Raw genomic sequence first — 230,686 nt, 5'->3', positions numbered from 1 at the left:
AAATCCCTGCCGCTGCGCAGCGGAGGCTTTTCCCAAACCGGCAGCAAAGTCCCGGACCGGCAGCAGAATGCGCTAGCCCAGGAAGGTGTCCAGGCTGTTGTTGGGACCCGGGGCCTTATCCGTTTCCAGGATGTACTGGATGGGAATGGCTCCGGTGGGAAGCAGTCCGGTGTAGACCTGCTCGCTGCGCCGGCGCTCGGCCTCGATGCCCTCTTCCTGGACGGCGGCGGAAAACGCCTGAACTGCCAGCGGCTCGGTCCCCTGCTGCTCGCTCCAGATAATGTACATGCCGTACAGGTCGGCTACCGGTGTTGTTTCGTCATCCAGATCGCCCACAGTGCATTCAGCGAGAAAGCGTGGGACGTCCGAGGGCATGTGGTGTTCCATACATTCGACCCTATCCCCTGCGGGCCTCGTCGGGCACTCCCATGCGGTGATCACTTACGGGTTTGCTGCAGGTAATCCTCGAACCCCACCGGGGCAATACCGGTGAGCTGTTCGATGTCCGGGCTGGCCGGCGCCAGCTGGCCCTCAGCAATAGCCCGGTAGCTGCTGGTCCACGCCTCCGCCTGCCATCGGGCGGCCCCTGCCTTCATTCGGGAGGCCATGGCCTCGTCGTAGGTTTCCGCCTGGTAGCTCACGGGGCTTCCGGTGACCCGGGCCAGGATGCCGGCAACATCCTCCATGCTCAGCTCATCAGGACCGGTCAGGGTGTAGGTGCGGTTCCGGTGCTGCCCCGGCGACAGCAGGATCTTCACGGCGGTGCGGGCAATGTCCCTCCGCGCCACCGGGGCGAAACGCCCTTCTCCCGCCGGGCCGCGGATGACGCCGTCGGGGTGGACAAAGGTGGGAAGTACGTCCTGGTAGAGGCAGTCGCGCAGGAACGTGTGCTCCAGGCCCTGCCGGGACGCGATGTACTCCTCGGTGGCGGCATGGTCACGGGCCAGCGTGAAGACGGCGTCGGGCGCCGCACCCATGAAGGACGTGTACACGATGTGCTCCACGCCGGCGTCGACGGCCGCGTCCACAAAGGTGCAGTGATCCTCCACCCGGTGCGGGCTTTCAGCGGCCGACACCATAAACAGGGTGTGCACGCCGCGCAGGGCACTTACCGCCTGTGGCCTATCCATGTAGGAGGCCGCGAAGACGGGGGTATCCGGCAGCTCGGGCAGGCGGGCGGTGCGCCGCGCAAGCAGCCGCTGCCGGACACCTGCTTCTGCGAGCAACCGGGCAACCGCTCCGCCCAAGGCACCGGTGGCTCCCGTAACGGCAAGGGCAGGAACGTTATCCGCCATGGCTTACACCCCTTCAGAGTGGTCCGGCCACGCCGGACCCTGCGCGGCTACTGGATCTTCGGTACCTGCCCCGTCGGCATTTCGGAGCCCGGCAGCGGCCGGGCAAACGGCACCTTCGTGCCAAGGACCTGGGCGACGACGTCGTTGGCAATCTGCCGGGCGGTCAGCCCGACCCGCTCCAGCACCTCGCTGCGGCTGCCGTGGTCCAGGAACTCGGCCGGCAGTCCAACCTCGTTCAACGCGGTGTCCACGCCCGCGGCCCGCATTTCCTGCCGGATCCGCGAGCCCACGCCGCCGGCCCGGACGCCGTCTTCGATCACGATGACAATCCGGTGGTCGGCCGCAATGCGGATGATGGACTGCGGCACGGGCAGCACCCAGCGCGGATCCACGACGGTGGAACTGATGCCCTGCGCGCCGAGCCTCTCGGCGACGTCGAGGGCCATGCCCGCCATGGCGCCCACGCTGACAATCAAAACGTCATTGGAGCTGTCTTCGGTGGGGCGCCGGGCCAGGATGTCCACACCGTCGGAGGTCCGCTCCACGGCGTCGATGTCGCTTCCCACGGTGCCCTTGGAGAAGCGCACCACGCTGGGGGCGTTGGAGATGGCCACGGCTTCGCGCAGCTCCTCCTTCAGCCGGGTGGCGTCGCGCGGCGCGGCCAGGTGCAGCCCGGGGACGATCTGCAGCATGGACATGTCCCACATGCCGTGGTGGCTGGCGCCGTCCGGCCCGGTGACGCCGGCCCGGTCCAGGACGATGGTCACCCCGGCCTTGTGCAGGGCGACGTCCATCAGCAGCTGGTCGAAGGCACGGTTCAGGAAGGTGGCGTACAGCGCCACCACCGGGTGCAGTCCGCCGAAGGCCATGCCTGCGGCGGACGTGAGGGCGTGCTGTTCGGCGATGCCGACGTCGAACACCCGGTCCGGATGCCGCTCGGCAAACCGGTGCAGGCCGACCGGGATGAGCATGGCACCGGTGATCCCCACGATGTCCGCACGTTCGTCGGCGATCTCCGCGATCTCGGTGGCGAAAACGGACGTCCAGGATTCCTTGCCGCCCGGTTCCACGGGGGCGCCTGTTTCCGGGTCGATGATCCCGACGGCGTGGAACTGGTCTGCTTCGTGCGCGCGCGCCGGAGCGTAGCCGCGTCCCTTCTCGGTCATGGCGTGCACAATGACGGGGCCGGCGTAGTTTTTCGCTTTGTAGAGGGCGCGTTCGACGGCGTCGAGGTCGTGGCCGTCGATCGGTCCCACATATTTCATGCCGAGGTCCTCGAAGAGGCCCTGGGGGGACCACCAGTCCTTGATTCCCTTCTTCGCGGCGTGCAGGCTGCGGTAGGCGAACCGACCCGCAGGGCCGCCCTGCTGCAGGCGCTTCCGCGACCAGTCCAGGGTGTTTTCGTAGGCGTGATGGGTGCGGACGGCGTCGATGGTCGGACGCAGGGACGCCAGGTAGTCGGCAAGGCCGCCGATGGTCGGGGCGTAGGAGCGGCCGTTGTCGTTGACCACAATCACCACGCGGCGGCGCTGGTCCGCGGCAATGTTGTTGAGGGCCTCCCAGGCCATGCCGCCGGTCAGCGCGCCGTCGCCCACCATGACCACGGTGTAGCGGTCGCCTTCGCCGCTGAGCTGCCGGGCACGGGAGATGCCGTCCGCCCAGGACAGGGAGGAGGAGGCATGGGAGCTTTCCACGATGTCGTGGACCGACTCGGCACGCGACGGATAGCCGGACATGCCGCCCTGCTGGCGCAGCGTGGCGAAGTCCTGGCGCCCGGTGAGGATCTTATGCACGTAGGACTGGTGCCCGGTGTCAAAGACAATGCTGTCCCGCGGCGAATCAAAGACCCGGTGGATGCCCATGGTCAGTTCCACCACGCCCAGGTTCGGCCCGAGATGCCCGCCGGTCTGCGCGACGTTAGTGATCAGGAATGATCGGATCTCCTCAGCAAGCCGCTTCAGCTGTGTCAGCGAAAGCCTGCCGAGGTCCCGAGGATCCCGGATTGTTTCCAGAAGTCCCAACAGGGGTGCCTCCCTTGAGTCGTATCGGCGGCACTGCACACCGTCGCAATGGATTAACTCTAACGCGCGGCGTGCGCTCCGCGGTTCCTACCCAACGCTTCAGGGCCCCGTTTCCCTCCACCGCCCTTTGGACGGATCGGGGAAACGGAGCCCTGAACGTGGTGCGTTTACTGCTACTTAGCGGAGATCTGGCGCAGTACGTACTGCAGGATGCCGCCGTTACGGTAGTAGTCGGCTTCACCCGGAGTGTCGATGCGGAGAACCGCGTCGAACGTGATGGCTTCGCCGTTTTCGGGGGTGGCCGTGACCTTTACGGTCTTGGGCGTGGTCCCGTTGTTCAGTTCGGTGACACCTTCAACCGAGAAGGTTTCCGTACCGGTCAGGCCCAGGGACTCGGCATTGACGCCGGCCGGGTACTGCAGGGGAAGGACGCCCATGCCGATGAGGTTGGAGCGGTGGATACGCTCGTAGCTCTCGGCAACAACGGCCTTGACGCCCAGCAGTGCGGTGCCCTTGGCGGCCCAGTCACGCGAGGAACCGGATCCGTATTCCTTGCCGGCCAGGACAACCAGCGGGGTGCCGGCGGCCTGGTAGTTCATCGCGGCATCGTAAACGGCAGCCTGCGGTGCATCGGCCTGGCTGAAGTCACGGGTGAAACCGCCTTCAACGCCGTCGAGCAGCTGGTTCTTGATGCGGATGTTGGCGAAGGTGCCGCGGATCATGACTTCGTGGTTGCCACGGCGCGAGCCGTAGGAGTTGAAGTCCTTGCGGGCCACACCGTGTTCCAGCAGGTACTTGCCTGCCGGGGTGTCGGACTTGAAGGAACCGGCCGGGGAGATGTGGTCGGTGGTGACCGAATCGCCCAGCTTCAGCAGCACGCGTGCGCCTTCAATGTTGGAGACGGGCTCCGGCTCGGCCTTCATGCCCTCGAAGTACGGGGGCTTCCGGACGTACGTGGACTCCATGTCCCACTCGAAGGTTGCACCTTCGGGGGTGGGCAGGGACTTCCAGCGGTCGTCGCCTTCGAAGATGGTGTCGTAGCTGTCGCTGAACATCTTCTTGTCGATGGAGGCATCGATGATCTGCTGGACCTCGACCGGGTTCGGCCAGATGTCCTTCAGGAAGATGTCGTTGCCTGCTTCGTCCTGGCCCAGCGGGTCATTCTCGAAGTCGAAGTCCATGGTGCCGGCCAGGGCGTAGGCGACTACCAGCGGCGGGGAGGCCAGGTAGTTCATCTTCACGTCCGGGTTGATGCGGCCTTCGAAGTTGCGGTTGCCGGAAAGTACGGCGGTGACTGCAAGGTCGGCTTCGTTAATCGCATCGGAGATCTCCTCTTCGAGGGGACCGGAGTTGCCGATGCAGGTGGCGCAGCCGTAACCCACCACGAAGAAGCCGAGCTTCTCGAGGTACGGGATCAGGCCGGACTTCTCGTAGTAGTCCGTAACAACCTTGGAGCCCGGAGCGACGGAGGTCTTGACCCACGGCTTGGACGCCAGGCCCTTGTCCACCGCGTTGCGGGCCAGCACGGCGGCGGCCATCATCACGGAGGGGTTGGACGTGTTGGTGCAGGAGGTGATCGAGGCGATCGTTACCGCACCGTGGTCCAGCTCGAAGCTGCGGCCGTCGGCCATGGTGACCGGGACGGAGTTGGTGGCGCGGTGGGCGGGAGCATCCGCCTCGGCAACCAGGTCGTGGTCATGGTCTTCAACCGTGGTGGCGTTGGCGTTGAACGAGGGGGCGTCGGAGGCCGGGAAGGTCTCTTCCAGCGTCTCGTCGACGGTGCCGTTCTCGGCCTCTACGGTCTCGTGGACGTAGTTCTTGAGGTCGTTGCGGAACTGCGTCTTGGCGTTGGTCAGTTCCACGCGGTCCTGCGGACGCTTCGGGCCGGCGATGGAGGAAACCACGGTGGACAGGTCCAGTTCCAGGTACTCGGAGTACTTGATTTCCTTGGACGGGTCGTGCCAGAGGCCCTGTTCCTTGGCGTAGGCCTCAACGAGGTCTACGTTCTCCTCGGACCGGCCCGTGAGGCGCAGGTATTCCAGCGTCACGTCGTCGATCGGGAAGATCGCCGCAGTGGAACCGAACTCGGGGCTCATGTTGCCGATGGTGGCGCGGTTGGCGAGGGGAACAGCGCCGACGCCTTCACCGTAGAACTCGACGAACTTGCCGACCACACCGTGCTTGCGCAGCATTTCGGTGATCGTCAGGACGACGTCGGTGGCCGTTGCTCCGGCGGGGATCTCACCGGTCAGCTTGAAGCCGACAACGCGCGGGATCAGCATGGAGACGGGCTGGCCGAGCATTGCTGCTTCAGCCTCAATGCCGCCAACGCCCCAGCCGAGCACGCCCAGGCCGTTGACCATGGTGGTGTGGGAGTCGGTGCCGACGCAGGTGTCCGGGTAGGCACGCAGGACGCCGTCAACTTCGCGGGTCATGACGGTGCGGGCCAGGTACTCGATGTTGACCTGGTGCACGATGCCCATGCCCGGGGGAACAACCTTGAAGTCATCGAATGCCGTCTGGCCCCAGCGGAGGAACTGGTACCGCTCGCCGTTGCGCTGGTATTCGATCTCCATGTTGCGCTCGAGGGCGCCGGAGTTGCCGAAGGCATCGATCTGCACGGAGTGGTCGATGACCATTTCGGCAGGTGCCAGCGGGTTCACGCGCTTGGGGTCCCCGCCGAGAGCGGCAACGGCCTCGCGCATGGTAGCCAGGTCAACGATGCAGGGTACGCCGGTGAAGTCCTGCATGATCACCCGGGCAGGGGTGAACTGGATTTCGGTGCTGGGCTCTGCGTCTGCGTCCCACTGCGCCAGGGCACGTACGTGGTCTGCCGTGATGTTTGCACCGTCTTCGGTGCGGAGCAGGTTCTCCAGCAGGACCTTGAGGCTGAACGGAAGGCTCTGGGCGCCTTCGACGGAATTCAGCCGGAAAATTTCATACTCGGAACCTTTGACGTCTAAGACGCCCTTGGATCCGAAGCTGTCCACATTAGTCATAACAGGACTCCTCTCGCCACCTTGTTATCTTTGTCCAGGTCACAACTGCCCGCCAGTTAGGTTTCCCTAAAAAGTCGGGCAAAGGGGGCGGCTTGGAAACCGGTGGTTCATTTCCTGCCGACACAGGCCCCCTGCCTGGGCAACGACTCCTCCGAAAAACCGAAACTTCCGGAGAACTCCCCCATAAAAGGCGCAGTACTGGACAACTGCTTCCCATCCTAGCCTTTACAGGGGCGCCCGGAGGAGATATGGGCCACGACGCGTCGTGACCGGCGTCGCCGGCGGCGTTTCCGGCGCCGGCGACGGTACCGCTAGCGCTTGCGCAGGACGGCGAAGGACTCCATGTGGTGGGTATGCGGGTACAGGTCGAAGACCCGCAGGCTGTCCATTTCCCAGCCCGCGGCGCGGAAGTAGCCGAGGTCCCGGGAGAACGACGCCGGGTCGCAGGACACGTAGCCGACCACGCGGGGCGCGGCGGCGTCGATCTGCTGCACCACCGCTTTCCCGGCTCCGACACGGGGCGGGTCCAGGAGCACGACGTCGAGGTCCCCGGCTTCGCGGAGCATCTTGTCCACCCGGCCCTGGCTGATCTGCACCTGGGGTGCGGCGAAGAGGTTCTTCCGGGCGTCACGGCTGGCACCCGGGGATCCTTCCACCGAGAGCACCCGGCCGGACTCCCCGGCCGCCGCGGCCAGCGGAGCGGTGAACAGCCCGGCACCTGCGTACAGGTCCGCCACGGATTCCCCGGACTGCACCTGGAGCCCTTCGAGGACCGCTGCGGCCAGCGTCTGCGGTGCCGAACGGTGGATCTGCCAGAAGCCGGCACCGGTGACCCGGTAGTCGTGGCCCAGCACCGTTTCCTGCACCCAGGTCCGTCCCTTCAGCCGGGTGAGCTCGTGGCTCTCCGGGTCCCAGGCGGCCACGGACACGCCGTCCGGCAGGTTGCCGGCAATCCGTGCAGGGATCCGCGGGTGGGTTCCCGCCGCCGGGATCAGGAGGACCAGGGGCTGTCCGCCGACAGCCGGAGCGGCTACCTCCACGCGGTCAATGCCCGTGAAATCCGTCTCCCACAGACGCAGGGCGTTGATCGCCGCGGAGGCCAGCGGCATTTCTTCGACGGGAATGAGTTCATCTGAGCGGTGGGCGTGCATGGCCAGCCGGCCGCTGGGCGCCACCGAGAAACTGACCCGGGTACGCCAGCCCAGTCCGTCGGCGCTTTCCTCGAGTGCGGGTTCGACCTCCGGGACCAGGTCGGTCCCGCCGAGCCGGCGCAGCTGCTCGGCGAAGACCTCCGCCTTCAGCCGGCGCTGGACCGGCAGGTCAATGTGGCCGAACTCCGCGCCGCCCACGGGCAGTTTTCCCCGTGCCGCGGCGCGCAGGGCGTCTGCGTCCTTCCAGAAATGCTCCCGGCGTCCCTCTGCAGCCTCGAGGACCTCGACGACGTCGGCCCGCCAGAACTTGGCGTCCTCGCCGGATTCGGTGAGCCGGACCCGGACCCGCTCCCCCGGCAGGCCGTGCCGGACAAAGACGACGCGCCCTTCATGCCGTGCAACGAAGTGGCCGCCGTGGGCCGGGGCGCCGATGGTGAGTTCAATAGACATGGGGTGGTTGTACTTCCTTCATGGAACCTAAAACTCCATCTCACCACGGGAGCCGAGCGCGGTGCTATTTGGGCCGCCGTCGGGACTAAGCTGGCGTTGATTGTTTTTAATGCGCGGACAGCGGCGCGGCCGCTTTTCCGCGGCGGGCAGTCCGCGGCAGGACCAAACCGAAACCGAGGTAGGGCAGTTGGCCCATTACGTGATCATGGGGTGCGGGCGCGTAGGCGTCAGCCTCGCCCATACCCTGGACAATGCCGGCCATTCGGTCGCCATCATCGACCAGGACGAGCGGGCGTTCCGCCGGCTGCGGCAGACCTTCACCGGACGCAAGGTGACCGGCGTCGGCTTTGACCGCGAGACGCTGAAGGCAGCGGGCATCGAAGAGGCCTATGCGTTTGCCGCCGTTTCCAGCGGCGACAACTCAAACATTCTGGCCACCCGCGTGGCGCGTGAGACCTTCCACGTAGGCCACGTCGTCGCGCGGATCTATGATCCGGGACGTGCGGAGATCTACCAGCGGCTCGGCATCCCCACGGTTGCGGCCGTTCGGTGGAGCGCCGACCAGGTGCTGCGCAGGATCCTGCCCGAGCAGAGCATCAACGGCGACTTCAGGGAGTCCTCCGGCCGGCTGATCCTGGGTGAGCTGTCCCTGCACGAGGGCTGGCTGGGCCGGTCGCTGGTCAGCATCGAGACTGCCGCGGGTGTGCGGATTGCCTATGTCACCCGGTTCGGGGAAGGGACCCTGCCGCGCCAGGACAGCAGCTACCAGGAGGGTGATGTCCTGCACGCGATGATGTCCGTTGACCGGACCGCGGAAATCAGCAAGATCCTGTCCAAGGAACCAGCCAAGGAGTCCCTGTGAAAGTTGTTATTGCCGGTGCCGGCAGCGTGGGCTCGTCCATCGCCAAGGAACTGCTCTCCCATGGCCACGATGTCCTGCTGATTGACGAGAAGCCCGAGTGCGTGGGCCGCAGCGGCCTGCGCGGAGCGCGGTGGCTGATCGGCGATGCCTGCGAGTTGACCACGTTGAAGGATGCGCAGCTGGAGGAAGCCGACGTCGTCGTGTCCGCCACCGGCGATGACAAGGTCAACCTTGTGGTCTCGCTGCTGGCCAAGAGCGAATTCGGCGTTGCGCGCACTGTAGGCCGCGTGAACAATCCGAAGAATGACTGGATGTTCGATGATTCCTGGGGGGTGGACGTGGCCGTAAACACGCCCCGCCTGATGACCGCCCTGGTCGAAGAAGCCGTGGAGATCGGCGACCTGGTCCGGCTGCTGAGCCTGCAGACCGGGGTGTCCTCCATGGTGGAGTTCACCGTTCCCGCCGATTCGCATCTCACGGGCCGGACCCTGGGATCGATCGACTGGCCGCTGGATGCCACCGTGGTTGCGATCCTGCGCGACGACGCACCCATCACGCCGAGCAACGACGACGTCGTGGAGCCGGGTGACGAGCTGTTCTTCATCACCACGATTGCGGCCGAAGACGAACTGCGGGCAGTCCTATCCCCGGCCGCGGCCGCGGCGGCCGCACACGCCCGTCAGGAATCCCTGGACGCCGAGTCGGGCGCTGCCGAATCCCGTGGGGCGGAGTCCCCCGCAGCAGAGGAGTCCCCCGCAGCAGGGCCGGACCCGCTCGCGGATTCAGGGGCCACGACGGCCGAGGGCCGGGAGACCACCCATGCCAGCCAAAGTCCCAGCGCATAAAGCGGCACACCCATAGCCAGGCGCATGGTGCCCAGCGCGGCAACATTGTCCGCCAGGAACAGGGGCAGCTGGACGGCCAGCCGGAGGGCGAAGACCGCCACGATGATCCAGCTGGCCCAGGTGTAGGCCTTCAGGCGGACCGGCGCGGCGCGCCAGTCCAGGTTCTCGCCGCGGATCATCCCGAACAACAGTCCGGCAACCGGCCATTTGACTGCGATCGAGATCAGGAACGCCAGGATGTAGGCGCCGTTCAGGTAGAACCCGGGGACGAAGTACGTGGCGCCGTCACCGCTGCGCAGTGCCACGAAGGCGCAGATGGCGACGCCTGCCACACCGGTGAGCGACTGCATCAACGGGCGCCGCTGGAGAAGATTGGCCACTGAAAACACGGCTGCTGCGGCTACGGCCGCACCCAGCGAGAGGTTCAGCTCCGCCCCCACGGTGTAAAGCAGGGTGAAGAGAAGCCCGGGAACAATCGCCTCGGCCAGTCCCCGGATGCCGCCGACGGACTTGAGTACATCGATCTGCCCGTCATCGCGGCGTTCCACTCCGGCCCGGGCCGCATATTGTCCGGCGAGCTGGTTCAGGTCCGGCTGGCCCTCTTCCGGCTGCTTGGGTGTGCTCATGCGTCGGCCTCCGGGCGTCCAATGATTTCGTATCGCGGATTAAAGATGGTGGGGCGGCCGTCAACATTCGACACCATGCCCTCGAAGGCCAGACAGGTTCCGGCTTCGATCCCCGGCACCCTGCGCTGGCCCACCCAGACCAGGCGCACCTTCGCCCGGGTCGCCAGGGGGCTTTCGCGGTAGGCGGCCATCGAGTCTTCCACCACGGCGGTAAACCGCGGCGGGTCGTTGGCCGGAACCACTGTGATGGCCGAGACATAGCCGCGGCAGTATGCCCGGCCGCGCTCCGGGAGGGACTTGATGCTCGCGCAGTGCGTGGAAGCGGTAACGGCTGGCACCGGTTAGCCGATCGTCGTGATTTCCGGGCCGCGCTCGGGTGCGGCCGGCTTGGCGGCACCCTTGTCGGCACGCGGGAGCGGGGAAGCATCGCGGGGCAGGCGCAGCTGCAGCAGGTCGCGCGGCGGCAGGGGCTGCTCGCCCCGGACCACCACGACGTTGCGGAAGACTTCCTCGAGGGGGCCGGCGGCTTCGGGATTCATGGCCGCCGGGCCGCCGAAGACTCCGCGGAGGAACCAGCGGGGACCGTCAACACCGACAAAGCGGGCCACACGGTAGCCCTTGGAGCCGTCCTGTGCCTGCGCGGGCACCCGGGCCAGCAGCTCGGTGCCGAACGTACCGGAGAGTTCATCCACTGTGCCGCCCTGCGACCCCACGGACTTGCCGATCTGGTCCCGGATGTCGTCCCAAAGGGTCTCCGAGCGGGGAGCGGCGAAGGCCTGCAGCTGAAGGCTGGATCCCTCCAGGTCCAGCGTCACGGCAACCACGCGCTGGGTCTTTTCCTCAACCTCCAGGCGAAGCTGCAGCCCCTGGGAGGCGGCGATCCGGAGCGCTCCGAGATCAACATAGCCCTCCTCGGAGGGACGCTCGCTCAGGTCGTAGGGACCACCGGCGGCCGGAGCCTGTACGGCGTCACTGCCGGCGTCGGCGTTTGCCGGGTCCGCGGCCGCTGCTGCTTCCGGCCCGGCGGTTTCCTCTGCCTTGGTTTTCTTACGGCGCCCAAATGCCATAACCGAAGTTCCTTCTCTCTTGTCTGCAAGTTCTTAGTACGGCCGCTGTCCGCGGTCCGGTTGCGGGTCAGGCTGGAACTGCGGTGAATCCTCCGGTGGATCCGAATCCCCCGGCTCCCCGGACGGAATCCGGGAGCTCATCGACGGGAACAAACTCGGCCGTTTCCACGCGCTGGATCACCAGCTGGGCAATCCGGTCGCCGCGCCGCAGCGTCACCGGCTGCGTCGCATCCGTGTTGATCAGGGTGACGGAGATTTCTCCGCGGTAGCCGGCGTCCACGGTCCCGGGCGCGTTGACGATGCTGATGCCGTGCTTGGTGGCGAGCCCGGACCTGGGGTGGACAAAGGCTGCGTAGCCGAAAGGCAGGGCCAGCGAAACACCGGTGGGAATGAGCTGCCGTTCCCCCGGCGCAAGGGTGAAATCGATCCGGGAGCGAAGGTCGGCTCCGGCGTCGCCGGGGTGTGCGTACGACGGCGGTTCCAGCCCGTCGTCGAGCATTTTCAGCTGTACCTTCAGCGTGGTCCCTGCATCTTGCACCAGTTTCTCCGGTTTCAATAGATTCCAACAACAGCAGCCGGGACGGCTGCGGGGGCGGTGGAAGCATCCGGGAGGCAGGGCCGTTCGGCCCAGGCCCCCGGGCCAACCACCACACTTTAGCGCGTTTTCCTGTACGGTCGCCGGGCATTTGCCCACCGGCACGGCGCGGGATGAAATGCTCCGCCAAAGGTGAAAAGCTGGGGGTATGTCATCCCCTTCTGCAAAGAGCCCTTCTTCAAAGAGCTCGGCCGGCACCGTGCTGTACTCCGAACGCCTCACACCTTCCTTCGGGATCTGGTTCGTCGCCGCCCTCCTCGCCGCGGCCTGCATCCTTGTGTTTGTCCCGATCAGCCTGGCGGCTGGCATCACCGGCGCCGTAGTCGCCGCAGTCATCCTGGCAGTACTCCTGGTGATCTCGACTCCCCAGATCCGGGTTACCCCGGAAACCCTGCAGGTTGGACGGGCGCAGATTGAGCGGCGCTTCATCGGCAAGGTCGAGGCGTTCCGGGGCGAAGACGCCACCATGCAGCGCGGTCCGGCACTGAACGCTACGGCCTACATGTGCATCCGCGGCTGGATCTCCCCCGTGGTCCGTATTGAAATCACAGATCCGGCGGACCGCACGCCGTACTGGCTGACCTCCACGCGCCGTCCGGAAAAGCTGGTCGAGGCACTCACCTCCGGGCGCTGAATCAGCCCTCACAGTCCACGCAGTAGAACATGCCGTTCTTTTCAAGGGCTATCTGTGACCGGTGACGGACCAGGAAGCATGAGGCGCAGGTGAACTCGTCGGCCTGCGCCGGAAGGACCCGGACCAGCAGCTCCTCGCCGGAAAGGTCCGCCCCCGGGAGCTCGAAGCCATCGGCCGCTTCTGCCTCGTCTTCGTCCACGACCGCTGTCTGCACAGGGGTGCGCCGCGTTTTGAGCACCTCTATCGACTCTTCTCCGGCGTCTTCCTCGGTCTTGCGCGGGGCGTCATAATCTGTCGCCATAGTGTCTTATCTCGCCGTCCGTTTGAGTGGTGTCCGCTACTGCCTGAGCCCCGGGTTGGACCGACCCTTCCGGACCCGCGTCGGTGACTCGGAGATATCAACGCCACGGATACCTGTTTTGTGCCCGTAAAGCACAGATTTTTACCCACAAAGGGCCAAAAAGCGAACCGGCTGCTGCTCGGCACATGCGCTCCCGCGCAGGGACGGCAATCCTGCCCCCTTTCCAAATGCGCCACACCCGGCCAAAGCTTAGGTTTTCGGCGCCGGGGATGGCATTGTTTCAAGAAGGAATTGCTATCGGGTGGAGGACTTTTTGATGCAGGATCTACGGCTGGTGGGTGTCCATGAAGGTGGCGAACATCTGCTGTTAAGCGGCAAGGGCGGGGAAACCTTCCGTCTTCGGATTGATGAAGCCCTCCGGGTGGCGGCATCGCGCCCCGTACACCGGTCCGCACCGCAGGCTGCTCCGGCAGCCGGCACCACCATGACTCCGCGGGATATCCAGGCCCGCATTCGATCCGGCGCCAGCGCCGAAGAGGTTGCCGAACTTTCCGGCCACGACCTGGCGCATATCCGCCGCTACGAAGGTCCCGTGCTCGCTGAGCGTGAGTACGTTGCCAGGCAGGCGCAGGGCGTTGAGGTTGCTGCGCCCATGTCCGCCACCCATGACGGTTACCGCAGTGCCTTTGGCGAGAATCCGGTAAACCTCGGCGACATGGTGCTGCACCGGCTGCGTTCCTTCGGAGTTGACCCCGATTCCGTCGAGTGGGATGCCTGGCGCCGCCCGGATGGAACCTGGGAAGTGGTGGCCCGCTTCGAGCTCACCGAGAAGTCCCGGGTCGCCGTCGGCGAGGAACCGCCCGCCCGCTGGATCTTCAGCCCGCTGCGCAAGAGCGTTACGAACACCAACCGCTGGGCCCAGGTCCTGAGCGAACTGGAACCACTGGACACACCCGTGCCCACCCGCCGCCTGGCCGCCGTCGCGGACCGCGTCTTCGACTTCGAAGCAGAAGGCGGTGCGTCCTCCGACGACACCGACGACATCCTCGAAGTCCTGCGGTCGCGGCGCGGCCAGCGGCTGGGCAGCGATGAAGACGGCGACGATGCCCTGGCAACACTGCTGTCCAAGGGCAGCGTCCCCGCGGCGCACCCGCGGGAGGGCAGCCCCGATACGGAGGATGAGGACAGCAACGGCAAGCGGCCGCGTACCGGCCGCCTGACCCTGGCGCCGTCGGTCGACTCCGACAGCGACGATCCGGTAGATCCGGTAGCCCTTCCCGGCAGCGTTACCCAGACCCGGGAGATCAGCGTACTGGCGCGGCCCTTCCGCCGGCGTGCAACCCGTACCGAAGAACCTGCCGCGGGCGCTACCGACGAGGAAACGCCCAACCCGCCTGCGGAAGCAGAGACCACTGTTCCGGACGAGGCACCGGTGGAATCTTCCGCCCGCAAGAACGCCGGACGCGATTTCCCGTGGGACCGGCTGCCCAGCGGAGGCAAGGGCCAGCAGCCGTCCGACGCCGATAAGGCAGAGGGCAAGGACGACGGCGCCCAGGAACGGCGCGCCATCAAGCCCAAGCGGTCCTCGGTCCCGTCCTGGGACGAGATTGTCTTCGGCACCAAGGGCGACTAGTCCCGAAGAACAACCACCATCGGCATCGTTGGGGCGGCCGGGCCAACTATCCGGCCGCCGTCGAGCTAGTGGCCCGGTGCACCCGGCCCTGAACCGGGGCACCGGAACGGACCGCCCTGCGCGAAGGTCCTGCCTAGGGCGTTTCCGCCCTGGTGGACTCCACGCAACACACCGACGCTGATTCCTCTGCGTCTGTGAGGGCGGCTGCCTGCTGTGCGGTAACCCGGCGCATGTAGTGCCGGCGGCACAGTGTTTCGTAACCGATAACGGGGGCGGCTTCCGCCGACGTTCCGGCCGCAGACCCTGCAGCTCCGGGAGCCAGCAGGTCATCTGCGTCGAACAACGGTTGATCGTCATACAAGGGCCGGTCCTCGAACAACGGCTCATCCGCAAACAGCGGCAGCTCCGCTTCGGCGGCAGCGGCCGGCGCCGGGGTGCGGGACTCGACGTCGCCAACCACCACCTGGTCCCCCTCCGTCACCATTACCCCGTCCACGGTGCGGGCGTTGTGGGTGGCGCGCCGCCCGCACCAGCACAGGGCGCGGACCTGGAGGACCTCCATGCGGTCCGCCAACTCGACCAGGCGCTGCGACCCCGGGAACAACCGGGTCCGGAAGTCGGAGGTAATGCCGAACGCAAACACGTCAATGTCCATCTCGTCCACGATGGAGGCCAGCTGCTCAACCTGTGCGGCGCTGTAGAACTGTGCCTCGTCGCAGATCAAGTAGTCCACGTTGTGCCCCGTTGCCCTGCAGCGCAGCACCTCGGCCCAGAAATCCGTGTCGTCACGCACTTCAACCGCCGGCGTCTGCAGTCCGAGGCGGCTGGAGATCATGGACTCTCCCGCCCGGTCATTGCGGCTGAACAGGATTCCGCCGCGGCCGCGGGCGCTGTGGTTGTAATCCATCTGGAGCGCGAGCGTCGATTTGCCGCAGTCCATGGTGCCTGAGAAAAAGACCAGTTCCGCCATGGCTACTTTCCTCCCTGCGCCGGAGAGGACGTGCGCTTGCGTGTTTCAGGCTGCGCCAGGACCAGGAGGGGGACTTCGCACTCTGCCTTGGTGAGCGACCCGTGCTGGCCGGTGACCTCCAGTGCCGAGGCAGCAACCCGGCGGGTGTCGAACAGTGCAATCCGCTCCCGTGCGGCGATCATGAGGTCGCCGATACGGGGCAGGACGGCAGCATCCACATCGGGTCCGAAGTAACCTGCACGCACTGCTTCGTCGCGGGTGAAAATCCATGCCCGGGTGCCGTAGGCAGCCTGCCAGGCGGCTTTAAGCCGGCTGAGCGCATCATCTCCTGCTGCGTCAGGTTCAAGGTACAGATGGACCATGCGCGGCTCGCCTGCCGTGTGCCGGACGCCGTCGATCAGTTCCGGCTGGGTACTGAAATCGAACCGCTGGGAAGCAGGGACATCCACCATGCCGTGGTCTGCGGTCAGCACCACCAGGGTGCCGGCAGGCACCCTTGCCACGAGCCGCTTCAGGGCGCTGTCGAGTTCTTCCAGCTCGTTGCCCCACTCCGGGGAAGCTGCACCGTACCGGTGCCCCGCCTTGTCCAGTTCATTCCAGTAGAGGTACATCAGCATCCGGTCCGCACCTGCCAGGGCGTCGACAGCGGCCGATACCCGGGCGTGCACCCCGGATGCCGGGATGAATGTGCCGCCTCGGAGCGCGGCCCGGGTCAGCGCGGAATCGGCAAAGCGCGGCAGGCTGACCGTAGCCACCGGAATGTGCTCCGCGGCGGTCTCCAGGATGGTGGGATAGGGCTGCCACTGCAGCGGGTCCACCCCCGGATCCCAGGAACCGAGCATGTTTACTACCTTGTCCTGGTTCGGATCCAGGACGTCGTATCCCACGAGTCCGTGCCGGCCGGGAGGCAGCCCGGTGCCCAGGGAAGCCAGCGACGCAACCGTTGTGGTGGGGAAGGATGCGCTGAGGGTGCGCGCGGCAGGCAGGAATCCCTTCAGGAAGGGGGCATGCCCGCCGCGCTTCTTGAGCAGCGACAGGCCCAGCCCGTCCACCATCACCACGCACACCCGCCGGGCCGCCGGAAGGGACAGCAGGTTTTCATAGCCGGGCACGCCCAGCACGGCCGCGGCGCTGGACAGCACGTCCGCTACGGAACGGGTTCCGTAGGCCGGTGCTGCGGGCAGGAGGTCAGGAGCAGCGGGGTTTGATGCCACGGTGCTAGCGCTGCGGGTGGGCGCGGTTGAAGCGTCCGCCGATGCCGGGCATGCGCTGGCGCGGGTCGCCGCCGTCCATCGGGCGGGGAGCCGCAGTGGTATCCGTATTCACCTTGCGCAGGGCGCGGGCGAAGGCCTTGGCGTTCTGGACGGCCTGGGCGCCGTCGGCCTCCGCACTGACGCGCAGCACAATGTCTTCCTGGGCAATGGTTCCGGTGTAGCCGTGGTCTGCGTCGCACTGGGGATCCGCACAGCCGGCGGGACCCATGTCCAGGCGCTGTCCGCCGGACCAGGCAATGGCGAGGGTCATTTCCCGCGCCGGGTCCGACGGCTTGTAGTTCTGCGGCTGGGCGTACATGTAGCCCAGCACCACGGAACGGATCTGCGTTACCGGCACGGATTCGGTGGAGACCTGCGCCATCATCTGCTCGCCGGCCTCGTCCAGCTGCTGGTCATCGACGTGGGTGATGACGAGCATGTCCTCGGTCAGCACCAGGACCGTGATGTGGCGGTGCACCTCGGTACGCTCAAAATGGGTTTCGAGGTGGATCAGGTGGGACAGCGGTTCGCGGCCGTCGAGGGCATCGTGGACCACGTCGGCCAAAAGCGTCGGGTAGAAGCCTGCCCGTTCCATGGATGCGTCAAGGCTGCGGCGTTCAGCGGAAAGTAACGGCGACATGCTTCCAGTTTCCCCCAGACCGCCCCTACATGCCTAAATGGCGCGCGGGTGGTGGAAAAGATCAGTCCCGCATTGCGCGCCGGGCACTGTCGGTGCGGCGCTGCGGGTTCCCCAGCCGGATGTCGGCGCTCAGCACCGTCACGCCGTCGGCGGAGACCAGGACCGGATTAATGTCGATCAGTGCGATCTGCGGATGCTCATCCTTCAGGACGGCCAGCCGGGCGATGAGGTCCTCCAGTGCCGCGATGTCCGCTTCGGGCAGTCCCTGGTAGCCGAAGAGCTTGGCAGCGGAACGGGGTGCCCGCACCAGGTCGGCAATGTCGCGGTCCGTCAGGGGTGGAACGCCGTGCGCCCAGTCATCCAGCAGGCTGGTGGCGTCACCGGCGAGTCCGAAGGAGATCACCGGTCCCAGCAGCGGATCCTCGATGGCCCGGATGCGGCAGCCCTGCCCGCTGTTGGCCATGGACTGGACTTCCATTTCGAATTCGCCGTAGCGGCGCAGGGCCTGGTGCATTTGCTCGATGTTGGTCCGCAGCGCTTCCGGCGTGGAAATGTTCAGCCGCACGCCGCCGAGGTCCAGGCGGTGGCGCAGGTGCCCTTCACGGGTCTTGACCGCCACGGGCCAGCCGAGCTGTTCGGCCGCGGCCACTGCTTCCTCCGGCGTGGAAAAACTGACGGCGGGGAGCACGGAAATGCGGTAGAACTCCAAGAGCCTTGCCGTCTGCTCCTGGTCCAGCCGGGTCAGGGCATCGCCTTCCACCCGGTCCATCAACGAGTCGAGGTAGGCCGAGGCTCCTTCGGTATCAAGACCGGCAGGTTCCACGAAACTGCCGTGGTCCCGGTGCGCCCACTCCGTGTAGCGCACCACCGAGGCCAGGGCGGTGACCGCTGCGCCGGGGCTGCTGAAGCAGGGCAACCCGCCGCCTGGAACGTCGGGGTCCGCCGCGAGCAGGCCCTCGACATGCGCCCGGGGATCCACGATCCCGGTAAAGGCAGCGACCAGGGGCTTGCCGGTCTCCTGCACGCATTCGGCCAGAACGGCGGCTATCGCTTCCGTCCTCAGTCCCGGCGCCGGGAGGATGGCGACGACGCCGGCGTCCACCGAATCGTCCGACAGCACCTCGGTGACCGTGCGGCGCAGCTGCGGCAGTGCCACGCTCATCCCGGTGTCCAGGGCCAGTTCCGTCTCGAGGCGGGTGATGTCCAGGTCCAGTCCGGTGCAGGCATCGGCCAGGACCCGGCCCAGGGCCGCCGAATTGCTGAAAACAGCCACCCGGCGCCCGCGCGGGAGCGGCTGGCTGACAGCGATCTGCGCCACGTCGATCAGCTGCTCGTTGGTGCTCACGCGGATGACGCCGGACTGGCGGAGCATCGCGTCCAGGGCGCCCGGAGGGGCCTGCGTTGTGCGCACGGCGTGGCCGGGCGGAAGCTGGAGGCCGGTCACGTCCGACTTGGCGACAATCACGGGTTTGGTGCGCGCCAGCCTGCGGGCCAGGCGGGAGAACTTACGCGGGTTTCCCACCGATTCCAGGTACATGGCCACCACGCGGGTATCAGCATCGTCCTCCCAGTACTGCATGGCGTCATTGCCGGAGACGTCGGCCCGGTTGCCGGCGGAGATGGTGGAGGACAGCCCCAGCGCGCGCCGCTGGGCAGTGGCGTAGAGCAGGACGCCGATGGCAGCGGACTGGCTGAACAGCCCCAGTCCCCCGCGCCGGGGCAGGGCCGGCGCCATGGACGCGTTCAGGGACACGTCCGGCCGGGTGTTGATCAGGCCCAGCGACGCCGGCCCGACCACGCGCATGCCGTGGGCCCGTGCGCGTCGGACCAGGGCCCGCTGCCGGGCCAGCCCCTCCGGGCCCTTCGGTCCGAAACCGGCGGTCACCACCAGCAGGGCCTTCACCCCGGCGGCAGCGCACTCGTCCGCCACCTCCAGGACCTGTTCGTAGGGCACGGCAATGACGGCCAGCTGGACCGTTTCCGGCACTTCGGCGATCCGGCTGTAGGAAATCATGCCGGCCAGTTCGAAGGCTTCCGGATTGATGGCGTAGACGGATCCCTTGAAGCCGCCCTCGATGATGTGCTCCAGCAGCTGGTAGCCCACCGAGCCCCATTCGCGGCTGGCTCCGATGACGGCGATGGACGACGGCGAGAGCAGGTCGGCCACGCTGCGGGCCTCGGCGCGGTGTTCCCGGGCTTCCATGACCGCCAGCGATTTCTCGGTGGGGTCGATGTTGAAGTCCAGGGCGATCACGCCGTCGTCGAAGTGCCGGCTTACCTCGTACCCGGCGTCGGCGAAGACGTCGATCATCTTGCGGTTCTCGGGAAGGACTTCCGCGGAGAACCGGCGGATGCCGTTTTCGCGGGCGGCGGCGGCCAGGTGCTCCAGCAGGATGGACCCCAGCCCGCGGCCCTGGTGGCCGTCGGCTATGTTGAAGGCAACCTCGGCTTCGGTGGGATCGTCGAGGCGGTCGTAGCGGCCGATGCCGATGATTTCATCACCAATGGTGATGACGAACGCCACCCGGTCCCGGTAATCGACGTTGGTGAAGCGCTCCAGCTCCTTATTGGTGAGCTTGGCTTTATACGTAAAGAACCGCAGGTAGATGGAACTCTGCGACTGCCGCATGTGGAAGGCCTGCAGCGCGTCCGCATCGGAGGGGGAAACGGGGCGCAGATGGCCGGTCCCCCCGTCCCGCAACACGACGTCGGCTTCCCAATATTCGGGGTAATGTCCCTGCTCCACCATAGAATCAGAGTAGTGGGCAAACTTCCCCATAGTCATCCACCCGCTCTGTACAGCGTGGCTCCCCACCGCGTGGACTATGTACGGCGCGCAATCCCTGTCCCCTAACACTGCAAGGATTCGACAAAAGCATGGCCCGGCGCCAACCCGTCTCCAAATCCGTACCCGGCGAAAAGATCGCCGAGAACATCATCGAGATAGATGTCACCACCGAGATGGAGGGCTCCTTCCTCGAATACGCCTACTCGGTGATCTACTCGCGTGCCCTCCCCGATGCACGCGACGGCCTGAAGCCTGTCCAGCGGCGCATCCTGTACATGATGTCCGACATGGGGCTGCGGCCGGACCGCGGGCACGTGAAGTCCGCCCGGGTGGTGGGCGAGGTGATGGGCAAGCTGCACCCGCACGGTGACACGGCCATTTATGACGCCATGGTCCGCATGGCCCAGGACTGGGCACTGCGCCTGCCGCTGATCGACGGCCACGGCAACTTCGGCTCGCTCGACGACGGTCCGGCCGCCGCCCGTTACACGGAGGCCCGGCTGGCGGCCCCGGCCCTGACCCTGACGGATCACCTGGACGAAGACGTAGTGGACTTTGTCCCGAACTACGACAACCAGCTCCAGCAGCCCGAAGTGCTGCCCGCGGCCTTCCCCAACCTGCTGGTCAACGGTGCCACGGGTATTGCCGTGGGCATGGCCACGAACATGGCGCCGCACAACCTCGGCGAGGTTATTGCTGCCACCCAGCACCTGATCGCCAACCCGGACGCCGGGCTGGAGGAGCTGATGCGCTTCATCCCCGGACCGGACCTGCCCACGGGCGGACGGATTGTCGGGCTGGACGGCATCCGCGATGCCTATGCCAGCGGCCGCGGTTCCTTCAAGACCCGCGCCAAGGTGGAGGTGGAGCAGCTCACCGCGCGCCGCACCGGCCTGGTGGTCACCGAACTGCCCTACATGGTCGGTCCGGAAAAGGTCATTGAAAAGATCAAGGACGCCGTGACGTCCAAGAAGCTGCAGGGCATCTCCGACATTGTGGACCTCACCGACCGCAGCCACGGCCTGCGCCTGGTGATCGAGCTGAAGAACGGGTTCAACCCCAACGCGGTGCTGGCCCAGCTGTACAAGTTCACGCCCATGGAGGATTCCTTCGGCATCAACAACGTCACCCTCGTGGACGGGCAGCCCCGGACCCTGGGCCTGGTTGAACTGCTGCAGGTCTACGTTGCACACCGCCTCGGCGTGGTCCGCCGGCGCACCGCCTACCGGCTGAGCCGGAAAAAGGACCGGCTGCACCTGGTCGAGGGCCTGCTGATCGCCATTGTGGACATTGACGAGGTCATCCAGATCATCCGCTCCTCGGACGAAACGGCCCAGGCCCGGGAACGGCTGATGGCCGTGTACGACCTGACCGAAGTCCAGGCCAGCCACATCCTCGAGCTGCGCCTGCGGCAGTTGACTAAGTACTCCCGCATCGAGCTCGAAAAGGAGCAGGACGAGCTGCGCAAAGCCATCGAGGAGCTTGAGGCGATCCTCGGCTCCGAGCAGCGGCTGCGCTCCCTGGTCTCGGACGAACTGGGCGAAGTGGCAGCCAAATACGCGACGCCGCGGCGTACGGTGCTGCTCGAATCGGAGGCCGCTTCACCCCTGAAGGGTGCGGCAGTGACCGCTGCCGCCGGCGTCGCAGGCAAGGGCGCCAAGGCCATCCTTCCGCTGGAGATCCCGGACGATCCCTGCTGGGCCATCCTGTCCGCCTCCGGACAGGTGGCCCGGACCTCGGACCAGGAACCGCTCACCGAAGGAGGGCAGCGGGTGCGCCACGACGTGTTCCGCTCGGTGGTGAAGACCACCGCCCGCGGCGAGATCGGGGCACTGACCTCCTCGGGCCGGATGATCCGGATCTCCGTCCTTGACCTGCCTGCCCTGCCCTCGACCGCCGGCCTGCCGAACCTTGCCGGCGGCGTGCCGGTCAAGGAATTCATGACCCTGGGCAAGGGCGAGAAGCTGGTGGGACTCGTTCCGCTGAACGCCGTGGTGGCCATCGGCACCCGCAACGGCGTGGTGAAGCGGGTCAATCCCGATTACCCGCTGAACCGCGATGACTGGGAAGCCATCACGCTCAAGCCCAAGGACGAGGTCATCGGGGTGTCCGTGGCTGCGGACGAGACGGATGAACTGGTCTTCATCACCCGGTCGGCGCAGCTGCTGCACTTCCCTGCCTCTACGGTCCGTGCCCAGGGCCGTACTGCAGGCGGCGTGGCCGGGATCAAACTGGCCGCCGACGACGCCGTGGTGTTCTTCGGTGCCGTGGCCGCGGAGGATCCCGACGCCGTCGTCGTCACCGTTTCGACCACCACCGAGGCACTGCCGGGTACCCCCGGCGGCTCGGTGAAGGTGACACCGTTTGCCGAATACCCGGCCAAGGGCCGGGCCACGGCCGGCGTCCGGGCGCACCGCTTCCTGAAGGGCGAAGATTCACTGTCGGTGGCCTGGGCCGGACACGGTCCCGCGAAGGCGTCCGCGGCCAACGGCGTGGCGCGGGCCCTGCCCACCGAGCATGGCCGGCGGGACGGTTCCGGGGTGCCCCTGGCCAACGCGGTAGATGCCGTGGGACCAAGCCAGGGCTGACGACGGCAGACAGCAACAACGAAGAACGGGCCGGTCCGCGGGAGCTGCATGCTCCGCTGACCGGCCCGTTTTTTGCTCTCTGCCTGTCGGCCTTCCTATTTACCGAAACTGCGCAGCCGCAGCGAGTTGCCGACCACCAGCACCGAGCTCGCCGCCATCGCCGCCCCCGCGATCATGGGGTTGAGCAGTCCGAAGGCTGCCACCGGGATGCCCACCGCGTTGTAGAAGAACGCCCAGAACAGGTTGGTCTTGATGGTCGCCAGCGTCCGCCGGGAGAGTTCGACGGCGGTGGCCACCTGTCCCAGGCTGCTGCCCATCACGGTCAGGTCGGCTGCTTCCATGGCGACGTCGGTGCCGGAGCCCATGGCGATGCCCAGATCCGCCTGGGCCAGTGCCGCGGCGTCGTTCACGCCGTCCCCGGCCATCGCAACGGTGCGTCCCTGTGCCTGGAGCCGCCGGACGGCGTCGACCTTCCCTTCGGGACGGACATCGGCAAGCACGTCCTCGGCCGGGATTCCCACCTGTTCCGCGACCTGGGCGGCCACCACGGCGTTGTCGCCGGTCAGCAGCACCGGGTGCAGGCCCAGGCTGCGGAACCTTGCAATGGCCTCCGCGGAGCCTTCCTTGACGGTGTCCTGCAGGCTGATGATTCCCGCCGCCCGGTCATCGACCGCCACCAGGACGGCAGTGGCGCCGGCTTCCTGCTCTTCCCGCAGCGCGGCGTAGGCAGCATCCGGCAGGTCAACCCCGTTTTCGTCCAGCCAGGCCGGGCGCCCGGCCACGATGCGGTGTCCGTCCACGGTGCCGCGGACTCCCCCGCCCGGTGCCGAATCGAAGTCGGTGACCGGCACGGTGCCTGGACCGGAACGTGCGGACGCGGCGATGGCCCGGGCAATCGGGTGCTCCCCGGCATCCTCGACCGAGCCGGCCAGGCGCAGCACGTCATCCGCGGTGAGGTCCGCTGATTCATTGTCCAGCAGCCGGATCCGGGCCACGGACAGCCGGCCCGAGGTAATGGTGCCGGTCTTGTCCAGCACGATGGTGTCCACTGTGCGGGTATCCTCCAGCACCTGGGCGCCCTTGATCAGGATGCCCAGCTGCGCGCCGCGGCCGGTTCCGGTCAGCAGGCCCACCGGGGTGGCGAGGCCCAGGGCACATGGGCAGGCGATCACCAGCACCGTGACGGCGGCAGTGAAGGCTGCCTGCAGGTCGCCGGTGAGGAGCATCCACAACACGAAGGTCAGGACCGCGATCCCGAGGACCACCGGAACGAACACGGCACTGATCCGGTCCGCAAGCCGGGCGATCGGTGCCTTGGACGACTGGGCCTCGCTGACGAGGCGGCCCATCTGCGCCAGGGTGGTCTCGCTGCCTACCCGGGTGGCCCGCACCTGCAGGCGGCCGGAGGTGTTGATGGTGGCACCCGTGACCGGGCTGTTGACATCCACCTCCACGGGCAGCGACTCGCCGGTGATCAAGGAGGCATCCACCGCCGAGCGGCCCTCGAGTACCACGCCGTCAGCCGGTATCTTTTCCCCGGGCCGGACAACAAACACGTCGCCGACTTCCAGCCGGTCCGCCGGGATGCGGACTTCCGCTCCGTCCCGCAGCACCGTCGCGTCCTTCGCGCCCAGGTTCAGCAGTGCCTTCAGCGCATCCGTTGCCTTGGTTTTGGCGTTGGCCTCCAGATAGCGGCCCAGCAGCAGGAACGTGACCACCACCGAGGCGACCTCGAAGTACAGGTGCGGGTCCGATCCCATGCCCGGATCCGCGGTAAGTCCCGGATCGACGGCCAGCTGTCCTACCGAGAACAGGTAGGCCGCCGCGACGCCGATGGAGACCAGGGTGTCCATGGTGGAGGCAAGGTGCCGGGCATTGATGGCCGCCGCACGGTGGAAGGGCCACGCGGACCAGGTCACCACGGGCAGCGCGAGCAGCGCCACCACCCATCCCCAGTTCGGGAATGCCAGTGCGGGAACCATGGAGATGAGCAGGACCGGAACGCTGAGGACCGCTGCCAGGATCAGCCGGGGACGCAGCTGTGCGGCAGTTCCGCCGTGGGACATGTGGTCGCCGCCGGACATGTGGTGTTCGCCGGGCATGTGCCCTTCGCCGTGTTCCGCCGGCGTTTCATTACCGGCGTCCGCTCCCGGTGCCGCGGCGGCGTGCCCTCCGTGGGCGGACGGCCGGGCAGGGTGCCGGGTTTTCAGCCGGGCGTTGTAACCGGCGGAATTAACGGCGTCGACAATCTGCTGGTCTGAAACGGCTGCGGGGGCGGTGACCCGCGCACTTTCCAGCGGCAGGTTGACTGAGGCCTCGACGCCGTCGATCTTTCCGAGCCTGCGCTCCACCCGCGCCACGCAGGAAGCGCACGTCATGCCCTGGATCTCAAGTTCGACTGCCCTGGTTGCCGCTTGTTCGCGAGTGTCCATGATGGTTCCCTTCTCCTACTTCCTGTGCGCAGTATCCGCTTCGACGCGCTTGGTACAGCCGCTACGCGTCGGCGTCGACCACCAGGTAACCGGCTTCAGCAACCGCTTCGCCCAGTTCAGCGGTGCTGAGGTTTCGGTTCGCGGTGACAGTCGCGGTTGAGATGCCGCCCGCGTTCAGGTCCACGGAGACCTTGTCGACGCCGTCGAGTGCCTCCAGTTCCTCGGTCACGGAGGCGACGCAGTGGCCGCAGGTCATGCCTGAGATGTTCAGTGTGGTGGTTTCCATGCGAATCTTCTTCCTTGGATGGGTGAATGGATCGGGTGCCGGTCCTACCGCAGCAGGCGGCCGATGGCGTCGGCCGCTTCCTGGACCTTGGCGGTAACAATCTCGGGATTGCCGGTTCGTTCGGATTCCTGCGCGGCATCCACCAGGCAGTGCGACATGTGGTCCTGGACCAGCCCAAGGCTGACCGCATGCAGCGCCTTGTTGATGGCTGCGACCTGGGTGAGGATGTCGATGCAGTATTTGTCTTCCTCGACCATGCGGGCGATTCCCCGCACCTGGCCCTCAATCCGGCGCAGCCGGCGGAGGTAGGCGTCTTTATCCGACGCGTAACCATGCGGCCCGTCGTGGGTCTCCACGGTTTCCGGAACATTCTGCGTCACTGCGTCCATTGCCTCTGCTCCAATCCTTGACTGCATCCAAGCTATACCCTGCCGGGGTATCAATTCAAGTACCCCTAGGGGGTATTTATTCCCGATGGGCGGAGTCCTGCCAGTAAGGTGGAACCCGTGGCACACAGCGAACTCTCGACAGCAAGCCAGGATTACCTGAAGGTCATTTGGACCGCGCAGGAATGGACGGATGAACCCCTGACGGTGTCCGCGCTGTCCGTACACATGGGCTTCTCGCCGTCGTCGGTCTCCGAGGCGGTAAAGAAACTGACCGGCCAGGGCCTGTTGACGCACGCCCGCTACGGGTCGATTGCCCTAACCGACGCGGGCGAGAAGGCCGCCGTGGGCATGGTCCGCAGGCACCGGCTGATCGAGACGTTCCTGGTGGAGTACCTGGGCTACCGCTGGGACGAAGTCCACGACGAAGCCGAACACCTCGAGCACGCCGTATCGGACAAGATGGTGGATGCCCTGGCGGCGCGCCTCGGCAATCCCGTGCGTGACCCGCACGGCGACCCGATCCCGGCCCGCGACGGCAGTTTCCCCGTCCTTGATGCACAGCGGCTGAGCCGGTGCGAACCCGGTTCCCGCGGAACGGTGGCCCGTGTCTCCGACAATGAACCCGAACTGCTGCGCTACCTCGCCGGGCTGGGCCTTCACCTGGACACCATGGTGTCCGTGGTGCAGCGCCAGCCCTATGCCGGCACGCTGACTATTGAAGCCGGGGGCCGGACGCTGGACCTGGGCCTGCCCGCAGCGGAAGCCATCTGGATCCTCACGGTCCCGGACACGGTCCCCTCGGCAACGTCCCCGGACACGGCCCCCTCGGACCGGTAGCGCGCTCTTCCCGCGGCCCCTGCTACAGGACCGTATTGTCGAAGACCACTTCCCGGTGCGTGGGCTTATAGCCCAGGCTTTCATACAGCCCCAGGGCACCGGACGGGTTCTCCGTGTCCACGCCGAGCCCGGCGTTGTCCATGCCGCCTTCCCGGAAGCGGCGCATTGCCTCACGCAGCATCGCCGGAGCAAGTTTCCGTCCCCGCCAGTCCCGCCGCACCCCGAGGAGCATGGTGTAGCCCTCTTTGTAGCCGTGGATGTCCTTGCTCTCCGGGTCGAAGCTCGCCAACTGGTAGGCGGCAACTTCCCCGGACCCGGTATCCACCACCGCGAAGCTCCAGTCCGGCCGGAACTGGGGATGGTCGATGGTGAATCCCCACCGCTCCTTGTTCCGCGGCTCGCTCCCCCAGTGGTCCTTGAACGCTTCGTTATGCGCCCGGCGTACGGCGTCGGAAATCTCCGGGGAGAAGGTGCGGAACTCCATACCCTCCGGCAGTACGGCGTCCGGCAGGCCGCCAGTCAGCGGCCGGCTCATCTCGGTGAAGTAGCGGACCACGTGGGCGCCTTCGGACTGCAGCAGTGCCACCTGGGAGGCGTTGGATTCCTCGGCGTAGGTGCGCAGGACGCCGTGTTTCCGGTGCTCCGTGAGCAGCCGCTGGCGCAGGCGGGTTTCCTGCCAGCGGTAGATCTTCGACCCGATGCCCCGGCGCCGCCACTGCGGGTCGACGCCGCCGAAGCCCGAGCCGGTCTCCGACCCGGGGTTCAAGGCGATCCGGCCGTACGCCCGCGCCGCACCGGTTTTGTCCAGCCCGATCAGCGTGTCCTTTGCGGGATCCCCGGAGGTGGTTTCCAGCGCCTGCTCCAGGTCCCTGCGGTCCTCCACCCATCCGGGTTTGTCCGCCTCCGCCATCCTGCGGATCAGGGCATACCAGGCGTCGACGTCGTCAGCTCCGATGGAGCGCCAGCGCAGGCCGGTTTCGGGCCCGGGGAACAGGGGTGGGGAAGGCGTCTGCATCCATCCACCCTAGGACAACAGCACCGCTCCCAGTGAGACCTCCCGCCCGCACCAGGCAGCATCGGCCGGATTATGGGTCACCACCACAACGGCTTTGCCCTGCAGGCCGGATTTCAGGTCGGCCATCAGCTGCGCCCCCGCCTCCGCGTCCAGGTGGGCCGTGGGCTCGTCCAGGAGCACGACGTCGGCCGCCGCGAGGAGCGCACGGGCCACGGCAAGCCGCTGGCGCTGGCCGCCGGAGAGGAAATGCCCGCCGGCGCCGATGGCTGTATCCAGGCCGTCGGGCAGGGTGTCGAACAGCGGCCCCAGGCCAACAGCGCGAAGGGAGCCGATCATTTCGGCTTCCGTCGGGGCAAGGGCGCGGTCACGGGCCAGCAGCAGGTTCCCGCGGAGGGTCGAGTCGAACAGGTGCGCCTCCTGCGGGCACCACGCCATCCGCCGGGCTGCCTGCGGGACCGACTGCGCAGGAACGCCGTTGATCAGATAGGTACCGCTTCGGGGCGGCAGGAAGCCGAGCAGCACACCGAGCAGGGTGGATTTGCCGCTGCCGGAGGGACCGGTGACGGCTACCCACTCCCCTGCGGAGACCCTGAGGTCCACGCCGGTCAGCACATCTGCGGCAGCGCCGGGATAGCGGTACCTGATGTTATCCAGTTCCAGTACGTGGACCTTGCCAAAGCTCTTCCGGGCAGCGGTTTCCCCTGCGGTGTCATCGGGCGCGACGTCTTCCGTGCCCAGATCCGGCAGCACCTTGTCCCCCAGGGTGCGCCACGCGGAGAACTGCTGGATGGAGCCGTTGACTGCGACAAAAGGCTCAATCAGCGCCAGCTGCACCAGGACCACCACCGCGGCCACGGTGGCCGGCCCGTCCTGCGAAGCGCTGATCATGTAAAGCGCTGCAAGGGAGCAGGCGAGGGCGGTGACGGCATTGGCCAGGCCCTGGGCCCAGGCGCTGCGCCGGACCGCCCGAGCCGCGGCTGCTTCGAACTGCTCCTGGCGGGCCAGGACCGGGGCCGAGCTTGAGTTGGCTTCCAGATCGGGGGCAGCCGTGAGCAGGCGTGCCATGGAGGACATGGACCGGGCCTGGAGGTTCACAGTGGCTGCGCGGGCAGCGGAATCGGCGAACAGGGCAAGCAGCGGAGCGATGACCATCCCCACCACGGTCAGCGCCAGCTGCACTGCCAGGCCTTCCGGGACCAGCAGCCAGGTCACTACACAGGCGCCGACGGCGGTCAGCAGGCCGGTCAGGGGTGCGAAGACCACCCGGGGCGCGATGTCCCGCAGCTCGTCCACGTCACCCACTAGGCGTTCAAGGGCACCCGAACCCCGCGCCACGCGGCGCCAGCCTTCGGGGCGCTGCAGCAGCCCGTTCCAGAGCCGGACCCGCAGCGTGTTGGTGGCACGGAAGACGGCGTCGTGCAGGGAGAGCCGCTCCAGGTACCGCAGCAATGCCCGGCCGATGCCGAAGAACCGCACGCCGACAATCGCCATAAGCAGGTACAGGATCGGCGGCTGCTCCGCGGCACGCACGATCAGCCAGGCGGACAGGGCCGTCAGCGCGACGGCGAACATGGTGGCCCCCGTGCCGAGCACCAGGGCCAGGACAAACTGCTTGCTCCACGGCTTCAGCACCAGGAGGTTCTTCCACAGCGGCTCATGGCCCGAGGTCGGCTCCGCGGCTGTGCCGGCTGCCTGGCTGCCGGATGCCGAGCCGCCCTCTTTCCCGGGACCGGCGTCGGCGGCAACTGCCGGACCGGAACCGGCAGGAACCTCCACCGGGGCCCTGCGGGCAGCAGCTGCCAGGGATGCCGCATGCTTGCCCTTGACGCGTTCCCGGGGCAGGCTTGCACCCGCCGCCGCTTCAACCGGAATCACGGTGTCGGCGATGGCTGCGGTGGCGGCGTCGTGGGCTACCAGCAGCACGGTGGTCCGTCCCCTCAGGGCGGACAGGGCTGCACGGACAGCCGAGGCACTGCGGAAATCGAGGTGTGCGGTAGGTTCATCCGCCAGCAGGATCCGGACGCCGGGATTCGCTTCGATGCGGGCCAGTGCCCGTGCCACGGCCACCCGGCGCTGCTCACCCGGGCTCAGGTCCGCGGTGGCGGAATCGAGCAGGTGCCCGGCGTCAATGCGGTCGAGTGCCCGGCGGGCGGCCGTGCGGCCCGCACTGTCCGGGCCTTCGGCACTGCCGGACCCGGTCACCGGAAAACCCGCGTAGAGGGCGATCTCCTCGGCAACGGTGTCCTCGACCAGGACGGGATGCTGGGGTATCCACGCCTGCGTTTCGCGGCTGATGCCCTGCACGCTGCCGTCCAGCCGGGTGTCGCCGCCGTTCCGCCGGAGCCCGGCCAGGACTTCCAGCACGGAGGTTTTTCCTGCCCCGCTGGAACCGGTCAGGGCGGCAATGGCACCTGCGGGGACCGTGAAACTGAGGTTCTCCACGGCAGGATGCGGCCGGCCTTCGTAGGCGATGGTCAAATCCCGGACCACGAGCGCCGACCCGGCGGTTTCCTCAGCGGCGGCTGAAGCGTCCGCCAGCGGCACGGCCGCCGGAGCGTCCAGCACCGCGTTGGTCCGGTTCAGTGCTTCGAGGCCGTCCTCGCTGGCGTGGTGGGCGGTACCCAGGTCACGCAGCGGCTGGTAGCACTCCGGTGCAAGGATCAGGGCCAGCAGCCCCAATTCCAGCGGCATGCCGCCGTGCACCAGCCGGACACCGATGAATACCGCCACCAGGGCCACCGAGATAGTGGCAATGAGTTCCAATGCCAGCGAGGACATAAACGCCACCCGCAGGGTTGCCAGCGTTGTGGTGCGGTAACGGTCGGCGACGTCGCGCAGTGCCCGGGTCTGCGCACGGGCGCGGCCGAGGCCCACCAGCACGGGCAGGCCCTTGGCCAGCTCCAGCATGTTGTCCGAGAGCCGGTTCAGCGCGTCCACCGCGGCGGCGGTCTTGTCCTCGGTGTGCAGGCCGATCAGGATCATGAAGACCGGGATGAGGGGTACGGTCAGCACGATCGTGACGGCGCTGATCCAGTCCGCGGCGAGGATGCGGGCACCCACCAGCAGGGGGACGACGGCGCAGGTCACCAGTGCGGGCAGGTACTTGGAGTAGTAGTTGTCCAGTCCGTCCAACCCGCGGGTAAGCAGGACGCTCAGCGCACCGCTGCCCATCCCCGGGACGGTGCCGCCGTCGGCCAGTACCCGTACGGACAGCTGCCGGCGCAGTTCGTCCTTCACCCCTGCGGCCGCACGCTGGGCCACGGTGTCCTGGCCCCATACAGCCACGGACCGCAGCACGGCGCCGGCGGTGCCGAGCAGGAACACGCGGTTCCACTCCGGACCGCCGGCGGCCAGGCCGGCGATGCCGATGGCTACGGCGTCGGCCAGCAGTACCAGCCCCGCAGCCTTGATGGCTGCCAGCAGCCCGAGGAGGTACAGCGCACGGCGGCTGGTGGCGCTGACCGGAAGGACCGGCTTCACTGCGGTTTGAAGCTGTGGGGGGCGGGGATGGCCTCGGTGGTGACCCGCTTACGGAACACCCAGTAGGTCCAGCCCTGGTACAGCACCACTACCGGCAGGCCGAACAGGGCCACCCAGCTCATGACCTTCAGGGCGTAGGGGGACGCGGAAGCGTTTTCCGCCGTCAGGTTCCAGGCTGCATCCAGCGTGGAGGGCAGCACCACGGGGTACATGGAGGCGAAGATGGTCGCCGCTCCGGCCACCAGGAAGATCCCAAGGCTGATGAAGCTCAAACCGTCACGGCCCCGGCGGGCGTAGATCCAGGCCAGGAGGGCTCCCACCACCGCGATCACCAACAGGGGAAGCGTGGCGGCCTTGCCGTTCATGAACTGCACGATGATGGCCCATGCCGCCAAGGGCAGGATGCCCACGGGCAGCCAGCGGGTCACGATGCGCTTGGCGCGGTCACGGATCTGTCCGTCGGTCTTGAGCATCAGGAAAACGCAGGCGTGAATCAGGCAGAAGGCCACCACGGCCACTCCGCCCAGCACCGCGTACGGAGTCAGCCAGGCAAACGCCCCGCCCACGCGGTCGCCGTTCTCATTCAGCGGCAGGCCTGTGGTGGTCAGTCCGAGCGCGGCACCGACGCCGAAGGCAGCCGCGAAGGAGCCCAGGGCCATGCCCCAGTCCCAGCGGTTGCGCCAGCTGTCGCTGTCATGCTTGCCGCGGTACTCGATGGACACGGCCCGGAAGATGAGCCCCAGCAGCACAATGACCAAGGGGATGTACAGGGCGGAGAACAACGAGGCGTACCACAGCGGGAAAGCCGCGAAAGTCATTGCACCGACCGTGATCAGCCAGACTTCGTTGCCGTCCCACACCGGGCCGATGGTGTTCAGCAGTACCCGGCGGTCCTTCTCGTCGCGGGCCATCAGCTTCATAAGCATGCCCACCCCGAGGTCGAAGCCCTCCAGGAAAAGGTACCCGACCCATAGGAAGGCAATCACGATAAACCAGAACAGCGGTAGCGACATTACTTTCAGAGCTCCAGAAGTGCCGGTGTCCGGCAGATTGCAGGGTGGAGGACCCGGAGGGCGGCCGTGTGCACGGCCTCCCCCCGGGGCGCCTTAGTAGGCAAAGTCGAGGACATCATGCTTCTTCTTTCCGGGGCTGCCGTCGGGATCGCCGCCGGCGGAGTCCAGGCCGCCCGTGCCGCCGTCGTCGCCGTGCAGCAGGTCAGGCATCGCTGCCGGAACGCCGCCGCGGACGAACTTGAACAGCAGCCGCACCTCCACGATCAGCAGGGCCAGGTACACGACGGTGAAGGTGATGACGGAGAACAGCAGTTCCGCCATGCTCACACCCGGCGAGACGGCTGCGGCGGTGAACATGAAGACGCCGTCGGTACCGGTGGGGTTCGGAGCCACCACAAACGGCTGGCGGCCCATTTCGGTGAAGATCCAGCCTGCGGAGTTGGCGCCGAACGGTGCCAGGATGCCGAAGACGGCCAGGCGCATCAGCCATTTGGACTCGGGGACGGTGCCCTTGCGGACCGCCCACAGGGCGTAGGCGGCGGCGACGGCGGCAACACTGCCGAAGCCGATCATGATGCGGAAGCCCCAGTAGGTGACGGCGAAGTTCGGCGTGTAGTCGATTTCCATGCCGGAGTTGGTGCCGTACATTTCGTTGTCCGGCAGGTTCGTGCCGTAGGCGTCGCGGTACTCCTCCAGCAGGGTGTTTACCCCCCGGATTTCGGTGTCGAAGTCGCCGTTGGCGAGGAAGGACAGCATGCCCGGGATTTCGACCAGGGTGTCCACGTCTTCACAGTTCTCCGCGCCGGGGTCACCGATGGACAGGACGGAGAAGCCGGTGCCGTCATGGCACGCCGCTTCCGCGGCCGCCATCTTCATGGGCTGCTGCTCAAACATGAGCTTGCCCTGCAGGTCACCGCTGACGGCGACGCCGGCGAAGGAGATCATGGCAACGACGGCGCCGATGCGCAGGGAGCGCAGCCACACGGCGTGGTCGGTCTTGTCGCGGCCGATTGCGGCGTTTTCGCCAACCACCACGTAGCCCCGGTCATCCACGGTGTCGATGCCGTCGCGGCGCCGCTTCCAGAGGTGGTACCAGGCGATGCCGAGTAGGAACCCGCCGGCAACGGCGAAGGCACCGAAGATTGTGTGCGGGAACGCGACGAGGAGGGTGTTGTTGGTCAGGACGGCCCAGATGTCGTTCATGACCGGGCGGCCGTCCACCATTTCCACGCCCACGGGGTGCTGCATCCAGGAGTTAGCGGCGAGGATGAAGTAGGCCGAGAGCATGGAGGCGAGCGTGGTGATCCACAGGCACGCCAGATGGATCTTCGGGGGCAACCTCTTCCAGCCGAAGATCCACAATCCCAGGAACACTGATTCGGTGAAGAACGCCAACAGTGATTCCAGTGCCAGCGGGGCGCCGAAGACGTCGCCGACGAAGCGGCTGTACTCGCTCCAGGCCATCCCGAACTGGAACTCCTGAACCAGGCCGGTGGCCAGGCCCAGGATGAAGTTAATGAGGAACAGCTTTCCCCAGAACTTCGTCATTCGCAGGTATTGTTCTTTGCCGGTGCGCACCCAGGCTGTCTGCATGGCTGCCACCACAATCCCCAGCCCAATGGTCAGCGGGACCATGAGGAAGTGGTAGACGGTCGTGATGCCGAACTGCCACCGGGCGATATCCAGTGCTTCCACGCTTGTAGTCCTTCAGTTGAGCAGTTTCTTCTACGCGTTGTAGAATTCCTAACTTCTACACAGCGTAGAACAAGTCGGCCAAGATTTCTACGTGATGTAGAACAAACGGGCGGAACGGGGTACATTAGTAAGTCTGGACCCGATACAGGGGTCCGCCGGGGTCTCGATCGAAAAAGGATGCACATGGCAACGCTCGGTGAGTTGGAACGCGCAATGATGGATCTGCTGTGGGAATCAAACGAAGCAGCCACCGCCAATGAACTCCGCGAGAAACTGGCGCAGCGTGAGGCTTCCGCTGACGGCAAGGGCCTCGCTGTCACCACCGTGCTGACCGTGCTGTCACGGCTGGAAAAGAAATCGCTGGTCCAGCGTGAACGCGACATCCGCCCCCACCGCTACCGTGCCGTGACCAGCCGGGCCGAACACACGGCCGAACTCATGCATGAAGCCCTCGGTACCGCCAATGACCGCGAAGCCGTGCTGGCCCGGTTCGTCGGTTCCGTCTCCGACACCGAGGCCGAAATGCTGCGCAGGCTGCTCGGCGCCTAGGCACCGGCACCTGCGGTGTTCTGGGCCTCCTATGCATTGGCGGCGCTGGCGATCGTGCTGGCGTGGCCCGTTCCGATTCTTCTCTCGCGGGCAGCCTGGCCGGCCCGCTCCCCCTTCACCGCAATGGTTCTGTGGCAGGCGATAGCCCTTGCGGGCGGCCTGTCCATGATCGGAGCCATGCTTACCTGGGGCCTGGAGCCGCTCGGGGACAATCTCCTGGCCGGACTCCACGGCTTGTGGCGCATCCTTCTGCAGGGCGCTCCGGCCAGCACCCTCGGACTGGTCCACGTTTTCGCACTCAGCGCCGCAATGTTGCTGAGTGCCCACCTGGTATTCACCCTGCTGCTGACGTACTACCGGATCCTCCGCGGCCGGCATCGGCACCGGGACATGCTCAACCTGCTCAGTTCCCCTTCCGCTGACACGCCTGCCACCCTGGTCATCCAGCATCCAACCCCGGTGGCCTACTGCCTGCCCGGCGGTGCACGGTCCGTCACGGTCCTCTCTGACGGACTGTTGAACATGCTCTCCGAGGATGAGCTTTCCGCGGTGCTCACCCATGAACGCGCCCATCTGGCCCAGCACCACCACCTGCTGCTGTGGGCCTTCGCGGCCTGGCGTGCGGCCCTGCCTTGGCTGCCGACATCAATGCTGGCCCAGCACTCGGTCAATGAGCTGATCGAGATGCTCGCCGATGACGAGGCGCTGCGGAAGGTGGACCGGATGACACTCGTCCGCGCCGTGGCAATTGTCGGGTCCGGGTCCCCCGCCGCACCCGGGGCACCGACGCCTCCGGCCGATCCGCAGGGCCGCCTGCGCGGGACGTCCCCGCTCGCTCTGGGTGCACCCGAGGGGTCAGAGCCGCTGGGTATTGCCGGCAGGCTCAGCCGGTTGCTCACACCGCAGCCACCCCTGCCCCGCTGGCAGCAGTGGAGCGTGCTGTGCCTCTCGGCCCTGCTGCTGGCAGTACCGACCACCCTGCTGATCGCCCCGGGGCTGCTGGATTAGGCCCGGGCCGCGCCTTCCGTGAGGTGCGGCCCCGGGCCGCGCCTTCCGTGAGGTGCGGCCCCGGGCCGACCGGGGGCTGGTCCCCGGGTCTCGGGTCCGGGCTAGGCGTCGATCCGGTCCCGGTCCAGCATGGCCGCCCCGGCGATGATGAAGTCCTTGCGCGGCGCCACGTCGCTGCCCATCAGCAGCTCGAATGCCTGCTCGGCCGCAGCTGCTTCGGAAATCCGGACCCTCCGCAGGGTGCGGTGCCGGGGGTCCATGGTGGTTTCGGCCAGCTGGCCTGCATCCATCTCACCCAGGCCCTTGTAGCGCTGGATCGGTTCCTTGTAGCGCTTGCCTTCCTTTTCCAGACGGGCAAGGACCTGGTGCAGTTCCTTTTCGCTGTAGGTGTAGACCATCTCATTGCTCTTGGAGCCGGCATTGATGACCTCCACGCGGTGCAGCGGCGGAACGGCTGCATAGACGCGTCCTGCATCCACCAGCGGGCGCATGTAGCGGAAGAACAGCGTGAGCAGCAGGGTCCGGATGTGCGCGCCGTCGACGTCTGCATCGGTCATGAAAATAACCTTGCCGTACCGGGCGGCGTCGAGCTGGAAGCTGCGGCCGGAGCCGGCCCCCACCACCTGGATCAGCGCGGCACACTCGGCATTGGACAGCATGTCCGCCACGGACGCCTTCTGCACGTTCAGGATTTTGCCGCGGATGGGCAGAAGCGCCTGGTAGTCCGAGGACCGGGCAAGTTTGGCCGTGCCCAGGGCGCTGTCGCCTTCCACGATGAACAGTTCAGAGCGTTCCTGGTCATCGATCCGGCAGTCAGCCAGCTTGGCCGGCATGGTGGAGGTTTCCAGCGCGTTCTTCCGGCGCTGGGTCTCCTTGTGCACGCGGGCGGAGATCCGGGACTTCATCTCCGCCACCACCTTTTCCAGCAGCTGCGAAGACTGCGCCTTGTCGGCACGCGCCGTGGAGTTCAACCGGGCGGTGATTTCCTTCTCCACCACCTTGCTCACGATGGCCCTGACGGCGGAGGTGCCGAGGATTTCCTTGGTCTGGCCCTCGAACTGCGGTTCGGCGAGGCGGACCGTCAGCACCGCGGTGAGCCCGGCGAAAACGTCGTCCTTTTCGATCTTGTCGTTGCCGGCCTTGAGTTTGCGGGCGTTGGCTTCGATGACCTTGCGGAAGGTCTTCAGCAGGCCCTGCTCGAAGCCGGTCTGGTGCGTTCCGCCCTTGGGCGTGGCAATGATGTTTACGAACGAGCGGATATTTGTTTCGTAGCCGATCCCCCAGCGCAGGGCGATATCCACCTCCGCCTCGCGTTCAATCTCGGTGATCCGGCTATGTCCGCTTTCATCGAGTACGGGCACGGATTCCTTGAACTTGCCGGAGCCGTGCAGGCGCCAGATATCGGTGACGGCGGCGTCGGCGGCCAGATAGTCGACGAACTCGGCGATCCCGCCGTCGTGGTGGAAGACTTCCTCCACGGGGCCGTTCTCGCCCGGGGTTCCGGGCAGGCGCCGTTCATCGCGCAGCGTGATGCGCAGCCCGGGGACCAGGAAGGAAGTCTGGCGGGCGCGGGCCTGCAGTTCGGTGTAGGAGAACTTGGCGTCCGGCGTGAAGATCTGCCGGTCCGCCCAGTACCGGATGCGCGTGCCCGTGACGCCGCGCTTGGCCTTGCCCACTACCTCAAGGCGCGAGCTGTCCAGGAACGGAGAGAACTTGGCCTCGGGGCCGGGCTTTTTGCCGGTGTCGTCGAAGTGCCCGGGCTCGCCGCGGCGGAAGGCCATCTGGTAGGTCTTGCCCGCCCGGTCAACCTGCACGTCGAGTCGGGAGGAGAGGGCGTTAACCACGCTGGCACCGACGCCGTGCAGGCCGCCGGAGGCAGCGTAGGACCCGCCGCCGAACTTGCCGCCGGCGTGGAGCTTGGTGAAGACGACTTCGACGCCGGAGAGCCCGGTTTTCGGTTCAATATCCACCGGGATGCCGCGGCCGTCGTCGTGGATCTCCACGGAACCGTCCGGGTGCAGGATGATCTTGATGCTCTGCCCAAAGCCGGCCAGGGCTTCATCGACGGAGTTGTCGATGATTTCCCAGAGACAGTGCATCAGTCCGCGGGAGTCGGTGGACCCGATGTACATGCCGGGACGCTTGCGGACGGCTTCCAATCCTTCCAGGACGGACAGGTGCCGGGCAGTGTAATCAGAACTAGGGGGCGCCACGTGCGTTGAAACTCCTTGGTGTCGGCTGTTTCGCCGGTAGGGATAGCCGGGAACAATCAGGAACTCCTACAAGGTTAATCCCCGGCGGTGACACTTCCGCCCAACGACTCAGTTGCGTGAGTTTGCCCACGGCGACCACGCCGGAACGGTACGCGTAGAGCGAAAGGCGGGCCAACCTGCAAGGGACGGGGTGCCAAAGGTGGTTATATGAAGTATCAACACCCTTGAGGAGGCAACTCATGACAGCAGCAGTAGCAACCCGTGAGCTGAACAGCCTGGACCGCTGCGACCGTTGCGGCGCACAGGCATACGTACGTGCCGTACTGGAATCCTCCGGTGGGGAACTGCTTTTCTGCGGGCACCACGCCCGTGCGGTGGAGGCGAACCTCCGTCCGCTCACCTCGGAATGGCAGGATGAGACCTCGCGCCTGAACGAGAAGGCACCGGTCTCTGCAGAGTAAACACGCAGTCGGCTGAATGGCCAGCGAAGCCACGGAGTAATGTCCGCGTCGACGCGGCGTACCAAGCTTGAAGAAGTCCCCTTCCGTGTCGGAAGGGGACTTCTTTTTGTCCAACTGCACCTGGGTCCGCCGGGCCCGCACACAACAGCACCCCGTCCGCAGACGCGGGCCGGGGTGCTGTTGGTGAAGCGGGTTGCCGGCGAACCGGCAGGTGCCTAATCCAGGTAGTCCCGCAGGACCTGCGAACGCGACGGGTGGCGCAGCTTGGACATGGTCTTGGATTCGATCTGGCGGATCCGTTCACGGGTCACGCCGTAAACCTTGCCGATCTCGTCCAGGGTCTTCGGCTGGCCGTCGGTGAGGCCGAAACGCATGGCGACAACGCCGGCTTCGCGTTCGGACAGCGTGTCCAGCACCGAATGCAGCTGCTCCTGCAGCAGCGTGAAGCTGACCGCATCGGCGGGGACAACGGCTTCGGAATCCTCAATGAGGTCGCCGAACTCGGAGTCGCCGTCTTCACCCAGCGGGGTGTGCAGCGAGATCGGCTCACGGCCGTACTTCTGCACCTCCACGACCTTTTCAGGGGTCATGTCCAGTTCCAGCGCCAGCTCTTCGGGAGCGGGCTCGCGACCCAGGTCCTGAAGCATCTGGCGCTGCACACGGGCCAGCTTGTTGATGACTTCCACCATGTGCACCGGGATGCGGATGGTGCGGGCCTGGTCTGCCATGGCGCGGGTGATGGCCTGGCGGATCCACCACGTGGCGTACGTGGAGAACTTGAAGCCCTTGGTGTAGTCGAACTTCTCTACGGCGCGGATGAGGCCAAGGTTGCCTTCCTGGATCAGGTCCAGGAAGAGCATGCCGCGGCCGGTGTAACGCTTGGCCAGCGACACCACGAGGCGCAGGTTGGCTTCGAGCAGGTGGTTCTTGGCGCGCTTTCCGTCATGGGACACCCACTGAAGCTCACGCTTGAGCTTGGGGTCCATGTCGGGATCCGCTGCCATCTTCTCTTCGGCGTACAGGCCGGCTTCGATCCGCAGTGCGAGGTCGACTTCCTGCTCAGCGTTCAGCAGGGCGACCTTACCGATCTGCTTCAGGTAGTCCTTGACGGGGTCGGCCGTGGCGCCGGCGGAGACGACCTGCTGGGCAGGCGCGTCGTCATCGTCGGCATCCGAGTACACGAAACCGGATCCGGTGGGTGCTGCTGCAGTGTCTGCACCTTCAACGGCGTCTGCGTCCGGCTCAACGTCGGCAGAGTCAACCTCTTCATCAACCTCGGCTTTGGCAGCCTTGGCGGTCTTCGCAGCGGTCTTTCGTCCTGCTGCAGTGGTGCCGGCCTTCGCCGGAGCCTTCCGGGCAGCCGGCTTGCGGGCCGTCTTGGCAGCGGTCTTTTCGCCGGAAGCAGCCTCCTTGTCGGCCACCGCTGACGGGGCCTCAGTTGCGGCAGTGCGCTTATTTGCAGTGTCAGTCTCTTCGACTGCAGTTGTCTTTCTCGGCGACACAGAAAACCTTTCATACGGCGGGTTGTGGCACCGCCATTGGGGGCAACACCACTATGACCCTGTCAAGTCCGTGATTCTATCCAAGTGTTCGGTTTGGCTTGCTCTGAATAGAACACGCCGTGCCGGTGTATTGTTCCGCTGGCCACAAGGACTGGCAGTTCAAAGGACACTTGATACACGAACCCGACCGGGTCTCGGTTCCCATTGTCGCACGTTTTCCGTCCCGCCACAGCACCGGCGCACCTCGTCGGCACACTCCGCGGGCCGTGTTCCGCCGCGTGGCTTTTCCCCGCCGGTTCTCTTTCAGCACCGGTTCATCCGGGTCTCGGGCTAGCCGTCCGGCGTGCCCGGCCATGACCCGTCCCGGGAGCCGGTCCAGTCCGGCAGGATTCCCGTACCCAGCAGTTCACGCAGCAGCAAGGCAAGACGGTATCCGGGGCATTCGTCGAGCGCATGCTGCAGATGGACGTGGGCACGAGAGCCGCGCCCCCTGGCCCACTCCATCCAGGCAAGCAGCGAAAGCAGCGCCGCTTTGGCGTCTTCGTCCGCCGCGGGCACGAGGTCCGAGAAAACGGCGTACGCCCGGTCCAGCAGGCTCCAATCCGGGGCGCCCCCTCTGCCCACCAGGATGCTGCGGAAATCCGCGGCGGCCGTGGACTGCCTTCGAGGGCGCGGCAGCAGGGGTATGACGCCGGATGCTGCCACGCCGTGGTCTACGGAACCGGGAAGGACAACAGGATGCACCTGCCGGCGGACCAGGCCGTTGGCCTCTGCTCCGTAAACAGCGGCGGCTTGGCCCGCAGCAGTCAGGACCAGCAGGGCATCGCGGATACCGCGGTCGCAGAGGCTGGCCAGGAGAAACCCGGCACATTCAGGATCGAGGTGCAGCCGGTTCCGGGAACCGGGGAACGGCTCGACCGTGTCTTCGGCATACGGCGCAGCACCGGTGTCGAGGCCGCCGCCTGCAAAACACTTGCCCCACAACTCCAAGGTGCGGTGGAACTGGTCCCGTTCGCACCAATGTGCACCCACCTGTTCCCCAAAGCGTGCCTGGCTGTCCGCTACCTCACCCCTGTTGGGCCACTGCATCGGGAAAGACTCCCCCACCGCCCTTTCCAGCGATGAGGCAAAGGCACTTCCCCGGTACACCAGTTCCGTGTTCAGCATGCTGTCCGCAATCTGCGACCTGGGCGCGCCCGGCCATGGGCAGCAGTCAGGCCGGGTGCAGAAATAGTCCCGCCAGGTGTCCGGACCGACCAGCCAGCCATCCTGCAGCGGGATGCCGGCCGCGGCCAGGTCCTTCCCGAGGCGGCGGACCAGCGGCCGGTACGGCGGATGCGCCGGGTCCTTCCAGGGCCGGTCCGTATACAGCGCCAGCAGTACCCCGTCAGCCTCGGTGTCGGACGCCAGGAACCGGCAGGCCGTGGCCGCATAGGCGGCATTCGCTCCGGCTTTGGCTCCCGGCCCCTGCCGCGGTCCTTTGCCCGGCACCGGAGGCAGGTCCAGCCGCAGCGTCGCGCCGAGCCGGCCACCGCATAATGCCATCAGCACCAGGGACTCGCGCGGCTCGAAGCCCAACGTGTGTGGAATCAGGCTGAGGATGTCTGCCGGAGCGTTGATGCGGTAGGGGTTGCGCGGGGTGCCGTCGGCCGGTTCTGTGCTCATGGCCCAAGGTTCCCCGGGAATCCGCGGTCGCTGCAGAGCCGGCCCGGGGCCTGTGCATCCGGTGCCGTGCGAGCCGCCGCTCCGGCAGCGGTGGAGGAAGAGTGGCCAGGTGCGACACAGGCCGGCAGGCATGCAGCCCGGCAGTCACGGAGAGGTCATTGCCAGCGGAAAACCTTCGCGGCCAACGCCGCGCATGAAACGGTCCAGACAAGCATCACAAGGAAGGGGGCAACCGTCACGGTCCCTCCGTACCAGGCGGCGGTCAGTGCCTGGGTCATGGCACCGAGCGGGGTGAAAGACGCGACCTGCCGGACGCCTTCCGGCATCAGGGGCCCGGGCGTCCACAATCCGGCAGTGAACATGCACCCCATAAACACCAGGAATCCGATGCCGTAGGCGTTCTGGGCGGTGCCGGCGACGGCGGCAATGAGTGATCCCACGGCCATCATGGCAGCGACGCCGAAGACCACCACGAGGACAACCAGTCCGGGACTGCTCGGCATCCGGCTGTCAAAGACAACCCTGGCGAGCAGGACGGTGACGGTCACCGCAACGGCGAGCGCTGCGCCGCTGACGATCCATTGGGCAAACAGGATGCGGTGCGCGCCGACGGGCGTCACCCCCAGCCGGCGCAGCACGCCCGTCTCCCGGTAGCCGCTGATCGCGGACGGGTAATTGGTCACCGCCACACTGGCCAGTGCCACCGCTATGGACAGCGGCACGAGCAGGTCAATGGGACGCAGGGCCGCATAGACGGGATCCGTGCCTCCCAGCGGGACCCGTGTGTTTGGAATGACGAAGCCCTGGAGCAGCAGGATGGCCGAGGGCAGCACCAATGCCATGAAAATGCTCACCGGATTGCGCAGATACAGTGTCGCTTCAGTGCGCGTCAGGGCTCCCAGCGCCCGCATGCTCCACCGTTCCCTTCACTCGGCTGCCGTCTGCTCAATGAAGGCCAGGTACGCATCCTCGAGAGCACCGGGCTCGGCGGCATTCCTGCCGGAAACGGCGAGCAGTTCCGCCGGCGTGCCCACGAACCGGGTCCGGCCGGCGTCGATAATCGCCAAGCGGTCACAGAGGCGCTCGACGTCGTCAAGGTAGTGGGTGACGAGGACAACCGTGATGCCGCCGTCCTTCACCCGTTGAATCAGCTGCCGCACATCGCGCCTGCCCTGCGGGTCCAGCCCCGTGGTCAACTCGTCGAACACGACGACGTCGGGATTGCCGATGAGCGCGAGGGCAATCGACAGGCGCTGCTGCTGCCCGCCGGAAAGCTTGCCGAAGGGGCGTTTGCGGTGTTCGTGCAGCCCTACGGTGCGCAGCAGCTCCGGCACATCGGCAGGCGCAGGATAGAAAGCGGCGAACAGCCGCAGCGCCTCCTCGACGCGCAGGGCGGGCGGCAGGGCGGCGGCCTGGAGCTGATAGCCGACACGCTCACGCACGGTTGCCCGGTCCGCTGCGGGATCCACGCCCAGCACCGTGACGCGTCCGCCGTCGGGCCGCAGCGTACCGGCCACACACTCCACCGTGGTGGTCTTGCCGGCGCCGTTGGGACCGAGAATTCCGAAGGCTTCACCCGCGTCAATCGAAAAGGTGACGTCCTCGAGCGCCGCGACATGCCGGAAAGCCTTGGATATCCCGCTCACGCTAACCACCGTGCCGGCAGGCACCTGTGCCCTGGTCATGCGGATCATTGTGGCGGCGGGGCTACTCAGGGGTCAAGGGTGGAGGGCGCCGCACTGCTACTGCGGACCCTGACCTCCGCGTTCCCCGCGGCGGCGCTGCCGTTCGCGGGCCAGTGCTGCACGGAGCGGCGGCAGCGGGGATCCTTCATCGGCCAGCCGCGAGCGGATCTGTCCCCGGGTCCGGAGGATGCCCGCAACACCTACCGCCATCACGGCAAATTGCACGGACAAGGCAATGCGGAAGGAATCCAGGGCGTACAGGTTCCCCCCTGAAAAGCCGCTGTTGTCCAGCACATCCAGCACCACGCCGATCAGGTACATGCTGACCAGCGAGGCAATAAAGCCGCCGATGTTCACAATCCCTGTGGCAGTTCCCAGCCGGGCGCTGGGGTTGTACGTCCGGGCAAAATCGAACCCGATCATGGATCCGGGCCCGCCGACGGCAAGCAGCGCCACGAGGAGGACCAACAGCCACAGCGGCGCCGGGCCGGGATACAGCAGCACGGCGGCCCACCCGGCCGCCATGGCACCTGCGATCAGCAGCACCATAGTGGAACGGCGCAGCGGATGCCTGCCCACCCAGGACCCCATCCACGGCCCGCAGACAATCGCGACCACCACGAAGAAGGTCATGAGGCCCGATGCAACGGCGGAAGACACGCCTTCGGCACTGACGAGGTACGGGAAGCCCCACATCATCACGAACACCGTGCCGGGGAACTGCACGGTGTAGTGGGTCCACATGCCCAGGCGCGTCCCCGGCTGGGCGAACGCCTCCGCCAGTGACGTACCCGTCTGCCGCAGCGGCAGCGGGACGGGGGCCTCACCGCCGTCGGGCCGGTTCCGCACGCAGGCCAGGGTCAGGACCAGGGCCAGCAGGGACAGGGAGGCCGCGGAGACGAACGCCGTGCTCCACCCAAAGCGGTGCAGCACATAGGCGAAAGGAATGGCGCTGGCAATCTGCCCCAGCTGGCCGACGATGCCGGTGTACTGGGTCAGGACGGGGATTTTCCTGCCGGAGAACCAGGCCGGAAGCAGCCGCAGCACGGAGATGAAGGTGAGCGCGTCGCCGGCGCCTACCAGGGAGCGCCCTAGGATGCCGGCGCCGACGGAATCGGCGGTAGCCAGCTGGAACTGTCCGGCAAGCATCAGCGCCGCTCCCCCGGCGATCAGCAGCCGCGGGCCGAAGCGGTCCACCAGCACCCCTACGGGTATCTGCAGCCCCGCATAGACCAGCAGCTGCACCACCGTAAAGACGGACAGGACGGACGCCGTCGCGGAGAAGCGTTCAGTGGCTTCGATGCCGGCCACTCCGAATGAAGTCCGCTGGGTCACCGCCACCATGTAGGCAAAGACGCCTACGCCCCAGACAATCCAGGCCCGTGTTCCGTTCACCGGCACACCTGCCCCGGACAGGAGCGGGGACGCGCCGCGTCAGGCCGTGCCGGTCCGTCCGTTCCCGTCGTCACTGCCGTGGCCCTCAACCGTGCCCTCGGTGGCATTTGGTGCATTCTCCTGATCCGCGTTTTCGCTCGGTTCGCCGTTCTCGGCTTCATGCTGGTTTTCGGGCCACAGTGCCTCGGATTCTTCTTCCGCCTGCGGGCTGGCCAGGTAGGCCTCCACAGCGGCCCCGATTTCCTCGGCGTCTGCCAGCTCGTCGTTGCCCTTGACCAGCAGGGAGCGCCGCACGGTGCTTTCGGTGTACTGGTCGTAACGCTTTTCGAGGGTTGCCACCACGCCCTTAACTTCCGCAGACGCCTCGACCTGTTCGGTGATCTGGCGTTCGACGTCGCGGCCTGCCTCGCGGAGCCGGTCCGTGGGCAGCACCAGTGAGGCGGCTGCACCGAGGTACTCGAGTCCGGCGACGGCTGCGGGCGGGAACTCCGCCTCGGCCAGGTAATGCGGTACGTGCACCACGTGGCCGACGACGTCGACCCCTGCCTCGACGAGCCGGAGCTCCAGGACGTGTCCGACGGCGGCCTGGACCTGGGCGATCGGCGTCCAGGAGCTGATCCCTTCGACCAGGTCGGGGCGGTTGCCGTGCGTGGTGACGCCGATCGGGCGGGTGTGCGGGACGGGCATCGGTATCGAATGGACCCAGCAGACCAGGCTCACGTCGAAGGCCTTCACAAGATGCACCACGGCCGCCGTGAAACGTTCCCACTGCAGGTCCGGTTCGAAGCCGGTCAGGAACAGGAACGGTTCGCCCAGCCCGTCGTACATCCGGTGCAGCTCAAGCCGCGGCGGCTCGTAGTCGCTGAGGTGGTCTTCGACGAAGGAAATCTGCGGCCGGCGGTTGCGGTAGTCGATCAACTGGTCCGAGTCGAACGTAGCCACCAGGTCATGGTCCAGGGCATCAAACAACTCGTCCCGGATCTGGCTGACCACGTGGCCGGCCTCGGCGAAGCCGGTGAAACCGACCAGGAGCTTCAAGCCGGAGAGGTCCCCGGATTCCGCGACCTCCGGATTCAGATTAAACAGGGTCAACGGATCCAGCATGTCTTACCCCTCCCGGGAACTCACGTGCGCTCTCGGCACAGGAAGGTGTAGACCGGTGAATCCGGCTGCTTTAAACCGTTGCTGTGCCCTTACTCAAGGGTAAACGCCCGGACGCGTGCGTTTCATTCCGGGACCGGGACCTGCCTTTACTGCCGGCCTTGTGCAGCAGCTAAGGAGCAGCGTTGCGGCATGCGGACGTTCTTCGGACTACGATCGGTGTGGTAAACGCAGAGCAACACAGAACCGTGAGGAAGCAGCTTCGTGAACAAAGCCAGTGAACCCAGCCTGTCGGCAGTATCCAGGGACGGGCGGAAGGTTGCCGCCAGCGCACTCGTGATCGGCGTCGGCCAGACCCCCGACGGTCCCGTCCTGATTGAAAGCCCGCTTTCCCCCAAGGCGTCTGCCGCCCTGGCTGCTTCCCTGCCGCTGCTCGGCGTCACCGGTGCCGTTGACGAAGTCCACCGCCTGCCCGGCCTGCCCGAGGCCGACGCCGACATGCTGGTCCTTACCGGCCTCGGCAAGGTTTCGGCCGGCGTCGCCCTGACCGAGGAAGCCCTGCGCCGCGCCGCCGGATCAGCCGTCCGCCAGATCGCCGGCACCGCGTCCGTCGCCCTCGCACTGCCGGCCGGCACCGTGGCCGACGCCGCCGCCGTCGCCGAAGGTGCCCTGTTCGGCGCGTACAGCTTCACCGAACACCGCAGTGCCGCCACCGCGGACAAGGTTCCGGCGCCGGTTTCCGAGATCACCGTTATCACTGCAGCCGCTGACGAGAAGGGCCTCAAGCCCGCCCTCGAACGCGCCCGCATCCTCGGCCGCGCGGTCAACGCCACCCGGACCCTGGTCAACCAGCCGCCGAGCCACCTCTACCCGGAGAGCTTCGCCGCCGCCGCCAAGGACCTGGCCAAGTCGCTGCCCGTGAAGGTCACCGTGATGGACGAAAAGAAGCTGGAACGCGAAGGCTTCGGCGGCATCCTCGGGGTAGGCAAGGGATCGGCCCGTCCCCCGCGCCTGGTCAAGCTCGAATACGCGCCGCTGCGCTCGAAGGTCAAGCTGGCCCTCGTCGGCAAGGGCATCACCTTCGACTCCGGCGGACTGTCCCTCAAGCCGGCCGCCGGCATGGAGGCGATGAAGTCGGACATGGGCGGGGCCGCCGTCGTACTCAACGCCCTGCTGGCCATCGCCGAACTGGGGCTTCCCATCAAGGTGACCTCCTGGCTCTGCATTGCCGAGAACATGCCCTCGGGCACTGCGCAGCGTCCCTCCGACGTCATGACCACCTACGGCGGCCGCACCGTCGAGGTCCTGAACACGGACGCCGAGGGCCGGCTGGTCATGGCCGACGGCCTCGTGGCTGCCAGCGAGGAAGCCCCCGACGCGATCATCGACGTCGCTACGCTGACCGGTGCCCAGATGATTGCCCTGGGCCGACGCGTTTGTGCAGTCATGGGCGAAGAAGGCGTTCGGGACGCCGTCAAGGCAGCTGCGGACCGTGCCGGCGAGCTGTTCTGGCCGATGCCGATTCCGGAGGAGCTGCGGGCGAGCCTGGATTCCCAGGTGGCGGATATCGCCAACCACGGGGAGCGTTTCGGCGGCATGATGACCGCCGCCACCTTCCTGCGGGAATTCGTCGGCGAAGTCAACGGAACCAAGATCCCGTGGGCACACCTGGACATCGCGGGACCGGCTTTCAACGACAGCGCCCCCTACGGCTACACCCCGAAGGAAGGCACCGGCGTCGCCGTCCGCACCCTGGTGGCCTACGCCGAAGACGTCGTGGCGCGCGCCTCATAGCATCCAATACTGTTCCGTGAAACGGAACTGACGGTTGTGGCAGGTGTTTCTCATTACACTTCGCCCCCTACTGCCTGTGTTCAAGTGGATGCCGGTGGTAGGGGGCGATAGGGTGAGGACTGATCACAAACGCCCAATAACTCATCGGCGCGCATGGGCGCGTCAACGAATACGCGAGGGAGCGTCCAAGTGGCCGATAAGGCAGCTGCGCAAGAGTTCGACATCCTGATCCTCGGCGGAGGCAGCGGCGGCTACGCCGCGGCACTGCGCTCCGTGGAGCTGGGATTCTCCGTAGGTCTGATTGAAAAGGGGAAGCTGGGCGGGACCTGCCTTCACAACGGCTGCATCCCCACCAAGGCGCTCCTGCACTCCGCTGAAATCGCGGAGAACGCCAAGACGGCCTCGAAGTACGGCATCAACGCCACCTTCGACTCCATCGACATGACCGCAGTGAACTCCTACAAGGACAACATCATTGCGGGCAAGTTCCGCGGCCTGCAGGGCCTGATCAAGTCCAAGGGCATCACGGTCATCGAGGGTGAAGGCAAGCTCACCAGCGAAAAGACCATCGAGGTCAACGGTGAGACCTACACCGGCAAGAACATCATCCTGGCCACCGGTTCCTACTCCCGTTCACTGCCGGGCCTGGAAATCGGCGGCAAGGTCATCACCTCCGACCAGGCACTGAAGATGGACACCGTGCCCAAGAGCGCGGTCATCCTCGGCGGCGGCGTCATCGGCGTCGAATTCGCCTCTGTCTGGAACTCCTTCGGCGTGGACGTCACCATCGTCGAGGGCCTGCCCTCCCTTGTTCCCAACGAGGACGCAGCCATCATCAAGCAGCTTGAACGCGCGTACAAGAAGCGCGGCATCAAGTTCAGCACCGGCATCTTCTTCGACAACGTCCAGCAGAACGACGACGGCGTCGTCGTCACGCTGGCCGACGGCAAGACCTTCGAAGCCGACCTGCTGCTCGTTGCCGTGGGCCGCGGCCCCGTCACCGCCGACCTGGGCTACGAAGAAGCCGGACTGACCATGGACCGCGGCTTCGTCATCACCAACGACCGCCTGCACACCGGCGTCGGCAACATCTACGCCGTGGGCGACATTGTTCCCGGCCTGCAGCTGGCCCACCGCGGCTTCCAGCAGGGCATTTTCGTTGCCGAGGAAATCGCCGGCCTGAAGCCCGTTGTGGTTGACGATGTCAACATCCCCAAGGTCACCTACTGCGAGCCGGAAATCGCCTCCGTCGGCCTGACCGAAGCCAAGGCCAAGGACAAGCTGGGCGCCGAGAACGTCGAGGTCCAGGAATACAACCTGGCCGGCAACGGCAAGACCTCCATCCTCGGTTCCTCCGGCCTCATCAAGATGGTCCGCGAGAAGGACGGCCCCATCGTGGGCGTCCACATGATCGGCGGCCGTATCGGCGAGCAGATCGGTGAAGCCCAGCTGATCGTCAACTGGGAGGCGTACCCTGAGGATATTGCCAGCCTGATCCACGCGCACCCGACGCAGAACGAGGCGCTGGGCGAAGCCGCTATGGCCCTGGCCGGCAAACCCCTTCACGGTTAATACCTAAGATTCACTCCCCCGGGCCGCATCCGGTCTGCGGCTGCGGCCCGGGGGAACTCATCACCAGCACCAGCGGCACGGCTGGTCACAAAAGATCTAACAAGGAGAAACGGGGACAATATGTCTGAAACCGTGAACTTACCAGCCCTCGGGGAAAGCGTCACCGAAGGCACCGTCACCCGCTGGCTGAAGAACGTGGGCGACCGCGTCGAGGTCGACGAGCCCCTGCTCGAGGTATCCACCGACAAGGTCGACACCGAAATCCCCTCCCCCGTTGCCGGCGTCATCGAGGAAATCCTCGTAGCCGAAGACGAAACCGCCGAGGTCGGCGCAGCACTTGTGCGCATCGGCGACGGCTCCGGCTCCGGCGAACAGCTGGACGACGGCGGCAGCGCCGCCAACCAGGAAGCACCGGCCGAAGAGGCGGCTCCTGCCGCTGAAGAAGCCCCCGCGGAGAGCGGCTCCGGCGAAGGCACCGAGGTCACCCTCCCGGCCCTCGGCGAGTCCGTTACCGAAGGCACCGTCACCCGCTGGCTCAAGGCAGTTGGCGACGACGTCGAAATGGACGAGCCGCTGCTCGAGGTTTCCACCGACAAGGTCGACACCGAGATCCCCTCCCCGGTAGCCGGCAAGCTGCTGGAAATCCGGGTCAACGAAGACGACACGGCTGAGGTTGGTTCCGTACTGGCCGTCATCGGATCCGGTGCTGCTGCCCCCGCCAAGGCCGAGCCCAAGGGAGCCGAGCCCGTAGCGGCCGCTTCCAAGGACGAGCGCGAGGCGCCGGCCGTCGAGCCGGAAAAGAAGGAAGAACCCAAGGCGGAGGCCCCCAAGCAGGAAGCCCCGAAGGCTGAAGCTCCCAAGCAGGAAGCCCCGAAGGCTGAAGCTCCCGAGCAGGAAGCTTCCAGCGGTTCCAACGACGGCGGCACCTACGTGACCCCGCTGGTCCGCAAGCTGGCCAACGAACACGGCGTCGACCTTTCCAGCATCAAGGGTTCCGGCGTTGCCGGACGCATCCGCAAGCAGGATGTGCTTGAAGCCGCTGAGGCCAAGAAGGCCGCCTCGCAGCAGCCTGCCGCTTCCGCTTCCGCTCCTGCCACCTCCGCCGCCTCCGAAAAGGCAGCACCGGCGCAGATCAGCGAAGCCAGCGCGAAGCTCCGCGGCACCACGGTCAAGGCACCGCGCATCCGCCAGACCATCGCGCGCCGCATGCGCGAGTCCCTGGAGGAGTCGGCACAGCTGACCCAGGTGCACGAGGTCGACATGACCCGCATTGCAGCCCTGCGCCAGAAGGCCAAGGGCAACTTCCAGCAGCAGAACGGCGCGAAGCTCACCTTCCTGCCGTTCATTGCCAAGGCAGTTGTCGAGGGCCTGAAGCAGCACCCGGTCCTCAACGCCTCGTACAACAACGAGACGCAGGAAATCACGTACCACGACGCCGAGCACCTCGCGATTGCCGTGGACACCGAGAAGGGCCTGCTGGTTCCGGTCATCAACGACGCCGGTGACCTGAACATCACCGGTCTCGCGAAGAAGATTGCCGACGTCGGCAGCCGTACGCGCAACAACAAGATCGGCCCCGACGAGCTCTCCGGCGGCACGTTCACCATCACGAACATCGGCAGCGTCGGAGCCCTCTTCGACACGCCGATCATCAACCAGCCGCAGGTCGGCATCCTGGGCACCGGTGCGATCGTCAAGCGTCCCATGGTCGTCACCGACGCCGAGGGCAATGACAACATTGCCATCCGTTCGATGATGTACCTCTCCCTGACGTACGACCACCGCCTGGTGGACGGCGCCGATGCAGGCCGCTTCCTGCAGACGCTGAAGGCACGCCTGGAAGAAGGCAACTTCGAGGCAGACCTGGGACTCTAGTTCCGGTTCCGCTTTGGCAGGGCGCTCTCCCGTTACCGGGAGGGCGCCCTGCGCCGTTTCTCCGGGGAACCGTCCCGTCGGCACTTCTCTACATGTTGTAGAAAAGTTACCCGCCTCCCGTGCTTTCCCCTGGGTTCCCGACTTCCAGTCGGTAAACTGGCCGTATGGACTTCCTTCACAGCTTCCTTGTTTTCCTGCACATCCTCGGTGCAGCCATCATTGTCGGCATCTGGTTTGCCCGGATCAAGAATCCGACCGTGCTGCCCGGCCAGTTCCACGCAGCACTGCTGCAGCTGGTCACCGGCCTGGCATTGGTGGCGCTGAATGAGATGGGCGACGGCGATGTCAACCACCTGAAGGTGGGCATCAAGCTGCTGATCACCCTGGTGATTGCCGTGCTGGCCTTCATCGGACAGCGCCGCTACAAGAAGGACGAGCCGGTCTCCTCCGGACTCGCAAACGGCGTGGGCATCCTCGCGGTCATCAACATTGCCGTAGCCACTATGTGGTAGTCCGCACAACAGCGGAAATAGGATGGGATGGTGCGCCGGCTTGTTGCCGGCCCCGTCCCATCACTGTTTAAGGAGACCCCCATGGCTACAGTCCGTTCAGCCCATACCGTTTGGAACGGCGACCTCTTCAACGGCAAGGGAGATGTCACCCTCGATTCCTCCGGACTCGGCACCTACGACGTCACGTGGAAGGCCCGCGCCGAAGAGGCCAACGGCAAGACCAGCCCTGAGGAACTTATTGCCGCGGCCCACTCGGCCTGCTTCTCCATGGCCTTCAGCAACGCGCTTGCCGAGGCAGGCAAGACGGCGGAGCGGATCTCCACATCCGCTGACGTGACCTTCGTTCCGGGTACGGGCATCACCGGCAGCCACCTTGTGGTCACCGCCGTGGTACCCGGACTGACGGCAGAGCAGTTTGACGACATTGCCGAGTCGGCGAAGACCGGCTGCCCGGTCTCGCAGGCCCTGGCCGGCATCGAGATCACCATGGACGCCACGCTGGAGTCCTAGGAGCCGGCTACCAGCAGCGCAGAGGGCCCCTGTTCCGGACGGAACAGGGGCCCTCTGCGCTGCTGGACGTGCGGGTCCCCTTTTCCCGGATACGGGCGTAGATGGACTGGAACGGGTGGTCGTGGCTGGTACGTGCGCGTACGGTTTTCTGTAAGCGAGCCAGGCCGGTGCGCCGGGCAAGCGGGCCAGATTCGATCGCAACTGCGTCTGAAGGTGAAGGTATGAACCTCACTCCCAAGGAAATAGACAAGCTCTACGTATACCAAGTGGCGGATTTGGCCCGTAAGCGGCGTGAGCGGGGCACCAAGCTCAATGTCAGCGAGGCCACCGCCCTCATCTGCGAGGCGATCCTGGAGGGTGCCCGCGACGGCCGGACCGTCGCAGAGGTGATGGAACTCGGTAAGACCATCGTCTCTGAAAGCCAGTGCATGGACGGCGTCCGTGAGCGGTTGCCCCTCCTGCAGATCGAGGCGACCTTCGTCGACGGCAGCAAGCTCGTCTCCTGTCACGATCCCATCGGGGTGTGACTTGACCTGGCCCACCGAGCCGGATGCAACGGTGGTGCTGGTCGGAGGACATGAGAGCGGCAACGGGACGGATCTTTCATTCGTCTCGGCTTCCTTTCCGGACGCCCTCATTACCCCCGCCGGCCGACCTCTGCACAATGTCCTCACGCGGCTGCGCGAGGACACTGCCGACAGGGCGGACACGGCGCCCGTAGTCGTGCTGCCGATGACCTTCGGCCGCAACCCGACCCTCGTTGCGGACACGGCGAAGACGCTCCGCTGGCTTGAAGCAGGGGCAGTCCCGCACGGTGCCGCCCCAGCCCCGCTGGCCCTGGCGGACGAATTCGGCACCCCCGACCATCTCACGGCGTGGCTCCGGGCCGCCGCCGTGGAGGTGCGCAGGCTGGCCCCGGATGCGGCAGTGCTGATCGTCGCGGACGCCGCCAACCCCTTCGATGATGCGGAGCTCTACCGCATCGCGCATCTGGTACGCACGCACGGGGCCGGCAACCTGGTGGAGGTTGCCGCTGTCACCGACGCGGAGGCACTCCTGGAGGCCGTACGGCGGCTGGGTCTTCTCGGCAGCACGGAAACGGTGGTTGTTCCCGCAGGATTTCGGCGGGTGCCCACCGTGCACGGTGAAGCGGTGCCCTTTGGCGAGGGAGGCTTCACCGAGGCCCGTTTCTACGGTGCACTGCTGAGCGAGCAGGCGGTGCTTCGCGTTATCGGCGAGCGTGTTCGCGATGCACTGCACAACCTCGGCCACGGCTCCACCGGTGTTGACGCCGGGCTGCAGGCTGATCACGGTCACGGTTACGCCCACTCACACGCCTTTGACGCGGACAACGGCCATTCCCACAACCACGGGGCGGCCGACGGCCACGCGCATCACCACCCCACCCCGATCGGTACGAGCTGACCGGAATCGCATCTAAACACACCACGTGCAGCGATGCTGCGCCGCAAGGGAAGGAAAAACCATGCTGGGCAGCCCCACCTACCACCACAAGCAAGAAGACATCGAGATCAACGCCGGCAGGCCGAGCGTCACCCTGCTGGTGAGCAACACCGGCGACCGGGCGGTGCAGGTCGGCTCTCATTTCCACTTCTTCGAAACCAACAAGGCGCTTTTGTTCGAACGCGAACTGGCCTACGGAATGCACCTCGATGTGCCGGCAGGTACCGGAATCCGCTTCGAAGCAGGTGACACCCGCGAGGTGACCCTCACCGCGTACGCCGGAAACCGGCGGGTCATTGGCTTCAACAACCTCGTCGACGGCGGGCTCGACTCTGCGGCAACGAAGATCCGGGCCATGGCGCGGATGAAGGAGCTCGGATTCCAGGACGGAAAACCGAGCTCCAAACCCAGTGCAAACAACGCGGGCCCTGCAGCACAAACGGGCCGCCCAGAAGAGGGGAAGAAGTGATGGCGAAAATCTCGCGCAAGCAGTATACCGATCTCTTTGGTCCGACCACCGGCGACCGGGTCCACCTGGCCGATTCCAATCTGGTGATCGAGATCGAGAAGGATTACAACGAGGGCCATTACGGTGACGAGGTGGTCTACGGCGGCGGCAAGACCGCGCGTGACGGCATGGCGGCCGATCCCCAGGCAACTTCCGCGGAAGGCGTACTTGACCTGGTGATCACCAACGCAATCATCCTGGACCCGGTGCTTGGTGTCATTAAGGGCGACATCGGTGTGCGTGACGGCAAGATCGCCGGTATCGGCAAGTCCGGCAACCCGCACACCCAGAGCGGAGTCGATCCGCGCCTGGTGGTTGGCCCCGGGACCGAGCTGCTGGCCGGCGAGCACTTCATCGCCACCCCCGGCGGCATCGACTCACACGTGCACTATATTTCGCCGGAACAGGCGCTGGCCGCCCTCTCCAACGGCATCACGACCCTCTTCGGCGGCGGCACGGGACCCACCGACGGCACCAACGGCGTCACCACGACTCCCGGCGTCTGGAATCTCGCCCGGCTGCTGGAATCGGCCGAAGGGATGCCGGTCAACATGGGCTTCCTCGGCAAGGGGAACGGCTCGCTGCCCGATGCCCTGATCGAACAGGTCGAGGCCGGCGCATGCGGACTCAAGGTACACGAGGACTACGGCACGACGCCGGCCGCGCTCAGCAACGCACTCTCCGTGGCCGATGACTACGACGTGCAGATCTCGGTGCATACAGACAGCCTCAACGAGGCCGGTTATGTGGAGGACACCCTTGACGCCATCGACGGCCGCACCATCCACACCTTCCACACCGAGGGTGCCGGCGGCGGCCACGCCCCGGACATCATCAAGGTGGCCGGCCACCCGAACGTGCTCCCGTCCTCGACGAACCCGACGCTGCCCTACACCGTCAATTCGGTGGATGAGCTGCTCGACATGGTGATGGTCTGCCACCACCTCTCCCACGACGTCCCCGAAGACGTCGCCTTCGCGGATTCCCGGGTGCGGGCCGAGACGATCTCCGCGGAGACGGTTTTCCACGATGAAGGGATCATTTCGATGGTCTCGTCCGACTCCCAGGCAATGGGTCGCATCGGCGAATCGTTTATGCGCACCTTCCAGATCGCCCACCACTGCAAGGACCAGCGCGGCGCGCTGCCGGAGGACAGCGGCGACAACGATAATTTCCGGGTGCTGCGCTTCCTCGCCAAGATCACGATCAACCCGGCCATCACCCAGGGAGTGTCCGACTATATCGGCTCGCTGGAGGCCGGCAAGATCGCCGACATCGTGCTTTGGCCGATCCAGTCCTTCGGCGCCAAGCCCCGGCTGATCGTCAAGGGCGGCCTAATCAACTGGGCGCTGATGGGTGATCCGAATGCCTCGCTGCCCACCCCGCAGCCCGTGTTTTACCGGCCCATGTTCGGTGCGCAGGGCAAGGCGCTGCAGAGCACACGGGTGACCTTCATGTCGAAGGCGGCCATCGACAAGGGCGTGCCGGAGCGGCTCGGGCTGGAGAGCCAGGTGCTGCCGGTGCAACGCTGCCGCGGCATCGGCAAGGAGCACATGGTCCGCAACAACGCGACGCCTGTGATCGAGGTGGACCCGGAGACATACGACGTGACGTACAACGGCACGCTGGCCACCATCCCGCCGGCCCAGTCCCTGCCGATGACCCAGCTGTTCTTTCTCGCGTAGGGACACGGCATGTCGGATGTAGGCCAATTGCTGACCAGCCTGCAGTTCGCTGACTCGGCGTTTCCCAGCGGCTTCTACACGATGTCGCACGGGCTCGAGGGCTACAGGCAGGCGCGGCTCGTGTCTGCTGACGGAGTGCAGCAGCTGCTGGCCGAGCTGCTGCTGCACTCCGTCGGCCCCGGGGACGCAACGGCACTTGCTGCAGCGCACCGCGCAGCGGACAACGGCGACATCGACCTCGTGCAGGAAGTCGACCAGCGGCTGTTCGCCTCGAAACTGAACGCCGAAATGCGCACCGCCTCCGTACGCAGCGGCCACCAGCTGATTGATCTGGGGGCCGAATTGATCGACCAGGGACTCCTCGCCGCGTATGGCGAGCGTGTGCGGCTGCGTAGCACGCCCGGCTGCCAGCCAGTCGCGGCGGCGGTGGTGTACGCAGCCAACGGAGTCGCGACCCGGCAGGCCGTTGCATCGGACCTGTTCGCTTTCTCGGCGAGCTTCGTAGGGGCCGCCCTTCGCCTGCGGCTGACAGACCACCGGCAGGCGCAGGCCATCCTGCTTCAGACATCCCCTGTCATGGAGCAGGTGACGGAGGCCGCCCTGGAGCGCAATCTCGCCGATCTTGGCGGCTTTGCGCCCATGGCGGACGTCATGTCAGCACAGCATGAGAGAGCCGAGGCACGCTTGTTCGCCAGTTAGGACACAGTCCGGACACGAACGAAACGGCGCCGATGGGCGCCCGCACGAAAACAGCAGATCCACCGGAAACGAGGACTTCATGAGTGAGAACGTGTTGAGGATTGGCATCGGAGGGCCCGTGGGCAGCGGCAAGACGGCGCTGACGGAAGCGCTGGTGCCGCTGTTGATCGAGGCCGGGCGCACCCCCGGCGTCATCACCAATGACATCTATACCCAGGAGGATGCCCACCACGTGCGCAGGGAGCTGGCCGGCATCCTCGACCCCGAGCGGGTGATGGGCGTCGAGACCGGATCCTGTCCGCATACGGCCGTGCGCGACGATCCGACCATGAACCTCGCCGTCGGCGCGGAGATGCTGGAACGGTTTCCCGACATCGACACGCTCATTTACGAGTCGGGCGGCGACAACTTGACGCTTACCTTCTCCCCCGCGCTTGCCGATGTGTTTGTGTTCGTGCTGGACACCGCTGAGGGCGAGAAGATGCCGCGCAAGCGCGGTCCCGGCATCACCGACAGCGACATCCTGGTGATCAACAAGATCGACATCGCGCAGTACGTCCGCACCGACCTCAACGTGATGGAGTCCGACGCCCACCGGGTCCGCGAGAATCGGCCCGTGGTGCTGACCAATTCACTCACCGGGTTCGGCGTCGATGAACTCCACCAGCAAATCATGTCGCAGTGGAACGGTGCCAGAACCGAGCTCATCGGATGATCCTCAAAGCGACGGAACAGCGAAGTGCGCCGGCACCCGGCGGGAACACCGTGACGGGTGCCGACGGTCTCGCGAGCGAGAGCCCTCTCCCCCGTCCTCCGGTTTCCCGCGACGCCGGACGGAGGGAACCAAACGCGGGCGGCTACCGACTCGAGCCGGCGTTCTATGAGCCCGTCCGGGTGCCAGCCGAAATTCGGCGGCACACAGAGGAAGAGTGGAGGAATCTGCCGGTCGGCAGCCCGGGCAAAGTCGGCATCCTGCAGCTTGGGTTCGCCTGCAACCGGGGCCGCACCGAGCTGGTGCAGCACTACCAGAAGTCACCGTTGCAGATCATGCATCCGCTCTATTTCAACCCGCTGCGCCCCGACATGGCCTACACCTACCTCATGTCCTCGGGCGGCGGCATTCTGCAGGGAGACCGGCTGCGCACCGATCTGAGCTTCGGCCCCGGCACTTCGGCGCACATCACCACTCAGACCCAGACCAGGGTCTACCGCATGGACCATGACTATGCCTCCGCGCTGATGAACATCACGGTCGGAGAAGGCGCCCATGTCGAGTACCTGCCCGAGCCAGTGGTGCCCTTCGCCGCTTCGCGCTATTACCAGCAGACATCGGTGGTGATCGACGAGTCGGCAACCTTGGTGCTCGGCGACACCATGTATGCGGGCAGGCTCGCCCGCGGGGAGCGGCACGCCTACGATGTGTACGCCTCCGACCTCGAGGTGCGGCGGCCGGACGGCGGGCTGGTTGCCCTGGACCGGGTTCGGCTCAGCCCGGGAGCCGACGGAGCGGTCTCCGGCGTCGGCGGGCTGGGCGTGCTTGCCAACCACGACGTGCTCGCCATGCTCTACGTCTTCACGCCCCTGGTTCCGGCGGCCCAGCTCGCAGATACCCTGCACCGGGCGCTCACCGAGAGCGGCGGTGACCTGATCTTCGGGGTGAGCACCTTACCCGGTGATGCCGGCGTTTGGATGCGGCTGGTAGGCAACGACACCGTGGCTGTCGCGGCCGCAAACACGGCCGCCGCATCGGCGGTGCACGAGTTGCTGACCGGGAAGCGGGCACCCGCAATTCGGAAGAGCTAGAGAGGGGTCTAACGGTGAGTGAACAAGCGAACACGCAAGAGAAGGCTGTGGGCCCGGGACGCTCCTACCGGGCGCAGGTGGTGCTCGCCTTCATTCCGGTCGCGCTGCTGCACATCGCGGGCTTCGGACTGTTCTTCTTCCTGGTCGAACCGCTGCATCTCCAGCTGGGCTCCTCGGTCTTCGGGGTTGGCATCGCCGTGGTGGCCTATGTGCTCGGCGTGAGGCACGCCTTCGATGCCGACCACATCGCTGCGATCGACAACACCACCCGCAAACTCGTGGACCTGCGCAAGCCGGCCGCCGGGGTCGGATTGTTCTTCTCCCTGGGGCACTCCACCATTGTGTTCCTGATGGCTGCGCTTCTGGCCCTCGGGGTGAGCTGGGCGGTAGGGCTCAGCGATGACGGCAACGGTGTACGCGCCGGCCTCGGAGTCTTCGGCACGGTGGTGTCCGGGGTCTTCCTGCTGCTCATCGGACTCATCAACGCCGTCGCGTTCATCGGAATCCTCAAGGTCTGGCGGGCCTCGCGCAACGGCGACCTCGACGAGCTGGAGCTGGAGCGGCATCTGCAGGGCCGCGGCCTCATCAGCCGCCTCATCCGGCCGATGCTTCGTACCATCGACCGCCCGGGGAAGATGTATGCCGTTGGCTTTTTGTTCGGGCTCGGCTTCGACACCGCCAGCGAGATTGCCCTGCTGGTGCTGGCGGGAACCGGGGCAGCGACGGGGCTTCCCTGGTATGCCGTCCTCTGCCTGCCCCTGATCTTTGCCGCAGGCATGAGCCTGTTCGACACCCTCGATTCAGCCGTCATGGTGAAAGCCTATGGCTGGGCGAGCGTCAACGCGGTTCGCAAGCTGTACTACAACCTCACCATTACCGGGCTCTCAGTCATGATTGCCGTCATGATCGGTGGCATTGAGCTGGTCGGGTTGCTGAATGAGAAGCTCGGGCTGAGGGATCCACTCACCGGCTGGGTAGCCGCCATCGACCTTGAGAACGTGGGCTACATTGTCGTGGCCACGCTGATACTGGTCTGGTTGACCTCTACCGCCTACTGGCGGTTGGGCCATGTGGAGGAACGATGGGCGCTGGCAGGCGGGGCGGGCGCATCTGGCGCCTCAACCGCGCCCGGCGGGCCGGAGTTGAGGCAGAGGCCTGGAAAGGGCTCGCCGCCTGACGACGCCCCGCGAACGGAGCAAGGATGAGCAGCGCAAGTGCGGCCTCGCCGAACCCATCCATCTCGAGTGCTGGCTGGCTGAAGGGGTGGGGCCAAGGGCTATCGCAGATCTTTTTCCAAAGCAACATTTACACCGCTCTGCTTATTCTGGCTGCCTTCGTTGTGGCCGACTGGCGCATGGCCGTGCTTGTGCTGATTGGCTGCGCGGGAAACACAGTGGGAGGGCGCCTGCTCAAGGCCGACCCGTCCTCGGTGACATCAGGCCTGCAGGGTTTTTGCGGGGCCCTCGCTGGGGCTGCGACGTTCTCAACCATTGGGGGTCAGTGGGCGGCGTATCCCATCGCGCTCATCGGCGGCTTACTGTGTGCCACGGTGACGTGGCTGGTGGTTGCGCTGTTCACCAGGACACCGCTGAGGGTGTTCTCCCTGCCGTCCACGACGGCACCGTTCTGCATCGTGGCGACGGGCATTCTGCTCAGCACGGAGGCACTGCACGTGACCTCGGCGCCGTCGGCCACCATCGACTCGGAGCCGCTGGCCTTCGTCCGCTCGTTATTGACGAATGTGTCCGAAGTGGTGCTGATCAACAACGAATGGTCGGGAGCCCTCATTCTGCTCGGGCTGTTCGTGGCGAGTTGGAAAGTGGGGCTGGCCGGGCTCCTTGGCAGCGTGGTGGGGAGCCTGTGCGCGCTGGCAATGGGCGAGAACCTGACCGAGACCGCGAACGGCCTGGCCGGCTACTCCGGTGTCCTCACCGCGATTGCCCTCGCCGTGGTCTTCCTCCGCAGCAGCACGCTCTCGTGGGTTCTGGCCGTGATCGGCACGGTGGTCACTGCGGTGGTGACAGTGATCATGCATGATCTTTCAGCTCCCACCTACACCTGGCCGTACATTCTCACAACGTGGGTGTTCCTGGTCATCGCCCACTACATTCCCGCCGCCAAGCGCACATAAGCGCCCCTTGTGCTTCGCTTCTTCCTACACCGAGGCACCCACCCAGAGGCCGATCACGGCGGCCGCCACTGAGAGCACGAGCATGACGATACCGCTGATGAAGGATGCACCGTAGCGGCCCTCCTTAATCAACTGCACCGTCTCGTAGCTCGCAGTGCTGAAGGTGGTGTAGCCGCCGAGGAAGCCGGTCCCGATCACGATACTGAGGTCGGTCGACACAAAGTGCTCGATGGTGAGGCCGGTGAGCAGGCCGAGCACCACGGAACCGGAGACGTTGATGATGGTCGTCGCCCAGGCAAACCGCGTCTTGAGGTGGGCTCGGATGAGTCCGTCGATGACAAACCGCACCGTTGCACCTACCCCGCCGGCCAGCGCCAGCAGCAGGAAAATTCCGGGGGTCATGAAGCATCCTCCTGCTTATGCTGCGGGTCCGAGCCGCGGGCGTGGAGACCGCTTGCGGCGGCGATGCCCGCCCAAGTGGCGCAGGCACCGACGATTACCGTGCCGAGGGCGTAGATTATGGCGGTCCAGGGAAAACCGTCGCGAAAGAGTACAGCGGTGTCGGTGGCCAGCGAACTGTAAGTGGTGAAGCCGCCGCAGAAGCCGGTACCGAGCAGCAGTTTGAGGTTCTTCCCGGTCGGGCCCGACCTGTCGAAGCGGGTCACAGCCTCGTAGAGGTAGCCGAGCAGAAAGGCACCGACCACGTTGATGATCGGGATCGCCACCGGCACTTCACCGAGGTTCGGTATGACCAGGGACAGGCCCTCGCGGCTGGCAGCACCGGCTCCGCCTCCGAGGGCGACCAGTCCGATGGGGCCCCAGCGCAGGTATTGTGGGCGCATTCCGGTACTCATTCCTTGCTTCGAGGATGGGTGGCATCGGCGCGGACTGCTTGGCAGGACACGTGCACGGGTTGTCCGGGGCCACGCCTGAGAATAAGGCGTGGTTTCGCGGGGAATCGGGGGAAATTCCCCACGTTTGAGGCTACTCCTGCCTTTTCCTGTCTTCAACGGCAGGCAGGCCTTGGTCCACTGTGCGGCGCCAATCGGGTATGTCTCCGGCCTGCCGCGTTCCATGACCGGGGCACCGTGCGGAACGGCCCGGACCGCTGGTGCAGCGGTCCGGGCCCATAAACCGGGTTTTCCGTAGCCTATGTGGTGGCTAGTGGCGGTTGTCCCGGCTCGTTCCGTCCGCTCCGGTACCGGCACTCACCGGTGCAGGCAAGGACGGGTCCGCCTCTTCCGTGTTCTCCTGGGGCCGCTTCGGCAACGGAGCGGGCTGGAGATTACGGTAGCCGGACATGGCCGGGGGCTCGTCCGTAGGCAGCTCAGACAGCATTTCGCGCAGGATGCCCACACCGTGTTCCAGCTGCGGGTCGTCCCCGGCCACATAGGCGTGCGGCGGGAAGGCCACCTCAATGTCCGGCTCCACTCCGCGGTTTTCCACGTCCCAGCCGACACCGCCCGTGAACCAGTAGGCGTGCCTCGGCTGGTTCACCATGGTTCCGTCCACCAGGTTGAAACGTCCGTCGATTCCGACGACGCCGCCCCAGGTCCGCGTGCCCACGACCGGGCCGATGCCGCGCAGCTTGGACACCTGGGTGACGATGTCGCCGTCGGACCCGGCGAACTCGTCCGTCAGGATCACTACGGGGCCGCGAGGCGCATGCGCCGGGTAGGGGGTGGGAGTGCCGCCGCGGGGAACGCTCCACGCGGTGACCTTCCGCCCGATCAGCTCGGCAACCAGCTGGGACGTGTGTCCGCCCCGGTTTCGCCGGACATCAACCACCAGGCCACGCAGGGACGCTTCCTGATCCAGGTCCCGGTGCAGCTGGGACCACCCGTTGGCCATCATGTCGGGGATATGCAGGTAGCCGAACTCACCGTTGGAGGCTTCCCGCACGAGGCGGCGGTTGGCGCTGACCCAGTTCTGGTAACGCAGGCGTTCCTCGCTTCGCAGCGGAACGACGGCGATCCGCCGCTGTTCCGGCGCACCGTCGCTGCCGGCGGACACAACAGTCAGTTCGACAGTCCTGCCGGCTGCTCCGGCGAGCAGGACGGCCGGTCCCTCGTTCGGGGGAACCGGCTGCCCGTCCACTGCGGCAATGACGTCACCGGGGTGGACGTCGGCACCCGGCGCGCTCAAGGGAGACGTGGCCGCCGGGTCCGAGGACTCGGCGCCGAGGATCCGCACCACTTCCCAGCCGCCGGCGCCGGGGCGCAGATCCGCACCGAGGAAACCCTGACCGCCCGAGCCCTGCTCGGTGACCGGAACGGGAGTGACATAGGCGTGGGAAGTGCCGAGTTCCCCGTGCATTTCCCAAAGCAGGTCCACGAGGTCGTCATGGCTTCCGAGGTTCTGGACCAGCGGACGGTACCGGGCATGGACACCTTCCCAATCGAGCCCGCCCATGTCCGGGGCCCAGAAGAAGTCGCGCTGCAGGCGCCAGGCCTCGTCAAAGGCCTGTCCCCACACCTTCACGGGATCAATCCGGATCCGGATCCGTTCCAGGTCCACGCGGATGTTCTCGGCCGAGTCCTCTTCCACTCGGGAAACTGCTGGAACCATGCGGACGCTGCCTTCGTGCTTCAGCACCACCTTGGTGCCGTCGCCGCTGACTTCGAAATCGTCCAGCGCCGCAACCAGGACGGATACGTCCTTCTTCTCCAGGTCAAAGCGCTCCAGCCTGGCGGCCGGATCACGGTCCGCTGCCGATGCGCGGCCGTCACCGGTCACCCCGTAGATGTCCGAGGACTGCCAGAGAAGTCCACCCTCTGCAGCCCGGAGCTTTTCGTAGCGTCCCTGGGGTACCGGCACGGCAATCAGGCGGTCCCCGATCCGCTCGGCGTCCACCTGCACAGGCGGCACCGTGTCCTGCGACGTGTCTGCCTCGGTTCCGGACGCCGCCGTGGTTTTGGAGGCTGCTGCGGAAGTACCGGATACCGACGGCCCGAACGGCGAAGGCGTCCCGGCGGCCAGTGCCACCAGGAAGGGTTTGGTGGAGGACGGGAAGCTGAGGTCGAACCGGTGGGTGTCGTACACCGGGTCGAAGCTGCGCTCCGAAAGGAACGCCAGATAAAGGCCGTCGGTGGTAAACGAAGGATCATGGTCGCTAAACCGGCCGTCGGTTATATCCACTACGGGCGCTGCTGCATCCCGCACGGACCGCAGGCGGATCCGCGACCGGCCTTCGCCGCTGGACGGTTCAGCCCAGGCGAGCCACTGCGAGTCCGGTGAGAAAGCCAGCTGGTCGACGGCCCCGAAGTCGGAAGACGCAACCGGGAACAGCTCGGCCGTCGCCACGTCCAGCACAAACACCTCACCGTATTCGGTGGAGACGCCTACGTGCCGTCCGTCCGGGCTGGGAACGAGCTGGCTGACGCGGGTGGGGCGGTCGAACCCTACCCGGATGGTCGCGGCAGCGGCCGCAGAATCCCCTGGTGCTCCTGTAGGTGCCGGTTCGGCGCTCTCCGTCCCGCCGTCGTGCCCCGATCCCCTGCTACCGGTTTCCCGAACGGCCGAAACGGCAGCTCCGGAAGCGGACACCGGGCTGGGCAGAACCAAACCGTTGTCCTCACCGGCACCGGCAGCCGGAATCCCTTCGGAGACTCCTGCCTGGGCAGCCGGAGTGGCCGCAACCGTGCCGAGCCCGGCGAAAACGTCCTTGATGTAGATCGCTTCCTCGCCGTTGCGGTCCGCCACGTACACGGCGCGGGAGCTGTCCAACGGCCTGCCCAGACGGGCGCGGACGGTCGAATCTGCCTCGATCACGCGCGACGGCCCGTCCCGGTGGGTCAGCCAGTGCAGGGTTCCGTGGCTCTCCACCACGCTGGCGGTTCCCTTGGTATCAGGAACAACCGCTGACAGGTGCTTTGCGACGTTGAGCGGACGCGGCCGGCGGGCAGTGCCGGCCGAGCCTAGGACGATGTCCAGCGGCTCTGCTTCGGCGTCCAGCGAGGAAAGGAGCCAGATACGTCCCGCGGATTCGAACACGATGCGGCTGCCGTCGGAGGAAGCGTGCCGAACATAGAATCCTTCGAAGTCGGTGTGCCGGCGGAGATCCTCCCCCCGGGGTGTCACCGAGTACAGGTTGCCGTAGCCTTCGTGGTCCGAAAGGAAGACCACCCGGCCATCGATCCACATCGGGTCCGACAGGTTGCCGTCCAGTTCCGGCACGAGGCGGAGGAATTCCCCGTTGCCGTCGGCGTCGATCCAGAGCTTTCCTGCGGTGCCGCCGCGGTAGCGCTTCCACCATGCCTGCTCCCGGGTGAGCAGGCTGCCGATCACCATCGGGCGTTCGTCGCCGACTGCGGGCCCCTCGGCAATGGTTTCCACCGGGCCGTACGGGAGCTTGACCGGCGCCGACCCGTCGAGAGGAACCGCGAAGGCCCAGCGGAGCCGGTTATCTTCCTGTTCCACGGAGCACGTGGCAATGGCCTCTCCGGCGGAGTTGAATCCCTTCAGGCGGGTGCTCTGGCTGCCCCAGAAGGTCAGCTGCCGGAAGTCCCCGCCGTCGACGTCTGCCGTGACGATTTCAGGTGCCCCGCCCTGGACCACCTGCCAGGCAAGCCGGGTTCCGTCCGGGGAGAACTTCGGGCTACGGGCCGGCAGCTGCATCGCGGAAACCCGCCAGGCGCGGCCACCGCTCACGGGAGCCATCCAGACATCGTCTTCGGCGACAAAGGTGACGAGGTTCCCGTGCAGGTCGGGGTAACGGAGGTATGCGGTTGGACTCATGTGACGATCCTATCTTTCGCCGCTGACTTGTCCGTGTAGCGTGCTGCCTCATGGCGGAGCCAGGATCCGGCTGATCCGCCATTCTCCCCCGCTTCGCACCAGCACCAGCAGCACCTCCTGCTGCTGTGCCTGCCCGTAACGCAGCACCGCACCGGCACTGTCTACCTGCGTGTAGCCGGAAACCTGCATCCGAACCCGCAGTTCCGCCGTTGCTGTTCCCTGCGCCGCCCGGGCAGCCCCGCTGCCGTCCACCACGGCTACTTCCGTGACCAGTCCGGACAGGGCATGCCCTTCAGCAGCGAGCCGGGCAATCTGCTCCTGATCGTCCTGCAGCGCTTCCGACCCCGGAGCATTCACGTAGTGAAGCAGCGCCGGGTCCGCACTGGTAAAGGCCCGGCTCCGTAGTTCGGCGAGCGCGGGCAGCGCCTGTGCCGGATCCTCAGCCGCGGTCACTGCCCGGAGCGATTCCACGGTTTCTGCGGGGTCCACCGGTGCGGGTCGTGTTGGAGCTTCGGGTGTTGAGGCTTCGAGCGTTGGTGCCGGCGCAGGAGCTGAGGTGTCCTGGGCAGCCGCCTGGGAACCGCCGGGGGACTTATCCGGGGCACCGGCACCACGGGCACGCAGGAGATCAGGGGCGGCGAGCGCTATCCCGGCAAGAAGCAGGACAGCAGCAACCACCACCGCGGCTGCCACGGGGAACACCCTGCTACTCATGGGGGAACTGCGGGATCCGCGGCCGCGTACAGTGCCCTGAGCGTCCCTGCGGGTCCTCAGTGCCTGGTCCGGCGCGGCATTTCCTTCGATGCTCCGCTCCCGAACAGCCGGTGCCCTATCCGCGTCAGCCCCGCCGCCTGGCAAAGCGTTCCCCCGCCGACCGCTTCCCCACCATTCCCTTCCCGCTGCACCCGGCATCCCGCCCGTTCCACGCGCCTGCCTTCCTCCGTGCGCCTGCCTTAGTCCGCGCCCCCGCCTTCGCCCCAGTGCCCTGCTGCGGCCCCGTTCCAGTTCCGTTCCTCCAACTACTCCGGACGGACCCCGCTTGCCCCGCCGGCGCTTCCGTTTCTCCGTCCCGGATCCGGCGGAGCCGGTCCGGCGCGTCAGCAGCTCGGGATGAACATCCGGATGGACTGCGGCCACCAGGTCTACCGGCAGCGCCGGAGCGCCACGGTACGCTGCCGCCGCAAATTCGTCGGCTGCGGGCCGATCGGCAGGATCCTCCGCCAATCCCGCCTCCAGCAGTGCCGGCAGCTCCCGGCCCACATCCGGTACCAGGATCGACAGCGGGGGACGGTCGCGGCTGGGCGGAGGAGTCCGTCCGGTTAGCAGAAACCAGCCCACGGCGGCCAGCGCATACATATCCATTGCCGCACCCAGCCCGGGCTCTGCATCGTCCGTGCTCTCCGGCGCAGAGAACCCGGGTGTCCCCAGGCGCTGCGCCCCCGGCTCTCCCAGCAGCCGTCCCGAGCCGAAATCCCCCAGTAGCGGCCTGCCCTCGGAAGTGAACAGGATGTTTCCCGGTGAAACATCCCCGTGGGCCGCACCCCGGGAATGGAGGTACCCCAGGGCTTCGGCTATTCCCACGAGGATACTGACCGCTTCTCCGGGCTGCACCGGCCCCCGGGCAGCCACCAGACCGGCAGCACTGCCGCCGGCCGCGTATCCGCAGATGAGGCCCGCGCCGTGATTCGTCTCGACCACCGCGTGCATCCGCAGCAGATGCCGGTGCTCCAGGCGGGCAAGGATATTCACCTCCCGTCGGGCTTCGAAGGCGTTCAGCGCCCCGTCTCCCCCGGTTACCGGGACTTTGAGGGCGAACGGAGCGCCGTCGTCGTCCCGCACCAGCCACACGGCGGCGCTGCCGCCCACTCCCAGCAATCGCTCTACCCGGAAACCGGGCACCTCGGGTGCGGGAGGTACTGGAATGCCGCCACTGGTCGCGGGATGTTCCGCCGGCTGGGTCGTGTCCATAAAAGCAAAGTCTTACCCTCCACCCAGGCCGCGGAGCAGTTATCCACAAGGTAGCTAAACCAGCGGGAAGACCAGGAAAACACCCCCGGCCGAGCAGCCCTGAAGTGTGGTCCACATTACGTCTGCGGGGGTCTAGGCTAGTGGCCATGGCTTTGGAGTTCACCCGCGTAGGCCTGTCTCCGCACTACGTGGAATATTCAGCAGGCTGGGACCTCCAGCAGCAACTGCACCGGCAGGTACGTGAGGGCAAGGCACCGAACACGGTGCTGTTGCTTGAACACACCCCTGTCTATACCGCCGGGCGGCGTACGGAGCCGCACGAGCGGCCTTTCGACGGAACTGAAGTAGTCAACGTGGACCGCGGCGGGAAGCTGACCTGGCACGGTCCGGGACAGCTGGTGGGATATCCGATCCTGAAGCTCGCCGATCCCGCACGCGTCCTGGCCTATGTCGACGGCCTGGAGGCGGCGGTCATCAGCGTGCTGCAGGACTACGGAATCCCGGGCGTCCGCGTCGAAGGGCGTTCGGGTGTGTGGATCCGCGGAGACGGGCAACCTTTCGGGCGTCCGGACCGCAAGATTGCAGCCGTCGGGATCCGCGTCCACGAGGGCGTCACCATGCATGGATTCTCACTGAACTGCAGCAACGATCTGGCCCCCTACAGCCAGATCATCGCCTGCGGTATCAGCGACGCGGGCACCACGTCGATCAGCGTCGAGACGGGACAAGCAGTGTCCCCGGCCGACGTCGTCGCCCGAGTGGAAGACGAACTTGCCGCCCGTGAGGCGGACCTGACCGGCACCACCCCCTCGAAGAACTTCCCCGGCATCGGCGCCCTCCCTGCCGGCAGCCGGCCGAAAGGAGCCCTGCTGTGACCCTCGCCCCTGAAGGCCGGCGCCTGCTGCGCATTGAACAGCGCAACGCCGCCGTCCCCGTGGAACGAAAGCCCGAATGGATCAAGGCCAAGGTAGACATGGGCCCTGAATACGTGGAGCTGAAGAAGCAGGTGAAGAAGGAAGGCCTGCACACGGTCTGCGAGGAAGCGGGCTGCCCCAATATTTTCGAATGCTGGGAGGACCGCGAGGCGACGTTCCTCATCGGCGGGTCCGAATGCACCCGGCGCTGCGACTTCTGCCAGATCGACACCGGTAAGCCCTCGCCGCTGGACCTGATGGAACCCACCAAGGTGGCACGCTCCGTCCAGCAGATGAACCTGCGCTACGCCACGGTCACCGGTGTGGCCCGCGACGACCTCGCGGACGAGGGCGTCTGGCTCTATGCCGAAACGATCCGGAAAATCCACGAGTTGAACCCCGGCACCGGCGTCGAGATCCTGATTCCGGACTTCTCCGGGAAAGTGGAGCACATCATCGACATCTGCGAAGCCCGGCCCGAGGTCTTCGCCCACAATGTGGAAACGGTTCCGCGCCTGTTCAAGCGCATCCGCCCCGCCTTCCGCTACGAACGGTCCCTGGACGTCATCACGCAGGGCCAGAACATGGGCATGGTCACCAAGTCCAACCTGATCCTGGGGATGGGTGAGACGCGCGCGGAAATCTCGGGCGCGCTGAAGGACCTGAAGGACTCCGGCTGCGACCTGATCACCATCACGCAGTACCTGCGTCCCAGCGAACGCCACCTGCCGGTGGATCGCTGGGTCAAGCCGCAGGAATTCGTCGAGATCAGCACCGAGGCAGAGGAACTGGGTTTCCTCGGCGTGATGAGCGGCCCGCTGGTTCGGTCCTCCTACCGTGCCGGAAGGCTTTGGGCCGGGGCCATGCGCCGCAAGGGGCGCGAGCTTCCTCCGCAGCTGGCGCACATCGAGGATTCGGGAAGCACGCTCCAGGAAGCTTCCTCCATCCTCGCCCGCGGGTGACGGCGGCCCGGTTACCCGGGCACTGCGCCAACCCCTGCGTCCCCGACTTCCGCCTAACCGTGCAGCCTTCCTAACCGCACGCCTTACATCACGTAGAATGAACTCATTATGGCCAAAAGCACCGATTCAGACGCATCCCAGAGCGCCCGCAAAGGCGTCTTTTCCCGCAAGCCGAAGGGGGAAAAGAAGCCCAAGAAGGAAGGGCGCATGAAGCAGATTGCCCAGGTCTTCAAGATGACCCGGCGCAATGATCCCAACGTCGTGTGGCTGATGATCGGCGCGTTCCTCGGCATCATCGCCGTGGGCCTGCTGATCGGCTTCCTGATCGACAACTGGATCACGATGCTCATCATCGCCATCCCGCTCGGCCTGCTCGCGGCAGTGTTCATCCTGTCCCGCCGCGCAGAACGGGCGGCATTCACGCAGATTGAAGGCCAGCCGGGAGCCTCCGGCGCTGCCCTGAGCGTGCTGCGCCGCGGCTGGATCCTTGAGGAACAGCCCGTCGCCGTGAACCCCCGGACCCAGGAAGCCGTGTTCCGGGCCATCGGCCGTCCCGGCATCGTCCTGGTCACCGAAGGTTCGCCCGCCCGCGCCAAGGCACTTGCCGACGGCGAACGGCGCCGGATGAACCGGATCGTCCCCAAGGTTCCGATCACGGTCATCCACACCGGCCGCGGCGAGGGCCAGGTTCCGCTGTCCAAGGTGGCAACCACGGCCAAGAAGCTCCCCAAGGCACTGACCAAGCAGGAAGTCGCCACCGTCAACAAGCGGCTCTCGGCGCTTGGCACCCGGCTGCCGATCCCCAAGGGCATCGACCCCTACCGCGCCCGTCCGGACCGCAAGGCAACCCGCGGACGCTAGCCGATTCTCCACCAAAAGGGCCCCCTTACCGGGGGCCCTTTTGTTTTGCCCTTAGCTTGTTTTGCCCTTAGCTCCCTTCCGGCAGCAGGGAAGCCGCGTCCGCCAGCCGGGCCAGCAGGTCGTGTTCTTCCGCGGGGGTGAGTCCCGCTCCACGCGGACGTCCGACGCCGGCGGCTTCCTCCCAGGCGAGGGTGTCCTTAAGCGTCTGCCGCAGCGGTCGAAGCCGGAGTCCGGCGGAACGCGCCCGTGCATGGGACCGGGCGTTCATGCCGTGCCAGTCCGGATCTTCCAGCCAGAGCGGCAGCGACCGGGGACCGGACCACTCGTTCACGCCCTGCTCGCGGAGCCATTGCGGCGTTGCCGGGACGGTGATCCGTGGAAGGGGTGATTCTGCCACCCGGGAGTTCGGTGCATCTGGTTCCCCGACTCCTGCTGCCGCCGCTGCCTCGGCCAGGTGCTCCGAGAACGGCACCGTCTCCCCCACGGCATTGAACACTCCGGCGGTCCGCTGCTCAGCCACCTGCACGAGCCACTGCGCCAGGTCCCGGACGTCAATGAGCTGCGTAGGCTGTCCCGGCACATCCGGCACGAGGACAGGGCCGCCCTGGGCGAAACGCAGCGGCCAGTATCCGCTGCGCCCCGAGGTATCCCCCGGGCCGCCTATCAGCCCGGCACGGACCAGGGCATGGGAGCCGGCGCCAAAGCCTGCAGCGACGGCCTGCTCACAGGCGACCTTGGCGGGACCGTAGCTTTCCATGCTGTCCATAACGTCTGCCGCCAGGGGTGCCAGAAGCGGGGCGTCCTCCTCCTGGCCGAATTCCCGTTGGCCGGCATAGACGTTGCCGGTGGAAACAAACACGTAAAAGCCCCCGGCGGCCCTCAGGTCGCGGACGGAGCGGCGCACCTGTCCGGGCTGGCGGGAGACGTCGATGACAGCGTCCCACTGCTCCCCTGCGGCGGCTGCGAGGCCGTCGTCGGCGTCGCGGTCCACCCGCAGGAAATCCGCTCCAGCCGGCGGCTCGCCCGAGCTTCCACGGGCGGCGCATGTGACGTCGTGGCCTGCGGCCAGCGCGGCGACGGCGGTCTGATGGCCAAGCCAGGCGGTTCCGCCCAGAATCAGTAGTTTCATATGCAGGAATCTGCCAGATTCCGGCAATTCAGGGAAGCTTAGTGTTTAACCTTCACCAGCACCGTGCCCAGTGCCCGGTCGTGCAGGCCGCGCTGGTCGGCGTCGAACACCACCGCCGGAATCACCAGGCACAGCAGCAGCGTGCGGACCACTGCCGCCGGAATTCCCGCCGCGCGGCCGTCCATTTTCTGCACCTGCAGGCTGAACACACGGTGCCCGATGCTGTAACCGAGCAGGCTGACGAGCAGGATCTGCTCGACGGCGAAGATCGCCAGGATGGCGAAGTCATCTCCGCCGAAGAGCCAGTAGGCAATGAGCGAGGCGATGGCCCAGTCGATCACCAAGGCGCCCAGGCGGGGGCCGACGCGCGCAATGGACCCCGGGCCGGTACGCGGGCGGCCGAGGCGTTTGCCCGGCCACGTACTCTCGTCGGAGGGAGGGCCTTCCAGCCAGGAACCTATATCGCTTCTATCGACCACGGTTAAAGACTACCCGGGTGGCAACGGCGGAAATAAACACTCCGTTATCACTGTCCCCCGAGGTTGCGGATAGGGTGGAAGAGAGACCATCGACTGCGTAACGTACCGGAAACACATGTGTCACCGCCGGGAAACCCGACCCCTTTAGGGTCAAGGTGAGCCGCCGGACGTTCAAAGGGCCCGGCGCCAGCCAGGTCTTGCAGCCCGAGGTCTTCCACCCAAACAGTTGTATAGGAGTACATAAACGATGTTCAAGAACGCGGACGAAGTCCTCAGGTTCATCGCTGACGAGCAAGTGAAGTTCGTCGACATCCGATTCACCGACGTACCCGGAGTGCAGCAGCACTTCAATGTGCCGGCCAAAACCGTAGATGCCGATTTCTTCGTCAACGGTCAGCTGTTCGACGGCTCATCCATCCGCGGCTTCCAGGGCATTGCAGAGTCCGACATGCAGCTCATCCCGGATGTCACGACGGCGTTTATTGATCCCTTCCGCATCGAGAAGACCCTGGCGCTGAACTTCTCGATTGTGAACCCCCGCACCGGCGAGCCGTACCACCGCGACCCGCGCGGCGTTGCCGAGCGTGCCGAGGCCTATCTGGCCTCCACCGGCATCGCCGACACGGCTTTCTTCGGTTCCGAGGCCGAGTTCTACATCTTCGACAACGTCCAGTACGAGTCCTCCCCCAAGGGCAGCTTCTACAAGGTGGACTCCGAGGAGGCGCCCTGGAACAGCGGCCGCGAGGAAGAGGGCGGCAACCTGGGCAACAAGACCCCGTACAAGGGCGGCTACTTCCCCGTGGCACCCGTGGACAAGCAGGCCGACCTGCGTGACGCCATCAGCGTGGAGCTGGACAACGTGGGCCTCGAAGTCGAGCGTGCCCACCACGAGGTCGGCGGTGCCGGCCAGGCTGAGATCAACTACAAGTTCACCACGCTGACGCATGCGGCCGACGATCTGCAGAAGTTCAAGTACATCGTCAAGAACGTGGCCGATGCCTGGGGCAAGTCCGCCACCTTCATGCCGAAGCCGATCTTCGGTGACAACGGTTCGGGCATGCACTGCCACCAGTCGCTGTGGAACGGCGGCGTGCCGCTGTTCTACGACGAGAAGGGCTACGCCGGCCTGTCCGACCTGGCCCGCTGGTACATCGGCGGCCTGCTGAAGCATGCCTCGGCCGTGCTTGCCTTCACCAACCCGACGGTCAACTCCTACCGCCGCCTGGTCAAGGGCTTCGAAGCTCCCGTGAACATGGTCTACTCGCAGGGCAACCGTTCCGCCGCTATCCGCATCCCGATCACCGGTTCCAATCCGAAGGCCAAGCGCCTCGAGTTCCGCGCTCCGGATCCCTCCTCCAACCCGTACCTGGCGTTCTCCGCACAGCTGATGGCGGGCCTGGACGGCATCAAGAACCGCATCGAGCCGGCGGACCCGATCGACAAGGACCTCTACGAGCTGCCGCCCGAAGAGGCCAAGCACATCCAGAAGGCACCGGCATCGCTCGAAGAGGCACTGGTTGCCCTGGAGAACGACAACGAGTTCCTCCAGGCCGGCGGCGTGTTCACCCAGGACATGATCGACAGCTGGATCTCGTACAAGCGTGAATTCGAAATCATGCCGCTGGCACTGCGCCCGAACCCGTTCGAGTTCGAGCTGTACTACGGCGTTTAATCCGCCTCCAAGCTGCAGCCTCCAGCCGCAGCCCGGACACCCCAACCGCCTCCGCCCGTCACCGGGCGGGGGCGGTTTTGTCTTCCCTCGGGCTTTTCGGCGTCCGCAGGGTGTCCCACGAAGTGGGGCCGGTGTGACTGCTGTAACCACTTCGGGAAACATCCGTACCGTTCCGTGGGATGCTGTGCCGGCGGCCGAACCCGCTGCAGGACCTGCAGGACCTCCCGGCGGCTACAGCGTCACGCCGTCGGGAAGGTCCGGTGCATCGAATTTCTGCCGGTCACACTCGGCCTTCAGCTGCGGGTAGGTGGCGGCAATCAGGTCAAGGATGCGGTTGCGGACCACCAGATAGGCCTCCCCGACGCCCACCACGCCCTTGAATTCCTTAAGCTCCTCCTCGTAGGAGGTCTGCTGGTGGCGCAGGTAGTTCACGGTCAGCCGGTTCAGCCGCGACGGTGCCGTGGAGAGGCTGGCCGGCGACTGCTTGCCGCGGAGACGTCCGTTGAAATGCTCGATCGCCTTACGCTGCATGGTTTCCCACGGCTCGGGAACAATCCGCAGCTCCAGCGCTTCGGCGACGGCGACCGCTGCCTTCTTCTTCACCAAGGCACGTTCCCGTGCCGCCAGCTGCCGGTTGCGGGAGGCTTCACGGGCTTTGGCATACTCCGGGGTGGCCTCGATGGCTTCGACGCGTTCCAGGGCGTAGAGCTTCATGGGGGCTGCCTTGCGGGAAAACGGGTTCCGTGCCGTCTTGTCCGGTTCGGGCAGGAAGGTCTTGATCTGCCCGTCGGTCCAGCCCCGCTCCTTCTTCAGGTCATTGGCGATGAGCATGCCCTCGCTGTTTGCCGGTTTGGGACGCGGCGGATGGTGTTTGCCTCTGGGCACGGTGCTCCCCGGATGTAGAAGTGGTGTCCTCCCATTCTAGGAGTTCAACGGTTCCGGCCCGGAAACACAAAACGCCGCCATTCCCGGGCGGGAACGACGGCGGAGACTTCTTCTGCGCTGTGCCTTGTGCGTTACGCGGTTGCTTCGGCGATGACCTGGCTCGTGGCCGGTTCCGCGTTCAGCATCGCGATTTCGGCTGCCGATACTCCCCCGGCAACCAGCGCACATCCGGCGGCAATGGCCGTGATCTGTGCGGTGAATCGTGAAGTGGTGGTCCTGCTGCGTGTGACATTGACGTGCTTCAACATATAGCTTGATGCTCCCTTCGAGAGGCATGGGATAGCACTCCGGACACACTGAATCGATGTGCCGAAAAGCGGTGGCTTCTGCGCCGGAGTGGTGGTTTTGCGGTTCGTCGCCCAAGGCGGACCGCGGAATTCAGGAGAGGCTGCGCGTGCTGCACTTACTGGCTGCGCTTATGGGGCCTTCGGATCCTGTCCGCTATCAAGTCTACTGGTATTACCTTCTGTGCTCAAGGTGCGAAGCCCGGGATGGCAGTACGTTTGAACACATGCAAGTTGATCATCTTGACCTGACCATTCCCGTCGGCGAGGCGAACGTATCGGCCGTTTTGTCCCGTCCCGAGGGCTCGGCGGTCACCGTCGTCGTCGCCCATGGAGCCGGAACCGGGATGGAGCACCCCTTCCTCACCGGGTTCACCGGCGCCCTGAACGACGGCGGCGCGGCCACTCTGCGCTTCAACTTTCCGTACCGCGAAGCCGGGAAGAAGTTTCCGGACCGGGCTCCCGTGGCCGTCGAGACGTGGAAGGCCGTTATGGACACTGCTGCGGAGCACGACGGCGGCGGGCCGGTCTGGGCGTGCGGGAAGTCATTCGGCGGCCGGATGGCGTCCATGGCGGTGGCGGAGGGTATGCCTGCGGCCGGCCTGGTGTACCTGGGTTATCCGCTGCATCCGCCGGGTAAGCCGGAGAAGCTGCGTGACGAGCACTTATACGGCCTGACCCTGCCGATGCTGTTCCTGCAGGGCACACGTGACACTTTTGCCCTGCCCGGCGAGCTGGAACCGGTGGCCGAGCGCATTGGCCCGAACGCGCACGTCCAGCGCGTGGAAGGCGGAAACCACTCCTTTGAGGTCCGCGGACAGAAGCGCACGCCGGAGGCGATCGGAGCTTCTCTGGCTGCGCCGGTCCTCGACTTTATCCGGGACGGCGCGAAGCCGTGAGCGCCGTGTCGCCCGACGAAACTGCAGGCCGGGAGGAAATGACACCCAGTATTGGGATGAGGCTGTTGACGCCGTATCTGCGGCTGACTCGGAAGCCTCTGACCGCCACTGCGGAACGCGCGGAGGCGAGACTGGCGAGGGGCAAACAGGCTGCCCCGCCACCCCGAAGGCTGTTGCGGAAGTACCGCGTGGAGCAGAGGAGCGTCGAGGGGTTCTCCTGCTATTCGGTGGTGCCCCGGTCCGCGGGCACCTCCGTGCCCGGAACTGCCGCCCGAGCGGTGTTGTACCTGCACGGGGGTTCTTACATCAGTCCGATCAGCGCCTGGCACTGGCGGTTCATCGGCCGTCTTGCGGCAGCGGGCCACCGGGTGGAAGTTCCGTTGTACGGTCTGGCGCCGGACTACAGCCATCGTGATGCACCAGCACTGCTGGCGTCCGTGTACCGGAGGCTCCTTGAAGACTACGAGCCACAGGATGTGGCTTTTATGGGCGATTCAGCCGGTGGCGGGCTGGCCCTGGCTTTTTCCCAGCGGCTAGCTCAATATTCTCTGCCTCAGCCGCGGCGTTTGATTCTGCTCTCCCCATGGGTGGACGTGGCGATGGAAAATCCGGAGCTTGCCGCGGTTGAAGCGGTGGATCCGTGGCTAAGCCGTGCCGGACTTCGGGTTGCGGCACGTGCTTGGGCGTCCGGTGATCCCCTCGGAGATCCCCGGATCAGTCCCGTCAACGGCATAATCTCGGGGCTGCCGCCGACGGATGTGTTTGTCGGAACCCATGACCTGCCCTATCCCGATGTGCTCCGGCTGGAAAGTCTGATGAGGTCTGCCGGCATCCCTGTTTCGCTGCACGTTGCTGACGGCGCTGTCCATGTCTACCCCCTGCTTCCCGTGCCCGAAGGCCGGGCCGCACGGAAGAAGATTCTGGAGCTGCTGCAGTCTTGAGCCAATAGCTCCGGGCCCATCCCGGAACTACGGGGTGCGCTCGTAGCGCCATGAGGTCTTGTCCATCACGAGCCGGTGCCGTGCCGGCCTGGAAGCATCCAAAGCTGGAGCAGAAGCCCCGCCGGCAGCCGCGCCGGAAGTGCCGCCCACGGCGTCGTACTCCTCATCACCGGCCCAGGCAAGGACCGTCATGGGCTCGTATCCGGTGAGGGGACGGGTCCGGAAGGTTTCCGGTTCAGCACCCGCAAGCCGGGCCAGGGCCGCACCGACGGAGGTATCGGAGGTCAGGGAGTGCAGCGTGACCCAGGTCGGCGCAACCAGCTGCATCAGCCCGTTGCGGTGCCGGTCCAAAGCCTCCGCCGGCAGGAGCCACAGGTGGTTGAGCAGCTCCCCCGGGTTGAGGTGGATATCCCCGGCAGGAGCCTTCGCGGCAAAGAACCAGGTCTGGTAGCGCCGGGGAATGTTCTCCGGCGGAATCCAGCAGGACAGCGGCATGAGGTCCGCGGCAGCAAGGACCAGCCCGGTTTCTTCAGCGGTTTCGCGTACTCCGGCCCGCAGGGCGGCCGCTGCTTCCGGCTCTCCCTCCACACGGTCGTCCGGGTCCACCCGGCCGCCAGGAAAGACCCAGGCACCGCCGAAGGAGCCCGCGGTCGGCCGCTCCAGCAGCAGCACCTCGGGGCCGGCGTCGGAATCCCGCAGCAGTACGACAGTGGCCGCCGTACCGGTTAGTTCGCTCATTGATAAGAGCATAACGAATACCGGCGGCGGCCACTGCGGGGGCGGGGTGGAGCGCTAGAGCACCTTGGCCAGGAAGTCCTGAAGCCGCGGAGCCTGCGGGCTGCCGAAGAGCAGCTCCGGGGTGTTCTCTTCGACAATGTGGCCGTCGGCCATGAAGATCACGCGGTCGGCGACTTCGCGGGCGAAGCCCATTTCGTGGGTGACAACGACCATGGTCATGCCTTCCCGGGCCAGGTCACGGATGACCTGGAGCACTTCGCCCACCATTTCCGGGTCGAGGGCAGAGGTGGCCTCGTCGAAGAGCATGATGTCAGGCTGCATGGCCAGCGCGCGGGCAATAGCCACACGCTGCTTCTGGCCGCCGGACAGCTGAGCCGGGCGTGCGTCGGCCTTGTCTGCCAGGCCAACCCGGTCCAGCAGTGCCAGCGCGGTCTTGCGGACCTCGGCCTTCGGTGCCTTCTTCAGCTGCACCGGAGCGAGCATGATGTTGTCCAGCACGCTCATGTGCGGGAACAGGTTGAAGTGCTGGAAGACCATGCCGATGTGCTGGCGCACCTCGTTCAGGTTCACCTTCGGATCGGTGAGGTCGAAACCGTCAACTTTCACCGTGCCGCCGGTGATGTCTTCGAGCTTGTTCAGGCAGCGCAGGAACGTGGACTTGCCGGAGCCGGAGGGGCCGATCACGCAGACCACTTCGCCTTCGGCCACGCTGACGTCCAGGCCCTTGAGGACCTCGTTGGATCCGTAGGACTTCCGCAGTCCGATGGTTTGGATCTTGCTCACTTGTTAAACCTCTTATCCAGGACGTCCGCCAGCTTGGTCAGCAGCGTAATGACGATGAAGTACAGGGCCGCCACGATGATCAGGACCTCTGCGGTACGGAAGTTCACCGCGTAGATCTGCTGGCCCTGGTACGTCAGCTCCGCAAAGCCGATAACGGCAAGCAGGGAGGTGTCCTTCAAGGTAATGACGAACTGGTTGATGAAGGAAGGCGTCATGATCTTGATGGCCTGGGGAATGATGACCTTCTGCATGGTCTTCCCGTAGCCCAGTCCGAGGCTGCGTGCCGCTTCCATCTGGCCGGGATCCACGGACTGGATGCCGCCGCGGACAATCTCGGTCATGTAGGCGCCCGCGTTGAGGCTCAGGGTCAGCACGCCGGCCGTCAGCACGTCCACCGGCTGGCCGATGATCTGCGGCAGGCCGAAGTAGAAGAAGAAGGCCTGGACCAGCACCGGGGTGCCGCGGAAAATACTCACGTACACGGTGGCGATGCCGCGCAGGATCTTTGACGAGCCGACCTTCAGGAAGCCGAAGAACACGCCCAGGACGAGCGCGAAGAGCAACGACAGTGCGGTTGCCAGCAGGGTCAGCCCCATGCCCTTGGCGAAGGCCGGGCCGTTGTCCGTGATGAGGGACCAGAAGCTTGAGTCCTTGGCGCCGGCTTCCAGGTAGGTGTCCAGGATTTCGTCGTATTCGCCGCTTTCCTTCAGGTCGGCGAGGCCGGCGTTGAAGGCGGTGAGGAGTTCGGGGTTGGCACCCTTGTTCACGGCGAAACCGTACGAGCTGCCGGCTTCCTTCTCGGTGACGGTCTTCAGGCCGTTGCCGGAAGCCACACCGTAGGCAAGCACGGGGTAATCATCAAACACGGCCACGGAGCCGCCGGCCTTGACGTCGTCGTACATCTGGGCGGACTGCGCGAACGCAACCACCTCAAAGCCGTACTCGTCCTTGATGGACTCGGCGAACGTCTGACCTTCTGTCCCGGTCTTGACCGCTACGCGCTTGCCGCGAAGATCCTCGTACCCGGCGACGTCGTCGTTGTTCTCGGCGACGGCCATCTGGATGCCGGACTCGAAGTACGGATCCGAGAAGTCGAAGACCTGCCGGCGCTCGTCGGTGATGGACATGCCGGCGATGACGCCGTCCACCTGGTTGGACTGCAGCGACTGCAGTGCCGCGTCAAAGCCGAGGGACTGGATTTCGACATTGAAGCCCTCCTCCTCGGCGATTGCGTTGAGAAGGTCCATATCGATACCGACCAGTTCGCCGTTTTCACGGAATTCGAACGGTGCGAAGGTGGTATCGGTGCCGATGACGAAGGTCTCACCCTCGACGCCGTCCGCTGCAAAGGCTCCGGCCGCAGGTATCCCCAGCAGCAAAGCCAGGGTTGCGAGGAAGGTGGTCAGCGGTACGGCCAGTTTAGCCGGGCCCTTTAAGGCCCGTTTGCCACTAAGCAAAGTAAACGTCTCCTAGCTCTTTCACTGCGGCCCACGCCGCAAATGCCCTCATAGAGCGTACCTAGAGCAGTGGCAATGCAACGAACTGGAAGGGCCTTCAGGAGCGTGACCTAGGTCCCGTATCCGTAGAAATACCGTTCGAAAACGGCCCGGGCATGCCGGGTGAGCTTGAGGTAGTCCTCCTCCAGGACTCCGCCCTGGCCTGCGCCGTAACCGCACCAGCGGGCCACGGCGTCCAGTTCCCGGCGGGAGGAGGGCAGCACGTCGGGGTTCCGTCCGCCGCGGATAACATTTGCGCTTCGGACCCGGCTGGCGAGCAGCCAGGCCTGGCGGAGGGTGTCGACGTCGACGGCGGGAAGCAGCTCCGCCGCCTCGATCGCGTCCAGTGCGGGAAGGGTCGCCGTCGTCCGCAGCTCCGGCACGCGGTGCGCGTGCTGCAGCTGGAGCAGCTGGACCAGCCACTCAACGTCGCTGAGGCTGCCGCGTCCGAGTTTGAGCTGGCGGGAGGGATCGGCCCCTCGGGGCAGCCGTTCGGCTTCCACCCTGGCCTTGATCCGGCGGATTTCCCGTACGTCCTTGACCGTGACCTCCTCCGGGTAGCGGACCGGATCGATCAGGGCCATGAAGTCCTCGGCAAGAGCATCGCTGCCGGCCATCGGACGCGCCCGCAGCAGGGCCTGCGCTTCCCAGATCACCGACCAGCGCTCGTAGTAGCCGCGGTACGACTCCAGGCTGCGTACCAGCGGCCCCTGCCGGCCCTCGGGGCGCAGTCCGGCGTCGAGGACCAGGGGGCGTTCGGCCTGGACGGCCGGGCTGCAGGGCTGCTGCAGGAAAGTGGAGATCTGCGAGACAACCTTCTCCGCCTGCGCCTGCGCTGCCGCCGGGTCGACGCCGGGCAGCGGGCGGTGCACGTACATCACGTCGGCGTCGGAACCATAGCCGATCTCCCGTCCGCCCTGGCGGCCCATCGCGACTACCAGCAGATCGGTGAGCTTCTCGCTGCTGCCGAACACCTCCGACTCCGCAACATGCAGGGCTCCAAGGACAGCGGCACGGTCGGCATCGGCCAGGGCACGGCCGACGTCCTGCTGGCTGAGCAGGCCAGCGCTGTCGGCGATGGCAATGCGCAGCATCTCCCGCCGGCGGATCAGCCGGATCAGCCGCATGGCCTCCGCAGGGAGGGGATGGCGGGACATCTTTGACTGGATTTCCTGCCACTGCGTGTCAAAGGACGCCGGCACCAGGTCCTTGTCGGAGGCCAGCCAGGAGGTGGATTCCGGCGAGACCTCCAGCAGGTCGGTAATGAACCGGCTCGAGGACAGGATGGAGCACAGCCGCTCCCCCGCGGCCGAAGAGTCGCGCAGCATGCCCAGGTACCAGTGCGTATCGCCCAGGTTTTCGCTGAGCCGCCGGAATCCCAGCAGGCCGGCGTCGGGGTCCACGCCGTCGGCCAGCCACGCCAGCAGCACCGGAAGGAGCTGCCGCTGCAGCGCGGCACGGCGGCTGACTCCCACGGTCAGCGCCTCGATGTGGCGCATGGCGCCGCGGGGATCCGCGTAGCCCAGTGCGGCCAGGCGGGCCTGGGCTGCCTCGGGTGTCAGCCGGACCTCGTCCGCGCTCAGGTTCGCCGCGGTGCTCAGCAGCGGGCGGTAGAAGATACTCTCATGCAGCCGCCGCACCAGGCGCTTGCGGCGCTGCCACTGTTCCTGCAGGCGTTCGGCGCTGGGCCGCTCAGGGGAAAGGGACCCGGCGCTGGACTTGGCGAGGGCCCGCAGTGCGGCTTCGCTCTCGGGCATCAGGTGGGTGCGGCGCATGTGCACCATTTGGATGCGGTGTTCCAGCACGCGGAGGTAGCGGTAGGACTCGTCCAGTTCCCGGGCATCGGTACGCCCGATGAACCCGGCGTCGCTGAGCGCGGCAATCGCAGCGGTTGTGGTGCGCACCCGGAGGGATTCGTCGACCCGCCCGTGCACCAGCTGCAGCAGCTGGACGGTGAATTCGACGTCGCGCAGTCCGCCGCTGCCCAGCTTCAGCTGCCGCGCCTCTTCGTGGGCGGGAATGTTGTCGGTGACCCTGCGGCGCATGGCCTGCACCGATTCGACGAATCCGTCCCGCTCGGAACTGCTCCAGATCAAGGGGGCGACGGCTTCTTCGTAGCGCCGGCCCAGGTCCCTGTCCCCGGCCATGGCGCGGGCCTTCAGCAGCGCCTGGAACTCCCAGCTGTGCGCCCAGCGCTGGTAGTAGTTCAGATGCGAGTCCAAGGTGCGGACCAGCGGGCCGTCCTTGCCCTCGGGACGCAGGTTGGTGTCCACCTCCCAAAGCGGGGGCTCCGGTGCTGAAGCGTTGATGGCGCGGGAAATCCCGGCGGCCAGAGCCGTGCCGATGGCGGAGGCCCGCTCTTCCGGCAGCCCGGAGGATTCGATCACGTAGATGACGTCGACGTCGGAGATGTAGTTCAGTTCGCGCGCGCCGGCCTTGCCCATCCCGATGACGGCCAGGCGCACGGCGGAGATTTCTTCGGCCGGGTAGCTTGCCGTCAGCTCCGCCCGGGAGACCGCCAACGCAGCTTCCAGGGCCGCGCCGGCCAGGTCAGCGAGCTCGCGTCCGGCCGCAGGCAGGAAGTCAGTGGGCGACGCCGCGCCAAGGTCCCGCACGGCAAGGTCCAGCAGGTGCCGGCGGTACCGGGCCCGCAGCGCCACGTAGGCTTCGGTGCCCGTCAGGCCGGCCACGGGTGCTGCGCCGCTGCCCGCATGTACGGCGTCCAGCAGCGAGGCCCGCAGGGTGGGTTCATCCGTGCTGCCCGGTTCGGCGCGCAGCTCGCGGTGCAGCACGCCGACATCCCCGGGATGCCGCATCAGGAACTCCGCCAAGGCGTCCGAGGCCCCCAGGAGCCGGAACAGGGCTTCGCTGCGCTCGGCGCCGCCGTTGACCAGTTCCACCAGCTCCGGGGCACGGCCGATCAGCCGAACCAGCGACTGCAGTGCCAGGTCCGGATCCGCCGAGCAGTTGAAGCCCGCGAACAGCGCGTCCTCATCGATGCCCTCGAGCTCCGAAGCCGCCAGGAACCGCGTGCTTTTTTCCAGGTCGCGGAAACCCGTGGCGATCAGCCGTCGAGTCAGGCTCATCGGTGCCGGCCCCTTCCTAGAGGATGCCCAGGTTCTTCTGCAGCTCGAACCTGGTCACCTGCTGGCGGTATTCGTTCCAGTCCGCACGCTTGTTGCGCAGGAAGTTCTCGAAGACCTGCTCGCCCAGGATGTCGGCCACCAGCTCGGACTCCTCCATAACGCGCACGGCGTCATGCAGGGACGCCGGCAGCGGGTCGTGGCCCATGGCCCTGCGTTCTGCGGCGCTCAGGCTCTCGATGTCGTCTTCGGCGCCCGGGGGCAGGTCATAGCCCTCTTCAATGCCCTTCAGGCCGGCCCCGAGCAGCACCGCGTAGGACAGGTACGGGTTGGCTGCGGCGTCGATACCGCGGTACTCGATGCGGGCGGACTGCCCCTTGTTCGGCTTGTACAGCGGCACCCGAAGCAGTGCGGACCGGTTGTTGTGGCCCCAGGACAGGTAGCTCGGGGCTTCGCCGCCGCCCCAAAGCCGCTTGTAGGAGTTCACGAACTGGTTGGTGACTGCCGTGAATTCCGGGGCGTGCCGCAGGATGCCCGCCATGAACTGGCGTGCGGTGGTGGAGAGCTGGAACTCGGCACCGGCCTGGAAGAAGGCGTTGCTGTCGCCCTCAAAGAGGGAGAAGTGGGTGTGCATGCCGGAACCGGGATGGTGCGAGAACGGTTTGGGCATAAAGCTCGCGTAGCAGTTGGTCATCAACGCGACTTCCTTGACCACTGTGCGGAAGGTCATGATGTTGTCCGCGGTCTGCAGGGCATCGGCATAGCGCAGGTCGATCTCGTTCTGACCCGGCCCGGCCTCGTGATGGCTGAACTCCACGGAGATACCCACTGCTTCAAGCATGGATACGGCCGTGCGGCGGAAGTCCTGCGCGACGCCGCCCGGGACGTGGTCGAAGTAGCCGGCCTGGTCCACGGGAACGGGCTGGCCGTCTTCGCCGAGTTCGTCCGACTTCAGCAGGTAGAACTCGATCTCGGGGTGGGTGTAGCAGGTGAAGCCCATGTCCGCGGCCTTCGCCAGCTGGCGCTTGAGCACGTTCCGCGGGTCGGCAGCCGACGGCTGGCCGTCCGGGGTGAGGATGTCGCAGAACATCCGTGAGGTCTGCTCCTCGTCGCCGCGCCAGGGCAGGATCTGGAAGGTGGAGGGATCCGGCTGGGCCAGCAGGTCCGACTCGAAGATCCGGGCCAGGCCCTCGACCGAGGAACCGTCAAAGCCCAGGCCTTCCTCGAAGGCGCCTTCCACTTCCGCCGGCGCCAGCGCCACGGACTTCAGCTGGCCGACGACGTCGGTAAACCACAACCGCACAAACCGGACATCGCGCTCCTCGATGGTGCGCAGAACGAATTCCTGCTGGCGGTTCATCCTTACCTTCTTTCCTGTACACGGCTCAGAGACATGTGAAACCTTCTTCACTCTACCTACGTGTGCAGGATTTGGTCGGCAGCCCGCGGGGATCCCCGCAACGAACCCGCCGGGCGGGTCCCCGCGGTGCGTTGTTTAGTAGGCTCGAAGCATGACCAGTGCCGAACAGCCCTCCCCGTACGCAGCCAGTCCCGCGGACCCTTCCGTTCCTGAAGCACCGGTGCTGAAGAAAATCCGCATCTCGCACCTGCAGCAGTTGAAAGACAACGGCGGCCGGTTCGCCATGCTGACCGCCTATGACCAGTACGCCGCCGGCATTTTCGACGAAGCCGGCATCGAGGTGCTGCTGGTGGGCGATTCGGCCGCGAACAATGTGATGGGCCATGCCACCACCCTGCCTATCACCATGGACGAGATGATCGTCTTCGCCCGGTCCGTTACCGCCGGAGCCAGCCACTCGCTGGTGGTCTGCGACCTTCCCTTCGGCTCCTACGAGGTTTCCCCCGCCCAGGCCATCGAGTCCTCGGTGCGGCTCATGAAGGAAGGCCTGGTCCATGCGGTGAAGATGGAAGGCGGGCGGCATTACGTTGACCATGTCCGCGCCATGACAGCGGCAGGCATTCCGGTCATGGCGCACGTGGGCTTCACTCCGCAGGCCGAGCACGCGCTCGGCGGCTACAAGGTGCAGGGCCGCGGCGATGCGGGAGCCGCAGTGGTGCAGGACGCCGTCGCCCTCGCGGAGGCCGGCGCGTTCTGCGTGTTGATGGAAATGGTGCCCGCCGACGTCGCCGCGGAGGTCGACGCCGCAGTGCGGGTACCCACCATCGGGATCGGCGCGGGCAACGCCACCACGGGGCAGGTGCTGGTCTGGCAGGACATGGCCGGCCTGCGCGGCGGGAAGCAGCCGCGTTTCGTCAAGGCGTTCGCGGACCTGCGGACCGAACTGTCCCGGGCGGCGAAGGAATACGCCGATGAGGTACGCAGCGGTTCCTTCCCCGGCCCGGAGCACAGCTTCTAGGGGCCTAGCCCCTAGTCTTCGTCGGCGTCCCAGGCCTTGTTCCGTGCCTGCACCTTCTGCAGCGCGAGCTCGGCTTCCTCGCGGGTGGGGTACGGCCCCAGCAGCTTTGTCCAGTCCGACTGCGGGCCCTCCTCCACCTCGTGGGTCACTACGTTGAACCAGTAATCGGTCATGGGGTCCTCCTGTTGACGTGCCTTGGAACTTGCTGATGCCTTGCGTATCCCGTGCGTGTGCGTTGCGCATGGATCGGACGTGCCCTGCCGGCCGTCCCGTCCCACCCTCGGGCGCGCTGGCGATAAGATCGATGGTATGCCCCAGAAACTTGCCACTGCACCCGTTGGACACCTGACACCGGGGAGCGTGAGCCCCCGGCTCCGGGTTCCGGCGTCGATCCCCCGCCCCGAATACGTGGACAGGGAAGCACCCGCACCGTTCACCGGGTCCGAGGTTAAGTCCGCGGAAACCATCGAGAAGATCCGGATCGCCAGCCGGATTGCCGCGCAGGCCATCGTTGAGGTCGGCCGGCACATTGCTCCCGGCGTCACCACCGACGAACTGGACCGGATCGGCCACCAGTTCCTGCTGGACTCCAACGCCTACCCGTCCACGCTGGGCTACCGCGGATTCCCGAAGTCCCTGTGCTCCTCCGTGAACGAAGTCATCTGCCACGGCATTCCGGACACCACGGTGCTGCAGGACGGCGACATCATCAACATCGATATCACCGCCTACATCAACGGCGTCCACGGCGACACCAACTGGACCTTCCTCGTCGGAGACGTCGACGACGAGTCCCGGCTGCTCGTGGAGCGCACCCAGGAATCGCTGCGCCGGGCCATCAAGGCCGTCGCCCCGGGCCGGGAAATCAATGTCATCGGCCGCACCATCGAGTCCTACGCCAAGCGTTTCGGCTACGGTGTTGTCCGTGACTTCACCGGCCACGGCGTCGGGGAAGCCTTCCACACCGGCCTGATCATTCCGCATTACGACGCCGCGCCCGCCTACAGCAGGCTGATTGAACCGGGAATGGTGTTTACGATTGAACCTATGCTCACTCTCGGCACCATCGAGTGGGACATGTGGGATGACAACTGGACAGTCCTCACCAAGGACCGCAAACGCACCGCGCAGTTCGAGCACACCCTGCTCGTCACTGATGACGGCGCCGAAGTTCTGACCCTTCCCTGATCTGCCGACCCGAGCTCAGAACTACTACTGGAGAATCATGGCCAAGAAGCATAAGTCCGACAAGCACGTCGACGCCGTCATTGGAATTGATATCGGGGGCACGGGCATCAAGGGCGGCATCGTCGACCTGTCCAAGGGCAAGCTGATTGGCGATCGTTTCCGCATTCCCACCCCGCAGCCTGCAACGCCCGAGGCAGTGGCCGGAGTGGTGGGCCAGATCGTCGCGGAGCTGTCCTCCCGTCCCGGCGGTCCCGGCCCCGAGGTCCCGGTGGGCGTGACCTTCCCGGCCATCATCCAGCACGGCATTGCCCGCTCTGCGGCCAACGTGGATAAGAGCTGGATCGACACCGACGTCGACACACTGCTCACCAAGGCACTCGGCCGCGATGTGCAGGTCATGAACGACGCCGACGCCGCGGGACTCGCGGAAGCCCGCTACGGTGCAGGCCGTGAAGTAGACGGCACTGTCCTGGTGATCACCCTGGGCACCGGCATCGGTTCGGCCCTGATCTACAAGGGCATGCTGGTTCCCAACGCCGAGCTCGGCCACTTGGAAATCGACGGGCACGACGCCGAAACCAAGGCCTCCGCCTCAGCCCGGGAACGCGACGGGATCGACTGGGAAGAATACGCCCAGCGGCTGCAGCGCTACTTCTCGCACGTGGAATTCCTCTTCTCCCCCGACCTGTTCGTGATCGGCGGCGGCATCTCCAAGCGCAGCGAAGACTTCCTGCCGATGCTCGAGCTGCGGACTCCGATGGTCACGGCCAACCTCAAGAACAACGCGGGTATTGTCGGCGCCGCCCTGCAGGCAGCCATGCACTTCAAGTACATCAAGTAGCTGTTACAGCCGAAAAGCGGCGGAAGGGGTTCCTTCCGCCGCTTTTGCTATGCCTGAAATCAGTTATTGTGCGGTGCCCGTCTACGACGCGAGCTCTTTTTACTGCGCAAGGGCCTTTTTTACTGCGGGGTCCATTTACTGCGCGGGGTCCGTTTACTGCGCGGTGAGCGGGCGCTGGGCGCCGGACGGGACCCGTCCCGAGTTTTCCCGGGCCTCGGTCCGCAGCTTCTCGATGGCGGTCTCGAAATCCTCGAGGGAGTCGAAGGACTGGTAGACACTGGCAAAGCGCAGGTACGCCACCTGGTCCAGCTTCTGCAGCGGAGTGAGGATGGCCAGCCCCACTTCGTGGGCATCGATCTCCGCTACCCCGCTGGCCCGGATGGACTCCTCCACTTCCTGAGCCAGCATGGCGAGGTCGTCTTCGCTAACGGGACGGCCCTGGCAGGCTTTGCGCACGCCGTTGATCACCTTGCTGCGGCTGAAGGGCTCTGCCACCCCGGATCGCTTGATCACGCTCAGGCTGGTGGTTTCCACTGTGGAGAAACGGCGCCCGCACTGCGGGCACTGTCGGCGGCGGCGGATCGCCGACCCGTCGTCGGCAAGGCGGCTGTCCACGACGCGGGAATCAGCGTTGCGGCAAAACGGACAGTACATGTCCCGTCCTTTCGCGAAGGGGCCTTATGGTGCTCTCACTATAGGGCCCGCGCCACCGCATCACCAAGTGCGTAACCACAACATGTAGTGCCGGTATTACTACATGTAGGTAGCGCCACGTGCCGGACTGCGAAGCGCGCGGGTCAGGGGTGCCGGGGCCCGGGCCGGAACCACTCCCGTTGAGGAAAACCCCACAGTTTGTCGCAATCCCAGCAGTTTGTCGCGATTCCTGCCTCGCGCGACGCAGGGATCAGCACAAACCGCAGGGGTCCGGACAAACCGAGGGGAAACCACGGCCCCGGAACACGTAGGCGGCAGGGTTAGGCGGCTTTAATATCCCGGCGAGTTCTGCGAGCAAGGGATTTCGTTGCCGCCGTTCCGTGCGCCGAAGCGTTCCAGGCTCCGAAGCCGCCCCGGCCCGACCCGTGCGCTATTCGAAGCGGATGCTGACGGCGTCGCCGTGCGCCGGCAGGTCTTCCGCCCGCGAGAGGGCCACGATGTCGGCGCTCACTTCCTCCAGCGCTTCGCGGTTGTAGTTGACCACCTGGATGGCACGCATGAAGGTGGTGACGTTCAGCCCGGAGGAAAAAGCCGCCGTGCCGCCGGTGGGCAGCACGTGGTTGGAACCGGCGCAGTAATCGCCCAGGCTGACGGGACTGTAGTCCCCCACGAAAATGGCACCGGCGCTCCGGACCCGTGCCGCCACGGCCTCGGCGTCGGCCGTCTGGATTTCGAGGTGCTCGGCGGCGTAGGCGTCGCAGACGGCAATGCCCTGCTCCAACCCGTCAACCAGGATTACCCCGGACTGGGCTCCGGAGAGGGCCGTGCGCACGCGTTCGCTGTGCTTGGTGTCTGCGACCTGGCGGCCCAGTTCCTCCCGGACCTTCCCGGCAAGCTGCTCCGACGCAGTGACCAGGACGGATCCGGCGTTGGGATCATGCTCGGCCTGGCTGACCAGGTCCGCTGCGACCAGCCGGGCATCGGCCGTCTCATCCGCCAGGACCATGATCTCGGTGGGACCCGCCTCGGAATCAATGCCGACCACGCCCTTGACCAATCGCTTGGCAGTCGCCACGAAAACGTTGCCGGGACCGGTCACCACATCTACGGGCAGGACGGCGGCATTGGCGTCGTCCGCAGGAACGCCGTAGGCAAACGCGGCAATAGCCTGGGCACCGCCCACAGCGTAGACCTCGTCAATGCCGAGCAGCTTGGCGGCGGCAAGGATGGTGGGGTGCGGCAGTCCGCCGAATTCCTTCTGCGGCGGAGAGGCCAGCGCCAGCGAGGCGACGCCCGCTTCCTGGGCAGGCACCACGTTCATCACCACGGAAGACGGATATACCGCCAGCCCGCCCGGAACATAGAGCCCTACGCGGGAGACGGGCATCCATTTGTGCGTCAGGACCGCACCGGGACGGATTTCCACCTCGGCATCGGCAGGGCGCTGGGCCCGGGCAAAGATCCGGGTGCGCTCGATAGCTGTTTCCAGGGCGGCACGCACGGCCGGGTCCAACTGCTCGAGCGCCGAGTCGAGCGCGGCCGCCGGCACCCGGACCTCCTGCTGGTCCACGCCGTCGAACCGCTGGGCCAGTTCCGTCAATGCGGTAAAGCCCCGCGTGCGGACATCGGTAATGATGGCGGAGACGGCGTCCGACGCGGCGTCGAACGTGGTTTCGGCCCGCGGCATGGCAGCCTTCAGTTCAGCGGGGCTGAGATGCTGCCCGCGCAGGTCAATCGTGCGGAAGGAATCAAAGGCTGCTGCGGGGCTGGATGAATTCACACCACCATTCTACCCAGCCCTGTTCACGGCCGACGGCGAATATGTCGCCGGACGGAGCAATGACGCCGGGGCGCCCGGCCGGGCCTAGCCGTCCAGGCAGGCAGGGCCGAGCAGCACCTTCAGGTCACCGAACAGCGACGGAGTGGGGTTCACCCGCATGTCCACGCCCAGCTTCATCACTTCCACCGTGCGGGAGCCGTTGAGCCGGATCTGCACCTCGGAGGTACCCGGGTGCGTCCTCAGCACGTCGCCGAGCTGGGAGACCACTGTTTCCGTGGCCTTGTAGGTGGCCATGGAAATCACCACGGGTCCGGAATGGCCTTCGCTGAGGTCGGGAACGGTGAGTTCCTGCGCGTTCAGCGTGACGGCGCCGTCGTCGCGCCGCTGCAGCCGGCCGCGGACCACCACAATCAGGTCCTCGGCCAGCACGGCGGCAATCGGCCCGTACACCTGCCCGAAGAACATCACTTCCATGGACCCGGCAAGGTCCTCGATCTCGCAGCGGGCGTACGCATTGCCGCTGTTCTTGGCAATGCGCCGCTGCAGCGAGGTGATCATGCCCGCGATGGTGACGATGGCGCCGTCGGGCGGGCCTTCCTCCCCCACGATGTTGGTGATCGTGGAGTCCGCGTGCTGGCTGAGGATGCCTTCCAGGCCCTGCAGCGGATGGTCCGAGACGTAGAGGCCGAGCATGTCGCGTTCGAAGGACAGCTTGTCCTTCTTTTCCCACTCCGGCAGGTCCGGAATATCGATGCTGATCGAGTCCTCGGGCTCCTGGTCGGAGATGGCGGCGAAGAGGTCGAACTGGCCTACGGCCTCGTTGCGTTTGAGCACCACCACGGAGTCGATCGCTTCTTCGTGGATCATTGCCAGCGGACGCCGGGCATGGCCCATCGAGTCGAAGGCACCCGCCTTGATCAGGGACTCGATGGTGCGCTTGTTGCAGACCACCGCCGGCACCTTCATCAGGAAGTCCTTGAAGTTGGTGTACGCGCCCTTTTCCTCACGGGCGGCGACCATGGCCTGCACCACGTTGGCACCGACGTTGCGGATGGCGCCCATACCGAAGCGGATGTCCTTGCCGACAGGGGTGAAGTTCACCGACGATTCGTTCACGTCCGGCGGAAGCACCGTAATGCCCATCTTGCGGCATTCGTTGAGGTACAGGGCGAGCTTGTCCTTGTCATCGCCCACGGAGGTGAGCAGGGCCGCCATGTACTCGGCCGGATACTGGGCCTTCAGATAGGCGGTCCAGTAGGAGACGACGCCGTAGGCCGCGGAGTGCGCCTTGTTGAAGGCGTAGTCGGAGAATGGCAGCAGGATGTCCCAGAGCGCCTTGATGGCCGCTTCGGAGTAGCCGCGGTCCACCATGCCCTGGTGGAAACCGGCGTACTGCTTATCCAGCTCCGATTTCTTCTTCTTGCCCATGGCACGGCGGAGGATATCTGCCTGGCCCAGCGAGAAGCCGGCCACCTTCTGGGCGATGGCCATAACCTGCTCCTGATAGACAATCAGGCCGTAGGTGGTGTTCAGGATTTCCGCGAGCGGTTCCTCGAGCTCCGGGTGGATCGGGGTGATTTCCTGCTGGCCGGTCTTACGCAGGGCGTAGTTCGTGTGCGAGTTCGCACCCATGGGACCCGGCCGGTACAGGGCGATGACAGCGGAGATGTCTTCGAAGTTATCCGGACGCATACTCTTGAGCAGCGACCGCATGGGCCCGCCGTCGAGCTGGAACACGCCCAGCGTGTCACCGCTGGCAAGGAGGTCGTAGGCTTCCTTCAAGTCCAGCGGCAGGTCCTCCAGGACCAGGTCCTCGCCGCGGTTCTTCTTGATGTTCTCCACCGCGTCGGAGACGATCGTCAGGTTCCGCAGGCCGAGGAAGTCCATCTTGATCAGCCCCAGGCCTTCACAGGTGGGGTAATCGAACTGCGTGATGACCTGCCCGTCCTGCTCGCGGCGCATGATCGGGATGATGTCGATCAGCGGGTCTGAGGACATGATCACACCGGCGGCGTGGACGCCCCACTGGCGCTTCAGGCCTTCAAGTCCCAGCGCAGTCTCGAACACACGCTGGGAATCGGGGTCGGTGCGCAGCAGTTCGCGCAGCTCCTCGGCCTCCCCGTAGCGCTTGGCTTCCTTGTTGTGCACGTCGGCCAGGGACAGGCCCTTGCCCATTACGTCCGGCGGCATGGCCTTGGTCAGGCGCTCTCCGACCGAGAAGGGGTAGCCCATCACGCGGGAGGAGTCCTTCAGGGCCTGCTTGGCCTTGATGGTGCCGTAGGTGACGATCATCGCAACGCGCTCGTCGCCGTACTTCTCTGTGACGTAGTGGATCACTTCGGAGCGGCGCCGATCATCGAAGTCGACGTCGAAGTCAGGCATGGAGACGCGGTCCGGGTTCAGGAAGCGCTCGAAGATCAGGCCGTGCTGCAGCGGGTCCAGGTCGGTGATGCCCATCGCGTAGGCGGCCATTGAGCCGGCACCGGAGCCGCGGCCGGGGCCGACACGGATTCCGTTTTCCTTGGCCCAGTTGATGAAGTCGGCCACCACGAGGAAGTAGCCCGGGAAGCCCATCTGGGCGATGATGCCCACTTCGTAGTCGGCGCGCTTGCGCACGGCGTCGCTGATCCCGTTCGGGTAGCGGCGATGCAGTCCGGCTTCGACTTCCTTGACGAACCAGGACTCCTCGTTCTCACCCTCCGGAGTCGGGAAGCGCGGCATGTAGTTCGCCTTGGTATTGAATTCGACGTCGCAGCGCTCGGCGATGAGCAGGGTGTTGTCGCACGCGTCCGGGTGGTCGCGGAAGATGGCCCGCATTTCGTCCGGGGACTTGAGGTAGAACTCGTCGGCGTCGAACTTGAAGCGCTTGGGGTCGGCCAGCGAGGAGCCGGACTGGACGCACAGCAGCGCAGCATGCGCGGAGGCATCTTCGGCGTGGGTGTAGTGCAGGTCATTGGTGGCCACGAGGGGCAGCTGCAGCTCGCGGGCCAGCTTGATCAGGTCCGCCTGCACGTTGCGCTCAATGTCCAGCCCGTGGTCCATCAGCTCGCAGAAGAAGTTTTCCTTGCCAAAGATGTCACGGAAGTCCGATGCCGCCTGGACGGCTTCCCGGTACAGCCCCAGGCGCAGCTTGGTCTGGACTTCGCCGGAGGGGCAGCCGGTGGTGGCAATCAGTCCCTTGCCGTAGGTCTGCAGCAGGTCCCGGTCCATGCGGGGCTTGTAGAGGTAGCCTTCCAGCGAAGCCAGGGAGGACATCCGGAAGAGGTTGTGCATGCCCTCGGTGTTCTCGGCCCACATGGTCATGTGGGTGTAGGCACCGGCACCGGAAACGTCGTTCCTGCCGCCGTCGCCCCACTTCACGCGGGTCTTGTCCCTGCGCGCCGTACCGGGCGTCAGGTAGGCCTCCACACCGATGATCGGCTTGATGCCGGCACTGCGGGCCTTGTTCCAGAAGTCGAAGGCGCCGAACACGAAACCGTGGTCGGTCGTTGCCAGGGCGTTCATGCCCAGCTCGTCGGCGTGGCTGAACAGATCCGTCAGCCGGGCAGCCCCGTCGAGCATCGAATATTCGGTGTGGTTGTGAAGATGGACAAACGATTTCGACGTACTAGTTGCTGAAGCCACCTGTACATTCTAGGCCCCGGCGCGCGGCGCGTCGGACGCCGCCGCGCCGGGCCGCCGGCACGTGTGCCGCCGCTCTCGAGCGGGCCTAGACCTCGCCGCTGCGCAGGGCGTCGACGGCGTACTGCAGGTCCTGCGGGTACTCGCTGGTGAACTCCACGTACTCCCCCGAGGCGGGGTGGGTGAAGCCCAGTTTGCGGGCGTGCAGCCACTGTCGGGTCAGGCCAAGCTCCGCGGCCAGCTTTGCATCCGCACCGTAGGTCAGGTCGCCGGCGCAGGGATGGCGCAGGGCCGAGAAGTGGACACGGATCTGGTGGGTGCGGCCGGTCTCCAGGTGCACCTCCACCAGCGAGGCCTTGCCAAAGGCTTCCAGCACCTCGTAATGCGTCACCGACGGCCGGCCGCCCTCCACGACGGCGAAACGCCAGTCGTAGCCGGGATGCCTGCCGATCGGAGCGTCAATGGTGCCCTTGAGCGGGTCGGGCAGCCCCTGGACCACTGCGTGGTACATCTTGTCCACGGTGCGGTCCTTGAAGGCCTGCTTCAGGAGTGTGTAGGCGTGCTCGGTCTTGGCAACCACCATGACCCCGGAGGTGCCGACGTCGAGCCGGTGGACAATGCCCTGCCGCTCGGGGGCGCCGGAGGTGGAGATCCGGTAGCCGGCAGCGGCCAGCGCCCCGACCACCGTTGGCCCCACCCAGCCGGGCGAGGGATGCGCGGCCACGCCTACCGGCTTGTCGATGACGACGAAGTGTTCGTCATCGGCCAGGATCAGCAGGTCGTCAACCGGTTCGACGACGACGGCCAGCGGGTCCCGCTGTTCCGGGACGTCCGCGGTGATTTCCTGCCCGGCGTGCAGCTTGTCCGATTTCGTCAGCACCTTGCCGTTGGAACTGAAGTAGCCGTCCGTGCACCAGGTGGCGGCGACGGAACGGGAGACGTCAAGCAGGCCTGCCACTACGGCGTCGGCCCGCTTGCCGTCGGCTTCCTCGGGGACTGCGAATACTGTGTGGAGCTCGTTCATCGTGTTGCCTCGTCGTCATTGCGCTGGTCTGTCGTAACTGTCTTGCCGGAGGGCGTGCGTACGCCGTCCAGGCCGATTCCGCGCAGCGTGAGCAGGCAGACCAGGATCACGCCGGAGACCACGCAGGAATCGGCGATGTTGAAAATCGCGAAGTTCGGGAAGGCGATGAAATCCACGACATGGCCCTGGCCGAAGGACGGTTCCCGGAAGAGCCGGTCGGTCAGGTTGCCCAGCGCGCCGCCGAGCACCAAACCCAGGGCCGTGGCCCAGGCCAGGGAGCGGACCCGGAACATCAGGTAGGCCAGGAAACCGGACACGAGGACCATGATGATCGTGAAGACCCAGGTGTAGTCGGTGCCGATCGAAAACGCTGCACCGGGATTGCGGATGAAGTGCCACCGCAGGATCGGGGGCAGGACATCGGTGATCTGGCCCTCGGCCATGGTGCTGACCACCCACAGTTTCGTGAGCTGGTCGGCGATAACGGCGATGACCGCGACGGCAAGCATGATGGCAGCGGGCTTGCCCCTGCGGGCACGGCTGCGTCCGGCTCCCGTGCTGTCCGGGGTCTGCGGTGAGGAAGGAGTCATGGTGCTTTCGTGATCGGAATGCCGGCGGGAATCAGGTGCCGGCTGAACTGCGCGGTGAAACGAATGTTCGTGCATAAAACCTAAGGGCCGTCGGCCGGGGTGACCCGGCCGCCGGCCCTTAGGTTTTATTCAGCTAATACCCTGCTTAACTTCTGCATTGTTCAGCTTCTTCAATAACTCGACTTCTGGAATGCCGGCTGCTGCCTGTACATCAGTTTAACCGATCTTCCAGGAGCGCCGTGCCCGAGGCAATTACGCGTCGGCGGTTTCCGAAGCTACGGAACCGCGTGCATCCAGATCGCGCAGCTGGCCTTCGATGTAAGCCTTCAGGCGTGAACGGTAGTCCCGCTCGAAGCCGCGCAGCTGCTCGACCTTGCGCTCCAGGACAGCCTTCTGCTGTTCCAGGGTGCTGAGGATCTTGCGGCTCTTCTCCTGGGCGTCGGTGACGAGGCCGCTGGCCTCAATCTGCGCTTCGGCGATGATCTTGTCGCGCTGCTCGATACCGGCACCGACATAGTCGTCGTGCATCTTCTGGGCCATGGCCAGGATGCCGGCAGCGGTCTCCGTGTTGTTGGCGGCGGGAGCCGGAACGGGCTCCGGCTTGGCCTCGACGGGTGCCGGACGCTCTTCTACGACCGGAGCTTCAACCTTCGGCTCGGGCTTGGGCTCTTCCGGAACCTTTTCGATCTTCGGTGCGGCGGCTACCGGAGCCGGGACCGAGTTCGCCGAAGCGGTGGACCCACCGGCTGCGGCTGCAGCCAGCTGGCTGCGGAGATCTTCGTTTTCGGAGTTCAGCCGGCGCAGTTCCACCACGATCTCGTCGAGGAAGTCATCGACTTCATCCTGGTCATAGCCTTCCCGGAACTTGGTCGGCTGGAACCGCTTGTTGACAACATCTTCTGGCGTCAGAGCCATCTGGTCACCTCATACTGGATTATAAGATTCGCCTGCGAGTCAAGCAGGCGGTTCTACGTAGAGAATTACGGACATACAAAAATGCAGGGTTGTATTCGGTTTCACACTATATCGTTTGGTTTCCGAAAACTAACCGGACCCCTGCGGCGCGGAACGCTAGCGCGAGACGCCGACGACAATCTGCGTGAGGATCGATACGAGGATAAACAGGACCAGGAAAGCAAGGTCCAGGGCCACTCCCCCAAGCCGCAGCGGCGGGATGATGCGCCTGAACAGCCGGACGGGCGGGTCGGTAACACCATATACGCCGGTAGCGAGCACGAGTGCCGGCCCCTTTGGCCGCCACTGCCGGGCAAACATCTGCACGGCGTCGTACACGATCCGCAGGATGAGGGCGAGCTGGAAGAGCACCAGCACCAGGTACACCAGGGGAAGAATGATATTCACGCGCAGGGTTTCATTTCCGAAGTCGGTCGGCAGCCCCCGCGGCCCGTCGGTGCGGGCCGTGGGCTAGCTCTGGTTGAAGAAAGTGGACTGTGATTCACTGATCTTCTTGTCGTCGCCCAAAACCTCAACGTAGGACGGCGAGAGCAGGAAGACCTTGTTGGTGACACGCTCAATGCTACCGCGCAGGCCGAAAACGAGGCCGGCGGAGAAATCAACGAGGCGCTTGGCGTCCGCTTCTCCCATATCGGTGACGTTCATGATGACGGGGATGCCGTCACGGAAGCTCTCACCGATGATCTTGGCGTCGTTGTAGGAGCGGGGGTGGACGGTGGTGATCTGACGCAGGCCGGATACGTCCTCACGGGACGACGGGGCACGCTTGATGGGTGTCACGGGTGCGCGGTACTCCTCCACTGCATTACGGACGACGGGGGCAGGAACCGCTTCCGGCGCTTCCTCATCGGGCTCATGGACGGGAGCAAAGTCTTCCTCCCGGGCAGGGGCTTCCCGCAGGTGCCGCTGTTCGGACTCGTAGTGCTCGTCACCGTCGGCGAGCCCAAGGTAGATCATTGTCCTGCGCATTGCGCCAGCCATGGTTGCTCCTCTTAATCCTTCAACGCCTAGCTGCCCATTACTGTACTGTTACTGCACGGTACTGCAGGGTGCTGCGCGGCGGCTGTATGGTGTTCGTACTTTGACGCTACCGTACCGGCGGGCGCGGGCCCAGAACATCGGACCCGATTCTCAGGTGTGTCGCCCCGTGTGCGAGGGCGGCCTCGAGGTCGGAACTCATGCCGGCGGAGATGCTTCGCGCCCCTGGGTGCTGCGCCTGCAACTGCCCCGAAAGTTCCCGGAGGCGCGCGAAGGCCTCCCCGGCATCCGCGCCGAGCGGCGCAACGGCCATCAGCCCGGACAGGAGCAGCCCCGGAGTAGCGGCAACGGACTCGGCCAGAAGCGGCAGATCCTCGGGCAGCGCTCCCCCTCGGCCGGGATCCGCAGCCCGTGCGGCATCGTCCCGCAGATCCACCTGGAGGAAGCAGGACAGGTCCCCGCGTGGAACCAGCCCTTCGGAATCACGGCGCCGCTGCTCTGCTGCCATCGCCTTGCCCAGTGCAGTCACCAGGGAACGGCGGTCCACCGAGTGGACGGACGCGGCGTAACGCACCACGGACTTTGCCTTATTGGACTGCAGCTGGCCGATGAAGTGCCAGTCCAGGTCCAGATGCGCCAGGTCAGCGGCCTTTGCGGCGGCTTCCTGGTCCTTGTTCTCGCCCACGTCCCGGACTCCCAGCCCGGCGAGGATCCCGACGTCGGAGGCGGGGAAATACTTGGAAACCACAATCAGGTGCGGTTCTGCGGCACCGGCGGGGCGCTCGGCTGCGGCGATGCGGTTCCGGACGCGCTGCAGCCTGTCCCGTAGCTCATCGGCGCGGGTGGGATTCTCGGATATTGAAGTCATGGTCTTTCCATTATCTCCGGCCCGCCGGCCTTCGATGCGCCGGTGTGGATTCAGGAACGCTGCCAGATCACGCCGGCGAACCGTCCGGTGGCGGGGTCCCGGCGGTGGGAAAACAGCTGGTCGTTCTCCAAGGTGCAGCCCTCGACCCGTTCTACTGATACCCCCAGGGCGAGGAGCTGCGCCTGGGCTCCCGCGGGAAGATCGAGCGCGGGGGTCCCGCTGCGGGTTACTGCGTCAGTAGCCGGCAGCAGGGCAACCGATTCGGCCTGCATGGCAGCCGGAACCTCGTAGCACTTCCCGCACACGCAGGGTCCTATCCAGGCCCGGAGCCCGGTTCCGCCGACGGAACGCATCCGGTCGACGGCGACGGGCAGGATGTTATCCAGCAGGCCGCGGCGGCCGGCATGCACGGCGGCGGTAACCGGCCTCCCGTCCGGGCCGGCACCGGCCAGCAGGACCGGCACGCAGTCGGCAACCATGACCGCCAGCGGGGCTGCGCCGTCGGCGCTGATTAGGCCGTCCGCCGTGGGAGCACCGGAGCCGGGGCCTGCTGCTTCTGCCACCAGTGCGGAATGGACCTGGTTCATAAACCGCAGGGAGCCCGGACGGACGCCCATCGCGGACTCGAGTTCCGCACGCCGCTTCAGGACCGCATCCGGGTCATCCCCCACATGCAAAGCGAGGTTGCCCGCGGACGCGTTGGTGAATCCCGCCCACAGGTTGTCGCCAACCTGGCGGTGCCACCAAAACATCCGGGACAACCCCGCTGTCATGCTCAGCTGTTCTTGCTTTGCTGTTCTGCCTGCCGGTCTTCCTACTTCAGGAAGTCCGGCACGTCCAGGTCATCCGGACGGCCGGTGGACAGATCCGATTCCACGACTGCCGGAAGATCGATGTCGAAGCCGGCGTCGGCCGGGACATCACTGTGCTGGTGCGACCGCTGGGACCAGGCCGACAGGCCTGCGGAAGCCGGAGCGGCAGCCCCGAAGCCGCCTGCAGCCGCTGCCGAGGCAGGCGGCGTGGCCGGCTCGGCCGGCTTGTTGTGCTGCGCCGGCTGCGAGGTGACATCCACCTGGTCGAAGCCTGCCGCAATAACGGTGACCCGCGCTTCGTCGCCCAGGGCGTCGTCAATGACGGCGCCGAAGATGATGTTGGCTTCGGGGTGGGCAACTTCCTGGACCAGGCGCGCTGCCTCGTTGATCTCGAACAGGCCGAGGTCGGAACCGCCCTGAATGGAGAGCAGCACGCCGTGGGCGCCGTCGATCGAAGCTTCGAGCAGAGGAGAAGCTATTGCCAGCTCGGCAGCCTTGACTGCACGGTCCTCGCCGCGGGCCGAACCGATACCCATGAGCGCCGAGCCTGCACCCTGCATAACCGATTTCACGTCCGCGAAGTCGAGGTTGATCAGGCCCGGGGTGGTGATCAGGTCGGTAATGCCCTGAACACCGGAGAGCAGGACCTGGTCCGCGGAGCGGAAGGCATCCAGCATGGAGACGTTGCGGTCACTGATGGACAGCAGCCGGTCATTCGGGATGACGATCAGCGTGTCGACTTCGTCGCGCAGCGTATCGATACCGGATTCGGCCTGGTTGGAGCGGCGCCGGCCTTCGAAGGTGAAGGGACGGGTAACCACGCCGATGGTCAGGGCGCCGAGCGAACGGGCGATCCGGGCGACGACGGGAGCGCCGCCGGTACCGGTTCCGCCACCTTCGCCTGCGGTCACGAAGACCATGTCCGCTCCGCGAAGGACTTCCTCGATCTCCTCGGCGTGGTCCTCGGCGGCCTTGCGGCCGACCTCGGGATCAGCGCCGGCGCCCAGGCCACGCGTGAGTTCGCGGCCGACGTCGAGCTTGACGTCGGCGTCGCTCATCAGCAGTGCCTGTGCATCGGTGTTGATGGCGATGAACTCCACGCCGCGGAGGCCTACATCGATCATCCGGTTTACGGCGTTCACGCCACCGCCGCCGATGCCGACGACCTTGATGACGGCCAAGTAATTCTGCGGTGCTGCCACGTCCTGTGTCCCTTGTTCGAATCTCTGCAACTTTTATGTTTTCGCAGCTGCGTTCATTCTGCAGCTGCATGTGTCTTGCTGAACCGGCCTGCGTACAAACCGGTTCCCGGCCGCCGACGCCCCCGTGGTTTCCAGCGGAATCCCGGAGATCTCCACTGGACGCCCGGCCGAAAACCTTGAACCTACACAACCCTAACCCTCAACTTGAGGGTTATAGTTATGTCAAGTAATCCATTACTTGAGACGCTATGGGGCCAGCGCCGCTTCCGCAAATACCGCCCCCGCGTGTCGGAGGATTCTTTCGTCACGCCCGCGGCACGCTACCTGCTCCGCCCCCTGGGGATGCCCTCAGGGAGGCTCCGGTCCGGCACCTGGTTTTCAGCCGTCCTCCGCGCCGGTCAACGTGTCACCGGACGGTCGGGGGTACTGACGTCGTAAACCTGCACCGGCGGATCGGACGGCTCCATCTTCAGGAGCGCCTCAAGCACCCGCGCCTTTGCCTCGTTGGCATCGGCACTCCCCCAGAATACTGTCTGCCCGCTCTTAAGCTTCAGTTCGACCGAATCCAGCGTCTGGGCGGAGGCGTTCTCCAGCCGGCCAAGAACCTCCGGCGGCAGCGCCGCCAGTACGGCCGTAATACTGGGGAAGACACTCGCGTGAATGGCTTCGCTTCCGCCCGCGATAAGCGGAAGGGCGACCGCTGCCCGGTCAGCCGCTACTGCCAGCCGGCGACCCTCTTCGTCGATGAGGACATGCGTGTCGCCGTCCTGCAGTACGGCCACCGGAATGCGTTCGGTGACCGTAACCACCAGGGTGGACGGCGGCTGTGCTGCGACCTCGACCTTTTCGATTTCCGGGCGGTCTTTCAGCAGCCCTTCCACGTCGGCGTCGGAAATGGTGGGCAGGGTCTGCCCCTTCAACGGTTCCAGCGCTGCTTCAGCCTGTTCACGGGGCAGCAGCATGGTGCCCTCGACCACTACGGTCTTCAGGGCAAGCATCGGTGAGAAGAACAGCAGGGCAAAGAACAGTGCGGTGACGGACAGCGCGGAGCCGACCGTGATCCATGCTGCCCTGCGCCGCCGCTTGCCGGGCGGTTCCGGAAATGCCAGGACCGTTCCGTCGCTGCCTGCACTGTAGGCACCCGGCACCGGGGACTTGCCTGCGGAGCGCCGGCTGCCGGCAAAGCGGCGCGGGGCCTTGTCGGCCGGAGCGCCCGCAGGCTTCCCTGCGGATTTCCGCTTCCCCGCCGGCTTCGCCTTGGACGCGCCGGCAGCAGGCCGGACGACGGTGGAACCGGCGGCAGGCCTGTCTGCGACCGCCTGGTCTTCCGGATCCAGGGCACGTGTGGCCGTAATGGTCTCGTCGTCGCTCCCGGAGCGTTTCCTACCGGCCATTGGCGGCTTTCCCCGCTCCGGCGGCTGAACGGGCCGGAACGGCGGCCAGGCGGGCAACCAGTTCGGATCCGAGCACGGTGACGTCACCGGCGCCGACGGTCAGGATGATGTCTCCCTCGTGGGCGCTGTCTGCAACTTGGGCCACCGCGCGTTCCGGACTGTCGGCATAGCCGCCCGGGACGTGCAGCCGGGAGGTGATCAGCTCACTGGTGACGCCTTCAATCGGATCTTCCCGTGCCGGATAGATGTCCAGGACGGTGGCGGTATCGGCCAGATCCAGGGCGGCCGCGAACTCGGCCGCAAAGTTGCGGGTGCGGCTGAACAGGTGCGGCTGGAACAAGACGTGCACCCGGTGCCCTCCGGCCACTGTGCGGGCAGCCTTCAGTGCGGCGTCGACTTCGGTGGGATGGTGGGCGTAATCGTCGAACACCTGCACGCCGCGTGCGCTGCCGCGGGATTCGAACCGCCGGGCGGCCCCGGAGAACGTAGCCAGCCCCGCTGCGGCCACCCGGGGATCAACGCCCAGTTCCAGGGCGACGGCAAAGGCGGCAGCCGCGTTCAGGATGTTGTGCGCGCCCGGAACCTGCAGGACAAGCTGCACCTCGCCGTCGCGGCCGTCCACGTTGTACTGCAGGGTGCTGGCCGAGCCGGCACCGGCCGGACGGGTGTCCGTGACCCGCACGTCCGCGCCGGCCGCGTAACCGTAGGTGGCGACCCGGACGCCCGGGCAGCGTTCAACGAGGGCTACGGCACCGGCGTCGTCCGCACAGGCCACAAGCAGCCCCTCCGCCGGCAGCAGCGCCGTGAAGGCGTCGAAGGAGGCGAAGACCGCTTCCTCCGTGCCGTAGTGGTCCAGGTGGTCGGCCTCGACGTTGGTGACCACGCTGATCCGCGGATTGTAGTTGAGGAAGGAACCGTCCGATTCATCGGCTTCCGCCACGAAGACCGGTCCCGCCCCGTGGGCGGCATTGACGCCAAGGGCGGCAACGTCGCCGCCGATGGCGAAGGAAGGATCCAGTCCGGCCTCCCGCAGCATCACGGTCACCATGGCCGTGGTGGTGGTTTTGCCGTGGGTACCCGCCACCGCAATGAGGTCCTGCTCGCCCATGGCCGCGGAGAGCGCCACTGAGCGGTGGATGATCCGCAGCCCGCGGGAACGCGCCGCCGCAAGTTCCGGATTCTGCTCGCGGATGGCCGTTGACACGACTACCGTGTCGGCGCCCGCAACGTGTGCGGCGTCGTGCCCCACAAACACCTCGGCCCCCAGCGTTTCAAGGGCACGCAGTCCCTGCGAGTCCTTGGAATCGGAGCCGGAGACTTCAATGCCCTGGGCCAGGAGTACCCGGGCAACGGCCGACATACCGGCACCGCCCAGGCCGATGAAGTGTACTTTCCCAAGGTCTGTCGGGTTCAGCCGGTTCATGCCTTTGACCTATCGCTTGCTTCGAGGATGAATGCAGCCATCCGGGAGTCCGCGTCACGGATGCCCAGCGCCGACGATGCTTTTGCCATGGCTTCCAGCGCCGCCGGATCGGCCAGCAAAGGTATCAGCCTGTCGGAAATCCACTCGGCTGTGAAGAGGGCATCGGCAACCGTAAGCGCCCCGCCGGCAGCCACGAGGGCTTCGGCGTTGAGTGCCTGTTCGCCGTTGCCGTGCGGCAGCGGAACCAGGACGGCAGGCAGCCCCACTGCGCTGATTTCACAGACGGTTCCTGCCCCGGAGCGGGCCAGCAGCAGGTCCGCAGCCGCGTAGGCCTGCTCCATGCCGTCGACGTACTCCACCTGCGTGTAGCCGCGGGCGGCGATCGGTTTTCCGTCGGCGTCCACCAGGGACTTTCCACGGCCGGTGATGTGCAGTGTCTGGATGCCGGCCGCAGCCAATGCCGGAAGGGCCTGTTCCACGGCCCGGTTGATGCTTGCGGCTCCGGAAGAACCTCCGGTCACCACCAGCGTGGGCCGGTCCTGCTCCAGCCCCAGCGCGGACCGTGCGGCATTCCGCGCAGCGTTGCGGTCCAACCCCGAGATTTCCCGGCGCATGGGCATGCCGACCCACGTCGCCCGGGGCAGGCTGGTGGATTCGAAGGCCACGCCTGTCACGGCCGCGAAGCGGGCACCCACACGGTTGGCCAGCCCGGGACGCGCGTTGGCCTCGTGCACGATCACGGGAAGCGAACGGCGGCGTGCCGCCAGGTACACCGGTGTGGAAACGTAGCCGCCCACACCCACAACGACGTCGGCCTGTGCGGAGTCCAGAATCTCGCCCGCCTGCCGCACGGCACGGACTAGCCGGCCCGGCAGTTTCACCAGGTCCGCGGAAGGCCGCCGGGGCATGGGGACCCGGTCAATGGTGGCCAGCTCATAGCCAGCTGCGGGCACCAGGCGTGTTTCCATTCCGGACGCGGTCCCCACCACTGTGATGCGGGCGTCGGGGCGCAGTGCCGTAACGGCATCTGCAATGGCCAGGAGAGGGCTGATGTGCCCGGCGGTGCCGCCTCCGGCCAGGACTACGGAGAGGGAAGGCTGCGTCATGGAGCTGTTGGTTCACTTTCGGGGATTTTACGGGCAAAGGAAAGCAGGACGCCGACGGCGGCGAGCGTGAAGGTCAGCGAGGAGCCGCCATACGAAATGAACGGCAGCGGTACGCCGATGACGGGAAGCAACCCGGTCACCATCGCAATGTTCACGGAGGCCTGGCCGATGATCCAGACCAGGATGGCGCCGCAGACAATGCGGATGAACGGGTCGGTGTGGCGCATGGTGACCCGGACCGTCGCGACCGCGAGGACGGCAAAGAGGCTAACGACGACGAGCGTTCCCAGCAAGCCGAACTCCTCGCCGATAATGGCGAAGATGAAGTCGTTGTGGGCTTCCGGGATCCAGTTCCATTTCTGCCGGCTCTGGCCGATGCCCACTCCCAGCCAGCCGCCGGAGGCCAGCGCGTACATGCCGGCGTTGGCCTGGTCGCAAAGGCCGGTGCTGCAGTCCAGCTGGAGCCAGGCGCTGATCCGGCTGGAACGGTTGCTGCTCACCAGGGACATCAGTACCGCTCCCACGGCTGCTCCGCCCGCAAGGACGCCCAGGAAGCGCAGCGGGGCACCGGCGAAGAACAGGGCCGCAACCATGATCATGCCCATCACGATCACGGTGCCGAGGTCGCTTCCGAGCATGACCAGGAGGATCAGGAGCCCGCCGCCGGGCACGACCGGAATAAGGGCGTGCTTCCATTCGTTGATCAGCCGCCCCTTCCGGGACAGGACCGCCGCGAACCAGATGGCCATGGCCAGCTTCGCGGCTTCGGAGGGCTGACCCGTGATGGGCCCGATCTCGATCCAGTTCTTGTTGCCGTTGACTTCCTTGCCGATCACCAGCACAAGCACCAGCAGGAGGACGGCAACGCCGTAAAGGAGCCAGGAGAGGAAGCGGTAGTGGGGCGGCCCGAGCCGCGAGAGCCCCAGCATGGCCACAACGCCCGCCGCAGCGAACATGGACTGCTTCAGGAACAGATCGAACGTCGTAGCCGCGCCTGCATCGCTGCCGGCAGCGGCGGCAATGGATTCCACCGAGGATGCCGAAAGCACCATCATCAGGCCGATGGCGGTCAAAGCCAGGGTGGCACCGAGGATCGTGTAGTAACTGGAGCCGGTGGCGCTGCGTCCGCTGCCCTCGAGGAAGACGAGGAAACGTTCAAGGCGCGACGCCGGTTTGGCCGGCTTGGGCGCTGCCTTGCCGGCCGGGGGCTTCCCCGGAGCGGTTTTCGGTGTCACCGCGCCCGTGCCGGTATTGGCTGTGGCCGCTGGGTTCCGGCGCAGGACCGGTTTGCGTTTGCTGCCGGTGGGCGTGGTGACCAATCTAGGGCTCCTTCGGAGTCTGTGCCTGTCCCGGTGCCTGCTGTTCGCTCATATATCCTGCGACGGCTTCGATGAAAGCCTCGCCGCGGTGGGCATAGGAGGTGAACTGGTCCATGGAAGCTGCTGCCGGCGCCATCAGCACCGTGTCTCCTGCTTCGGCCACGGTAGCCGCCGCGGCGACTGCCCTGACCATGATCTCTTCAGCACTGGTGACCGGTGCCGCCGTCAGCGGCCGTTCCCCAGTCTGCTCCACAAGGGCGTGGATGACCGGTACATCGGGTGCGTGTTGTGCCAGGGCTGCCTGCAGGTCCGCGGTGTCCGCTCCGATCAGCACCACTGCCTTGAGCCGGCCCCGGTGCTCAGCAACCAGGTCGTTGTAGTGAACGCCCTTGGACAGGCCGCCGGCAATCCAGACAACGCTGGTGAAGGCGGCCAGCGACGCCGCCGCGGCATGCGGATTGGTCGCCTTGGAGTCATTGACCCACAGGATGTCGTTAAGGCGGGCCACCGGCTGGATCCGGTGGTCTCCCGGTGCATAGGCGCGCAGTCCGTCCCGGACCGCGGCGGGTTCGACGCCGAGGGCACGCACCAGCGCAGCCGCGGCCAGGGCATTGGCCACCATGTGCCGGGGAGCGTACTCCCCCAGGTCGGCCATGGCGGCAAGCTCCGCCGCGGAGTCCTTGCGCTGTTCAATGAAGGCCCGGTCCACCAGCAGTCCTTCGACCACTCCGACCATGCTGACCGCCGGCACCGAGGTGGTGAAGCCGACCGCACGGCAGCCTTCCACGACGTCGGCTTCCTCGACCATGTGCTCGGTCTCGTACTGCTCGGCGTTGTAGATGCAGGCGACCTGCGTGTTTTCGTAGATCTTTGCCTTGTCGGCGAGGTAGGCCTCATAGGAGCCGTGCCAGTCCACGTGGTCTTCGGCGATGTTCAGGCAGACGCTGGCCAGCGGGGACATGGAGTGTGTCCAGTGCAGCTGGAAGCTGGAGAGTTCCACGGCAATGGCGTCATAGCCTTCCGGATCCCGGATCGCATCCAGGATCGGAGTTCCGACGTTGCCGGCCGCGATGGCGCGCAGTCCGGCGGCCCGGAGCATGCTTTCGGTCATCGAGACCGTGGTGGTCTTGCCGTTGGTGCCGGTGATGGCCAGCCACTGGGCGGTCTTGCGGCCTTCGCGGATACGCACCCGCCAGGCCAGCTCGACGTCGCCCCAGACGGGAATGTCCGCTGCGGCGGCTGCGGCCAGCACCGGGTGGGTGGGGCGGAAGCCCGGTGAGGTCACCACGAGGTCAGGGGCAGCCCCGTCGACCTCGGGAAGCCCGGCTACCGCGTCGGCGCCGAGCAGGATGTCCGCGGCGCCGACAATCCGAAGGGTGTCCGCCTTGGCGCGGTTCTCCTCGGTGTCCCTGGCATCCACCACGACAACCCGGGCGCCGAGTTCGATCAGGGTGTCCGCTGCGGAGAAGCCGGAGAGGCCGATGCCGGTGACGACTACGCGCAGTCCGCTCCAGTCGGCGTCCCATGTGGTCAGTTCGGCAAGGGGTGCACTCACTGTCCCACCACCCATTCGGCGTAGAAGATTCCGAGCGCTACGGCCACGCAGAGGCCGGCGATGATCCAGAACCGGACCACCACGGTGACCTCGGCCCAGCCCTTGAGCTCGAAGTGGTGCTGCAGCGGAGCCATCTTGAACACGCGCTTGCCGCCGCTGAGCTTGAAGTAGCCCACCTGGATGATGACGGAGAGGGTGATGATCACGAACAGGCCGGCAAGGATCACCAGCAGCAGTTCGGTCCGCGAGAGGATGGCGAAGGCCGCAATGGCGCCGCCGATCGCCAGCGAGCCGGTGTCGCCCATGAAGATCTTCGCGGGCGAGGTGTTCCACCAGAGGAAACCGATGAGGGCACCCGCCATGGCTCCGGCCAGCAGGGCAAGATCCATCGGGTCGCGGACTTCGTAGCAGACGCCTTCTGCGCCCGGTGTACCGCAGCTCTGGTTGTACTGCCAGATCCCGATCAGGAAGTAGGCGCCGAACACCAGCACGGAGGCACCGGCAGCCAGGCCGTCGAGGCCGTCGGCGAGGTTCACGCCGTTGGTGGTGCCGGTGATGATGACCAGGGACCAGATCACGAACAGGATCGCGCCGATCACCGTTCCCGCGAAGGCAAGGTCGAAGTTTGTGTCCCGGATGAAGGAGACCGCGGTCGACGCCGGCGTCCTCCCCTGCTCATTGGGGAACTGCAGGGCGAGCACGGCAAAGGTGATGCCGACGACTGCCTGCAGGATGATCTTTGCCTTGGCGTTCAGGCCGAGGCTGCGCTGCTTGGAAATCTTGGTGTAGTCGTCAATGAAGCCGACCATGCCCATGCCCACGGTGAGCAGCAGGACCAGCAGTCCGGACGCCGTCGGGCTGAAGGAGCCGAAGCCCAGCATGCCGCTGATGAGGTGGGTAAGGAAGTACGCAGCCACCACCGACGCCACGATGACGGCGCCGCCCATGGTGGGGGTGCCGCGCTTGGTGTGGTGGGAGGTGGGGCCGTCGTCGCGGACGAACTGGCCGTACCCTTTCCGCACCAGGAAACGGATGAACAGGGGTGTTCCGGCAAAGGCGAAGACCAGAGCCAGCGAAGACCCTACAAGCAGGGAGATCACAGGTTCTCTCCTCCGGTCCCTTCGGTGCGCGCCGGCGCGGTCGCCGGATCAGTTGCTGCGGACGGTGGTACAGGGGTCAAGGCTATCCGATCGCCGAGGAAGCGCAGGGCCGCCCCGTTGGAGGATTTGAACAGGACAAGGTCTCCGGGCGCGAGGGATTCGGCAAGGATGCGCTCGGCGTCCTCCACCGTCTCCACGAAGGTGGATTCCTCCCCCCAGGAGCCCTCCATGACCGCGCCGGTGTGCATGGCGCGGGCACCGGTGCCCACGACAATGAGTTTGGAAATATTGAGCCGGACGGCGTAGCGGCCGATGGCGTCGTGTTCGGTGACGGCATCCTCGCCCAGCTCCAGCATTTCGCCCAGGACAGCCCAGGTGCGCCGTTCCCGGCCGAGTTCGGCCAGGGTGCGCAGGGCCGCACGCATGGATTCCGGGTTCGCGTTGTACGCGTCGTTGATCACTGTGACGCCGTCGGCGCGGTCGGTGCGCTCCATGCGCCAGCGGCTGGCCGCCGCGCGGCCGGAGAGCCCTGCGGCAATCTGCTCGCCCGGAATGCCCGCTGCGTAGGCTGCGGCAGCGGCCGCCAGCAGGTTCGCCGTGTGGTGGGCGCCGATGAGGCCGGACCGGATTTCGTGCCGGCTGCCGTCGGGCAGCAGCAGCGTAAAGACGGGCCTGCCCTCGGCGTCGGTGCGTGCATGCAGGGCACGGACGGCGTTCTTGGCACCGTGCGCTTCCTCCGGCGAGGAGGTGAAGTAGAGGACCGGTGCGTCGGTGCGATCAGCCATCGCCGCAACGCGGATGTCGTCGGCGTTCAGGATGGCGGTCCCGCCGGCGGGCAGCGCTTCGACGAGCTCTCCCTTGGCGACGGCAATGTTGTCCACGCCGCCGAACTCACCGGCGTGCGCGGAACCCACGAAGAGGACGACGCCGATATCCGGCTTCACCATCTCCGCCAGGTAACGGATGTTGCCGATGCGGGTGGCACCCATTTCCATCACGAGGTAGCGGGTTCCGTAGCCGGCAGTGAACACGGTCAGCGGAAGGCCGACTTCGCCGTTGTAGGAACCTACCGGAGCGACGGTGGGACCGGACTCGCTCAGCACACCGGCCAGCAGGTCCTTGGTGGTGGTCTTACCGGCTGATCCGGTGATGCCGATGACGGTCAGTTCGCCGTGCGCCCGGAGCCGGCGGACAATTTCCGCGGCAAGGGTGCCCATGGCCAGGACGACGTCGGGAACCATCACGCCCGGGTAGAGCGCTCCGGCGTCGTCGGCCACCGGCCGTTCGAGAAGCGCCAGCATGGCGCCGCGGGCAAAAGCGGCGCCCACGAACAGGTGGCCGTCCGAGTTCTCGCCGGGCTTGGCGATGAAGAGCGAGCCCTGTACGGCGTCGCGCGAATCCGTGGTGGCGGAAGTCACGACAAGACCCGGCGTCTGTGCGGCCGGGCCGATCAGCTCGCCGCCTGTAATTGCCGCTATTTCGGCTGCATTAAGTTCAATCATGACGATTTAGGACTCTACCCCGTCGCTCGAAAGGGCACTGAATCCGTATCTTGTCAAAGCCCGGCGCAGTTCCACCCGGTCATCCAGGGCAAGGTTCTCCCCCATGACTTCCTGCCACACTTCGTGGCCGCGCCCGGCCACCAGCACGGTGTCCTGCGGACGCGCCAGTTCAACGGCACGGTCGATGGCAGCTGCACGGGGCGCGACTTCCTCAATGACACACGCCAGGTCTTCCCCGGTCCGTGCGCCCTCGGCACCGCGCAGGACGTCCGCGCGGATGGCGGCGGCGTCTTCGCCGTGCGGGTCATCGTCGGTGACGACGACGACGTCGGCAAGGCGGGCCGCGATGGCCCCCATCAGCGGGCGCTTGGTCTGGTCCCTCTCGCCGGTGGCTCCAAAGACGATGATCACCCGTGACTCGCCGTCGGGACGCCGAACGGAGGCGAGGGTGCGGGTCAGGGCATCGGGGTTGTGGGCAAAATCAACGATGGCCGCCGGTTCTTCACCGATCAGCTGCATCCGGCCGGGGACCTCGACGGTAAACGGATCAGAGGAGTCCAGCGCTGCCTGCACGGTTTCTGCGGGAACGCCGGAGGCCAGCACCATCACTGTGGCCAGCGCGGCGTTGGAGATGTTGAAAGTTCCGGGCAGTGCCGTGGAGGCCCGCAGCTGCTCCCCTTCCGGACCGCGGATAGTAAAGGAGTGTCCAAGCCCGCGGGGCTCAATGTCCGTGACGAACCAATCGGCATCGCGGCCGGTGCCGTCCGTTGCAAGCGTCAGGACGGGTACCCCCGCCCGGGCCGCCATTTTCACTCCCCATTCGTCGTCTACCGTGACGACGGCCCGGCGGGCGCGGTCGGGCTGGAACAGTGCTGCCTTGGCAGCGAAGTATTCCTCCATGGAGCCGTGCAGGTCCAGGTGGTCCTGGGTGAGGTTGGTGAACCCGGCGACGTCGAAGCGGACACCGTCAACGCGGCGGTAGGTGATCGCATGGGAAGAGACCTCCATGGTGGCGGCGTCCAGGCCCCGCTCGCGCATCAAGGCCAGCAGCCCGTGCACCTGCGGTGATTCGGGCGTGGTCAGGACGCTGGGAATGGCTTCCCCGCCGGCGAGGATCTCGATCGTGCCGATCAGCCCGGTGGTACGCCCGAGCGCCTGCAGGAGCGAATTCACGAAGTAGGAAGTGGTGGTTTTGCCGTTGGTGCCCGTGATGCCGAACAGGGTGGGGCGGGGGCCGTCCGAAGGAACGCTGTTGAAGACGGCGGCGGCCAGCGGCCCGACCAGCCGGCGGACATCACCGGCGACGAAGACCGGAATGTGCAGCTCGGCAAGATGCGCCAGCCCTGCCTCGTCGGTCAGGACCGCCGACGCTCCAGCCGCTTCCGCTGCTCCTGCGAAGCTGGCGCCGTGGTGCCGGGCGCCGGCAATGCCCACATACAGGTCACCGGGGAGCACCTCACGGGAATTGATCGTGAGTCCCGAAAGCTCCGTACCCCAGGCTGCTTCCGCCGTTCCTGCGGCCGGTGCAACGTCCCGCACCTGCGCAGGCAGCGCCTGCACGGCGGCACGCACGGTAACCGGATCGACGGCACCGGGACGGAGACCGGATCCGGCGGGGGGATTTTCACTTATTGGCACTTCAATGCTCCAGGAATTAGTACTCAATGGGGTAAGTCTCGGGTTCACCCGTGGAAGGCGGCACGTTGTTGCTCACCAGCGCCTGTTCCATGACCTTCTGGAAGGACTGGCCCGGAATGATGTAGTAGAGGTCGCCCTGGGGCCGCTGGAGGGTCACCACAACCACGTACTTCGGATCATCCATGGGTGCAATACCAGCATAAGAGAGGGTCGAGCCTGAATAGCCGCCGTTCGGCCCGGGGGCTTCAGCCGTTCCCGTCTTGGAACCGACCCGGTACTGCTTCAACTCGCCGGTCTTGCCGGAGCCGTCTTTGGTGACCGTTTCCATCATGTGCTGGACCTGCTCCGCGGTGTCCTCGGAGACAACCCGCGTACCCGGTTCCTTTTCGATGGGCTGCTCCGTACCGTCTTCCTTGATGACGGAGTCGATGATGCTCGGCTGGACGCGGACGCCGTCATTGGCAATCGTCTGGAAGACACTTGCCGTGTGCAGCGCTGTCTGCGTCAGGCCCTGTCCGAACAGCACGGTGTACTGCTGGCGTCCGTCCCAGGCGTCGGGTTCCGGCAGCAGGCCTGCGGTTTCCCCGTTGAGTCCAACGTTCAGCGGTTGGCCGATCCCGAACTTCCGCAGCCAGTCGTACCGCTGCTGCGGCGTCAGCTGCTGTCCGACCATCACCGTTCCGGTGTTCATGGACTTGGCCAGCACACCCGCTACGGTCATCTGGACGGTCCCGTGCGGGACGGCGTCCTTGAAGGTCTGGCCGTCGACGGTGTAGGTGGGTTCGATCTCCAGCCGCGTTTCGGGGGTGGTGATGCCTTCTTCGATGGCGGCGGCCATGGTGATGACCTTGGTGGTGGAACCGGGCTCGAAGAAGTCCGTGACGGACCTCGCCTTGCGCGACTCCGCCGGGGTCGCACCGGGGTTGTTGGGGTCCACAGTGGTGGATTCCGCCAGCGCGATCACCCGGGCGGTATCGGCCTCCATGACCACGATGTTGCCCCACTCGGCGTCGTATTCATTCACCTGCGCCGCAATGGTCTGCTGGGCAAACCACTGAAGGTCCTGGTCAATGCTCAGCTTTATCGATTCCCCGTCGTGGACGGGTTCGTCCTCATTGGTGGCGTAAGGAATGCGGATGCCGTCTCCGCCGATTTCGTAGGTCTTGCTGCCGGCCTCGCCGGCGAGGATCTCGTCCTGGGTCAGCTCGAGGCCTTCCTGCGCGCCTTCGGTGCCGAGGAAGCCCACAATGGACCCGGCCACCGAGCCGGAGGGGTAGGTCCGCAGCGTGGTCCGGTCCGCATAGATTCCCGGGAACTTTACGGCGAGGACCTTTTCCTTGACTTCGGGGGTGACGGTTTTGGCGACGAAGTTGAAGCCCTTCTCCCCCAGCAGTGCTGAGCGCAGGGTTTCCGGATCCTGCCCGAGGATGGCTCCAAGTTCCTCAAACGCCTGGTCGAAGGTAACGTCCTGGAGTTTCCCCTCGGCGTCGCGGCGCTTGAATTCCTCGCCGATGTCCTGCGAAAGGCGCTGGTCCACCACAATGTCGAACCGCTCCACGCTTCGGGCCAGGTAATTGCCCTTGGAGTCGAGGATGCTGCCGCGCAGGGCCGGCACGGTCACCGTCACGAGCCGGTTATCCACGGCGCTCTGTGCCATGCCGTCCGGGTCCAGTGCCTGGACGTGGAAAAGCCGAAGTCCGAGAACGGTCAGCAACACCAGGGCAAGGATCAGTCCGGCGCGCAGCCGTCCGGTAACGATGGCCACCCTGTGGTTGTCCGGGCCGGATTTTTGTGCCACAACGTGTCCTCGTTCATGCCTAAGTTTTGATGACTGCTTCGCTTGGATCAGTTTCCGCTTCGCTGCACGGGGGCAGGGATGGTTCCGCCGTTCAATTCGCCTTCAGGGACGACGTCCGAGGGCTGGGCCGGATCCGCTTCCGGAATCCGGGCGGCCTCTTCCGCTGCTGCGGCGGCCGCTGCTTCGCTTGCCGCTGCTTCCTCCCGCTCCTCAAGTGCCCGGACCGATTCCTGCGGTTCTGCCGGAACCACGGAGGGTGCGGGGGTGATCGGCTGGGTCAGGACACTCGGCGCCCCGATCAGCAGCTCGGCCGGCTCGCCTTCCTTGGCTGCCTCCGGGCTGCCGGTGACTGCAAGTGTCTGGAGGTCAATGGTGCCGAAGCTGGGCGAAGAAACCATGCCGAGGTCTGCCGCGGAAGCAGCCAGGACCTGCGGTGCCTGATGGTTTTCGATCTTCTGGGTCAGCGCTTCGTTGCGCTGGGCCAGCTCGGCCTTCTGGCTCTGCAGCTGCACCAGCTCGTACTGGCCGCTGGAAACCGAGATGTTCAGCAACAGCACCGAGGCCAGTCCGAGAACGAGGGCAGCGAAGCAGAAAACCGCGAACGGGGCACGTTTGCGGCGCGAGGCGGCGGGCACCAGCGACAGCGGGGTGCGCCGCCTGACGGTGGTGGCAGGCGCCGCAGCATCCCAATCAAGCGCGCGCGCCGTGTTGCCGACGACGGCGCTTGACGCCATGGTGCTGAATCGGGCCGATGGCCGACGTTCGCTCATTATTTCCTGGCCCCATCCATGGGTTTGCGGATTCGTTCTACTGCACGGAGTTTTGCGGAGGCTGCACGGGGATTTTCTGCAATTTCCTCGTCCGTAGGCACCTCGGTGCCCTTGGTCAGCCTCTTGAGCTGGGCCTTGTGTTGTTCAAGTTCAACCGGGAACCCCTTGGGCGCGGAGGACCGCGCGCCCGCGGCGAAGACGCCCTTGACGATCTTGTCTTCAAGCGAGTGGTAGGACATCACGACCACGCGTCCACCCATGTTCAGCACCGACAACGATGCCGGAATGGCCCGCTCGAGGACATCGAGCTCCTCGTTCACTTCGATGCGCAGCGCTTGGAACGTTCGCTTGGCAGGATGCCCGCCGGTTCGCGCAGCTGCCGCCGGGACAACCCCGCGGATCGCTTCGACAAGCTCGCCGGTGGTGGTGAAGGGCTTCGAAGCACGTGCAGCAACAATGGCCGAGGCGATTCGGCCCGCGAACTTCTCCTCGCCCCATTTCCGGATGATGCCTACCAGCTCGGCCTCGCCGTAGGTGTTGACGATGTCTGCAGCGGTACGCCCGCGGGTGGTGTCCATCCGCATATCCAGGGGTGCGTCGTAGGAGTAGGCGAAGCCGCGGTCCCGTTCATCGAGCTGCAGCGAGGAAACGCCCAGATCGAACAGCGCACCGTCGATACCCTCGAATCCAAGGTCCGTAACGACGTCTGCTATTTCGTCGTAGACCGCATGGACCAGGTCAATCCGGTCCGCAAAGGGTTCCAGCCTCTCGCCGGCCAGCGCCAGTGCCTGCCGGTCCCGGTCAATACCGATCACGTGGAGCTGGGGGAACCGCTGCAGCATGGCTTCGGTGTGCCCGCCCATGCCCAGGGTGGCATCCACTACAACGGCACGGCCGTGGTCGGCTACGGCGCTTTCGATGGAAGGAGCCAGGAGGTTGATGCAGCGGTCGCGCAGCACCGGAACATGCCGTTCCTCGGTGGGGCGCTCTTCGCTCATCTGAGGCTTCCTTCCATTCGTAGTGTTTTTTGCTGTGCGGCCGGTTCTTAAACCAGACCCCCATCCGCGCCTCACCGCTTCACACCTTCTGGCTCCGGGGAAGGGAAGCCAGACGGTCTTGCGGTGGGGCGGCGGGAGATCTCATTCAAGACCCGGCCCGGGTTGTCCGTGTAGCGGGCGGTACTGCTAGAAAATCCCTGGAATCGCGTCTTCGTCTGTTTCCGAGAACGCGGTTTCCTGTTCTGCCAGATAGTTCTGCCAAGCGGTTGCATCCCAGATCTCTGCCCGCGTACCGGCGCCGATGACGACCAGTTCGCGTCCGAGCCCTGCATACGACCTCAGCGCCGGCGGGATGGTTACCCGGCCCTGCTTGTCTGGAACTTCGTCAGAGGCTCCTGAGAGAAAGACCCGAATGTAGTCACGCGCCTGGCGGGAGGAAAGTGGAGCTTCCCGCATCTGGTCGTGGACCCGTTCGAATTCCTTCTGGCTGAAGACGTAGATGCAGCGCTCCTGACCCCTGGTCAGGACAAGGCCGTCGGCCAGTTCCTCGCGGAACTTGGCCGGCAGGATCAGCCTCCCCTTCTCGTCCAGACGCGGCGAATGTGTTCCTAGGAACATCCCGCACCGCCCTGTCCGATTGGGGGTAAACCCCTTGAGTACCGCCCCTACCCTCTTATGTCCCCCACTTTACTCCACTTCCCTCCACAGTCAACGCCTTGGCGCGTTGTATTCCGGGCGCGTCGCATTCAAAATCCGCGGGTTGGAGCGGATTCTTGCGGGCGGAGTGCAGTGGAGGGGTTTACGCGACCGGCATCGGCTCGGGAAACGCGTTCCGGACAGGAAAAAGGGCACAAAAAAGGACCCGCCGAAACGGGTCCTTTTTGCGCTTCCTACCTGCCTGCCACCCTTTGGTTCTGGAGTCTTACGGGGTCCAGGGCCTGCGGCACCGAGCGGGTGTTCCTACGGCTGGTCGCGTTTGCGTTCGTCCCACTTGCTTTCCAGGTTATTCATGAATCCACGCTGCGTACTGGACTCGCGCTCCTTGCGCCCGTCCGTTGCCGCCGGCGGATTCTTCCGTCCCCGGGTGGTTGCGTAGTACACGCCTGCCCCCATGATGAGGAACCCCAGTACACCGACCAGGATGCCCGCTTCCGTAATTCCCAGAAGCAGCACACCCAAGCCCACCACAGCCAGCAATGCGCCGAGGACTATCCGCCTGGTCGAGATCCCACGGCCCGCGGACGTCGCCATTGAGTTCGCGAATTTTGGATCTTCTGCGTGTAATTGCTGCTCCAGTTGATCCAGCAAGCGCTGCTCGTGTTCCGACAGTGCCATTGCTGCCTCCTTGCCGTCCGGTCCTGCCCCTGTAAACCAACCAACGAACGTGTGGCGACGGATGTTCCCGCGCAGGCTCGCTGCTGCTTTGCACTTAGTCCAAGGATAGGTGGCAACCGGTCCGCACGAAAGCGGCCGGTCCACGTATTCCACCGGGTAGGAAACCAGCCCCGACGCAAAGCCGGTCCGGCTCCGGGCAGAGCGACCCGGGGCGTTCAGTCCTCGAACCGGTCCGGTTCCGCCGGAGGCTTCCGGGGAGACGGAGCGATAAGCCGGGCAGGAACAACGCCCAGTTCGCCGAACCGCCGGTTGATCCGATCCAGCGCGTCCTCTGCCGAACGCCAACTGTCCTCCCGTCCGTCCAGGGTCAGCTGCATGGCAGCACCTTCTGCGGATTCAAGTTGTTCGGCCCGCAGCCCTATCAGCCGGACGCTTTGCGGCCGCGGCCCCAGGGCGGTCAGCAGCCCTTTGGCCGTCTCGTAGATCATCTGGGCGCTGCCCACCGGCTCGGGGAGGGTGCGGGTGCGGGTCAGCGTCGTGAAGTCCGCATAACGCAGCTTCAGGGAAACCGACCTGCACTGGAGTCCGGCGGCCCGCAGGCGGACAGCACTGCGGTGCGCGAGCCGAAGCAGCTCCGTGTGCAGCACGTCGTCGTCGCTGACGTCGGACGCGAAGGTCTCCTCGGCGCCGATGCTCTTTTCGCGCCGTACGGGTGTTACAGCCCGGCCATCCCGCCCCCAGGACAATTCATACACGTGGTCCCCCACGGCCCCGAGCAGCCGGCGGAGCACAGTCGGCGGAGTATTGGCCACATCCGCCACCGTGGCAATGCCGACGCGGGCCAGCACCTCGCGGGTCTTGGCCCCTACTCCCCACAACGCAGAAACGTCCAAAGTGTGGAGGAAGTCCACCGTCTGCTCCTTTGGTACCAGCAGCAGTCCGTTGGGTTTGCATCGGGTGGAAGCGATCTTGGCCACGAACTTGGTGGCGGCAATGCCGACACTGGCGGTCATGCCCAGTTCGGCAGCAACACGCTCACGGATATGCTCACCGATCGCGCGGGGCGGCCCGAGCCTGCGCATGGCTCCTGCGATATCAAGGAAGGCCTCGTCGACGCTGAGCTGTTCCACCAGCGGAGTAATGGATTCGAAGATCTGCATCAGCTGGGCGGAGAAGGTCCGGTAGACCTCCTGGTGCGGCTCCAGGACCACTGCCTGCGGGCACTGCCGGCGGGCAACGGCCATCGGCATGGCAGAACGGACACCGTAACGCCTCGCCTCATAGGATGCGGACAGGACGACGGACCGACCCCCGAGGCCGCCTACGATGACCGGCCTGCCAATCAGGTCGGGCCGTTTGAGCAGCTCCACGGAAACATAAAAAGCGTCCATGTCCACGTGCATTATGGTGCAGTCGCGGTTGCCGCTGCCGGCGTCGGGACCATTGCTCACTCCATCATCGTAGCCAGCCGCGCCCCCATTCCTGCCTTTCCTGCTTCATCGCTTCTTTTCGGCGCCCTAACCACCTTCCCTGGAGCGGTTTTCGGTTCGCCTAGACTGGGTGGCAGGACCCTGACCCCCACCGAAGCGGAACCCGATGAAAAAGACGCTCACGATGCTCTCTGCCGCGGCCCTGATCCTGGCGGCAGCCGGATGCTCCACCGGCACCGCAGCGGACGGAGATTCCCCGTCCGACACGCAGGCTGCATCCCCCACCCCGACACCTACGGCGTCTGCCGTTGCCCTCGCGGACGGGTTCCCGTCCGATCTCATTCCGGTGATGGATGGCGCGGAGCTGCTTTCGAGCAGCGTGGACCGGGCCAACGGCACGCTCACCGCCGTATTAGTGGAGTCCTCGGATGCTCCCGCAGCCGACATCCTCGCCTTCTACGATGCCAAGCTGGTTGCGCAGGGTTTCACTGCGGCCGAAGCGGCCACCGGTTCCCCATCCTCGCGCGACTACGTCCGCACCGGCACCAGTGAGCCCGAAACGGTCAACATCACCGCGATTACCAAGGAGGGCGGCCCGGCGACGGTGACTGTCGGCGCCACGGTCCTCGCAGAAACGGTGAAATAACGGTGTCCGCTACCCCGGCCGAATCCGCACAGCAGGAGCAGGCCGCATACCGAGACCTGTTGGGCACGGAACTCGAGGATTTCCTGGCAGTCCAGCACTCGGTGCTTGCCGAGGTTTCCCTCGAGGCGCTTCCCCTCCTGGACGCAGTACACAACCTTGCCCGTGGAGGGAAGCGGCTGCGGGCCCTCCTTGCTTACTGGGGATGGCGCGGCGCCGGAGGAACTCCCCTGCATCCCGAAGCCGTCCGGGCCGGCGTCGCACTGGAACTGTTCCAGAGTGCCGCATTGATCCACGATGACATCATTGACCGGTCCGATACCCGCCGGGGCGGCCCGAGCGTTCACCGCACCTTCTCGATGGCGCACGCGGACGCCAACTGGCACCTGGACGGATTCCATTTCGGTTCATCGGCCGGAATCCTTGCCGGTGATCTTTGCCTGTCCCTCAGCGAGGAAATGTTTTCCGCCGTGGGTCCGCGCGCGGCGCACGGCACCGAAGCCCGGCGCATCTTCAACCGCATGCGCACTGAGGTCATGGCCGGGCAGTACCTTGACATCCTCGAAGAGGTTGTCGGTCCCGGCCACGACCCCGAGCACGCCGTCGTCCGGGCGTTGAATATCCTGCGCTACAAGGCAGCGAAGTACACCACGGAGCATCCCCTCACCCTCGGCGGCGCCCTGGCCGGTGCCGGCGAAGAGATCCTGGCAGGCTATTCCCGCTTCTCCCTGCCCTTGGGCGAAGCATTCCAGCTGCGGGACGACGTACTGGGTGTGTTCGGAGATCCCCGGACCACGGGAAAACCGGCAGGAGACGACCTCCGTGAGGGTAAACGCACGGTCCTGATTGCCTACGCCCTGTCCAGCGGAAGCGAGAGCGCCCGGAAAGAGATCACGGCGCGGCTCGGGGATCCGGGGCTGGACGACGACGGCGTGGCCCTGCTCCGCGGAATCATCGTCGATACCGGGGCACTGGCCGCGACGGAGGAGCTCATCTCCAGGCATACGGAAACAGCGTTTTCCGCACTGGCCGCACTCCCCCTTGACGGCGTACCCCGGGCCGCCCTTGACGCGTTGGCCCACTCAGCCGTTCGGCGCAGCTCCTAGGGAGCCGGCACGAACAAGAGAAGGATCCCAAACGAATAAGGAGCTGCCAGTCCGGAGACTGGCAGCTCCTTATTAAGGTGCTGCGTGATTCAGGCGCTGCGTGAGGCGTTGCTACCAGCCCAAGGCCTGTGCACGGCGGCGGATCTCCGTCTTGCGCCCTTCGCGGAGCGCGTCCACGGGACGGCCAGGCAGCGTGTCGTCGGCCGTGAAGAGCCAGCGGATCATTTCGTCGTCGTGGAAGCCTGCGTCATTGAGCACCGAAATGGTGCCCTTCAGGCTGTCCAGCACGGCGCCGTCAGCGATAAAGGCAGCCGGGATGCTGCGGATCTTCCGGTCGCCGAGGCGCACAGCCAGCAGGGCGCGCTCCTCCAGCAGGCTATGCACCTTGTTAATAGGGAGATCGAGTTGTTCAGCCACATCGGGCAGGGTCAGCCAGTCGGAAACAAGTTCCTCGAGTTCATTCACCCTTCAAGGGTGCCACGTCCGGGGTCGCCCGGGCCACTTTGCCGTTTGGCGACTGAACTGAAACACAAAAAGCACTACTCGGGTATTGTGCCGGACTCTGGTTAGTGTAAATTCACATTAGTACCTGTAATCACATGCGTAACTAGCACACCACTAGTCACATAAAGAACAGTGGTAACACCCGTTCCATTACTTGTTTTTAATCCAAGGATTTGCGGTAAAGGCCGCGGCCAACACAGATGAGGAAACATCACCATATGAACGCTCAGTCCACCACGGGAACGCCAGAGGCGCGTCCCGTTGCTACAGGAATACCGCGCAAACTGAGTGTTGCCGTGACGACCGCCGCCATTCCTGCAGTGATGATGTCCGCCCTGGCTCTTGCCGAGCCGGCTGCCGCTGCCCCCGCCGCACCCCAGAACACCCTGTTTCCCCAGCTCCCCCTGCAGGCCATCAAGAACCTGAACACCGGGGCTGCCACCGGCGTTACCGCCTCGCAGCTGGCCACCCAGGTTCCCGCGACGCTGCCGGCAGAGTCGGCTGTTCCTGCCACGCACCGGATCGTTTCCGGCGACACGGTCAGTTCAATTGCCGCACAGTACGGACTGTCCGTGACGGAACTGCTGCGCGTGAACAACCTGCAGCCGTCCTCGTTGATCTTCGCAGGCGACGACCTCCGCCTTGGCGGGGCATCCGCACCCGCTGCTCCCGCTGCCGCTTCGGCTGCCGGCGAAGGCACTTATACGGTGGTCTCCGGCGATACTTTGAGCGCCATTGCCGGAAAGCACGGCGTCAGCCTCTCCAGCATCCTCGCCGCGAACGGCCTGACCCTCACCTCCGTCATCTACCCGGGCCAGTCGATCCGCATCGACGGCCAGGCACCCTCCGCAGCGCCGGCCGCTCCCACGGCACCTACCGGCGCCCAGCCGGCCCCCGGCAACGGCAGCTCGTACACGGTTGCCGCCGGGGATACCCTCAGCGCAATCGCTGCCAAGCACGGCGTCAGCCTCTCCGGCATCATGGCCTCCAACGGCCTGTCGCAGACCTCGGTGATCCGCCCGGGCCAGAAGATCACCGTCGACGGCAGCACCGTCAGCGTCACTGCCTCCGCACCCGTGGCAGCCGCACCCACGGATCTGGTTCCCAATACCTTCCTGCACTACACCTACCCCGAGCACACTGTCGCCGACGCCAACCTCAACAAGCAGACCCTCAACTCAATGCCCGTTCCCAGCCGGGCGCAGATGCAGCAGATCGTGGCCGATACGGCAGCACAGATGGGCGTCGACCCGGCCCTGGCACAGGCATTTGCCCTCCAGGAATCCGGCTTCGACCAGCGGGCGGTCTCCCCGGCCAACGCCATCGGCACCATGCAGGTTATTCCTTCCTCCGGGGAATGGGCTTCGCAGCTGGTAGGACGGCAGCTGAACCTGCTGGATCCGTATGACAATGCCACGGCCGGCGTCGCGATCATCAGCGCTTTGATCCGCAGCAGCGACAGCCTGGAAACCGCAATCGCGTCCTACTACCAGGGCCAGTACTCGGTGACCACGCACGGCATGTTCGCGGATACCCGCAACTATGTCAGTTCCGTGCTTGCCCGCCGGGCGTCCTTCCAGTAAGGCAGTCCAGGAGTGCATCGAAAGGGTCCGGATCGGGTGTCGATCCGGACCCTTCCGCGTACCGCCATTAGGATCGAAGGGTGCATGAGCCCGTGAAAGACTCCCTCGTTGAGACGCTGGTCGACGACCGTTACTTCGTCAGGTCCCTGGTGGCGCGCGGCGGAATGTCCAGTGTTTACCTGGCCACCGACCGCCGCCTGGACCGCGATGTGGCCCTCAAGGTGCTGTACCCGCACCTGGCCGCGGACCGCGGCTTCCTTAGGCGTTTCGAAAGCGAAGCCAAATCGGCTGCACGGCTTTCCCACCCCCACGTGGTGGGCGTCCTGGACCAGGGCATCACCGACAGCCTGGCTTACCTCGTGATGGAGTATGTGCCCGGACGGACGTTGCGCGGGCTGCTCGACGAGCGCGGACCCCTCTCGCCGCGCCTGGCGCTGGCCCTGATGGATGCGGTGGTTGAAGGGCTGGCTGCTGCGCACGACGCCGGACTGGTCCACCGCGACGTCAAGCCGGAGAACGTGCTCCTCGCGGACAACGGCAGGATCAAGATTGCTGACTTCGGACTGGCCCGTGCCGTGTCCACCAGCACCAACACCGGAACACTGGTGGGCACCGTCGCCTACCTCGCACCCGAACTGGTTACGGCGGGCGGTGCCGACGAACGCAGTGACGTCTATTCAGCCGGCATCATGCTCTATGAGATGCTCACTGGCCGGCAGCCCTTCACGGGAGATTCACCCATCCAGGTGGCCTTCGCGCATGTCCACTCCTCCGTTCCCGCCCCTTCGGATCTGTGCCCGGGACTGGCCCAGGACCTGGACGAGCTTGTCCGCTGGTGCACCGCAAAGGACCCCGAGGAACGCCCCGTCAACGGCCGCGCCCTGCTGGGCGAACTGCGGCACATCCGCACCTCCCTCAGCGACGCGGAGCTTGACTTCCGGTGCGCTCCGGGGCCGGGCAGCCGACCGTCCGACGCCGGCACGCCCACCGAAGCGTTGTCCGGCGCCACGGAGGTCCTTACTGCCGCCGGTGCCGCCACGAGCGTCATGGACACGTCCGCCGCCTTAGGCCCCGGCGATCCCCGCGGGAACCACACCGAGGTCATCCACCGAAACGACAACGCCACCACGGTATTTCCTGCCGGCAGCCGCGGTGCAGGCGATGACGGTGCGGACCACGGGGACGGATACGACGCCGAGGGCCCGGACGACGACTATGCCACAGACGACGAAGCCGGCCTCAGCCCGAACGCGCGTCGGCGCAGAGCCCAGCGGGATGAACGCGACCGGCAACGGCTAAACGACCGTGAAGCCCACCGCCCGCAGGTATCCCTTCGCAGCGGAAAGCCGCGCCGCCGGGGCATCCTGCTGGCCGTGCTGCTGACTGTACTGCTCGCGGCGGTTGCCTTTGCCGGTTGGTTCTTCGGTGCCGGACCCGGCGCCCTGGTCTCCGTACCGGACGTGAGCAACGCTTCCGTCGAGGAAGCCGGCACACAGCTGGTCGACGCCGGCCTGAACTACACCACCGATGAGGTGTTCGACGAAGTGGTAGCCGCAGGGCTCGCCGTCGGCACGGATCCCGGCGCCGCCCGGGAAATCCGCCGCTTCCAGCCGGTGACGCTGCTCGTCTCCAAGGGACCGCAGCTGTTTTCCGTGCCCAACGTTCTCCAGCGCACGCTGGACGCCGCCCGGACAGACCTTGAAGCGGACGAGCTCACGCTCGGCGCAGTCACAGAGGAGTACAGCGAAAGCATAGAAGCGGGCAGCATCATCAGCCAGCAGCCGTTGCCGGACACCCTGCTGCGGCTGGGGGCTCCGGTGGACGTCACGGTCTCAAAGGGACCGGCGCCCGTTGAGGTCCCCGCAGTCACCGGGCTGGGCGAGGACGCTGCGGTGCAAGCCATTGAAGACGCCGGCCTCACGGCTGCCGTCGCTCCGGAAAAAGTGAACAGCCCTTCCGTCCCGGCGGGCGCAGTCGTTGCCCAGACGCCGGCATCCGGGCTGCTGGAGCGGGGATCCACCGTCACGCTGACCATCTCCCTCGGTCCGCGGATGGTTGAGGTTCCGAACTATGTGGGGCAGCGCGCCGAGACCGCGCGGGCCGACTTGGAAAGCCGCGGGTTCACCGTTGAGGTGGAGAACCTCCTGGGCGGATTGCTAGGCCTGGTCCGGGACCAGGAACCGGGCGCAGGTACCGCACCCGAAGGCTCCACCGTCATCCTGAAGGTGGTGTAGCCCCGGGGCGACCCTACGCCTGTCAGCTCCTGCGGGAAAGGGCACCTGCAACCAGGAAGGCCATCTCCAGGGACTGCATATGGTTCAGCCGGGGGTCGCAGACGGATTCGTAGCCCTCAACGAACGCTTCCTGGTCAATGGGGTCCGCACCGCCCAGGCACTCCGCGACGTCGTCGCCCGTCATCTCCACGTGCAGGCCGCCGGGGAAGGTCCCCAGGGAATCGTGCACTTCGAAGAAGCCGCGCACCTCGTCCATCACATCGTCGAAGTTGCGGGTCTTGTAGCCATTGGGCGAGGTGACGGTGTTGCCGTGCATGGGGTCCGTTACCCAGAGAACCTGGGCGCCCGAGGCGGTCACCTTCTCCACCAGGGCGGGAAGCTTCTCGCGGATGTTGCGGGCACCCATCCGGGTGATGAACGTCAGCCGCCCGGGTTCCCGGTTCGGATCCAGCTTGTCGATCAGGGCCAAGGCGTCTTCGGCGCTCGTTTTCGGGCCGAGCTTCACGCCGATGGGGTTACGCACCCGGGACAGGAAGTCCACATGCGCGGAATCCAGATCACGGGTGCGCTCTCCAATCCACAGGAAGTGACCGGAGGTGTCGTACGGCTGGCCGGTTCGGGAGTCCACCCGGGTCAGGGCCCGTTCGTAGTCCAGGAGCAGCGCCTCATGGCTGGCGAAGAACTCGACTCGCTTCAGGGCTTCGAAGTCCGCGCCGCAGGCCTCCATGAAGCGTACGGCGCGGTCGATTTCCCGGGCCAGGGATTCATAGCGGGAGTGCGCCGGATTGGAGGTAAAGCCCTTGTTCCAGTGGTGCACCAGCCGGAGATCGGCGAAACCGCCCTGCGTGAAGGCGCGGATCAGGTTCAGCGTGGACGCGGAGGTATGGTAGGCGCGCACCATCCGCGCCGGGTTGTGCCGACGCGATTCGGGCGTGAAGTCGTAGCCGTTGACCATGTCGCCGCGGTACGCGGGCAACGTCACGCCGTCACGGGTTTCCTCGTTGGAGGAGCGCGGCTTGGCAAACTGACCGGCCATCCGGCCCATCTTGATCACCGGAACGGACGCACCGTAGGTGAGGACCACTGCCATCTGCAGCAGCGTCCGGACGCGGGCGCTGATCTTGTCCGCGGTGGCCGCTTCGAACGTCTCGGCGCAGTCGCCGCCCTGCAGGAGGAAGGCACGGCCCTGGGCGGCCTCGGCCAGCCGGCTGCGGAGGACATCCACTTCGCCGGCGAAAACCAGCGGCGGCACCATCGACAGTTCGGCGATGGCCGCGTCATACCCCGGATCGTCCCGCCACGTCGGCTGCTGGGAGATCGGCAGGGAACGCCAGTTGTCCAACTCGGGGTGGGTCGCGGAAGTGGCCGCCGCGCCCGAGAGCATGGTCGGAATGGACTCGCGGTGTACGGGGGTGTCAGTCACGGCTTAAATCCTACTAGTTGCCCGGCTGGAGCGAACAACGCCGTCACAAACGCCGCCGGAGCACGCAACACAGGCACGCTCCAGCCAGCCTCCGAGGGGTAGCTAGGCAGTATGGGAGCGCGGGTCTGCGTCGCGGTCATCGGATCGGGCACCGCTGGATTCGGCACCGCTGGATTCGGCACCGCTGGTTTCCGCAGCGTCCGTCCGGGCAGCGCGGGCTCCATTGGCACCGGACTTCCGGCCACGGAACTTCAGGCGCCGCTTGTTTCCGGCTTCGCCCGCGGCGTCGTCGGCTTCGGCTGCAGCCGGTTTCGGGGATTTGCGGATGCCCTTCGCCGCGCTCGAACCGATGACGGTCACGGCGCCGGGCAGTTTGTCGCCTGCTTCGGCAGGCAGTTCCGATCCGCCGGCCGGGGGTACTGCACCGGAATCGGATCCGGTGGAAAGGCGGACAGCCGCGCTGCGTGCCTGTGCGGCCTTGACGCCCTTCTTAGCGGCCATCTTTTCCTTGACGGTGCTGGCATATACATCCACGTATTCCTGGCCGGAAAGACGCATGAGTTCATACATGATCTCGTCGGTCACGGAGCGCTGGATAAAGCGGTCATTTTCCAGCCCGGCGTACCGCGAGAAGTCCAGCGGTTCACCTACGATGATGCCGATCCGACGGATATTGGGAATCCGCCGGCCGATGGGCTGGACCTTGTCGGTTCCGATCATCGCAACGGGGATGACGGGAACGCCGGTAGAGAGCACCAGCTTGGCTACACCGGTCTTGCCGCGGTACAGCCGCCCGTCCGGGCTGCGGGTGCCTTCCGGGTAAATACCCAGCAGGCCGCCGTTTTCCAGGACATCGACGCCTGCCTTGAGGGAGGAAGCGGACGCCGCTCCGCCCGAGCGGTCCATCGGCAGCTGGTTCGCGAGCCGGAAGAAGGTTGCAGTGAGCTTGCCCTTGATGCCTTTGCCGTTGAAGTAATCGCTCTTCGCGAGAAAGCTCACCGGCCGGGGTACGGCCAGTGGAAGGAAGATCGAATCGGAGAACGAAAGGTGATTGCTCACCAGGACGGCAGGCCCGGATTCGGGGATGTTATCCATTCCCTTGACCCAAGGCCTGAAGAGAAGATTTACCACCGGCCCGATGAATATAGTCTTCATCACCCAATAGAACACGCGGCTTGATCTCCTGTCCGGACAAGACAATAACGGGGGACCCGTTTGGTTCCCCAGACTCTACTGTATGCGCGCTTATCCCTGCTGGTGAATTTGGCGCGTACCGGGGTTCCCGGGAGTTTCCCCCGTGCAGGGTCCAAAAAGTCCCCTCTAATGCAACCATAGACACATGACTTCCCTCCCCGGCGCTGATGCCTTCCACTCTGAGGGGCACGGACCCAACGCGGGCGTTGGCGTGCTTCTCAGCCACGGATTCACCGGATCCCCGGTGAGCCTTGCGGCTTGGGCACGCCACCTGGCGGACCGCGGCTACGCCGTGAGCCTTCCGCTGCTGTCCGGCCACGGCACCAGCTGGCAGGAATTGGCACAGACGCCGTGGCAGCGCTGGTACGAGGACTACGAGAGCGCCTATCGGGACCTGCGTGAGCGGACGGACTGTGTTGTATCGGCAGGCCTTTCCATGGGCGGCACGTTGGCGCTGCGGCTTGCGGCCCGGCAGCCGGTGGCCGGCGTCGTCGTCGTTAACCCCGGCCTGACGTTCGCCGACCCCCGGGCGCGCTATTCCGGCCTGCTGAAGTACTTCCTGAGATCCGTTCCTGCCATTGGCAACGACATCCGGCTCAAAGGACAGGATGAGGGTGCGTACCCGCGGACGCCGGTCGGCTCGGTGCACCAGCTTGGCAGGCTCTTCCGGAACACTGCCGCCGCCCTGCCCGACGTTACGGCGCCCGTGCTGGCATTCCGTTCACGGGTGGACGCTGTGGTGCCGGAATCCAGCATGGAACTGCTCCGCCGCCGGCTCCTTAACGCAGAGCTCGAGGTGGTGCCGCTTGAGAACAGCTACCACGTTGCCACCATGGACCACGATGCGCCGCTGATCTTTGACCGCTCCGCTGAATTCATCCACCGCGTCAGTTCCGGGGTGCGGGCATGAGCGAACGCGAGCCGGAACATAACGAGTCCACCGACGAAGAAGTCTGGCTGGACCTGGTGGCCCGCCTTGAACATATGGACGCCAGCGATCCGGTACGTCCGGAACCGGACCGTTCCGCCGGCGCCCCGGATGCCGCTGCCCCGCACGGCGGCGGGGAACCGGGAGAAGCCACCCCGCCCCGCGATCCGGCGGCACCGACGCCGGCCGAACGGACCCGCGCCATCTTCGAGAACCAGCCGTTGGCATCGGCGGGGCCCCGGGACTATACGGCCGAGGACGAGGATGAGGACGACGGCGGGTTTGTGCCGCCCGAACCGCCGCCGCTTGGCACCGGGGAACCGCTGGTGGTGCTCAGCTGGCTGGGCACGCTGGCCGGACCGCTCCTGCTCCTGGTGTTCGCCATGTTCTGGCGCAGCGCGCCGCTGCCGGTCATCCTCGGCACCATCGCCGTGTTTGCGGGCTCCGCGGCCTATCTGCTTTTCCGGCTACCCCAGCACCGCGATGAGGATGACGACGGCGCGGCCGTCTAGGCCCGGCTTCCTCCTCCGGGGACGCCCCGGCTCAGCGGCGTGCGGCGATCCGCGACAGGTCCGCGGCTCCGATCATCCCCGCGGCGGGGCCCAGGGCCGCCCGCTCCATTTTGGCCGCGGGGCGGAAGCCCCGCCCGGTAAGGTTCCGGGCAAAGGACCGCCGCGCCGGAACAAGCAGCAGGTCTCCGGCATCGCTCAGCCCGCCGCCGATGACGAACATTCCCGGATCCAGGGCAGCGGCCAGGTTCGCCAGCCCCAATCCGAGCCACTGCCCCACTTCGTCAAGGAGTTCGATGGAGGCCGGGTCGCCTTCGAGGGCCAGGCGGGTGACGACGGCGCCGGTCACTTGATCCGCATTGCCGTTCACCGCCCGGAGCAGCTCCTGGGCTACCGGGGAGTTGGCTGCGGCCAGTTCCCGGGCCTCCCGGCCGAGGGCGTTACCCGAGGCGTACTGTTCCCAGCACCCCCGGTTGCCGCATTCGCAGCGGTGCCCGCCGGGCATGATGATCTGGTGCCCGAACTCCCCCGCCACGCCGTACCGGCCGCGCTCAAGGCGGCCGTCGAGCACCATTGCCCCGCCGATTCCGGTTCCGAGGGTTACGCAGACCATCCTGCTCTCCCCCGCACCGGCTCCGAACCGGTATTCCGCCCAGGCGGCGCCGTCGGCGTCATTGACCAGGAAGACGCGCCTGCGCAGCAGCCTCTCCAGGTTCTCGCGGAGGGGTTCGTTGCGCCAGGCCAGGTGCGGGCTGAACAACACGGTGCTGCCGGCGAGGTCCATCCACCCGGCCGCACCGATGCCGACGGACCACACGTGGTGCTCGGCCGAGAGTTCCCGGACCAGGTCCACGATTACCGCTTCGACTTCCCGGGGATCCTGCCCCGGCGTCGACCGGCGCGCCTGCTTCAGCACCCGTCCGTCGCCGTCCACGAGCCCGGCCGCCACTTTGGTCCCGCCGATATCTATCCCGATGGCCAGCCCGCGCCGCCGCATTCGGTTCGGCAGCCGCATGGGCCTGCGCGGCCGGAAGGGTTCCGTGGCAGCAAGCCTGCGTTGGAGCGGGGTGGAAAGGGGGCGGGGAACGGGTGCTGGGGTAACTGGACGCATCAGAAACCTATTCTAGGGAAACGGCAAGAGCGGCGACGCGTTCGTTATGAATCTGCAAGGTTACCGACGGGTAAGAAAATGTGATCTAGGTTATAGGCTGAACAGTGCCTACGGGCGTATCGGATATCAAAGGAGCTATCGTGCGAGAATTCAGCGTTCCCGTCCTAGCGGAGTCCCCGCCGCAGACGAACATCACAAACATGCTGCTCGATCAGGCAGCCAAGCCAAGCAACCCCGCTCTCTTTGCCGTCCGGAACGGCCAGGGCGAATGGCAGCGGATCAGTGCCACCGAGTTCACCAAGGACGTCCGGGCGCTGGCCAAGGGCTTCATGGCCAGTGGCATCAAGGCAGGCGACCGCGTGGCCATCATGTCGCGGACCAGGTACGAATGGACCCTGGTGGACTTTGCCCTCTGGTTCGCCGGAGCGGTGTCGGTTCCCGTCTATGAGACCTCGTCCCCTTCGCAGGTTGCCTGGATCCTGAGCGATTCCGGCGCCGTCGGCATTGTGGTTGAAGCCGCCCGGCACGAGAACATTGTCCGCACGGCCGCAGCGGACGAAGACCTTTCCATGGTCGCCAATGTGTGGCAGATCGACGGCGGCGGACTCGACACGCTGCGCGCCGACGGCGCTTCGGTCAGTGATGAAGATCTCGAGACACGTCGCTCGACCGCCCAGATGGCCGACCTGGCAACCATCATTTATACGTCCGGAACCACAGGCAAACCGAAGGGCTGCGAACTCACGCACGCCAACTTCGTCAACCTTTCGCGCAACTCGGAGCTGGCGGAGCCCGAGGTGGCCACCGAGGGCTCGCAGACGATCATGTTCCTGCCGTTGGCGCATGTCCTTGCCCGCTTCATTTCCGTGCTCAGCGTGGCTACCGGTGCCACCGTGGCGCACACCCCCGATGTCAAGAACCTCCTTCCCGACCTGCAGAGCTTCAAGCCCACCTTCATCCTGGTGGTTCCGCGCGTGCTGGAGAAGGTGTTCAACGCCTCCATGCTGAAGGCCGAAGACGGCGGCAAGGGCAAGATCTTCCACGCCGGCGTCGCCACGGCAGTTGCCTGGTCCAAGGCCAAGCAGGAGGGCAAGGTGCCGCTGGGCCTGACCCTGAAGCATGCCCTCTTCGACCGCCTGCTGTACGGCAAGATCCGCGAGGCCATGGGCGGGAAGGTGGAATACGCGGTTTCCGGCGGAGCTCCACTCGGCGAACGGCTGGGGCACTTCTTCCACGGCATCGGACTGCTGGTGCTGGAAGGCTACGGTTTGACCGAAACCACGGCTCCGCTCACCACCAACACCCCGCAGCTCGTCAAGCTGGGCACCGTGGGCGCGCCCCTTCCCGGGAACAGCGTGAAGATCGCCGACGACGGCGAGATCCTGGCCAAGGGCATCAGCGTGATGAAGGGCTACTACAACCGCCCGGAACTGATGGAGGACACATTCACCGACGGCTGGTTCCACACCGGTGACATCGGCGAACTCGACTCGGACGGCTTCCTGAAGATCACCGGCCGAAAGAAGGAAATCATCATCACGGCCGGCGGCAAGAACGTGGTTCCCTCTCAGCTGGAGGATTCCATCCGCGCCGATTCGATTGTGTCCCAGTGCGTGGTGGTCGGGGATGCCAAGCCGTTCATTTCGGCCCTCATTACCATCGACGAAGAGGCACTGCCCGGCTGGCTGGGGCGGCACAAGCTGCCGGCCACCATGACGGTGACCGAAGTGGCCAAGACCGATGAGCTGCAGAAGGAACTCCAGGCCCTGGTGGACCGCGCCAACAAGAAGGTCTCCTCCGCCGAGGCGATCAAGAAGTTCCGCGTGGTCCCGACCGACTTCACCGAGACCAGCGGACACCTGACACCGTCCCTGAAGATCAAGCGGGCCCAGGTGCTCCGGGACTTCTCGGACGTCATCGACGATATCTACAGCGGGCAGCGGGTCTGATTTATCCGCGCCGGGCAGGAACCGACTCCCCTAGAGGCGGTTCCTGCCCGGCTTTTCCTTTGTCTTCAGCGAAAGCAGCGCATTTTCGACCACCTCTGTCAGCGCCGGGTGGATCCAGTACTGCCCGCGGGCCATCGTGGCGGCGTCCAACCCGAACTCCATCGCCTGCACCAGGGGCTGGATCAGCATGGACGCCTCATGTCCCACAATGTGGGCACCAAGCAGCCGGCCGCTTTCCTTCTCCGCCAGCAGTTTCACGAACCCGGTGGAATCCTCCATTGCCCAGCCGTACGCCGTCGACCCGTATTCCTGCACGGCCAAGGCGAGTTCGACGCCGCGGGCTTCCGTATCAGCGATGGCCTGGTCCTCGGTCATCCCGACGCTTGCAATCTGCGGGCTGCTGAAGACGGCAGCCGGCACGAAGCGGTGGTCCATGGCGCGAAGGTCCCCGGGGTGCACCAGGTTGTGCGCCACCACGCGCGCCTCGTGGTTGGCCACGTGCTTGAGCTGGTAGGGGCTGCTGATGTCGCCCAGCGCCCAGATTCCCTGCACCGGAGCGCCGGACGCCAGCACCCGGCCGTAGCTGTCCACAGCCAGCCGGCCGTCCGAGGTGAGGTCAAAACCGGCGGCACTGACGTCCAGCCGGTCGGTGTTGGGGGTTCGGCCGGTCGCCACCAGCACCAGGTCCACATCCAGGGCCGACTCTCCGGCGGGACCGGAGAGGACGGCGTGCACGGAACCGTCAGCGTTCTCCACCAGTGAGTCCACGGTGGTTTCGAACTGCACGTCCCATTGCTTGGAGGCTTCCGCGGTGAAGCGTTCGGACACGGTTTCGTCCAGGGAACGAAGCAGCGCCCCCGACCGCACGGCCAGGGTGACGTCTGACCCGAAGGCGGAGAAGACGAAGCCGAACTCCGCGGCGATATACCCGCCGCCGATGATCAGCACCCGGGCCGGCAGCTCATCGATACGCATCACCGTGTCCGAGGTATGCACCTGCGGAAGGTCCATCCCCGGCACATCCGGCAGGACCGGACGGGAACCCGCGGCCACCACGATTTCGTCGGCAGTGATCTCCTGCCCCGACGCCGTGACGAGTGCGTGCGGCGAGACGAAGCGGACGTATTCACTGAACAGCGTGACGTTGTCCAGCTCCTCGTCCCGGTAGCGGCGCCCGCCGTCGGAAATCGCGTCGATGCGGGTGAAGATCCGGTCCCGGATGTCCCGCCACCGGACCCCGGCGGACACCGTGTCCACGCCCAGCCGCGCACCGTCCACTGCGGCGGCCGCGAGCTGGGCGGGGTACACGAACATCTTCGTGGGGATGCACCCGACGTTGAGGCACGTTCCTCCGAACGTGCCTCCGTCAATAATCGCTACCTTTTTACCGTCCCAGTCCGGGGTGATGATCGAGTTGCCGGAGCCGGAACCAATGATGGCCAGATCGAAGTGAGTCACGCTCTTCAGTCTATGCAGTCACGCTCCAACGTTCATTTCGCACCGGTGGAGCCGGTGCTTATTTCGGGGCGATGACCAGCAGCAGGTCCCCGCCCTGGACCTGCTCCACCCGGGAGATCGCGACCCGTTCCACGGTTCCGGCAACCGGGGCCGTGATGGAGGCCTCCATCTTCATTGCTTCGATGGTGGCGACGGTTTCCCCTGCGGCGACCTCTGCACCCTCCTTTGCCGTGACCGTGACTGCACCGGCAAACGGTGCCGCTACGTGGCCGGCTTCGGCCGGATCTGCCCGTTCCGCCGATTTCGTGGTGCTTTCGATGCTGCGGTCCCGGACCGAGACCGGCCGCATCTGCCCGTTCAGGGTGGTCATGACCGTACGCATGCCCTTTTCATCCGGCTCGGACACCGCATCCAGCGCGGCGATCAGCCGCACGCCCTTTTCCAGTTCGATGACGTGCTCTTCCCCGCGCCGCAGCCCGTACAGGTAGTCCCGGGTCTCCAGTACGGAAACGTCTCCGTAGGTTTCACGGACGGTCGCAAATTCCTTTGCCGGGCCGGCAAAGAGCAGCCGGTTCAGGGTTTCCTGCCGGGTGGCGGAATCGGAGTGCAGCCCCGCCTTGTCCACCTCGGTCAGTTCGACGTCGCGGGCCTTGACCTTACGGCCCTGCAGCGCCTTGGTCCGGAAGGGCTCCGGCCATCCTCCGGGCGGATCGCCGAGTTCACCGCTGAGGAAGCCAATCACGGAATCCGGAATGTCGTAGTTCTGCGGGTTCTCCTCGAAGTCCTCCGGGGAGACGTTGGAGCCGACCAGCTGGAGGGCCAGGTCACCCACCACCTTCGACGACGGCGTGACCTTCACCAGGCGGCCCAGGATCCGGTCGGCGGCGGTGTACATGTCCTCGATGGCTTCGAACCGCTCCCCCAGCCCCAGGGCAATCGCCTGCTGGCGCAGGTTGGAAAGCTGGCCGCCCGGAATCTCGTGCCGGTACACGCGACCCGTGGGACCCGCCAACCCGGATTCGAACGGCGCGTAGACACGCCGCACGGCCTCCCAATACGGTTCGAGCGCGCCCACCGCGTCCAGGCTGATGCCGGTGTCCCGTTCGGTGTTGGTCAGCGCGGCGACCAACGAGGACATGGACGGCTGGCTGGTGGTGCCCGCCAGCGGCGCGCTGGCAACGTCCACCGCGTCCACCCCCACCTCGGCAGCGGCCAGCAGGGTCGCCAGCTGGCCTCCGGCGGTGTCATGCGTGTGCAGGTGGACGGGCAGGTCGAAACGCTCCCGCAGCGCGGCGACCAGCTTGGCGGCTGCAGCCGGCCGCAGCAGGCCTGCCATGTCCTTGATGGCCAGGATGTGGGCGCCTGCGTCCACCATTTTCTGCGCCAGGTCCAGGTAGTAGTCCAGCGTGTAGAGGTCCTCCTTGGGGTTCAGCATGTCGCCGGTGTAGCAGAGGGCTACTTCGGCGACGGCGGTGCCCGTCTTGCGGACGGCCCGGATGGCAGGCTCCATCTGGGACACATCATTCAGCGCGTCGAAGATGCGGAAAATGTCGACGCCGGTTGCCGCCGCTTCCTCCACGAAGGCTTCGGTGACTTCGGTCGGATACGGCGTGTAGCCCACCGTGTTCCGTCCGCGCAGCAGCATCTGGATGCAGATGTTGGGCAGCTGGTGCCTCAGAGCGGCGAGCCGCTCCCACGGGTCCTCGCCCAGGAAGCGCAGGGCGACGTCGTACGTGGCACCGCCCCAGGCCTCCACGGACAGCAGTTCCGGGGTCAGGGCCGCTACCGCCGGTGCCGCAGCGGTCAGGTCCCTGGTCCGCACGCGGGTGGCCAGCAGCGACTGGTGGGCGTCGCGGAAAGTGGTGTCGGTGACGGCCAGCTCGGTCCGCTGCCGCAGGTCCGCCGCGAAACCCTCGGGGCCGAGTTCCAGCAGCCGCTGCCGGGAGCCCGGCGCGGCCTCCGGCAGATCGGCGGGCAGCTTCTCCGACGGGTCGATGTGTGCCACGGGATCGCCGTAGGGCTTATTGACGGTGACGTCGGCGAGCCAGTTGAGCAGCTTCGTACCCCGATCCGCCGAGCCGCGGGCGTTAAGCAGTTCGGGGCGTTCCTCGATAAACGACGTGGCTACGTCGCCGGCGACGAAGTCCGGGTCGTCCAGGACCGCCTGCAGGAAGGAAATGTTGGTGGCGACGCCGCGGATCCTGAACTCGGCCAGCGCCCGGCGGGCCCGGTTGACCGCTATGGGATAGGTCCGTCCCCGGCAGGTCAGCTTCACCAGCATCGAATCGAAGTGCGGGCTGATTTCAGCGCCCGCGTAGACGGTGCCGCCGTCGAGCCGGACCCCGGCGCCGCCGGCGGAACGGTACGCGGTGATCCGGCCGACGTCGGGCCGGAACCCGTTTGCCGGGTCCTCGGTGGTAATCCGGCACTGGAGGGCGGCGCCGCGGATCTGCAGTTCATCCTGCTGCAGGCCCAGATCGGCCAGCGACTCACCGGCGGCGATCCGCAGCTGGGACTGGACGATGTCGACGTCGGTGATTTCCTCCGTAACGGTGTGTTCCACCTGGACCCGGGGGTTCATTTCAATAAAGACGTGCTGGCCGGCGCGTTCACCGACGGTGTCCACGAGGAACTCCACGGTTCCCGCGTTGACGTAGTTCAGGGCCTTGGCGAACTTCACCGCGTCCCGGTACAAGGCCTGGCGGATGTTCTCATCCAGGTTGGGCGCCGGCGCTATCTCCACCACCTTCTGGTGGCGGCGCTGCAGCGAGCAGTCCCGTTCGAACAGGTGCACGATGTTGCCGTCCGCATCGGCCAGGATCTGCACTTCGATGTGCCGGGGACGCAGGACAGCCTGCTCCAGGAATACGGTGGCGTCGCCGAAGGCTGTTTCAGCCTCCCGCATGGCCGCCTGCAGGGCTTCGGGCAGCTTGTCCGCGGTGTCCACCCGGCGCATGCCGCGGCCGCCGCCGCCGGCCACTGCCTTGACGAAGATGGGGAACCCGATGTCCTCCGCCTCGCTGAGCAGCTTCTCGACGTCGTCGCTCGGCTCGGTGGAGCGCAGAACCGGGATGCCTGCCTTCCGAGCCGCGTTCAGGGCATGGACCTTGTGGCCGGCCAGTTCCAGGATGTCCGCTGCGGGACCTACGAAGGTGATGCCGGCGTCGGCGGCAGCCCGCGCCAGGTGCGCATTTTCGGAAAGGAATCCGTAACCGGGGTAGATGGCGTCACAACCGGACTCCTTGGCTACCCGGATAATCTCGTCAACGTCCAGATACGCCCGGACCGGGTGTCCCTCTTCCCCGATCAGGTAGGCCTCGTCGGCCTTCTGGCGGTGAATGGAATTCCGGTCCTCATGGGGAAACACGGCCACGGTCTTGGCGCCGAGCTCATAGGCGGCGCGGAAGGCGCGAATGGCGATCTCGCCCCGGTTCGCTACCAAAATCTTCGAGAACATGGGTCTCCTGGATCAATTGCGGTGGGGCACCCGGACAGATACCGCCATTAACGGATTTTACCCACGGCGCGAGAGGAAAGCCTCAAGCCGGACCGGGGTCCCGCCGACGGGCGGACTCCGGAGCTGCCGTGTTCGACATCACAGTGGCACCAGTCTAAGCGCCACCCCTGCAAAAGCCCGCTGCCAAGGTAACGGGTATGCGTCACATAGAATGAGTCAGCAGCGTCCAGTGATCCCTAGACACGTTAGGTTTTGGTTCATCAAGTGCAAGTAGTGAGCATCAGCAGCCTGAAGGGCGGCGTCGGCAAGACCTCCGTCACCCTCGGCCTGGCATCCGCAGCGCTGGCCGCCGGCATTCCTACGCTCGTCGTGGACCTGGACCCGCACGCCGATGCCACCACCGGTTTGGGTGTTAGCGCAGGCAACCAGCTGGGAATCGGAGAGATGCTCCGGACAGCCCGTCGGGCTCAGCTTTCGGACCACGTGATCCCCAGCGGCTGGGTAGCGAACGCCCAGCGCCTTGCGAAGAATTCAGAAGGCCGGAAGCCCGTCCTGGATGTTGCCATGGGCTCGGCCTACTCGGGTATTTACGACCGTCCGGACCTGGGCAAGCGCGATCTTCGACGCCTGACCACCCTGCTGTCCCGCGTGTCCGGATACGGCTTGGTCCTGATCGACTGCCCGCCGTCGCTGAACGGCCTCACCCGCATGGCCTGGACCGCCAGCAACCGGGTGCTGCTGGTTGCGGAGCCTGGACTGTTTTCGGTGGCCGGCACCGAGCGGACCATGCGTGCGCTCGAACTGTTCCGGGAGGAATTCGCTCCCAATCTGGCCCCCGCCGGCATCATCGCCAACCGGGTGCGGCCCAGCTCCAACGAGCACGTTTTCCGGCTGGCCGAAATGAAGCAGATGTTCGGCGACCTGCTGCTGACTCCCACCATTGCGGAACAGGCGAACTGGCAGCAGATCCAGGGTGCCGCCCATTCGGTGCATCACTGGCCGGGCGAATCAGCCAAACAGGCCGCCGGAACCTTCGACGCCTTGATGAAGAACCTGATGGATTCCGGCAGTGTGCGCAACCGCGTGATGCGCCGCCCGGTGGCCTAGTCCGGGCAGGCTAGAGCAGCTGAACATACGATGAAGGGCATCCCCGCGGGGATGCCCTTCAACGTTAATGGTCTGTCTAAATTGTGCGTTGCCCTAGCTGAGCTGTGCGCCCTAACTGATTTTGCGGGCGATGCGGCGCTGGCTCAGTTCGTCGCCGGGAAAGTCCTGCTCGTTGACGTGCTCGCTGGGCAGCTGTGCGAGGCTGCCCTCGACTTCACGCCAGACCCGGCCCACGGCTATGCCGAAGACACCCTGGCCGCCCTGGACCAGGTCGATAACCTCGTCGGCGGAGGTGCACTCGTAAACGCTGGCACCGTCGCTCATCAGGGTGATCTGTGCCAGGTCCTCGACTCCACGTTCCCGCAGGTGCTCCACGGCAGTTCGGATCTGCTGGAGCGATACACCGGTGTCCAGCAGCCGCTTGACGACTTTCAGGACCAGGATGTCGCGGAAACCGTAGAGGCGCTGCGTGCCGGAACCGGAGGCACCTCGTACCGCAGGTTCCACGAGCCCGGTGCGCGCCCAGTAATCCAACTGGCGGTAAGTTATCCCTGCAGCCTTGCAGGCGGTAGGCCCACGGTACCCTGCGTCTTCGTCGAGAAGAGGCAGGTCCTCGGTGAACAGCAAGCCCTGGGCGCTCTGGGAAGGGATGCCCCCCGGTGCTGCGGCGTGTTCGCCGGCATCGCCTTTCGGACTCACTTGTGCCTCCTAGTAACGGTTCCCCTGGGGGTCGGCACAGGCCGGAGCTGTCAGGGCTTCTTCAGTGTGCCCCGAGAACTCCCCCGGTGCAATGGGAACTCTATTCTTCGACGTTAGAACCGACTGGCACCAAGGTCAAAGATGCCGGGAACTTTTCCGCAGGCGTGTCGGAGGCAGAGACGGAAAACCGGTCAGCGTTCGAAGTCTTCAGGCTCGACGTCGGCTAGGAATTCGCGGAACTGGCGCATCTCCTGCTCCGCGTTGTCCTGCTCTTCTTCGTCCTCGGGGTCCGCGTCGGCAATCCGGACACCGGCCTCATTGAGGACTTCGTCCGCGCAGTAAATAGGGCACGGGATCCGCAGGGCAACGGCAATCGCGTCGGACGCCCGCGAATTCACGGCTGTGCCGTCCTCGAAAAGGATCTCCGCGTGGAACACGGTGTCTTCCACGGAGATCAGCCGGACGAGTGTCACTTCGCGCTTCAACGCGTGGATCAGGTTCACCAGCAGGTCATGCGTCATCGGCCGCGGCGGCACGATCCCCTGCTGCACAAAGGCGATGGCGCTGGCTTCCGGAGCACCGATCCAGATAGGAAGGTGCCGTTCACCGTTGACTTCCTTAAGCAGGACCAACGGCTGATTGGACGGGAGTTCAATCCGCACGCCGACAACTTCGACTTCCTGCATCTCAGCCCTCCATCCGCGCTATTTGCCCATGCACCAAAGCGCTGTGCAGGCTCAGGCACAGGTCGCTGATCTCACGGGCGGTCTCAGCGGCGCGGGCCTTCGAGGCGACGTCCCGGCGGGAGGCTACCGGGGCAACCACACGCTCAACCAGTCCGATCTCGCGGTCCGCTGCCGCCCGGAAGGGACGCAGGTGCCGCGGTTCGATGCCGTGCGCCTCGAGCTGGACACAGGCCTTGGCCACTTTCAGGGCATGCTCGTCATAGTTTTCATCACCGCTGGTGATCAGTCCGTAGCTGACCAGGCTGTGCACCAATTCCGTGCTCGCGCCGGATTCCTTCACCAGTTCCTCGAAGGTCAAGGTGCGGGCATGGGCACGGGCAGCAAGCTCTCCGGCCAACTGGTCCGAAACCACGCGCGGCGCCAGGGACATACCGCCGGGAAGCGACTCGGGCCGCTCTCCCCGGTCGATCGCGTCCAGATAATCCTTGATGACCTTCAGCGGCAGGTACTGGTCGCGCTGCAATGCCAGCACAAACCGAAGACGCTCGACGTCGGCCGTACTGTACTTGCGGTAACCGGCAGCCGTGCGCTGCGGCGTCACCAGGCCTTTTTCCTCGAGGAAACGGATCTTGGACGCACTGATGGCAGGGAAGTCCGTGCTTAGCTCGCCCAGGACCTCGCCGATATTCAGCACCCTGCCACGCAGCCGTTCCGGTCCGGTGGTGCGCCTGACGGACTGTGATGCTGACATGTCTACTACCTTATCTGCCCTACGCCGGGGCCTGAGCCTAGTTTCCGGCAGTTGCGGGGCGGGCAGCGTAAAAAGTGAGTCGGAACTTACCGATCTGCACTTCGCTCCCGGTACGCAGCAGCACACTGTCGACCCGGTCATGGTTGACGTACGTGCCGTTCAGGCTCATGGAATCCACCACGCGGAACCCTTCGGGGGTGCGGCGGAACTCAACATGCTTGCGCGAAACAGTTACATCATCGAGGAAAACATCCGCGTTGGGGTGCCGTCCGGCAGTAGTGACGTCCTGGTCCAGCAGGAAGCGTGCACCGGCGTTCGGACCGCTGTGGGCAATTAGCAGGGCTGAGCGCGCAGGGAGGGCCGCGACGGCGGCTCGCTCGTCCGGAGTCAGCTTGGGCTCAACCGATGTGGCATCGGACATCGGGGGAAGACTGATGGATGTGGTGTCTTCCGCGCTGGGCGCCCGTCGGTCGCCCGCTCGTTCGGCGCTGTACTGCTCGCCCGCCATGTGCAATTTCCTCCCCAAAAAGAAAACTGATCAGCCAAAATATCTGGCTGACCCGGTTCCGATGACTGTTTCTGCCTTACCTGCTGTATCAGCCTACCTGTAACTGTGCCTGCGCGGCACTGGTTTACGGGTACTACGTTCAACATGGGCGGGCCGATCAACAGGGTGTGCGGGGCGGACAGCCTTGGCCCGTCACCCTGAACCGCCCTTACGGCGGATGCCGGCGGCCCCGCGCACACGGCGGCATACTAGGCGCGGTGCCGCCGGGATAGAAGCAGAATGACCGTTCCGGCCGCGAGGAGAACGCCGGCGAGCCAGCGCAGTGGCGCGCTGTCGGCTCCGGTGTCGGCCAACTCGCCGCGGCTGGTTCCGCCGAATGCACCGGCAGGAGGATTGAACGTCGGGCCTGCGTCCGGACCGGGAGGCGTGGGAGCCGGCGTAGAGGTGTCGGTGGGGGTGGGGGTCGGGGTTTCGGTGGGGGTTTCGGTGGGGGTTGGGGTGGGGGTTGGAGTGGGGGTCGGGGTGGGGGTCGGGGTTGGGGTTGGAGTCGGCTCGGCTTCGCAGTTCAAAGTGGTGGCGAAGGCTTCGCTATGGACTTCCCGTGGGCTTATCCGCGGGCCCAGTTGGCCGTGGGTGAAGGAAGCGGCAATGATGTTCCCTTCAATGTTCTGCGTTGTCCCCCACTCGAGGCTTGCGTTGGGGGCGTAGATGGTTCCCTGTATGGCAGCTCCTCCCGTGGCCACCACGCTGGTGGCATCGGGGAAGTTCCAGAGCATGTACGGCGCCTGGGCCCGGCTGATACCGGCAAGGTTCGGCGTGGTTCCGAAGAATGTCGGGCCTGTGACGTTCACCAGTAACGGTGTCTGCGCCGAGGGGAGGTTCGTGAACGTGATTCCGGCGAGGTCAGCGAACTCATCTGCACTAATGTTCAAAACGTTGGTCACGCCTTCATCGAGGGTGATATAGGCCGTGGTGCCCTGCGTGACGGGCCGCTGGATCGGCGTGCCCGCCGCATCCCGGAGCACTACGGTGTCCGAGCAGGCACCCATCTCCTGTGTCAGGGTGCGGTACGAAGCGAAGGCAGTTCCGAGGTCAATAATGCCCTCGACGGCAGCTACCGAAGCGGGTGTCTGCTGGAGTGTGCCTGCTATATGGGGCGTCGCTTCGTAGGGCTGCCCGGGTTCAACCAGCCGGTAGTTCACGGCTGCGCCGTTGCTATCGGTGTCGTATGCCGTATAGGTCGCCGTGTTCGCCACCTTAGTTGTTCCCTGCTGCACACTGACTATGTATCCAGCCTCCGGCCAGACAATTCCCCCACCCACCCAAAGGGCCACCGGTGCCGGGTCGCCGGGCGGAGTGGGAGTCTGCAGCGGCCCCGCGACGCCCACGTTGTAGGACGCGTTGAAGGCGAGGTTTCCTCCGGTTGCTATGGATCCCTCCGACTCGTCGGCGTTGAGCGTCGTATCGCCCTCGACCACCACGAGAAACCCTGAATTGGCGGGATTCGCGGCATCGATGGTCACCGGATTGATTCCGGCTATCTGTGCGGACGCCGTTATCGACCCGGCCAGTATCAGCCCGCCCGATAGCAGGCAGACTGATACGGCTCCGACTGTTGCGAATCGTCTCGTGATCATGCCGGGGATACTGGCACCGCGGTTTGGACAGGACAACCGAAGACTCCGCAACTGGTGCGAAGCGCATCGAGAACACCCGTAAAGGAAGCCACGGGACGTCCATATCCCAGTACCGTCACTGCCACGGCTGCCGATGCTAAAACGGTGCCGGTGGACGACGACGGCGGACCCATTGAGGTCGCTCCGGGTGCGGAAAAGCACGCGGCGACTGTGCCCTACCCTTGGACACGGGTGTTCCGGGCGGCCCCCCACAAACGCTGCCACTGCGCGGCAGCTACATCCCTGGGCAGCGCCTGCACCGGGACTCCCGCAGCGGACAATGCGGTCCGTGCGCTCCGTGCCGACCCAAGATACCGGCCAAGGATCTCCCCCAGCCCTGCTCCGGGCCCGTTGTAGATGCCGCGCACAAACCGCTCGTAGGCTGCCCGGTCCTGCGGGTCCAGCAGCGCGACCGGGCGACGCCGGACCCGCAGGACGCCGCCGTCGACGGCGGGCCGGGGGCGGAACCCGGCTGCCGGCACCCGGCCGCGAAGGTCGAATTCGAACCAGGGAGAGGTCTGGGCCGTCAGCAGGGTTCCGCCACCTACTCCCGCCCGCTTGCGGGCAACCTCCCACTGGGTCAGCAGCACCGCTTGGGTCCAGGTACCCGTTGCCAGCAGGCGGCGCAGGATCGGGGTAGTCAGGTGGAAGGGAATGTTGCCCACAATCACCGGACGGTCAAAGGGCACGGTCAAGGCATCAGCCTGCAGCACCCGGACTCCGGGCAAGCGCCGTTGCAGTCGCCGTACGCAGCCTGAATCCAACTCAATGGCCAGCAGGTCGCGGCCGAGGGCTGCAAGCGGACGGGTCAGGGCGCCGTCGCCCGCGCCGAGTTCCAGAATGCTTCCGCCGCCCGAGGAACGGACCAGGCCAAGGACCAAACGGATGGTGGGTTGGTGGATCAGGAAATTCTGGCCGAGCTCCTCCCGGCCGCCATACTGGCTTCTCGCTCCCACGAGCGCTCCAATCGCCACGACATGGAGCACCCTTCAGGCAGACGACGCCCTGAAGGGTGCCTGGCATCCGGAACGACGGCGCGCGGTACCGCGAGTGGAGGCGCCGCTCGCCGTCAGCGGCGGCGGTCGCGTACGAAGAACCCGCAGCCGAATGCGCGGGAGGAAGTCCTACAGGTGGAAGTCATAGGAAGGAGGATACGGCGACCGGCTCGACGGTTCCAGAGGGAGCGACGTGTTCGGCGCATGGATAAACGGCAGCCGGCCCCGGGATTGGGTCGGCTGCCGTTCGGCTACGGGGTTCTTGAGCGCGGCTGTCCCTACGATTCCTGGACTCCGCGGCGGCGCGTGAAGTACACGCCGGCAGCACCGGCAGCAAGAAGGCCTCCGGCTCCGAGCAGGGCGAGCGGCGTGCCGGTCGCACCGGTGCCGGCCAAGTCGGGGCTCACACCAGTGGACGTTCCTCCGGCCCCCATGCACGGCGGGGTGATGGACACTACCTGGACCATGGTTATCCCGGAAGCAGTCTCCGACTCTGTCGGAGACGAGGATTCCGACGGGGTTTCCGACGGCGTCTCGCTCGGGGACGGCGTCTCGCTCGGGGACGGAGTGTCACTCGGGGACGGGGTTCCCGTCGGCGTCGGTGTAGTTGTCGGGGATGGTGTCTTCGTCGGAGTTCCCGTCGGCGTCGGTGTAGTTGTCGGGGATGGTGTCTTCGTCGGAGTTCCCGTCGGTGTTGGGGTACCTGTTGGGGTTCCCGTCGGTGTTGGGGTTCCCGTCGGTGTTGGGGTACCCGTCGGAGTGACCGTGGGTGTCGGAGTGACCGTGGGTGTCGGCGTCCCGGTCGGGGTCGGGGTCGGGGTCGGCGTCATTTGGCACGTAGGCGTAGGGTCGGAAACGGCCAGCAGTACACCGGATTCCATTGGCGCGGCAGCGTTGACCCGCATGGAGGCGGCCGGATCCAGTGCTGCAGCCGTCGGGGCTGTGGCCAGGGAACCGACGAGGGCGAAAGCAGCCGCAAGGCTGCAGATCGATGTGGTGGCAAGGGCATGTGGGAGGCGTTTTGTGTGCATGCGGATGAGGCTTACACCCTGCCTTGTTCTCCACAAGCGTAATGAAGCGACATAGTGTCACGCCAGCCCCAGAGTCCTCAGTAGTACCGGCTGCCGAGTGCCAGCGGGAATCCATTCCGGTCATTCGCCGGCCATCCGCAGGATGCCGGCGAAGAATCCGCCGAGCGGATATCTGCGGCCGTGTGCAGCCGCAGTTCGCGGGCGAGCATAACGCCGGTCGGCCCGCCGCCGGCGATAATCACTTCCCTCGAGTCTTCGCGCATGGTTTTGCCTTTCCCCGGGGTGGCGTGCCTCGCGGCAGGCTTCGTCACTGTTGCCGGGCCGCCCCGGGCCTGCTTCCGTTGGGTCGGCGCGCAGGCTACGGTACGAGGGATTGGGGCCGAAAGTGTAGCCAGTTCCCTGGACCGAGGAGCCTGCGAAAATGATCGAGGTCCACCCTGCAACCGCGGACCGGTTCGACGACGTTGCCGCAGTCCTGGCCCCGAAGAACCCCGACAGCCAGGCCTGCTGGTGCCTCAGTTACCGCCTCCCGACGTCCGAGTTCCGTGCTCTCGCCGGTCCCGACCAGCAGGACCGGCTGCGGCGGTATGCGGAGGAGGGCACCCCGCCCGGCGTCCTCGCGTATGTGGACGGTGAGGCCGCGGGCTGGTGTTCGGTGGGTCCTCGCGCCAGCCACCACCGGCTGCGGTCCTCACGGACCATCCCCGCGGTCGACGATGTCCCGGTGTGGAGCGTGGTCTGTCTGCTTATCCGTCCGCAGTTCCGGCGGCAGGGACTGGCCGGGCATCTGCTCGACGGCGCCGTTGATTACGCCCGATCCGCCGGGGCGCCGGCGCTGGAGGCCTACCCGGTCGATGCCGCCGGCGGCCGGATCAGTTCCCCGCTCGCATACGTGGGCACTACTGCGCTGTTCGAGGCAGCCGGCTTCGAACGCGTGGTGGCGACGGCGTCGAAATCCGGAGGAAAGACCCGGTGGCTGATGCGGAGAAGCCTCGCCTAATCCGTGTCCAATCGGAGAACCCGGTCGTCATCCTGCCCGGGACGGCCGCGGCCGTCGGTGTTGTTCGTCAGGATCCACACGCTGCCGTCCGGAGCGTTGACGACGTCGCGCAGCCGGCCGTACTCGCCGGCCAGCTGCTCGGCGGAGGCACCGAGATTATCGAGCGGGACCTGCCGCAGCCGTTCGCCGCGCAGGTTGGCAATGTACAGGGTGCCGTCCGCGACGGCGATGCCGCTCGGACTGGCTTCCCCGGGCGTCCATTGCTGCACCGGGTCGATAAAACCCTCTTCCCCGGCGATGCCCTCGACCTCGGGCCAGCCGTAGTTTCCGCCGGCCTCGATGACGTTCAGTTCATCCCAGGTGTTCTGCCCGAACTCGCTCGCGTAGAGGACGCCGTCGTTGTCCCAGGCGATGCCCTGCGGGTTGCGGTGCCCGTAGCTGTAGCCCAGTGTTCCCGGGAACGGGTTGTCCTCAGGGACGCTGCCGTCCGGGTTCATTCGCAGGATCTTCCCGGAGAGTGACTCCCGGTCCTGGGCGCTGTCCCGGTTGCCGGCGTCGCCCGTGGTGGCGTACAGCATGCCGTCGGGGCCGAAGGCGATGCGTCCGCCGTTGTGGACCGGGCCGGAGGGGATTGAGTCGAGGATGGTTTCCGCTTCGTCCAGCGCCAATGACCCCGGTTCGCCGGTGATGCTGCGGCGTTCGATCCGGTTCCCGCCGTCCCCGGTGAAATAGGTATACAGGTACCCGTCCTGGACGGCGATACCGAGAAGTCCGCCCTCTCCCCTGCCTCCGGCGCCCTCGATGGTGCCGGCCTCGCGGGCTATACCGCCGGCGTCGAGCTCCAGGATGCGGGCGGAGTCCCGCTCACTGACCAGCGGGATGCCCTCGTGGAACGCGAGGGACCACGGGGCGTCGAGACCGGTGGCGAGAACTTCCGGATCGCTTTTAAGTATCTCCACGGACGGTTCGGGCGAAACGGAAATCGGCGTCTCCGGTCCCGGTCCGCCGTCTTCGGTGCATCCGGTCAGCACAGCCACCGCGACGGCGACAGTTGCCGCAGTCCTCATGGTTCCATTTCGCAGCGATCCCCCGGGTATCAATCGACGCTCATCCCGCATGTGAGGTTCAGGACGGCCCCGTTCATGCTCCCCGCGCCGCCCTCGGCCAGAAAGACTGCTGCTTTGGCCACCTCCCCGAGGGTGGGGAGGGTCCCCGTGGTGGTGAGTGACTCAAGGAAGCGGGTGAACTCGTGCGGTGCCATCGGCAGGTCCGGGATGCTTCCGATGGTTTCCAGAATGCGCTGCGGGCGAAGGCAGACAACCCTCACTCCCGAGGAACCCAGCTCCGCGGCAAGGGTCCGGGTGAGTGCTTCGACGGCGGCACAAGCCGCTGCGAAGCCGCCCACTCCGGCAATGGAGACCCTTGCCGGCGAGGCGGACAGCATCAGGACCGTTCCGCTTCCGCGCGAAACCATGTGCACTGCAGCGGACCGCGAGGTGATGAACTGTGTGCGCAGCCAGCCCGCTGCCGGCGCGACGACGTCGTCCACGGACATATCGAGCAGCGGGACCCCCTGCACCGCCGGGAGGCCGGCCGCGTTGAGCACGGCGTCGATCCTTCCTGCGGCATCGACGACGGCGTCGGCGTGCGCGTCTACGGCCGCCGGATCGGACGCGTCGACTTGTGCCGCATGCACCGGCCCGCCGCCCAGGGCGCGGATGCGGTCCGCCGTTGCATTAACGGAGTCCAGGCGGTGCCCGGCGAGGAACAGCTCCGCCCCGCGGCGGGCGAATTCCTCCGCTACGGCACCGCCGATCGCCCCGCCGGCGCCATGGATAATGACCTTCCGGGATGGGATTTCCGCAGCCATGGACCCGCTCCTTCTCCGATGCAACCTGGATGGCGGACGCCGGACCGCCCGGACGGACGAGGCTAACAGGGCAGAACCCCTGAGTCATCCGGGGCCGCCTTCCCTTGACCGACTAGCGGGCAGAAGGCCAAGCTGGCTTGCAGGAAACGTTCTCAACCCAAACCCGGCACGGCATTGAATTCCCAGGAGAACGCATGGAGATCCTCTTCGTCCATGGAGCCGGCGGCTACCAGGACGACCTACCCCTCGCAGAAGAACTGCACACCCGCCTCGGCCTGCCCGTTACGACGCCCCGATTCCCCGACGCGGACATGTCGGCCGCGGGCTGGCGCAGCGAAATCGAACGGCATCGGAACACCCTCGCCCCTGACCTGGTCATCGTGGGGCATTCCTTCGGGGCGTCGATGGCCCTGCTTCACCTCGCCGACGAATTTCAGGGCACCCCGCCGCTGGGACTCGTCCTCCTGGCAATGCCTTTCTGGGGGTCGGAGGGTTGGCAGGCGGAGTACACGCTGCCTGCGGACGCCAAGCTGCCAACCGGCTTTCCGGTCTGGCTCCACCATTGCGTCGACGACGAGGTGGTGCCCATCGACCACCTGGACCGGCACGCGGCCCGGTTGCCGCAGGCGCAAGTCCGCCGACATACGTCCGGCGGGCACCAGTTCGAGGGGCGGATGGCGGCGGTGGCCGGCGACGTCGGCACGCTCGCGGGCTAGAGGCGAGGCCTCGACCGTCACGCCCGCGGGCCTCAGGAAAGGGACAGCTCGCGGAGCTGACGGCGAGAGGTGACGCCCATTTTGCGGAAAATATTGCGGAGGTGGGCATCAATCGTCCGTGGGCTGAGAAAGAGTTCCGTGGCAACTTCGCGGGAGGTTGCACCGGTGGCCACCAGCCGGGCGATGTGCATCTCGTGGGCGGTGAGGGAGTCGGCCGGCTGGGCGCTTCGCTTGCGGGGGTGCTCGCCGGTGGCGCGAAGTTCGCGGGCGGCGCGGGCGGCGAACGCCTCGGCGCCCATGTCCAACAGCATCCCGTGCGCGGTGCGGAGCTGTTCGCGGGCGTCCTGGCGGCGGCCCTCGCGGCGGAGCCACTCGCCGTAGACGAGGTGCGTTCGGGCGAGATAAGTGGTTATCCGGCAACGTTTGAGTTGCTCGATCGCCTCGCGGAAGTGTTCCTCAGCGGCTGTCCCCGTAGAGGTCAAAGCCCGTGAACGCGCCGCCAGACCGAGCCCCCACGGCGTACCGCTGGCGAGGGCGCGGGAAGTGAGTTGCTCGAGCGCATCGGCCGCACTCTCCGGCCCGCCGGAACGGCACGCCGCTTCGACGAGTTCAGAGTGGGCCAGGTTGTTGAACCTCACCGCTTCGGTGTCGAAGGCCCGTGCCGCCGCGGCAAGAGCTGCGGAGTAGTCGCCCAGACCGTTATGCAGCACCGCCATGGCGTACTGCGTCAGGGCATCCTCGGTGCTGTGCGCCTGTCCGGCAGCCTTGCGGACAATGCTCGCGCGCATCCCGGCGGTCTCGTCTGGACGGCCGCGCCAGGCAGACAGGAGGAGCTGCGAGTGCAGCAAGGGCACAGCCTCGGTCGCGGCTGCGATCGCTGCGTGCTCGGCTGCGCGGTCGAACTCACCCGAGAGCACTTGTATGACGGATTGGCCCAGAAGTGCGTCCGGGAGTGCGGCAAGCGCGCCGGTCTCACGGGTCAGACGGACATGACGGATGGACACGGCGTGGAGCATCTCGTCGTCGAACACCGACATTGCGGTTCGGCTGGCGAGCCACCCCCAGCGGCAGGTGTCGACGACGCTCAGCGCATCAACATCCTGCTCCTGGCCTCCGAAGGCCGCCAGCGCCCGCCGCAGCCCCGGCACACCGGCCGAATACCCCTGAGTGAAGGTCATCACAAGCCCGTCGAGCAGGAGATCCGCAGGCCGCAGAGACCCCGTCGCGACGGGCGCCGTCAGGGCAGCCTCGGTCACTTCCGGTATGCCGCGGCCGTGGCGGAAGTCACCGGTGACGATCGCCGCTTCGAGCGCGCGCAGATACGTCTCACGGGACAGCACCGGGTCCAGCGGGGCCAGGCTCTTAGCGGCTTCCAGCAGCATCCTCTGCCCTTCGGCGTCGCGCGCGAAGTGGAACGCGATCCGCGCGCGCAGCAGTTCGAGGCGAGCCTGCTGCAGGGTATCGAGCGGCCCGGCCGAAGCGAGCGTCAGCAACTCGGAGGCGTTCGCACCAGCCTCGTGCTTATCCTGCGCGGCCTCCAGCGCCCGGCTCGCGCGGGTGGCAGGGTCAGGGGTCAGTCTGGCCGCATGCTCCATGAACGCCGCCGCAGCGGCCAGCCCGCCGCGGGCGCGCGCCCGGCCTGCTGACCGCACCAGCCCAGCGGCGGCGTCCTCGTCGGTGCCCAGCACGGCCTGGGCCCGGTGCCAGGCGCGGCGGTCGGGGTCGACGTCTGGATCGATGGCAGCGGCCAGCGCGTCGTGTGCACGGCGACGCTCCAGCGGGGCGGCGGACCGAAGCACAGCTGAACGCACCAGCGGATGGCGAAACCTCACCCGTGTATCAATCTCCAGGAGTCCGGCGGCCTCTGCGGGCGCGGCAGACTCGCCGGCGATCCCCAGGTGCGCGGCCGCACGCCAGAGCAGCGCCACCTCGCCGCTAGAATCGGCCGCAGCAACCAGCAGCAATAGTCGAGTAGGTGCCGGCAGGCTGTCCGCGCGGCGCCGAAAGGTGTCCTCGATGCGGTGCGTGATGCCCGGCACCGGCTCGAACCCGCCGGCCACCCATGCCGCCGGCGCGCTTCGGGCCAGCTCCAGCAGCGCGAGAGGGTTCCCGTGCGCCTCCGCGACGACATGCTCGCGCATCCCGTCGTCCAGGGGTACGTAGTCGGCTGCTGCCAGCAGCTCCCGCGCGTCGGCCTCGTCGAGCCCGCCCAAGCGTAAGCCGGGTATGCCGTCGAACCCACGCACATGGCGGTCGGTGGGCTCCCGCAGGGCGAACACCAGCGCCATCGGCTCCGCGGCGACCCGCCGTGCCACAAATGTGAGGACCTGAGCCGACGCCTCGTCAAGCCACTGCGCATCGTCAACGAGGCACAGAAGGGGCCCTTCCTCAGCGGCCTCGGCCAGCAGGTTGAGAGTGGCCAGCCCTATCAGAAACCAATCCGGCACTGCACCGCTTCGCTGCCCGAACGCCACGCCCAGAGCGGTCTGCTGCGGCTCGGGCAGGGCACCCATGCGGTCCAGCAGGGGCGCGCACAACTGATGCAGGCCCGCAAAAGCGAACTGCGTCTCGCACTCCACCCCGACCGAGGACACTACTCGGAACCCCGAGGCATCAGCCCTGCCGCGGGCGTACTCGAGCAACGCCGTCTTTCCGATACCCGCTTCCCCTCGGACGATGACTGCCCCGCTCAGCCCGGCTCGTGCCTGCGAGAGGAGGTTGTCGACCGTTGCGCGGTCCGCGGAGCGGCCCAGGAAGTCCATCAGTGTCGCTCCCTTCAGAGCATGACGGCACCTTAGTAGGCAATTTTCGCCTACGCAATCGAAGTCGCTCCGGCCCAAGCAGCTAGGCGGAAACCGGCGGAGAGGCAGGGGTTTCCACCGACGCGAAGACCCCGCCGCCGCTGCGAATCTGAAGACTCCGGTGCAGGCGAAGCAGTACGGCCCAGCCCAGACCTGGGAACACGGTTTGTGCTGGACCGTTTCGAGAATCGCACGAATCCACGACCCGCATAAAACATAAGAAAGAAGCGCCGAACCATGAACCCCATTCAGGAACTGATCATCAACTTCCAGGAACTGGCGGCCCAAGTGCCCGAGATCATCCGTCCCTTCATCGTGATGCTCGCCGGGGCCGTCCCGTTCATCGAGACCGAAGGGGCCTCCATCATCGGCATCCTCGGCGGCCTCCACCCTATCGTTGCCGGTATCGCCGGCGCAGTCGGCAATTTCCTGAGCGTGGTCTTCGTGGTGCTCTTCACGTCACGGGCCCGCACAGCGGTCACCAATCACAACAGGGACCGTGTCTCGGCTGCCCGGAGCGCCGAGCGCGTCCCGGCCTCCCCGGGTTACCAGGGGTCCGCTGCGTTCGAGGAGACGGCGCCGGCCAAGCCCGTATCAAAGGGGCGCCAGCGCTTCATGAAGTGGCTCGTCCGCTTCGGCGTCCCCGGCGCGAGCATCCTCGGTCCCCTCGCGATCCCGACCCAGTTCACATCCGCGATCCTCATCGCGGGCGGAACCCCCCGTGGCTGGGTGCTGCTCTGGCAAGGTGTGGCAATCGTCATATGGACGACAGTGGCCACCGTCTCGTTCTGGGCCGCCCTCACCTTCGTCGTCGGGGTCTGAGTCACATGAAAGGCCGGATCGAATCTCCATCGGCGGAACGTAGCCGCGCCGGCAGGGCAGCTCCGAAGAAGCGATTCCGGGAGGGACAAGTGACACCCAAAGAGACGCTGGAACCCGGGGACGGCCATACGCTTCCGCGCTATCGATGGTGGCAGCTGTTCTCGCGGTCGCTCTTTCATCTGCAGCTCACCGGCGAGGACGGTGCACCGGAGATCTGGTCCGTCGACGTCCGGCTCGGAGGTGATGCGGACGGCGAAGTGCGCGCGCAGCTCTACCGCAACGGGGTCAACCAGGCCGGATCAAAACTTCCGGCAGTGTTCGAGGTGCCGGGTGGTGTCATCGAGGTCGAGGTCAGCATCTACGGGCTCAGACGCTGCCACTATGTGACGCCCGACGGGTACGAGCGACAGCTTCTACCTGATTCTGCCTCGGCCGAAGGACTGCGAGCCGGCCTGGAACGGACCAACCCCGGGCTGAGCCGTGCCGTTGGCATCGTATCGGCCAGCGTACTCGTGGTCGCGCTCGTGCTCGGCGTTCCGCAGATCGTCGAGCAGATCATGCAGCTCCCGCCCATCGCGGAGAGCATCGGCACCTTCTCCAGCCCGTTCCAGCTTCCGGCATCGGCGAACATAACGCTGGTGCTGGCAACGCTGGCCGCGAGCACCGAGCGTGCACTGAGGCTGCGCTACAACTGGGTCCTCGACGGCGGCTTCCTTGAGGGTGGTGACTAGGAACTACCGCCGTCTCGAGGCAGGCTCAGCCTGGCGCCCTAGTTAACGACAAAAGCCTGACGAAACTCGCGTTTCATCAGGCTTACCGTCGGGTTGACAGGATTTGAACCTGCGACCCCTTGACCCCCAGTCAAGTGCGCTACCAAGCTGCGCCACAACCCGCAGTTCTTCCGGAATGTCTCCCGGCCGAACCACCTCAAATACCTTACACCACAACCGGCCGTTCCGCCGCATCGGGGCTCGCGGGCGGCGCAACGTGAGTTTTCATAGTGCAGTAGATGCTGCCTGCGAACCAGTCGGACAGCATCTGCTGCACTATGAACGATTCACCGCGCGGTGAGCACAGGATTCCGCAGCCCCGCCGAAACAGGCCTCAAACACAGAAACCCCGGCCCCGCTCCCCCAAAAGGGACCGGGACCGGGGATTTACGCCAAGAGACTTAGCGCTTGCTGTTCTTGCCGCGCTTCTCGCGGACGCGCATGCTGACCTCGATGGGCGTGCCCTCGAAGCCGAAGGTTTCACGCAGCCGGCGGGTGATGAAGCGGCGGTAGCCGGGATCCAGGAAGCCGGTGGTGAACAGCACGAACTTCGGCGGACGCGAGGAAGCCTGCGTACCGAAGAGGATGCGGGGCTGCTTGCCGCCGCGCACGGGGTGCGGGTGGGCTGCCACAAGCTCGCCCAGGAAGGCGTTGAGCTTTCCGGTGGGGATGCGCTTATCCCAGTTCTCCAGGGCGGTATCCAGTGCGGGAACCAGACGGTCCTTGTGCCAGCCGGTCTTGGCCGAGATGTTGACGTGCGGGGCCCATTCAACGTGGGCCAGGTCCCGCTCGATCTCGATCTTGAGGTAGCGGCGGCGCTCGTCGTCGAGTAGGTCCCACTTGTTGAAGGCGAGAACCAGTGCGCGGCCGGATTCGATGGCCAGCTGCAGGATGCGGACGTCCTGCTCGCTGAGGACCTCGTCCACGGCCAGGAGCACGACGGCGACCTCGGCCTTTTCCAGGGCAGCCTGGGTACGCAGGGAGGCGTAGAAATCGGCGCCCTGTGCCATGTGCTGGCGGCGGCGGATGCCGGCGGTGTCGACGAAGCGCCAGGTGCGGCCGCCGAGTTCGATCATTTCATCCACCGGGTCACGGGTGGTGCCCGCGGTGTCATCCACGACTACACGCTCGGAGCCGGCCAGCTTGTTCAGCAGCGAGGACTTGCCCACGTTCGGGCGGCCGATCAGGGCGATGCGGCGCGGGCCGCCGGAGCGGTCCAGTCCGCCGTACGCGGAGTACTCGGGCAGCACGTCCAGGACGGCGTCGAGCATGTCACCGGTGCCGCGGCCGTGCAGCGCCGAGACCGGGTACGGCTCGCCGAAGCCCAGGCCCCAGAGGGAGGAAGCGTCGGCTTCGTTCTGGATATCGTCCACCTTGTTGGCGACGACGACGACGGGCTTGCCCTTGCCGCGCAGCATCCGCACCACGGCCTCGTCGGTGGCGGTGATACCGACGGTCGCGTCGACCACCAGCATGACGGCGTCGGCGTGGTCAACGGCGATTTCGGCCTGGTCGGCTACCCGGGCGTGGATGCCGCGGGCGTCGTGCTCCCAGCCGCCGGTGTCCACCAGGGTGAAGTTCACACCGTTCCAGGTCGCGGGGTAGGTAACCCGGTCACGGGTCACACCGGGGGTGTCCTCCACGACGGCCTCACGGCGGCCGAGGATACGGTTCACCAGGGTGGACTTGCCCACGTTCGGGCGGCCCACGATGGCGACCACCGGATCCTGGCGCAGGGGTGCGTCTTCGTCGTATTCTTCGAAGCCGCCGGCGAGCAGCGCGGCATCTTCTTCATCAAGTTCGTAGTCGTCGAGACCGGCGCGGAGGGAACGGGCGCGGATATCGGCCTCGTCGTCATCCATTGCCGCGAGGCGCTCGTCGATCTGGTCTTCTCCGGACGGGACGTACTCGTCCGTGGAGATCCCGTCACCGGCGGTGTCGTCGTTGAGAGGTTTTCCGTTCATTGAATTGCTTTCTTTCCGTTGAGGTCTGCAGCACTGCGTACAGGCCGTCGCCGGACGTTCAGCCCGGTAAGTGTGAGGGAGGATACCTTGCGGCGTTGCCGCCGGATGTCCTCCTCCCATTGAAACACGGGCGGGTGCCCGTAGTTGGTGCCGGGTCCCCCGGCAGGGAGCTAATGGGTACTGGTGAAAACCACTTCGAGTACGGCCGAGACCGTCTCTTCGAAGTCCAGGTCGGAGGAATCGATGGTGACGACGCCGTCGGCGGCCTGCTGGAATTCCACCACGGTGGAGTCCTTCGCGTCGCGGACCAGGACCTGTTCCTTCAGCGCCGCGGCGGTCTGCGTGCCGCCCAGCTGGATGCCGCGGCGGCGGAGCCGTGCTTCTTCGCTGGCGGTGAGCAGGATCCGCACCTCGGCATGCGGAGCCACCACGGTGGTGATGTCCCGGCCCTCGGCCACGATCCGCAGGCCGGAGTCCCGAATCAGCTGCTGCTGGCGTCGGACGAGTTCCGCCCGGGCACCCAAGGTGGTGGCGACGGCGCTGACCGAGGACGAGACGGCGGGCTCGCGGATGGCGTCGGTGACGTCCCGGCCGCTGACCCGCACCCATTCCTCGTCCGGAGACAGGCTCAGGGCAATGTCGGCGTTTTCCGCGGCGGCCTCGACGGCCACCGAATCGGCCAGGTCGATGCCGGCCTCCATGCAGGAGAGCGTGACCGCACGGTACATGGCACCGGTGTCGAGGTAGGCGGCGTGCAGGCGGCGGGCCACTTCCCGGCTGATGCTGGACTTGCCCGAACCCGACGGTCCGTCGATGGCCACAACCAGCGGCTTGCCCTGCCGGAACTGGGCCGGATCCACATTAGAACTCACTGCACTACCTTCCACCCGCGGGCGCTTAATTCAGAAACAAGGTCATTCACCCGGCCGGGCAGGACGGAGATTTCCGCCCGTCCCACCTGCCGGCCGGAGGCGTGCTCCAGCCGGAGGTCCTCCAGGTTCACGCCGATCTCACCGATTTCGGTGAGCAGCCGGGCAATCTGGCCCGGCGTGTCATCCACCAGGACGGTGAAGGACACAAAGGCCTGCGCCGGTCCGCCGTGCTTGCCCGGAATCCGGGCCTGCCCCGCGTTGCCTTCGGCAATCAGCTGCGCCATGTCCAGGCGCGCACCGTCCGCCACCGGGTCTTCGAGCGTGCGGATCAGCCGGTTCAGGTCCTCGCGGACCCCGTGCAGGATCGGCACCAGCCGCCCGGCGTTTCCGCTGAGGATCTGCACCCACAGATTCGGATCGCTTGCAGCAATCCGGGTCACGTCCCGCAGGCCGTTGCCGGACAGGGCAAGGGACTGCGGCGGGGTTTCCTGCAGCCTGCTCGCCACCAGGGAAGCCATGACCTGCGGCAGGTGCGAGGTCAGCGCCACGGACGCGTCGTGCTCCTCGGCGGACATCCGGGAGACCACGGCCCCCAGGTCGAAGGCAAGGGCCTCGGCGCGGCGCACGGCTTCCGGGGCCGCTTCCTGCGGCGGGCAGATCACCCAGGGCATGCCGTTGAACAGTTCTGCCCGTGCAGCTACCGGCCCGGATTTCTCCCGGCCGGCCATCGGGTGCGTACCCACATAACGGCTGAGGTCGGCGTCGCGCTCCCGCAGGTCAGCCAGGACGGCGGACTTGACGCTGGCAATATCGACGACGACGGCGGCCGGCCAGTCCTTCAGCGCTGCCGCGGCCAGGGCCGCGGTCACGTCCGGAGGAGCAGCAACGACGACAAGGTCCGGCTCGAAGCCTTCACCGGCGTCACTGAGCAGCCGTCCGGCGCCGATGTCGCGGGCCACTGCCTCTGTCGAGGGAGACAGGTCCGAGAGCACCACGTCGACACCCCGGGCAGAAAGCCCGAGGCCGATACTGGTGCCCAATAGTCCCGTACCGATAATCAGCACGGATCCGGACAGGTGGGTGCCCCCGTCAGCGGCAGCGGCCATTGGCTACAGTCCTACTGAGGCGAGCAGGTGTCCGACCTCGCCGCGGCCGAGGACGCGGATGCTGCCCTGGCGCTGGTCGCCCAGGCTGATCGGGCCGATCTTGGTGCGCACGAGGCGCTCTACCGGGTGGCCGACGGCGTCGAACAGCCGGCGCACAATGCGGTTGCGGCCCGAGTGCAGGACTACCTCGACCAGGAGGTGTCCCGGGGTGGAGTCGACGAGTTTGAAGGAATCAACCTTCTGGAAACCGTCTTCCAGCTCGATGCCTTCCCGCATCTGTGCGCCCACGCCGTGGTTCATCGGTCCGCGGACCTGCACCAGGTAGGTTTTGGGCACTTCGTAGGAGGGGTGCGTCAGCCGGTTGGTCAGCTCGCCGTCATTGGTCAGCAGCAGCAGGCCCTCGGTTTCGTTGTCCAGCCGGCCAACGTGGAACAAACGCTCGTTCTTGCTGGTGGCCTTCAGGAAGTCGCTGATGCAGGGACGCCCTTCGGGGTCTTCCATGGTGGAGATGACGCCGCGGGGCTTGTTGAACACGTAGTACTTCTGGGTTTCATCCAGCTGCAGGCGCATGCCGTCCACGTGGATGGCCACCGTCGCCGGGTCGACGCGGACGCCGAGCTCGGTGACAACCTGGCCGTCAACCTCGACGCGGCCTTCGGCAATCATTTCCTCGCACACGCGGCGGGAGGCGACGCCGGCGCTGGCCATGACCTTCTGCAGGCGGACGCCTTCGGGGTTGTGCTGTTCGGAAATCACCGGGGCCGCGGGGCGGCGGGTGGTGGAACGGCGTACGGGGCCTAGGTTCTGGCCGAAGCGCTCACCGCGGAAGGCGCGGTCGCCGCTCTTACGCTGGCCCTGCTGGGGACCGCCGAACTTGCCGGCACCGGACTTGGAACCGCCCGGCTTGAAGCCGCCCGACTTGGGAGCACCGGACTTCGGGGCACCGGTCCGGGGTGCACCGGTCTTGCCGGATTTGTCCGGGCTCGAGCCGAAGGCCTTCACGGCGTCGGACTTGAACTTCTCGGGACGGGCTGCCTCGGGGCTGACGGGCCGGTAACCGTTGGCGCGGTCTTCACCGGGCTTCAGGCCCGATGCCGAGCGGGGTCCGCCGGTGCGGTTGGAGGTGGGCTTGGAGCCGCGGCCGTAGCTCTTGCCGCCGGCGGGGCCACCGGCACTGCGTCCGCCGCCGCGAGGGGTATTGCGGCCGGATCCGGAACGGGGTGCTGGTGTCATGAGTAAGTCCTTTGGGTGTAGCGGTTAATAAGTAGTGTCTTCATATTCGGCCAGGTTTTCCAGCCCGGGCAGGTGCGGTGCAATCTGTGGAAGTTCGTCGAGGCTGCCCAGACCAAGCCGTTCCAGAAAGTACGGCGTGGTCCGGTACAGCAGCGAACCGGTTTCCGGTTCGGTGCCGGCGTCGACGATCAATCCACGCTGAACCAGCGTGCGGACCACCGAATCGACGTTTACTCCCCGGATCGCGGAGACCCGGGCCCGGGAGACGGGCTGCCGATAGGCAATCACCGCCAGTGTTTCCAGTGCGGCCTGCGACAGCCGTGCACTCTGGCCTTCCAGTACAAACTTCGACACAACGGGCGCATAGTCAGCGCGGGAAAAAATCCGCCATCCGCCTGCTACGTCGCGGAGTTCAAAACCACGCGGTGCGCCCTCGGGTCCATCCCCAGTATAACCGTCATACTCGCGCTGCAGTTCCGTGAGGGCCGCGAGCACTTCCCGCTCCGGCACGCCGATCACCGAGGCCAGCACCGCGGGGGCTGCGGGTTCGTCCACCACCATCAGCACCGCCTCCACAGCGGCCTTCACTCCCCCGGGAAGTGCTGCAATGTCTTCGCCGCCGTCATCCCCGCCGCTTTTCCCGGGACCAAAACCAGGTTCCGCCGTCATGACCGGTCCCCTTCCAGGGTCTTGTGTTGGGCTGTTGCGCCAGTGGGCCCGCCGTTTTCGCCGGTGCGCTCCTGGTCATCTTCATCTCCTCCGGGGGCAACACCGGCGGCCGGATCCGCCCCTCCGGTCCAGGTCACGAGCAACTCCCCCAGCGGGGCAACCTGTTCGAAGCTGACGGCTCCGTCACGGAACATTTCCAGCAGCGCGAGGAACCGGGCCACCGCCACCGGACCGTCGGCGTCGGACACCAGGGCCCCGAAGGTGGCCGCGCCGTCGGCAGCGAGCCGTTCCGCGAGGATCAGGGCCTGTTCCCGGACGCTGGTCTTGGGTGCGTGCAGGTGTTCAAGCCCCACTGTCGGAGGCAGCTCGTCCCGCGGCTGCAGGGCACGGACGGCAAGGTCCGCGAACTGCTGCGGCGTGGTCCGCCAGACCAGCTCGGGAAGCATCGCCGCGAAGTGCGGATCCAGGGATACCTGCCGCGGGAAACGCCGTGCTTCGTCCGTCAGCCGGTCCCCCAACAGGGCGGCCATCTCGCGGAACGCCTTGTACTGCAGCAGCCGCGCGAACAGCAGGTCGCGGGCCTCGAGCAGGGCGACGTCTTCCTCGTCCTCCACGTCGCCGGCCGGAAGCAGGCGCGCAGCCTTGAGGTCCAGGAGGGTGGCGGCGATAACCAGGAATTCGCTGGCCTCATCCAATGCCACCTCGGGTCCGGTGCCGAAGAGCTCCCGGATGTAGCCCAGGAACTCATCGGTGACGGCAGCGAGGGCGATTTCGGTAATGTCCAGCTCGTGCTTGGAAATCAGCCCCAGCAGGACATCGAAGGGCCCGGTGAAGTTTGCCAGACGGACTTCGAAGCCGGCACGGGAGGCCGGATCCTGCGGTCCCGGCTCCCTGGCGTCCGGCCCCGCCGGGTGGGCGGGCGCCGGCTTAGGGCGCGCCGCCGCGGGCAATCAGTTCCTTGGCGAGACGGCGATAAGAGTCGGCGCCCGGGTGGTTGCCGGCGTACGAGGTGATCGGCTCGGCCGCCACAGTGGCGTCGGCGAACTTGATGGTCCGCTTGATGACCGTTTCGAAGACCTTGTCCCCGAAGGCTTCCACCAGGCGGGAAATCACTTCACGGCTGTGCAGGGTTCGGGCGTCGTACATGGTGGCCAGGACGCCGTCCACCTGCAGGCTGGGGTTGAGCCGGTCCTGGACCTTCTCGATGGTCTCCACCAGCAGGGCCACCGCACGCAGGGCGAAGAACTCGCAGATCAGCGGGATGATCACGCCGTGCGCGGCGGTCAGGGCGTTGACGGTCAGCAGGCCCAGGGAAGGCTGGCAGTCGATGAGGATGACGTCGTAGTCATCCGACACCCGGCGCAGGGCGCGTTCGAGCACCTGCTCGCGGGCTACCTCGTTCACGAGCTGCACCTCGGCTGCGGAAAGGTCGATATTGGCCGGCAGCAGGTGGATGTTCTCGATGGAGGTTTCGTGGATCGCCTCGCGGATATCCACCTTCCGGTCCATCAGCACGTTGTAGACGGTGAGGTCCAGTTCGTGCGGGTTGGCTCCCATCCCTGCGGACAGGGCACCCTGCGGATCAAAGTCCACCAGCAGTACGCGGCGGCCGGCTTCCGCGAGGGCTGCGCCGAGGTTGATGGTGGAGGTGGTCTTGCCGACCCCGCCCTTCTGGTTCACCATCGCAATGATCCGGGCAGGACCATGGGACGTGAGGACGGGAGGCTCGGGGAATACCGTCAGGGGACGTCCGGTTGGACCCATCACCGTTTCGGCTCCGGTTGCGTCCTGCAGAGTTGATGAACCCTGTTCGCTGCTCACGTATAAATCCACGCTTCCGTATCTAGCTTTGCTGCGGGCTGTCTTTGTCAAGGTTACAGCCGCGCCACGGCCATCCCGCGAATCAGGGCCGTGATGACCGGCGAGCCTTGACGCTCAAGTAGAACTCGAACCTTGAGGGCGGACGGCAGCATGCAGATGCATGTCGTGCCAGCCGTCGGCATGCCTGAGGGCGCTGCGCTTGGTTCCTTCCAACGCGAAGCCGGTCTTCCGGGCAACGCCGCAGGAGGCCTGGTTGTGCACCGAGTGGGAAAGCTGGAGGCGCATGAGGCCTGCCGAGCCGAACGCCCAGCGTGTCAGCGCGTCAACGGCCCGTGATGCCACGGCTTTTCCCCGATCCCCGGACAGCACCCAATAGCCCAGTTCAGCATCGCCTTCGTACAGATTGACGCGGCTGAGGGCCACGCGCCCCACCACGTTCCGGCCGCTGGTGCAGACGGCCCAGTTGGCCCCGGATTCTTCCTGCCAGCGGGCACCCCAGCGGCGGATCCACTCGAGCGCTTCGGCTTCGGTGGCCATCGTCCGCCGGTTGAAGCGGGAGATATCCGGCTCGCCGTACGCCTTCGCCACCACGGCGGCGTCGTCGTCCCGCCAGGGCCGCAGCACCAGGCCGTCCGCGTCGAGGCTCGGCTGCACCTGGCTGCTCAATGTCCCGCGCGGCAGATAGGGGCCAAGTGCTGTCATCGAAAGACCACCGTTTCGTAGAGCGGGCATCGAGGACCATTATGCACTCACGCGGATTCCCGCCGGACGCCGCAGCACGCGCAAAAACGCGCCCCGCCCCGGTGTCTTCCGGGGCGGGGCGCGTTCTGAGTTGCTGCGGGTGTTGCGGCGCCGCTGTCCTTAGCGCCGCGGATCGCCGGCGGTGCCGGCGACTGCGGAGCTGCCGGCGGGGCCGGGAACCGTGGCGGCCAGTTCGGCGGATTCCGCCGTCTGGCGCGGTTCGTCCGTGCCGGCGTCGACGTTCATGCTCGCTTCGTCGAAGGGCAGTTCGCGGTCGAGGACCGCCTTGACCTGCTCCTTGTCGATTTCCTTGGTCCAGGTGCCAATGAGCACGGTGGCCACGGCGTTGCCGGTGAAGTTGGTCAGGGCGCGGGCCTCGGACATAAAGCGGTCGATGCCGACAATCAGGCCCACGCCTTCGATCAGGTCGGGGCGGTGGGACTGCAGGCCGCCGGCCAGTGTGGCGAGGCCGGCGCCGGTGACGCCCGCGGCGCCCTTGGACGCGACGATCATGAAGACCAGCAGGGAGATCTGCTCGCCCAGCTCCAGCGGCTTGCCCATGGCCGAGGCCACGAACAGTGCGGCCATGGTCAGGTAGATGGCGGTTCCGTCGAGGTTGAAGGAATAACCGGTCGGCACCGTAACGCCGACCACGGGCTTGGAAATGCCCAGGTGTTCCATCTTTGCGATCAGGCGCGGCAGGGCCACCTCGGAGGAGGAGGTGGAGAAGATCAGCAGGTATTCACGGCCCAGGTAGCGCATGAGCTTGAAGATGCTGAACCCGGTGACCAGCTTCAGCAGTCCGCCCAGGATCACCACGATGAAGAGGATGCAGGTGATGTAGAAGGCAATCATCAGAGTTGCCATGCTGACGATCGCCTGGATGCCGGTCTCGCCGACGACGGCGGCAATGGCACCGAACGCGCCGATGGGTGCCAGCCACATGATCATCATCAGGATGCGGAAGACCAGGGCCTGGATGTAGCCGATGCCCTTGAGCACGGGGGCGCCTGCGGCGCCCATCTTCTGCAGCGCAAAGCCTACGAGCAGGGCAACGAAGAGGGTCTGGAGAATGGACTCGCCGGTGAGGGAGGCCAGCAGCGTGGTGGGGATGATGCTGAGGAGGAAGCCGGTCATGCCGTCGCCCTCCTCCGGTGCTGCGGGGGCAGCGTCGCCCGCGGACTGGAGGTCCAAGCCTTCACCGGGGTGGATCAGGTTGCCCACGACCAGGCCGATGGCCAGGGCGAAAGTCGACATGATGATGAAGTAGCCCAGCGCGAGGCCGCCGACCTTGCCGACGGTGGCAGCTTTGGCGATTGATCCGATGCCTAGGACAATGGTGCAGAAGATGACCGGAGCGATCATCATCTTGATGAGGTTAATGAACCCTGTTCCGAGCGGCTTCAGGGATTTCGCGAACTCCGGCGCCATGAGACCGATAACGGCACCGAGCACAACCGCCGCAATGACGGCAATGTAGAGGAAATGGGTTCTGTCCGGTTTCCGGCTCTTCTGTGAACCGGCATACGGATTGGCGGCAGCTGCCATGGCGGTACTCCTTGTGCAATTGGTCGGCTTCCATCTTCGTTGGGTGATGTGATCACAGTCACCCTTGTGTTCATACTGTTCCCAGTGGAACCGCTTACACCGTGTAACTACTCGCAACCAAAGGATCGAAAGTGCATCGAGGCAGCCTGGCCGGCCGGTTGTTCCTGGCCCAGCTTGCCTTCATCCTGTGCGTCTCGGGCGGAATCGCCTGGGGCCTGTACCAGCAGGCGGAAGAGAACACCCGCGAGGAGACCGGTCTACGGATGCTGGCAGTGGCCGGGACAGCGGCTGCCAGCAGCACGGTCCGCACCGCCGTCGATTCCCCGGAGCCCGAGGTCCTCCAAAGTTACGCACGTGAGGTGATGGAGCGCGTGGGCGTTGATTTCCTGACCATCATGGATACCGACCGGACGCGGTTCACCCATCGGAACCCGGACCAGATCGGCAAGCCCTACATCGGGTCCATCGACCCTGCCCTGGCCGGGGAGAGCTTCACGGAAACCTACACGGGCACGCTCGGACCCTCGGTCCGCGCCGTCACCCCCGTGTACGACGACGCCGGCAACGTCACCGCGCTCGTCGCCGCCGGCATCACGGTGGACCGGGTGGCCATTGCCCGGGATGCACGGCTGCCGGAACTGTTCGCCATCGACGCCGCCGCGCTCGCTGCCGGAGCGGTGGGGTCATACCTGCTCAGCCGCTATCTGCGCCGGGCCACCCACGGCCTCGGTCCCGCGGAGCTGACGCACATGTATGCCTTCTACGACTCGGCGCTGCACTCGGTGCGTGAAGGGCTCCTGCTGCTCAATGACCGGGGACAGCTGGTGCTCTACAACGACGAAGCCGCCGTCCTGCTGGGGCTGCCGCCGACAGATACCGCCGTGCGGAGCCGGGAACTGCCGGATCTTCCCGGACCACTGGCATCGCTGCTGCGCTCCGGCCGGGACGCCCGGGAGGAAATCCACCTCACCGGCGAGCGCATCCTGGTGGTCAACCAGTCCGCAGCGGTGTCCGCAGGGCCGCACAGCCGGCGGTTCGGCACGGTCACTACGCTGCTGGACCATACCGACGTCGAATCCCTCACCGGCGAGCTGGCCTCCATGCGGACCCTCGCTGATGCCCTGAGCGCCCAGGCCCACGAGCACGCCAACCGCGTGCACACCCTGGCGTCCCTGATCGAACTGGGGCGCAGCGACGAAGCCCTGCGGTTTGCCACTGCCGATCTGGAACAGTCACAGCAACTCAATGACGAGGTCTTGGCCGTGGTGGAGGAACCGGCAGTGACCGCCCTGCTGATGGGCAAGGCGGCACAGGCCCGCGAGCGCGGCATCGAGCTGGACATAGCGGTGGGTCCGGAAACAGGACGCTTCAGCGGGGCCGGGCTGGAACCGGTGGAGCTGGTGACCATCATCGGCAATCTGCTGGACAACGCCTTCGACGCCGCAGAGGACTCCGTGCGCCTCTACCTGGGCAGCGGCGACGGCCAGCTGCTCATCGAGGTGCAGGACGACGGTCCGGGCGTGGACCCCCAGATAATCGAACATATATTCGAACAGGGGTTCAGTACGAAGGAGCTGCCGCAGGGACGGGTGCTGTCCGGCCGCGGAATCGGGCTTGCATTGGTCCGCCAGGCCGTGACGCGCCTGGACGGAAGCATCCAGGTGCTGGGCGGCCCGGGGGCCTGCTTCAGCGTGGAACTCCCCCTGCCGGATTCGGCCTCCGCCCCGGTCCCCCTGGCGGAGGCAGCATCGTGACCCGGCACTCCCCCGACGTCGGCGTGCTGGTGGTGGAGGACGAGGAAATCCCCGCCGAGGCCCACGCAGAGTATGTCCGCCGGGCGCCGGGCTTCCGGCTGGCGGGTATCGCACGCACCGGCGCCGAAGCCCTGGAAGCGCTCAAGGCAGCCGAGTCGGCACCGCCCGGCAGCGAAGCGGAGATCGGCCTGGTGCTGTTGGACATGAACCTGCCTGACCTGCACGGGCTGGACCTGCTGCGCCGGATCCGCGGGGCGGGACTGCCCGTGGACGTTATAGCCATCACCGCGGTCCGGGACCTGGCGGTGGTGCGCAGCGCCATGTCCGGCGGCATTGTCCAATACCTCATCAAGCCGTTTACGTATTCGGCGTTCAGCACCAAGCTCACCGCCTACGCCGAGTACCGGCGCAGGATGACCGAGCAGGCCGCCTCCACCACGCAAAGCGAGGTGGACAGCGCCTTTGCCGCCCTCCGTCCTGCCGTGACGGGGCAGCTGCCCAAGGGCCTGTCCGCGGAAACGCTGGAGGCCGTGGCGGATCTGCTCAAGGGTGCCCGGGCACCGCTCTCCGCCACCGAGGCAGCAGAGTCGCTGGCCATGTCCCGGATCACCACCCGCCGCTACCTGGAGTACCTGGCGGACCAGCAGTCGGTGCTGCGCTCGCCGAGGTACGGCACCCGGGGCCGGCCGGAGCTGGAGTACAGCTGGCGCCGCTGAGGCGTTTAGCCCCGGCCTAGGGAACCGGACGCAGCACCGCGGTCAGGGCCTCGAGCACGCCGGGATCCTCGATGGTGGAGGGCACCGTGTGCGGAACGCCGTCGGCGATCTGGCGCATGGTCTTGCGCAGCACCTTCCCGGACCGGGTCTTGGGCAGGGCGTCCACCACGTAGACGTCCTTGAAGTCCGCCACCGGGCCGATCTGCGAGCGCACCCGTTCGACCAGTTCCGCGCGCAGCACGTCGGCATCGATCTCCGCTCCTGCCTTCAACACCACGTAGCCGGACGGGCGCTGGCCCTTCACGGGATCGGCGATGCCGATTACCGCGGCTTCGGCGACGGCCGGATGGGAGCCCACCGCCTGTTCCATGGCACCGGTGGAGAGCCGGTGGCCGGAGACGTTGATGACGTCGTCGGTACGACCCATCACGAACACGTAGCCGTCCTCGTCCACGTAGCCCGAGTCCCCGGTGGCGTAGTAGCCGTCGAAAACCTCCAGGTACGCCGCCCGGTAGCGTTCGTCGCTGCCCCAGAGGGTCTGCAGGGTTCCCGGCGGGAGCGGCAGTTCCAGGGCGATGTTGCCCTCCGTCCCCGCCGGTACCAGCTTCCCGTCCGGCCCGAGCACGCGCACGGCAAACCCGGGAACCGGGACGGTGGGTGACCCGGCCTTGACCGGCAGCTCCTCCAGCCCCACGGGGTTGGCGCAGATGGCCCAGCCGGTTTCGGTCTGCCACCAGTGGTCAATCACCGGCACCCCGAGCGCAGCCTCCGCCCACTCCAGCGTGGCCGGGTCCAGGCGCTCGCCGGCGGCAAAGAGGTGCCGCAGCCGGGAGAGATCGTGGCGGCCCGGTTCGACGGCGTCGGGGTCGGCCTTCCGGATGGCCCGCAGTGCGGTGGGCGCGGTGAACAGGACGTCAACGCCGTGCTCCGCCGCCACCCGCCAGAACGCGCCGGCGTCCGGGGTGCCCACGGGCTTGCCCTCGTACAGCACGGTGGTAGCTCCCGCGATCAACGGCCCGTAGACGATGTAGGAGTGGCCCACCACCCAGCCGACGTCCGAGGCGGTCCACATCACCTGCCCCGGTCCCACCCCGTAGATGTTCTCCATGGACCAGGCCATCGCCACCGCGTGGGAGCCGTTGTCCCGCACCACGCCCTTGGGCGAGCCCGTGGTGCCGGAGGTGTAGAGGATGTACAGGGGATCGGCGGCGGCCACGGAGACCGGCCCGGCGGGCACGGCGTCTGCGGCGAGCGCGTTCCAGTCATGCCAGGCCGCCCCGCCGGTGCCGTCAAACTCCTCGCGGGTAGCCGTGAAGCCAGTCCGTTCGGCCACGACGACGGCGGCCACCCGGTGCGTGGCGGTTTCCAGTGCCTCGGCGACGGCCGGCAGGTATTCGACGGCGCGCTTGGGTTCGAGTCCGCCGCTGGCCGTCACGATGACCGTGGGACCGGCGTCGTCGATCCGGGCGGCGAGCTCCCGCGGGGCGAATCCCCCGAACACCACGGAGTGGACCGCGCCCAGCCGCGCGGTGGCCAGCATCGCGATCACGGCTTCGGGGATCATCGGCAGGTAGATGATCACCCGGTCCCCCGGGCCGACGCCGAGCCCGCGCAGCACGCCGGCGAAGCGTTCCACCTCGGCGAGCAGCTGGCTGTAGGTGTAGGTGCGGCTGGTGCCCAGCATCGCGGAGTCGTAGATCAGCGCCGCGGTGTCTCCGCGGCCGGCCGCCACGTGGCGGTCCAGGGCGTTGAAGGAGGTGTTCAGCTCCGCGTCCGGATACCAGGAGTACAGCGGCGCCCTGGCGTCTTCCAGGGCGCGGGCGGGCGGCGTGTCCCAGTCCACCAGGGCGGCGGCGCCCAGCCAAAAGCCTTCCGGATCGGTGCTGCTGCGGGCATACGCCCGTTCGTAGGCTCCGGTGCTCTGCGCGTCCATGAATCCTCCTTGATTCCAGTGGGACCCGCCATGCTAATTGATGCTCTGCGGGCCTCACAAGGGCGATTGTGTATACAGCGACGCCTCCCGGGTGCCTTCTGTGGCTCCACAGTACGCATATGAGCCAGCTCATGTATACACTGACGGGTAACGTGACGCAGTTATCAGTCGTGAGGAGGCGCACTATGCGGGCAAGTGACCGTGCGTACGCCGCCCTGCGGCAGGACATCGTGGAGTGGAGACTCCCGCCGGGCACCGTCCTGGGCGAAGTGGAGCAGTCCGCACGCCTCGGTATTTCCCGCACTCCCCTGCGGGAAGCACTGAGCCGGCTGACCGCGGACGGCCTGGCCGCCCCGCACAGCGGACGCGGCGTCGTCGTTACCGGCATCTCCCTCGACACCGTCGCCGAGCTCTTTGAACTGCGCCAGGCACTGGAATGCAAAAGCGCAGCCCTTGCAGCCGTACGCGGGCAGGCAGCGGTCTTTGAAGAGCTGCAGTCCCGCTTCCGCGCGGTAGGCAGCCTCATCAGCACCTCGGACCGGCAGAACCGCAGCGGCTACTACGAGCTGGTGGCCGAACTCGACGCCGCCATCGACACCGCCGCCGCGAATTCCTACCTCACGCAGGCGCTGGGCAACGTCCGGCTGCACCTGGCCCGGGTACGGCGCCTGGCCAAGGACAACCCCGAACGGCTGCTGGAAACCGCCGGCGAACACGCCACCATCGCCGCCGCCGTGGCAACCGGCGACCCGGACCTGGCGAGCGCCTCGGTATCGGTCCACCTGCACAAAAGCCTTGAACACCTTCGATCCGCCCGGATCACCACCCCCGAGATAAGGACAACACCTTGAACCTGAACAAAGTACGCGTCTACCGCAGCGACGAAAAGCTGGCCCGCGAAGACCAGCTGGCCTACAAGATCGCCAAAGTTGCCGCCGATCCCGTCGAGGTCACTGACGACGTCACGGACATGGTCATCAACCGCATCATCGACAACGCCTCCGTGGCCGTCGCATCCCTGAACCGCGGTCCGATTGTCGCCGCCCGCGCCCAGGCACTGTCCTTCTCCCCCTCCGCCCACGGCAAGGGCGCCTCCGTGTTCGGCGTGCTCGCCAAGACCTCCCCCGAATGGGCGGCCTGGGCCAACGGCGTGGCCGTGCGCGAACTGGACTACCACGACACCTTCCTGGCCGCCGAGTACTCCCACCCCGGAGACAACATCCCGCCCGTCCTCGCCGTCGCACAGCACACCGGCGCCTCGGGCCGGGACCTGATCCGCGGCATCGCCACCGGCTACGAAATCCAGGTCAACCTGGCCAAGGCCATCTGCCTCCACAAGCACAAGATCGACCACGTGGCCCACCTCGGCCCGTCCGCAGCCGCCGGCATCGGCACCCTGCTGGGGCTCGACGTCGACACCATCTTCCAGGCCGTCGGTCAGGCCCTGCACACCACCACGGCCACCCGCCAGTCCCGCAAGGGCGAGATCTCCACCTGGAAGGCACACGCTCCGGCGTTCGCCGGCAAGATGGCCGTCGAGGCCGTGGACCGGGCAATGCGCGGCCAGACCTCCCCCACCCCCATCTACGAGGGTGAGGACGGCGTTATTGCCTGGCTGCTGGACGGCCCCGACGCCGCCTACGAAGTGCCGCTGCCCGAAAACGGCGAAGCCAAGCGCGCCATCCTGGACACCTACACCAAGGAACACTCCGCCGAATACCAGGCCCAGGCCTGGATCGACCTGGCCCGCAGGATCCACGCCGAGCACCCCGAGGCAGCGGAAGCGGCCAACGTGGAAAGCGTCCTGATCGCCACCTCGCACCACACCCACTACGTGATCGGCTCCGGCGCCAACGATCCGCAGAAGTACGATCCCACCGCCTCGCGCGAAACCCTGGACCACTCGATCCCGTACATCTTCACCGTCGCCCTGCAGGACGGCGCCTGGCACCACGTGGACTCCTACTCCCCCGAACGCGCCGGCCGCCCGGACACCGTTGAGCTGTGGCACAAGGTCACCACCGTGGAGGATCCGGAATGGACCCGCCGCTACCACTCGCTGGACATCAGCGAAAAGGCCTTCGGCGGCAAGGTGACCATCGTGCTGACCGACGGCACCGTCATCACCGACGAGATCGCCGTCGCCGATGCCCACCCGCTCGGTGCCAAGCCGTTCACCCGCGAGCAGTACATCAACAAGTTCCGCACCCTGGCCGAAGGCCTGGTCTCCGCCGAGGAAATCGACCGCTTCCTCACCACTGTCCAGCGGCTGCCCGAACTGGCCGCCGGCCAGCTGGACCAGCTGAACATCACCGCTGCCGAGGGCGTCATCGACCCCGCCGCCGCACCGAAGGGACTCTTCTAAATGCTGTACTCCTCCGTAACCCCCGAGGCCAAGCGGATTGCCTTCCGCGAAGGACTGGCCTCCGGCACCCTGCAGCAGTTCCCGGGCGCCTTCAACCCGCTCTCGGCACGCCTGATCGAGGAAAAAGGGTTCGACGGCGTGTACATCTCCGGCGCCGTCCTGGCCAATGACCTGGGCCTGCCGGACATCGGCCTGACCACGCTCACCGAAGTGGCCACCCGCGCCGGACAGATTGCCCGGATGACGAACCTCCCGGCCATCGTGGACGCAGACACCGGCTTCGGCGAACCGATGAACGTGGCCCGCACCATCCAGGAACTCGAAAACGCCGGCCTCGCCGGCTGCCACATCGAGGACCAGTTCAACCCCAAGCGCTGCGGGCACCTGGACGGCAAGAACGTGGTGGACACCGATACCGCGGTCAAGCGCATCCGCGCAGCAGCCGATGCGCGCCGGGATCCGAACTTCCTGATCATGGCCCGCACCGACATCCGCGCCGTGGACGGCCTGGAAGCGGCACAGGACCGTGCCCGCGCCCTGGTCGACGCCGGAGCGGACGCCATCTTCCCGGAGGCGATGAAGTCCCTGGAGGAGTTCGCGGCCATCCGTGCCGCCGTCGACGTGCCGATCCTGGCGAACATGACCGAGTTCGGCAAGAGCGACCTGTTCACCTACGACGAGCTGGCCTCGGCAGGCGTGAACATGGTGATCTACCCGGTCACCCTGCTGCGCAGCGCCATGGGTGCCGCCGAACGCACGCTGGAGACCATCAAGGCGCACGGCACCCAGCAGGCCGATGTACCCAATATGCTCACGCGTGCGCGTTTGTACGAACTGGTGGATTATGAGGCGTACAACCAGTTCGACACGTCCGTTTTCAACTTCCAGGTTCCGGGCACCCGCTAGGACCCGCTCCGCATTTCCCTGCACGACGAAGGAGTCAGCACCAATGACAGACACCCAGATCCACAAGGGCCTGGCGGGGGTACTCGTAGACACCACCCGCGTTTCCAAGGTCAACCCGGAAACCAATTCCCTGCTGTACCGCGGCTATCCCGTCCAGGAACTCGCCGCCCGCTGCAGTTTCGAAGAGGTGGCCTACCTGCTGTGGAACGGCGAGCTTCCCACCGAGGGACAGCTGGCCGAATTCACCGAAGGGGAACGCAGCCAGCGCGCCCTCACCCCCGAGCTGAAGGCCGTCATTGACGCGCTGCCCGTGACCTGCCACCCGATGGACGTCTGCCGTACCGCGGCATCCGTGCTGGGCGCGTCCCACGAGCAGGCCGGGGATTCCTCCGTCCAGGCCAACATGGACAAGGCCGTGAGCCTCTTCGCGGCAATGCCCGCCGTCGTCGCCTACGACCAGCGCCGCCGCCGCGGCGAGGACGTCGTGGAACCGCGCGACGACCTGGACTACTCCGCGAACTTCCTCTGGATGACCTTCGGCGAGGAAGCCGCCCCCGAGGTTGTGGAGGCCTTCAACGTCTCGATGATCCTGTACGCGGAGCACTCCTTCAACGCGTCCACCTTCACCGCCCGCGTCATCACCTCCACGCTTTCGGACCTGCACTCGGCCGTGACCGGGGCCATCGGCGCGCTCAAGGGCCCGCTGCACGGCGGCGCGAACGAAGCAGTAATGCACACGTTCGCGGAGATCACCGAGAGCGCGGCCGACGGCGACGTCGCGGCCCACGCGGCTGCCTGGCTGGACGAGGCGCTGGCGGAGAAGAAGAAGATCATGGGCTTCGGCCACCGGGTCTACAAGAACGGCGACTCCCGCGTGCCGACCATGAAGGCCGCCCTGGACAACATGGTCAAGTACTACGACCGTCCGGACATGGGCGAGCTGTACACGGCCCTGGAATCGGCCATGGGTGAGCGCAAGAACATCCTGCCGAACCTGGACTACCCGGCCGGGCCTGTCTACCACCTGATGGGCTTCGACACGCTGACGTTCACACCGCTGTTCGTGGCCGCCCGGATCACCGGGTGGACGGCGCACATCATGGAGCAGCTCGAAGCCAACTCCCTGATCCGCCCGCTGAGCGAATACAACGGGGCCGAGGAGCGGCACCTGCCGTAGTCTTCGTCCTTTTGGCTGGCGCCGGGTCCCGTTGGGGGCCGGCGCCGGGGCACCATCGGGGGCCCCGGAACGGCGGCAACGAAATTCCCCGCTCGCAGAGCACGCAGGGAATATTAAAGCCGCCTTATCCGGGGTCCCCTGTGCGTGTATCAGGCGCCTCACCAGGGGGCACGTTGCCTCCCCCGGCGCCTCCCGAACGCCGCCGCATCCCTGGGCCCGGTTCCATCTCCGGGTCCGCGCTGCTCCAGACCCCGCCTTTTCGCGACGGTGTTATGTCGTTGCCTAGGAAAAGACGACGCTCGAAACGTTGACGTTGTCGGCAGCGATAGTGATGACAGCGTTGAAATATTCGCCGGCCAGAAGGCGGGGCATCCAGAGGGCCGAATCCGGCCACATGTTGGCGTAGGGCATGTCCCCTGCCGGATACCAGGCCGGCTGGATCTCGTCGCTCTCCCCGGGTTCGCCGTCCCAACGGTGTGCACGGAACAGCACGGTGGACATGTCCAGGCCGGGCTGCGCCGGGAAAATCCACTCGATGGTCCCGGCCGGCTGCAGGTCGTTCTCCGCGACTATGACGCCGGATTCTTCCTCCACCTCGCGCACGGCGGCCTGCTCCGGGGTTTCTCCGGCTTCGATGTGTCCGCCCAGGGTCACGACCCGGCCCAGGCCGAAGCCGGTCTTCTTCAATCCCATCAGCACCTGCGGACCGTCCGGCGTCTCCCGGAACAGGAAGCAGAGGACAACCGGCGCGGCGCGGAACTCCACTACAGTGCCCGCGGGTGGGCTGCGGCGTAGACCTCGCGCAGTGTTTCCGCCGTCACCAGCGTATAGACCTGCGTGGTGGTCACCGAGGCATGGCCGAGCAGCTCCTGGACCACACGGACATCCGCACCGCCTTCGAGCAGGTGCGTGGCGAACGAATGCCGCAGGGTGTGCGGCGAAACATCCCGGCCGATATCGGCCTTCTCGGCGGCGTTCTTCAAGATGGTCCAGGCGCTTTGCCGGGACAGCCGTCCGCCGCGGGCATTCAGGAAGAGGGCAGGTGTCCCCTTGCCCTTGGCCGAGGCCGCCGGGCGTCCGCGGACCAGGTACTCGTCCAGGGCTCGGGCGGCATAGGAACCGAGCGGAACCAGCCGTTCCTTGGAGCCCTTGCCGAACAGCCGCACGACATCCGGCCCCTTGGCCGGGATACGCTCCAGCGACAGGTCATCGACGTCCAGACCCACGGCCTCGCTGATGCGCGCTCCGGTGGAGTACAGGAACTCCAGCAGGGCGCGGTCCCGCAGCCCGGAGGGCGTATCAAGGCTGACAGCCTCCAGGATGCGCGTGACCTCATTGACGCTGATCGCTTTGGGCAGCCGCTTGCCCGGCATGGGCGGGTGTACGTCCGACGCCGGATCGGCGGCGGTCATGCCTTCGAGCGCCCAGAACCGGTGCAGTCCGCGCACCGCCACGATGGTGCGGGCAGCGGAGCGGACGCTCAGTGCGGAGGCACCGTCTGAGCCTTCGGAAATCGATTGGGCAAACGCTGTGACGTCGTGGCGGGAGATCCGCGAAATATCCTCCACGCCCCGGGCACTCAGGAAGCGGGCGTACCGCAGCAGGTCCCGGCGGTAGGCATCGAGGGTATTGACCGCCAGCCCGCGTTCAACGGCCATGTGCTGCAGATAGCTGCCGATGGCCCGTCCGGCCGGCGTGGAGCGCAGTTCCTCAGCCGCCGAAATCATGGTTGCAGCCCGGGAGCGTGCCTGGGTGGCAGGCTTGGGGGCGGATGCGGCTCGGGTTTTGCGGGCGGGCGCCGGGTTTGGTTCGGCCTCGGTCCCGGGCTCCGGGACCGCCGGGTTCCGGGGCGGCGGCTGCATGGATCCGGTCCGGTCCAGCTCGGCCAGGTCTGCGTCCCGCAGCCTGCGGGCCTCTTCCGATTCCAGGTCCAGCTTGAGGGTGGGGTTCAGGGATCCGTGCAGGCGAATGGCAACGGTGTCGTTAATCGTAGAACTGGCATCAGCATCAGCGCCGGGCATTGTGGTTCCTAGCGCACGGGGCCGTTGGCCCAGGAGGAGTGCTGCGAGTGGTGTTCGGGCCACGGAGCGTCGGCGGGCCGCAGGTCGCGGTACCCGTTGCCGCGGGCGACGGCGGCGGCCAGGACGGCGGCCACTGCGGAAGGGCTGTGCATGCGTCCCTGCAGGGCTGCCTGCACGGCCTCATCCAAATCCACCCATGCGGTAGTAATTTCGGCTTCCTCATGGGTCCTGGTGTGCCGCTGTGCCTCCGGGACCTCGGAGATGCCGCGGGCCAGGTAGATGCGCAAGGCTTCCCGGGAGGAGCCGGGTGAGAGGAACAGGTCCGTGAGGACCTGCCACTCGGAGGCTTCCAGGTCTGCTTCCTCGGCCAGTTCGCGTGCGGCGCCGACCTGGAAGTCTTCACCGTCCACGTCCAGCAGCCCGGCCGGGATTTCCCATAGGGTCATCCGGACCGGGTGCCGGTACTGGTTGATCAGCAGCACCTGCCCCGCGTCGTTCATGGCCAGGATGGCCACCGCCCCCGGGTGGGCGATGTAGTCACGGACCAGGGGTTCGCCGTCGTCGGTCAGGAGGAATTTCTCCTTGACCACGTCCCACACCGGACCGCTGTAAACCGTTTCCGATTCCAGCAGCGGGCGCGGGCTTTGTTCGTCGGCGAACCCCGGTGCCATGGCTAGGCCTTGCCGCTCTGGTGGGCCAGGGCAGCCTTGACGAGTCCGGCGAACAGCGGGTGCGGACGCGTCGGACGGGAGCTGAGCTCCGGGTGTGCCTGCGTGGACACGTAGTACGGGTGCACATCGGCCGGAAGCTCGACGAACTCCACCAGGCCGCCGTCAGTGGTGGTTCCGGAGAACACCAGGCCGGCGTCGGCAATCTGGTCGCGGTACTGGTTGTTGACCTCGTAGCGGTGGCGGTGGCGCTCGGCCACCTCCGTCTTGCCGTAGGTCTTGGCAACCACGGATTCCGGTTCCAGCTTCGCGTCCCACAGGCCCAGGCGCATGGTGCCTCCCATGTCGCCGCCGCCGGCAACAATGTCCTTCTGCTCGGCCATGGTGGCGATAACCGGGTACTGGGTATCCGGTTCGAACTCGGAGGAGGAAGCGCCTTCCAGGCCAACCACGTTGCGGGCGTATTCAATGACCATGCACTGCAGGCCAAGGCACAGGCCCAGCGTCGGAAGCTTGTTCTCACGGGCGTAGGTCAGGGCGCCGAGCTTGCCCTCGAGGCCGCGGATACCGAAGCCGCCGGGAACGCAGATGGCGTCCGCGCCGGCCAGGGCCTTGGCTGCACCTTCGGGGGTATCGCAGTCATCCGAGGGCACCCAGCGGATATTGACCTTGGCCTTGTTGGCGAAGCCGCCGGCACGCAGTGCTTCGGTAACCGACAGGTAGGCGTCCGGCAGATCCACGTACTTGCCCACGAGGGCAATGTCCACGTGGTGCTTCGGGTTGTGCACGGATTCAAGCAGGCGGTCCCACTTGGTCCAGTTGACGTCCTTGAACTTCAGGTCCAGGTGCTGGACGATGTACGCGTCCAGGCCCTGGGAGTGAAGGGTCTTGGGGATGTCGTAGATGCTCGGGGCATCCGGGCAGCCGATGACGGCATCAACATCGACGTCGCACATGCGGCCGATCTTGTTGCGCATGGCATCGGGCACCGGACGGTCCGAACGGATGACAATCGCGTCCGGCTGGATGCCGATGGACCGCAGGGCGGCCACGGAATGCTGGGTCGGCTTGGTCTTCAGTTCCTGCGACGGGCCGATGTACGGCACGAGGGAAACATGCAGGAAGAAGACGTTGCTGCGCCCGATGTCCTGGCGGACCTGGCGGGCCGCTTCCAGGAACGGCTGGGACTCGATGTCGCCCACCGTGCCGCCGATTTCGGTGATGATGACGTCGGGGGTCTTCTTCGCCTCGGAGGGCAGGCGCATCCGGCGCTTGATCTCGTCGGTGATGTGAGGAATGACCTGGACCGTGTCGCCGAGGTATTCGCCGCGGCGCTCCTTGGCGATGACCGTCGAGTACACCTGGCCGGTGGTTACGTTGGCGGAACCGTCGAGGCTCTCATCAAGGAACCGCTCGTAGTGTCCGATGTCGAGGTCGGTCTCGGCGCCGTCGTCGGTCACGAAGACTTCGCCGTGCTGGAAGGGGTTCATTGTGCCCGGATCCACATTCAAATACGGATCGAGCTTCTGCATGGTCACCGCTATGCCGCGCGACCTCAACAAATGGCCGAGACTTGACGCTGTCAGTCCCTTGCCAAGTGAGGACGCCACGCCACCGGTGACGAAGATGTGTTTGGTCGTAGAAGACGACTTGGGAAACCTGGAATTTGATCGCTGCACCACGGAGTTCGAGCCTATCACCTTTTGTCGTTTCGGGTTTGACCTGTGTCTGGATTCCTGCGGGACTTCACTGAAGATGCCCCGCTGAATCCAGCAGTTCCTCGGCGTGGGCACGGGCCGACGCCGAATCCTCCTGCCCGGCAAGCATCCGGGCGAGTTCCTTGATCCGCTCCTCCTGGCCCAGCACCCGGACGTCGCTGGCGGTGACGCCCGAACCGTCGTCGGCTGCCGTGGAGGTTTTGATCACGCGGATGTGATGATCGGCGAACGCAGCCACCTGCGGAAGGTGGGTCACGACGATCACCTGCACATGCTTCGCCAGCATGGCCAGCCGGCGGCCGATCTCGACCGCCGCCTTGCCGCCGACGCCTGCATCCACTTCGTCGAAGATGAAGGTGGGGACCGGATCCACCGCAGCCAGGACCACTTCGATCGCCAGCATTACGCGCGAGAGTTCACCGCCGGACGCGCCCTTCCCCAGCGGGCGGGCCGGGGCACCGGGATGCGGTGCGAGCAGGAAGGAAATGCTGTCGGCGCCGTGCGGTCCCGGCTCCCCCGTGGGTTCCACCTCGATGACCAGGTTGGCGTCCTTCATCGCCAGGGCCGTGAGTTCGTCACTGACCCGCTGGGCGAGTTCCGCGGCCGCCTCGGTCCGCAGTTTGGTCAGGGCCGCACCGCGGGTTGCCAGGCGTTCGCCAAGGGCGCCGATCTCCGCCTCCAGGGCTTCGATCCGGGAATCGTCGGAGCTGAGTTCGGCGAGGCGTTTGGCGCTTTCGCCGCTCCACTCCAGGACCCCGTCGATCGAGGGGGCGTATTTGCGGACCAGGCCTGCCAGTTCCGCCCGGCGTGACTCCACCTCGGCCAGCCGTTCCGGTCCCTCGGAGTCCAGTGAAGCCCCGTAGCTGGCAAGCTCGGTGGCGATGTCGGCCAGGATATATCCCACCTCGGCCAGGCGCTGCCCGGAAGCGGCAAGGGCCGGATCGTGCTCCCCTGCCGATTCCAGCTGCCGCTTGGCTGCGTCCACCAGCGACGTGGCGTCGCCGCCGTCGGCGAAGTCGTCCGCGATCAGGGCCGCGTGGGCGCTCACCGCGGCGGTGCGCAGTTCCTCGAGGTTGCTCAGGCGCATGGCCTCCGCCTTGAGGGAATCGTCCTCCCCCGGCTGCGGATCCACCGCTTCGATTTCCTCCAGCGCGGCAGTCAGGTATTCGGCTTCACGCAGCCGGTCCCGGGCCTGGTCCCGCAGTTCCGCGAGTTCCTTTGCCGCAGTCCGCCAGCGGGCGTAATCCTCGCGGTAGGTGCCGAGTTCGGCAGCAAGCGGGGAACCGGCGTACTTGTCCAGCGCCTCCCGTTGGGCTGCAGCGCTCTTCAGGCGCAGCTGGTCGGTCTGTCCATGGACCACCACCAGATGCTCTCCGATTTCCGCCAGCACGCCCACCGGAGCCGACCGTCCGCCCACATGTGCACGGCTGCGGCCGTCTGCATTGACGGTACGGACCAGCGTAAGTTCGGCGGCGCCGTCGTACTCTTCGAGTTCGGCTCCTGCCTCGGCCGCACGGATGGCCGCTGCGCTCTGCGGATCCACATGCACGAGCGCCTCGGCGACGGCGGACTTGGCACCAATGCGGACGGCACCGGCGTCGGAACGTGCACCCAGGAGCAGTCCCAGTGCGGTAATGACCATGGTCTTGCCGGCGCCGGTTTCACCGGTCACCACAGTGAACCCCGGGCCTAGTTCCAGGGTGGCGTCGGTGATGACACCGAGGTCCCGGATACGGATTTCCTCAATCATTCGACAATGCCTCCGCTGTCCGAAACTGCTGCGTCCCTGGCTGCCGGCCGGGCATTTGCTGCGCCGCCGTCGGCACGGTTCCCGCGAGGATCCGCCTGGTCTACTGCAGGGCTAAGCTGGGTCCCGACGGCGGGTACCGGAGCCGGTCCGCGCCATCCGTGGGTGGGCAGCTGGAACTTACGGACCAGCCGCTCCGAGAACGGGGTGAGATGCGTGCGTGCCAGGCGGACGGGTGTCTTGGACCGGGTCACCTCCACGCGTGATCCCGGCGGCAGATCGACGCTTCGCCGGCCGTCGCACCAGAGCACACCGGCAGCGTCGGTACGGGTCAGGATCTCCACCGCCAGTACGGACGCCGGCGACACGACCAACGGCTTGGCGAACAGAGCGTGCGCGCTGATGGGTGCCAGCAGCAGGGCTTCCACCTCGGGCCAGACCACGGGGCCGCCGGCGGAGAAGGCGTAGGCGGTGGAGCCGGTGGGCGTGGCCAGTACGACACCGTCGCATCCAAAGGAGCTGATGGGGCGGGCATCTACTTCAATGACCACTTCGAGCATCCGCTGGCGGTCGGCCTTTTCCACGGCTGCCTCGTTCAACGCCCACGTCCGGGCGACGAGTTCTCCGCCGAGCCAGACCTTGACGTCAATGGTCATGCGTTCTTCAACCGTGTAGGCCCGTTCCACCACCCAGTGGACGGTCTGGGCGAGGTCCGCACGCTCACTTTCGGCCAGGAAGCCTACGTGTCCGAGGTTTACGCCCAGCAGGGGCACGCTGGTTCCGCGGACCAGTTCCGCGGCACGCAGGATGGTCCCGTCGCCTCCAAGCACCATGCCCAGGTCTACGTCGTCCAGTGCAACATCCTCGTCGAGGATTTCCGTGGGGGCGGTGAGCACTCCGTATTCGGCCTGGATGTCTTCAAGGTCGCTCCGCCGCATCACCGGAACAAGTCCGGAGGAATGAAGCTGGGTGCAGGCTTCCTGGGCAGCGGTCATGGCGGCCCGCCGCCCGGTGTGGGCCAAAACCAGTATGCGTCTGCTCATGTCCGTCTTCATCCTCTTCGTCCTACGGGTGAATGCCTGCGGCATGCCCATCCGTCAGTCTTCTACGGCGGGCTTCCGCTCCGCAAACCCGGCAAACGCCGTATCTACCAGTTCGGCGGCGGCAGCGGCCGGCGACGGGCCGGCGCCATGCTCGCTTCCCGCGGTTTGGTCAGCTGTGGAGGCGGAGTGCTGCCGGGGCACCTGCAGCCACATAAAGAACTCCACGTTGCCGTTCTGGCCGGGAAGCGGGCTTGGTGCAATGCCTGCGATGTCCAACCCCGCACCGAGCGCAGCCGCCGCTACGGACGTTACGGCCGAGCGGTGCTGGAGCGGATCGGTGACGACCCCCGTCCGGTCCAGCCTCTCACGCCCCACCTCGAACTGGGGTTTCACCATCAGCAGCAGGCTTCCGCCGGGGCGGGTGGCGGCCGCCAACGGTCCAACGACCATCGTCAGGGAGATGAACGACAGATCCGCCACCGTCAGGTCAACGGTCCCCCCGATGTCCGCCGGGTCGAGGTAACGCACATTCATGCCCTCGTAGACACTGACCCGGGGATCCTGCCGCAGCGGTTCCACCAGCTGCCCGTGCCCGACGTCGACGGCGGCCACGTGTGCGGCGCCGGAGCGGAGCAGGACGTCGGTGAAGCCTCCGGTGGAGGCGCCGGCGTCCAGGCAGCGCAGTCCGTTCGGCTGCACGGCAGGGAAGGCAGCAAGTGCGCCGGCCAGCTTGTGCCCGGCGCGGCTGACATAGTCCGGCAGACCGTCGTCGAGCACCACAAGGCGTTCGCCGGCATCCACCGGTGCCGACGGTTTGACGGCGGGTTTCCCGGCGCGCAGCACCCGCCCTGCGGCAATCAGCTTGGCGGCCTGGGTCCGGGAGCGGGCGAGTCCTCGGGTGACGAGTTCCTGGTCGAGCCTGGGCATGCCTAGCCTGCAGTCCCGAGGTGGTCGCCGGGCGCCGGTGGCGCTGCCGGGGGTTCGGTGTTCAGTTCGGTGAGCAGGGCATCGTGCAGCTCCCGGTAGACCGCTGCGTGGCCGGCCACGGGCTGGGCACCCAGCGGATCGAGGGCGTCGAGCAGGGAATCGACGGCGGCGTCGTCCGTGGAGACCGGTGTCTGCGGCCATGGCTTTGACGGCTGGGATTCAGGCATCGGTCTTCCTCCTGCGGTTGCATGCTGGATGCATTGACGGTGAATGCGTAAATGATGAACGGAGCTTCTCTTGGAAGCCTAACCGCGGGCGGTGACAGTCCAGCGGATCTCGGGAGCCTGGGCCGATTCCAACTCCGGGAAGGCGGCCCACCAGGCGGCGCAGCCGGCGCGCCAGCTGTCCAGGTCCGAGGAATCGCCGGCAATGACCAGAGCGGTGTCCTCCACCCAGGCGGCAGCTGCGCCGCAGCGGTACTGCCCGCTCTCGAAAACGGGTACCGGATACGGTTCAAACAGCGCTTCGAGGTTCTCAATGAGGTACACGGGCCGCTCCTGCGTCCGTGCGGCCAGCGCCGTCAGCGGGGTGTCGACGCCGGTGAGTACCAGCGCGGTATCGAAACCGGCATTGGTGCCGCCCAGGATGTCCGTGTCCAGCCGGTCCCCCACCACCAGAGGGCGGTGAACGTCCAGGTGGCGTGCCGCCGTCGTAAACAGCGGAGCTTCAGGCTTGCCGGCAACAAAAGGAACCCGACCCGTGGCGGAGCCGACGGCGGCCACCAGTGTCCCGTTGCCGGGCGCAATGCCGCGGGCCTGTGGGATGGAGAGATCCGTGTTCGTGGCCACCCAGACAGCTCCGCGTCCTACGGCGAAGGCCGCCTCAGCCAGGTCGGCCCATCCCAGGGAGGGATCAAACCCCTGGATAACGGCGTCGGGAGCGTCGTCGGCTGAGGCAACGCGCACCATGCCCACCGCGTCGACGGCGGCGGCCAGGGTCGCGCTGCCGGTGACCAGGACCTTGGCTCCCGGGGCAACCTTGGTTGCCAGGAGCTCCGCACCCGCCTGCGCGGACCCGAACACGTTTTCCGCGGTGGCGGGTGCTCCGAGTTCGCGCAGGTGGTCGGCAACAGTTTCCGAGGAGCGCGATGCGTTGTTGGTGATGTAGGCAAGCTGGACCGATTCATCAGCCAGCCTGCCGAGGGCCTCCACGGCCCCCGGAATCGCGTGCGGTCCGGCGTAGACAACGCCGTCCAGATCGGAAAAGACCGCGTCGTAACCGGAGACCAGTGAAGGATTAGCCATCAGTGCGCTGCTGCTCCGTCTCGTCGGCGTCTTCATGAGGGGTTTCCTCGTCCTCATCGTCGTAATCGAAGTCCGAGACTACGACTTCCACGGCCTCGCCGTCGTCATTGACGTCGCTGTCCTCGGTGAGCAGGTTTTCCTGCTCGTCGCTGGGCAGCGCGTCGATGTCGTCGGACGGGTCGAGGTTGTCCTTCGGGGCTTCCTCGGCCGGTGCGAAGTAGGCGCCGGAGCGGTCCTCGCGGGCCTCGGGACGGCGCTTGGGGCGTTCTTCTTCCTCAGGGACCAGGTCGAAGATTTCCGGCTCTGCAAAGTCGCCGAAGCCCAGGGCTTCGTCAGCCCGCAGGGCCTGCTTCTGCCACTTCTGTGCTTCTTCGTTGCGGCCGGCAACCTCCAGGGCGTCCGCGTACGCACGGAACAGCCGGGGGCTGTAGGAGAAGGCCCGGTTACGGTCCAGCTGCGGGATCTCCAGTGCGGCAACAGCAGCGTCGAACTGGCCCATGTCCATGCGGGCGCCGGAGACGACGATGGCGAGGTCTACCTGACCGGCGGTGTCCAGGTCCTTGGCGTCGTCGGACCGGGCCATGTCCAGTGCCTTTTCCGGGTGGCCCAGACCGCGTTCGCAGTCGGCCATCATCGGCAGGTAGGCATTGGAGCCGCTGATCCGGCGGTAGGTGCGGAACTCGCGCAGGGCTTCACCGAAGTGCTCGGCTGCATAGGCGGTCAGGCCGACAGCTTCGCGGACCACTGCCATGCGTCCGCCTCGTCGGCTGGCGGCCAGTGCGTGCTGGAAAGCCAGCTCAGGCTCGTCGTCAATCAAGCGACCGGCCATCACCAGGTGCTTGGCGACCCACTCGCTGTTTACTTCCTCCAAGTTGCGCAGCTGGGCACGGGTGACCTTGTCCAGCTCCTGCCCTGTAACGTCCTCATCGATTTCCGGTGAGCGTTCGCGGTCGGGCCGGTTGGCGCTGCGCAGGTCCTTGGCATTACGGGGACGAGGTGCTGCCGGGGCGTCATCACGGCGGAACGACGGACGGTCGGAACCGTGTGAGGGGCGGTCGCCGAAGGGCTTCCGCTCACCGTCACGCGGCGGACGGCTGTCACGCTGGGGACGATCATCGCGGGAGAACGGCTTACGATCGCCGCGGTCACCGAAGGACTTCCGCTCACCATCACGGGGCGGACGGGAATCGCGGGAGAACGGCTTCCGCTCACCGTCGCGTGCGGGACGGCGGTCATCGCCGCCGAACGACGGCTTGCGGTCTCCGCGGTCACCGAAAGGCTTACGCTCAGCGGACGGACCGCGATCACCAAAGGAACGACGCTCACCATCGCGCGGCGGACGGGAATCACGCTGCGGACGATCGCCGCGGTCACCGAAAGGCTTACGCTCACCATCGCGCGGCGGACGGCTGTCACGCTGGGGACGATCATCGCGCGAGAACGGCTTACGATCGCCGCGGTCACCGAAGGACTTCCGCTCACCATCACGCGGCGGCCGGGAATCACGGGAGAACGGCTTCCGCTCACCATCGCGTGCGGGACGACGGTCATCGCCGCCGAACGACGGCTTGCGGTCTCCGCGGTCACCGAACGGCTTACGCTCACCATCGCGCGGCGGACGGGAATCACGCTGCGGACGATCATCGCGCGAGAACGGCTTACGATCCCCACGATCACCAAACGACTTCCGTTCACCATCACGCGGCGGACGACGGTCATCGCTCCCCCGGCTGGCACGGTCATTCCGGTCAGAACGATCGCTGAAGGGGGTCCGGCCTTCGGTGTCACGGGCAGGACGACGATCGTCGCCGCCGAACGACGGCTTGCGATCGCTGCGGTCGCCGAAGGGCTTACGCTCGCCGCTTCGCTCAGAGAAGGGCTTACGTTCACCGTCGCGTGCGGGACGGCGGTCATCGCCGCTTCGTGCGGGACGATCGCCGAAGGACGGCTTGCGATCCTTCGAATACGGCTTACCGGCTGCTCCGCGGTCTCCGAAAGACTTACGTTCGCCGTCACGAGCGGGACGGCCGCCGAACGACGGCTTGCGATCTTCAAAGCGCTTGGGCGCGTTACGGTCATTCGTGGCGGGACGGCCGCGGTCATCGCGTCGGTCTGACGAGTTGCTGTTCCGGGCTGCGTTGTTTGCGTCGCTGCCCCGCTGATCCCTGTTATCTTGCTCTGACATGCTGCTGAGTTCCTCTCGTCGTGAGCCGACCAACGGAATTACTGCAGTCGCTCGTCACTATGTACCTGTAATGAAGATGTAAAAGTTATGGGAGGCGATCATGCCTCTGGGTAATTCTAGTGCAGTGTGCTGCCTGGCGCCGATTCCGCCGGCCTCATTGACGCCCTGTTGGTGAGTGAGTCTCGACACCAACGCAGCCGGGCATCCAAGGTCCAGGTACGGGGCACGACGCCGACCCCGCCGTTTCGGCATCCCTGGCAGGTCCTGCGGGTTAAACAGGAAGAGCCCGTACCAACACTGGTACGGGCTCAACCTTCAATTATTGTCCGGCGGTGACCTACTCTCCCACATCCTCCCGGATGCAGTACCATCGGCGCTGTGGGTCTTAGCTTCCGGGTTCGGAATGGGACCGGGCGTTTCCCCCACGCTATGACCGCCGTAACCCTTCTACCCGCACCACACACCCGCTAAAAACAGGGTATGCGTGGGGAAAACAATGGTTACAACACGTCCCGGAACCACCTCGCAATGAGGGGTGCCGGCAGTGCGGTAAATTGTGAACCCGCCCCCTGGACAAGGGGCAAGGATTCAGTGTTCCAGGGCAGCAACCAACGGTTGTTGTCCGGGAACCACATAGTGGACGCAAGCAGCATGATCTAACAACACCCTTTATACTTTGACGGACCGTTTGAAGTCGTGTCCGTCCAGGTGCTGGTGTGGTGTAAGTTATCGGCCTATTAGTACCGGTCAGCTTCACGGGTCTTTAGTCCCCGCTTCCACATCCGGCCTATCAACCCAGTGGTCTGGCTGGGGGCCTCTCACACACAAGGTGTATGGAAATCTCATCTCGAAGCGGGCTTCCCGCTTAGATGCTTTCAGCGGTTATCCCATCCGAACGTAGCTAATCAGCGGTGCACTTGGCAGTACAACTGACACACCAGAGGTTCGTCCGTCCCGGTCCTCTCGTACTAAGGACAGCCCTTCTCAAATTTCCTGCGCGCGCAGCGGATAGGGACCGAACTGTCTCACGACGTTCTAAACCCAGCTCGCGTACCGCTTTAATGGGCGAACAGCCCAACCCTTGGGACCTACTCCAGCCCCAGGATGCGACGAGCCGACATCGAGGTGCCAAACCATGCCGTCGATATGGACTCTTGGGCAAGATCAGCCTGTTATCCCCGAGGTACCTTTTATCCGTTGAGCGACGGCCATTCCACAATGTACCGCCGGATCACTAGTCCCGACTTTCGTCCCTGCTCGAGATGTCTCTCTCACAGTCAAGCTCCCTTGTGCACTTACACTCGACACCTGATTGCCAACCAGGCTGAGGGAACCTTTGGGCGCCTCCGTTACTCTTTAGGAGGCAACCGCCCCAGTTAAACTACCCATCAGGCACTGTCCCTGACCCGGATTACGGGCCGAAGTTAGATATCCAGTATGACCAGAGTGGTATTTCAACGATGACTCCACCCGAACTGGCGTCCGGGTCTCACAGTCTCCCACCTATCCTACACAAGCCACACCGAACACCAATACCAAACTATAGTAAAGGTCTCGGGGTCTTTCCGTCCTGCTGCGCGTAACGAGCATCTTTACTCGTACTGCAATTTCGCCGAGTTTATGGTTGAGACAGCGGGGAAGTCGTTACTCCATTCGTGCAGGTCGGAACTTACCCGACAAGGAATTTCGCTACCTTAGGATGGTTATAGTTACCACCGCCGTTTACTGGGGCTTAAATTCCCAGCTTCGCCCGTAAGGGCTAACCGGTCCTCTTAACCTTCCAGCACCGGGCAGGAGTCAGTCCGTATACATCGTCTTGCGACTTCGCACGGACCTGTGTTTTTAGTAAACAGTCGCTTCCCCCTGGTCTCTGCGGCCCCGATCCCCTCCGGACAGCAAGTGTCCATCAAGGTTGGGGCCCCCCTTCTCCCGAAGTTACGGGGGCATTTTGCCGAGTTCCTTAACCATAATTCTCTCGATCGCCTTAGTATTCTCTACCTGATCACCTGTGTCGGTTTGGGGTACGGGCGGCTGGAACCTCGCGCCGATGCTTTTCTAGGCAGCATAGGATCACCGGATCCCCCCGTGAGGGGGTCCCGTCGGATCTCAGGTTCGTCATCAAAGACACCGTGACGGATTTACCTATCACGGACCCTACGTCCTTAGACCAGGTCTACCATCGCCTGGCCCGGCTACCTTCCTGCGTCACACCTGTTAATACGCTTACCTCCCAGGATCAGGTCCCGTGCTCGGCCAAAACCCTCACACCACAAGGGTGATCGGGCAGGCTCCGGACGGTTAGTGTCCCCTGCTTGGTATGGGCGGTTCTTCGCCGGTACGGGAATATCAACCCGTTGTCCATCGACTACGCCTGTCGGCCTCGCCTTAGGTCCCGACTTACCCAGGGCAGATTAGCTTGACCCTGGAACCCTTGATCATTCGGCGGACGGGTTTCTCACCCGTCTTTCGCTACTCATGCCTGCATTCTCACTCGTGTAGGCTCCACCACTGGTTTACACCGCAGCTTCACTGCCCACACGACGCTCCCCTACCACTCCAGACGACTGAACCACGAAGGCTTATCTATATCTGAAATCCACAACTTCGGCGGTGTACTTGAGCCCCGCTACATTGTCGGCGCGGAATCACTTGACCAGTGAGCTATTACGCACTCTTTCAAGGGTGGCTGCTTCTAAGCCAACCTCCTGGTTGTCTGGGCAACTCCACATCCTTTCCCACTTAGCACACGCTTAGGGGCCTTAGTTGGTGGTCTGGGCTGTTTCCCTCTCGACTATGAAGCTTATCCCCCACAGTCTCACTGCTGCGCTCTCACTTACCGGCATTCGGAGTTTGGCTGACGTCAGTAACCTTGTAGGGCCCATTAGCCATCCAGTAGCTCTACCTCCGGTAAGAAACACGCAACGCTGCACCTAAATGCATTTCGGGGAGAACCAGCTATCACGGAGTTTGATTGGCCTTTCACCCCTACCCACAGCTCATCCCCTCCATTTTCAACTGAAGTGGGTTCGGTCCTCCACGACGTCTTACCGTCGCTTCAACCTGGCCATGGGTAGATCACTCCGCTTCGGGTCTAGATCACGCCACTGCATCGCCCTATTCAGACTCGCTTTCGCTACGGCTTCCCCTCACGGGTTAACCTCGCGACGTAACACTAACTCGCAGGCTCATTCTTCAAAAGGCACGCTGTCACAGCAATCAGAGCTGCTCCAACGGTTTGTAGGCACACGGTTTCAGGTACTATTTCACTCCCCTCCCGGGGTACTTTTCACCTTTCCCTCACGGTACTTGTCCGCTATCGGTCATCAGGGAGTATTTAGGCTTACCAGGTGGTCCTGGCAGATTCGCACGGGATTTCTCGGGCCCCGTGCTACTTGGGATCCTCTCCAAGCGGCAGCATGCATTCCGGTTACGGGGCTAACACCCTCTACGGCCCGGCTTTCAAACCGGTTCACCTATACATCTGCACTCACTTCACCGATCCGGCAGAATCGGTACGGAAAGTCCCGCAACCCCAGTGATGCAACGCCCGCCGGCTATCACACACCACTGGTTTAGCCTCTTCCGCGTTCGCTCGCCACTACTAACGGAATCACTGTTGTTTTCTCTTCCTGTGGGTACTGAGATGTTTCACTTCCCCACGTTCCCTCCACGCACCCTATGTGTTCAGATGCGGGTCACCCGGTCACTCGCGCGCCGGGCGGGGTTTCCCCATTCGGACATCCTGGGATCAAAGTTCGGTTATCAACTCCCCCAGGCTTATCGCAGATTCCTACGTCCTTCTTCGGCTCCTGATGCCAAGGCATCCACCGTGTGCCCTTAAAAACTTGACCACAAAAGATCAATTTATTATCGCTATCGAGAAAACCACGGTCTCACCAGGCACCCTGTAAGGGGCACCCGGATCTACCAGGTTTTTCTGAAATTGCACTTAATATTTTAAGATGCTCGCGTCCACTATGTAGTTCTCAAACAACAACCCCGTCACACCCGTCCCCGCACCCGGCAACCCCGCAAGGGACTGCCAATGACACGGTTCCGGCCTGCGCAGGAACAAACAGAAACAAACCGGCAAACCCGCGGTACCTCCCCTTGGAAAGGAGAAGACCCGGGTGCCTGTTGCTTCAGGACCCAACAGTGTGCCAAACGACTAACCGGTCTTACCAGGGCCGCAGAGGAGGTTCCAGGAACCCTCCAAGGAGGGAACGTACTGATCCGTTGCGGCCGGCATGCCGGCGCCTATCCATTGATATTCCACCCTTGAGCACCCACCGGAGAACATATGTCTCCGATATGGGCATCTCCTGCAAAGCACACATCCAACACTGTGGAAGGACATGGTCTTCGAGGTGCTCCTTAGAAAGGAGGTGATCCAGCCGCACCTTCCGGTACGGCTACCTTGTTACGACTTAGTCCCAATCGCCGGTCCCACCTTCGACGGCTCCCTCCCACAAGGGGTTAGGCCACCGGCTTCGGGTGTTACCAACTTTCGTGACTTGACGGGCGGTGTGTACAAGGCCCGGGAACGTATTCACCGCAGCGTTGCTGATCTGCGATTACTAGCGACTCCAACTTCATGAGGTCGAGTTGCAGACCTCAATCCGAACTGAGACCGGCTTTTTGGGATTAGCTCCACCTCACAGTATCGCAACCCTTTGTACCGGCCATTGTAGCATGCGTGAAGCCCAAGACATAAGGGGCATGATGATTTGACGTCGTCCCCACCTTCCTCCGAGTTGACCCCGGCAGTCTCCTATGAGTCCCCGCCATAACGCGCTGGCAACATAGAACGAGGGTTGCGCTCGTTGCGGGACTTAACCCAACATCTCACGACACGAGCTGACGACAACCATGCACCACCTGTAAACCGGCCACAAGTGGGGGACCTGTTTCCAGGCCTTTCCGGTTCATGTCAAGCCTTGGTAAGGTTCTTCGCGTTGCATCGAATTAATCCGCATGCTCCGCCGCTTGTGCGGGCCCCCGTCAATTCCTTTGAGTTTTAGCCTTGCGGCCGTACTCCCCAGGCGGGGCACTTAATGCGTTAGCTACGGCGCGGAAAACGTGGAATGTCCCCCACACCTAGTGCCCAACGTTTACGGCATGGACTACCAGGGTATCTAATCCTGTTCGCTCCCCATGCTTTCGCTCCTCAGCGTCAGTTAATGCCCAGAGACCTGCCTTCGCCATCGGTGTTCCTCCTGATATCTGCGCATTTCACCGCTACACCAGGAATTCCAGTCTCCCCTACATCACTCTAGTCTGCCCGTACCCACTGCAGACCCGGGGTTGAGCCCCGGGCTTTCACAGCAGACGCGACAAACCGCCTACGAGCTCTTTACGCCCAATAATTCCGGATAACGCTTGCGCCCTACGTATTACCGCGGCTGCTGGCACGTAGTTAGCCGGCGCTTCTTCTGCAGGTACCGTCACTTTCGCTTCTTCCCTGCTGAAAGAGGTTTACAACCCGAAGGCATTCGTCCCTCACGCGGCGTCGCTGCATCAGGCTTCCGCCCATTGTGCAATATTCCCCACTGCTGCCTCCCGTAGGAGTCTGGGCCGTGTCTCAGTCCCAGTGTGGCCGGTCACCCTCTCAGGCCGGCTACCCGTCGTCGCCTTGGTGGGCCATTACCCCAACCAACAAGCTGATAGGCCGCGAGTCCATCCAAAACCGCATAAAGCTTTCCACGGACCGCCATGCGGTGGTCCGTTGTATCCGGTATTAGACCCGGTTTCCCAGGCTTATCCCGAAGTCAGGGGCAGGTTACTCACGTGTTACTCACCCGTTCGCCACTAATCATTCTGTGCAAGCACAGAAGTCATCGTTCGACTTGCATGTGTTAAGCACGCCGCCAGCGTTCATCCTGAGCCAGGATCAAACTCTCCGTAAATGTGTTACAGACACAGTGCCGAAGCCAAGGAAAATTGGCTGCAGACACTGCACTAAATTCGAAACCGGCTAAAAAAACCGTCCCATACCCACGGGGTGGGCGGAAACGGCCTGTTCAACCAATCAAAATAAATTGGTATCAATAAACTTGGCACACTATTGAGTTCTCAAACAACAGACGCAATCCGAAAATACTCGGGAAAACAATGTTTTCCTTTTCTTCTTCGCTGCAATGTTTTATATCTTATTCCATTCCGGCGTTATTTGCAATTCGCGGTTTCCCTTGTCGGGAGCCCGTGAGAAGCGTTTTACGCCGTTCCGGACCCAGCATCCAACGGAGTCTTTTCCACCGGCCCTGCAAAGGGCGCGCACTGGTTGGACTCTGTTTTTTGTTGGGGTTTGGCCGCCATGCTCGGGCGCTTTTCCAGCGTCCCGGCCGCGGCGACTCATGTAACTTTACACATCGCTTCCGGTCCTTGCAAACCGGATCGAAGTGATCCGCCGCACAAGCCTCCGCACCCCTTATTCAGGGCCGGCAGCCTCGCCTTTGACCGGCGAGGACTGCCCCAAGTCCTGCAGGGGTTTCGCCGAAGCGGCCCCTTGCTTCCCTGGAAGTCCCCACTGAGTGTCCCCTGTGGAAGTCCCCCACTGGAAGTCCCCCACTGGAAGCCCCTCGAAGGAAGCATTAAAACTATACGGCGGAGACCTCAACGCTCGCAAGGGTCCGCTTTCCGCGCCGGAGTACCAGGTACCGGCCGTGGAGCAGGTCCTTCGAGTCCACTACGGCGTCGGCGTCAGCGACCTTGACGTTGTTCACGTAGGCACCACCCTCGGACACCGTGCGGCGTGCTTCGGACTTGGTCTTGGAAAGCTCCGACGCAACAAGCAGGTCAATGATGCCCAGTGAATCCGGGGACACCACGGCAGTCGGCAGCTGTTCCGTCGCGGCCTTCAAGGTGGCTTCGTCGAGTTCGGTCAGGTCACCCTGCCCGAACAGTGCGGCCGAAGCAGCGATGGCCTTGTCGGTTGCCTCGGTGCCGTGAATCAGTGACGTCACGTCGTAGGCCAGGGCCCGCTGTGCCTCCCGCTTGTGCGGCGCTTCCTTCACGGCACGCGCCAGCTCTTCGATCCGTGCCCTGCTCATGAAGGTAAAGACCTTGAGCCGGTCAACCACGTCGGTATCCGAGGTGTTGAGCCAGAACTGGTACATGGCGTACGGGCTGGTCATGTTCCCGTCCAGCCAGACCGCATTGCCTTCGCTCTTGCCGAACTTGGTGCCGTCACTGTTGGTGATCAGGGGGGTGCCCAGTGCGTGGACCGTCTTGCCCTCTACCTTGCGTACCAGTTCGGTGCCGCTGGTGAGGTTGCCCCACTGGTCGGACCCGCCGGTCTCGAGCACGCAGTTGTACTGGCGGAAGAGCTCGAGGTAGTCCATGCCCTGCAGGACCTGGTAGCTGAACTCCGCGTAGCTGATGCCTTCATCGGAGTTCAGGCGAGAGGAGACGATTTCCTTCTTGATCATCGTGCCCACCCGGAAGTGCTTGCCGACGTCGCGCAGGAAATCGATGGCGCTCATCGGAGCGGTCCAGTCCAGGTTGTTCACCATGCGGGCGGCGTTGTCACCCTCGAAGCTAAGGAAGCGCTGCACCTGTCCCTGCAGGTACCCGACCCACTCGCCAACGGTTTCCTTGGTATTCATGGTGCGTTCCGCCGTCGGGCGCGGATCTCCGACCAGCCCGGTGGAACCGCCGACCAGGGCCAGCGGCCGGTGGCCGGCAAGCTGCAGGCGCCGCATGGTGATCAACTGCACCAGGTTGCCAAGGTGCAGGCTCGGTGCCGTCGGGTCGAAGCCGCAGTAATACGTGATCGGTCCCCCGGCAAGGAGTTTTTCCAGTTCCGCCTCATCGGTGGAGACGTGCACAAGGCCTCGCCACTGGAGTTCCTGCCAGATGTTGGCGAAGGAGGAATCATTCTGCTGGGCGTCGAGGCCCTCGGGGTTCACGATATTGTCTGACACGCCTTCTAAATTATCAGTCTTCGGGAATGCCTGCCGGGATCCCGTTTGCAGCGATGAGTCGCAGCCGCTGCGTGGGGCGGGTCATGGCTACATACAGGTCGCCGACCTTGCCGGCTGCTGCGGTGAGCAGTTCGGACGGTTCGAGGATGACGACGCCGTCGAATTCCAGGCCCTTCGCCTCCCGCGGCGAGGTCACCACGATGTCCTGCTCCAGGCCGCCGGCGCCGGATCCCACGCGGGCTCCGTACACCCCGGAAAGCGCGCGGCGGACCGCGGCGAGCCGGTGGTCCTCGGCGATAACGGCGAGCAGGCCGCCGTCGAGCGCGTCCAGGTCCTCGGGCAGGGTCTCCAGCAGGCGCTGGATCAGGCCGTCTTCGGGCACCTCGTCAATGAACGGAGCCCAGCGCCCTTCGCGCACGGCCTTCGGGGCGGAGACCACGAGGCCGGCAGCGTTGGCCATGCGCACCGCGGCCTCCGCGATCTGCGCCGGGGTGCGGTAATTCACGGTGAGCTCTTCGAGCGTCCACCGCTCCCCCACGAACGGATCCAGTGCCGCCTGCCAGGACGTTGCCCCGGCAGCCGAGCTGGTCTGGGCAATGTCGCCCACCACGGTGAAGGACTTCAGCGGGCAGCGGCGCATCAGCAGCCGCCACTGCATGGCGGACAGCTCCTGCGCTTCATCAACCACGATGTGCCCGAAGGCCCAGGTGCGGTCGACGGCGGCACGGTCGGCAGCGGTCAGGCGCTGCTCCCCCACCGCGTTGTGGTCTGCCAGGTCTTCCGCGGAGAGGATGCCGTGGGCGCCGGAGTCCTCGAGGAAGCCCTCCGTATTGGCAATGGCGCTTTCGGCATTGGCGAGGTCGCGCTTGCGCTGTTCCTCACGGAGTGCGTTCTCGCGGCCGGCGGAGGCGTCAAGCTCGCCGAGGAGCTCGGCGGCTTCGTCCAGCAGCGGCACGTCGGATTCGGTCCACGGTGCCTCGGGGCTGCGGCGCAGCAGGTCCAGTTCCGCGTCGGAGAGGTCCGGGGCAGCCGCTTCCAGGTGTCCGGGCTTGCTGAACAGCTCGGTGATGAGTTTTTCCGGGGTCAGCGGCATCCAGCACAGGTTCAGTGCCACGCGCACGTCGCGGGCACTGCGGACGTCCTCCGCGAGGTAGGCCCTGTCGGTGCTGTTCCCGGCTCCGGCCGATTCCTCAAGCTGTTCGGTCAACTGCTCGGTAAGTTCGCGCAGCAGGATCTTCACGAAGGTGACGCGGGCTTCGTTGTGCGGCTTGCCGGTGGCGCGGGCCTTGTCACGGGCGCGCTGCACCTGCTTGGGGGTCAGGGTCAGGATGGTGCCTTCGACGTTCAGCTTCCGCGGACCGGCGGGCAGCCGCTGCCGGTTGGCGACCGCACGCGCGACGACGTCGGCCATGTACAGCCGTCCCTTTACCTCGGCCGTGGTGGGGTCCTCTTCATGCGCTGCGGTGATGCCGGGCATCAACTGGCCCAGGCTGGACATCACGACGCCGGTCTCGCCCAGGGAAGGCAGCACCCGTTCGATGTACCGGATGAAGGCATTGGACGGCCCCACCAGCAGCACGCCGGCGGACTTCAGCCGTTCCCGGTGGGTGTAGAGCAGGTACGCTGCGCGGTGCAGCGCCACGGCGGTCTTGCCGGTACCGGGACCGCCCTGGACCACCAGGGTGCCGGAAAGCGGAGCCCGGATGATGCGGTCCTGTTCGGCCTGGATGGTGCCGACGATGTCGGACATCTGCCCGGTCCGCTTGGAGTTCAGCGCCGCGAGCAGCGCACCTTCACCCTGGAGGGCTTCGCCTTCTTCCAGCATGGAGTAGTCCAGCACGTCATCCTCGATGGCCTGCACGTCGCGGCCCTTCAGGATCAGGTGCCGGCGGCGTCGTACGCCCTGGCGCTCGAAAGCGGTGGCCTGGTAGAACGTACCGGCTTCGGGGGCGCGCCAATCGACCATCAGTCGCTGCAGCTCCGCCGTCGAAAGGCCGATGCGGCCGATGTAGCGTTCTTCGCCGTCGTCGAGGTCCAGACGGCCGAAAACGAGCCGGTCGTCGACGGCGTTCAGCTGCGCGAGGCGGTCCTCGTACATGGTGGCAAAGGCGTCCCGCTCGGAACGGTTCTGGTGCGAACCCGAGGCGTGGCTGCGCCGGATTGCGGCCAGCTGTTCCCGCTTTTCCTCACGCAGCTCATCGAGGCGTGAGTACAGTCCGGCGACGTACTGACGCTCGTGTTCCAGCTCGTTAGAAGCTGAAGGTGTTTCAGGCATGTTCGCGTTCCCTCTCGCAAAGGCAGAGCGTCAATCTTACAGTGCATTTGGACTTTTGCAGGTCCCTAATGTATGCGGTTTCTCTCTCAGCTGCTGCCTGCGAGGAACGCGTGTCGTACGGGCCTTCCCCTCATTGAGGGGACGGGCCTAGTAGCGGATCAGGGCGGTAACCGGGGTGTCGCCGAGGCGGTCCCGGCCGCCGAGGTCGCCCAGTTCCAGCACGACGCCGAATCCGGCCACTTCCGCGCCTGCCTTGCGGATCAGGCGTGCTGCGGCACCGAGGGTTCCACCGGTGGCCAGCACGTCGTCGAGGATCAGGACGCGCGAGCCGACGGGCATGTCGTCGCGGTGCAGTTCCAGGGTGCTCTCGCCGTACTCCATCGAGTAGCTTTCGGAGAACACTTCGCGGGGCAGCTTACCGGGCTTGCGCACGGTGATGACGCCCTTGCCGGAGGCATAGGCAGCGGCGGCGGCAAGCAGGAAGCCACGTGCTTCCACCCCTGCCACGAAATCGAACTGTCCCTCGAAGGGGGCAATGAGGGCATCTACTACGCGCCGGAGGGCGGGCCCGTCAGCAAAGACCGGGGTCAGGTCCCGGAAAACGATCCCGGGCTTGGGGTAATCAGGGATTACAGCGCCCAGGCGTTCGATGGTTTGTTCAATGGACTCGTGGTTATCCGGTTCTGCCGGGGCATCTTTCACCCGTCTACCTTACCCGTTCCACCCCGTTTCGCCGGAGCCGCACGGGCTCCTGTGGCACTTCTCTCGCGGGCTATCCGGCGCTGTCGGTCCGGGCCGGTAGAGGAATAAACGGCAACCGGAGGCGGTTCCATGTCCCGGGCCCCTCGGACGGGACCGGAATCTACCCGCACCAACAGTCAAGGACTGCAACACATATGGCTAACCTGCACGACGTGCTTAAGAACAAGATCGGATTCGGCACAGCGCCGCTGGGAAACATGTTCCGCGACATTCCCCAGGAAGAGGCGCTGGCGACGGTTGAAGCGGCCTGGAACGCAGGCATCCGCTACTTCGACACAGCTCCCTTCTACGGAGCCGGCCTGGCGGAATCCCGTCTGGGCGAGGTCCTCTCGCAGCACAACCGCGATGAGTATGCGCTTAGCACCAAAGTGGGACGGCTGATCCTGGACGAGGAAGAAGAAAAGGGCTCCGGCCTCTTCACCCACGGGCGTTCGAACAAGATCGCCACGGATTACAGCACGGACGCCACTCTGCGGTCCATCGAGGAGAGCCTGAACCGGCTCAAGACGGACCGCCTGGACTTTGTGTTCATCCACGACACGTCCCGGGACTTCCTGGGTGATGAGTGGATCTCCAAGTTCGAGGAGGCGCGGACCGGCGCGTTCCGGGTACTCGCCCGCCTGCAGGACGAGGGCGTCATCAACGGCTGGGGGCTGGGCGTCAACACCACCGAGCCCATCGAGCTGGCCATGGACATGGACGAGGCCGCGCCGACCATGAACCTCTCCGCCACCCAGTACACCCTGCTGCAGCATGAGCGTGCGCTGCAGCGCATGATGCCCATGGCGCAGGAAAAGGGAGTGGGCATTGTCGTCGGCGGCCCCTTCAACTCCGGTGCCCTGCTGGGCGGCGACTACTTCGATTACGCCGAGATCCCTCCGCAGGTTAAGGCACGGATTGCTGAGCTGACCTCGGTTGCCTCTCGGCACGATGTAAGCCTGAAAGCCGCTGCCCTGCAGTTCTCCACTGCTCACCCCGCTGTAGCTGCGGTCATCCCGGGCTCCAGCCGGCCCGAACGTGTCGCGGAGGATATCGCGGCGATGAAGGCCGAGATCCCGGGTGCCTTCTGGGACGAGCTGCTGGAAAAGAAGCTCATTTCCGCGCAGGCTCCGCTGCCGCGCTCCTAGCAGCAGCCTCGCAGAACGGCGTTCCGGGTAACAGTTACCCGGAACGCCGTTCTGCGTTTCACGTCCGCAGGGCCGTAGCTGGCGCGGAGGCCGGCTGCCTGCGCGGCTGGGCGGGACGGTACTTGGACACGGTCGGGTCCCCGGTGAGCCAGTACCGCCACGGATATTCGTCCGAGCCGCCGGGGCCGCTGACTCCCACCCTCGGTCCGGTTGACAGGACTTCACGGCCCGCCGGTTCGGCGGGCAGTGCCAGGTGCAGGGGGTGGGCGAACACATCCGCCCCGTCCAGCGGCCGGGAAATGCCCAGCGCCTGGGCCAGGCGTGCCGGACCGCGTGCCAGGTCCAGCGGGTTGCGCGGGTTTCCGCGCCGCACGGCGGCAATGTCCGCGCCCTCGATGATCTCGCCGGCGCGCAGCAGCAGCCCGGTGGCATCGCCTTCCGTTCCGCAGACTATGTTGGCGCAGTAGTGCATGCCGTAGGTGAAGTACACATAGAGGTGTCCCGCCGGCCCGAACATGGTGGCGTTTCGTGCCGTCTGGCCGCGGAACGCGTGGGAGCCGGGATCGGCGTCGCCCATGTAGGCCTCCACCTCGGTGATCCGCACACTGACGCGTTCGCCGTCGACGTCGTGGGTCAGGACCGCACCCAACAGCTGGGGTGCGGCGGAGGTGGCCGGGACGGCAAGACGTTCTCGTTCACTCGCAAAAGCCATACTCCCGACGGTAGCAAGGTTCATTGGTGAGATTTTCCGTGCTGCTGCTCAGAAGCTCCCGGCAGAGGCTCCGTAGAACTCCTTCAGGGCCGCCAGCCTGCGCGAGCTGGGATGCCAGGGGTTTCCGGCAACGTGGTCGCCGGCGGCGTCCAGTGCCTGGTGCCACGCGGCGAGCAGGGCCGCTGCCTCGTCTGATCCGCCGTTTCCGCCGCCCAGCGGTTGCCGGACGACGACGCGGGTCCGGCCGCCGTCGTCCGTAATGTCAACGGAGGCCTCCGCACCGATGCCGAGTTCCGACGTCGCACGGTCCAGTGCGCTGCCGACATCGCCGGCGGGTGCGTTGAACCAGCGTTCGAAGACGATCCCGGCGGCATCCACTTGACCCATCGTGGGCGAGACGTCGAATTCCTCCGCGTACGCGTCGCGGAGGGCCTGCCACTGGTCCATGGACGCGCGGGCAGGTTCCCGGCCCGCGGCGACGTCGTCGAACACGTCCAGGATCCCCTGCCACCCCGCGGCGCCTTCGGTGAGGAAATCCGCACTGGGCTCATGCGTGCGGAACTGCAGCAATGAACCGTCGGGGGTTTCCAGCACCTGCCAGTCGAGGACGGATTCGTCCCCCAGCGGATCCTCCCAGGTGAACTGCAGGCTAAGTCCGGGGCTCATCTGCAGTACGGTTCCGGTGACCTCCGCGTTGCCCATGTCCAGCCGGTATTCCTTGCCGAGCTGCCAGCCGGGAGTCACTGTGCCGAGCCACTGGGCCACCTTGTCCCCGTTGGTCAACACCTCCCAGATGTAGCCCGCGGGAAAATCGAACCGGCGCTCAAAGACCAGGGTGTAGCCGTCGGGGCGGCGCTCGATTCTTCCGGTGGGAACCGGCGTTTCGACGGGGTTGGACTCGGTCATGGCGCGTCCTCCTGGGGTTCTTCCAAGGGTAGCTTCGGCGGGGGCGCCACCGGGAGGGTCGGGTAGGTAGTCGAAGCGAAAAGACGGGTATCCGGGGTGTCCGGTCCCGCGGTGATCCGGCAGGTTTTCGGGCCGGAAATGTCGGTGCGGGCTGAAAGCCTTGGGGTATGGAGAAGCACGGAGACGAAACGGGCGGCGGGGTCGGCGGCGGAGTCGCTGCCGGGGTGTTTTATGCCAGGCCCAAGAACCCGGAACGCCGGACCAGGTTCCCGGACGGGTTCACCGGCACCTTGGCCCTGCAGAACCCTGCCCGCCTGAACGAGGAAGCCACGTCGGCCGTCCTTCAGCGCCTGCACACGCTGGACGCCTGGCGGTACGCCCAGCAGGCACGCAGCCTGCAGCGTCTGCACGAACACGTCCGGGATGCCTGCACCACCCCGGGGAAAGCGGGTGCGGGACACAGCGCGGACCATTCGCAGGTGTTCAGCCTGACCGTCACGGAGGCCCAGACCCTGCTGTGCCTCTCCCACCAGGCAGCCGCCCGGCTGCTGGCCGACGCCTTGGACCTCTGCACCGGGTTCACGGCTACCCTCAGCGCCCTGGAAGCCGGCAATCTGACCTGCCGGCAGGCCGGAACCATCCTGGACCAATGCCGGTTCCTGGACGGAGCCGAGCAAACCCGTTTCGAGACGGACCTGCTCGCCCGCGCACCCGGACATACAGACGCGCAGTTCACCCGGACCGCGGTAGGGCTGCGAGAACGCCTGCACCCCGAAACCCTCATCCCCCGCCACCGCAAAGCCCTGGAGGCACGGAAGGTCTGGTTCGAAGCCCGTCCCGACGGGATGGCGGAACTCGGCGCCTACCTCGCCGCCGAACAGGGACAGCTGATCTACGGTGCCCTGACCACTGCGGCCCGCGGCGAACAGGCCGCCGGAGACCCCCGCAGCGTCGGCCAGCTCCGCGCCGACATTCTGACTTCGTTACTGACCGGCGCACCGGTTACCAGGCACGACGCGCCGGACCCGCCTACACCGCAGGCACCGCAGGCACGGCAGGCACCGCAGGCACCGCACCGGCGACGGGCAGGACACGGCCGTCCGGTCAGCGAACCGACGCCACCCGGTACCGGCGCCGGTGCACGAACCGAGGTTATGGTGCTGGTCAACGCCGACACCCTTCTGGGCCTGGACGATCAGCCCGCGGAGCTCAACGGCTACGGACCCATCAGTGCCGAAACCGCCCGCAGGCTGGCCGAAAACGCCACCCACCTCACCGGCCTCGTGCAGGATCGGGCCACCGGGGACATCCTCGGTGTCGGGAAACGGCGCTGGATCCCACCCGGCCTGAGGCGCTGGCTCCAGGCGCGCGACGGAACGTGCCGCTTCCCCGGATGCGACACCCCCGCGGCGGGACACACCACCACCGAAATCGACCACACCCTGCCGTGGGCAAACGGCGGACCAACCACGCATACGAACCTCTCCCACTTGTGCCGGAAACACCACCGGTTCAAGACCCTCGGCCACTGGAAAGCACACCAATCCACCGACGGACCGAGCTCCGGGATCCTGGAATGGACCTCACCGCTCGGCCGGACCTACCAGACCTCACCCCAGCTCCGCCTGCGCGTCACCGGCCACGAGCCTCCTGACCGCCGGGCGGAACCACCACCCCACGAGGCGCCTCCCCACCGAGACGCCGCCCCACGAAACCCCGCCGCACGAGAGAGCGCACTTTGAGACGCCGCCGCACAAGACGCCGCCGTTCTAACGCCGGAACGGAATGTCTCCTGCGATTCGGCTGCCGGCTTGGAGCCGCGGAGCCACTGGAGTCACTGGAGTCACGGAGCCTCAGAAGACCATCCGATGCCGGATGTGATGCCGGTCGGCACGTGCCTGCCAGAATTCGATTTCCCGCGGCTTCAGCGCATACAGCTGCCACTGCGGGTTCGAGCTCCCGTCCGATGCCGGCCTGGCATCCCAGTCGGCGGCCGATGCTTGCCGGGAGAGTTCCACTACGGCTCCGGCAACGCGAATCTGGCGGCCGAGTTCCGGCCAGTAGAAGTTCATTGCAGCATTCGGGTTCTCGGCCAGTTCTCCGCCTTTGCGCGAGGTACGGGCAGTGGCAAACTGCCAGCCGCCGTCGTCGTCGATGTCCTTGAGGATGAGCATCCGGGAGGAGACGTGCCCGCCTCCGTCGGCCGTGGCAAGGGAAAACGCGTGCGGCTGCCGCACCCCGGCGGCCAGCGCACCGGAAAGCCACTCGCGGAAAAGTTCCGCGGGGTCCTGCGGCCCGGCAGAGGGATCGAAGTCGGGAAGATTCACGGGAAAGTCCGGAAGGGCACGCAGCCGGGCCCGGAAGGAATCAGTCATGCCGCCCAGCGTAGCCGTGTGCCGTGCCGCCTGCCCGCCCGCCTGCCCCTTAGCCCGGCACCGAAAAAGAAACGGACCCCGGGGAGGTGCACTCCATCGGGGTCCGTCTCTGGTCGCGCAGAATCAGCCTACGTAACCGCGCACCTCGCCGATCTGGCGGATCAGCTCCGCCAGTTGCAGCTCGACAGCGGACCGGGCAGTACCGCCCTGGGAGCTGCGGCTGTCCAGCGAGCCTTCGGTGCTGAGCACGGTGCGCACCTCGGGCGTCAGGTGCGGAGAGATTCCGGCATAGTCTTCATCGGTCAGGTCCCAGAGTTCGACGCCGCGCCCCTCGGCCAGCTGCACAGCGGCTCCGGAGAGCTCATGCGCCTCTCGGAAGGGCACGCCCTGGCGGACCAGCCACTCGGCAATGTCGGTGGCCAGGGCAAAGCCCTGCGGCGCCAGCGACTGCATCCGCTCGGTGTTGAACTTCAGGGTGGCGATCATCCCGGACACCGCCGGAAGCAGTACCTCGAGGGTATCGGCAGCATCGAAGACCGGTTCCTTGTCTTCCTGCAGGTCACGGTTGTAGGCCAGCGGAAGGCCCTTCAGCGTGGCCAGCAGCCCGGCAAGGTCGCCGATCAGCCGTCCGGCCTTGCCGCGGGCAAGTTCGGCAACGTCCGGATTCTTCTTCTGCGGCATGATCGAGGACCCGGTGGAGTAGGCGTCATCGAGCGTGATGAAGGAGAACTCCTTCGTGGCCCAGATGATGATCTCTTCGCTGACCCGGGACAGGTCAACGCCGATCATGGCGGCAACCCAGGAGAACTCGGCGTAGACATCTCGGGAAGCAGTTCCGTCAATGGAGTTCCAGACAGCGGAATCGAAGCCCAGGTCCTCCGCCACGGCGTTCGGGTCAAGGCCCAGCGAGGAGCCGGCCAGGGCACCGGAACCGTAGGGAGAGACTGCCGCACGCTTATCCCAGTCGGCCAGCCGCTGCACATCGCGCAGCAGGGACCAGGCGTGCGCCAGCAGGTGGTGGCTGAGCAGGATGGGCTGGGCATGCTGCAGATGGGTGCGTCCGGGCATCGCCACGCCGAGGTGGTCCTGCGCCTGGCCCACCAGTGCGTCGATGACGGACAGCACGCCGGCGCCGATGATGCGGGCGTGGTCCCGTAGATACATCCGCCCCAACGTGGCGATCTGGTCATTGCGGGACCGGCCTGCGCGCAGCTTTCCGCCCAGCTGGGTTCCCGCCCGCTCAATCAATCCGCGTTCCAGTGAACCGTGGACATCCTCGTCGGACTCCGCCGGCACATACGCACCCGACTTCACATCGGCGTCGAGCTGGTCCAGGGCTGCAAGCATCCCCTCCAACTCGCCGTCGTCGAGCAGGCCGGCCTTGTGCAGCACGCGTGCGTGGGCACGCGAGCCGGCAATGTCGTAGCCGGCAAGCCGCCAGTCGAAGTGGGTGGATTTGCTCAGCTCGGCAAGGGCGTCTGCCGGGCCGCCGGCGAACCGGCCGCCCCACAGGGCACCTTGGACGGTTGAACCGGAGGTCCCGGTACCCGCTGCTTCTTCTGGCGACTTGCCGTCTGTCATGTGCTTACTTACCTTCTGCTAGGCGCTGGTCGCGGCCGGAGGCCACCTTGGAGGACATCCCGAACAGCTCGATGAAGCCACGGGCCATGGACTGGTCGAAGCTGTCGCCGGTGTCGTAGGTGGCCAGGTTGAAGTCATACAGGGATGACTCGGAGCGGCGTCCCGTAACCACCGGGCGGCCGGCGTCGAGGGTCATGCGGATGTCGCCGGAAACGTACTGCTGGGTGTCGCCGATGAAGGCGTCCAGGGACTGCTTCAGCGGGGAGAACCACTGGCCGTCGTAGACCAGCTCGGTCCAGCGCTGGCCGACCGTCTTCTTGAAGCGGGCCTGTTCGCGCTCCACCGTGACGTTTTCCAGCTCGCGGTGCGCAGCCATCAGCGCCATGGCGCCGGGGGCTTCGTAGATTTCGCGGCTCTTGATGCCCACGAGGCGGTCTTCGACAATGTCGATCCGGCCGATGCCCTGGGCGCCGGCGCGGCGGTTCATTTCCTCGATGGCCTGCAGCGGGGTGACCGGCTTGCCGTCAATCGCGACCGGCACGCCTTCCTTGAAGGTGATGACGACTTCATCCGGGGCGGAAGCCGACGCCGGATCGGAGGTGTACTCGTACACGTCCGGGGTGGGGCCGTTCCAGATGTCTTCGAGGAAGCCGGTCTCCACGGCACGTCCCCAGACGTTGGCGTCAATGGAGAACGGGTTCTTCTTGGTGGTGACGATCGGCAGGTTCTTCTCCCCGGCAAAGGCGATGGCCTTGTCGCGGGTCAGGGCCAGGTCGCGGACCGGTGCGATGCACTTCAGGTCCGGGCCCAGGGTCTGGATGCCGACTTCAAAGCGCACCTGGTCATTGCCCTTGCCGGTGCAGCCGTGGGAGACGGTGGTGGCACCGAACTGGCGGGCAGCAGCCACCAGGTGCTTCACGATGACGGGACGCGAGAGTGCCGACACCAGCGGGTAGGCATCCATGTACAGGGCGTTGGCCTTCAACGCCGGCATGCAGTACTCAGTGGCGAATTCCTCGCGGGCATCGGCAACGTAGGCTTCCACGGCGCCGCAGTCCAGGGCTCGCTGGCGCACGGTTTCCAGGGACTCGCCGCCCTGTCCTACATCTACGGCAACGGCAATAACTTCAGCGCCGGTTGCCTCGGCAATCCAGCCGATGGCTACTGACGTATCCAGGCCACCGGAATAGGCCAGAACAATACGTTCGCTCACGGATTTCGCTCCTCTTGCATTGGTTGCGGCCCGTACGGGGCCGCTGGTTGGTTCAGGATGAAAGTCTTGGGTTGTGGTGCAGCGGGCCGGGACCTGGTTACAGGATCCGGCTTTCGGGTGCGGAGCCGTTGTTGCTGGCTTCGTCGGCGATCCGCAGGAAACGGGCCGCGAGGTCGGGGCCGCCCTCGGGGTCCCGGGTCACCATCATCACCGTGTCGTCGCCGGCGATGGTGCCCAGTACCGACGGCAGCACGGAATGGTCGATGGCCAGCGCCAGGAAGTTCGCGGCTCCGGGCGGAGTCCGCAGCACCACGATATTCGCAGACGCCTCGGCGGTAACCAGCAGTTCACCGCAGAGCCGGGCCAGCCGTGCATCCAGCACTTCCTGCGTGACTCCGGATTTAGGCGCCCGTTCCCCGCCCTCGGACGGAACGGCATACACCAGGGCACCGTCCTTGCCGCGCATGCGCACGGCACCGAGTTCCACCAGGTCGCGGGAAAGCGTCGCCTGCGTAACCTGCACGCCGTCGTCGGCCAACAGTGCCGCGAGCTCGGCCTGGGAACGGATGGAAAGACCCGTCAGGAGGGTGCGGATGCGCGCCTGGCGCGCCGTCTTCGTTGCCGGCATGGTCATGCCCGTGCCTCCGGAATTCCAGTGAGGCCGGACTGCGCCATGAGCCAGACCATCAGGGCCTTCTGCGCATGCAGCCGGTTTTCCGCTTCGTCCCAGACCACCGACTGCGGTCCGTCGAGCACATCGGCGGAGATTTCGTAGCCGCGGTAGGCGGGCAGGCAGTGGAGCACGACGGCGTCGTCCGCCGCCTGCGCCATCGCGTCGGCGTCCACGGCGTAGCTGCGGAACAGCTCCTGCCGGGCGGCCTTTTCGGCTTCCTGCCCCATGGACACCCAGGTGTCGGTGGCGACGACGTCGGCACCGTCCACCGCTTCGACGGCGTCGGTAGTGATGGTCACCGAGCCGCCGGTCTCCTCGGCACGGGCCGCAGCGGCGTCGACAATCCGCGGATCGGGCAGGTAGCCCAGAGGGCCGGCCACCCGGACGTGCATTCCGGCTGTCACGCCGGCGAGCAGGTAGGAGTTGGCCATGTTGTTGGCGCAGTCACCGAGGTAGGCCAGCGTGAGGCCGGCGAGCCTGCCCTTGTGCTCGCGGATGGTCATCAGGTCCGCCAGGAGCTGGCACGGGTGGTAGTCGTCCGACAGCGCGTTGATGACCGGAACCGAGGAGTTGGCAGCCATTTCCTCCAGGCCGGCCTGTGCGTAGGTCCGCCAGACGATGGTGGAAACCATGCGTTCCAGCACCTTGGTGGTGTCCGCGACGCTCTCCTTATGTCCCAGCTGGGACTCCCCCGCGCCGATGATCAGCGGAACGCCGCCCAGATCGGAGATGCCGGCCGCAAAGGACACCCGGGTCCGGGTGGAGGTCTTGTCGAAGATGACGGCCACAGTCTTGCGGCCGGTGGATTCGCCGGCGAACGGCTGGTGTTTGTAGCGGTCCTTCTTGAGCGCATCGGCCAGATCCAGGACTTCGGCCTGTTCCGCCTGCGTGAGGTCGGTGTCGACCAGGAAATGACGGGTCATGGTTTTCCTTCAGTGGTTGTGCCGGTGGCACCGGGTACGGAGTCTGGGGTGGTCGCGGCGGCGGGAACGGAAGCGGAAGCGGCACCCGTGTCCGAGGCACCACCAGCGGCCGCTCGCAGGATACCCGGCAGTGCGTCCAGGAAGGTGCAGGCCTGCTCCGAAGTCAGGATCAGCGGCGGGGCCAGCCGCAGCGTTCCCGGGCCGGTGCTGTTGATGATGAAACCCGCTTCCAGAGCGGCCGCGACCATGGCGGGAGCAACGTCGTCGACCAGGTCGATACCGATGAGGAGGCCCTCCCCGCGCACCTCGGCCACGAAATCCAGAGCTGCGAGTTCCCGGCGCAGGTAGTCCCCGGTGCTGCGCACATTGGCCAGCACCGATTCCAGCACGGACAGGGTAGCCAGGGCTGCAGCGGCAGCCACGGGATTCCCGCCGAACGTGGTTCCGTGCATTCCGGCCGCCAGCAACCCGGAGGTCCGCTCGCCGAAGGTGATCATGGCGCCGACGGGGAAGCCGCCGCCGAGTCCCTTGGCCAGGGTCATGGCATCCGGAAGGACGCCTTCGGAGGCGAACCATTTGCCCGTACGGCCGATGCCGGTCTGCACTTCGTCAATGACCAGCAGCGCGCCTGCAGCGCGAGTGGCCTCGCGGGCGGCCTGCAGGTAGCCCGGGGGAAGCATCCGTACTCCTGCCTCGCCCTGGATCGGTTCCAGGAAAACAGCGGCTACGGTCTCATCTACTGCGCCCAGCAGTGCGTCGATGTCCCCGAACGGAAGGTGCTCCACTCCCCCGGGCAACGGTTCGAAGGGTTCCCGGTAGGCAGGTTTTGCCGTGAGGGCCAGCGCTCCCATGGTCCTGCCGTGGAAAGCTCCTTCGAGCGCCAGGATCCGGGTGCGTCCGGCAGCGGGGTCGGAGTTCCGCCGGGCCAGCTTGAAGGCTGCCTCGTTGGCTTCGGCACCGGAGTTCGCAAAGAACACCTTCGAACCCTGCGGAGCGTCGGCAAGCGCCAGCAGCCGTTCGGCCAGCTCCACCTGCGGAAGGCTGGTGAAGAAGTTGGACACGTGGCCGAGGGTGGCAAGCTGATCGGACACCGCTGCCACGAGTGCCGGATGGGCGTGGCCCAGGGAGTTGACGGCAATGCCGCCCAGCAGGTCGAGGTACTGCTTCCCGTCGGCGTCTTCCACATAGCAGCCGCTGCCGCGGACAAGCACCCGCTGCGGAGCACCGAAGACGCCCATCAGGGAGGAGCCGTAGCGGTTCAGCCATTCCTCCTGCGTGCCTTGGGCTGCCGTTCCGGGCGTTGCGCCCCGGGTATCCGGGTTATGCATCTTTGTCCTCCGGTACTACCTGGGTGCCGATTCCGGCTTCGGTGAAGATTTCCAGCAGCATGGAGTGCGCCATCCGGCCGTCCACTACTGCGGCGCGGTCAACGCCGCCGTCTACGGCGGCGAGGCATGCCTGCATCTTGGGGATCATGCCCGCTTCGAGGCCGGGCAGCATGGCCCGCAGTTCCCCGGCTGTCAGGGAGGAGATCAGCGAGGACTTGTCCGGCCAATCTCCGTAGAGGCCCTCCACGTCCGTGAGGACCACCAGCCGCGACGCGCCGAGGGCTACGGCCAGGGCAGAGGCGGCCGTATCGGCGTTGACGTTGAGCACCTGTCCGGTGGGGCCGCCGTCGGCATCCACCTCCGGTGCCACAGTGCTGATCACCGGGATCCGTCCGGCGGCAATGATGTCCAGGATCGCGCCGGGGTTGACCCCCGTCACTTCCCCGACCAGGCCGAGGTCCAGTTCTTCTCCGTCCACCACGATGCCGGTCCGTACGGCCTCCAGCAGGCCGCCGTCCTCGCCGGACAGTCCGACGGCGTAGGGACCGTGCGCGTTAACGAGGCCTACGAGCTCGCGGCCCACCTGGCCGGTCAGGACCATGCGCACCGCGTCCATCGCCTCGGGAGTAGTCACCCGCAGCCCGCCGCGGAATTCGGAGGCGATACCGAGCCGGTCCAGCATGGCGCTGATCTGCGGGCCGCCGCCGTGGACAACCACCGGGTGCACGCCGGCGTGGTGGAGGAACACGATGTCCTCGGCAAAGGCCCGTCGAAGGTCGTCGTTAACCATGGCGTTGCCGCCGTATTTGATGACCATGGTGGTGCCCGCGAAGCGCTGGATCCAGGGCAGTGCTTCGATCAGCGTTGCCGCTTTGTCCTGTGCCCGCAGCCGTTCGCCGGCCGCTGCTGGTGTGATCATGCCTGTCCCCCGGTTAGCTGCTGTACGCAGAGTTCTCATGGACGTAGTCCGTGGTGAGATCGTTCGTCCAGATCGTGGCGCTTTCCGTACCCGCGTGCAGGTCGATTTCCACGCTGACCGCACGCGGTGCCAGGTCCACGTTCTCCCGGGGGTCTCCGATGCCGCCGTTCCGGCAGACCTGCACGCCGTTGATGGTGACGTCGATCCGGTCCGGTTCGAATGCTGCATCGGTGGTTCCGACCGCGGACAGCACCCGGCCCCAGTTCGGATCGTTGCCGAAGATGGCTGTCTTGAACAGATTGGAGCGGGCGACGGCGCGGGCAGCGGTTTCCGCGTCGGCCACCGTGGCGGCATTGACCGTGGTGATGGCGATGTCGTGGCTGGCGCCTTCGGCATCGGTGATCAGCTGCTGCGCGAGCGAGAAGCAGACCTCCGTGAGTCCGCCGGCGAATTCCCCTGCTTCAGGTGCCGCACCTGAGGCGCCGGAGGCCATCAGGATCACGGTGTCGTTGGTGGACATGCAGCCGTCCGAATCGGTCCGGTCGAAGGTCACAGCGGTTGCGGCCCGCAGCGCCGAGTCCAGGGCGGGTGCCGGGAGATCCGCGTCGGTCGTCAGGACCACCAGCATTGTGGCGAGTCCGGGCGCGAGCATTCCGGCTCCCTTGGCCATGCCGCCGATGCGGTAGGTCCGGCCCGCGCTGTCCGTGCCGGTGAAGACTGCCTGCTTGGCGACGCTGTCAGTGGTCATGATGGCATGCGCCGCGTCTGCGCCTGCGTCGGCGGACAGGAGCCCGGCTGCCGCTTCGATGCCCGGAAGCAGTTTGTCCATCGGCAGCTGGACGCCGATCAGGCCGGTGGAGCAGACAAGCACGTCGGAAGCGCTGAGCCCCAGGAGTTCCGCGGTCTTTTCAGCGGTGGTGTGGGTGTTCCGGAATCCCTCGCTGCCGGTGCAGGCGTTGGCGCCGCCGGAGTTCAGGATGACGGCGTCTGCCCGTCCATCGGACACTGCCTGCCGGGACCACAGCACCGGAGCGGCTGTGATGCGGTTACGGGTGAAGACGGCCGCGGCAGCCTTCGACGGACCGTCGTTGACGACCAGGGCGACGTCGCGTCCCCCGGAATCCTTCAGGCCTGCGGCCACGCCCGCGACACGGAAACCCGCCGGGGCGGTGATGCCGGTGATGGGTCCAGTGGTGCTTTCGGTGGTCGCACTGGTCGTTGATTCGGCGCTCATTACGGTGCCACTCCCTGCTGGGTCAGTCCCGCGGTTTCATCCAGACCGAGGGCAATATTCATGGACTGCACGGCGCCGCCGGCTGTTCCCTTGTTGAGGTTGTCAATGACGCAGCTGACAATCACCCGGTTCGCGTGGGCGTCGTAGGCGAGCTGCATCACGGCGTAGTTGGAGCCGACCACCATCTTGGTGGCGGGCCACTGGCCTTCCGGCAGCACCCGGACGAAATGTTCCGACGCGTATGCCTGTTCCCACGCTGTGCGCAGGGCCGCAGGGTCGACGCCGGGGCGGACCTTCGCGGTGGCGGTGGTAAGGATGCCGCGGGCCATCGGAGCAAGCGTGGGCGTGAAGGACACGGACACGGGCTCTCCGGCGGCGGCGGACAGGCCCTGTTCGATTTCAGGGGTGTGCCGGTGGGTGCCGCCCACACCGTAGGGGCTCATGCCGCCCAGGACTTCCGAGCCCAGCAGGTGGGGCTTGGCGGCCTTGCCGGCGCCCGAGGTGCCGGAGGCCGACACGATGACGACGTCCTGCGGCTCCAGCAGGCCGGCGGCAAAGCCGGGTGTCAGTGCGAGCAGGGAACTTGTCGGGTAGCAGCCGGGGACGGCAATCCGGCGGGCGCCCTTGAGCCGGTCACGGTGTCCGGGCAGTTCGGGCAGTCCGTAGGGCCAGGTACCCGCGTGCGGAGAACCGTAGAACTTTTCCCACGCGATGGGATCTTCGAGCCGGTGGTCGGCACCGGCGTCGATCACCAGCGTGTCTGGATCCAGCTGGGCGGCAATCCCCGCGCTGGCACCGTGCGGCAGGGCGAGGAAAACGACGTCGTGTCCCGCCAGCGTCTCGACGGTGGTGTCCGCCAGCACCCGGTCGGCGAGGGAATGCAGGTGCGGCTGCAGCTCCCCCAGCCGGCTGCCGGCATTGCTGTGGGCCGTGATGGCACCAATGGAAACCTCCGGGTGGCCGGCCAGCAGGCGCAGCACTTCGCCCCCGGCATAGCCGCTGGCGCCCGAGACTGCTACGGAAATCGTCATGTCCCCACCCTACAGCACACTTATGCACTGTCTCCAATATTTATGCAAACCGTATGATGGGGACCATATCGAGCCAGTACGTTCCAGCCAGCAAAAGAGGCCATGCCATGCACAAAGCCATTGTCGTCCCGCAGCCGGGCGGACCGGAAATCCTGCGCTATGAAGACGTTGACCTGCCGCAGCCCGGCCCGCGGCAGGTGCTGGTCAAGGTCGCCGCAACCGGCGTGAACTTCATCGACACCTATAAGCGCAGTGGCATTTATCCGATGTCATATCCCTTCATACCCGGTTCGGAAGCCGCTGGGACCGTGGTGTCCGCAGGGCTTGAATCCGGCTTCCGGGAGGGTGACCGGGTAGCCACGGCAGAAGGTGGCGGGGCCTATGCGCAGTACATGCTGTTGGACGCGGACGTGGCGCTGCCGGTGCCCGCGGGCATCCGGGATGACACCGCTGCGGCACTGCTGCTGCAGGGTATTACCGCGCATTACCTGTGCAACTCCACGTTTCCGGTGCAGGAAGGACAGACGGCGCTGGTGCATGCCGGTGCCGGCGGCGTCGGACTGCTGCTGATCCAATTGCTCAAGGCCAAGGGCGCGACGGTGATCACCACCGTGTCCACCGAGGAGAAGGAGCTCCTGGCCGAAGGCGCCGGGGCCGACCATGTACTGCGCTATGACGGTTTCACCGGTCAGGTGCGTGCCCTCACCGGCGGGCAGGGAGTGGACGTGGTTTACGACGGCGTCGGGCAGGCCACCTTCGACGGCTCGCTCGCCAGCCTGCGCACCCGGGGCATGATGGTGCTCTTCGGCGCTGCCTCCGGGCAGGTCCCGCCGTTCGACATCCAGCGGCTGAACTCCTCCGGTTCCCTGTTCCTGACCCGGCCCACGATTGCGCATTACCTGCTCACACCCGAAGAACGCCGGTGGCGGGCCCGGGAACTGTTTGACGCGGTTCTGGCCGGCAAGCTGGACGTGCGGATCGGACAGACCTATCCGCTGGCCGAGGCCTCCCGTGCGCACGCTGACCTTGAAGGACGGAAGACCACCGGAAAGGTACTACTGGTTCCGTAAGCCGGAAGCGGCTCCGCCAAGTGCAGCCGGCCCGTCCCGGTGCTGCCGGCGGAGCCCGCTCTTACCGGCCACGCCCGGCAAGCTCGGCCCGAAGGTCCGTCCCGCTGGTGTGGAGCACCGTGTGGAACCCCATGGCCCGAGCCGTCGAAATGTTCTGCAGGTTGTCGTCGATAAAGACGATGCCCTCCGGCGCAGCACCAAGGCCGGCAACCACCCGGTCGAAGATCCGCCGGTCCGGCTTCACCAGGCCCATCTGCCCGCTGAAGTACAGCTTGGAGAAATACTGCGCCCAGGACGATTCGGTGGAATACCGCCGCGACATGCCCGCCGGCATGTTGGAGAGCAGGGCAAGGTTGGCGCCGTCGCTGTGCAGCGTCTGCAATACCTCCACTGTCCGGGGATTCAGATGGGACCACTGCGCGGCGTCCAGTTCCTCCAAGGTTTCCACCTCTGCCGGGACCGGATCCCGGCCAAGCACGCTTCCCCAGTACTGCGCCGGGGTCAGCCGGCCGGCGTCGAAGTCTTCGCGCCTTTCCCAATACGGGCTCGTTCCGGCCGCCAGCTCCCGGAGGCCGGTGGCCTGTTCCAGCAACCGCCAGTCCTCCGGGGCGGGGGCGGTGGAAATCACCATGCCGTAGTCGAAGAGGTACCAGTGCGGGCCGGAGGATGTCATCGCCACAGCTTAGCGAACGGTCCGGAGTGCGGCAGCTGTGTTCAGTTCCCGCCGGAATCCGGCAGGGCTTACCCAAACGGCAGGGCTTAAACGCAGCAGGCCCCGCCGGATAACGACATCCGGCGGAGCCTGCTGGTTGGTTGGATAACCCTAGCGCTGAACGGCACCGAACCGTTCGGCGGCCAGCGAGACGGCTGCGGCACGGGCCTCGGAGGCTTCGTCCGCGGTCAGGGTACGGTCCGGCGCGCGGAAGCGCAGCGCGAACGCGAGCGACTTGTGCCCGGGCTCAATGCCCTGCCCTGCGTAGACGTCGAACAGGGACACATCTTCGAGCAGTTCCCCGGCTCCTTCGCGCAGTGCCTCGCGGACCTGCTCGGCGGGAACGTCCTCTGCCACCACCAGCGCCACGTCCTGCGTGGAAATGGGGAAGCTGGAAATCGGACGGGCAACGATGACGTCGGGGGCGGCGTCGAAAATCGCATCCACGTTCAGTTCCGCAGCCACCGTGCGGGCAGGCATGTCCCGTGCGGCCAGGAGCTTGGGGTGCAGTTCGCCGGCGTAGCCCACGGTCTCGCCGCTGCGCAGTGCGATGCGTGCGGTGCGGCCGGGGTGGAACGCCTGGTGGGTGCCCTGTTCCACCACGAGTTCCACGCCGAGGACGTCGCCCATCAACCGGGCGTAATCGACGGCGTCGGCCCAGTCCCAGGCGCGGGGCGTGTTGCCGGCACCGGGAGCGGACTCATGGCCGGCCAGCAGGACGCCCACATGCAGCGGCTGGTCGGGAATTCCGGCGTAGAGCTCGTCCAGGACTTCCTCGGACGGCTTGGCACCCAGCGGCGGGATGCTCTCCGTGCCCAGGTGCTCGCCGGGCAGGAAGACCGTGCCCGATTCGAACAGTGCCAGATCCCGGAAGCCGCGGGACATGTTGCGCTTGGCAACCTCGAACAGGCCGGGCAGCACCGAGGTGCGCAGGTAGCCGTACTCGGCGCTGAGCGGATTGGCCAGCTTCAGGGCCGGGCGGGTGCCCGGTTCCGGAGCACCGAAGGTGTTGTTGTCCACCTCGGTCACGAACGGGTAGGCCAATACCTCCGTAAGGCCGGCTGCTGCAAGTGACTGCATGAGCCGGCGGCGCTGCTGCTGCAGGCGGGTCAGGCCGCGCCCGGGAGGGGCGACCGGCAGGGTGGACGGAATCTTGTCATAGCCCACCAGTCGGATGATTTCCTCAGTGAGGTCCTCGCGCGTCTCCAGGTCCGGGCGCCAGCTCGGCGGCGTCACCAGGTAGCCGTCGTCGGTCTTCTCGACCGTAGCGCCCAGGTCCTCCAGCGTCCCGGTGATCTGGGACTCGGTGAAGTCCAGGCCGATCAGCTGGGCCGGGAACTGTGCGGGCAGTTCGATACGCCGCGGCGCGGGGGCCGAGCCGACGTCGGTAATGGACTCATCGGCCGTGCCGCCGGCGAGTTCCACCAGCAGGTCCACCGCACGCTGCGCGGCGACGTCGGCAACGTTCCAGTCCACGCCGCGTTCGAAGCGCTTGGACGCTTCGGAGGGCAGCCGGTGCCGGCGGCGGGAGCGGGCAATGCTGACTTCCTCGAAGTGGGCGGCTTCGATCAGGACATTCTGCGTTCCGTCGGCAACCTCGGTGGCAGCTCCGCCCATCACGCCGGCGATGCCGATGGCACCGGTTCCGTCAGTGATCAGCAGGTCCTCCGGGGAAAGCCGGCGTTCCTTCTCGTCCAAGGTCTTCAGGGTTTCGCCCTCGGCGGCGCGGCGGACCACGATCTCGCCGGTGAGCTTATCCAGGTCGTAGAAGTGCAGCGGCTGGCCGAGTTCGAGCATCACGTAGTTGGAAATGTCGACTACCAGCGAGATCGACCGCATGCCCGCCAGGCGCAGGCGCGAGGACATCCACGGCGGGGTGGGCCGGGAGGTATCGACGCCGCGGACGGTCCGGGCCACGAACCGGTCGCAGCCGGGCTTGCCGTAAATGGGCGCGGCGTCGTCGAGCCGCACCGGGTAGCCGTTGCCGTCTGCCTGCGGAACAACGACGGCGGCAGCCGGGTCGGTGAACTTGGTGCCCGTGGCGTGGGCGTATTCACGCGCGGCGCCGCGGATGGAGAAAACGTAGCCGCGGTCCGGAGTGACGTTGATTTCCGCCGCCTGGTCGTACAGGCCGAGCAGTTCCATCGCGTCCGTGCCCACCTCGGGGTCCAGCCCCAGGGTGGAGAGCACCAGGATGCCGTCATGGTCCTCGCCGATGCCGAGTTCACGCACGGAGGCAATCATGCCGGCCGAGACGTGGCCGTAGGTCTTGCGCGGGCTGATGCGGAAGTCTCCGGGCAGCACGGCACCGGGCAGGGTGACAACAACCTTGTCCCCTACCTTGAAGTTGTGCGCGCCGCAGACAATGCCCTGCACGCCGGAGGGCTCGATGCCCTTGCCGGTCAGGGGCTGCTCGGCACCTTCCGGCACCACACGGACCGTGCACCAGTTGATGGTCTTGCCGTTGCTCTGTGGCTCCGGCTCCATGCTGAGCACCTGGCCCACCACGATCGGACCCTGCAGGTCATCGGTGGGACGGTGGACGTCTTCTTCTTCCAGACCAACGCGCACGAGGTCTTCCATCACGTCTTCGGCGGTTGCGTCCGCCGGCACCTGGGCATACTCGCGCAGCCAGGAAAGTGGGATTCTCACTTAGATCTCCATCCCGAAGTGTTCGCTGAAACGTACGTCGCCTTCAATCATTTCGTGCATGTCCGAAACCTCGTTGCGGAACATGAGGGCACGGTCAATGCCCATGCCGAAGGCAAAACCTGAATAGACCTCGGGGTCGATCCCGGCGGCGCGGAGCACGTTGGGGTTGACCATTCCGCAGCCGCCCCATTCGATCCAGCGCGGGCCGCCCTTGGCGCCCGGGTGCCAGATGTCCAGCTCGGCGCTGGGTTCGGTGAAGGGGAAGTAGTTCGGCCGCAGCCGGACCTTCGCTTCATCGCCGAAAAGAACACGCGTGAAGTGCTCCAGGGTGCCGACCAGGTCAGCCATGGTCAGGCCCTTGTCGATGGCCAGGCCTTCGAACTGGTGGAAGACCGGGGTGTGCGTGGCGTCCAGCTCGTCGGTGCGGAACACCTTGCCGGGGCAGAGCACGTAGATCGGCAGGTCGCGCTCAAGCATGGAGCGGACCTGTACCGGGGAGGTGTGCGTACGCATAACCAGGTGCGCCTCGGGCGGTTCCACGAAGAAGGTGTCCTGCATTTCGCGGGCCGGGTGGTCCGGCTTGAAGTTCAGCGCGTCGAAGTTGAACCACTCGGATTCCACTTCGGGGCCTTCCGCGATTTCCCAGCCCATGCCGACGAACACATCCGCCACCCGGTCCTGCAGGGTGGAGATGGGATGCCGGCCGCCGATGTGCCGGCGGCGGGGAGCTGCGGTGACGTCCACGGCCTCTTCGACGAGGATCCGGGCGTCGCGCTCCGCTTCGAGCTCAACGGTGCGGGCGGCGAGCGCGGAGTTGATCCGGCCGCGGGCGGGGCCCACGAGTTTGCCGGCGGCGGCCTTCTGGTCCTTGGGGAGCTTGCCGATGGTCCGGTTCGCTCCGCTCAGCGGCGACTTCTCGCCGGTGACGGCAATCCGGACTTCCTTGAGCTCACTCAGGTCCGCGGCCGCGGCAATGGCGGCGAGCGCCTGCTCGACGGCGGCGGCTATGGCGGCTTCATCCAGCGGATTCGGCGGCTCGGGCTGGGTGCCCTCAGGGGAAGTATCTGGGGAACCGGTCCCCGGTGTGGAGTTAGACATGTACTGTTCTTACCTGTTTCCGGCCCTAGTTGGGTTCTGGCTTATCATTGCAAGTCTAGTAGACGCCCCCGACCGGGCCGTCATACTGCCGCTGGGAGGTTCCATGCCGTCCGTACCGATCGTTCTCCGACCGCGCGCAGTCTCTATCCGCCGCTGGATCAATCTGCTGAATCTCTCCACCCCTGCGGGTGTGCTGCTGGCGCGTGCCACCGGGTGCAGCATCACCCCGGGGCCGCAGAAGATCACCCTCGCCGAGGGCTATCCGCTGCCACTCCCCCGTGCGGCCGCGTTCACCGTCGGCAACGTGGTCCTCTACCGTTCCTCCTCGGCCCGCCGCATCCACGCGCCGGACAGTCCGCTGCTGCGCCACGAGACGCGCCACAGCACGCAGTATGCCCTCCTGGGTCCGTTCTTCCTGCCCGCGTACTCTGCGGCTGCGGCCCTCTCGCGCATGATTGCCGGGGATCCGGCGTCGGCGAATCCGTTTGAACGGCTGGCCGGACTGCGCGACGGCGGGTACCGGCCGAACCCCGGAAGGCCGCGGCGGCGCCCCCGGACCCGCGTTTCCCCGGCAGTCCGACATCGCCGCCCGCCCAGCGGCACTACCCCCTGATTCGAACATATGTTCTAATAATGGGATGAGGTGGCAAGGTCAGGAACTGAAGGCATCACCCGCGAAGGGCAACGAACCCGGAACCGCCCAAGGGGAGCCCGGGCCGGCTACGGCATCCGGTTCGCTCCAGGCCGCTTCGGCAGTGCCCCCTGCGGGAGGGACTGCAGAAACTCCCGGTGCAGCAACGTCCCCTGCAGGACCACCCCTTGCAGCGCTGCCGCTTACAGCGCTGCCGCTTACCGCAGTTTCGGGCACCACGGATCCGCTCATCCCGCTGCAGGGCCTGGTCCGCTCCGTGCGTACGCCGGACTTTGCGGGCGTGACCTTCCACGAGGTCGTGGCCAAGTCGGTGCTCAACAAGGTGGGCGGCGGCTCTAATATGCCCTTCGAATGGACCGTCAATCCGTACCGCGGCTGCAGCCATGCCTGTGTTTACTGCTTCGCCCGCAAGACCCACACCTACCTGGATATGGACAGCGGCGCCGATTTCGACAGCCAGCTGGTGGTCAAGGTCAATGCTGCCGAAGTCCTGCAGCGGGAACTCGCACGGCCCTCCTGGCAGCACCACCATGTGGCCATGGGCACCAATACGGACCCGTACCAGCGGGCCGAGGGCCGCTACCAGCTCATGCCCGGCATCATCCGCGCCCTGGCGGACAGCGGCACGCCTTTCTCCATCCTGACGAAGGGCACCCTGCTGGCCCGCGATATCCCGCTCCTGAAGGAGGCCTCCGGGCAGACCGAAATCGGCATGGGTATTTCGCTGGCACTGGTGGACCCCGAACTGGCTAAGCGGGCGGAACCGGGAACGCCCACACCCCGTGCGCGGCTGGAGCTGATCAGCCGGCTGCGGGATGCCGGACTCCCCTGTTCGGTCATGGCCATGCCGATCCTGCCCTGGCTGACCGACGGCGACGAATCCCTCGATGCCCTGTTCTCCGCGCTCTCATCGGCCGGCGCCACGGGGGTCACGGCGGGTGCGCTGCATCTGCGGCCCGGTGCCCGCGAGTGGTACCTCGAGTTCATTGCCCGGCACTACCCGCAGCTCTCCGGCAAATACGCTGACCTGTACGGCAAGGGAACGTATGCGTCGAAGGAATACCGGGACTGGCTGGCCGGGCGGATCCGGTTCTTCAAGGCCAAGTACGGTTTCACCGGCGGGGCACGGTTCCTGCGGCCCGCCGGCACCCAGGCCACCCGCGCCGTGACCGGGAAGGAAACCGCCACCGCGGCCCCGGCCCAGGACGCCCTGTTCTAGCACGTTCCCGGACAGCCCTGGCGCGCCACCGCGGCTAAGCCGCAGTAACAGCCTCCAGCAGCGCGGTGACAATCGGCAGGTCCGCCGGTATCCAGGCGAGGCCCATCAGTGCCTCTGCGTTGAGGTCAACCCAGCGGAGCTCGCTGTGGTCTTCGAGGGGCTCGGCTGTTCCTTCGGTGATCTCGGCGAACCAGACCCGCATGGCAGCGACGTCGTTCAGCCTCCACCCTTCGTCCAGCGGCCCGGTGATTTCAGCACCCAACTGCACCCGGATGCCCAGCTCTTCGGCGAGTTCTCGGTGCAGGGCCTCCGTGCAGCTTTCCCCGGGTTCCACTTTTCCGCCCGGGAACTCCCACAACCCGGCAAGCGTTTCCGGGGCGCTCCGGCGGGCCGCCAATATCCGGGAAGGCTGCCGGAGGCTGTCCACCAGCGCACCGCCCACAACCTGTTTAGTGATTTGCGTTGATTCAATGGCCACGAAAGAAGTCTATGCGGACGCTCGGTACGGTCAGGCCGCCTGTGCCTGCTCAGCCGGGATGATCCGTCCGCACAGGTCTACACCGGGGGTGCCCCTGCACTAGGCTGGAGGAGACGAAGCCGTCCCGGCGTCCGGCAGGAGCATTTTTCCTGCTCATTGACCGTGAGCGCCGTCCGCAGCGGCCCAGCCGCATCCCCCACCTTGTGAAAGCGAAGCATGTCCCGGAGCAGTACCGCGCCCATTTCCATGTCCAGCCAGGGCTCACACCGCCGCACTTCTGCCGCCAAGGCCATAGTTGCCCTGGCCGTGGGAGGATTTGCCATCGGCACCACCGAATTCAGCATCATGGGCCTGCTGCAGGAGATGGTCGAAGACCTCGACATTTCCGTTCCCGCGGGCGGCCACGTCATTTCGGCCTATGCCCTCGGCGTGGTGGTCGGCGCCCCCGTGCTTGCGGCTCTCGGCGCACGTGTGCCGCGGAAAATGCTGGTGCTGGGCCTGATGCTCTTCTTCGCCCTGAGCAACTTGTCTTCGTTCTTTGCCGCAGATTATTCCTGGCTGCTTTTTACCCGGTTCCTGTCCGGCCTGCCCCACGGCGCATTCTTCGGCGTGGCAGCGGTCATTGCTGCTTCGCTGGTCGCTCCGACGCGGCGGGCCTGGGCCATCTCAATGGTCATGCTGGGCCTGAGCATCGCCAACGTGGTGGGTGTGCCGTTTGCTACCTGGCTGGGCCAGCAGGCCGGGTGGCGGTGGATGTTCGTCCTGGTCGCGGCCATCGGGCTCCTGACGGTCGCCATGGTCGCCCGTTTCGTCCCGTATCAGCCGACCCTTGCCGGGGCGAGCATCAAGAGTGAGCTCAGTGCCCTCGGGCGCGCCCAGGTCTGGCTGGCCCTCTTGGTGGGCACCGTCGGGTTCGGCGGATTCTTCGCGGTGTATTCGTACATCGCGCCGACCATGACTGAAGTGGCAGGCATCTCCGAGAATGTGCTGCCCGTCGTCGTCGGGCTCTATGGTGTGGGCCAGGTGATCGGCAACGTGGCCGGCGGACGGCTGGCCGACATCAACGTCATGGGCAGCATCTACGCGATCCTGGGCGGCACGGTGGTAATCCTGCTGGCCTACGCGTGGGCAGTGCAGTACGCGGTGACTGCGATGGTGCTGGTCTTCCTGGTGGGGCTGATCGGGTCAATGCTGACGCCGCCCCTGCAGACGAGGCTGCTGGATGTTTCGCCGGGCGCCGAGTCGCTTGCATCGTCACTGAACCATGCGGCCCTGAACCTGGCCAATGCGCTGGGTGCCCTGCTGGGCGGCGTCGTGATCGCCTGGGGCTGGGGGTACCGCTCCCCCGCTGTGGTGGGAGCGGTACTCGCCCTGCTTGGTTTGGCTATTGCGCTGATCAGCGGGTCACTTGACCGGCGTCCTGCGCGTTCTTCGAAGCGAATACATCAGGTTCCAGGTAAATAGCGGTAGCGATCGGTACCGCGGCACGGATCCGTGCTTCGGCGGCGTTGATGCCGTCGGCAATTTCCTGGCCGGTGTCGCTCTTGGCCATGGTGATCTTCGCGGCCACGAGAAGTTCCTCCGGACCCAGATGCAGGGTCTTGAGGTGGATGATCCGCGTATCGGGATCTTCCTGGAGGGCCGCTTCGATCCTGCGGACGTCGTCCTGCGTTGCAGACTCACCGAGCAGCAGGGACTTCGTCTCCATGCCCAGGATTACGGCAATAACCACCAGCAGCACGCCGATCATGGCCGTGCCCAGCGCATCCCACATGCCGTTGTGGGTCACCAGGGTCATGGTCACACCGAACAGGGCGAAGATCAGGCCGAGGAGGGCGCCCAGGTCTTCGAGCAGGACAACCGGCAGTTCCGGTGCCTTGGCCGTACGCACGAACTGCTTCCAGCTCTGCTTGCCGCGCGTATGGTTCGATTCCCTGATGGCCGTGCGGAAGGAGAACGCTTCGGCAATGATCGCACCGACGAGCACTGCCAGCGGTACCCACCACCAGCGGCCTTCGATCGGGTGCGGATCCTGCCACTTGTGGTACGCCTCGTAGAGGGCGAAGAGGCCGCCGACGCTGAAGAGGACGATGGAGACGATGAACGCGTAAACGTAGCGTTCACGGCCGTAGCCGAAGGGGTGCTCGGGGCTGGCCTGGCGCCGTGCGCGTTTGCCGCCCACGAGCAGCAGGGCCTGGTTGCCGGAGTCGGCAACCGAGTGGATAGCCTCCGCGAGCATGGAGGATGAACGCGTTAAGGCGAAGGCAATGAACTTCATGACCGCAATGGCCAAGTTGGCGCTCAGTGCCGCGATAATCGCCTTATTACCGCCGCTGGCAGACATATAAGACCCGTTTCGCTTTGTACGTGGATTGGCTGGTTCAGCTGTCTGGAAACAACTGTTACCAATACGCTACATGGGAGAAGGGACAGCCATGCGCCGGTGCACAACCGCTGCCGGTTAGCCGCCGGGTTTACCTGTTCTGCTTACCTGTTCTGCGCGCGGGCCGAGGCGTAGAGGCAGACGGTTGCCGCGGTCCCGACGTTCAGGCTTTCTGCCCGGCCGTAGAGCGGGACGGCCACGCGGTGGTCGGCTGCGGCCAGTTCTGCATCGGACAGGCCCTGGGCTTCGTTACCGAACAGCCAGGCTGTGGGCTGCTCGAGCTGTGGAAGGGCGGCCTCCGCGGCTCCGTCCGCCCCGTCGGGGCCGGAACTGCCGGTCTCCGCGGCGCCGCCGAAGCGGCGCACCGCACTGAGGTCCTGGAGCCGGTCAAGATTGACGTTGCCGTAGCCGTCGGCTGCCAGCACCGTGACGCCTGCGGTATGCAGGGCGTGGACGACGTCGCCGAAGTCGGCGCCGGTCACCACCGGCAGGTGAAAGAGTGACCCCGCGGTGGAACGCACCGCTTTGGGGTTGTAGATGTCCACGCTGGACGCCGTAAGCACTACGGCGTCGGCACCGGCGGAATCCGCTGCCCGCAGCACGGTGCCCGCATTGCCGGGGTCCCGCACCTCGCACAACACGGCAACGAGCTTCGCACCTGAGGCGAGGACTTCCTCGAGCGTGGTGGTGGAGGTGTGGCAGACCGCCACGATGCCCTGCGGGGAAACGGTGTCGGCCATGGCGGCCAGGACTTCGTCCGTGGCCAGGCGGAGCGTCACGCCAGAGGCCAGATCCGCCAGCTCGGGCAGACGATCCAGGCAGGCCTCGGTGGCATAGACCTCGTGGACGACGGCGGGGCCGCCGTCGACCGCGGCCGCACGGTGCGCGGAAAGCGCCTCCCGTACGGCCTGCGGCCCTTCGGCCAGGAAACTGCCGGATTTTAAGCGCGAAGAGCGCCCGGCAAGCTTCGCTACATCACGGACCCGATCGGCTCGGGGATTGGACATAAGCGGTGCCTGCGGGCGCCCTTCAAGGTTCATCGGCTTTTAGGAACCGACTTAGCCCTGGAACTTCTGGCGGGATTCTCCGCCAGCCGGCTCCAGGCCTGCAGCCTTGGCTGCTTCAACGGAGTTGAACCAGTACTCGGCAACGGTCTGCTCGTACCAGGTGGAACCCGGGACGTGGTACTTGCCCGAACCCAGGTTGCCCTTGATAACGAAGCCCTCCGGGGCGTCGCCCTCGGAAGCCTTGAATCCGCCCTGAGCGGTGGCAACGGCAGCAGCCGGCTTTTTGGCGGCGGGAGCTGCAGCCTTGGCAACCGGAGCGGCCGCGACGGCCGGAGCGGAGGTGTCGGACGGCAGTGCGTCCTTGGCAATCTGGACCAGTGCGGCGAAGGCAGCAGCGTCATTGACGGCCAGTTCAGCCAGCATGCGGCGGTCAACCTGGATCTCGGCCAGCTTCAGGCCCTGGATCAGGCGGTTGTAGGTCAGGCCGTTGGCGCGCGAAGCAGCGTTGATGCGCTGGATCCACAGGCGGCGGAAGTCGCCCTTACGCTTGCGGCGGTCGCCGTAGCTGTACACAAACGAGTGCAGCAGCTGCTCTTTGGCCTTACGGACCAGGCGCGAACGCTGTCCGCGGTAACCCTTGGCGCGCTCGAGAATAACCCGACGCTTCTTGTGGGCGTTAAGCGCCCGCTTCACACGTGCCACGTGCGTACTCCTTTTGGTAAATCTCCCCGACTTCAAAAAAGTCTCTGCACCTGTTGATCCCAGGCGGGGAAAGCTTGATGGGTGATGCCGGCCCGGACGGGTCGGCTATCGGGGACTGGCTAGATGCCGAGCATCTTCTTGATGACCTTGGCGTCCGCCGGTGCCACGAGCTTGTCGTTGGCGAGGCGGCGGGTCAGCGTGGAGGGCTTGTGCTCCAGGTAGTGGCGGCGGTTAGCCTGCTGGCGCTTGAGCTTGCCGGTACCGGTCAGCTTGAAGCGCTTCTTGGCGCCACTGTGGGTCTTCATCTTCGGCATGTCTACCGATCTCCTTTAGGTTTCCGCGGGCAGGCCCGCGGGGCTTCGGACACCTTGCGGGTGCCAGGGCTTATTACTGGACGCCGGAACGAGGCGCAGTGCAGTGAAACTACTCTGCAGTTCCGGGCTTGTTCTGGCCGGTGGTCCCCCGCGAGGAGGACGGCTTGCCGGCAGGCTTCGGTGCTGCGGCAGGCTTGGGCCGGGCTGCAGGCTTGGGCGCAGGCTTTGCCGCCGTCGGCTTCGGAACCGCTGCAGGCTTAGGCGCTGCGGCAGGCTTCGCTGCTTCTGCCGGCTTCGCGGGCTCGGCCGGAGCGGCGGGAGCGACAGCTTCAGCGGCAGGCGCTGCGGCCGGCTTGCTGGCTGCAGCCACACGGCGTGCCTCGGTTGCAGCCTTTTCGGCAGCTGCAGCCCTGGCCCGCTTTGCGGCCTGTTCCTTTTCAGCCTGCTCCTGCTCGGCGCGGGCCTTGTCGGCAGCTTCAGCGGAGGAACCCAAACGCAGTCCGTCCGGAAGCAGGTCCGCGAGGCTCTGCGTCATGGGAGCAGCCTTCTCGGAGGTGTTCACCCGTTCGGGTGCCTCCCCGTTCCGAACTGCCTCGTTCGCTGCCTTGGCATCGGCACGCTGTGTTGCCCGGCGCGCTTCTGCCTTGGCCTCGGCCTTGTTCTTCACCGGGCCAATGACCATGACCATGTTGCGGCCGTCGATACGCGGGGTGGACTCAACCACACCCACCTCGGCAACATCCTCAGCGAACTTGTTCAGCAGCTTCATACCCATTTCCGGGCGCTGCTGTTCACGTCCACGGAACTGGATCATGGCCTTGACCTTGTCACCGGCGGCCAGGAAGCGCATGGCGTGTCCGCGCTTGGTTTCGTAGTCGTGGGTGTCGATCTTCAGGCGGAAGCGGATTTCCTTCAGAACGGTGTTCGTCTGGTTCTTCCGGGCTTCGCGTGCCTTGACGGCGGCTTCGTACTTGTACTTGCCGAAGTCCATTAGTTTGCACACCGGAGGCTTGGCCTGCGGTGCTACCTCAACAAGATCCAGGTCAGACTCGGCAGCCAGGCGAAGCGCGTCCTCAATCCGGACCACTCCGACCTGCTCACCTGCCGGACCTACCAGCCGCACCTCGGGGACGCGGATCCGATCATTGATTCTTGGCTCGCTAATGTTGCAGCTCCTGTGCTCTTCAAAACGGCTACCGCCTGCAAATGAAGAAGGCCTCCAATTGCAAGCGCAATCGAAGGCCCTTTGGGGGTCGGCAGCAACTGCTTCGAAACCAGTTCGAAGGCAGTTAGCTCCCGGAATAAACCGCAGTAACACTGCAGCCCGTCCGGGGCCGACCTGAACCCGGCAACTCTGGCGCCAACGAGGGCGGTCAGGCTGACGCGGGTGGGAGGGGTCTCCGCTTGCATACCGGCGCCGTAGGCTTCCAGGAGGAAAGTGTGATTTTCATCCCGCCCGTGATGGGCATTGAAAGTAACGACAACCAGTCGGTCTGTGACAAGCTTACCAGTATGAGTACCCCACAGAGCAATCCGGCAGGCGAGGCAACCCGCCACTCCTTCCCGGGAACACCAGCAGAGTCCGAATCTGCGGCAGCAGCACAGCAGGAAGTCGTCGAGCAGATGCGCGACATTGCCGAGGTGCCGGCCATCGAGGTCATTACGACGGCGGCCGTGCACCTGATGAGCGCAGCAGCCGTGAAGTGCGGCCTGGCCGAAGGCGATGACGCCGACGAGCTCAAGGACCTGGACGAGGCCCGCAAGCTGATTACCGCCCTTGCCGGTTTCGTCACCGCCGCCGCTCCGGAGATCGGCAGCCAGCATGCCGGTCCGTTGCGCGATGGACTGCGTTCCCTGCAGCTGGCCTTCCGCGAAGCTTCCGTTATCCAGGATGCCCCGGGCAAGGGTCCGGGCGAAAAGTTCACCGGTCCCGTCAGCTAGGACTAGCCTCCTCCCCCACACCATTGAACGCCCGAAGGTCCTGACGCCGGCAGCTGCCGGCACCGCGGAATCCGCGGCAGGCCCTTCGGGCTTTTTCGTGCCCGGAAGCTAGCTGACCGGAGCCGAGCGCCGGGCGAACTGTCGGACCGTGAGCGTCACCAGCACCAGCACCGATGCGGCGCCGCCGGCCATCAGGAAGCCGGACCAGGGGCCAATGACGTCGATAGCCAGGCCTGCCACCGGCGCGCCCAGCGCGGTGCCGGCGGTCATTGACGAGCCGTACCAGCCCATCGCTTCACCCCGCCGTTCCTCCGACACGAGGTCGGCAACCCGCTCGGATGCCGAAGACAGCACCGGCGCGCAGAGCAGGCCTGCGGGGATGGAAAGCAGCGCCAGGCTGAGGGTGCTGGTGGCGAAAGCCATCGGCATGGTCAGGACGGCCATCGTCAGGAGCAGCAGCATCGGCGAGATCCGCCGGTTCATGGCACCGTAGAGAATCCCGCCGACAGCGGAGGCTGCGCACCACGCGACGAACACGATGCCGACCTCTGACGGGTTTCCGCCTGCTTCCACCAGCGCCACCATGCCGACATCGGTGCTGGACAGCAGCAGGCCGGCGCCGACGGCGACGGCAAAGACCACGGCCACGCTCGGGGTGAACCAGCCGAAGTTCCCCGCGACGCCGTTTCGCAGCCTGCCGAACAGATTCTGCGGCCCGTCCGGCAGTCCCGCCCCGGTGAGTTCCATCGGTGCTTCCTGCACGTTGGCCGGGGCCACGGCCACCGCGGCGGCCGCAGCGGCATCCTGCTCGTCTGCGGCGGTCACGGCGTTCCGGGGTTCCACGGACCGGGTCGGCGGGTTGAACCAGATCAGCAGCAGTCCCGCTACTGCGGCGGACACCCCGACGGCGGTCAGTCCGACGACGGACGAGCGCGTTGCTATAACTGCGCCCAGGGCGGGACCCATCATGAAAATAAGCTCGGTGGCGATGGAATCCAGCGCAAAGGCGGTGCGCCGCTGTTCGCCGGTGGCCAGGACGCCCAGCGACTGCCGCACGACGCTGAAGACCGGAAGGGTGAACACGCCGCCGATCAGCGCCAGGACCAGCAGCCATTCGAAGCTGGCGTGCGGAGCAAGGCTCCAGATGACAGCTTCGGCAATAACGGAGGGAATCAGGGCCCGCCGCAGGCCCACGGTGTCCACGCGGCGGCCTCGCCAGGGGGCACCCACTGCTATGCCGATGGTGACGACGGCGGCTACCGCGCCGGCGGCCGCGTAGCCCTTGTCCATGGTGTTGACCACGTGCAGGGTCAGCAGCACTCCGGCGGCGGAATGCGGGAAACGGGCGATCATCCCGATGAGCAGCACACGGCGGATAGGAGCTATCCGCAGCATCTCGCGGTACAGGCCAAAATTCACGGCAGTTCTCTTCTGGCGGCTACGCCGGACGGGTCAGCGCGTGATTTTCAGGTCAAGTGAATCCACGCGCTCAACAAACTCGGGGTTGGCAGTCAGGCGCTGCTGCAGTCCGGCCGCCAGGGCAGAAACGTCCTGCGGATCAAGTCCGGGCGCTAGCTGAAGCACCATTCTAAGCTCAGGGCCGGTCCCTCCCCCGCCCACCGGAGCACCGGCGGCAGTCCTGGACGCGGTCCCCGGCCCCTGTTGGAGGGTGACGGCCAGGATCCGGGGGTCCGGCCCGGCGGCGGTTTCGGCCGCCGCGACGAGGCCGGCGTCGGCGTACGAGGGCACCCACTCCTGCTGCTGGGCCAGGGCCCACATGGCCGGGCGCCGCACCACGAAGGTGAACTCGGCTCCCGGGTCGATAACCAGCAGCTGGGCGTCTTCGGCGACGGCGGAGAGTGCGGCGCGGTTGGCGTAGACCGCAACCGGCCGGGCTTCGGGATGCCAGTGTTCCAAAGCGTCCACGGAGGTGAATACCGGCAGCGCCTTGCGGCCGTCCGGGGCGTTGAGCGTCACAAGCGCCATATCGGCCTGCTTGTCCGCGGTCAGCCCGTGGTCGGATTCGGCTTCCTCCCCCAGCACGGCGATGATCGGCACGAAGACGCGGGCCGTGGCCAGGGAGGCTACGACTTCCGCTTCGCTTCCGCTCCCGGCAATCAGTTTCGCCAGGGCCGCCGCGTATCCCGGGTCGGTCCGTCCGCTGTCTGAATCGAAGTTGTGCAGCGGGTTTCCCTCACCGGCCAGGTCCCGTCCGGACCACGGCCGGCCCGCGGAATCGGTGGGGCCGCCGGCGCCGGCAAGGGCCGCCGCAATGTGGCCGGGTAGTTCGCGTGCTGCCATACCTAGCGTTCCGGGTGGCCGGCGACGTCGAAGGCCTGGGGCAGCGTGAACGCGCCGGCGTAGAGTGCCTTGCCCACAATGGTGCCTTCGAGCCCCAATGGAACCAGTTCCCGGAGCGCGGCCAGGTCATCGAGGCTGGAGATGCCGCCGGAGGCGACCACCGGACGGTCGGTGCGTTTCAGTACCTCGCGGAGCAGTTCCAGGTTGGGCCCGCGCAGCGTGCCGTCCTTCGTCACATCGGTAACCACGTAGCGGGCGCAGCCTGCCTCTTCCAGCCGGGCCAGGACCTCCCAGAGGTCCCCGCCTTCCTGGGTCCAGCCGCGTGCGGCGAGGGTGGTGCCGCGTACGTCGAGGCCGACGGCGATGGCCTGGCCGTAGCGGGCAATGGCGCTGGCGGTCCACCCCGGGTTCTCCAGTGCCGCGGTTCCCAGATTGACGCGGGCAGCGCCGAGCTCCAGGGCCTTTTCGAGCGACTCGTCGTCCCGTATCCCGCCGGACAGTTCCACCTTGATATCCAGGGACTTCACTACGCGGCTGAGCAGGTCAAGGTTCGAACCTCGCCCGAACGCTGCGTCGAGGTCCACGAGGTGGACCCATTCGGCGCCGTCGTTCTGCCAGGCCAGGGCTGCGTCCAGCGGATCGCCGTAGCTGGTCTCGCTGCCTGCCTCGCCCTGCACCAGTCGCACGGCTTGGCCGTCCGCTACGTCTACGGCGGGCAGCAGTTCAAGGACAGGGGTTTCGCTGAAGGGCATTTGGATGCTTTCGGTGGTGGGGTCAGGAAAGGTCGAGGGTCAGCAGGTACGCGCCCAGCAGGGCCATTCCGGCCAGGACCCAGAAACTGATAACGATGATTTTGGACATGCCCTGGCTGCGGAAAGACACCGCACCGCCGATGAGCAGTCCGGCCAGGCCCATGAGGATAACGCTCCACATATCGGCGCCTAGCCCAGGGTCTTCAGCCAGTTGTTCAGCAGCGCCGCGCCGGCGTCACCGGACTTTTCCGGATGGAACTGGGTGGCCGACAGGGCGCCGTTCTCCACCGCGGCGATGAACGGGCCGCCGTGGTCCGCCCAGGTGACCTGCGGCGGGCGCATTGCCGGCTGGGTGACGTCGAAGTCCCATTTCTGCACGCCGTAGCTGTGCACAAAATAGAACCGCTCGTTCTCGATGCCCTCAAACAGGGCCGATCCTTCGGGCGGCGTCACGGTGTTCCAGCCCATGTGGGGCACGACGTCGGCGGCCAGGCGCTCGACCACGCCGGGCCATTCGCCCATCCCCTTGGTCCGGACACCGTGTTCCACGCCTTCGTCAAAGAGGACCTGCAGGCCTACGCAGATACCCAGGACCGGCCGGCCCCCGGCTACGCGGCGCCCGATCATGCGGATCGCATCCACGTCCTTGAGGCCCTGCATTACCGCCGCGAATGCTCCGACGCCGGGCACCACCAATCCGTCGGCGTTCAGCACGTCGTCAGGCTTGGCGCTGAGCGTGACGTTGGCGCCGGCGTGCTCCAAGGCGCGGACAGCCGAACGGATGTTGCCGGATCCGTAATCCAGGACAGTGACGTTGCGGGAAGTCACAGTGCTCCCTTCGTGGAGGGGATGCCCTCGACGCGCGGATCGGATTCGACGGCTGCGCGCAGGGCGCGGGCAAAGGCCTTGAACTGGGCCTCGACGATGTGGTGCGGATCGCGTCCGCCAAGGACCCGCATGTGAAGGCAGATCTGCGCGTGCAGGGTGATGGCTTCGAACACGTGGCGGGTCAGGGATCCGGTGAAGTGTCCGCCGATCAGGTGGTATTCCTGGCCGGCGGGTTCCCCGGAGTGCACCAGGTAAGGACGCCCGGAAATATCGACGACGGCGTTTGCCAGCGCCTCGTCCAGGGGTACCGTGGCTTCCCCGAAGCGGCGGATGCCGGCCTTGGTACCCAAGGCGGTCTTCAGCGCCTCGCCGATGCTGATCGCGATGTCCTCGACCGTGTGGTGCACGTCGATGTGGGTGTCGCCGGTGGCCCGGACGGTGAGGTCCATCAGCGAGTGCTTGGCCAGCGCGGTCAGCATGTGGTCATAGAACGGCACCGAGGTGCTGATGTCGGCGCGGCCGGTGCCGTCCAGGTCCAGCTCGACGAAGACAGACGATTCGCTGGTGGTCCGCTCAAGGCGGGCGGTGCGTCCGGTGGCGGTCTCCACAGTCATGGGGTTCCTTCACGAAGATTGGAAGCGGGGCAATAGGCAAAGCCCCGGCAGGTCATCAGTTTAGTCCCGAACGCCCCGACTCACTGAAACCGGGGACATCCTGGGCGCCCGGCTTCCGCTCAGGCAGCGAGCAGTTCCCGCAGCCGGGTCAGGAACGCAGTGGTTTCGGCTTCGGTGCCGGCTGTGACCCTCAGGTGGCCCTCGATGCCGATGTCGCGGACGAGTACGCCGGCTTCGAGCAGGCCTTCCCACACCGCCCGCGGATTCTCCATACCGCTGAACAGCACGAAATTGGCGTCCGACGGCGCCGGTTCCAGTCCGAGCGCACGCAGTTCCGCCACTATGCGGTCCCGCTGGCCCTTGATGTCTTCCACGTTGGAGAGGAGCGCATCGGCGTGCGTGAGGGCAGCATTCGCAGTCGCCTGCGTGATGGCGGAGAGGTGGTAGGGCAGGCGGACCAGTCGCAGGGCGTCAGCAATCTGCGGCGCTGCGGCAAGGTAGCCGATCCGGGCCCCGGCGAGTGCGAAGGCCTTCGACATGGTCCGGGAAACAATCAACCGTTCCCGGCCAGGGAGCAGCTGCAGTGCACTGGGGGTATCGGCGTGGGAGAACTCTGCATACGCCTCATCGACCACGACGATGGCGTTCGAAGCTTCTCCCGCTTCATAGGCGGCTTCGATCACGTCCAGTTCCAGGGCAGTACCCGTGGGGTTGTTCGGGGTGCACAGGATCACGATGCTGGGTGCCTGCGCCCGGATCTGCTCCGCAGCCGATTCGGGGGTCAGGGAGAAGTCCCGCTCCCGCGTGCCGGTGACGTACGCGGTGCCGGTGCCGCTGGCGAGCAGCGGGTACATGGAGTACGTCGGAGGGAAACTCATGGCCGTCCGCCCTGGTCCGCCGAACGCCTGCAGGATCTGCTGGAGAACCTCATTGGAACCGTTACCGGCCCAGATATTCTCCGCAGCCAGTCCGTGGCCGAGGTATTTGGCCAGGTTTTCCCGCAGCAGGGTGAATTCGCGGTCGGGATATCGGTTCAGGCCGGCGACCACTGATTCAATCTCGGCCAGAATGGCCCGGCGCACATGCTCCGGAAGTCCGTGGGTATTTTCGTTGACGTTCAGCAGGATGGGCACATCCAGCTGAGGGGCGCCGTACGGGGTCAGGCCCCGCAGATCATCGCGCAGGGGAAGTCTGTTCAGGTTTTCCAGCTGTTCGTTCACTTCTACAGCTTAGGACGCTCTGCGGTGACGTTGTATTTGAGCGACTTCCAGCACGCCTCTGTTACGGGCACGCAGGTAAGGATCATCGGAGCGCGCTGGCCGGTGGATCAGCGCGAGACCGGGATGTAAATCTGGCTGCCGGCGGGGACGGTGGCGTCCGCCAGGTTGTTGAGTTCCACGATGTCGGCGACCACGGTGCGGGGATCCCGGTCCGGGGCGAACTCGGTGGCGAGCGACCACAGTGAATCCCCGGCGGATACACCCACCTGGATGGTGTGTGTCTGCTCCGGGGAGCCCCCCGAGGCCATAGCCGGTGCGGTGAAGAATCCGATGAAGACCAGCAGTGCAGCGGCCACGATCATCAGCGGGGCGCCGACCAGGACGAGCCGGCCGCGGCGGGTCAGGCGCAGCGGGACCGACGCCTGGGTGTCCGCGGTGTTGGCTATGCGGGCGGGGTCAGCGGCCCGGTCGGGGGCAGATTCAGTGAGGCTCTGTGCGGTGAAGCTCTGTGCAGTGAGGGGAAGTACGTGTACTGACATGTCAATACCTTTCCGGTCCGAAGAGCAGCTCCGCCGATTCCCCCGCTTCCCGTAAAAGCACCGGGAAAAACAGTGTGGCTCGAAACTGCATTCGAACATCTGGTGGGTCCGCCGAGGTGTCGGCGGACCGTTTTTCTACTCAGGGTCGAACATATGTTCGAAGCTGTACTCGAACATTTCTAGCACCTATCTACGAACATTGTCGAGACTCGCTCGAATATATGTTTGAAAATATGCCTGCGCTCCCCTAGCGTTGAACCTGTTGGAAGCGGCTGGAACCAACTAACCATCCGGCACTGACAAAACGGCTTGGCGGGATAGACCACCGCAGGGAACCACCGCATCGAATCACCGCAGGACAAACCAGATACACCGCTAGAACCATCCGGCCCGCATCCACGGGCCGACTGTGAAGGGAAGCCGACGTGGCCCGTGTTACCAATGGCAGCACCCCCTCCCCTGCCGCGCCCGCGCCGGCAGGACGCACCAAGGGCCTTACCGCCCGGCAGACGAAGATCCTGGAGACCATCCAGCGTTCGGTGAATGCGAACGGCTACCCGCCCTCCATGCGGGAGATCGGCGACATTGTGGGGCTGGCCAGCCTTTCCAGCGTTACGCACCAGCTGAGCCAGTTGGAGAAGCTGGGCTATATCCGCCGGGACCCCAAGCGCCCGCGTGCCATGGAGATACTGGTTCCGCTCCTGCTCCGCGATGCTCCTGTGCGCCGAGGCAACGGCAAGGCGGCGAACGGCGGGAACGCCGCGGAGGCTGCTGAAGGTGCAGCAAAGGGCGTCCCGGAATCCGGCGGCGGCAGCTCACGCACGCAACGTTCCGGCAGCGTCTCCGACCTCACCACAGCAATCGACACGGCGATGGTTCCGCTGGTCGGACGGATCGCCGCAGGCGGACCCATCCTCGCCGACCAGCAGGTTGAAGAGATGGTTCCCCTTCCGCGCCAGCTCGTAGGGCACGGCGACCTGTTTATGCTTCGCGTGGCGGGCGACTCCATGGTGGATGCTGCCATCTGCGACGGTGACTGGGTGGTTGTCCGCCGCCAGCCCACCGCCGAAAACGGTGACATTGTCGCGGCCCTGCTCGAGGACGAAGCAACCGTGAAGACCTTCCGGCAGCGCAACGGACATACCTGGCTGCTGCCTCAGAACACCCGCTACGAGCCGATCCTCGGTGACGAAGCCACCATTATGGGCAAAGTCGTTTCAGTGATGCGCTCGCTCTAGGCACAAGCAGAACGTCCTGGTCAGACGTCAAAAGGACCATGCAAAAGCAGCGCCGCCGGTACACGGCGGCGCTGCTTTTTGTTTCCGGGATCCCCTTCCCCGGCGGTTTTACTTCTTCGCGCCCGCGGGTTCCGCCGCGAGCCGCTTCAGCGCCTGAAGCACCACGGAACGGTCGGTGGTGGACCAGAAGGGCGGCAGGGCGGCCCGCAGGAAACTGCCGTAGCGCGCGGTTGCCAGGCGTGAGTCAAGCACGGCCACCACTCCCTTATCCCCGGAGGCGCGGATCAGCCGTCCTGCGCCCTGGGCGAGCCGGACGGCTGCGTGGGTCGCCGAGACGCTCATGAAGCCGTTGCCCCCGGCCTTGGCAACCGCCCGGGTGCGGGCGGTCATCAACGGATCGTCGGGACGCGGGAACGGAATCCGGTCAATGATGACCAGCCGGCAGGAGGCTCCGGGGACGTCCACGCCCTGCCAGAGGGACATGGTGCCGAACAGGCAGGTCTCGTCCTCGTCAGCAAACTGCTGGACCAGGGCGGACATGGTGGATTCGCCCTGGCAAAGGATCGGAAAGTCGACCCGCTTCCGCAGCGCTTCCGCAGCTTCCTCCGCGGCACGGCGGGAAGAGAACAAACCCAGGGCACCGCCGCCGGAGGCCTTGATCAGCGACTCCAGCTCATCCAGCTGCTCCGGGGAGGTGCCGCGTCCCGGTTTCGGCAGGTCCTTGGCTACGTACAGGACTCCCTGCCGCGGGTAGTCGAAGGGGCTGCCGACGTCGGTCCCCGTCCATTTCGGTGCACCGGCACCCAGCAGCCCCAGGGCTCCGGCGACCGGACCGAACTCCGCCCCGATGGCGAGGGTGGCCGAGGTAAGCACGACGGTGTGTCCGTCGAACAGGCCTTCGCGCAGCCGTCCGGCCACGGACAGCGGTGCAACGTTGATGGTGGGCGGTGCGTCGTCTTCCGGAGCGGTGTAGCCGGTGCCCGGTGAGAAGGTGCTGGCACGCGATGCCCACAGCACTTCCCCTGAATTCACTGCGTCAAGGATGCGTTCACACAGTTCCAGGACGGCCATCAGGCGGGAACGTGCCATCTGGCGGCCGCCGTCGACGGCGTCGGAGCCTTCGGGCTTGGAATCTGACAGCGCGGTGCGGCAGGCTTCCCGCACTGCGCCCAGGACCAGTTCCTGGTCTTCGGACAGCCCGGCGGCCAGCAGTCCGGAGGGCACCGGGGCAAACACGGAGTCGAAAGCCCGGCCGGCAGCGGCAAGCGGCTCCATGGTGGCGGACGTGTGCTTGCGTGCTGCGGAGACCGCCGCGGAAATCACTGTTCCGGAGAGTTGTCCGGTGACCGCTCCGGTGACGCGGTCCTGCAGCTCGTGTGCCTCGTCGATCACCACCACGTCATAGTCCGGCAGGACGGCCAGTCCCTCGAACGCGCTGATGGCCAGCATCGCGTGGTTGGTGATCACCAGATCGGCAACGGCGGCCTTGGCCCGTGCCTGTTCGCTGAAACAGGCCTCCGCCACCGGGCACTTCTGCGCCCCCAGGCACTCCATCGAGGTGACGGACACCTGACGCCAGGCACGGTCGCTGACGCCGGGAAGCAACTCGTCCCGGTCGCCGGTTTCCGTTTCCTGCGCCCATTCCTGCAGGCGCACGACGTCGCGCCCCAGCGCCGAGGTGGGCCCGCCGGCGGGAGCGGGATGGGAGACAGCCTGCTCGTCGCCAAGCAGGAACAGTGTTCCGGCTTCGTCTTCTTCGGGGAATCCGCCGCCGGTCTTGTGGACACAGACGTAGTTGCTGCGGCCCTTGAGCAAGGCAACGTCGACTTCCCGCGGAAGCTTCGGTTCCAGGGTCTTCAGCAGGCGCGGGAGGTCACGCCCGACGATCTGTGACTGCAGGGCCAACGTGGCAGTGGAAACCAGCGCGGGTTTGCTGCTCTCCAAGGCGTGTGCAATCAGCGGGATCAGGTAGGCGAGCGACTTGCCCGTACCCGTTCCGGCCTGCACCAGCAGGTGGTCGCCGGACTCGATGGCCTCGGCCACCTGCCGTGCCATCTCGTGCTGGCCGGGCCTGTTCTGCCCGCCCATGGCCGCTACCGCCGTGTCAAGCAGATCCAGGACCTGGTCCGGTCCCTGCGGCGCTTTCCTACCCATGGGTCACGAACTGCTCCAGCTCTGCTGCCAGCCCTTCACGAACCTTCACATGGAGCTGGGTGCCGGCTTCGCCGTGTTCCAGGGAGAGGATCTCGGCGTCCTCCTGGTGCAGGCGGGAGACGACGTCGCCGCGCTCGTAGGGCACCAGCAGTTCCAGGTCCACGCCGGGGCGCGGAATGCCCTCGGAAATCGCCTGCAGCAGCTCGGGGATACCCTCGCCCGTACGCGCCGAGACGACCACGTGCCGCGGCTCGCGCTGGCGCAGCCGCTCAAGCACGAACGGATCCGCTGCGTCGGCCTTGTTCAGCACGATAATTTCGGGCACCTTGCGGGCGTCGACTTCGGTGAGGACGGTCCGGACGGCCGCGATCTGGCCCTCCGGGTCCGGGTGCGAAGCGTCAACCACGTGCAGGATCAGGTCTGCGTCGGCTACTTCCTCAAGGGTGGAGCGGAAGGCTTCCACCAGCTGGGTGGGCAGCGATCGGACAAACCCTACGGTGTCCGCGAGCGTGTAACCGATTCCGTCCTCGGTTTGGGCCTTGCGGATAGTGGGATCCAGGGTAGCGAACAGTGCGTTCTCCACCAGTACCCCGGCATCGGTGAGCCGGTTCAGCAGCGAGGACTTTCCTGCGTTGGTGTAGCCGGCAATGGCGACGGAGGGCACCGAGTTGCGGTGGCGGTTGGCCCGCTTGGTTTCGCGTGCCGGCTTCATAGCCGCGATTTCGCGGCGGAGCTTGGCCATCCGCGTGCGGATCTTCCGGCGGTCCAATTCGATCTTGGTTTCACCGGGGCCGCGCGAACCCATGCCGGCGCTGGCGCTGCCGACCTGGCCGCCTGCCTGCCGGGACATCGATTCGCCCCAGCCACGCAGGCGCGGCAGAAGGTATTCCAGCTGTGCCAGTTCCACCTGGGCCTTGCCCTCGCGGGACTTTGCATGCTGGGCGAAGATGTCCAGGATCAGCGCTGTCCGGTCGATGACCTTGACCTTGACGATGTCTTCCAGCCCGCGGCGCTGGGACGGAGCCAGCTCACTGTCTACGATGACCGTATCTGCACCGGTGGCCGTCACAATGTCCTTGAGTTCCTGGGCCTTGCCGGAACCGAGGAAGGTGCCGGGGTCCGGCTTGAGCCGGCGCTGGATGATGCCGTCCAGGACTTCGGATCCCGCAGTCTCAGCCAGTGCCGCAAGTTCCTTCAACGAGTTTTCGGCGTCGGCGGCAGTGCCCTCGCTCCAGAGCCCGGCAAGGACGACCCGTTCCAGCCGCAGCTGTCGGTATTCGACCTCGGTGACGTCCTCGAGTTCCGTGGAGAGCCCGGCAACGCGGCGCAGTGCACGGCGTTCTTCCAGGTCCTGCTGCTCGCCGTCGTGGACGGAGTGCTCGCTGTCGCCGTCAGAAAGTGCCTGGGCACGGCCCCGCTGCTTGTCGCCGGGGGCCTTTGCTTCGACCGCGCTGTCCTTGGCGAGAATCCTGTCGATGACACCTTGGATATCCGAAGGACTCAGTTCGGGTGTGGAACTGTCCGTCGAATGCACGGGACGGGAGTTGTTGATGGTCATAATCTCCTTATTGGAACGTACTTTCCATGGTAGGCCAGTGAACCGACAAATCCTCAGGAAAACAACCTTCTCCGCAATGGATCCCTACCGCGCCAGCTGTCCTTTACAACCCGTACGGCCACCCATAAATTCCATGCCACACGCCTGCAGCGACTAA

Annotated in this window: 192 protein-coding genes, 1 tRNA gene, 3 rRNA genes and 4 pseudogenes; 58 read left to right on the top strand and 142 right to left on the bottom strand. The window is 66.0% G+C overall.

Going from position 1 to position 230,686, the window contains the following annotated elements:
* Positions 1-72 precede the first annotated feature (72 nt).
* From N2K99_RS06800 to N2K99_RS06780, 5 genes are all read right to left on the bottom strand, one after another.
* Positions 73-387, bottom strand: coding sequence for a hypothetical protein (locus N2K99_RS06800; protein ID WP_255765888.1), 315 nt, complete (start codon positions 385-387; stop codon positions 73-75).
* 50 nt (positions 388-437) lie between these two features.
* Entirely contained in the window at positions 438-1,295 is an 858-nt protein-coding gene (locus tag N2K99_RS06795) for an SDR family oxidoreductase (protein ID WP_227922415.1), read from the bottom strand.
* A 47-nt stretch (positions 1,296-1,342) separates the two neighbouring features.
* A complete protein-coding gene (gene dxs, locus N2K99_RS06790) occupies positions 1,343-3,316 on the bottom strand; it encodes a 1-deoxy-D-xylulose-5-phosphate synthase (protein ID WP_227922417.1) in 1,974 nt (657 codons plus the stop codon).
* A 173-nt stretch (positions 3,317-3,489) separates the two neighbouring features.
* The gene (locus tag N2K99_RS06785; protein WP_227922419.1) at positions 3,490-6,315 is read right to left on the bottom strand and encodes an aconitate hydratase; all 2,826 of its coding nucleotides are present in this window, start codon (positions 6,313-6,315) and stop codon (positions 3,490-3,492) included.
* A gap of 311 nt (positions 6,316-6,626) precedes the next feature.
* Complete coding sequence (locus N2K99_RS06780) at positions 6,627-7,916, bottom strand: class I SAM-dependent RNA methyltransferase (protein WP_227933292.1); 1,290 nt, start codon at positions 7,914-7,916, stop codon at positions 6,627-6,629.
* Between the two features lie 187 nt (positions 7,917-8,103).
* Here N2K99_RS06780 and N2K99_RS06775 point away from each other — a divergent pair, with 187 nt between their 5' ends.
* Positions 8,104-8,778: a TrkA family potassium uptake protein gene (locus N2K99_RS06775; RefSeq protein ID WP_227922425.1), complete on the top strand. Its 675-nt coding sequence runs from the start codon at positions 8,104-8,106 to the stop codon at positions 8,776-8,778.
* Positions 8,775-9,623, top strand: a complete 849-nt coding sequence (locus N2K99_RS06770; RefSeq protein WP_227933291.1) for a TrkA family potassium uptake protein — start codon at positions 8,775-8,777, stop codon at positions 9,621-9,623. The genes N2K99_RS06775 and N2K99_RS06770 overlap by 4 nt, the downstream gene beginning before the upstream one ends.
* A gap of 17 nt (positions 9,624-9,640) precedes the next feature.
* On the opposite strand, the pseudogene N2K99_RS06765 reads toward N2K99_RS06770, so the two are convergent.
* From N2K99_RS06765 to dut, 4 genes and pseudogenes are all read right to left on the bottom strand, one after another.
* Positions 9,641-10,249 (bottom strand): annotated as a pseudogene (locus N2K99_RS06765) (DUF3159 domain-containing protein); the annotation flags it as partial.
* Positions 10,246-10,587 (bottom strand): hypothetical protein, encoded by a 342-nt coding sequence (locus N2K99_RS06760; RefSeq protein ID WP_227922430.1) that lies wholly within the window; start codon positions 10,585-10,587, stop codon positions 10,246-10,248. The gene N2K99_RS06760 and the pseudogene N2K99_RS06765, both read right to left, overlap by 4 nt.
* Before the next feature lie 3 nt (positions 10,588-10,590).
* On the bottom strand, positions 10,591-11,316 hold the full coding sequence (locus N2K99_RS06755) for a DUF3710 domain-containing protein (protein ID WP_227922434.1): 726 nt from the start codon (positions 11,314-11,316) through the stop codon (positions 10,591-10,593).
* 67 nt (positions 11,317-11,383) lie between these two features.
* Positions 11,384-11,815: a dUTP diphosphatase gene (gene dut / locus N2K99_RS06750; protein WP_312847334.1), complete on the bottom strand. Its 432-nt coding sequence runs from the start codon at positions 11,813-11,815 to the stop codon at positions 11,384-11,386.
* A gap of 244 nt (positions 11,816-12,059) precedes the next feature.
* On the opposite strand from dut, the gene N2K99_RS06745 reads away from it, so the two are divergent.
* Entirely contained in the window at positions 12,060-12,545 is a 486-nt protein-coding gene (locus tag N2K99_RS06745) for a DUF3093 domain-containing protein (RefSeq protein WP_227922439.1), read from the top strand.
* Between the two features lies 1 nt (position 12,546).
* Here N2K99_RS06745 and N2K99_RS06740 read toward each other — a convergent pair whose 3' ends face one another.
* Positions 12,547-12,846, bottom strand: a complete 300-nt coding sequence (locus tag N2K99_RS06740; RefSeq protein WP_227922443.1) for a DUF4193 domain-containing protein — start codon at positions 12,844-12,846, stop codon at positions 12,547-12,549.
* 316 nt (positions 12,847-13,162) lie between these two features.
* Between N2K99_RS06740 and sepH the strand changes: the two genes are divergently transcribed.
* A complete protein-coding gene (sepH, locus tag N2K99_RS06735; protein WP_227922446.1) occupies positions 13,163-14,479 on the top strand; it encodes a septation protein SepH in 1,317 nt (438 codons plus the stop codon).
* 133 nt (positions 14,480-14,612) lie between these two features.
* On the opposite strand, the gene N2K99_RS06730 is transcribed toward sepH, so the two are convergent.
* From N2K99_RS06730 to N2K99_RS06715, 4 genes are all read right to left on the bottom strand, one after another.
* Entirely contained in the window at positions 14,613-15,449 is an 837-nt protein-coding gene (locus tag N2K99_RS06730; RefSeq protein ID WP_227933289.1) for a thymidine kinase, read from the bottom strand.
* 2 nt (positions 15,450-15,451) lie between these two features.
* Positions 15,452-16,663, bottom strand: a complete 1,212-nt coding sequence (locus N2K99_RS06725) for an alkaline phosphatase family protein (RefSeq protein ID WP_227933288.1) — start codon at positions 16,661-16,663, stop codon at positions 15,452-15,454.
* Between the two features lie 4 nt (positions 16,664-16,667).
* On the bottom strand, positions 16,668-17,342 hold the full coding sequence (locus N2K99_RS06720; protein ID WP_227922454.1) for a DUF5998 family protein: 675 nt from the start codon (positions 17,340-17,342) through the stop codon (positions 16,668-16,670).
* Between the two features lie 61 nt (positions 17,343-17,403).
* Positions 17,404-20,091 carry a GNAT family N-acetyltransferase gene (locus N2K99_RS06715; protein ID WP_227933287.1) on the bottom strand — a complete coding sequence of 896 codons (2,688 nt, stop codon included), beginning with the start codon at positions 20,089-20,091 and terminating at the stop codon, positions 17,404-17,406.
* Positions 20,092-20,219: 128 nt separating this feature from the next.
* On the opposite strand from N2K99_RS06715, the gene N2K99_RS06710 reads away from it, so the two are divergent.
* Positions 20,220-22,718, top strand: a complete 2,499-nt coding sequence (locus tag N2K99_RS06710) for a DNA topoisomerase (ATP-hydrolyzing) subunit A (RefSeq protein ID WP_227933286.1) — start codon at positions 20,220-20,222, stop codon at positions 22,716-22,718.
* 95 nt (positions 22,719-22,813) lie between these two features.
* On the opposite strand, the gene N2K99_RS06705 is transcribed toward N2K99_RS06710, so the two are convergent.
* The 3 genes from N2K99_RS06705 to N2K99_RS06695 all read right to left on the bottom strand — a co-directional run bounded on the left by N2K99_RS06705 (position 22,814) and on the right by N2K99_RS06695 (position 25,825).
* Positions 22,814-25,150, bottom strand: a complete 2,337-nt coding sequence (locus N2K99_RS06705) for a cation-translocating P-type ATPase (protein WP_227933285.1) — start codon at positions 25,148-25,150, stop codon at positions 22,814-22,816.
* Positions 25,151-25,211: 61 nt separating this feature from the next.
* Positions 25,212-25,436: a heavy-metal-associated domain-containing protein gene (locus N2K99_RS06700; RefSeq protein WP_227933284.1), complete on the bottom strand. Its 225-nt coding sequence runs from the start codon at positions 25,434-25,436 to the stop codon at positions 25,212-25,214.
* A 44-nt stretch (positions 25,437-25,480) separates the two neighbouring features.
* Entirely contained in the window at positions 25,481-25,825 is a 345-nt protein-coding gene (locus tag N2K99_RS06695; RefSeq protein ID WP_227922467.1) for a metal-sensitive transcriptional regulator, read from the bottom strand.
* A gap of 117 nt (positions 25,826-25,942) precedes the next feature.
* On the opposite strand from N2K99_RS06695, the gene N2K99_RS06690 reads away from it, so the two are divergent.
* Positions 25,943-26,662 carry a metal-dependent transcriptional regulator gene (locus N2K99_RS06690; protein WP_227933283.1) on the top strand — a complete coding sequence of 240 codons (720 nt, stop codon included), beginning with the start codon at positions 25,943-25,945 and terminating at the stop codon, positions 26,660-26,662.
* Between the two features lie 22 nt (positions 26,663-26,684).
* Here the strand turns inward: N2K99_RS06690 and N2K99_RS06685 are convergent, their stop codons facing one another.
* From N2K99_RS06685 to N2K99_RS06670, 4 genes are all read right to left on the bottom strand, one after another.
* Complete coding sequence (locus N2K99_RS06685) at positions 26,685-27,677, bottom strand: GNAT family N-acetyltransferase (RefSeq protein ID WP_227933282.1); 993 nt, start codon at positions 27,675-27,677, stop codon at positions 26,685-26,687.
* Positions 27,678-27,686: 9 nt separating this feature from the next.
* On the bottom strand, positions 27,687-31,157 hold the full coding sequence (gene cydD, locus N2K99_RS06680) for a thiol reductant ABC exporter subunit CydD (RefSeq protein WP_227933281.1): 3,471 nt from the start codon (positions 31,155-31,157) through the stop codon (positions 27,687-27,689).
* Positions 31,154-32,170: a cytochrome d ubiquinol oxidase subunit II gene (cydB, locus tag N2K99_RS06675; RefSeq protein WP_227933280.1), complete on the bottom strand. Its 1,017-nt coding sequence runs from the start codon at positions 32,168-32,170 to the stop codon at positions 31,154-31,156. Before cydB ends, cydD begins: the two co-directional genes overlap by 4 nt.
* Before the next feature lie 93 nt (positions 32,171-32,263).
* Positions 32,264-33,865, bottom strand: a complete 1,602-nt coding sequence (locus N2K99_RS06670) for a cytochrome ubiquinol oxidase subunit I (protein ID WP_227922478.1) — start codon at positions 33,863-33,865, stop codon at positions 32,264-32,266.
* Between the two features lie 183 nt (positions 33,866-34,048).
* On the opposite strand from N2K99_RS06670, the gene N2K99_RS06665 reads away from it, so the two are divergent.
* Together N2K99_RS06665 and N2K99_RS06660 are read left to right on the top strand one after the other, a co-directional pair.
* Positions 34,049-34,414: a BlaI/MecI/CopY family transcriptional regulator gene (locus N2K99_RS06665; protein WP_227922479.1), complete on the top strand. Its 366-nt coding sequence runs from the start codon at positions 34,049-34,051 to the stop codon at positions 34,412-34,414.
* A gap of 15 nt (positions 34,415-34,429) precedes the next feature.
* Positions 34,430-35,422: a M56 family metallopeptidase gene (locus N2K99_RS06660; RefSeq protein ID WP_227922481.1), complete on the top strand. Its 993-nt coding sequence runs from the start codon at positions 34,430-34,432 to the stop codon at positions 35,420-35,422.
* Between the two features lie 101 nt (positions 35,423-35,523).
* On the opposite strand, the gene N2K99_RS06655 is transcribed toward N2K99_RS06660, so the two are convergent.
* Positions 35,524-37,635: a type IIA DNA topoisomerase subunit B gene (locus N2K99_RS06655; protein ID WP_227922482.1), complete on the bottom strand. Its 2,112-nt coding sequence runs from the start codon at positions 37,633-37,635 to the stop codon at positions 35,524-35,526.
* A 239-nt stretch (positions 37,636-37,874) separates the two neighbouring features.
* On the opposite strand from N2K99_RS06655, the gene N2K99_RS06650 reads away from it, so the two are divergent.
* Positions 37,875-38,096, top strand: a complete 222-nt coding sequence (locus N2K99_RS06650) for a hypothetical protein (RefSeq protein ID WP_146362357.1) — start codon at positions 37,875-37,877, stop codon at positions 38,094-38,096.
* Positions 38,097-38,311: 215 nt separating this feature from the next.
* On the opposite strand, the gene N2K99_RS06645 is transcribed toward N2K99_RS06650, so the two are convergent.
* From N2K99_RS06645 to N2K99_RS06620, 6 genes and pseudogenes are all read right to left on the bottom strand, one after another.
* Positions 38,312-39,598, bottom strand: coding sequence for an RNA polymerase sigma factor (locus N2K99_RS06645; RefSeq protein WP_227922484.1), 1,287 nt, complete (start codon positions 39,596-39,598; stop codon positions 38,312-38,314).
* 330 nt (positions 39,599-39,928) lie between these two features.
* A complete protein-coding gene (locus tag N2K99_RS06640; protein ID WP_227922488.1) occupies positions 39,929-41,263 on the bottom strand; it encodes a DUF4192 family protein in 1,335 nt (444 codons plus the stop codon).
* A gap of 155 nt (positions 41,264-41,418) precedes the next feature.
* Entirely contained in the window at positions 41,419-42,174 is a 756-nt protein-coding gene (locus tag N2K99_RS06635; RefSeq protein WP_227922492.1) for an ABC transporter permease, read from the bottom strand.
* Between the two features lie 15 nt (positions 42,175-42,189).
* Entirely contained in the window at positions 42,190-42,948 is a 759-nt protein-coding gene (locus N2K99_RS06630) for an ABC transporter ATP-binding protein (protein ID WP_227922494.1), read from the bottom strand.
* 57 nt (positions 42,949-43,005) lie between these two features.
* Complete coding sequence (locus tag N2K99_RS06625; protein ID WP_227922495.1) at positions 43,006-44,343, bottom strand: nitrate/nitrite transporter; 1,338 nt, start codon at positions 44,341-44,343, stop codon at positions 43,006-43,008.
* Between the two features lie 210 nt (positions 44,344-44,553).
* Positions 44,554-45,447, bottom strand: a pseudogene (locus N2K99_RS06620) (proteasome assembly chaperone family protein); the annotation flags it as partial.
* A 261-nt stretch (positions 45,448-45,708) separates the two neighbouring features.
* On the opposite strand from N2K99_RS06620, the gene N2K99_RS06615 reads away from it, so the two are divergent.
* From N2K99_RS06615 to N2K99_RS06550, 14 genes and pseudogenes are all read left to right on the top strand, one after another.
* Positions 45,709-47,238 carry a leucyl aminopeptidase gene (locus tag N2K99_RS06615; RefSeq protein WP_227922497.1) on the top strand — a complete coding sequence of 510 codons (1,530 nt, stop codon included), beginning with the start codon at positions 45,709-45,711 and terminating at the stop codon, positions 47,236-47,238.
* A gap of 189 nt (positions 47,239-47,427) precedes the next feature.
* Positions 47,428-48,810 carry a dihydrolipoyl dehydrogenase gene (gene lpdA / locus N2K99_RS06610; protein WP_227933279.1) on the top strand — a complete coding sequence of 461 codons (1,383 nt, stop codon included), beginning with the start codon at positions 47,428-47,430 and terminating at the stop codon, positions 48,808-48,810.
* 120 nt (positions 48,811-48,930) lie between these two features.
* Positions 48,931-50,685 (top strand): 2-oxoglutarate dehydrogenase, E2 component, dihydrolipoamide succinyltransferase, encoded by a 1,755-nt coding sequence (gene sucB / locus N2K99_RS06605; protein WP_227933278.1) that lies wholly within the window; start codon positions 48,931-48,933, stop codon positions 50,683-50,685.
* Between the two features lie 164 nt (positions 50,686-50,849).
* Entirely contained in the window at positions 50,850-51,197 is a 348-nt protein-coding gene (locus N2K99_RS06600) for a hypothetical protein (protein ID WP_227922504.1), read from the top strand.
* Between the two features lie 81 nt (positions 51,198-51,278).
* Positions 51,279-51,707, top strand: a complete 429-nt coding sequence (locus tag N2K99_RS06595) for an OsmC family protein (protein ID WP_227922506.1) — start codon at positions 51,279-51,281, stop codon at positions 51,705-51,707.
* A gap of 221 nt (positions 51,708-51,928) precedes the next feature.
* Positions 51,929-52,234 (top strand): urease subunit gamma, encoded by a 306-nt coding sequence (locus tag N2K99_RS06590; RefSeq protein ID WP_227922507.1) that lies wholly within the window; start codon positions 51,929-51,931, stop codon positions 52,232-52,234.
* A 1-nt stretch (position 52,235) separates the two neighbouring features.
* Positions 52,236-53,132 carry a hypothetical protein gene (locus N2K99_RS06585; protein ID WP_227933277.1) on the top strand — a complete coding sequence of 299 codons (897 nt, stop codon included), beginning with the start codon at positions 52,236-52,238 and terminating at the stop codon, positions 53,130-53,132.
* 61 nt (positions 53,133-53,193) lie between these two features.
* Positions 53,194-53,502: pseudogene (locus N2K99_RS06580) on the top strand (urease subunit beta); the annotation flags it as partial.
* Between the two features lie 137 nt (positions 53,503-53,639).
* Entirely contained in the window at positions 53,640-55,364 is a 1,725-nt protein-coding gene (gene ureC, locus N2K99_RS06575) for an urease subunit alpha (protein WP_227922510.1), read from the top strand.
* 120 nt (positions 55,365-55,484) lie between these two features.
* Positions 55,485-56,063 (top strand): urease accessory protein UreF, encoded by a 579-nt coding sequence (locus tag N2K99_RS06570; protein WP_227933275.1) that lies wholly within the window; start codon positions 55,485-55,487, stop codon positions 56,061-56,063.
* A 79-nt stretch (positions 56,064-56,142) separates the two neighbouring features.
* The gene (gene ureG, locus N2K99_RS06565) at positions 56,143-56,778 is read left to right on the top strand and encodes an urease accessory protein UreG (RefSeq protein WP_231711778.1); all 636 of its coding nucleotides are present in this window, start codon (positions 56,143-56,145) and stop codon (positions 56,776-56,778) included.
* A 179-nt stretch (positions 56,779-56,957) separates the two neighbouring features.
* A complete protein-coding gene (locus N2K99_RS06560; RefSeq protein ID WP_227922516.1) occupies positions 56,958-57,866 on the top strand; it encodes an urease accessory protein UreD in 909 nt (302 codons plus the stop codon).
* A 14-nt stretch (positions 57,867-57,880) separates the two neighbouring features.
* Positions 57,881-59,071: a HoxN/HupN/NixA family nickel/cobalt transporter gene (locus N2K99_RS06555; RefSeq protein WP_227922519.1), complete on the top strand. Its 1,191-nt coding sequence runs from the start codon at positions 57,881-57,883 to the stop codon at positions 59,069-59,071.
* Entirely contained in the window at positions 59,068-59,997 is a 930-nt protein-coding gene (locus N2K99_RS06550; protein ID WP_227933274.1) for an urea transporter, read from the top strand. Before N2K99_RS06555 ends, N2K99_RS06550 begins: the two co-directional genes overlap by 4 nt.
* 24 nt (positions 59,998-60,021) lie before the next feature.
* Here the strand turns inward: N2K99_RS06550 and crcB are convergent, their stop codons facing one another.
* From crcB to N2K99_RS06530, 4 genes are all read right to left on the bottom strand, one after another.
* A complete protein-coding gene (gene crcB / locus N2K99_RS06545) occupies positions 60,022-60,399 on the bottom strand; it encodes a fluoride efflux transporter CrcB (RefSeq protein ID WP_227922523.1) in 378 nt (125 codons plus the stop codon).
* Positions 60,396-60,839 carry a CrcB family protein gene (locus N2K99_RS06540; protein WP_227933273.1) on the bottom strand — a complete coding sequence of 148 codons (444 nt, stop codon included), beginning with the start codon at positions 60,837-60,839 and terminating at the stop codon, positions 60,396-60,398. Before N2K99_RS06540 ends, crcB begins: the two co-directional genes overlap by 4 nt.
* Positions 60,840-61,158: 319 nt before the next feature.
* On the bottom strand, positions 61,159-64,734 hold the full coding sequence (locus N2K99_RS06535; protein WP_227933272.1) for a S41 family peptidase: 3,576 nt from the start codon (positions 64,732-64,734) through the stop codon (positions 61,159-61,161).
* 48 nt (positions 64,735-64,782) lie between these two features.
* Positions 64,783-66,702 carry a serine/threonine protein kinase gene (locus N2K99_RS06530; RefSeq protein WP_227933271.1) on the bottom strand — a complete coding sequence of 640 codons (1,920 nt, stop codon included), beginning with the start codon at positions 66,700-66,702 and terminating at the stop codon, positions 64,783-64,785.
* Positions 66,703-66,848: 146 nt separating this feature from the next.
* Between N2K99_RS06530 and lipB the strand changes: the two genes are divergently transcribed.
* The 3 genes from lipB (at position 66,849) to N2K99_RS06515 (ending at position 69,439) form a co-directional block, all read left to right on the top strand.
* Entirely contained in the window at positions 66,849-67,577 is a 729-nt protein-coding gene (gene lipB, locus N2K99_RS06525; RefSeq protein ID WP_227922532.1) for a lipoyl(octanoyl) transferase LipB, read from the top strand.
* Positions 67,574-68,578 carry a lipoyl synthase gene (lipA, locus tag N2K99_RS06520; protein ID WP_227933270.1) on the top strand — a complete coding sequence of 335 codons (1,005 nt, stop codon included), beginning with the start codon at positions 67,574-67,576 and terminating at the stop codon, positions 68,576-68,578. Before lipB ends, lipA begins: the two co-directional genes overlap by 4 nt.
* Positions 68,579-68,686: 108 nt before the next feature.
* Positions 68,687-69,439, top strand: coding sequence for a DUF4191 domain-containing protein (locus N2K99_RS06515; RefSeq protein ID WP_227922537.1), 753 nt, complete (start codon positions 68,687-68,689; stop codon positions 69,437-69,439).
* 67 nt (positions 69,440-69,506) lie between these two features.
* Here N2K99_RS06515 and N2K99_RS06510 read toward each other — a convergent pair whose 3' ends face one another.
* Entirely contained in the window at positions 69,507-70,568 is a 1,062-nt protein-coding gene (locus tag N2K99_RS06510) for an NAD-dependent epimerase/dehydratase family protein (RefSeq protein WP_227933269.1), read from the bottom strand.
* A gap of 38 nt (positions 70,569-70,606) precedes the next feature.
* Positions 70,607-71,047 (bottom strand): RDD family protein, encoded by a 441-nt coding sequence (locus N2K99_RS06505; protein WP_227922542.1) that lies wholly within the window; start codon positions 71,045-71,047, stop codon positions 70,607-70,609.
* A 247-nt stretch (positions 71,048-71,294) separates the two neighbouring features.
* Between N2K99_RS06505 and glnA the strand changes: the two genes are divergently transcribed.
* Positions 71,295-72,719: a type I glutamate--ammonia ligase gene (glnA, locus tag N2K99_RS06500; protein ID WP_227922544.1), complete on the top strand. Its 1,425-nt coding sequence runs from the start codon at positions 71,295-71,297 to the stop codon at positions 72,717-72,719.
* 231 nt (positions 72,720-72,950) lie between these two features.
* Here glnA and N2K99_RS06495 read toward each other — a convergent pair whose 3' ends face one another.
* Entirely contained in the window at positions 72,951-73,604 is a 654-nt protein-coding gene (locus tag N2K99_RS06495; protein ID WP_227922547.1) for a hypothetical protein, read from the bottom strand.
* A gap of 131 nt (positions 73,605-73,735) precedes the next feature.
* Entirely contained in the window at positions 73,736-73,912 is a 177-nt protein-coding gene (locus N2K99_RS06490) for a hypothetical protein (protein WP_227922548.1), read from the bottom strand.
* 263 nt (positions 73,913-74,175) lie between these two features.
* On the opposite strand from N2K99_RS06490, the gene N2K99_RS06485 reads away from it, so the two are divergent.
* Positions 74,176-74,847, top strand: a complete 672-nt coding sequence (locus N2K99_RS06485; protein WP_227922549.1) for an alpha/beta family hydrolase — start codon at positions 74,176-74,178, stop codon at positions 74,845-74,847.
* Between the two features lie 254 nt (positions 74,848-75,101).
* A complete protein-coding gene (locus N2K99_RS06480) occupies positions 75,102-75,788 on the top strand; it encodes an alpha/beta hydrolase fold domain-containing protein (protein WP_260554881.1) in 687 nt (228 codons plus the stop codon).
* A gap of 27 nt (positions 75,789-75,815) precedes the next feature.
* Here N2K99_RS06480 and N2K99_RS06475 read toward each other — a convergent pair whose 3' ends face one another.
* From N2K99_RS06475 to N2K99_RS06455, 5 genes are all read right to left on the bottom strand, one after another.
* Positions 75,816-76,526 (bottom strand): NUDIX hydrolase, encoded by a 711-nt coding sequence (locus tag N2K99_RS06475; RefSeq protein WP_227933267.1) that lies wholly within the window; start codon positions 76,524-76,526, stop codon positions 75,816-75,818.
* Between the two features lie 54 nt (positions 76,527-76,580).
* Positions 76,581-77,309 (bottom strand): amino acid ABC transporter ATP-binding protein, encoded by a 729-nt coding sequence (locus tag N2K99_RS06470; protein ID WP_227922554.1) that lies wholly within the window; start codon positions 77,307-77,309, stop codon positions 76,581-76,583.
* On the bottom strand, positions 77,306-78,766 hold the full coding sequence (locus N2K99_RS06465; RefSeq protein WP_227922557.1) for an amino acid ABC transporter substrate-binding protein/permease: 1,461 nt from the start codon (positions 78,764-78,766) through the stop codon (positions 77,306-77,308). The genes N2K99_RS06470 and N2K99_RS06465 overlap by 4 nt, the downstream gene beginning before the upstream one ends.
* Before the next feature lie 110 nt (positions 78,767-78,876).
* Positions 78,877-81,891 (bottom strand): bifunctional [glutamine synthetase] adenylyltransferase/[glutamine synthetase]-adenylyl-L-tyrosine phosphorylase, encoded by a 3,015-nt coding sequence (locus N2K99_RS06460; RefSeq protein WP_227933266.1) that lies wholly within the window; start codon positions 81,889-81,891, stop codon positions 78,877-78,879.
* Positions 81,892-81,907: 16 nt separating this feature from the next.
* The gene (locus tag N2K99_RS06455) at positions 81,908-83,248 is read right to left on the bottom strand and encodes a glutamine synthetase family protein (RefSeq protein ID WP_227922563.1); all 1,341 of its coding nucleotides are present in this window, start codon (positions 83,246-83,248) and stop codon (positions 81,908-81,910) included.
* 151 nt (positions 83,249-83,399) lie between these two features.
* Between N2K99_RS06455 and panB the strand changes: the two genes are divergently transcribed.
* Positions 83,400-84,266, top strand: coding sequence for a 3-methyl-2-oxobutanoate hydroxymethyltransferase (gene panB, locus N2K99_RS06450; protein ID WP_227933265.1), 867 nt, complete (start codon positions 83,400-83,402; stop codon positions 84,264-84,266).
* 11 nt (positions 84,267-84,277) lie between these two features.
* On the opposite strand, the gene N2K99_RS06445 is transcribed toward panB, so the two are convergent.
* Positions 84,278-84,439: an SPOR domain-containing protein gene (locus N2K99_RS06445; RefSeq protein WP_227922567.1), complete on the bottom strand. Its 162-nt coding sequence runs from the start codon at positions 84,437-84,439 to the stop codon at positions 84,278-84,280.
* A gap of 136 nt (positions 84,440-84,575) precedes the next feature.
* Between N2K99_RS06445 and map the strand changes: the two genes are divergently transcribed.
* Both map and ppgK read left to right on the top strand, forming a co-directional pair.
* Positions 84,576-85,454: a type I methionyl aminopeptidase gene (gene map / locus N2K99_RS06440; RefSeq protein WP_227922569.1), complete on the top strand. Its 879-nt coding sequence runs from the start codon at positions 84,576-84,578 to the stop codon at positions 85,452-85,454.
* 37 nt (positions 85,455-85,491) lie between these two features.
* Positions 85,492-86,295, top strand: a complete 804-nt coding sequence (ppgK, locus tag N2K99_RS06435) for a polyphosphate--glucose phosphotransferase (protein WP_227922572.1) — start codon at positions 85,492-85,494, stop codon at positions 86,293-86,295.
* Positions 86,296-86,448: 153 nt separating this feature from the next.
* Here the strand turns inward: ppgK and nrdR are convergent, their stop codons facing one another.
* From nrdR to dinB, 25 genes are all read right to left on the bottom strand, one after another.
* Positions 86,449-86,949, bottom strand: a complete 501-nt coding sequence (gene nrdR, locus N2K99_RS06430; RefSeq protein WP_227922574.1) for a transcriptional regulator NrdR — start codon at positions 86,947-86,949, stop codon at positions 86,449-86,451.
* Between the two features lie 430 nt (positions 86,950-87,379).
* Complete coding sequence (gene hisD, locus N2K99_RS06425) at positions 87,380-88,729, bottom strand: histidinol dehydrogenase (RefSeq protein ID WP_227933264.1); 1,350 nt, start codon at positions 88,727-88,729, stop codon at positions 87,380-87,382.
* Positions 88,730-88,813: 84 nt separating this feature from the next.
* Entirely contained in the window at positions 88,814-92,290 is a 3,477-nt protein-coding gene (dnaE, locus tag N2K99_RS06420) for a DNA polymerase III subunit alpha (RefSeq protein WP_231709461.1), read from the bottom strand.
* Between the two features lie 148 nt (positions 92,291-92,438).
* Entirely contained in the window at positions 92,439-93,374 is a 936-nt protein-coding gene (locus tag N2K99_RS06415) for an RluA family pseudouridine synthase (RefSeq protein WP_227922579.1), read from the bottom strand.
* Positions 93,371-93,964 carry a signal peptidase II gene (gene lspA / locus N2K99_RS06410; RefSeq protein WP_227922582.1) on the bottom strand — a complete coding sequence of 198 codons (594 nt, stop codon included), beginning with the start codon at positions 93,962-93,964 and terminating at the stop codon, positions 93,371-93,373. The genes N2K99_RS06415 and lspA overlap by 4 nt, the downstream gene beginning before the upstream one ends.
* Before the next feature lie 252 nt (positions 93,965-94,216).
* Entirely contained in the window at positions 94,217-94,879 is a 663-nt protein-coding gene (locus N2K99_RS06405; protein ID WP_227922584.1) for a DivIVA domain-containing protein, read from the bottom strand.
* Positions 94,880-95,035: 156 nt separating this feature from the next.
* Positions 95,036-95,326, bottom strand: coding sequence for a YggT family protein (locus tag N2K99_RS06400; RefSeq protein WP_227933263.1), 291 nt, complete (start codon positions 95,324-95,326; stop codon positions 95,036-95,038).
* Between the two features lie 63 nt (positions 95,327-95,389).
* The gene (locus tag N2K99_RS06395; RefSeq protein WP_227922587.1) at positions 95,390-95,920 is read right to left on the bottom strand and encodes a cell division protein SepF; all 531 of its coding nucleotides are present in this window, start codon (positions 95,918-95,920) and stop codon (positions 95,390-95,392) included.
* 106 nt (positions 95,921-96,026) lie between these two features.
* A complete protein-coding gene (locus N2K99_RS06390; protein WP_227933262.1) occupies positions 96,027-96,785 on the bottom strand; it encodes a YggS family pyridoxal phosphate-dependent enzyme in 759 nt (252 codons plus the stop codon).
* A gap of 50 nt (positions 96,786-96,835) precedes the next feature.
* The gene (gene pgeF / locus N2K99_RS06385; RefSeq protein ID WP_227933261.1) at positions 96,836-97,558 is read right to left on the bottom strand and encodes a peptidoglycan editing factor PgeF; all 723 of its coding nucleotides are present in this window, start codon (positions 97,556-97,558) and stop codon (positions 96,836-96,838) included.
* A 41-nt stretch (positions 97,559-97,599) separates the two neighbouring features.
* The gene (ftsZ, locus tag N2K99_RS06380) at positions 97,600-98,799 is read right to left on the bottom strand and encodes a cell division protein FtsZ (RefSeq protein ID WP_227922592.1); all 1,200 of its coding nucleotides are present in this window, start codon (positions 98,797-98,799) and stop codon (positions 97,600-97,602) included.
* Positions 98,800-99,197: 398 nt separating this feature from the next.
* Complete coding sequence (locus N2K99_RS06375; RefSeq protein ID WP_227933260.1) at positions 99,198-100,193, bottom strand: cell division protein FtsQ/DivIB; 996 nt, start codon at positions 100,191-100,193, stop codon at positions 99,198-99,200.
* Positions 100,183-101,616, bottom strand: coding sequence for a UDP-N-acetylmuramate--L-alanine ligase (gene murC / locus N2K99_RS06370; RefSeq protein WP_227933259.1), 1,434 nt, complete (start codon positions 101,614-101,616; stop codon positions 100,183-100,185). Before murC ends, N2K99_RS06375 begins: the two co-directional genes overlap by 11 nt.
* Positions 101,613-102,722, bottom strand: a complete 1,110-nt coding sequence (gene murG / locus N2K99_RS06365; protein WP_227922598.1) for an undecaprenyldiphospho-muramoylpentapeptide beta-N-acetylglucosaminyltransferase — start codon at positions 102,720-102,722, stop codon at positions 101,613-101,615. The genes murC and murG overlap by 4 nt, the downstream gene beginning before the upstream one ends.
* On the bottom strand, positions 102,719-104,041 hold the full coding sequence (gene ftsW, locus N2K99_RS06360; RefSeq protein ID WP_227933258.1) for a putative lipid II flippase FtsW: 1,323 nt from the start codon (positions 104,039-104,041) through the stop codon (positions 102,719-102,721). Before ftsW ends, murG begins: the two co-directional genes overlap by 4 nt.
* Before the next feature lies 1 nt (position 104,042).
* Positions 104,043-105,611, bottom strand: coding sequence for a UDP-N-acetylmuramoyl-L-alanine--D-glutamate ligase (gene murD, locus N2K99_RS06355; RefSeq protein WP_227933257.1), 1,569 nt, complete (start codon positions 105,609-105,611; stop codon positions 104,043-104,045).
* On the bottom strand, positions 105,593-106,696 hold the full coding sequence (mraY, locus tag N2K99_RS06350) for a phospho-N-acetylmuramoyl-pentapeptide-transferase (protein ID WP_227922603.1): 1,104 nt from the start codon (positions 106,694-106,696) through the stop codon (positions 105,593-105,595). Before mraY ends, murD begins: the two co-directional genes overlap by 19 nt.
* Positions 106,693-108,198, bottom strand: a complete 1,506-nt coding sequence (gene murF, locus N2K99_RS06345; RefSeq protein ID WP_227933256.1) for a UDP-N-acetylmuramoyl-tripeptide--D-alanyl-D-alanine ligase — start codon at positions 108,196-108,198, stop codon at positions 106,693-106,695. Before murF ends, mraY begins: the two co-directional genes overlap by 4 nt.
* A 6-nt stretch (positions 108,199-108,204) precedes the next feature.
* The gene (locus tag N2K99_RS06340) at positions 108,205-109,863 is read right to left on the bottom strand and encodes a UDP-N-acetylmuramoyl-L-alanyl-D-glutamate--2,6-diaminopimelate ligase (protein WP_227933255.1); all 1,659 of its coding nucleotides are present in this window, start codon (positions 109,861-109,863) and stop codon (positions 108,205-108,207) included.
* Entirely contained in the window at positions 109,853-111,634 is a 1,782-nt protein-coding gene (locus N2K99_RS06335) for a penicillin-binding protein 2 (protein WP_227922609.1), read from the bottom strand. The genes N2K99_RS06340 and N2K99_RS06335 overlap by 11 nt, the downstream gene beginning before the upstream one ends.
* Before the next feature lie 47 nt (positions 111,635-111,681).
* A complete protein-coding gene (locus tag N2K99_RS06330; RefSeq protein ID WP_227933254.1) occupies positions 111,682-112,404 on the bottom strand; it encodes a hypothetical protein in 723 nt (240 codons plus the stop codon).
* Positions 112,404-113,402, bottom strand: a complete 999-nt coding sequence (gene rsmH / locus N2K99_RS06325; RefSeq protein WP_227922613.1) for a 16S rRNA (cytosine(1402)-N(4))-methyltransferase RsmH — start codon at positions 113,400-113,402, stop codon at positions 112,404-112,406. Before rsmH ends, N2K99_RS06330 begins: the two co-directional genes overlap by 1 nt.
* A gap of 186 nt (positions 113,403-113,588) precedes the next feature.
* A complete protein-coding gene (gene mraZ / locus N2K99_RS06320) occupies positions 113,589-114,020 on the bottom strand; it encodes a division/cell wall cluster transcriptional repressor MraZ (RefSeq protein ID WP_227922615.1) in 432 nt (143 codons plus the stop codon).
* Positions 114,021-114,362: 342 nt separating this feature from the next.
* Positions 114,363-114,737: a DUF3040 domain-containing protein gene (locus tag N2K99_RS06315; protein WP_227933253.1), complete on the bottom strand. Its 375-nt coding sequence runs from the start codon at positions 114,735-114,737 to the stop codon at positions 114,363-114,365.
* A gap of 215 nt (positions 114,738-114,952) precedes the next feature.
* The gene (gene dinB, locus N2K99_RS06310; protein ID WP_227922808.1) at positions 114,953-116,140 is read right to left on the bottom strand and encodes a DNA polymerase IV; all 1,188 of its coding nucleotides are present in this window, start codon (positions 116,138-116,140) and stop codon (positions 114,953-114,955) included.
* 193 nt (positions 116,141-116,333) lie between these two features.
* Here dinB and N2K99_RS06305 point away from each other — a divergent pair, with 193 nt between their 5' ends.
* Both N2K99_RS06305 and N2K99_RS06300 read left to right on the top strand, forming a co-directional pair.
* Positions 116,334-116,813 (top strand): hypothetical protein, encoded by a 480-nt coding sequence (locus N2K99_RS06305; protein ID WP_227922619.1) that lies wholly within the window; start codon positions 116,334-116,336, stop codon positions 116,811-116,813.
* 2 nt (positions 116,814-116,815) lie between these two features.
* A complete protein-coding gene (locus N2K99_RS06300; RefSeq protein WP_227933252.1) occupies positions 116,816-117,916 on the top strand; it encodes a polyprenyl synthetase family protein in 1,101 nt (366 codons plus the stop codon).
* A 111-nt stretch (positions 117,917-118,027) separates the two neighbouring features.
* Here N2K99_RS06300 and N2K99_RS06295 read toward each other — a convergent pair whose 3' ends face one another.
* Positions 118,028-118,381 (bottom strand): Rv2175c family DNA-binding protein, encoded by a 354-nt coding sequence (locus N2K99_RS06295; RefSeq protein ID WP_227922624.1) that lies wholly within the window; start codon positions 118,379-118,381, stop codon positions 118,028-118,030.
* 335 nt (positions 118,382-118,716) lie between these two features.
* On the opposite strand from N2K99_RS06295, the gene N2K99_RS06290 reads away from it, so the two are divergent.
* Together N2K99_RS06290 and N2K99_RS06285 are read left to right on the top strand one after the other, a co-directional pair.
* Positions 118,717-120,003 carry a lytic transglycosylase domain-containing protein gene (locus N2K99_RS06290; protein WP_227933251.1) on the top strand — a complete coding sequence of 429 codons (1,287 nt, stop codon included), beginning with the start codon at positions 118,717-118,719 and terminating at the stop codon, positions 120,001-120,003.
* 92 nt (positions 120,004-120,095) lie between these two features.
* A complete protein-coding gene (locus tag N2K99_RS06285) occupies positions 120,096-122,237 on the top strand; it encodes a Stk1 family PASTA domain-containing Ser/Thr kinase (RefSeq protein WP_227922625.1) in 2,142 nt (713 codons plus the stop codon).
* Between the two features lie 22 nt (positions 122,238-122,259).
* On the opposite strand, the gene N2K99_RS06280 is transcribed toward N2K99_RS06285, so the two are convergent.
* Together N2K99_RS06280 and N2K99_RS06275 are read right to left on the bottom strand one after the other, a co-directional pair.
* Entirely contained in the window at positions 122,260-123,621 is a 1,362-nt protein-coding gene (locus N2K99_RS06280; RefSeq protein ID WP_227933530.1) for a class II 3-deoxy-7-phosphoheptulonate synthase, read from the bottom strand.
* A 528-nt stretch (positions 123,622-124,149) separates the two neighbouring features.
* A pseudogene (locus tag N2K99_RS06275) lies at positions 124,150-124,830 on the bottom strand (lysophospholipid acyltransferase family protein); the annotation flags it as partial.
* A 169-nt stretch (positions 124,831-124,999) separates the two neighbouring features.
* Here N2K99_RS06275 and N2K99_RS06270 point away from each other — a divergent pair.
* Both N2K99_RS06270 and N2K99_RS06265 read left to right on the top strand, forming a co-directional pair.
* Positions 125,000-125,764, top strand: a complete 765-nt coding sequence (locus N2K99_RS06270; RefSeq protein ID WP_227933250.1) for a carboxylesterase — start codon at positions 125,000-125,002, stop codon at positions 125,762-125,764.
* Entirely contained in the window at positions 125,761-126,294 is a 534-nt protein-coding gene (locus tag N2K99_RS06265) for a hypothetical protein (protein ID WP_227922629.1), read from the top strand. Before N2K99_RS06270 ends, N2K99_RS06265 begins: the two co-directional genes overlap by 4 nt.
* Positions 126,295-126,325: 31 nt before the next feature.
* Here N2K99_RS06265 and N2K99_RS06260 read toward each other — a convergent pair whose 3' ends face one another.
* Entirely contained in the window at positions 126,326-127,306 is a 981-nt protein-coding gene (locus N2K99_RS06260) for an ROK family glucokinase (protein WP_227922630.1), read from the bottom strand.
* 236 nt (positions 127,307-127,542) lie between these two features.
* Between N2K99_RS06260 and N2K99_RS06255 the strand changes: the two genes are divergently transcribed.
* Complete coding sequence (locus N2K99_RS06255; RefSeq protein WP_227922631.1) at positions 127,543-129,351, top strand: long-chain fatty acid--CoA ligase; 1,809 nt, start codon at positions 127,543-127,545, stop codon at positions 129,349-129,351.
* A 30-nt stretch (positions 129,352-129,381) separates the two neighbouring features.
* Here the strand turns inward: N2K99_RS06255 and N2K99_RS06250 are convergent, their stop codons facing one another.
* Positions 129,382-130,809, bottom strand: coding sequence for a mycothione reductase (locus N2K99_RS06250; protein ID WP_227933249.1), 1,428 nt, complete (start codon positions 130,807-130,809; stop codon positions 129,382-129,384).
* A gap of 58 nt (positions 130,810-130,867) precedes the next feature.
* Positions 130,868-134,266 (bottom strand): pyruvate carboxylase, encoded by a 3,399-nt coding sequence (locus N2K99_RS06245; RefSeq protein ID WP_227922634.1) that lies wholly within the window; start codon positions 134,264-134,266, stop codon positions 130,868-130,870.
* Positions 134,267-134,530: 264 nt separating this feature from the next.
* On the opposite strand from N2K99_RS06245, the gene N2K99_RS06240 reads away from it, so the two are divergent.
* The gene (locus N2K99_RS06240; RefSeq protein ID WP_227922637.1) at positions 134,531-135,373 is read left to right on the top strand and encodes a ParA family protein; all 843 of its coding nucleotides are present in this window, start codon (positions 134,531-134,533) and stop codon (positions 135,371-135,373) included.
* A gap of 111 nt (positions 135,374-135,484) precedes the next feature.
* Here N2K99_RS06240 and N2K99_RS06235 read toward each other — a convergent pair whose 3' ends face one another.
* The 9 genes from N2K99_RS06235 to N2K99_RS06195 all read right to left on the bottom strand — a co-directional run bounded on the left by N2K99_RS06235 (position 135,485) and on the right by N2K99_RS06195 (position 141,982).
* Positions 135,485-136,072, bottom strand: a complete 588-nt coding sequence (locus N2K99_RS06235; protein WP_308036365.1) for a MerR family transcriptional regulator — start codon at positions 136,070-136,072, stop codon at positions 135,485-135,487.
* Positions 136,073-136,263: 191 nt separating this feature from the next.
* The gene (locus tag N2K99_RS06230; protein ID WP_227922639.1) at positions 136,264-136,758 is read right to left on the bottom strand and encodes a bifunctional nuclease family protein; all 495 of its coding nucleotides are present in this window, start codon (positions 136,756-136,758) and stop codon (positions 136,264-136,266) included.
* A 1-nt stretch (position 136,759) separates the two neighbouring features.
* Positions 136,760-137,509: a MerR family transcriptional regulator gene (locus N2K99_RS06225; protein ID WP_227922641.1), complete on the bottom strand. Its 750-nt coding sequence runs from the start codon at positions 137,507-137,509 to the stop codon at positions 136,760-136,762.
* A 37-nt stretch (positions 137,510-137,546) separates the two neighbouring features.
* Entirely contained in the window at positions 137,547-138,017 is a 471-nt protein-coding gene (locus N2K99_RS06220) for an FHA domain-containing protein (RefSeq protein WP_227922644.1), read from the bottom strand.
* Positions 138,018-138,265: 248 nt separating this feature from the next.
* Positions 138,266-139,654: a choice-of-anchor A family protein gene (locus N2K99_RS06215; RefSeq protein WP_227933248.1), complete on the bottom strand. Its 1,389-nt coding sequence runs from the start codon at positions 139,652-139,654 to the stop codon at positions 138,266-138,268.
* 215 nt (positions 139,655-139,869) lie between these two features.
* The gene (gene erm / locus N2K99_RS06210; protein ID WP_227933529.1) at positions 139,870-140,649 is read right to left on the bottom strand and encodes a 23S ribosomal RNA methyltransferase Erm; all 780 of its coding nucleotides are present in this window, start codon (positions 140,647-140,649) and stop codon (positions 139,870-139,872) included.
* 317 nt (positions 140,650-140,966) lie between these two features.
* The gene (locus N2K99_RS06205) at positions 140,967-141,095 is read right to left on the bottom strand and encodes an LPXTG cell wall anchor domain-containing protein (RefSeq protein ID WP_227922649.1); all 129 of its coding nucleotides are present in this window, start codon (positions 141,093-141,095) and stop codon (positions 140,967-140,969) included.
* Between the two features lie 163 nt (positions 141,096-141,258).
* On the bottom strand, positions 141,259-141,525 hold the full coding sequence (locus N2K99_RS06200) for a hypothetical protein (RefSeq protein ID WP_227933247.1): 267 nt from the start codon (positions 141,523-141,525) through the stop codon (positions 141,259-141,261).
* 271 nt (positions 141,526-141,796) lie between these two features.
* Positions 141,797-141,982, bottom strand: coding sequence for a hypothetical protein (locus N2K99_RS06195; protein WP_227933246.1), 186 nt, complete (start codon positions 141,980-141,982; stop codon positions 141,797-141,799).
* Positions 141,983-142,140: 158 nt separating this feature from the next.
* On the opposite strand from N2K99_RS06195, the gene N2K99_RS06190 reads away from it, so the two are divergent.
* The gene (locus N2K99_RS06190) at positions 142,141-142,719 is read left to right on the top strand and encodes a GNAT family N-acetyltransferase (RefSeq protein WP_227922652.1); all 579 of its coding nucleotides are present in this window, start codon (positions 142,141-142,143) and stop codon (positions 142,717-142,719) included.
* Here N2K99_RS06190 and N2K99_RS06185 read toward each other — a convergent pair.
* Positions 142,716-143,786 (bottom strand): sorbosone dehydrogenase family protein, encoded by a 1,071-nt coding sequence (locus tag N2K99_RS06185; protein ID WP_227922655.1) that lies wholly within the window; start codon positions 143,784-143,786, stop codon positions 142,716-142,718. The genes N2K99_RS06190 and N2K99_RS06185 overlap by 4 nt on opposite strands.
* Positions 143,787-143,815: 29 nt before the next feature.
* A complete protein-coding gene (locus N2K99_RS06180) occupies positions 143,816-144,589 on the bottom strand; it encodes an SDR family NAD(P)-dependent oxidoreductase (RefSeq protein ID WP_227922657.1) in 774 nt (257 codons plus the stop codon).
* Between the two features lie 194 nt (positions 144,590-144,783).
* Between N2K99_RS06180 and N2K99_RS06175 the strand changes: the two genes are divergently transcribed.
* Positions 144,784-145,305, top strand: coding sequence for an alpha/beta fold hydrolase (locus N2K99_RS06175; protein ID WP_260554880.1), 522 nt, complete (start codon positions 144,784-144,786; stop codon positions 145,303-145,305).
* Positions 145,306-145,337: 32 nt separating this feature from the next.
* Here N2K99_RS06175 and N2K99_RS06170 read toward each other — a convergent pair whose 3' ends face one another.
* Entirely contained in the window at positions 145,338-148,067 is a 2,730-nt protein-coding gene (locus N2K99_RS06170) for an AAA family ATPase (protein WP_227933244.1), read from the bottom strand.
* 276 nt (positions 148,068-148,343) lie between these two features.
* Here N2K99_RS06170 and N2K99_RS06165 point away from each other — a divergent pair, with 276 nt between their 5' ends.
* Positions 148,344-148,928, top strand: a complete 585-nt coding sequence (locus tag N2K99_RS06165; protein ID WP_227933243.1) for a small multidrug efflux protein — start codon at positions 148,344-148,346, stop codon at positions 148,926-148,928.
* Positions 148,929-149,017: 89 nt separating this feature from the next.
* Positions 149,018-149,659 carry a hypothetical protein gene (locus tag N2K99_RS06160; protein ID WP_227933242.1) on the top strand — a complete coding sequence of 214 codons (642 nt, stop codon included), beginning with the start codon at positions 149,018-149,020 and terminating at the stop codon, positions 149,657-149,659.
* Between the two features lie 88 nt (positions 149,660-149,747).
* Here N2K99_RS06160 and N2K99_RS06155 read toward each other — a convergent pair.
* The 10 genes from N2K99_RS06155 to N2K99_RS06110 form a co-directional block, all read right to left on the bottom strand.
* Positions 149,748-149,821 (bottom strand) — tRNA-Pro (locus tag N2K99_RS06155).
* 278 nt (positions 149,822-150,099) lie between these two features.
* The gene (der, locus tag N2K99_RS06150) at positions 150,100-151,662 is read right to left on the bottom strand and encodes a ribosome biogenesis GTPase Der (RefSeq protein ID WP_227922669.1); all 1,563 of its coding nucleotides are present in this window, start codon (positions 151,660-151,662) and stop codon (positions 150,100-150,102) included.
* A 170-nt stretch (positions 151,663-151,832) separates the two neighbouring features.
* Positions 151,833-152,534 (bottom strand): (d)CMP kinase, encoded by a 702-nt coding sequence (gene cmk / locus N2K99_RS06145; protein WP_227922672.1) that lies wholly within the window; start codon positions 152,532-152,534, stop codon positions 151,833-151,835.
* Positions 152,531-153,640 carry a prephenate dehydrogenase gene (locus tag N2K99_RS06140; RefSeq protein ID WP_227922674.1) on the bottom strand — a complete coding sequence of 370 codons (1,110 nt, stop codon included), beginning with the start codon at positions 153,638-153,640 and terminating at the stop codon, positions 152,531-152,533. The genes cmk and N2K99_RS06140 overlap by 4 nt, the downstream gene beginning before the upstream one ends.
* A gap of 3 nt (positions 153,641-153,643) precedes the next feature.
* A complete protein-coding gene (locus N2K99_RS06135; protein WP_227922676.1) occupies positions 153,644-154,873 on the bottom strand; it encodes a pseudouridine synthase in 1,230 nt (409 codons plus the stop codon).
* A gap of 24 nt (positions 154,874-154,897) precedes the next feature.
* Positions 154,898-155,542 carry an SMC-Scp complex subunit ScpB gene (gene scpB / locus N2K99_RS06130; protein ID WP_227933241.1) on the bottom strand — a complete coding sequence of 215 codons (645 nt, stop codon included), beginning with the start codon at positions 155,540-155,542 and terminating at the stop codon, positions 154,898-154,900.
* Positions 155,539-156,492, bottom strand: coding sequence for a ScpA family protein (locus N2K99_RS06125; RefSeq protein WP_374200037.1), 954 nt, complete (start codon positions 156,490-156,492; stop codon positions 155,539-155,541). Before N2K99_RS06125 ends, scpB begins: the two co-directional genes overlap by 4 nt.
* On the bottom strand, positions 156,470-157,363 hold the full coding sequence (locus N2K99_RS06120) for a ParA family protein (protein ID WP_227922680.1): 894 nt from the start codon (positions 157,361-157,363) through the stop codon (positions 156,470-156,472). Before N2K99_RS06120 ends, N2K99_RS06125 begins: the two co-directional genes overlap by 23 nt.
* A 114-nt stretch (positions 157,364-157,477) precedes the next feature.
* On the bottom strand, positions 157,478-158,065 hold the full coding sequence (locus tag N2K99_RS06115) for a GNAT family N-acetyltransferase (RefSeq protein WP_227922682.1): 588 nt from the start codon (positions 158,063-158,065) through the stop codon (positions 157,478-157,480).
* 159 nt (positions 158,066-158,224) lie between these two features.
* The gene (locus N2K99_RS06110; RefSeq protein ID WP_227922685.1) at positions 158,225-159,652 is read right to left on the bottom strand and encodes a cation:dicarboxylate symporter family transporter; all 1,428 of its coding nucleotides are present in this window, start codon (positions 159,650-159,652) and stop codon (positions 158,225-158,227) included.
* Between the two features lie 131 nt (positions 159,653-159,783).
* On the opposite strand from N2K99_RS06110, the gene N2K99_RS06105 reads away from it, so the two are divergent.
* The gene (locus tag N2K99_RS06105; RefSeq protein ID WP_227933240.1) at positions 159,784-161,406 is read left to right on the top strand and encodes a sensor histidine kinase; all 1,623 of its coding nucleotides are present in this window, start codon (positions 159,784-159,786) and stop codon (positions 161,404-161,406) included.
* A complete protein-coding gene (locus tag N2K99_RS06100; protein ID WP_227922689.1) occupies positions 161,403-162,122 on the top strand; it encodes a response regulator in 720 nt (239 codons plus the stop codon). Before N2K99_RS06105 ends, N2K99_RS06100 begins: the two co-directional genes overlap by 4 nt.
* A gap of 16 nt (positions 162,123-162,138) precedes the next feature.
* Here N2K99_RS06100 and N2K99_RS06095 read toward each other — a convergent pair whose 3' ends face one another.
* Positions 162,139-164,055 (bottom strand): AMP-binding protein, encoded by a 1,917-nt coding sequence (locus tag N2K99_RS06095; protein WP_227933239.1) that lies wholly within the window; start codon positions 164,053-164,055, stop codon positions 162,139-162,141.
* 185 nt (positions 164,056-164,240) lie between these two features.
* Here N2K99_RS06095 and N2K99_RS06090 point away from each other — a divergent pair, with 185 nt between their 5' ends.
* Genes N2K99_RS06090 through N2K99_RS06075 form a run of 4 tightly spaced genes read left to right on the top strand, consistent with a single transcriptional unit; the run spans position 164,241 to position 168,503 of the window.
* Positions 164,241-164,906, top strand: a complete 666-nt coding sequence (locus tag N2K99_RS06090; protein WP_227933238.1) for a GntR family transcriptional regulator — start codon at positions 164,241-164,243, stop codon at positions 164,904-164,906.
* Positions 164,903-166,420: an MmgE/PrpD family protein gene (locus tag N2K99_RS06085; protein ID WP_227933237.1), complete on the top strand. Its 1,518-nt coding sequence runs from the start codon at positions 164,903-164,905 to the stop codon at positions 166,418-166,420. The genes N2K99_RS06090 and N2K99_RS06085 overlap by 4 nt, the downstream gene beginning before the upstream one ends.
* The gene (gene prpB, locus N2K99_RS06080) at positions 166,421-167,326 is read left to right on the top strand and encodes a methylisocitrate lyase (RefSeq protein ID WP_227933236.1); all 906 of its coding nucleotides are present in this window, start codon (positions 166,421-166,423) and stop codon (positions 167,324-167,326) included. It begins immediately after the preceding gene.
* Positions 167,327-167,369: 43 nt separating this feature from the next.
* Positions 167,370-168,503, top strand: a complete 1,134-nt coding sequence (locus N2K99_RS06075; RefSeq protein WP_227922706.1) for a bifunctional 2-methylcitrate synthase/citrate synthase — start codon at positions 167,370-167,372, stop codon at positions 168,501-168,503.
* A 282-nt stretch (positions 168,504-168,785) separates the two neighbouring features.
* Here the strand turns inward: N2K99_RS06075 and N2K99_RS06070 are convergent, their stop codons facing one another.
* The 16 genes from N2K99_RS06070 to N2K99_RS05995 all read right to left on the bottom strand — a co-directional run bounded on the left by N2K99_RS06070 (position 168,786) and on the right by N2K99_RS05995 (position 191,015).
* The gene (locus N2K99_RS06070; protein ID WP_227933235.1) at positions 168,786-169,268 is read right to left on the bottom strand and encodes an 8-oxo-dGTP diphosphatase; all 483 of its coding nucleotides are present in this window, start codon (positions 169,266-169,268) and stop codon (positions 168,786-168,788) included.
* Positions 169,268-170,230, bottom strand: coding sequence for a site-specific tyrosine recombinase XerD (gene xerD / locus N2K99_RS06065; RefSeq protein WP_227922815.1), 963 nt, complete (start codon positions 170,228-170,230; stop codon positions 169,268-169,270). Before xerD ends, N2K99_RS06070 begins: the two co-directional genes overlap by 1 nt.
* 302 nt (positions 170,231-170,532) lie before the next feature.
* A complete protein-coding gene (locus tag N2K99_RS06060) occupies positions 170,533-171,195 on the bottom strand; it encodes an NUDIX hydrolase (RefSeq protein WP_227922710.1) in 663 nt (220 codons plus the stop codon).
* 2 nt (positions 171,196-171,197) lie between these two features.
* Positions 171,198-172,892, bottom strand: coding sequence for a CTP synthase (locus N2K99_RS06055; RefSeq protein WP_308036363.1), 1,695 nt, complete (start codon positions 172,890-172,892; stop codon positions 171,198-171,200).
* Positions 172,893-172,938: 46 nt separating this feature from the next.
* Positions 172,939-174,660, bottom strand: coding sequence for a DNA repair protein RecN (gene recN, locus N2K99_RS06050; RefSeq protein WP_227933234.1), 1,722 nt, complete (start codon positions 174,658-174,660; stop codon positions 172,939-172,941).
* Positions 174,657-175,700 (bottom strand): NAD kinase, encoded by a 1,044-nt coding sequence (locus N2K99_RS06045; protein WP_227933233.1) that lies wholly within the window; start codon positions 175,698-175,700, stop codon positions 174,657-174,659. Before N2K99_RS06045 ends, recN begins: the two co-directional genes overlap by 4 nt.
* A gap of 54 nt (positions 175,701-175,754) precedes the next feature.
* A complete protein-coding gene (locus N2K99_RS06040; protein ID WP_227933232.1) occupies positions 175,755-176,627 on the bottom strand; it encodes a TlyA family RNA methyltransferase in 873 nt (290 codons plus the stop codon).
* 2 nt (positions 176,628-176,629) lie between these two features.
* Positions 176,630-176,854, bottom strand: a complete 225-nt coding sequence (locus N2K99_RS06035; protein WP_227922721.1) for a hypothetical protein — start codon at positions 176,852-176,854, stop codon at positions 176,630-176,632.
* Positions 176,855-176,932: 78 nt separating this feature from the next.
* On the bottom strand, positions 176,933-177,931 hold the full coding sequence (locus tag N2K99_RS06030) for an HAD-IIA family hydrolase (protein ID WP_227933231.1): 999 nt from the start codon (positions 177,929-177,931) through the stop codon (positions 176,933-176,935).
* A complete protein-coding gene (locus N2K99_RS06025) occupies positions 177,924-180,116 on the bottom strand; it encodes a hypothetical protein (RefSeq protein WP_227933230.1) in 2,193 nt (730 codons plus the stop codon). Before N2K99_RS06025 ends, N2K99_RS06030 begins: the two co-directional genes overlap by 8 nt.
* Positions 180,117-180,440: 324 nt before the next feature.
* Positions 180,441-180,557, bottom strand: a 5S ribosomal RNA gene (gene rrf / locus N2K99_RS06020).
* A 275-nt stretch (positions 180,558-180,832) separates the two neighbouring features.
* A 23S ribosomal RNA gene (locus tag N2K99_RS06015) occupies positions 180,833-183,967 on the bottom strand.
* Positions 183,968-184,494: 527 nt separating this feature from the next.
* Positions 184,495-186,022 (bottom strand): 16S ribosomal RNA (locus N2K99_RS06010).
* Together the 16S, 23S and 5S rRNA genes form the textbook arrangement of a ribosomal RNA operon.
* Positions 186,023-186,712: 690 nt before the next feature.
* On the bottom strand, positions 186,713-188,038 hold the full coding sequence (tyrS, locus tag N2K99_RS06005) for a tyrosine--tRNA ligase (protein ID WP_227934603.1): 1,326 nt from the start codon (positions 188,036-188,038) through the stop codon (positions 186,713-186,715).
* Between the two features lie 13 nt (positions 188,039-188,051).
* Positions 188,052-190,313 (bottom strand): UvrD-helicase domain-containing protein, encoded by a 2,262-nt coding sequence (locus N2K99_RS06000; RefSeq protein WP_227934602.1) that lies wholly within the window; start codon positions 190,311-190,313, stop codon positions 188,052-188,054.
* Positions 190,314-190,460: 147 nt separating this feature from the next.
* Positions 190,461-191,015, bottom strand: coding sequence for an adenine phosphoribosyltransferase (locus N2K99_RS05995; RefSeq protein WP_227924576.1), 555 nt, complete (start codon positions 191,013-191,015; stop codon positions 190,461-190,463).
* A gap of 194 nt (positions 191,016-191,209) precedes the next feature.
* Here N2K99_RS05995 and N2K99_RS05990 point away from each other — a divergent pair, with 194 nt between their 5' ends.
* Positions 191,210-192,202: an aldo/keto reductase gene (locus tag N2K99_RS05990; protein WP_227934601.1), complete on the top strand. Its 993-nt coding sequence runs from the start codon at positions 191,210-191,212 to the stop codon at positions 192,200-192,202.
* A 58-nt stretch (positions 192,203-192,260) separates the two neighbouring features.
* Here N2K99_RS05990 and N2K99_RS05985 read toward each other — a convergent pair whose 3' ends face one another.
* Positions 192,261-192,914 (bottom strand): DNA-3-methyladenine glycosylase, encoded by a 654-nt coding sequence (locus tag N2K99_RS05985; RefSeq protein WP_227934600.1) that lies wholly within the window; start codon positions 192,912-192,914, stop codon positions 192,261-192,263.
* A 48-nt stretch (positions 192,915-192,962) separates the two neighbouring features.
* On the bottom strand, positions 192,963-193,820 hold the full coding sequence (locus N2K99_RS05980; protein ID WP_227934599.1) for an SRPBCC domain-containing protein: 858 nt from the start codon (positions 193,818-193,820) through the stop codon (positions 192,963-192,965).
* A gap of 167 nt (positions 193,821-193,987) precedes the next feature.
* Here N2K99_RS05980 and N2K99_RS05975 point away from each other — a divergent pair, with 167 nt between their 5' ends.
* Positions 193,988-195,562 (top strand): HNH endonuclease signature motif containing protein, encoded by a 1,575-nt coding sequence (locus tag N2K99_RS05975; RefSeq protein ID WP_227934598.1) that lies wholly within the window; start codon positions 193,988-193,990, stop codon positions 195,560-195,562.
* A gap of 111 nt (positions 195,563-195,673) precedes the next feature.
* On the opposite strand, the gene N2K99_RS05970 is transcribed toward N2K99_RS05975, so the two are convergent.
* The 9 genes from N2K99_RS05970 to argC all read right to left on the bottom strand — a co-directional run bounded on the left by N2K99_RS05970 (position 195,674) and on the right by argC (position 205,097).
* Complete coding sequence (locus tag N2K99_RS05970; protein ID WP_227924566.1) at positions 195,674-196,195, bottom strand: pyridoxal 5'-phosphate synthase; 522 nt, start codon at positions 196,193-196,195, stop codon at positions 195,674-195,676.
* Positions 196,196-196,318: 123 nt separating this feature from the next.
* Complete coding sequence (argH, locus tag N2K99_RS05965; protein WP_227924565.1) at positions 196,319-197,776, bottom strand: argininosuccinate lyase; 1,458 nt, start codon at positions 197,774-197,776, stop codon at positions 196,319-196,321.
* 4 nt (positions 197,777-197,780) lie between these two features.
* Positions 197,781-198,989: an argininosuccinate synthase gene (locus N2K99_RS05960; RefSeq protein WP_227934597.1), complete on the bottom strand. Its 1,209-nt coding sequence runs from the start codon at positions 198,987-198,989 to the stop codon at positions 197,781-197,783.
* A 97-nt stretch (positions 198,990-199,086) separates the two neighbouring features.
* Positions 199,087-199,623 (bottom strand): arginine repressor, encoded by a 537-nt coding sequence (locus N2K99_RS05955; RefSeq protein ID WP_227924562.1) that lies wholly within the window; start codon positions 199,621-199,623, stop codon positions 199,087-199,089.
* Positions 199,620-200,585, bottom strand: coding sequence for an ornithine carbamoyltransferase (argF, locus tag N2K99_RS05950; protein ID WP_227934596.1), 966 nt, complete (start codon positions 200,583-200,585; stop codon positions 199,620-199,622). Before argF ends, N2K99_RS05955 begins: the two co-directional genes overlap by 4 nt.
* The gene (locus tag N2K99_RS05945; protein ID WP_227934595.1) at positions 200,582-201,913 is read right to left on the bottom strand and encodes an acetylornithine transaminase; all 1,332 of its coding nucleotides are present in this window, start codon (positions 201,911-201,913) and stop codon (positions 200,582-200,584) included. The genes argF and N2K99_RS05945 overlap by 4 nt, the downstream gene beginning before the upstream one ends.
* Positions 201,906-202,832 (bottom strand): acetylglutamate kinase, encoded by a 927-nt coding sequence (argB, locus tag N2K99_RS05940; RefSeq protein ID WP_227934594.1) that lies wholly within the window; start codon positions 202,830-202,832, stop codon positions 201,906-201,908. Before argB ends, N2K99_RS05945 begins: the two co-directional genes overlap by 8 nt.
* Positions 202,833-202,845: 13 nt before the next feature.
* The gene (gene argJ, locus N2K99_RS05935) at positions 202,846-204,066 is read right to left on the bottom strand and encodes a bifunctional glutamate N-acetyltransferase/amino-acid acetyltransferase ArgJ (RefSeq protein WP_227934593.1); all 1,221 of its coding nucleotides are present in this window, start codon (positions 204,064-204,066) and stop codon (positions 202,846-202,848) included.
* Positions 204,066-205,097: an N-acetyl-gamma-glutamyl-phosphate reductase gene (gene argC / locus N2K99_RS05930; protein ID WP_227934592.1), complete on the bottom strand. Its 1,032-nt coding sequence runs from the start codon at positions 205,095-205,097 to the stop codon at positions 204,066-204,068. The genes argJ and argC overlap by 1 nt, the downstream gene beginning before the upstream one ends.
* 107 nt (positions 205,098-205,204) lie before the next feature.
* Here argC and N2K99_RS05925 point away from each other — a divergent pair, with 107 nt between their 5' ends.
* Positions 205,205-206,167: a quinone oxidoreductase gene (locus N2K99_RS05925; RefSeq protein WP_227934591.1), complete on the top strand. Its 963-nt coding sequence runs from the start codon at positions 205,205-205,207 to the stop codon at positions 206,165-206,167.
* A 61-nt stretch (positions 206,168-206,228) separates the two neighbouring features.
* Here N2K99_RS05925 and N2K99_RS05920 read toward each other — a convergent pair whose 3' ends face one another.
* The 3 genes from N2K99_RS05920 to pheS form a co-directional block, all read right to left on the bottom strand.
* Positions 206,229-206,840, bottom strand: coding sequence for an HAD family phosphatase (locus N2K99_RS05920; RefSeq protein ID WP_227924545.1), 612 nt, complete (start codon positions 206,838-206,840; stop codon positions 206,229-206,231).
* A gap of 150 nt (positions 206,841-206,990) precedes the next feature.
* Positions 206,991-209,531, bottom strand: coding sequence for a phenylalanine--tRNA ligase subunit beta (gene pheT / locus N2K99_RS05915; protein ID WP_227934590.1), 2,541 nt, complete (start codon positions 209,529-209,531; stop codon positions 206,991-206,993).
* The gene (gene pheS / locus N2K99_RS05910) at positions 209,532-210,629 is read right to left on the bottom strand and encodes a phenylalanine--tRNA ligase subunit alpha (RefSeq protein ID WP_227924542.1); all 1,098 of its coding nucleotides are present in this window, start codon (positions 210,627-210,629) and stop codon (positions 209,532-209,534) included.
* A 103-nt stretch (positions 210,630-210,732) separates the two neighbouring features.
* Here pheS and N2K99_RS05905 point away from each other — a divergent pair, with 103 nt between their 5' ends.
* Both N2K99_RS05905 and N2K99_RS05900 read left to right on the top strand, forming a co-directional pair.
* A complete protein-coding gene (locus N2K99_RS05905) occupies positions 210,733-211,242 on the top strand; it encodes a hypothetical protein (RefSeq protein WP_227934589.1) in 510 nt (169 codons plus the stop codon).
* Positions 211,243-211,267: 25 nt separating this feature from the next.
* A complete protein-coding gene (locus N2K99_RS05900; protein WP_227934588.1) occupies positions 211,268-212,500 on the top strand; it encodes an Rv2578c family radical SAM protein in 1,233 nt (410 codons plus the stop codon).
* A 34-nt stretch (positions 212,501-212,534) separates the two neighbouring features.
* On the opposite strand, the gene N2K99_RS05895 is transcribed toward N2K99_RS05900, so the two are convergent.
* Positions 212,535-212,978 carry a (deoxy)nucleoside triphosphate pyrophosphohydrolase gene (locus tag N2K99_RS05895; protein WP_308036470.1) on the bottom strand — a complete coding sequence of 148 codons (444 nt, stop codon included), beginning with the start codon at positions 212,976-212,978 and terminating at the stop codon, positions 212,535-212,537.
* Between the two features lie 246 nt (positions 212,979-213,224).
* Between N2K99_RS05895 and N2K99_RS05890 the strand changes: the two genes are divergently transcribed.
* Complete coding sequence (locus N2K99_RS05890) at positions 213,225-214,442, top strand: MFS transporter (protein ID WP_227934606.1); 1,218 nt, start codon at positions 213,225-213,227, stop codon at positions 214,440-214,442.
* Here the strand turns inward: N2K99_RS05890 and N2K99_RS05885 are convergent.
* The 5 genes from N2K99_RS05885 to infC all read right to left on the bottom strand — a co-directional run bounded on the left by N2K99_RS05885 (position 214,375) and on the right by infC (position 218,507).
* Complete coding sequence (locus N2K99_RS05885; protein WP_227924537.1) at positions 214,375-215,322, bottom strand: cation diffusion facilitator family transporter; 948 nt, start codon at positions 215,320-215,322, stop codon at positions 214,375-214,377. The genes N2K99_RS05890 and N2K99_RS05885 overlap by 68 nt on opposite strands.
* 143 nt (positions 215,323-215,465) lie before the next feature.
* Positions 215,466-216,401, bottom strand: coding sequence for an RNA methyltransferase (locus N2K99_RS05880; protein ID WP_227934587.1), 936 nt, complete (start codon positions 216,399-216,401; stop codon positions 215,466-215,468).
* 18 nt (positions 216,402-216,419) lie between these two features.
* Positions 216,420-217,070, bottom strand: a complete 651-nt coding sequence (rplT, locus tag N2K99_RS05875; RefSeq protein ID WP_227924535.1) for a 50S ribosomal protein L20 — start codon at positions 217,068-217,070, stop codon at positions 216,420-216,422.
* Between the two features lie 119 nt (positions 217,071-217,189).
* A complete protein-coding gene (rpmI, locus tag N2K99_RS05870) occupies positions 217,190-217,384 on the bottom strand; it encodes a 50S ribosomal protein L35 (RefSeq protein ID WP_146363238.1) in 195 nt (64 codons plus the stop codon).
* A gap of 109 nt (positions 217,385-217,493) precedes the next feature.
* The gene (gene infC / locus N2K99_RS05865; RefSeq protein WP_260554879.1) at positions 217,494-218,507 is read right to left on the bottom strand and encodes a translation initiation factor IF-3; all 1,014 of its coding nucleotides are present in this window, start codon (positions 218,505-218,507) and stop codon (positions 217,494-217,496) included.
* A 389-nt stretch (positions 218,508-218,896) separates the two neighbouring features.
* Between infC and N2K99_RS05860 the strand changes: the two genes are divergently transcribed.
* Positions 218,897-219,325, top strand: coding sequence for a DUF1844 domain-containing protein (locus N2K99_RS05860; RefSeq protein ID WP_227924534.1), 429 nt, complete (start codon positions 218,897-218,899; stop codon positions 219,323-219,325).
* Positions 219,326-219,433: 108 nt separating this feature from the next.
* Here the strand turns inward: N2K99_RS05860 and N2K99_RS05855 are convergent, their stop codons facing one another.
* The 8 genes from N2K99_RS05855 to N2K99_RS05820 all read right to left on the bottom strand — a co-directional run bounded on the left by N2K99_RS05855 (position 219,434) and on the right by N2K99_RS05820 (position 225,579).
* Positions 219,434-220,744, bottom strand: a complete 1,311-nt coding sequence (locus N2K99_RS05855; protein ID WP_227924532.1) for an MFS transporter — start codon at positions 220,742-220,744, stop codon at positions 219,434-219,436.
* A gap of 33 nt (positions 220,745-220,777) precedes the next feature.
* On the bottom strand, positions 220,778-221,626 hold the full coding sequence (locus N2K99_RS05850) for an SseB family protein (RefSeq protein WP_227924530.1): 849 nt from the start codon (positions 221,624-221,626) through the stop codon (positions 220,778-220,780).
* A 2-nt stretch (positions 221,627-221,628) separates the two neighbouring features.
* Entirely contained in the window at positions 221,629-222,378 is a 750-nt protein-coding gene (priA, locus tag N2K99_RS05845) for a bifunctional 1-(5-phosphoribosyl)-5-((5-phosphoribosylamino)methylideneamino)imidazole-4-carboxamide isomerase/phosphoribosylanthranilate isomerase PriA (protein WP_227924528.1), read from the bottom strand.
* 22 nt (positions 222,379-222,400) lie between these two features.
* The gene (locus tag N2K99_RS05840; protein WP_227924525.1) at positions 222,401-222,559 is read right to left on the bottom strand and encodes a hypothetical protein; all 159 of its coding nucleotides are present in this window, start codon (positions 222,557-222,559) and stop codon (positions 222,401-222,403) included.
* Positions 222,560-222,567: 8 nt separating this feature from the next.
* A complete protein-coding gene (hisH, locus tag N2K99_RS05835) occupies positions 222,568-223,206 on the bottom strand; it encodes an imidazole glycerol phosphate synthase subunit HisH (protein ID WP_227924522.1) in 639 nt (212 codons plus the stop codon).
* Positions 223,203-223,820, bottom strand: a complete 618-nt coding sequence (gene hisB / locus N2K99_RS05830; protein ID WP_227924520.1) for an imidazoleglycerol-phosphate dehydratase HisB — start codon at positions 223,818-223,820, stop codon at positions 223,203-223,205. Before hisB ends, hisH begins: the two co-directional genes overlap by 4 nt.
* A 119-nt stretch (positions 223,821-223,939) precedes the next feature.
* The gene (locus N2K99_RS05825) at positions 223,940-225,040 is read right to left on the bottom strand and encodes a histidinol-phosphate transaminase (protein WP_227934586.1); all 1,101 of its coding nucleotides are present in this window, start codon (positions 225,038-225,040) and stop codon (positions 223,940-223,942) included.
* A 107-nt stretch (positions 225,041-225,147) separates the two neighbouring features.
* Positions 225,148-225,579: a LysM peptidoglycan-binding domain-containing protein gene (locus N2K99_RS05820; RefSeq protein ID WP_227934585.1), complete on the bottom strand. Its 432-nt coding sequence runs from the start codon at positions 225,577-225,579 to the stop codon at positions 225,148-225,150.
* A gap of 425 nt (positions 225,580-226,004) precedes the next feature.
* On the opposite strand from N2K99_RS05820, the gene lexA reads away from it, so the two are divergent.
* Positions 226,005-226,817 (top strand): transcriptional repressor LexA, encoded by an 813-nt coding sequence (gene lexA, locus N2K99_RS05815; RefSeq protein ID WP_227934584.1) that lies wholly within the window; start codon positions 226,005-226,007, stop codon positions 226,815-226,817.
* Between the two features lie 108 nt (positions 226,818-226,925).
* Here lexA and N2K99_RS05810 read toward each other — a convergent pair whose 3' ends face one another.
* Complete coding sequence (locus N2K99_RS05810) at positions 226,926-228,971, bottom strand: ATP-dependent DNA helicase (RefSeq protein ID WP_227924515.1); 2,046 nt, start codon at positions 228,969-228,971, stop codon at positions 226,926-226,928.
* A complete protein-coding gene (gene hflX, locus N2K99_RS05805) occupies positions 228,964-230,529 on the bottom strand; it encodes a GTPase HflX (protein ID WP_227924514.1) in 1,566 nt (521 codons plus the stop codon). Before hflX ends, N2K99_RS05810 begins: the two co-directional genes overlap by 8 nt.
* Positions 230,530-230,686 lie beyond the last annotated feature (157 nt).

The sequence above is a fragment of the Arthrobacter sp. zg-Y1110 genome, from assembly GCF_025244865.1.
Lineage (GTDB): Bacteria > Actinomycetota > Actinomycetes > Actinomycetales > Micrococcaceae > Arthrobacter_B.
This window is presented reverse-complemented; position numbering and strand designations above follow the sequence as displayed.

Coding starts and splice junctions, on each gene's coding strand:
- N2K99_RS06800 (WP_255765888.1), bottom strand. CDS start 387: ATGGAACACCACATGCCCTCGGACGTCCCACGCTTTCTCGCTGAATGC.
- N2K99_RS06795 (WP_227922415.1), bottom strand. CDS start 1,295: ATGGCGGATAACGTTCCTGCCCTTGCCGTTACGGGAGCCACCGGTGCC.
- N2K99_RS06785 (WP_227922419.1), bottom strand. CDS start 6,315: ATGACTAATGTGGACAGCTTCGGATCCAAGGGCGTCTTAGACGTCAAA.
- N2K99_RS06780 (WP_227933292.1), bottom strand. CDS start 7,916: ATGTCTATTGAACTCACCATCGGCGCCCCGGCCCACGGCGGCCACTTC.
- N2K99_RS06755 (WP_227922434.1), bottom strand. CDS start 11,316: ATGGCATTTGGGCGCCGTAAGAAAACCAAGGCAGAGGAAACCGCCGGG.
- dut (WP_312847334.1), bottom strand. CDS start 11,815: ATGCTCGACGACGGGCTGGAACCGCCGTCGTACGCACACCCCGGCGAC.
- N2K99_RS06745 (WP_227922439.1), top strand. CDS start 12,060: ATGTCATCCCCTTCTGCAAAGAGCCCTTCTTCAAAGAGCTCGGCCGGC.
- N2K99_RS06740 (WP_227922443.1), bottom strand. CDS start 12,846: ATGGCGACAGATTATGACGCCCCGCGCAAGACCGAGGAAGACGCCGGA.
- sepH (WP_227922446.1), top strand. CDS start 13,163: ATGCAGGATCTACGGCTGGTGGGTGTCCATGAAGGTGGCGAACATCTG.
- N2K99_RS06730 (WP_227933289.1), bottom strand. CDS start 15,449: ATGGCGGAACTGGTCTTTTTCTCAGGCACCATGGACTGCGGCAAATCG.
- N2K99_RS06720 (WP_227922454.1), bottom strand. CDS start 17,342: ATGTCGCCGTTACTTTCCGCTGAACGCCGCAGCCTTGACGCATCCATG.
- N2K99_RS06715 (WP_227933287.1), bottom strand. CDS start 20,091: ATGGTGGAGCAGGGACATTACCCCGAATATTGGGAAGCCGACGTCGTG.
- N2K99_RS06710 (WP_227933286.1), top strand. CDS start 20,220: ATGGCCCGGCGCCAACCCGTCTCCAAATCCGTACCCGGCGAAAAGATC.
- N2K99_RS06705 (WP_227933285.1), bottom strand. CDS start 25,150: ATGGACACTCGCGAACAAGCGGCAACCAGGGCAGTCGAACTTGAGATC.
- N2K99_RS06700 (WP_227933284.1), bottom strand. CDS start 25,436: ATGGAAACCACCACACTGAACATCTCAGGCATGACCTGCGGCCACTGC.
- N2K99_RS06695 (WP_227922467.1), bottom strand. CDS start 25,825: ATGGACGCAGTGACGCAGAATGTTCCGGAAACCGTGGAGACCCACGAC.
- N2K99_RS06685 (WP_227933282.1), bottom strand. CDS start 27,677: ATGCAGACGCCTTCCCCACCCCTGTTCCCCGGGCCCGAAACCGGCCTG.
- cydB (WP_227933280.1), bottom strand. CDS start 32,170: ATGTCGCTACCGCTGTTCTGGTTTATCGTGATTGCCTTCCTATGGGTC.
- N2K99_RS06665 (WP_227922479.1), top strand. CDS start 34,049: ATGGCAACGCTCGGTGAGTTGGAACGCGCAATGATGGATCTGCTGTGG.
- N2K99_RS06650 (WP_146362357.1), top strand. CDS start 37,875: ATGACAGCAGCAGTAGCAACCCGTGAGCTGAACAGCCTGGACCGCTGC.
- N2K99_RS06640 (WP_227922488.1), bottom strand. CDS start 41,263: ATGAGCACAGAACCGGCCGACGGCACCCCGCGCAACCCCTACCGCATC.
- N2K99_RS06635 (WP_227922492.1), bottom strand. CDS start 42,174: ATGCGGGCGCTGGGAGCCCTGACGCGCACTGAAGCGACACTGTATCTG.
- N2K99_RS06630 (WP_227922494.1), bottom strand. CDS start 42,948: ATGACCAGGGCACAGGTGCCTGCCGGCACGGTGGTTAGCGTGAGCGGG.
- sucB (WP_227933278.1), top strand. CDS start 48,931: ATGTCTGAAACCGTGAACTTACCAGCCCTCGGGGAAAGCGTCACCGAA.
- N2K99_RS06600 (WP_227922504.1), top strand. CDS start 50,850: ATGGACTTCCTTCACAGCTTCCTTGTTTTCCTGCACATCCTCGGTGCA.
- N2K99_RS06595 (WP_227922506.1), top strand. CDS start 51,279: ATGGCTACAGTCCGTTCAGCCCATACCGTTTGGAACGGCGACCTCTTC.
- N2K99_RS06590 (WP_227922507.1), top strand. CDS start 51,929: ATGAACCTCACTCCCAAGGAAATAGACAAGCTCTACGTATACCAAGTG.
- ureC (WP_227922510.1), top strand. CDS start 53,640: ATGGCGAAAATCTCGCGCAAGCAGTATACCGATCTCTTTGGTCCGACC.
- ureG (WP_231711778.1), top strand. CDS start 56,143: ATGAGTGAGAACGTGTTGAGGATTGGCATCGGAGGGCCCGTGGGCAGC.
- N2K99_RS06550 (WP_227933274.1), top strand. CDS start 59,068: ATGAGCAGCGCAAGTGCGGCCTCGCCGAACCCATCCATCTCGAGTGCT.
- crcB (WP_227922523.1), bottom strand. CDS start 60,399: ATGACCCCCGGAATTTTCCTGCTGCTGGCGCTGGCCGGCGGGGTAGGT.
- N2K99_RS06540 (WP_227933273.1), bottom strand. CDS start 60,839: ATGCGCCCACAATACCTGCGCTGGGGCCCCATCGGACTGGTCGCCCTC.
- N2K99_RS06535 (WP_227933272.1), bottom strand. CDS start 64,734: ATGAGTCCAACCGCATACCTCCGTTACCCCGACCTGCACGGGAACCTC.
- N2K99_RS06530 (WP_227933271.1), bottom strand. CDS start 66,702: ATGGACACGACCCAGCCGGCGGAACATCCCGCGACCAGTGGCGGCATT.
- lipB (WP_227922532.1), top strand. CDS start 66,849: ATGGCTTTGGAGTTCACCCGCGTAGGCCTGTCTCCGCACTACGTGGAA.
- N2K99_RS06515 (WP_227922537.1), top strand. CDS start 68,687: ATGGCCAAAAGCACCGATTCAGACGCATCCCAGAGCGCCCGCAAAGGC.
- N2K99_RS06510 (WP_227933269.1), bottom strand. CDS start 70,568: ATGAAACTACTGATTCTGGGCGGAACCGCCTGGCTTGGCCATCAGACC.
- glnA (WP_227922544.1), top strand. CDS start 71,295: ATGTTCAAGAACGCGGACGAAGTCCTCAGGTTCATCGCTGACGAGCAA.
- N2K99_RS06490 (WP_227922548.1), bottom strand. CDS start 73,912: ATGTTGAAGCACGTCAATGTCACACGCAGCAGGACCACCACTTCACGA.
- N2K99_RS06485 (WP_227922549.1), top strand. CDS start 74,176: ATGCAAGTTGATCATCTTGACCTGACCATTCCCGTCGGCGAGGCGAAC.
- N2K99_RS06475 (WP_227933267.1), bottom strand. CDS start 76,526: ATGAGCGAACTAACCGGTACGGCGGCCACTGTCGTACTGCTGCGGGAT.
- N2K99_RS06460 (WP_227933266.1), bottom strand. CDS start 81,891: ATGAGCCTGACTCGACGGCTGATCGCCACGGGTTTCCGCGACCTGGAA.
- N2K99_RS06455 (WP_227922563.1), bottom strand. CDS start 83,248: ATGAACCGCCAGCAGGAATTCGTTCTGCGCACCATCGAGGAGCGCGAT.
- panB (WP_227933265.1), top strand. CDS start 83,400: ATGACCAGTGCCGAACAGCCCTCCCCGTACGCAGCCAGTCCCGCGGAC.
- N2K99_RS06445 (WP_227922567.1), bottom strand. CDS start 84,439: ATGACCGATTACTGGTTCAACGTAGTGACCCACGAGGTGGAGGAGGGC.
- map (WP_227922569.1), top strand. CDS start 84,576: ATGCCCCAGAAACTTGCCACTGCACCCGTTGGACACCTGACACCGGGG.
- ppgK (WP_227922572.1), top strand. CDS start 85,492: ATGGCCAAGAAGCATAAGTCCGACAAGCACGTCGACGCCGTCATTGGA.
- nrdR (WP_227922574.1), bottom strand. CDS start 86,949: ATGTACTGTCCGTTTTGCCGCAACGCTGATTCCCGCGTCGTGGACAGC.
- dnaE (WP_231709461.1), bottom strand. CDS start 92,290: ATGCTCGACGGGGCTGCCCGGCTGACGGATCTGTTCAGCCACGCCGAC.
- N2K99_RS06415 (WP_227922579.1), bottom strand. CDS start 93,374: ATGAACGAGCTCCACACAGTATTCGCAGTCCCCGAGGAAGCCGACGGC.
- lspA (WP_227922582.1), bottom strand. CDS start 93,964: ATGACTCCTTCCTCACCGCAGACCCCGGACAGCACGGGAGCCGGACGC.
- N2K99_RS06405 (WP_227922584.1), bottom strand. CDS start 94,879: ATGGCTCTGACGCCAGAAGATGTTGTCAACAAGCGGTTCCAGCCGACC.
- N2K99_RS06395 (WP_227922587.1), bottom strand. CDS start 95,920: ATGGCTGGCGCAATGCGCAGGACAATGATCTACCTTGGGCTCGCCGAC.
- N2K99_RS06390 (WP_227933262.1), bottom strand. CDS start 96,785: ATGACTTCAATATCCGAGAATCCCACCCGCGCCGATGAGCTACGGGAC.
- pgeF (WP_227933261.1), bottom strand. CDS start 97,558: ATGACAGCGGGGTTGTCCCGGATGTTTTGGTGGCACCGCCAGGTTGGC.
- N2K99_RS06375 (WP_227933260.1), bottom strand. CDS start 100,193: ATGGCCGGTAGGAAACGCTCCGGGAGCGACGACGAGACCATTACGGCC.
- murC (WP_227933259.1), bottom strand. CDS start 101,616: ATGAACCGGCTGAACCCGACAGACCTTGGGAAAGTACACTTCATCGGC.
- murG (WP_227922598.1), bottom strand. CDS start 102,722: ATGACGCAGCCTTCCCTCTCCGTAGTCCTGGCCGGAGGCGGCACCGCC.
- murD (WP_227933257.1), bottom strand. CDS start 105,611: ATGGGTGGTGGGACAGTGAGTGCACCCCTTGCCGAACTGACCACATGG.
- murF (WP_227933256.1), bottom strand. CDS start 108,198: ATGATTGAACTTAATGCAGCCGAAATAGCGGCAATTACAGGCGGCGAG.
- N2K99_RS06330 (WP_227933254.1), bottom strand. CDS start 112,404: ATGAGCGAACGTCGGCCATCGGCCCGATTCAGCACCATGGCGTCAAGC.
- rsmH (WP_227922613.1), bottom strand. CDS start 113,402: ATGAGCGAAGAGCGCCCCACCGAGGAACGGCATGTTCCGGTGCTGCGC.
- mraZ (WP_227922615.1), bottom strand. CDS start 114,020: ATGTTCCTAGGAACACATTCGCCGCGTCTGGACGAGAAGGGGAGGCTG.
- N2K99_RS06315 (WP_227933253.1), bottom strand. CDS start 114,737: ATGGCACTGTCGGAACACGAGCAGCGCTTGCTGGATCAACTGGAGCAG.
- dinB (WP_227922808.1), bottom strand. CDS start 116,140: ATGCACGTGGACATGGACGCTTTTTATGTTTCCGTGGAGCTGCTCAAA.
- N2K99_RS06305 (WP_227922619.1), top strand. CDS start 116,334: ATGAAAAAGACGCTCACGATGCTCTCTGCCGCGGCCCTGATCCTGGCG.
- N2K99_RS06280 (WP_227933530.1), bottom strand. CDS start 123,621: ATGCTCTCGGGCGCGGCGGCCACTTCCGCGACCCACCCCGAGTTGGAC.
- N2K99_RS06270 (WP_227933250.1), top strand. CDS start 125,000: ATGACTTCCCTCCCCGGCGCTGATGCCTTCCACTCTGAGGGGCACGGA.
- N2K99_RS06265 (WP_227922629.1), top strand. CDS start 125,761: ATGAGCGAACGCGAGCCGGAACATAACGAGTCCACCGACGAAGAAGTC.
- N2K99_RS06260 (WP_227922630.1), bottom strand. CDS start 127,306: ATGCGGCTGCCGAACCGAATGCGGCGGCGCGGGCTGGCCATCGGGATA.
- N2K99_RS06245 (WP_227922634.1), bottom strand. CDS start 134,266: ATGTTCTCGAAGATTTTGGTAGCGAACCGGGGCGAGATCGCCATTCGC.
- N2K99_RS06230 (WP_227922639.1), bottom strand. CDS start 136,758: ATGCAGGAAGTCGAAGTTGTCGGCGTGCGGATTGAACTCCCGTCCAAT.
- N2K99_RS06225 (WP_227922641.1), bottom strand. CDS start 137,509: ATGTCAGCATCACAGTCCGTCAGGCGCACCACCGGACCGGAACGGCTG.
- N2K99_RS06220 (WP_227922644.1), bottom strand. CDS start 138,017: ATGGCGGGCGAGCAGTACAGCGCCGAACGAGCGGGCGACCGACGGGCG.
- N2K99_RS06215 (WP_227933248.1), bottom strand. CDS start 139,654: ATGATCACGAGACGATTCGCAACAGTCGGAGCCGTATCAGTCTGCCTG.
- N2K99_RS06195 (WP_227933246.1), bottom strand. CDS start 141,982: ATGCGCGAAGACTCGAGGGAAGTGATTATCGCCGGCGGCGGGCCGACC.
- N2K99_RS06190 (WP_227922652.1), top strand. CDS start 142,141: ATGATCGAGGTCCACCCTGCAACCGCGGACCGGTTCGACGACGTTGCC.
- N2K99_RS06185 (WP_227922655.1), bottom strand. CDS start 143,786: ATGAGGACTGCGGCAACTGTCGCCGTCGCGGTGGCTGTGCTGACCGGA.
- N2K99_RS06180 (WP_227922657.1), bottom strand. CDS start 144,589: ATGGCTGCGGAAATCCCATCCCGGAAGGTCATTATCCATGGCGCCGGC.
- N2K99_RS06175 (WP_260554880.1), top strand. CDS start 144,784: ATGGAGATCCTCTTCGTCCATGGAGCCGGCGGCTACCAGGACGACCTA.
- N2K99_RS06170 (WP_227933244.1), bottom strand. CDS start 148,067: ATGGACTTCCTGGGCCGCTCCGCGGACCGCGCAACGGTCGACAACCTC.
- N2K99_RS06165 (WP_227933243.1), top strand. CDS start 148,344: ATGAACCCCATTCAGGAACTGATCATCAACTTCCAGGAACTGGCGGCC.
- der (WP_227922669.1), bottom strand. CDS start 151,662: ATGAACGGAAAACCTCTCAACGACGACACCGCCGGTGACGGGATCTCC.
- N2K99_RS06140 (WP_227922674.1), bottom strand. CDS start 153,640: ATGGCCGCTGCCGCTGACGGGGGCACCCACCTGTCCGGATCCGTGCTG.
- N2K99_RS06135 (WP_227922676.1), bottom strand. CDS start 154,873: ATGACACCAGCACCCCGTTCCGGATCCGGCCGCAATACCCCTCGCGGC.
- scpB (WP_227933241.1), bottom strand. CDS start 155,542: ATGACGGCGGAACCTGGTTTTGGTCCCGGGAAAAGCGGCGGGGATGAC.
- N2K99_RS06115 (WP_227922682.1), bottom strand. CDS start 158,065: ATGACAGCACTTGGCCCCTATCTGCCGCGCGGGACATTGAGCAGCCAG.
- N2K99_RS06110 (WP_227922685.1), bottom strand. CDS start 159,652: ATGGCAGCTGCCGCCAATCCGTATGCCGGTTCACAGAAGAGCCGGAAA.
- N2K99_RS06095 (WP_227933239.1), bottom strand. CDS start 164,055: ATGGACGCGCAGAGCACCGGAGCCTACGAACGGGCGTATGCCCGCAGC.
- N2K99_RS06090 (WP_227933238.1), top strand. CDS start 164,241: ATGCGGGCAAGTGACCGTGCGTACGCCGCCCTGCGGCAGGACATCGTG.
- prpB (WP_227933236.1), top strand. CDS start 166,421: ATGCTGTACTCCTCCGTAACCCCCGAGGCCAAGCGGATTGCCTTCCGC.
- N2K99_RS06075 (WP_227922706.1), top strand. CDS start 167,370: ATGACAGACACCCAGATCCACAAGGGCCTGGCGGGGGTACTCGTAGAC.
- xerD (WP_227922815.1), bottom strand. CDS start 170,230: ATGATTTCGGCGGCTGAGGAACTGCGCTCCACGCCGGCCGGACGGGCC.
- N2K99_RS06060 (WP_227922710.1), bottom strand. CDS start 171,195: ATGGCACCGGGGTTCGCCGACGAACAAAGCCCGCGCCCGCTGCTGGAA.
- recN (WP_227933234.1), bottom strand. CDS start 174,660: ATGATTGAGGAAATCCGTATCCGGGACCTCGGTGTCATCACCGACGCC.
- N2K99_RS06045 (WP_227933233.1), bottom strand. CDS start 175,700: ATGAGCAGACGCATACTGGTTTTGGCCCACACCGGGCGGCGGGCCGCC.
- N2K99_RS06040 (WP_227933232.1), bottom strand. CDS start 176,627: ATGCCCAGGCTCGACCAGGAACTCGTCACCCGAGGACTCGCCCGCTCC.
- N2K99_RS06035 (WP_227922721.1), bottom strand. CDS start 176,854: ATGCCTGAATCCCAGCCGTCAAAGCCATGGCCGCAGACACCGGTCTCC.
- N2K99_RS06030 (WP_227933231.1), bottom strand. CDS start 177,931: ATGGCTAATCCTTCACTGGTCTCCGGTTACGACGCGGTCTTTTCCGAT.
- N2K99_RS06025 (WP_227933230.1), bottom strand. CDS start 180,116: ATGTCAGAGCAAGATAACAGGGATCAGCGGGGCAGCGACGCAAACAAC.
- N2K99_RS06000 (WP_227934602.1), bottom strand. CDS start 190,313: ATGCCTGAAACACCTTCAGCTTCTAACGAGCTGGAACACGAGCGTCAG.
- N2K99_RS05990 (WP_227934601.1), top strand. CDS start 191,210: ATGGCTAACCTGCACGACGTGCTTAAGAACAAGATCGGATTCGGCACA.
- N2K99_RS05985 (WP_227934600.1), bottom strand. CDS start 192,914: ATGGCTTTTGCGAGTGAACGAGAACGTCTTGCCGTCCCGGCCACCTCC.
- N2K99_RS05980 (WP_227934599.1), bottom strand. CDS start 193,820: ATGACCGAGTCCAACCCCGTCGAAACGCCGGTTCCCACCGGAAGAATC.
- N2K99_RS05975 (WP_227934598.1), top strand. CDS start 193,988: ATGGAGAAGCACGGAGACGAAACGGGCGGCGGGGTCGGCGGCGGAGTC.
- N2K99_RS05970 (WP_227924566.1), bottom strand. CDS start 196,195: ATGACTGATTCCTTCCGGGCCCGGCTGCGTGCCCTTCCGGACTTTCCC.
- argH (WP_227924565.1), bottom strand. CDS start 197,776: ATGACAGACGGCAAGTCGCCAGAAGAAGCAGCGGGTACCGGGACCTCC.
- N2K99_RS05955 (WP_227924562.1), bottom strand. CDS start 199,623: ATGACCATGCCGGCAACGAAGACGGCGCGCCAGGCGCGCATCCGCACC.
- argF (WP_227934596.1), bottom strand. CDS start 200,585: ATGACCCGTCATTTCCTGGTCGACACCGACCTCACGCAGGCGGAACAG.
- N2K99_RS05945 (WP_227934595.1), bottom strand. CDS start 201,913: ATGCATAACCCGGATACCCGGGGCGCAACGCCCGGAACGGCAGCCCAA.
- argB (WP_227934594.1), bottom strand. CDS start 202,832: ATGATCACACCAGCAGCGGCCGGCGAACGGCTGCGGGCACAGGACAAA.
- argJ (WP_227934593.1), bottom strand. CDS start 204,066: ATGAGCGCCGAATCAACGACCAGTGCGACCACCGAAAGCACCACTGGA.
- argC (WP_227934592.1), bottom strand. CDS start 205,097: ATGACGATTTCCGTAGCAGTCTCGGGCGCCAGCGGCTATGCCGGGGGC.
- N2K99_RS05925 (WP_227934591.1), top strand. CDS start 205,205: ATGCACAAAGCCATTGTCGTCCCGCAGCCGGGCGGACCGGAAATCCTG.
- N2K99_RS05920 (WP_227924545.1), bottom strand. CDS start 206,840: ATGACATCCTCCGGCCCGCACTGGTACCTCTTCGACTACGGCATGGTG.
- pheS (WP_227924542.1), bottom strand. CDS start 210,629: ATGTCTAACTCCACACCGGGGACCGGTTCCCCAGATACTTCCCCTGAG.
- N2K99_RS05905 (WP_227934589.1), top strand. CDS start 210,733: ATGCCGTCCGTACCGATCGTTCTCCGACCGCGCGCAGTCTCTATCCGC.
- N2K99_RS05900 (WP_227934588.1), top strand. CDS start 211,268: ATGAGGTGGCAAGGTCAGGAACTGAAGGCATCACCCGCGAAGGGCAAC.
- N2K99_RS05890 (WP_227934606.1), top strand. CDS start 213,225: ATGTCCAGCCAGGGCTCACACCGCCGCACTTCTGCCGCCAAGGCCATA.
- N2K99_RS05885 (WP_227924537.1), bottom strand. CDS start 215,322: ATGTCTGCCAGCGGCGGTAATAAGGCGATTATCGCGGCACTGAGCGCC.
- N2K99_RS05880 (WP_227934587.1), bottom strand. CDS start 216,401: ATGAACCTTGAAGGGCGCCCGCAGGCACCGCTTATGTCCAATCCCCGA.
- rpmI (WP_146363238.1), bottom strand. CDS start 217,384: ATGCCGAAGATGAAGACCCACAGTGGCGCCAAGAAGCGCTTCAAGCTG.
- N2K99_RS05860 (WP_227924534.1), top strand. CDS start 218,897: ATGAGTACCCCACAGAGCAATCCGGCAGGCGAGGCAACCCGCCACTCC.
- N2K99_RS05850 (WP_227924530.1), bottom strand. CDS start 221,626: ATGGCAGCACGCGAACTACCCGGCCACATTGCGGCGGCCCTTGCCGGC.
- priA (WP_227924528.1), bottom strand. CDS start 222,378: ATGCCCTTCAGCGAAACCCCTGTCCTTGAACTGCTGCCCGCCGTAGAC.
- N2K99_RS05840 (WP_227924525.1), bottom strand. CDS start 222,559: ATGTGGAGCGTTATCCTCATGGGCCTGGCCGGACTGCTCATCGGCGGT.
- hisB (WP_227924520.1), bottom strand. CDS start 223,820: ATGACTGTGGAGACCGCCACCGGACGCACCGCCCGCCTTGAGCGGACC.
- N2K99_RS05820 (WP_227934585.1), bottom strand. CDS start 225,579: ATGTCAGTACACGTACTTCCCCTCACTGCACAGAGCTTCACCGCACAG.
- N2K99_RS05810 (WP_227924515.1), bottom strand. CDS start 228,971: ATGGGTAGGAAAGCGCCGCAGGGACCGGACCAGGTCCTGGATCTGCTT.
- hflX (WP_227924514.1), bottom strand. CDS start 230,529: ATGACCATCAACAACTCCCGTCCCGTGCATTCGACGGACAGTTCCACA.